210 protein-coding genes, 1 tRNA gene, 3 pseudogenes and 1 riboswitch (1 of these 215 cut by a window edge) are annotated in these 218,506 nt (G+C 73.2%); of the genes and pseudogenes, 75 read left to right on the plus strand and 139 right to left on the minus strand.

Annotated features, from left to right (window positions below; all coding sequences use genetic code 11):
- Positions 1-666 carry the final stretch of a Xaa-Pro dipeptidyl-peptidase gene (locus ACQ1X7_RS12635; RefSeq protein WP_432478554.1) on the plus strand. Its footprint begins 1,200 nt before the window's first position, so the window shows 666 of its 1,866 coding nt (coding positions 1,201-1,866); its start codon lies off the left edge, out of view; its stop codon occupies positions 664-666.
- Here the strand turns inward: ACQ1X7_RS12635 and ACQ1X7_RS12640 are convergent, their stop codons facing one another.
- From ACQ1X7_RS12640 to ACQ1X7_RS12695, 12 genes are all read right to left on the minus strand, one after another.
- Entirely contained in the window at positions 667-1,662 is a 996-nt protein-coding gene (locus ACQ1X7_RS12640) for an NAD-dependent epimerase/dehydratase family protein (protein ID WP_432478555.1), read from the minus strand. It abuts the gene before it with no gap.
- 2 nt (positions 1,663-1,664) lie between these two features.
- Positions 1,665-2,972, minus strand: a complete 1,308-nt coding sequence (locus tag ACQ1X7_RS12645) for a peptidoglycan DD-metalloendopeptidase family protein (RefSeq protein WP_432478556.1) — start codon at positions 2,970-2,972, stop codon at positions 1,665-1,667.
- Positions 2,973-3,074: 102 nt separating this feature from the next.
- Entirely contained in the window at positions 3,075-3,938 is an 864-nt protein-coding gene (locus ACQ1X7_RS12650; RefSeq protein WP_432478557.1) for an acyl-CoA thioesterase, read from the minus strand.
- 1 nt (position 3,939) lies between these two features.
- Complete coding sequence (locus tag ACQ1X7_RS12655) at positions 3,940-4,875, minus strand: proteasome assembly chaperone family protein (RefSeq protein WP_432478558.1); 936 nt, start codon at positions 4,873-4,875, stop codon at positions 3,940-3,942.
- Positions 4,876-4,915: 40 nt separating this feature from the next.
- On the minus strand, positions 4,916-6,142 hold the full coding sequence (locus ACQ1X7_RS12660; protein WP_432478559.1) for a hypothetical protein: 1,227 nt from the start codon (positions 6,140-6,142) through the stop codon (positions 4,916-4,918).
- A 17-nt stretch (positions 6,143-6,159) separates the two neighbouring features.
- Positions 6,160-8,064, minus strand: coding sequence for a 1-deoxy-D-xylulose-5-phosphate synthase (dxs, locus tag ACQ1X7_RS12665; protein ID WP_432478560.1), 1,905 nt, complete (start codon positions 8,062-8,064; stop codon positions 6,160-6,162).
- 58 nt (positions 8,065-8,122) lie between these two features.
- On the minus strand, positions 8,123-8,776 hold the full coding sequence (locus ACQ1X7_RS12670; RefSeq protein ID WP_432478561.1) for a 4a-hydroxytetrahydrobiopterin dehydratase: 654 nt from the start codon (positions 8,774-8,776) through the stop codon (positions 8,123-8,125).
- On the minus strand, positions 8,773-9,639 hold the full coding sequence (locus ACQ1X7_RS12675; protein WP_432478562.1) for an NUDIX domain-containing protein: 867 nt from the start codon (positions 9,637-9,639) through the stop codon (positions 8,773-8,775). Before ACQ1X7_RS12675 ends, ACQ1X7_RS12670 begins: the two co-directional genes overlap by 4 nt.
- Before the next feature lie 5 nt (positions 9,640-9,644).
- On the minus strand, positions 9,645-10,301 hold the full coding sequence (locus ACQ1X7_RS12680; RefSeq protein ID WP_432478563.1) for an SDR family oxidoreductase: 657 nt from the start codon (positions 10,299-10,301) through the stop codon (positions 9,645-9,647).
- A gap of 21 nt (positions 10,302-10,322) precedes the next feature.
- Positions 10,323-10,694 (minus strand): hypothetical protein, encoded by a 372-nt coding sequence (locus ACQ1X7_RS12685; RefSeq protein WP_432478564.1) that lies wholly within the window; start codon positions 10,692-10,694, stop codon positions 10,323-10,325.
- 32 nt (positions 10,695-10,726) lie between these two features.
- Entirely contained in the window at positions 10,727-11,287 is a 561-nt protein-coding gene (locus tag ACQ1X7_RS12690) for a GNAT family N-acetyltransferase (protein WP_432478565.1), read from the minus strand.
- Positions 11,284-11,700: a secondary thiamine-phosphate synthase enzyme YjbQ gene (locus ACQ1X7_RS12695; protein ID WP_432478566.1), complete on the minus strand. Its 417-nt coding sequence runs from the start codon at positions 11,698-11,700 to the stop codon at positions 11,284-11,286. Before ACQ1X7_RS12695 ends, ACQ1X7_RS12690 begins: the two co-directional genes overlap by 4 nt.
- A gap of 34 nt (positions 11,701-11,734) precedes the next feature.
- Between ACQ1X7_RS12695 and ACQ1X7_RS12700 the strand changes: the two genes are divergently transcribed.
- The gene (locus ACQ1X7_RS12700) at positions 11,735-12,529 is read left to right on the plus strand and encodes a GNAT family N-acetyltransferase (protein ID WP_432478567.1); all 795 of its coding nucleotides are present in this window, start codon (positions 11,735-11,737) and stop codon (positions 12,527-12,529) included.
- A gap of 655 nt (positions 12,530-13,184) precedes the next feature.
- Complete coding sequence (locus ACQ1X7_RS12705) at positions 13,185-13,433, plus strand: hypothetical protein (protein ID WP_432478568.1); 249 nt, start codon at positions 13,185-13,187, stop codon at positions 13,431-13,433.
- 8 nt (positions 13,434-13,441) lie between these two features.
- Here the strand turns inward: ACQ1X7_RS12705 and ACQ1X7_RS12710 are convergent, their stop codons facing one another.
- The gene (locus ACQ1X7_RS12710) at positions 13,442-14,500 is read right to left on the minus strand and encodes a hypothetical protein (RefSeq protein WP_432478569.1); all 1,059 of its coding nucleotides are present in this window, start codon (positions 14,498-14,500) and stop codon (positions 13,442-13,444) included.
- Positions 14,501-14,552: 52 nt separating this feature from the next.
- On the opposite strand from ACQ1X7_RS12710, the gene ACQ1X7_RS12715 reads away from it, so the two are divergent.
- Both ACQ1X7_RS12715 and ACQ1X7_RS12720 read left to right on the plus strand, forming a co-directional pair.
- Positions 14,553-15,623, plus strand: a complete 1,071-nt coding sequence (locus ACQ1X7_RS12715; RefSeq protein WP_432478570.1) for a P1 family peptidase — start codon at positions 14,553-14,555, stop codon at positions 15,621-15,623.
- On the plus strand, positions 15,620-17,527 hold the full coding sequence (locus ACQ1X7_RS12720) for a CocE/NonD family hydrolase (RefSeq protein WP_432478571.1): 1,908 nt from the start codon (positions 15,620-15,622) through the stop codon (positions 17,525-17,527). Before ACQ1X7_RS12715 ends, ACQ1X7_RS12720 begins: the two co-directional genes overlap by 4 nt.
- Here the strand turns inward: ACQ1X7_RS12720 and ACQ1X7_RS12725 are convergent, their stop codons facing one another.
- The 4 genes from ACQ1X7_RS12725 to ACQ1X7_RS12740 all read right to left on the minus strand — a co-directional run bounded on the left by ACQ1X7_RS12725 (position 17,528) and on the right by ACQ1X7_RS12740 (position 20,031).
- On the minus strand, positions 17,528-18,112 hold the full coding sequence (locus tag ACQ1X7_RS12725; protein ID WP_432478572.1) for a dihydrofolate reductase family protein: 585 nt from the start codon (positions 18,110-18,112) through the stop codon (positions 17,528-17,530).
- Between the two features lie 81 nt (positions 18,113-18,193).
- Entirely contained in the window at positions 18,194-19,501 is a 1,308-nt protein-coding gene (locus ACQ1X7_RS12730; RefSeq protein ID WP_432478573.1) for an HNH endonuclease, read from the minus strand.
- A 70-nt stretch (positions 19,502-19,571) separates the two neighbouring features.
- Positions 19,572-19,763, minus strand: a complete 192-nt coding sequence (locus ACQ1X7_RS12735; RefSeq protein ID WP_432478574.1) for a hypothetical protein — start codon at positions 19,761-19,763, stop codon at positions 19,572-19,574.
- Between the two features lie 19 nt (positions 19,764-19,782).
- Positions 19,783-20,031 carry a pyridoxamine 5'-phosphate oxidase family protein gene (locus tag ACQ1X7_RS12740; protein ID WP_432478575.1) on the minus strand — a complete coding sequence of 83 codons (249 nt, stop codon included), beginning with the start codon at positions 20,029-20,031 and terminating at the stop codon, positions 19,783-19,785.
- Positions 20,032-20,147: 116 nt separating this feature from the next.
- Between ACQ1X7_RS12740 and ACQ1X7_RS12745 the strand changes: the two genes are divergently transcribed.
- Positions 20,148-21,215, plus strand: coding sequence for a class I SAM-dependent methyltransferase (locus tag ACQ1X7_RS12745; protein WP_432478576.1), 1,068 nt, complete (start codon positions 20,148-20,150; stop codon positions 21,213-21,215).
- A gap of 336 nt (positions 21,216-21,551) precedes the next feature.
- On the opposite strand, the gene solA is transcribed toward ACQ1X7_RS12745, so the two are convergent.
- From solA to ACQ1X7_RS12780, 7 genes are read right to left on the minus strand one after another with little or no spacing between them, the layout of a single operon-like run.
- Positions 21,552-22,715 (minus strand): N-methyl-L-tryptophan oxidase, encoded by a 1,164-nt coding sequence (gene solA / locus ACQ1X7_RS12750; protein WP_432478577.1) that lies wholly within the window; start codon positions 22,713-22,715, stop codon positions 21,552-21,554.
- Positions 22,712-23,818, minus strand: coding sequence for an aromatic ring-hydroxylating oxygenase subunit alpha (locus ACQ1X7_RS12755; RefSeq protein ID WP_432478578.1), 1,107 nt, complete (start codon positions 23,816-23,818; stop codon positions 22,712-22,714). Before ACQ1X7_RS12755 ends, solA begins: the two co-directional genes overlap by 4 nt.
- Entirely contained in the window at positions 23,815-24,825 is a 1,011-nt protein-coding gene (locus ACQ1X7_RS12760) for an ABC transporter ATP-binding protein (RefSeq protein WP_432478579.1), read from the minus strand. The genes ACQ1X7_RS12755 and ACQ1X7_RS12760 overlap by 4 nt, the downstream gene beginning before the upstream one ends.
- Positions 24,822-25,793: an ABC transporter ATP-binding protein gene (locus ACQ1X7_RS12765; protein WP_432478580.1), complete on the minus strand. Its 972-nt coding sequence runs from the start codon at positions 25,791-25,793 to the stop codon at positions 24,822-24,824. Before ACQ1X7_RS12765 ends, ACQ1X7_RS12760 begins: the two co-directional genes overlap by 4 nt.
- Entirely contained in the window at positions 25,790-26,713 is a 924-nt protein-coding gene (locus ACQ1X7_RS12770) for an ABC transporter permease (protein ID WP_432478581.1), read from the minus strand. The genes ACQ1X7_RS12765 and ACQ1X7_RS12770 overlap by 4 nt, the downstream gene beginning before the upstream one ends.
- On the minus strand, positions 26,710-27,741 hold the full coding sequence (locus ACQ1X7_RS12775; protein ID WP_432478582.1) for an ABC transporter permease: 1,032 nt from the start codon (positions 27,739-27,741) through the stop codon (positions 26,710-26,712). Before ACQ1X7_RS12775 ends, ACQ1X7_RS12770 begins: the two co-directional genes overlap by 4 nt.
- A complete protein-coding gene (locus ACQ1X7_RS12780; RefSeq protein ID WP_432478583.1) occupies positions 27,738-29,567 on the minus strand; it encodes an ABC transporter substrate-binding protein in 1,830 nt (609 codons plus the stop codon). The genes ACQ1X7_RS12775 and ACQ1X7_RS12780 overlap by 4 nt, the downstream gene beginning before the upstream one ends.
- 78 nt (positions 29,568-29,645) lie before the next feature.
- On the opposite strand from ACQ1X7_RS12780, the gene ACQ1X7_RS12785 reads away from it, so the two are divergent.
- From ACQ1X7_RS12785 to ACQ1X7_RS12795, 3 genes are read left to right on the plus strand one after another with little or no spacing between them, the layout of a single operon-like run.
- Complete coding sequence (locus ACQ1X7_RS12785; protein ID WP_432478584.1) at positions 29,646-31,769, plus strand: prolyl oligopeptidase family serine peptidase; 2,124 nt, start codon at positions 29,646-29,648, stop codon at positions 31,767-31,769.
- Positions 31,766-33,082 carry a M20/M25/M40 family metallo-hydrolase gene (locus ACQ1X7_RS12790; RefSeq protein ID WP_432478585.1) on the plus strand — a complete coding sequence of 439 codons (1,317 nt, stop codon included), beginning with the start codon at positions 31,766-31,768 and terminating at the stop codon, positions 33,080-33,082. Before ACQ1X7_RS12785 ends, ACQ1X7_RS12790 begins: the two co-directional genes overlap by 4 nt.
- Positions 33,083-33,097: 15 nt before the next feature.
- Positions 33,098-33,400 carry a hypothetical protein gene (locus ACQ1X7_RS12795; protein ID WP_432478586.1) on the plus strand — a complete coding sequence of 101 codons (303 nt, stop codon included), beginning with the start codon at positions 33,098-33,100 and terminating at the stop codon, positions 33,398-33,400.
- Between the two features lie 6 nt (positions 33,401-33,406).
- Here the strand turns inward: ACQ1X7_RS12795 and ACQ1X7_RS12800 are convergent, their stop codons facing one another.
- Genes ACQ1X7_RS12800 through ACQ1X7_RS12810 form a run of 3 tightly spaced genes read right to left on the minus strand, consistent with a single transcriptional unit; the run spans position 33,407 to position 37,287 of the window.
- Entirely contained in the window at positions 33,407-33,709 is a 303-nt protein-coding gene (locus ACQ1X7_RS12800) for an MTH1187 family thiamine-binding protein (protein WP_432478587.1), read from the minus strand.
- Between the two features lie 25 nt (positions 33,710-33,734).
- Positions 33,735-34,463, minus strand: coding sequence for a TSUP family transporter (locus tag ACQ1X7_RS12805; RefSeq protein ID WP_432478588.1), 729 nt, complete (start codon positions 34,461-34,463; stop codon positions 33,735-33,737).
- A gap of 4 nt (positions 34,464-34,467) precedes the next feature.
- Positions 34,468-37,287, minus strand: coding sequence for an aconitate hydratase (locus ACQ1X7_RS12810; RefSeq protein WP_432478589.1), 2,820 nt, complete (start codon positions 37,285-37,287; stop codon positions 34,468-34,470).
- 226 nt (positions 37,288-37,513) lie between these two features.
- Here ACQ1X7_RS12810 and ACQ1X7_RS12815 point away from each other — a divergent pair, with 226 nt between their 5' ends.
- Positions 37,514-38,149 carry a transcriptional regulator gene (locus ACQ1X7_RS12815; protein ID WP_432478590.1) on the plus strand — a complete coding sequence of 212 codons (636 nt, stop codon included), beginning with the start codon at positions 37,514-37,516 and terminating at the stop codon, positions 38,147-38,149.
- Between the two features lie 44 nt (positions 38,150-38,193).
- On the plus strand, positions 38,194-38,874 hold the full coding sequence (locus ACQ1X7_RS12820; RefSeq protein ID WP_432478591.1) for a hemerythrin domain-containing protein: 681 nt from the start codon (positions 38,194-38,196) through the stop codon (positions 38,872-38,874).
- A gap of 19 nt (positions 38,875-38,893) precedes the next feature.
- Here the strand turns inward: ACQ1X7_RS12820 and ACQ1X7_RS12825 are convergent, their stop codons facing one another.
- From ACQ1X7_RS12825 to ACQ1X7_RS12845, 5 genes are all read right to left on the minus strand, one after another.
- The gene (locus ACQ1X7_RS12825; protein ID WP_432478592.1) at positions 38,894-39,208 is read right to left on the minus strand and encodes a DMT family transporter; all 315 of its coding nucleotides are present in this window, start codon (positions 39,206-39,208) and stop codon (positions 38,894-38,896) included.
- Between the two features lie 15 nt (positions 39,209-39,223).
- A riboswitch (guanidine-III (ykkC-III) riboswitch) is annotated at positions 39,224-39,287 on the minus strand.
- A gap of 40 nt (positions 39,288-39,327) precedes the next feature.
- Positions 39,328-39,678 (minus strand): hypothetical protein, encoded by a 351-nt coding sequence (locus ACQ1X7_RS12830; protein ID WP_432478593.1) that lies wholly within the window; start codon positions 39,676-39,678, stop codon positions 39,328-39,330.
- Between the two features lie 112 nt (positions 39,679-39,790).
- Positions 39,791-40,441 (minus strand): cyclase family protein, encoded by a 651-nt coding sequence (locus ACQ1X7_RS12835; RefSeq protein WP_432478594.1) that lies wholly within the window; start codon positions 40,439-40,441, stop codon positions 39,791-39,793.
- Between the two features lie 99 nt (positions 40,442-40,540).
- Positions 40,541-41,647, minus strand: a complete 1,107-nt coding sequence (locus tag ACQ1X7_RS12840; protein WP_432478595.1) for a class I SAM-dependent RNA methyltransferase — start codon at positions 41,645-41,647, stop codon at positions 40,541-40,543.
- A complete protein-coding gene (locus tag ACQ1X7_RS12845; protein ID WP_432478596.1) occupies positions 41,644-43,695 on the minus strand; it encodes an APC family permease in 2,052 nt (683 codons plus the stop codon). The genes ACQ1X7_RS12840 and ACQ1X7_RS12845 overlap by 4 nt, the downstream gene beginning before the upstream one ends.
- Positions 43,696-43,771: 76 nt before the next feature.
- On the opposite strand from ACQ1X7_RS12845, the gene ACQ1X7_RS12850 reads away from it, so the two are divergent.
- Positions 43,772-44,419, plus strand: coding sequence for a potassium channel family protein (locus tag ACQ1X7_RS12850; protein WP_432478766.1), 648 nt, complete (start codon positions 43,772-43,774; stop codon positions 44,417-44,419).
- 1 nt (position 44,420) lies between these two features.
- Positions 44,421-45,092, plus strand: coding sequence for a potassium channel family protein (locus ACQ1X7_RS12855; protein WP_432478597.1), 672 nt, complete (start codon positions 44,421-44,423; stop codon positions 45,090-45,092).
- A gap of 87 nt (positions 45,093-45,179) precedes the next feature.
- Here ACQ1X7_RS12855 and ACQ1X7_RS12860 read toward each other — a convergent pair whose 3' ends face one another.
- Genes ACQ1X7_RS12860 through dut form a run of 4 tightly spaced genes read right to left on the minus strand, consistent with a single transcriptional unit; the run spans position 45,180 to position 47,502 of the window.
- A complete protein-coding gene (locus ACQ1X7_RS12860; RefSeq protein ID WP_432478598.1) occupies positions 45,180-45,938 on the minus strand; it encodes a DUF3159 domain-containing protein in 759 nt (252 codons plus the stop codon).
- Positions 45,935-46,300: an OB-fold nucleic acid binding domain-containing protein gene (locus tag ACQ1X7_RS12865; RefSeq protein ID WP_432478599.1), complete on the minus strand. Its 366-nt coding sequence runs from the start codon at positions 46,298-46,300 to the stop codon at positions 45,935-45,937. The genes ACQ1X7_RS12860 and ACQ1X7_RS12865 overlap by 4 nt, the downstream gene beginning before the upstream one ends.
- A 15-nt stretch (positions 46,301-46,315) precedes the next feature.
- Positions 46,316-46,996 carry a DUF3710 domain-containing protein gene (locus ACQ1X7_RS12870; RefSeq protein WP_432478600.1) on the minus strand — a complete coding sequence of 227 codons (681 nt, stop codon included), beginning with the start codon at positions 46,994-46,996 and terminating at the stop codon, positions 46,316-46,318.
- On the minus strand, positions 46,993-47,502 hold the full coding sequence (dut, locus tag ACQ1X7_RS12875; RefSeq protein ID WP_432478601.1) for a dUTP diphosphatase: 510 nt from the start codon (positions 47,500-47,502) through the stop codon (positions 46,993-46,995). The genes ACQ1X7_RS12870 and dut overlap by 4 nt, the downstream gene beginning before the upstream one ends.
- A 53-nt stretch (positions 47,503-47,555) precedes the next feature.
- Between dut and ACQ1X7_RS12880 the strand changes: the two genes are divergently transcribed.
- Complete coding sequence (locus tag ACQ1X7_RS12880; RefSeq protein WP_432478602.1) at positions 47,556-48,032, plus strand: DUF3093 domain-containing protein; 477 nt, start codon at positions 47,556-47,558, stop codon at positions 48,030-48,032.
- 24 nt (positions 48,033-48,056) lie between these two features.
- Positions 48,057-48,380 (plus strand): DUF4235 domain-containing protein, encoded by a 324-nt coding sequence (locus tag ACQ1X7_RS12885; RefSeq protein ID WP_432478603.1) that lies wholly within the window; start codon positions 48,057-48,059, stop codon positions 48,378-48,380.
- Between the two features lie 64 nt (positions 48,381-48,444).
- On the opposite strand, the gene ACQ1X7_RS12890 is transcribed toward ACQ1X7_RS12885, so the two are convergent.
- The 3 genes from ACQ1X7_RS12890 to ACQ1X7_RS12900 form a co-directional block, all read right to left on the minus strand.
- A complete protein-coding gene (locus tag ACQ1X7_RS12890) occupies positions 48,445-48,735 on the minus strand; it encodes a DUF4193 domain-containing protein (RefSeq protein ID WP_432478604.1) in 291 nt (96 codons plus the stop codon).
- A 135-nt stretch (positions 48,736-48,870) separates the two neighbouring features.
- The gene (locus ACQ1X7_RS12895) at positions 48,871-49,695 is read right to left on the minus strand and encodes an inositol monophosphatase family protein (RefSeq protein ID WP_432478605.1); all 825 of its coding nucleotides are present in this window, start codon (positions 49,693-49,695) and stop codon (positions 48,871-48,873) included.
- Positions 49,692-50,780 carry a ferrochelatase gene (locus ACQ1X7_RS12900; protein ID WP_432478606.1) on the minus strand — a complete coding sequence of 363 codons (1,089 nt, stop codon included), beginning with the start codon at positions 50,778-50,780 and terminating at the stop codon, positions 49,692-49,694. Before ACQ1X7_RS12900 ends, ACQ1X7_RS12895 begins: the two co-directional genes overlap by 4 nt.
- A gap of 48 nt (positions 50,781-50,828) precedes the next feature.
- Here ACQ1X7_RS12900 and ACQ1X7_RS12905 point away from each other — a divergent pair, with 48 nt between their 5' ends.
- The 4 genes from ACQ1X7_RS12905 to ACQ1X7_RS12920 all read left to right on the plus strand — a co-directional run bounded on the left by ACQ1X7_RS12905 (position 50,829) and on the right by ACQ1X7_RS12920 (position 55,013).
- The gene (locus tag ACQ1X7_RS12905) at positions 50,829-52,013 is read left to right on the plus strand and encodes an MFS transporter (RefSeq protein ID WP_432478607.1); all 1,185 of its coding nucleotides are present in this window, start codon (positions 50,829-50,831) and stop codon (positions 52,011-52,013) included.
- Between the two features lie 9 nt (positions 52,014-52,022).
- Positions 52,023-53,324 carry a D-arabinono-1,4-lactone oxidase gene (locus tag ACQ1X7_RS12910; protein ID WP_432478608.1) on the plus strand — a complete coding sequence of 434 codons (1,302 nt, stop codon included), beginning with the start codon at positions 52,023-52,025 and terminating at the stop codon, positions 53,322-53,324.
- 76 nt (positions 53,325-53,400) lie between these two features.
- Positions 53,401-53,934, plus strand: a complete 534-nt coding sequence (locus ACQ1X7_RS12915) for a SigE family RNA polymerase sigma factor (protein WP_432478609.1) — start codon at positions 53,401-53,403, stop codon at positions 53,932-53,934.
- A complete protein-coding gene (locus ACQ1X7_RS12920) occupies positions 53,931-55,013 on the plus strand; it encodes a hypothetical protein (protein ID WP_432478610.1) in 1,083 nt (360 codons plus the stop codon). Before ACQ1X7_RS12915 ends, ACQ1X7_RS12920 begins: the two co-directional genes overlap by 4 nt.
- 1 nt (position 55,014) lies before the next feature.
- Here ACQ1X7_RS12920 and ACQ1X7_RS12925 read toward each other — a convergent pair whose 3' ends face one another.
- Positions 55,015-55,638: a trimeric intracellular cation channel family protein gene (locus ACQ1X7_RS12925; RefSeq protein WP_432478611.1), complete on the minus strand. Its 624-nt coding sequence runs from the start codon at positions 55,636-55,638 to the stop codon at positions 55,015-55,017.
- Between the two features lie 123 nt (positions 55,639-55,761).
- Here ACQ1X7_RS12925 and sepH point away from each other — a divergent pair, with 123 nt between their 5' ends.
- The gene (sepH, locus tag ACQ1X7_RS12930) at positions 55,762-56,712 is read left to right on the plus strand and encodes a septation protein SepH (protein WP_432478612.1); all 951 of its coding nucleotides are present in this window, start codon (positions 55,762-55,764) and stop codon (positions 56,710-56,712) included.
- Between the two features lie 54 nt (positions 56,713-56,766).
- Here sepH and ACQ1X7_RS12935 read toward each other — a convergent pair.
- A pseudogene (locus tag ACQ1X7_RS12935) lies at positions 56,767-57,477 on the minus strand (GAP family protein); the annotation flags it as partial.
- Positions 57,478-57,490: 13 nt separating this feature from the next.
- On the opposite strand from ACQ1X7_RS12935, the pseudogene ACQ1X7_RS12940 reads away from it, so the two are divergent.
- The 3 genes and pseudogenes from ACQ1X7_RS12940 to ACQ1X7_RS12950 form a co-directional block, all read left to right on the plus strand.
- Positions 57,491-59,449 (plus strand): annotated as a pseudogene (locus ACQ1X7_RS12940) (GcvT family protein); the annotation flags it as partial.
- A gap of 173 nt (positions 59,450-59,622) precedes the next feature.
- On the plus strand, positions 59,623-59,913 hold the full coding sequence (locus ACQ1X7_RS12945) for a glycine cleavage T C-terminal barrel domain-containing protein (RefSeq protein WP_432478613.1): 291 nt from the start codon (positions 59,623-59,625) through the stop codon (positions 59,911-59,913).
- 34 nt (positions 59,914-59,947) lie between these two features.
- Entirely contained in the window at positions 59,948-61,966 is a 2,019-nt protein-coding gene (locus ACQ1X7_RS12950) for an SDR family oxidoreductase (protein ID WP_432478614.1), read from the plus strand.
- On the opposite strand, the gene ACQ1X7_RS12955 is transcribed toward ACQ1X7_RS12950, so the two are convergent.
- Positions 61,929-62,516, minus strand: a complete 588-nt coding sequence (locus ACQ1X7_RS12955; protein WP_432478615.1) for a dihydrofolate reductase family protein — start codon at positions 62,514-62,516, stop codon at positions 61,929-61,931. The genes ACQ1X7_RS12950 and ACQ1X7_RS12955 overlap by 38 nt on opposite strands.
- 176 nt (positions 62,517-62,692) lie before the next feature.
- Between ACQ1X7_RS12955 and ACQ1X7_RS12960 the strand changes: the two genes are divergently transcribed.
- Positions 62,693-62,908: a LysE family transporter gene (locus ACQ1X7_RS12960; RefSeq protein WP_432478616.1), complete on the plus strand. Its 216-nt coding sequence runs from the start codon at positions 62,693-62,695 to the stop codon at positions 62,906-62,908.
- Positions 62,909-62,920: 12 nt separating this feature from the next.
- A pseudogene (locus tag ACQ1X7_RS12965) lies at positions 62,921-63,313 on the plus strand (LysE family translocator); the annotation flags it as partial.
- A gap of 11 nt (positions 63,314-63,324) precedes the next feature.
- On the opposite strand, the gene ACQ1X7_RS12970 reads toward ACQ1X7_RS12965, so the two are convergent.
- Positions 63,325-64,623, minus strand: coding sequence for a GNAT family N-acetyltransferase (locus ACQ1X7_RS12970; protein ID WP_432478617.1), 1,299 nt, complete (start codon positions 64,621-64,623; stop codon positions 63,325-63,327).
- Between the two features lie 16 nt (positions 64,624-64,639).
- On the opposite strand from ACQ1X7_RS12970, the gene ACQ1X7_RS12975 reads away from it, so the two are divergent.
- The 3 genes from ACQ1X7_RS12975 (at position 64,640) to ACQ1X7_RS12985 (ending at position 67,336) form a co-directional block, all read left to right on the plus strand.
- Positions 64,640-65,293, plus strand: coding sequence for a thymidine kinase (locus tag ACQ1X7_RS12975; RefSeq protein ID WP_432478618.1), 654 nt, complete (start codon positions 64,640-64,642; stop codon positions 65,291-65,293).
- 126 nt (positions 65,294-65,419) lie between these two features.
- Complete coding sequence (locus ACQ1X7_RS12980) at positions 65,420-65,905, plus strand: hypothetical protein (protein WP_432478619.1); 486 nt, start codon at positions 65,420-65,422, stop codon at positions 65,903-65,905.
- 3 nt (positions 65,906-65,908) lie between these two features.
- Positions 65,909-67,336 carry a multicopper oxidase family protein gene (locus ACQ1X7_RS12985; protein WP_432478620.1) on the plus strand — a complete coding sequence of 476 codons (1,428 nt, stop codon included), beginning with the start codon at positions 65,909-65,911 and terminating at the stop codon, positions 67,334-67,336.
- 10 nt (positions 67,337-67,346) lie between these two features.
- On the opposite strand, the gene ACQ1X7_RS12990 is transcribed toward ACQ1X7_RS12985, so the two are convergent.
- Genes ACQ1X7_RS12990 through ACQ1X7_RS13000 form a run of 3 tightly spaced genes read right to left on the minus strand, consistent with a single transcriptional unit; the run spans position 67,347 to position 71,856 of the window.
- Positions 67,347-68,483, minus strand: a complete 1,137-nt coding sequence (locus ACQ1X7_RS12990; RefSeq protein ID WP_432478621.1) for an alkaline phosphatase family protein — start codon at positions 68,481-68,483, stop codon at positions 67,347-67,349.
- Positions 68,480-69,082: a DUF5998 family protein gene (locus tag ACQ1X7_RS12995; protein WP_432478622.1), complete on the minus strand. Its 603-nt coding sequence runs from the start codon at positions 69,080-69,082 to the stop codon at positions 68,480-68,482. The genes ACQ1X7_RS12990 and ACQ1X7_RS12995 overlap by 4 nt, the downstream gene beginning before the upstream one ends.
- Before the next feature lie 59 nt (positions 69,083-69,141).
- Complete coding sequence (locus tag ACQ1X7_RS13000) at positions 69,142-71,856, minus strand: GNAT family N-acetyltransferase (protein WP_432478623.1); 2,715 nt, start codon at positions 71,854-71,856, stop codon at positions 69,142-69,144.
- 112 nt (positions 71,857-71,968) lie between these two features.
- On the opposite strand from ACQ1X7_RS13000, the gene ACQ1X7_RS13005 reads away from it, so the two are divergent.
- The 3 genes from ACQ1X7_RS13005 to ACQ1X7_RS13015 are packed head-to-tail and all read left to right on the plus strand — an operon-like array spanning position 71,969 to position 76,894.
- Complete coding sequence (locus ACQ1X7_RS13005) at positions 71,969-74,446, plus strand: DNA gyrase/topoisomerase IV subunit A (RefSeq protein ID WP_432478624.1); 2,478 nt, start codon at positions 71,969-71,971, stop codon at positions 74,444-74,446.
- Positions 74,447-74,450: 4 nt separating this feature from the next.
- Positions 74,451-75,140 (plus strand): LppX_LprAFG lipoprotein, encoded by a 690-nt coding sequence (locus ACQ1X7_RS13010; RefSeq protein WP_432478625.1) that lies wholly within the window; start codon positions 74,451-74,453, stop codon positions 75,138-75,140.
- Positions 75,137-76,894, plus strand: coding sequence for an MFS transporter (locus tag ACQ1X7_RS13015; protein WP_432478626.1), 1,758 nt, complete (start codon positions 75,137-75,139; stop codon positions 76,892-76,894). Before ACQ1X7_RS13010 ends, ACQ1X7_RS13015 begins: the two co-directional genes overlap by 4 nt.
- 233 nt (positions 76,895-77,127) lie before the next feature.
- Here ACQ1X7_RS13015 and ACQ1X7_RS13020 read toward each other — a convergent pair whose 3' ends face one another.
- On the minus strand, positions 77,128-77,415 hold the full coding sequence (locus ACQ1X7_RS13020; protein WP_432478627.1) for a hypothetical protein: 288 nt from the start codon (positions 77,413-77,415) through the stop codon (positions 77,128-77,130).
- A gap of 150 nt (positions 77,416-77,565) precedes the next feature.
- Here ACQ1X7_RS13020 and ACQ1X7_RS13025 point away from each other — a divergent pair, with 150 nt between their 5' ends.
- Genes ACQ1X7_RS13025 through ACQ1X7_RS13035 form a run of 3 tightly spaced genes read left to right on the plus strand, consistent with a single transcriptional unit; the run spans position 77,566 to position 81,274 of the window.
- The gene (locus ACQ1X7_RS13025; RefSeq protein ID WP_432478628.1) at positions 77,566-78,522 is read left to right on the plus strand and encodes a universal stress protein; all 957 of its coding nucleotides are present in this window, start codon (positions 77,566-77,568) and stop codon (positions 78,520-78,522) included.
- Positions 78,522-80,012 (plus strand): arginine-ornithine antiporter, encoded by a 1,491-nt coding sequence (gene arcD, locus ACQ1X7_RS13030; protein WP_432478629.1) that lies wholly within the window; start codon positions 78,522-78,524, stop codon positions 80,010-80,012. Before ACQ1X7_RS13025 ends, arcD begins: the two co-directional genes overlap by 1 nt.
- Complete coding sequence (locus tag ACQ1X7_RS13035; RefSeq protein ID WP_432478630.1) at positions 80,009-81,274, plus strand: arginine deiminase; 1,266 nt, start codon at positions 80,009-80,011, stop codon at positions 81,272-81,274. Before arcD ends, ACQ1X7_RS13035 begins: the two co-directional genes overlap by 4 nt.
- Positions 81,275-81,322: 48 nt before the next feature.
- On the opposite strand, the gene ACQ1X7_RS13040 is transcribed toward ACQ1X7_RS13035, so the two are convergent.
- Positions 81,323-83,401 (minus strand): DNA gyrase/topoisomerase IV subunit B, encoded by a 2,079-nt coding sequence (locus ACQ1X7_RS13040; protein WP_432478767.1) that lies wholly within the window; start codon positions 83,399-83,401, stop codon positions 81,323-81,325.
- A gap of 430 nt (positions 83,402-83,831) precedes the next feature.
- Here ACQ1X7_RS13040 and ACQ1X7_RS13045 point away from each other — a divergent pair, with 430 nt between their 5' ends.
- The 5 genes from ACQ1X7_RS13045 to ACQ1X7_RS13065 all read left to right on the plus strand — a co-directional run bounded on the left by ACQ1X7_RS13045 (position 83,832) and on the right by ACQ1X7_RS13065 (position 86,188).
- Positions 83,832-84,065, plus strand: coding sequence for a DUF7455 domain-containing protein (locus ACQ1X7_RS13045; RefSeq protein WP_432478631.1), 234 nt, complete (start codon positions 83,832-83,834; stop codon positions 84,063-84,065).
- 99 nt (positions 84,066-84,164) lie between these two features.
- Positions 84,165-84,641 (plus strand): DUF456 domain-containing protein, encoded by a 477-nt coding sequence (locus ACQ1X7_RS13050; protein ID WP_432478632.1) that lies wholly within the window; start codon positions 84,165-84,167, stop codon positions 84,639-84,641.
- A complete protein-coding gene (locus ACQ1X7_RS13055) occupies positions 84,638-85,483 on the plus strand; it encodes an EamA family transporter (protein ID WP_432478633.1) in 846 nt (281 codons plus the stop codon). The genes ACQ1X7_RS13050 and ACQ1X7_RS13055 overlap by 4 nt, the downstream gene beginning before the upstream one ends.
- Positions 85,484-85,503: 20 nt before the next feature.
- Positions 85,504-85,896, plus strand: coding sequence for a LapA family protein (locus ACQ1X7_RS13060; RefSeq protein ID WP_432478634.1), 393 nt, complete (start codon positions 85,504-85,506; stop codon positions 85,894-85,896).
- 34 nt (positions 85,897-85,930) lie between these two features.
- A complete protein-coding gene (locus ACQ1X7_RS13065) occupies positions 85,931-86,188 on the plus strand; it encodes a hypothetical protein (protein ID WP_432478635.1) in 258 nt (85 codons plus the stop codon).
- A 21-nt stretch (positions 86,189-86,209) separates the two neighbouring features.
- On the opposite strand, the gene ACQ1X7_RS13070 is transcribed toward ACQ1X7_RS13065, so the two are convergent.
- The 4 genes from ACQ1X7_RS13070 to ACQ1X7_RS13085 all read right to left on the minus strand — a co-directional run bounded on the left by ACQ1X7_RS13070 (position 86,210) and on the right by ACQ1X7_RS13085 (position 89,693).
- The gene (locus ACQ1X7_RS13070) at positions 86,210-86,761 is read right to left on the minus strand and encodes a hypothetical protein (protein ID WP_432478636.1); all 552 of its coding nucleotides are present in this window, start codon (positions 86,759-86,761) and stop codon (positions 86,210-86,212) included.
- An 86-nt stretch (positions 86,762-86,847) separates the two neighbouring features.
- On the minus strand, positions 86,848-87,825 hold the full coding sequence (locus ACQ1X7_RS13075; RefSeq protein WP_432478637.1) for a CapA family protein: 978 nt from the start codon (positions 87,823-87,825) through the stop codon (positions 86,848-86,850).
- A 170-nt stretch (positions 87,826-87,995) separates the two neighbouring features.
- Positions 87,996-88,979: a M28 family metallopeptidase gene (locus ACQ1X7_RS13080; RefSeq protein WP_432478638.1), complete on the minus strand. Its 984-nt coding sequence runs from the start codon at positions 88,977-88,979 to the stop codon at positions 87,996-87,998.
- A 24-nt stretch (positions 88,980-89,003) separates the two neighbouring features.
- Positions 89,004-89,693 carry a hypothetical protein gene (locus ACQ1X7_RS13085; RefSeq protein WP_432478639.1) on the minus strand — a complete coding sequence of 230 codons (690 nt, stop codon included), beginning with the start codon at positions 89,691-89,693 and terminating at the stop codon, positions 89,004-89,006.
- Positions 89,694-89,977: 284 nt separating this feature from the next.
- Here ACQ1X7_RS13085 and ACQ1X7_RS13090 point away from each other — a divergent pair, with 284 nt between their 5' ends.
- Positions 89,978-90,790 carry a hypothetical protein gene (locus tag ACQ1X7_RS13090; RefSeq protein WP_432478640.1) on the plus strand — a complete coding sequence of 271 codons (813 nt, stop codon included), beginning with the start codon at positions 89,978-89,980 and terminating at the stop codon, positions 90,788-90,790.
- 107 nt (positions 90,791-90,897) lie between these two features.
- On the opposite strand, the gene ACQ1X7_RS13095 is transcribed toward ACQ1X7_RS13090, so the two are convergent.
- The 3 genes from ACQ1X7_RS13095 to ACQ1X7_RS13105 form a co-directional block, all read right to left on the minus strand.
- Positions 90,898-92,373 carry an RNA polymerase sigma factor gene (locus ACQ1X7_RS13095; RefSeq protein ID WP_432478641.1) on the minus strand — a complete coding sequence of 492 codons (1,476 nt, stop codon included), beginning with the start codon at positions 92,371-92,373 and terminating at the stop codon, positions 90,898-90,900.
- A 103-nt stretch (positions 92,374-92,476) separates the two neighbouring features.
- A complete protein-coding gene (locus ACQ1X7_RS13100) occupies positions 92,477-93,043 on the minus strand; it encodes an HhH-GPD-type base excision DNA repair protein (protein WP_432478642.1) in 567 nt (188 codons plus the stop codon).
- A 2-nt stretch (positions 93,044-93,045) separates the two neighbouring features.
- Positions 93,046-93,450: a universal stress protein gene (locus ACQ1X7_RS13105; RefSeq protein ID WP_432478768.1), complete on the minus strand. Its 405-nt coding sequence runs from the start codon at positions 93,448-93,450 to the stop codon at positions 93,046-93,048.
- Between the two features lie 118 nt (positions 93,451-93,568).
- On the opposite strand from ACQ1X7_RS13105, the gene ACQ1X7_RS13110 reads away from it, so the two are divergent.
- Positions 93,569-93,976: a hypothetical protein gene (locus ACQ1X7_RS13110; RefSeq protein WP_432478643.1), complete on the plus strand. Its 408-nt coding sequence runs from the start codon at positions 93,569-93,571 to the stop codon at positions 93,974-93,976.
- 3 nt (positions 93,977-93,979) lie between these two features.
- Here ACQ1X7_RS13110 and ACQ1X7_RS13115 read toward each other — a convergent pair whose 3' ends face one another.
- Both ACQ1X7_RS13115 and ACQ1X7_RS13120 read right to left on the minus strand, forming a co-directional pair.
- Positions 93,980-95,443 (minus strand): glutamate--cysteine ligase, encoded by a 1,464-nt coding sequence (locus ACQ1X7_RS13115; protein ID WP_432478644.1) that lies wholly within the window; start codon positions 95,441-95,443, stop codon positions 93,980-93,982.
- Positions 95,444-95,482: 39 nt separating this feature from the next.
- Positions 95,483-96,412: a DUF4192 domain-containing protein gene (locus ACQ1X7_RS13120; protein ID WP_432478645.1), complete on the minus strand. Its 930-nt coding sequence runs from the start codon at positions 96,410-96,412 to the stop codon at positions 95,483-95,485.
- A gap of 140 nt (positions 96,413-96,552) precedes the next feature.
- Here ACQ1X7_RS13120 and ACQ1X7_RS13125 point away from each other — a divergent pair, with 140 nt between their 5' ends.
- The 3 genes from ACQ1X7_RS13125 (at position 96,553) to ACQ1X7_RS13135 (ending at position 101,593) form a co-directional block, all read left to right on the plus strand.
- On the plus strand, positions 96,553-97,875 hold the full coding sequence (locus ACQ1X7_RS13125; protein WP_432478769.1) for a DNA polymerase IV: 1,323 nt from the start codon (positions 96,553-96,555) through the stop codon (positions 97,873-97,875).
- Between the two features lie 397 nt (positions 97,876-98,272).
- Positions 98,273-100,438: a S9 family peptidase gene (locus ACQ1X7_RS13130; RefSeq protein ID WP_432478646.1), complete on the plus strand. Its 2,166-nt coding sequence runs from the start codon at positions 98,273-98,275 to the stop codon at positions 100,436-100,438.
- Between the two features lie 198 nt (positions 100,439-100,636).
- A complete protein-coding gene (locus tag ACQ1X7_RS13135) occupies positions 100,637-101,593 on the plus strand; it encodes a sigma-70 family RNA polymerase sigma factor (RefSeq protein ID WP_432478647.1) in 957 nt (318 codons plus the stop codon).
- A 49-nt stretch (positions 101,594-101,642) separates the two neighbouring features.
- Here the strand turns inward: ACQ1X7_RS13135 and ACQ1X7_RS13140 are convergent, their stop codons facing one another.
- From ACQ1X7_RS13140 to ACQ1X7_RS13165, 6 genes are read right to left on the minus strand one after another with little or no spacing between them, the layout of a single operon-like run.
- Positions 101,643-102,326: a GTP cyclohydrolase II gene (locus ACQ1X7_RS13140; protein ID WP_432478648.1), complete on the minus strand. Its 684-nt coding sequence runs from the start codon at positions 102,324-102,326 to the stop codon at positions 101,643-101,645.
- Complete coding sequence (locus tag ACQ1X7_RS13145) at positions 102,323-103,036, minus strand: RibD family protein (protein WP_432478649.1); 714 nt, start codon at positions 103,034-103,036, stop codon at positions 102,323-102,325. The genes ACQ1X7_RS13140 and ACQ1X7_RS13145 overlap by 4 nt, the downstream gene beginning before the upstream one ends.
- Positions 103,029-103,937 (minus strand): lysylphosphatidylglycerol synthase domain-containing protein, encoded by a 909-nt coding sequence (locus ACQ1X7_RS13150; RefSeq protein ID WP_432478650.1) that lies wholly within the window; start codon positions 103,935-103,937, stop codon positions 103,029-103,031. Before ACQ1X7_RS13150 ends, ACQ1X7_RS13145 begins: the two co-directional genes overlap by 8 nt.
- Complete coding sequence (locus tag ACQ1X7_RS13155) at positions 103,934-104,974, minus strand: glycosyltransferase family 4 protein (RefSeq protein ID WP_432478651.1); 1,041 nt, start codon at positions 104,972-104,974, stop codon at positions 103,934-103,936. The genes ACQ1X7_RS13150 and ACQ1X7_RS13155 overlap by 4 nt, the downstream gene beginning before the upstream one ends.
- On the minus strand, positions 104,971-105,354 hold the full coding sequence (locus ACQ1X7_RS13160; protein WP_432478652.1) for a 6-pyruvoyl trahydropterin synthase family protein: 384 nt from the start codon (positions 105,352-105,354) through the stop codon (positions 104,971-104,973). The genes ACQ1X7_RS13155 and ACQ1X7_RS13160 overlap by 4 nt, the downstream gene beginning before the upstream one ends.
- Positions 105,351-106,358: a zinc-dependent alcohol dehydrogenase gene (locus tag ACQ1X7_RS13165; protein ID WP_432478653.1), complete on the minus strand. Its 1,008-nt coding sequence runs from the start codon at positions 106,356-106,358 to the stop codon at positions 105,351-105,353. Before ACQ1X7_RS13165 ends, ACQ1X7_RS13160 begins: the two co-directional genes overlap by 4 nt.
- A gap of 93 nt (positions 106,359-106,451) precedes the next feature.
- Between ACQ1X7_RS13165 and ACQ1X7_RS13170 the strand changes: the two genes are divergently transcribed.
- From ACQ1X7_RS13170 to ACQ1X7_RS13180, 3 genes are read left to right on the plus strand one after another with little or no spacing between them, the layout of a single operon-like run.
- Positions 106,452-108,134: a CDP-alcohol phosphatidyltransferase family protein gene (locus tag ACQ1X7_RS13170; protein ID WP_432478654.1), complete on the plus strand. Its 1,683-nt coding sequence runs from the start codon at positions 106,452-106,454 to the stop codon at positions 108,132-108,134.
- 42 nt (positions 108,135-108,176) lie between these two features.
- Positions 108,177-108,686: a sigma-70 family RNA polymerase sigma factor gene (locus tag ACQ1X7_RS13175; protein WP_432478655.1), complete on the plus strand. Its 510-nt coding sequence runs from the start codon at positions 108,177-108,179 to the stop codon at positions 108,684-108,686.
- Positions 108,683-109,381, plus strand: a complete 699-nt coding sequence (locus tag ACQ1X7_RS13180) for an anti-sigma factor family protein (protein ID WP_432478656.1) — start codon at positions 108,683-108,685, stop codon at positions 109,379-109,381. The genes ACQ1X7_RS13175 and ACQ1X7_RS13180 overlap by 4 nt, the downstream gene beginning before the upstream one ends.
- Here the strand turns inward: ACQ1X7_RS13180 and ACQ1X7_RS13185 are convergent.
- The 3 genes from ACQ1X7_RS13185 to ACQ1X7_RS13195 are packed head-to-tail and all read right to left on the minus strand — an operon-like array spanning position 109,364 to position 111,285.
- On the minus strand, positions 109,364-109,729 hold the full coding sequence (locus ACQ1X7_RS13185; RefSeq protein WP_432478657.1) for a hypothetical protein: 366 nt from the start codon (positions 109,727-109,729) through the stop codon (positions 109,364-109,366). The two genes, ACQ1X7_RS13180 and ACQ1X7_RS13185, sit on opposite strands and share 18 nt — an antisense overlap.
- A gap of 42 nt (positions 109,730-109,771) precedes the next feature.
- Entirely contained in the window at positions 109,772-110,566 is a 795-nt protein-coding gene (locus ACQ1X7_RS13190; protein ID WP_432478658.1) for a class I SAM-dependent methyltransferase, read from the minus strand.
- Complete coding sequence (locus ACQ1X7_RS13195; protein ID WP_432478659.1) at positions 110,563-111,285, minus strand: CDP-alcohol phosphatidyltransferase family protein; 723 nt, start codon at positions 111,283-111,285, stop codon at positions 110,563-110,565. Before ACQ1X7_RS13195 ends, ACQ1X7_RS13190 begins: the two co-directional genes overlap by 4 nt.
- 83 nt (positions 111,286-111,368) lie before the next feature.
- On the opposite strand from ACQ1X7_RS13195, the gene ACQ1X7_RS13200 reads away from it, so the two are divergent.
- Positions 111,369-112,193, plus strand: a complete 825-nt coding sequence (locus ACQ1X7_RS13200) for a hypothetical protein (RefSeq protein WP_432478660.1) — start codon at positions 111,369-111,371, stop codon at positions 112,191-112,193.
- On the opposite strand, the gene ACQ1X7_RS13205 is transcribed toward ACQ1X7_RS13200, so the two are convergent.
- Positions 112,190-113,473, minus strand: coding sequence for a glycoside hydrolase family 3 N-terminal domain-containing protein (locus ACQ1X7_RS13205; RefSeq protein WP_432478661.1), 1,284 nt, complete (start codon positions 113,471-113,473; stop codon positions 112,190-112,192). The two genes, ACQ1X7_RS13200 and ACQ1X7_RS13205, sit on opposite strands and share 4 nt — an antisense overlap.
- A 452-nt stretch (positions 113,474-113,925) precedes the next feature.
- Here ACQ1X7_RS13205 and ACQ1X7_RS13210 point away from each other — a divergent pair, with 452 nt between their 5' ends.
- From ACQ1X7_RS13210 to ACQ1X7_RS13225, 4 genes are read left to right on the plus strand one after another with little or no spacing between them, the layout of a single operon-like run.
- Positions 113,926-114,696 (plus strand): ANTAR domain-containing protein, encoded by a 771-nt coding sequence (locus tag ACQ1X7_RS13210; RefSeq protein WP_432478662.1) that lies wholly within the window; start codon positions 113,926-113,928, stop codon positions 114,694-114,696.
- 9 nt (positions 114,697-114,705) lie between these two features.
- Entirely contained in the window at positions 114,706-115,308 is a 603-nt protein-coding gene (locus ACQ1X7_RS13215; protein ID WP_432478663.1) for a chemotaxis protein CheB, read from the plus strand.
- Positions 115,308-117,200 carry a CheR family methyltransferase gene (locus ACQ1X7_RS13220; protein WP_432478664.1) on the plus strand — a complete coding sequence of 631 codons (1,893 nt, stop codon included), beginning with the start codon at positions 115,308-115,310 and terminating at the stop codon, positions 117,198-117,200. Before ACQ1X7_RS13215 ends, ACQ1X7_RS13220 begins: the two co-directional genes overlap by 1 nt.
- A 9-nt stretch (positions 117,201-117,209) precedes the next feature.
- Positions 117,210-118,070, plus strand: a complete 861-nt coding sequence (locus tag ACQ1X7_RS13225; RefSeq protein WP_432478665.1) for a GAF domain-containing protein — start codon at positions 117,210-117,212, stop codon at positions 118,068-118,070.
- A 17-nt stretch (positions 118,071-118,087) separates the two neighbouring features.
- Here the strand turns inward: ACQ1X7_RS13225 and coaE are convergent, their stop codons facing one another.
- On the minus strand, positions 118,088-118,681 hold the full coding sequence (coaE, locus tag ACQ1X7_RS13230; protein ID WP_432478666.1) for a dephospho-CoA kinase: 594 nt from the start codon (positions 118,679-118,681) through the stop codon (positions 118,088-118,090).
- A 106-nt stretch (positions 118,682-118,787) separates the two neighbouring features.
- Positions 118,788-119,744, minus strand: a complete 957-nt coding sequence (locus tag ACQ1X7_RS13235; protein ID WP_432478667.1) for a GlxA family transcriptional regulator — start codon at positions 119,742-119,744, stop codon at positions 118,788-118,790.
- 94 nt (positions 119,745-119,838) lie between these two features.
- On the opposite strand from ACQ1X7_RS13235, the gene ACQ1X7_RS13240 reads away from it, so the two are divergent.
- From ACQ1X7_RS13240 to ACQ1X7_RS13255, 4 genes are all read left to right on the plus strand, one after another.
- Entirely contained in the window at positions 119,839-120,003 is a 165-nt protein-coding gene (locus tag ACQ1X7_RS13240; RefSeq protein WP_432478668.1) for a hypothetical protein, read from the plus strand.
- A 164-nt stretch (positions 120,004-120,167) separates the two neighbouring features.
- Positions 120,168-120,665 carry an RNA polymerase sigma factor gene (locus ACQ1X7_RS13245; protein ID WP_432478669.1) on the plus strand — a complete coding sequence of 166 codons (498 nt, stop codon included), beginning with the start codon at positions 120,168-120,170 and terminating at the stop codon, positions 120,663-120,665.
- Positions 120,655-121,476: a hypothetical protein gene (locus ACQ1X7_RS13250; RefSeq protein ID WP_432478670.1), complete on the plus strand. Its 822-nt coding sequence runs from the start codon at positions 120,655-120,657 to the stop codon at positions 121,474-121,476. Before ACQ1X7_RS13245 ends, ACQ1X7_RS13250 begins: the two co-directional genes overlap by 11 nt.
- A 48-nt stretch (positions 121,477-121,524) precedes the next feature.
- On the plus strand, positions 121,525-122,277 hold the full coding sequence (locus ACQ1X7_RS13255) for a hypothetical protein (RefSeq protein WP_432478671.1): 753 nt from the start codon (positions 121,525-121,527) through the stop codon (positions 122,275-122,277).
- Positions 122,278-122,384: 107 nt separating this feature from the next.
- Here ACQ1X7_RS13255 and rpsA read toward each other — a convergent pair whose 3' ends face one another.
- From rpsA to ACQ1X7_RS13270, 3 genes are all read right to left on the minus strand, one after another.
- Positions 122,385-123,872 (minus strand): 30S ribosomal protein S1, encoded by a 1,488-nt coding sequence (gene rpsA, locus ACQ1X7_RS13260; protein WP_432478672.1) that lies wholly within the window; start codon positions 123,870-123,872, stop codon positions 122,385-122,387.
- Positions 123,873-124,096: 224 nt separating this feature from the next.
- Positions 124,097-126,034: a hypothetical protein gene (locus ACQ1X7_RS13265; protein WP_432478673.1), complete on the minus strand. Its 1,938-nt coding sequence runs from the start codon at positions 126,032-126,034 to the stop codon at positions 124,097-124,099.
- A 109-nt stretch (positions 126,035-126,143) separates the two neighbouring features.
- The gene (locus ACQ1X7_RS13270) at positions 126,144-126,593 is read right to left on the minus strand and encodes a hypothetical protein (RefSeq protein WP_432478674.1); all 450 of its coding nucleotides are present in this window, start codon (positions 126,591-126,593) and stop codon (positions 126,144-126,146) included.
- A 170-nt stretch (positions 126,594-126,763) separates the two neighbouring features.
- Between ACQ1X7_RS13270 and ACQ1X7_RS13275 the strand changes: the two genes are divergently transcribed.
- Positions 126,764-127,582: a class I SAM-dependent methyltransferase gene (locus tag ACQ1X7_RS13275; protein WP_432478675.1), complete on the plus strand. Its 819-nt coding sequence runs from the start codon at positions 126,764-126,766 to the stop codon at positions 127,580-127,582.
- A 37-nt stretch (positions 127,583-127,619) separates the two neighbouring features.
- On the opposite strand, the gene ACQ1X7_RS13280 is transcribed toward ACQ1X7_RS13275, so the two are convergent.
- From ACQ1X7_RS13280 to ACQ1X7_RS13290, 3 genes are all read right to left on the minus strand, one after another.
- Positions 127,620-128,930, minus strand: coding sequence for a DUF222 domain-containing protein (locus ACQ1X7_RS13280; RefSeq protein ID WP_432478676.1), 1,311 nt, complete (start codon positions 128,928-128,930; stop codon positions 127,620-127,622).
- 122 nt (positions 128,931-129,052) lie between these two features.
- Positions 129,053-131,566, minus strand: coding sequence for a hypothetical protein (locus ACQ1X7_RS13285; RefSeq protein WP_432478677.1), 2,514 nt, complete (start codon positions 131,564-131,566; stop codon positions 129,053-129,055).
- A gap of 8 nt (positions 131,567-131,574) precedes the next feature.
- Positions 131,575-132,132, minus strand: a complete 558-nt coding sequence (locus tag ACQ1X7_RS13290) for a hypothetical protein (protein WP_432478678.1) — start codon at positions 132,130-132,132, stop codon at positions 131,575-131,577.
- A 199-nt stretch (positions 132,133-132,331) separates the two neighbouring features.
- On the opposite strand from ACQ1X7_RS13290, the gene ACQ1X7_RS13295 reads away from it, so the two are divergent.
- Entirely contained in the window at positions 132,332-133,612 is a 1,281-nt protein-coding gene (locus tag ACQ1X7_RS13295; protein ID WP_432478679.1) for a lipopolysaccharide biosynthesis protein, read from the plus strand.
- Between the two features lie 25 nt (positions 133,613-133,637).
- Here the strand turns inward: ACQ1X7_RS13295 and polA are convergent, their stop codons facing one another.
- Positions 133,638-136,343, minus strand: a complete 2,706-nt coding sequence (gene polA, locus ACQ1X7_RS13300; protein WP_432478680.1) for a DNA polymerase I — start codon at positions 136,341-136,343, stop codon at positions 133,638-133,640.
- A gap of 68 nt (positions 136,344-136,411) precedes the next feature.
- On the opposite strand from polA, the gene ACQ1X7_RS13305 reads away from it, so the two are divergent.
- Positions 136,412-136,855: a hotdog fold thioesterase gene (locus ACQ1X7_RS13305; protein WP_432478681.1), complete on the plus strand. Its 444-nt coding sequence runs from the start codon at positions 136,412-136,414 to the stop codon at positions 136,853-136,855.
- Positions 136,856-136,882: 27 nt separating this feature from the next.
- Here the strand turns inward: ACQ1X7_RS13305 and ACQ1X7_RS13310 are convergent, their stop codons facing one another.
- Positions 136,883-137,437 (minus strand): GNAT family N-acetyltransferase, encoded by a 555-nt coding sequence (locus tag ACQ1X7_RS13310; RefSeq protein ID WP_432478682.1) that lies wholly within the window; start codon positions 137,435-137,437, stop codon positions 136,883-136,885.
- 122 nt (positions 137,438-137,559) lie between these two features.
- On the opposite strand from ACQ1X7_RS13310, the gene ACQ1X7_RS13315 reads away from it, so the two are divergent.
- From ACQ1X7_RS13315 to ACQ1X7_RS13335, 5 genes are all read left to right on the plus strand, one after another.
- On the plus strand, positions 137,560-138,306 hold the full coding sequence (locus ACQ1X7_RS13315) for a DUF554 domain-containing protein (RefSeq protein WP_432478683.1): 747 nt from the start codon (positions 137,560-137,562) through the stop codon (positions 138,304-138,306).
- Positions 138,307-138,408: 102 nt separating this feature from the next.
- Entirely contained in the window at positions 138,409-139,800 is a 1,392-nt protein-coding gene (locus ACQ1X7_RS13320) for an ABC transporter permease subunit (RefSeq protein WP_432478684.1), read from the plus strand.
- Positions 139,801-139,816: 16 nt separating this feature from the next.
- Positions 139,817-140,800: a branched-chain amino acid ABC transporter permease gene (locus ACQ1X7_RS13325; RefSeq protein WP_432478685.1), complete on the plus strand. Its 984-nt coding sequence runs from the start codon at positions 139,817-139,819 to the stop codon at positions 140,798-140,800.
- Positions 140,790-141,755 carry an ABC transporter ATP-binding protein gene (locus ACQ1X7_RS13330; protein WP_432478686.1) on the plus strand — a complete coding sequence of 322 codons (966 nt, stop codon included), beginning with the start codon at positions 140,790-140,792 and terminating at the stop codon, positions 141,753-141,755. The genes ACQ1X7_RS13325 and ACQ1X7_RS13330 overlap by 11 nt, the downstream gene beginning before the upstream one ends.
- Entirely contained in the window at positions 141,752-142,531 is a 780-nt protein-coding gene (locus ACQ1X7_RS13335; RefSeq protein WP_432478687.1) for an ABC transporter ATP-binding protein, read from the plus strand. The genes ACQ1X7_RS13330 and ACQ1X7_RS13335 overlap by 4 nt, the downstream gene beginning before the upstream one ends.
- A 138-nt stretch (positions 142,532-142,669) precedes the next feature.
- On the opposite strand, the gene ACQ1X7_RS13340 is transcribed toward ACQ1X7_RS13335, so the two are convergent.
- The 3 genes from ACQ1X7_RS13340 to ACQ1X7_RS13350 form a co-directional block, all read right to left on the minus strand.
- Positions 142,670-143,944 carry an ABC transporter substrate-binding protein gene (locus ACQ1X7_RS13340; protein WP_432478688.1) on the minus strand — a complete coding sequence of 425 codons (1,275 nt, stop codon included), beginning with the start codon at positions 143,942-143,944 and terminating at the stop codon, positions 142,670-142,672.
- A 148-nt stretch (positions 143,945-144,092) separates the two neighbouring features.
- Positions 144,093-144,695, minus strand: a complete 603-nt coding sequence (locus ACQ1X7_RS13345; RefSeq protein WP_432478689.1) for an ANTAR domain-containing response regulator — start codon at positions 144,693-144,695, stop codon at positions 144,093-144,095.
- A 9-nt stretch (positions 144,696-144,704) separates the two neighbouring features.
- Positions 144,705-144,902 carry a hypothetical protein gene (locus ACQ1X7_RS13350; RefSeq protein WP_432478690.1) on the minus strand — a complete coding sequence of 66 codons (198 nt, stop codon included), beginning with the start codon at positions 144,900-144,902 and terminating at the stop codon, positions 144,705-144,707.
- Between the two features lie 91 nt (positions 144,903-144,993).
- On the opposite strand from ACQ1X7_RS13350, the gene ACQ1X7_RS13355 reads away from it, so the two are divergent.
- Both ACQ1X7_RS13355 and ACQ1X7_RS13360 read left to right on the plus strand, forming a co-directional pair.
- Positions 144,994-145,076: transfer RNA gene (locus tag ACQ1X7_RS13355), tRNA-Leu, on the plus strand.
- Between the two features lie 94 nt (positions 145,077-145,170).
- Positions 145,171-145,725 carry a transcriptional regulator gene (locus ACQ1X7_RS13360; RefSeq protein ID WP_432478691.1) on the plus strand — a complete coding sequence of 185 codons (555 nt, stop codon included), beginning with the start codon at positions 145,171-145,173 and terminating at the stop codon, positions 145,723-145,725.
- Positions 145,726-145,727: 2 nt separating this feature from the next.
- On the opposite strand, the gene pyk is transcribed toward ACQ1X7_RS13360, so the two are convergent.
- From pyk to ACQ1X7_RS13450, 18 genes are all read right to left on the minus strand, one after another.
- A complete protein-coding gene (gene pyk / locus ACQ1X7_RS13365) occupies positions 145,728-147,179 on the minus strand; it encodes a pyruvate kinase (protein WP_432478692.1) in 1,452 nt (483 codons plus the stop codon).
- Positions 147,180-147,220: 41 nt separating this feature from the next.
- Positions 147,221-148,681 (minus strand): glutamate synthase subunit beta, encoded by a 1,461-nt coding sequence (locus tag ACQ1X7_RS13370; protein WP_432478693.1) that lies wholly within the window; start codon positions 148,679-148,681, stop codon positions 147,221-147,223.
- Positions 148,674-153,245 (minus strand): glutamate synthase large subunit, encoded by a 4,572-nt coding sequence (gene gltB / locus ACQ1X7_RS13375; protein ID WP_432478694.1) that lies wholly within the window; start codon positions 153,243-153,245, stop codon positions 148,674-148,676. The genes ACQ1X7_RS13370 and gltB overlap by 8 nt, the downstream gene beginning before the upstream one ends.
- A gap of 127 nt (positions 153,246-153,372) precedes the next feature.
- Complete coding sequence (locus tag ACQ1X7_RS13380) at positions 153,373-153,729, minus strand: antibiotic biosynthesis monooxygenase family protein (protein ID WP_432478695.1); 357 nt, start codon at positions 153,727-153,729, stop codon at positions 153,373-153,375.
- A gap of 28 nt (positions 153,730-153,757) precedes the next feature.
- Positions 153,758-154,210, minus strand: a complete 453-nt coding sequence (locus ACQ1X7_RS13385; RefSeq protein WP_432478696.1) for a DedA family protein — start codon at positions 154,208-154,210, stop codon at positions 153,758-153,760.
- A gap of 34 nt (positions 154,211-154,244) precedes the next feature.
- Positions 154,245-155,147, minus strand: coding sequence for a prolipoprotein diacylglyceryl transferase (gene lgt, locus ACQ1X7_RS13390; protein ID WP_432478697.1), 903 nt, complete (start codon positions 155,145-155,147; stop codon positions 154,245-154,247).
- Entirely contained in the window at positions 155,144-155,764 is a 621-nt protein-coding gene (locus ACQ1X7_RS13395) for an SCO family protein (protein ID WP_432478698.1), read from the minus strand. Before ACQ1X7_RS13395 ends, lgt begins: the two co-directional genes overlap by 4 nt.
- On the minus strand, positions 155,757-156,605 hold the full coding sequence (trpA, locus tag ACQ1X7_RS13400; protein ID WP_432478699.1) for a tryptophan synthase subunit alpha: 849 nt from the start codon (positions 156,603-156,605) through the stop codon (positions 155,757-155,759). Before trpA ends, ACQ1X7_RS13395 begins: the two co-directional genes overlap by 8 nt.
- Entirely contained in the window at positions 156,602-157,858 is a 1,257-nt protein-coding gene (trpB, locus tag ACQ1X7_RS13405; protein WP_432478700.1) for a tryptophan synthase subunit beta, read from the minus strand. Before trpB ends, trpA begins: the two co-directional genes overlap by 4 nt.
- Positions 157,855-158,637, minus strand: a complete 783-nt coding sequence (trpC, locus tag ACQ1X7_RS13410) for an indole-3-glycerol phosphate synthase TrpC (RefSeq protein ID WP_432478701.1) — start codon at positions 158,635-158,637, stop codon at positions 157,855-157,857. The genes trpB and trpC overlap by 4 nt, the downstream gene beginning before the upstream one ends.
- A gap of 11 nt (positions 158,638-158,648) precedes the next feature.
- On the minus strand, positions 158,649-158,849 hold the full coding sequence (locus ACQ1X7_RS13415; protein WP_432478702.1) for an HGxxPAAW family protein: 201 nt from the start codon (positions 158,847-158,849) through the stop codon (positions 158,649-158,651).
- 67 nt (positions 158,850-158,916) lie between these two features.
- Positions 158,917-159,504 (minus strand): Trp biosynthesis-associated membrane protein, encoded by a 588-nt coding sequence (locus tag ACQ1X7_RS13420; RefSeq protein WP_432478703.1) that lies wholly within the window; start codon positions 159,502-159,504, stop codon positions 158,917-158,919.
- On the minus strand, positions 159,497-159,841 hold the full coding sequence (hisI, locus tag ACQ1X7_RS13425; RefSeq protein ID WP_432478704.1) for a phosphoribosyl-AMP cyclohydrolase: 345 nt from the start codon (positions 159,839-159,841) through the stop codon (positions 159,497-159,499). Before hisI ends, ACQ1X7_RS13420 begins: the two co-directional genes overlap by 8 nt.
- Positions 159,842-159,855: 14 nt before the next feature.
- Positions 159,856-161,679 (minus strand): ABC transporter ATP-binding protein, encoded by a 1,824-nt coding sequence (locus ACQ1X7_RS13430; RefSeq protein WP_432478705.1) that lies wholly within the window; start codon positions 161,677-161,679, stop codon positions 159,856-159,858.
- A complete protein-coding gene (locus ACQ1X7_RS13435; RefSeq protein ID WP_432478706.1) occupies positions 161,676-163,433 on the minus strand; it encodes an ABC transporter ATP-binding protein in 1,758 nt (585 codons plus the stop codon). Before ACQ1X7_RS13435 ends, ACQ1X7_RS13430 begins: the two co-directional genes overlap by 4 nt.
- 168 nt (positions 163,434-163,601) lie before the next feature.
- Complete coding sequence (locus tag ACQ1X7_RS13440) at positions 163,602-164,318, minus strand: amino acid ABC transporter ATP-binding protein (RefSeq protein ID WP_432478770.1); 717 nt, start codon at positions 164,316-164,318, stop codon at positions 163,602-163,604.
- Between the two features lie 41 nt (positions 164,319-164,359).
- Complete coding sequence (locus ACQ1X7_RS13445) at positions 164,360-165,220, minus strand: amino acid ABC transporter permease (protein ID WP_432478707.1); 861 nt, start codon at positions 165,218-165,220, stop codon at positions 164,360-164,362.
- An 11-nt stretch (positions 165,221-165,231) separates the two neighbouring features.
- Positions 165,232-166,110: an ABC transporter substrate-binding protein gene (locus ACQ1X7_RS13450; RefSeq protein ID WP_432478708.1), complete on the minus strand. Its 879-nt coding sequence runs from the start codon at positions 166,108-166,110 to the stop codon at positions 165,232-165,234.
- A gap of 98 nt (positions 166,111-166,208) precedes the next feature.
- Between ACQ1X7_RS13450 and ACQ1X7_RS13455 the strand changes: the two genes are divergently transcribed.
- Positions 166,209-166,862 (plus strand): LysE family translocator, encoded by a 654-nt coding sequence (locus tag ACQ1X7_RS13455; protein ID WP_432478709.1) that lies wholly within the window; start codon positions 166,209-166,211, stop codon positions 166,860-166,862.
- 6 nt (positions 166,863-166,868) lie between these two features.
- On the opposite strand, the gene hisF is transcribed toward ACQ1X7_RS13455, so the two are convergent.
- The 6 genes from hisF to hisD all read right to left on the minus strand — a co-directional run bounded on the left by hisF (position 166,869) and on the right by hisD (position 172,231).
- Complete coding sequence (gene hisF / locus ACQ1X7_RS13460) at positions 166,869-167,630, minus strand: imidazole glycerol phosphate synthase subunit HisF (protein ID WP_432478710.1); 762 nt, start codon at positions 167,628-167,630, stop codon at positions 166,869-166,871.
- On the minus strand, positions 167,627-168,355 hold the full coding sequence (gene priA / locus ACQ1X7_RS13465; protein WP_432478711.1) for a bifunctional 1-(5-phosphoribosyl)-5-((5-phosphoribosylamino)methylideneamino)imidazole-4-carboxamide isomerase/phosphoribosylanthranilate isomerase PriA: 729 nt from the start codon (positions 168,353-168,355) through the stop codon (positions 167,627-167,629). The genes hisF and priA overlap by 4 nt, the downstream gene beginning before the upstream one ends.
- Positions 168,356-168,559: 204 nt before the next feature.
- Positions 168,560-169,216: an imidazole glycerol phosphate synthase subunit HisH gene (hisH, locus tag ACQ1X7_RS13470; protein ID WP_432478771.1), complete on the minus strand. Its 657-nt coding sequence runs from the start codon at positions 169,214-169,216 to the stop codon at positions 168,560-168,562.
- Positions 169,213-169,818 carry an imidazoleglycerol-phosphate dehydratase HisB gene (gene hisB / locus ACQ1X7_RS13475; RefSeq protein ID WP_432478712.1) on the minus strand — a complete coding sequence of 202 codons (606 nt, stop codon included), beginning with the start codon at positions 169,816-169,818 and terminating at the stop codon, positions 169,213-169,215. The genes hisH and hisB overlap by 4 nt, the downstream gene beginning before the upstream one ends.
- Positions 169,815-170,930 (minus strand): histidinol-phosphate transaminase, encoded by a 1,116-nt coding sequence (locus tag ACQ1X7_RS13480; RefSeq protein WP_432478713.1) that lies wholly within the window; start codon positions 170,928-170,930, stop codon positions 169,815-169,817. Before ACQ1X7_RS13480 ends, hisB begins: the two co-directional genes overlap by 4 nt.
- The gene (gene hisD, locus ACQ1X7_RS13485) at positions 170,927-172,231 is read right to left on the minus strand and encodes a histidinol dehydrogenase (protein ID WP_432478714.1); all 1,305 of its coding nucleotides are present in this window, start codon (positions 172,229-172,231) and stop codon (positions 170,927-170,929) included. The genes ACQ1X7_RS13480 and hisD overlap by 4 nt, the downstream gene beginning before the upstream one ends.
- Before the next feature lie 101 nt (positions 172,232-172,332).
- On the opposite strand from hisD, the gene ACQ1X7_RS13490 reads away from it, so the two are divergent.
- On the plus strand, positions 172,333-172,998 hold the full coding sequence (locus ACQ1X7_RS13490; RefSeq protein WP_432478715.1) for an LON peptidase substrate-binding domain-containing protein: 666 nt from the start codon (positions 172,333-172,335) through the stop codon (positions 172,996-172,998).
- 3 nt (positions 172,999-173,001) lie between these two features.
- Complete coding sequence (locus ACQ1X7_RS13495) at positions 173,002-173,586, plus strand: aminoacyl-tRNA deacylase (RefSeq protein ID WP_432478716.1); 585 nt, start codon at positions 173,002-173,004, stop codon at positions 173,584-173,586.
- Between the two features lie 57 nt (positions 173,587-173,643).
- Here the strand turns inward: ACQ1X7_RS13495 and ACQ1X7_RS13500 are convergent, their stop codons facing one another.
- The 27 genes from ACQ1X7_RS13500 to mraZ all read right to left on the minus strand — a co-directional run bounded on the left by ACQ1X7_RS13500 (position 173,644) and on the right by mraZ (position 202,255).
- A complete protein-coding gene (locus ACQ1X7_RS13500) occupies positions 173,644-175,245 on the minus strand; it encodes a DUF3352 domain-containing protein (RefSeq protein ID WP_432478717.1) in 1,602 nt (533 codons plus the stop codon).
- Positions 175,246-175,327: 82 nt separating this feature from the next.
- Complete coding sequence (locus tag ACQ1X7_RS13505; protein ID WP_432478718.1) at positions 175,328-175,855, minus strand: hypothetical protein; 528 nt, start codon at positions 175,853-175,855, stop codon at positions 175,328-175,330.
- Positions 175,852-179,391, minus strand: coding sequence for a DNA polymerase III subunit alpha (gene dnaE, locus ACQ1X7_RS13510; protein ID WP_432478719.1), 3,540 nt, complete (start codon positions 179,389-179,391; stop codon positions 175,852-175,854). The genes ACQ1X7_RS13505 and dnaE overlap by 4 nt, the downstream gene beginning before the upstream one ends.
- A gap of 255 nt (positions 179,392-179,646) precedes the next feature.
- On the minus strand, positions 179,647-180,030 hold the full coding sequence (locus tag ACQ1X7_RS13515) for a nuclear transport factor 2 family protein (RefSeq protein WP_432478720.1): 384 nt from the start codon (positions 180,028-180,030) through the stop codon (positions 179,647-179,649).
- A complete protein-coding gene (locus tag ACQ1X7_RS13520) occupies positions 180,027-180,779 on the minus strand; it encodes a GNAT family N-acetyltransferase (RefSeq protein WP_432478721.1) in 753 nt (250 codons plus the stop codon). Before ACQ1X7_RS13520 ends, ACQ1X7_RS13515 begins: the two co-directional genes overlap by 4 nt.
- Positions 180,780-180,807: 28 nt before the next feature.
- On the minus strand, positions 180,808-181,743 hold the full coding sequence (locus tag ACQ1X7_RS13525; protein WP_432478722.1) for an RluA family pseudouridine synthase: 936 nt from the start codon (positions 181,741-181,743) through the stop codon (positions 180,808-180,810).
- Positions 181,740-182,303: a signal peptidase II gene (lspA, locus tag ACQ1X7_RS13530; protein WP_432478723.1), complete on the minus strand. Its 564-nt coding sequence runs from the start codon at positions 182,301-182,303 to the stop codon at positions 181,740-181,742. Before lspA ends, ACQ1X7_RS13525 begins: the two co-directional genes overlap by 4 nt.
- Positions 182,276-183,280 (minus strand): TraR/DksA family transcriptional regulator, encoded by a 1,005-nt coding sequence (locus ACQ1X7_RS13535; protein ID WP_432478724.1) that lies wholly within the window; start codon positions 183,278-183,280, stop codon positions 182,276-182,278. Before ACQ1X7_RS13535 ends, lspA begins: the two co-directional genes overlap by 28 nt.
- A 177-nt stretch (positions 183,281-183,457) precedes the next feature.
- A complete protein-coding gene (locus tag ACQ1X7_RS13540; RefSeq protein ID WP_432478725.1) occupies positions 183,458-184,225 on the minus strand; it encodes a DivIVA domain-containing protein in 768 nt (255 codons plus the stop codon).
- 112 nt (positions 184,226-184,337) lie between these two features.
- Positions 184,338-184,631 (minus strand): YggT family protein, encoded by a 294-nt coding sequence (locus tag ACQ1X7_RS13545; RefSeq protein WP_432478726.1) that lies wholly within the window; start codon positions 184,629-184,631, stop codon positions 184,338-184,340.
- 6 nt (positions 184,632-184,637) lie between these two features.
- Complete coding sequence (locus ACQ1X7_RS13550) at positions 184,638-185,132, minus strand: cell division protein SepF (protein WP_432478727.1); 495 nt, start codon at positions 185,130-185,132, stop codon at positions 184,638-184,640.
- A gap of 58 nt (positions 185,133-185,190) precedes the next feature.
- Positions 185,191-185,889 (minus strand): YggS family pyridoxal phosphate-dependent enzyme, encoded by a 699-nt coding sequence (locus ACQ1X7_RS13555; RefSeq protein ID WP_432478728.1) that lies wholly within the window; start codon positions 185,887-185,889, stop codon positions 185,191-185,193.
- A complete protein-coding gene (locus ACQ1X7_RS13560) occupies positions 185,886-186,599 on the minus strand; it encodes a polyphenol oxidase family protein (RefSeq protein ID WP_432478729.1) in 714 nt (237 codons plus the stop codon). Before ACQ1X7_RS13560 ends, ACQ1X7_RS13555 begins: the two co-directional genes overlap by 4 nt.
- A 1-nt stretch (position 186,600) precedes the next feature.
- Positions 186,601-187,815, minus strand: a complete 1,215-nt coding sequence (ftsZ, locus tag ACQ1X7_RS13565) for a cell division protein FtsZ (protein WP_432478730.1) — start codon at positions 187,813-187,815, stop codon at positions 186,601-186,603.
- 187 nt (positions 187,816-188,002) lie between these two features.
- On the minus strand, positions 188,003-188,758 hold the full coding sequence (locus ACQ1X7_RS13570) for a cell division protein FtsQ/DivIB (RefSeq protein WP_432478731.1): 756 nt from the start codon (positions 188,756-188,758) through the stop codon (positions 188,003-188,005).
- Positions 188,751-190,169 carry a UDP-N-acetylmuramate--L-alanine ligase gene (gene murC / locus ACQ1X7_RS13575; protein ID WP_432478732.1) on the minus strand — a complete coding sequence of 473 codons (1,419 nt, stop codon included), beginning with the start codon at positions 190,167-190,169 and terminating at the stop codon, positions 188,751-188,753. The genes ACQ1X7_RS13570 and murC overlap by 8 nt, the downstream gene beginning before the upstream one ends.
- Complete coding sequence (murG, locus tag ACQ1X7_RS13580; protein WP_432478733.1) at positions 190,166-191,245, minus strand: undecaprenyldiphospho-muramoylpentapeptide beta-N-acetylglucosaminyltransferase; 1,080 nt, start codon at positions 191,243-191,245, stop codon at positions 190,166-190,168. Before murG ends, murC begins: the two co-directional genes overlap by 4 nt.
- A 12-nt stretch (positions 191,246-191,257) precedes the next feature.
- Positions 191,258-192,529 carry a putative lipid II flippase FtsW gene (ftsW, locus tag ACQ1X7_RS13585; protein WP_432478734.1) on the minus strand — a complete coding sequence of 424 codons (1,272 nt, stop codon included), beginning with the start codon at positions 192,527-192,529 and terminating at the stop codon, positions 191,258-191,260.
- Positions 192,530-192,550: 21 nt separating this feature from the next.
- Positions 192,551-194,023, minus strand: a complete 1,473-nt coding sequence (murD, locus tag ACQ1X7_RS13590) for a UDP-N-acetylmuramoyl-L-alanine--D-glutamate ligase (RefSeq protein ID WP_432478735.1) — start codon at positions 194,021-194,023, stop codon at positions 192,551-192,553.
- 2 nt (positions 194,024-194,025) lie between these two features.
- A complete protein-coding gene (gene mraY / locus ACQ1X7_RS13595; RefSeq protein WP_432478736.1) occupies positions 194,026-195,111 on the minus strand; it encodes a phospho-N-acetylmuramoyl-pentapeptide-transferase in 1,086 nt (361 codons plus the stop codon).
- Complete coding sequence (locus tag ACQ1X7_RS13600) at positions 195,108-196,586, minus strand: UDP-N-acetylmuramoyl-tripeptide--D-alanyl-D-alanine ligase (protein ID WP_432478737.1); 1,479 nt, start codon at positions 196,584-196,586, stop codon at positions 195,108-195,110. The genes mraY and ACQ1X7_RS13600 overlap by 4 nt, the downstream gene beginning before the upstream one ends.
- A 5-nt stretch (positions 196,587-196,591) precedes the next feature.
- On the minus strand, positions 196,592-198,058 hold the full coding sequence (locus tag ACQ1X7_RS13605; RefSeq protein WP_432478772.1) for a UDP-N-acetylmuramoyl-L-alanyl-D-glutamate--2,6-diaminopimelate ligase: 1,467 nt from the start codon (positions 198,056-198,058) through the stop codon (positions 196,592-196,594).
- Positions 198,059-198,159: 101 nt separating this feature from the next.
- Positions 198,160-199,932, minus strand: a complete 1,773-nt coding sequence (locus ACQ1X7_RS13610; protein ID WP_432478738.1) for a peptidoglycan D,D-transpeptidase FtsI family protein — start codon at positions 199,930-199,932, stop codon at positions 198,160-198,162.
- Between the two features lie 12 nt (positions 199,933-199,944).
- A complete protein-coding gene (locus ACQ1X7_RS13615; protein ID WP_432478739.1) occupies positions 199,945-200,502 on the minus strand; it encodes a hypothetical protein in 558 nt (185 codons plus the stop codon).
- A complete protein-coding gene (gene rsmH / locus ACQ1X7_RS13620) occupies positions 200,499-201,455 on the minus strand; it encodes a 16S rRNA (cytosine(1402)-N(4))-methyltransferase RsmH (RefSeq protein WP_432478740.1) in 957 nt (318 codons plus the stop codon). Before rsmH ends, ACQ1X7_RS13615 begins: the two co-directional genes overlap by 4 nt.
- 2 nt (positions 201,456-201,457) lie before the next feature.
- The gene (locus ACQ1X7_RS13625; protein WP_432478741.1) at positions 201,458-201,625 is read right to left on the minus strand and encodes a hypothetical protein; all 168 of its coding nucleotides are present in this window, start codon (positions 201,623-201,625) and stop codon (positions 201,458-201,460) included.
- Between the two features lie 201 nt (positions 201,626-201,826).
- Positions 201,827-202,255, minus strand: coding sequence for a division/cell wall cluster transcriptional repressor MraZ (gene mraZ, locus ACQ1X7_RS13630; protein ID WP_432478742.1), 429 nt, complete (start codon positions 202,253-202,255; stop codon positions 201,827-201,829).
- Between the two features lie 372 nt (positions 202,256-202,627).
- On the opposite strand from mraZ, the gene ACQ1X7_RS13635 reads away from it, so the two are divergent.
- From ACQ1X7_RS13635 to ACQ1X7_RS13645, 3 genes are read left to right on the plus strand one after another with little or no spacing between them, the layout of a single operon-like run.
- Positions 202,628-203,632 (plus strand): AAA family ATPase, encoded by a 1,005-nt coding sequence (locus tag ACQ1X7_RS13635; protein ID WP_432478743.1) that lies wholly within the window; start codon positions 202,628-202,630, stop codon positions 203,630-203,632.
- Between the two features lie 25 nt (positions 203,633-203,657).
- A complete protein-coding gene (locus ACQ1X7_RS13640) occupies positions 203,658-204,929 on the plus strand; it encodes a DUF58 domain-containing protein (RefSeq protein ID WP_432478744.1) in 1,272 nt (423 codons plus the stop codon).
- Positions 204,926-207,298 carry a transglutaminaseTgpA domain-containing protein gene (locus ACQ1X7_RS13645; RefSeq protein ID WP_432478745.1) on the plus strand — a complete coding sequence of 791 codons (2,373 nt, stop codon included), beginning with the start codon at positions 204,926-204,928 and terminating at the stop codon, positions 207,296-207,298. The genes ACQ1X7_RS13640 and ACQ1X7_RS13645 overlap by 4 nt, the downstream gene beginning before the upstream one ends.
- 31 nt (positions 207,299-207,329) lie before the next feature.
- Here the strand turns inward: ACQ1X7_RS13645 and ACQ1X7_RS13650 are convergent, their stop codons facing one another.
- From ACQ1X7_RS13650 to ACQ1X7_RS13680, 7 genes are all read right to left on the minus strand, one after another.
- A complete protein-coding gene (locus ACQ1X7_RS13650; RefSeq protein WP_432478746.1) occupies positions 207,330-207,779 on the minus strand; it encodes a DUF3040 domain-containing protein in 450 nt (149 codons plus the stop codon).
- A gap of 142 nt (positions 207,780-207,921) precedes the next feature.
- A complete protein-coding gene (dinB, locus tag ACQ1X7_RS13655; protein ID WP_432478747.1) occupies positions 207,922-209,142 on the minus strand; it encodes a DNA polymerase IV in 1,221 nt (406 codons plus the stop codon).
- 14 nt (positions 209,143-209,156) lie between these two features.
- Positions 209,157-209,906 carry a methyltransferase domain-containing protein gene (locus ACQ1X7_RS13660; protein WP_432478748.1) on the minus strand — a complete coding sequence of 250 codons (750 nt, stop codon included), beginning with the start codon at positions 209,904-209,906 and terminating at the stop codon, positions 209,157-209,159.
- A gap of 19 nt (positions 209,907-209,925) precedes the next feature.
- Positions 209,926-213,750 carry a DNA polymerase III subunit alpha gene (locus ACQ1X7_RS13665; protein ID WP_432478749.1) on the minus strand — a complete coding sequence of 1,275 codons (3,825 nt, stop codon included), beginning with the start codon at positions 213,748-213,750 and terminating at the stop codon, positions 209,926-209,928.
- Positions 213,740-214,231 (minus strand): SAV_6107 family HEPN domain-containing protein, encoded by a 492-nt coding sequence (locus tag ACQ1X7_RS13670; protein ID WP_432478750.1) that lies wholly within the window; start codon positions 214,229-214,231, stop codon positions 213,740-213,742. Before ACQ1X7_RS13670 ends, ACQ1X7_RS13665 begins: the two co-directional genes overlap by 11 nt.
- 13 nt (positions 214,232-214,244) lie before the next feature.
- Positions 214,245-214,634, minus strand: a complete 390-nt coding sequence (locus ACQ1X7_RS13675) for a DUF6504 family protein (protein WP_432478751.1) — start codon at positions 214,632-214,634, stop codon at positions 214,245-214,247.
- 234 nt (positions 214,635-214,868) lie between these two features.
- The gene (locus ACQ1X7_RS13680) at positions 214,869-215,354 is read right to left on the minus strand and encodes a hypothetical protein (RefSeq protein WP_432478752.1); all 486 of its coding nucleotides are present in this window, start codon (positions 215,352-215,354) and stop codon (positions 214,869-214,871) included.
- Between the two features lie 64 nt (positions 215,355-215,418).
- Between ACQ1X7_RS13680 and ACQ1X7_RS13685 the strand changes: the two genes are divergently transcribed.
- Genes ACQ1X7_RS13685 through ACQ1X7_RS13695 form a run of 3 tightly spaced genes read left to right on the plus strand, consistent with a single transcriptional unit; the run spans position 215,419 to position 217,812 of the window.
- The gene (locus tag ACQ1X7_RS13685) at positions 215,419-215,901 is read left to right on the plus strand and encodes a YbaK/EbsC family protein (RefSeq protein ID WP_432478753.1); all 483 of its coding nucleotides are present in this window, start codon (positions 215,419-215,421) and stop codon (positions 215,899-215,901) included.
- A gap of 2 nt (positions 215,902-215,903) precedes the next feature.
- Complete coding sequence (locus tag ACQ1X7_RS13690; protein ID WP_432478754.1) at positions 215,904-216,509, plus strand: DUF4126 domain-containing protein; 606 nt, start codon at positions 215,904-215,906, stop codon at positions 216,507-216,509.
- A 10-nt stretch (positions 216,510-216,519) separates the two neighbouring features.
- Complete coding sequence (locus ACQ1X7_RS13695) at positions 216,520-217,812, plus strand: phytoene desaturase family protein (protein ID WP_432478755.1); 1,293 nt, start codon at positions 216,520-216,522, stop codon at positions 217,810-217,812.
- Positions 217,813-218,040: 228 nt separating this feature from the next.
- Here the strand turns inward: ACQ1X7_RS13695 and ACQ1X7_RS13700 are convergent, their stop codons facing one another.
- The gene (locus ACQ1X7_RS13700) at positions 218,041-218,217 is read right to left on the minus strand and encodes a hypothetical protein (RefSeq protein WP_432478756.1); all 177 of its coding nucleotides are present in this window, start codon (positions 218,215-218,217) and stop codon (positions 218,041-218,043) included.
- Positions 218,218-218,506 lie beyond the last annotated feature (289 nt).

Raw genomic sequence — 218,506 nt, forward strand, 5'->3', positions numbered from 1 at the left:
CAGGAGCCACGCGCCGACGTCCAGCGCCCCGACGGCACCTACGAGCAGTACGCCGACTGGCCGGTGCCCGGCTCGCGTCGTGCGACGCTCCACCTCGGCGCCACCCGGGCCGCGGAGCCCGGCACCCTCACGACGCGGCCGCAGACGGGCGGCCCGCGGCCCCGCCAGTCCTTCGTCGACGACGGCCGGGCGCTCAACACCGATGCCGACCTGCTCCCGTCGCCGGACACCGCCCACCCGAACCGGCTCGCCTACCTCTCCGCGCCCCTCGGACGCCCAGCCCACCTCTCCGGCACGCCCGAGGTGTCGCTGCGCGCCTCGGTCGACAACCGGTACGCCGCGAACCTGACCGCCGTCGTCGTCGACTACGGCCCGGTCGGCAGCACCGAGCCGCCGGTCATGGTGACGCGCGGCTGGACCGACGTCCAGAACCGGCGCCGGGTCGACCGGAGCACCCCGATCCAGCAGGGTCGGGAGTACACGTTCGCGTGGGAGCTGGAGCCCGACGACCACGTCTTCCCGGCCGGGCACCGGATCGGCCTGGTGGTGGTCTCGACCGACCAGCAGTACACCGTGCGGCCCGACCCCGGTACCGAGATCACCGTCCACCCCGCCCGCAGCTCGGTGACGCTGCCTGTGGTGGGTGGGTCCCGGGCGCTCCGCTGATCAGTCGGACAGGCCCGCCGCCCGCCAGAGGCGCTGCTCGGCAGCGACGTCCATGCCCGTGGGCGGGCGGTCCTCGCGGGTGACCCGGACGCCCTCGCGCTGCAGCCACCCCCAGGTGGCGGTGACGGTGTCGGCCACGGGACGGCAGGTCAGCCCGGCCGCGAGGGCCCGGGAGGTGTCGCAGTCGTGCAGCGGAGCCAGGTCGCCGGTCGGCGGCGTCCAGATCGGCAGCTCGGTCCACGGCTCGACGCCCGACGCCTCCACGACCTCGGGAGACAGCCACACCAGCTCGGCGTCGGAGCCGGTGACGCGCACGCACTCCGACAGCAGCTCACCGATCGTGGTCTGCCCGGGGCGGCTCACGGTGTTGTAGGTGCCCACCGGCCGCTGGTCGACCACCCAGTCGGCCACGTCGCGGGCGTCGACCAGCTGCAGCGGCCGGTCCGACGGCCCCGGCGCGGGCACCCGCCCGCCGCGGGCGATCCGCTCGAGCCAGAACGGCAGCCGGCCCACGATCTCGTACGGCCCCAGGATCAGGCCGGCGCGCAGCAGTGCCACCGGCCCGTCGAACTCCGCCACGGCCGCGAGCTCTCCCCCGCGCTTGGCGGCCGCGTAGTCGACCGCGTCGGTGGAGTCGGCATCGCCGTCGACCACCGGTGCCGACTCGTCGGAGCCGGCGACGGGCGGCCAGGTGTAGACCGAGCGGGACGACACGTAGGTGTAGTGGCCGGCCCGCCCCGACAGCAGCGCGGCGCTGTCGCGCACCGCCGCCGGCGCCCACGACCAGGTGTCGACGACGGCGTCGAAGGTGTCGTCGCCCAGCGCGGTCGCGACCTCGTCGCGCGCCAGCCGGTCGGCGACCCTCGCGTCGACGCCCGGCGTGGCCACCCCGCTGGTGCCGCGGTTGAGCGTCACGACGTCGTGACCGCGGTCGAGCGCGGCCTCGACGACCGCGCGGCCGACGTGGTGGGTGCCGCCGAGCACGAGGGTCCTCATGGTCAGCGCGGGCGGCCGAAGTCGACCGACGACGTGGTCGCGCGGGTGCTGGTCGGGGCGGCGGCCCGGCGCTGCGCGAACACGCCCGTCACCGGGTTCCAGACGCCGACGTCGGTGCGACCGTTGGCGTCCCAGTCCCCGGCCACCGGGAGGTCGCCGGCCCTGCCCCACGGCACCGTCGCGGTCCAGGTCAGGCCGTCCTCGTCGACCAGGCGCAGCGTGAACGTCGCCGAGCCCTGGTCGTAGACGCCGAGGTCGGTCACGCCGTCGCCGTCCCAGTCGCCGGTGACCGGCAGGTCGCCGACGTCGCCGAGCAGGACGGTGCGGGTGCCGCCGTCGGCGGCGCGCAGCACGAACCGGTTCGACGTGGCCCGGCGTACGCCGACCTCGGCGGTGCCGTCGCCGTCCCAGTCGCCGGCGATCGGGAGGTCGCGCCGCTTGCCGAGGACGACCGACGAGACCCCGGCCGCGGTCCGCAGCCGGAAGGTCCGGGTGGCGGGGGTGCGGACGCCGAGGTCGGTCCGGCCGTCGCCGTCCCAGTCACCCACGACGGGCTGGTCGGTGGCCGCCCCGAACGCCACCACCCGGGGTGCGCGGTCGGGTCGGCGGATCCGGAACTTCGCAGGCGTGCCGCGCCGGAAGACCGCCACCTCCGCGCGCCCGTCCAGCAGGAAGTTGCCGGCGAGCGGGACGTCGACGCAGTTGCGCGAGGTGGGGGTGGTGCCGAAGGTGAAGGAGCTGCCGTCGAACCACGGCCACCGGACGCTGCCGGCGGCCGTCCGCTCCTCGAAGTGCAGGTGCGCGCCGAAGGAGTTGCCGGTGTTGCCGACGGTGCCGATCTGGGTGCCCTGGTCGACGCTCTGCCCGAGGGCGACGTTCACGGCGTTCATGTGGGCATAGATGCTGGTCTCGCCGCTGGGGTGCTCGATCCGCACCCAGTGGCCGTACGACGTGGTCCACCGCTCGGCCCGGACGACCACCCCGGGTGCACTGGCGACGACCGGGTCGTCCTCGTCGTCGGCCCGGTTCCAGTCGACCGAGTAGCGGCTCGGGCTGTGGCTGGCGCGGGTGCTGCCGGTCCAGCGCTGCCCGCACGGGAAGGGCATCTGGAAGCGGGTGGTCGGCTCGTCGGCGGCCCGGGCGGCCGCGGCCCTGCCGGTCAGGGGCTCGGACGAGACCTCGGGAGCCAGCCGGGGGCTGCTGCCGAGCGGGGTCGGGTCGGCGGCGGTCGCCGTGACGGCCGGCAGCGCGACCAGGCCGGCCGCCAGCAGGCCGGCCACGCCGGCTCGCGCCCGTTCAACAGTGGTCACAGCAACCTCACCAGAGCTCAGGAGTCACAGGGCGCGACCACCGTAGAGCGCCGCGACGCGGGCTGTCCCGGAACTACACTCGTGTAGTTGTGAACGACCCGTTCAGGACGGGTCGACCTGCCGGATCAGGCCCTCCTGGGCGACGCTCGAGACCAGCCGGCCGTCCTCGGTGAACACCCGGGCCAGCGCCAGCCCGCGCGCACCCTGGGCCGACGGCGCGTGCTGGTCGTAGAGCCACCACTCGTCGGCGCGGAACGGGCGGTGGAACCACATCGCGTGGTCGAGCGAGGCGGGCTGCAGCCCGGGGCTCCCGATGGTCACGCCGTGCGGGACCAGGGTCGCGCCCAGCAGGGTGAGGTCGCTGGCGTAGGTGAACGCGGCCAGCTGCTGGACCGGGTCGTCGGAGAGCTCGCCGTTGACGCGCACCCAGACCCGCGCCCGGGCCGGCTCGGCAGGATCCGCGGGGAGCCCGCGACCGCTGATGCCGACGTAGCGGACGTCGAGCGCCGCCCACTCGCGGGCGAACCGGTCGCCCTCGGCGCGTCCCTGGGCCCGGACCAGGTCGGCGAGCGCGACGCCGTCGTCGGGACCGGGGGTCTCCGGCATCGCGTCCTGGTGGTCGAAGCCCCCCTCGTCGATCTGGAAGCTCCCGGTGAGGAAGAAGATGGCCCGGCCGTGCTGGCGGGCGACCACGCGCCGGGTGGCGAAGGAGCGGCCGTCGCGCAGCTGCTCCACGTCGTACACGATCGGCACCGCGGTGTCGCCGGGTCGCAGGAAGTAGGAGTGCAGGGAGTGGGCGTGGTACTTCGGGTCGACGGTCCGGCAGGCGGCGATCAGCGCCTGCGCGGCGACCTGGCCCCCGAACACCCGCTGCATCGTGGTGTCCGGCTGCCGGCCGCGGAACAGGTTGCGGTCGATCTCCTCCAGCGACAGGAGCTCGACGAGCTCCTCGGCCGATGCGGGCACGTCACTCCCTCTCGTCGTCGTCGTCGGCGTCGGGGCCGTCGAGGCCCGCCAGGAACTGCTCGACCTGGGCGCCGATCTCGTCACCCGTCGGCAGCGGCTGGTCGGTGGCGAGCAGCCCCCGGCCAGTGTCCTCGGCCCGCTCGAAGGTGTCGTACTGCTGCTCCAGGGCCGCCACCACCTCGGCGACGTCCTCGTTGGCGGCGAGGTAGCGGCTGACCTCCGCCTCCCGGTCGTCGGCCTCGGCGCGCAGCCCCGACAGGTCGACGGTCAGCCACGCGGCCCGCTCCACGTGCTCGAGCAGCGAGATCGAGGCGGCCGGGTAGTCGAGCTGGGCGAGGTAGTGGGGGATGTGGGCGACGAAGCCCATCGCGGGGTGGCCCCACTCCCCCAGCCGCACCTCGAGCAGCGCCTGGGCGCTGGCAGGGATCCGCAGCTCACCGCGCCACCGGCTCTCACCCGTCAGCAGGTCGGGGTCGTTGGCGTGCTGGGTGATCGCGATCGGCCGGGTGTGCGGAACGGCCATCGGCACCGAGCCCATCGACACCACCCGCTGCACCCCGAGCCTCTCGACGACGGTCCGCACCCCGCGGCAGAACGCCTCCCAGCGGATGTCCGGCTCCGGTCCGTGCAGCAACAGGTACGGCGTGCCTCCGGTGTCGTGGCACAGCCGGACCACCAGCCGGGGCGGGTCGTAGGCCGCGTAGTGGTCGCGCACGAACGACATCGGCGGCCGTCGTGCGCGGTAGTCGTGGAACTGGTCGACGTCGAAGGTCGCCACCACCCGGCTGTCGGCGAGGTCGACCAGGTGCTGGGCCGCCCGGGCGGCCGCGTTGCCGGCATCGAGGAAGCCGTCGAGCACCAGCACCATCGGGAGCCGGTCGAGACCCGCCAGCTCGGGCACGTCGTCGACGATGTGGACCAGGGTCGGCTCGGTCACGACTGCTCCTCACGCACGCCCGAGAGCCTACGGTGCCGTCTCACGAGGCCTCGAAGGTGTCGGCGATGAGCTCGCCGGACTCCCGCGCGAGCTCGTCGGTGGTCACGCCGTACTCGCTCTCCAGGAGCCGGGACACCTCCCGGTCCCGGAACGCCTTCTCCGCGGCGACCCGGTCGAGCAGCGTGTAGGGAGCGCGCGGGTCGTGGAACGTCTCCAGCCACCGCATCGCGAACCAGGCGACGCCGTAGGCCCTGCCCGCCCCCTCGTCGCGGAAGTCGACGTCCGACGGCATGCGGGTGATCCCCTCGGCGCTCTCGGCCGCGCGCACGGCGGACGTGGCGATGCTGAACGACGGGTCACCGCGCCACGACGCCCACTCGGCCAGGCCCTCGACGATCCACAGGGGCATCCGTCGGTCGCGCTGGCCGATCGCGACGTGGGCGAACTCGTGCCGGATCAGCGTGAGCAGCACGTCGTCGGGCTGCCGCAGCATGGCCGGCACCAGGACCACGCGGTCGGCGACCACGTCGCCGCGCCGGTCCTCGACCTCGCGCGCGACGCCTCCGAGCCGATCGATGGTGTCGGAGCCGAAGCCGTCGTCGCGCAACGTCTCGGTCGTGGAGGGCGCGAGCAGCACCACGCCCTGGCGGCGCGGGTAGGGCACGTAGCTCTCGGTGGCCTCCCGGGCCGCTGCCGCCAACCGGAGCAGCCGGTCGCCCTGATCGGCAGAACGCCGGTCCAGCACGACGATGACGCCCTCACCGGTCCGGACCCGCGCGCCGTCCAGCGTCCACGGCGCGGCGACGACCTGGGACGGCGCCGTGCGGTCGTGCAGCACGCGCCACCCGCCCTCGTGGTGCTGGAGCTCGAGGACGTGGCTGGCCGGGACCGGTCGCGGGTCGAAGCCCTCGAGCCGGACCAGCAGCTGCGCGGACACCCGGGTCACTCCGCGGCCGGACACCTCGTCGACCGAGGTGATGTCGTAGGACGCCCGGGCGACCGGGAGCTCACCGAGAGCCTCGAACGCCACCAGCTGGCGGCGCCGGTCGGGTCCGGGGACGGTCGTGGCCACGAAGTCCGCGCGTCGGTCGGCCAGGATCGCCCGCGCCCGGCGGTCCAGCAGCCGCTCGACCTGCTGCTCGGACGCGACGGTCGGTGCCGACTCCGGGGGCGGCTGCTCGGGCGAGGACGGCTCGCCGCTGCACCCCGCGAGCAGCGCGGCCGCGACCAGGCAGGCGGACAGCGCCCCGGGACCTCCTCGGCGCACGACGTCGGGCCCGGTCGTCAGTGGGGCTGGTCGACGTCGAGCGGGGGGTGTGACCCCGCGAGGGCGGTGACGTCCTCGACGATGCCGCGGGCGAGGCTCTGGGCGTCGAGCCCGATCCGCTCGAGGATCGCCGCGCGCTTGGCGTGGTCGAGGAACTGCTGGGGGATCCCGTGGAGCCGGAACGGCGTGGTCACGCCGGCGTCGTTGAGCTCCTGGAGCAGCCGGGCGCCGGTCCCGCCGACGCGGCCGTTGTCCTCGAGGTGGACGACCAGGTCGTGGTCACGGGCCAGGTCGACCAGCGCGGGGTCGACCGGCTTGACCCAGCGCGGGTCGACGACGGTCACGCCGATGCCCTGCGCGACCAGCCGCTCCCCCACGTCAACCGCGGTCTCGGCCATGGCACCCACGCCGACCACCAGCACGTCACGGGTGCCGTTGCGGAGCAGGACGTCGACCCCGCCGACCCGGTCGACGGCCGGGATGTCGTCGGGCGGAGGCCCCTTGGGGAACCGTACGACGGTCGGCGCGTCGTCGACCTCGACCGCCTCGCCGAGCAGCTCGCGCAGCCGGGTGGCGTCCCGCGGAGCCGCCAGCCGGAGCCCGGGGACGACCTGCAGCACCGACATGTCCCACATGCCGTTGTGGCTGGCGCCGTCGTCGCCGGTGACCCCCGCCCGGTCGAGGACGAAGGTGACCCCGCACCTGTGCAGCGCGCAGTCCATGAGCACCTGGTCGAAGGCCCGGTTGAGGAAGGTCGCGTAGACCGCCACGACCGGGTGCAGCCCGCCCATCGCGAGCCCGGCCGCGCTGGTGGCGGCGTGCTGCTCGGCGATGCCGACGTCGAAGGTGCGCTCCGGGAAGTGCGCCTGGAAGCGGTCGAGGCCGACCGGGTGCATCATCGCGGCGGTGATCGCGACGACGTCCTGGCGCCGCCGGCCGATGCGGACCACCTCGTCGGCGAAGACGTCGGTCCAGATCGCGCCCTTCGGGTCCTCCTCGCCGGTCTCGACGTCGAACGGACCCGGCGAGTGGAACTGGTCGGCCTCGTGCTTCTCGGCGGCGTCGTAGCCGAAGCCCTTGCGGGTGAGCGCGTGGACGATCACCGGGCCGTCGAACCGCTTGGCCTTGGCCAGCACCTGCTCCATCGCCACGAGGTCGTGGCCGTCGACCGGGCCGACGTACTTCAGGCCGAGGTCCTCGAAGAGCCCCTGCGGGGCCAGCGCGTCCTTCATGCCCTTCTTGACCGCGTGGAGGACGTCGTAGGTCGCCGGGCCGATGCCGCGGACGGCGTTGAGCCGCTTCTTGATCACGTCGAGCACGTGCTCGTAGCGCGGGCTGGTGCGGAGGCCGGTCAGCGCGGTGGTCAGGCCGCCGACGGTCGGGGTGTAGGAGCGGCCGTTGTCGTTGACCACGATGACCAGCCGGCTGTTGCGCGCGATCGCGATGTTGTTGAGCGCCTCCCACGCCATGCCTCCGGTGAGCGCACCGTCGCCGATCACCGCCACGACGTGCCGGCCCTCGCCGCGCACGGAGTAGGCCTTGGCGAGGCCGTCGGCGTAGGACAGCGCGGTCGAGGCGTGGGAGTTCTCGACGATGTCGTGCACCGACTCCGCCTGGCTCGGGTAGCCGCTGACGCCGCCCTCCTGACGCAGCCGGTCGAAGCCGGCCATCCGGCCGGTGAGCAGCTTGTGGACGTAGGCCTGGTGCCCGGTGTCGAAGACCACCCGGTCGGTCGGTGAGTCGAAGACCCGGTGGATGGCCATGGTCAGCTCGACCACGCCGAGGTTGGGCCCGAGGTGGCCGCCCCGCGGCGCGCAGGTCGCGACGAGGAAGTCGCGGATCTCGCTCGCGAGCTCCTCCAGCTGTTCGGCCGAGAGGTCGCGCAGGTCGCGCGGCGACGTGATCGACTCCAGGCGGCCCATGACCGGCGAGTCTATCGACCGGGCGGCCCGATGGCCCGTCGGCGGAGGCGGCTGCGGGTCAGCCCCGGTCCTGCCAGGTGCAGAGGCAGGCCTTGTTGCCGTCCGCGTCGGCCAGCACCCAGAACGACGGCGCCTCGGCGTCGCTGACCAGCGAGCCGCCGGCGGCGAGCGCCGCGTCGATCCGCGGCTGGACCTGCTCCGGCGGGACCCACACGTCGAGGTGGAACCGCTGCCGGGGCTCCTCGTGCTCGTCGGTGTCCTGGAACCACAGGGCGGGCACGTCGCCGGCCTGGTCGGTGACATCGTCGCCGGCGAACTCGCCGCCGAGGACGGCCGCCCAGAACGGTCCGATCCGACCGGCGTGGGCGGTGTCGATGGCGAGCTCGACGGCCTGCAGGCTGGCGGTGTCGGCGCGAGCGCCCTCCTCGGCCGCCAGCGCACTCACCTGTCGGGCGAGGTCGACGTCCCGTGACGTGATGCCGCCCACGTCGTGGCTGGAGACGGCGACGTCGAGCCGGCCCCAGCGGAGGTCGAGGTCGGGGTGGTGGTTGGCGGCCTCGGCGGCCTCCCCCACCCGCTGGTTGAGCCGGGCGGCGGACGCGAAGTCGTCGGTGGTGAAGCGGGCCCGCAGGGTGCCGAGGACGAGTCGCCAGTCGTCGAGGCCGGCGTCGGCCACCTGCTGCCCGGTCAGCTTCTGCTTGGGATCGCTCATGTGGCGAGTCTGGCGTAGAGGTCGGAGTGGAGGAAGTCCGGGACGACCGCGCTGGCCGACCGGGTGAGCGGCAGCTCGGCGACGGTGGCGGCGTCGACGAAGACCATCTGGCGGCCCTCACGGCACTCGATGTCGGCGTCGTCGAGCCCGGTGGGCGCGACGAAGAACCGCATCCGGTCGTGGCTGCCGTAGACGTCGGTGTGGTCGACCCGCGCCTCCGCGACCAGGGTGAGCGCCTCGTGCGGCACGGAGACACCGGTCTCCTCGGCCAGCTCGCGCACGGCCCCGTCGAGGAACGGCTCCCCGTCGTCGAGGTGGCCGCCGGGGAGGCCCCACCTGCCGGGGTCGAGGATCGGGTTGTCGTCGCGTTCCTGCATCAGCAGGGCACCGCCCGACCCGACCAGCCCGACGCTCGCGAACCGGCGTGACGTGAGGCCGCCGAAGCGGGCGCGGTAGTCGTCGGAGTCGAGGAGGTCGGGGAGCTGCATCCGCGCCGCCGTCAGCAGCGGACGGTCGAACAGCGACTCCCGGTCGACGAAGACCATCTGCCGCCCCTCGCCGCAGGTGACGTCGGCGTCGGCGACCTCGGCGTACGTCGCGAACAGCTCGTAGGTGTCGGTGCCACCGCAGGGGTCGGAGTGGAACCGGACCCGGCCCAGGCTGGTGAGCTCGTCGACCCCCACCACGAGCGACGTCTCCTCCTCCAGCTCGCGGACGGCTCCCTCGGCGAACGACTCTCCGTCCTCGAGCCGACCGCCCGGCAGCCCCCACATGTCGGGGTAGACGGGGGCGTGCTCGTCGCGCTCCTGCATCAGCACCCGGCCGTGCTCGTCGACGACCGCCACGCTCGCGAAGTGGTGCACCGGCCTCAGCCCTCGTAGGGGATCTCGACCGACCAGAACTCCGCGTCCTGCTGGGCGGCGGCGTGGATCGCGTCGGCGACCCGGTCGGGCGTGAAGGGGCCGTGGTCGGAGAGCGTGCCGCGGACCGTGACCGAGGCCGCCCGGATGCCGTCGGGCTCGAGGGTCGCATCGATGCTGCGGACCAGGTTACGCAGCCCGGCCTTCTGCACGCCGAGGCTCGCGGCGCGGTGCCAGGGCTGGTCGGCGGCCATGCTCCCGGTGGCGGTGACCCGCGCCCCGGACTCCATGTGGGGGCGGGCCGCCTGGAGCACCGTCAGCAGAGCGCCGACCCCGAGCGTGACGTCGGCCAGCAGGTCGGGGACGCTCAGCTCCAGCGGGTCCTGCTCGCGGAAGGCGCTGGGGTTGAAGTGGAGCACGTCGACCCGGCCCAGCTCCCCGGCCAGCTCGGCCACGGCCCGGGTCGCCGCGTCGTGGTCGGTCAGGTCGGCGACCCGCCAGGCAGCGGTGGCGTCGAGCGCCGCGAGGTCGTCCGCGAGGTCGCGCAGCACGTCCGGGTGGACCCCGACGAGCCCGACGTCGTGACCGTCACGGGCGAACCGGCGCGCGACCGAGCCACTCACCCCCGGACCGGCACCGATGACGAGGATCACGGGTCTGGTCATGTCGTGACGCTAGCGCCGGACTCACAGCCGCGCCACGTAGCGACGACCCCGCAGGGCCTCCTCGACCAGGCCGACGGCGCGGCGTACGGCGATCAGCCGGGCCTCCTCGAGCTGGAAGGTCTGGAGCGCCGCGTCGACCACCGCGGGGCCGGCGACCTGGGCGAGGTCGGCGCGGGCCTCGCTCAGCCCCCGACGACAGGCCGCCTGGTTGGCCTCGACGTGGAGCACCGCGAACCGGGCCAGCACCACCACGTGCCGGCGCAGCCCGCCGTAGCGGCGGTAGTCGGGCGGGCAGAGGTCGAGCAGCCAGCTCGCCGCGGTCGCCTCCCAGTCGGGCGCGTCCGGTGGCCTTACCTCGGCGGGCCAGCCGGGCGGAGCGACGTGGGTGGGCACCCGGTCAGTCTATCGAACAGGTGTTCGACTCGTCACTCCCCCAGGGCGGCCCGCACCTGGGTCAGGGTCTCCCCGCGCAGGCCCACGCCGCCGTGCAGCCAGAACGCGTCGGCGTAGACCAGCCGCCCGCGGGCACCGAGGTCGTCGAGCACCGCGACCTGGAACGCCGGCGCCGGGATGCGCTCGCTGGGTCGCTCGAACCCGAGCCGGTCGGCCCGCTCGAAGCCGCGCGCCCCGTAGTAGCCCGGCGCGCCCTCGAGGAACACGTAGCCCTCGCCGCGCTCGCGCATGGTGTCCAGCGCCGCGGCGAGCAGCCGGGTGCCGATCCCCGCCCCCTGCCGGGCCGGCAGCACGGCGAGCGGGCCCAGCACCACGACCGGGACGACCTGCTGGTCGTCGTCCACCCACCCGCGCGAGAGCGTCACCTGGCCGACGACGGCGTCCCCCTCGACCGCGACCAGCTCCTCGACCATCCGGCGGGTGGCCCGCAGCTCCTCGACGATCGCCGGCACGCCCGGCTCACCCGCGAAGGCGGCCTCGACGACACCCCGCACGGCCGCGTGCTCGGCGGGGTGCGCCGGGCGGATCGTCACCGCTCCGCCAGGAACGAGAAGCGCACCTCGCGATCGGGGTTGTCGACGTTGAGGTCGACCAGGCAGATGCTCTGCCAGGTGCCAAGGGCGAGCCGGCCGTCGAGCACGGGCACGGTGGCGTACGGCGGGACCAGCGCGGGCATGACGTGGCTGCGACCGTGGCCCGGGGTGCCGTGCCGGTGCCGCCACCGGTCGTCGGCCGGCAGCAGCTCGGCCAGTGCCGCGAGCAGGTCGTCGTCGCTCCCCGCACCGGTCTCGAGGATCGCCAGTCCGGCGGTCGCATGGGGGACGAAGAGATGCAGGAGGCCGTCCCTGCCCCCCTGATGGCGTGCGACGAAGTCGGCGCAGTCGCCGGTCAGGTCGAGGACGCAGTCGGCGCCCCCGGTGTGGTAGCCGCGGGTCTCGGAGTGCATCGCCCGATCCTCCCACCTCTGGTTTCCTGACCCCATGGACCTCCACTCGCTGGCGTTCGTCACCGAGCTCTCGCTGCTGCAGCGCATGGGCAGCATCGTCGAGGACCGCGGCACCCACCTGGTCGTGCGGACGCCGGACAACCCGACGTACCACTGGGGCAACTGCCTGCTGCTGGCCGTGCCCCCGGCCGACGTCACCGCCGTGGAGCACTGGAAGCGGGTGCACCGCACGGAGTTCCCCGACGCGCGTCACGTGACCCTGGGCATCGACCGGCCCGGCTCCCTGGACGGTGACACCGCCGTGCTGCGCGAGGCCGGGATGACCGTCGACCCGGTGGTGGCGATGACCACCGACGAGGTGCACCCACCACCGAGGCCTCCGCGGGACGCCGAGGTCCGCCCCTTGACCGGCGACGACGACTGGACGCACGAGGTCGACCTGACCATGGCCGGCGAGGACGACCCGCACTTCACCCGGGACTTCGCGAGCCGCAAGATCGCCACCTACCGCGCGCTCGCCGAGTCCGGCGACGGGGCGTGGTGGGGTGCCTTCGTCGACGGCCGACTGGTGTCCTCGCTCGGCATCTACGCGGCCGGCGACCGGCTGGCCCGGTTCCAGGCGGTGAAGACCCATCCCGACTTCCGGCAGCAGGGGCTGGCGGGGGCCCTGGTGGTCGCCGCGAGCCGCTACGCGCAGTCGACGCTCGGCGCCCGGACCCTGGTGATGGCCGCCGACCCGACGTACTCCGCGATCCGGGTCTACCGCACGGTGGGCTTCACCGAGGGTGGGACCCACCTCGAGGCCTCGCTCGCCCCGGGGACGTCGTGAGCCGCCGCGCCGGGGCCGCCCTCGCGGCGGTGCTGGTGGTCGGGGCGTGCGGAGCTCCGGAGACCAGTCCGCCCCAGAGCAACCCGTCGTCGCCCTCGCCCTCCGTCGCCGAGGCGCCGTCCGTGGAGGTCGCCGGCCCGGTCGGCGTCACGGCCGACCCGGACGGCGCGGTGTGGGTCGTCAGCCCCGGCACGGGCACCCTGTCGCGCATCCCCGCGGGTGCTTCCGCGGTCGACCTCGAGGTCGACGTCGGGGAGCTGCCGCTGCGCACGGTGGCGGCGTACGGCGCGGTCTGGACGACGGCGTTCGGGGAGGGCCGGCTGGTCCGGGTCGACCCGGGGCGCGGTCGCGTGACGCAACGGATCCCGACCGGCGCGGAGCCCGAGGGGGTGACCGCCGGGTTCGGGTCGGTGTGGGTGGTCACCCAGGCGGCCGCCGACCTGCTGCGGGTCGACCCGCGCAGCGGCGAGGTCGAGTCGCGCACCCGGATCGGGCAGGGCGCCCGGCTGGTGGCCGCCGGCGAGGACGCGGTGTACGTCGCCCAGTTCGAGCAGGACCGGGTGCTGCGCGTCGACCCCGACAGCGCCGGGGTCGCCACCCGCAGCCCCGTGGTGTGCGACGGGCCGCAGGGCATGGCGGAGACCGGCGGCCTGCTGTGGGTCACCTGCACCCCGGACGACCGGGTGGTGGCGCTCGACCCCGGCTCCCTGCGGGTGCGCCGACGCTGGTCCACGTCGACCCCGGGTCGGCGGCGGTCGTCGGCCGGCTCCCGCTCTCCGACGAGCTGCCGCTCTACGACGAGGCGAACCTCGACCTGGCCCTCGTCGACGGCGAGGCCTGGGTCACGTCGTACGCCGCCGACCGGGTCCACCACGTGCCCGCCGACGACGTGCCGGCCGGCTAGCCCCCGGCTCAGGCCGACTCGTGGCCGTCGAGGTAGGCGGCGACCAGGCCGCCCAGGCTCGGCAGGTGGTACCCACCCTCCTGGACGACGACGGACGGCAGGCCGAGGCCGCCGAGCAGCCGCCCGGCGCCGTGGTAGCCGTCGGCGGTGACCTCGAGCGGGCTCTCCGGGTCCTCGGCGGCGGCGTCGACGCCGAGCGAGACGACCAGGGCGTCGCACCCCGCCTCGGCCACCCAGCCGGCCAGGTCTCCGACGGCGTCCAGCCACGGCCGGTCGCCGGTGCCCTCGGGCAGCGGCAGGTTGCGCGTGGCGCCGGCACCGTCTCCGTCGCCCGTCTCGTCGGCGTACCCCAGGACGTGCGGGAACCAGCCCGCGGCCGGGTCGACGTGGAGCGACCCGTAGCGGACGTCGCCGCGCTCCCAGAAGATCGCCTGGGTGCCATTGCCGTGGTGGGCGTCGAGGTCCACGACCGCGACCCGTTCCCGGCCGCGGTCGCGCAGCGCCTGGGCCGCGAGGGCGGCGTTGTTGAGGTAGCAGGAGCCGCCGTACCCGGCCGGGGTGGCGTGGTGGCCCGGCGGACGCGACAGGGCGTACGCCGCCGGCGTGCCGTCGGCCACCAGCTCGGCGGCCGTGAGGGCACAGTCGGCGGCCGCAGCCACGGCCGCCCACGTGCCCGGACCGACCGTGGTCATGGTGTCGTAGGCGAACCGGCCGGCCAGCGCGTGCACCGCCGGGGCGTCCCGGAGCGGTATGCCGGCCGACATCGCGGGGGTCGGGAAGAAGTACGGCACCACGCGGTCCTGACCGACCAGCTCGACGTACTCCCCGGCCAGCCAGCGGTCGTGGACCGTCGCGAGGAAGCCGACGAGCTCGGGGTCGTGCACGGTGTGCAGTGCGTCGTCGCCGTGGGCGGTCGCCTCCACGAGCGGGTGGTCGGGCAGGGCCTCGAGGATCGCGTCGACCCGGGCGGCCACCTCGGTGCCGGTGGTCGCCACGCCGACCCAGACCTCGTGGCGCGGGTCGTGCAGGCGGGTGTCGGGCGACCAGACGACGGGCAGGGCACTCACCGGAGCAGCATCCCACCCCCCACGCCGGCGTGGGTTCCGGCAGGATGCGGGCATGCCTCGTGCGCGCGACCTGGAAGTGGTGATCGGCGGCCTGCCGCCCGGGCCGACGAACTCGGTCCTCGACGTCGCGGGGGTCGGGCTCGGCCACGCCACCGTGCACCGCGACGAGCCGGCTCCGCCCGAGGGCCGGGGCACCGCCCGGACCGGGGTGACCACCCTGCTGCTCGCCGACGACGCCTACCTCCGCCCCCTGCCCGCGGGCGGTGCCGTGCTCAACGGCGCCGGGGAGTGCACCGGGTTCCTCGGTGCGGCCGAGTGGGGCGCCGTCCTGACGCCGGTCTACCTGACCTCCACGATGCAGGTCGGGCGGGTCTACGACGCGGCGTGCCAGATCGCGCTGGAGCGGCACCCGGAGGTCGCCGACGACGTCGTGATCCCGGTCGTCGCCGAGTGCGACGACTCCTACCTCAACGACTGCCGCCGGATGCAGGTCGAGGCCGACGACGTCCGCGCGTCGTACGAGGCCGCGCTGGCCTCGCGGGGGGCGGGCGAGCCGCCTGCGGAGGGTGCGGTCGGCGCGGGCACGGGCATGTCGTGCTTCGACTTCAAGGGCGGCATCGGCACCGCCTCGCGGGTGACCCCCGAGGGCCACACCGTGGCCGTGCTGCTGCTCACCAACTTCGGGGCCCGCGAGGAGTGCGTGGTCGCCGGTGTCCCGGTCGGGCGGCTGCTCGGCCCGGCGGCCTCCGGACCGCGGGCGCCGGCCGGCTCGTGCATCGGGGTGGTCGTCACCGACGCCGCGGTCGACGGGGCGGCGTGCGCCCGGCTGGCCCGGCGGATCGGGCTCGGGCTCGGCCGCAGCGGGTCGGTGGCCCACCACGGCAGCGGCGAGATCTTCCTCGGCGTCGGCACCGGCCTCCGGCTGGCCCAGGACGGGAGCCCGGAGCGGGCCGACCTGGTCGCCGGCCGCGCCCTCGACCCGCTCTTCGCCGCGACCGTCGAGGCCGCCGAGGAGGCGGTGCTGAACTCGATGTTCGGCGCGCCGACCACCACCGGCCGCGACGGCAACACCAGCCACTCGCTCCACTCCCCCGACGTCCTGGCCCTGCTGGAGGACCGATGACCGGCACCACCCGCGAGGTCCGGATCCCGGGTGACGGGGTCGACCTCGCCGCGACGCTCTACCTCCCCGACACCGCGGCCGGTCCGCAGCCCTGCCTGCTCGAGGCCCTGCCCTACCGCAAGGACGACCTCACCTCCTCGTACGCCGAGGGCTACCTCGCGCTCCGCGACCGCCACGGGTACGCCGTGTGCCGGCTCGACCTGCGCGGCACCGGGTCCTCCTCCGGGGATCCCACCGACGAGTACCCGCCCGAGGAGCAGCGCGATCTGCACGCCGTGATCGCGTGGCTGGCCGAGCAGGAGTGGTGCGACGGCAGCGTCGGGATGTTCGGGACGTCGTACTCCGGCTTCAACTCGCTGCAGATGGCGTGCGAGCGGCCGCCGGCGCTCGGGGCGGTGTGCGCGATCTACGCCACCGACGACCGCTGGACCGACGACGTGCACTGGCGGGGCGGGGCGCTGCGGCTGGTCGACCTCGTCGACTACTGCCACTACATGACCCCGATGACCGTGCTGCCGCCCGTGCCCGCGGTGTGGGGCGAGGGCTGGGAGGAGGAGTGGCGGAGGCGGCTCGACGACCCGACGCCCTGGCTGTTCCGGTGGTTCGCGGAGTCGCGGCACGGCGCCTACTGGAACCACGGATCGGTGCGGCTCGACGGCACGACCCGCGGCTACGACCGCATCCGCTGCCCGGTGATGCTGGTGGCCGGCTGGGCCGACGGCTACCGGAACAACTCCTTCCGCACCGTCGCGGCGCTCGCGGACGCCGGGGTGCCGCACCGGCTGCTGGCGGGGCCGTGGGCGCACGCCGATCCCACCACGGCGATGCCCGGACCGCGGATCGACTTCGACGCCGAGCTCGCCGCGTGGTTCGACACCCACCTGCGCGGTCGGGGCCAGCACGCCGACCGGTGCGACGTCTTCGTCCGTGCGTCGACCCGGCCCGAGCCGGCGCTCGACCTGCACGAAGGCCGGTGGTTGACGCTGCCCAGCGTCCCGCCGACCACGCCGACCGAGGTGCCGCTCGCCGGACCACGCTCGCTGGAGGTCGACCCCGCCGTGGGGACGACTGCCTGGATCGACTGCGCCGGCCACCTGCCGTGGGGGCTCTCCACCGACCAGCGGACCGACGACGCCCGGTCGCTCACCTGGGACACGATGCCCCCGTCCGGCCCGGTCGTCGGGTATCCGGTGGCGCGGCTGCGGGTGTCGGCGTCCGCGCCCGCCGCGTCGCTGTCGGTGAAGGTGTGCGACGTCTTCCCGGACGGCACCTCGGCGCTGGTGTCGCGTGGCACGCTCGACCTGGCGTTCCGGGAGTCCGTGCACGGCGACCCGTCCCCGCTGGTCCCCGGCGAGGTCTACGACGTCGAGGTCGTGCTCGACGCGTGTGCCTACGAGTGGACCCCCGGTCAGAGGCTGCGGGTGAGCGTCGCCGGCGCCGACTGGCCGAACACGGTCGCTCCCCCGGCACCCGTCACGCTCACCGTGCACGAGGGCTCCGTGACGCTGCCGGTGCTCGCCGGCTCCCACCCCACCCCGTCCCTCGGCGCCGGCGCCGAGCACTCCTCGGAGTCGGCCGAGGGCGTCACCTGGACGATCACCGACGAGGTGCTGGCGGGCGTGACCCGGGCGACGACGAGGTCGGTGTCGACGTACGGGACGCCGTACGACGGGACCGCGACCGAGGAGTACGACGGCACGGTGTGGGTGCACCGGCACACCTTCGAGCAGGGCGCCGACGCGACGACGCGCTTCGCGCTGTCCTGGCCGGGCGTCGACATCGAGGTGGTGTCGACGCTGGAGGTGCGCATCGTCGGTGGTGAGGTCCGCGCGACGACGCGCACGGTCGCGCGGCGCGACGGCGCGGTCGTGAGCGACCGAACACAGGAACAGGCCAGCTCGTAGTCAGCCGTGCAGGGTGGGGCGGTAGACGAGCTCCTGCGTGCGGCCGTCGAGCGTCCGGGTCTCCAGCAGCTCGAGGTCGAAGTCGGCGGCACCGCCGAAGACCGGGTCGGTCCCGCTCCGCCCGGTGATGACCGGGAACACGGTCACCTGCACCCGGTCGACCAGGCCGGCGGCCAGCAGCGCCCAGTTGAGGGACAGGCTCCCGTGGGAGCGCAGCGGGACGTCGGACTCCTCCTTGAGCCGGGTGACGACCTCGACGGCGTCGCCGTACGCGACGGTGGCGTCCGGCCAGTCCAGCGGCCCCTCCAACGTCGAGGACACCACGGTGGTCGGCAGGTTGCGCATCCGGGTCACCCACGGGTCGCGCACCTCGGACTCCTCCGTGCTCTCGGCCAGCATCGACACGAAGGCCCGGAACGTCGTGGCGCCGAAGACCATCCGCTGCTCCCCGCCGTACAGCGCGTTCCGGTGGTCGAGCAGCTCGGGGCCCTGCTTGCCCCAGTAGCCGCCCCAGTCGCCGGGCGGCTGGTAGGAGCCGTAGCCGTCGAGGCTGCTGAAGACGTCGAAGGTGTAGGTGGCGGTCACGGTCGTCCTCCTCGGGCGTGGTGGGTCGCTGGGTGGACCGACCCGGAACCACCGCGGGACTCATCGCCGGCGGGCCGCTCGCTAACCCGTCAGGACGTAGTCGACCCTGATCGGGACCTCCCGGACCGTGGCGACGGTGGGCGCCCGCGACCGGTACCGGTGACCGGTGGGGGTGGTCGTCTCGACCGTGTGAGAACCGGTGTTCGGCGAGGGTCCGGCACGCCAGCGGGGTGCCTGCTTGGCGTGGTTGCAGGCCTCGCAGAGGCCCTGCCCGTTGACGGCGGAGGTCTCGCCGTCGGCGTCGTGGTCGGTCGCGTGGTCGGTGTGGCGGATCGGGGCGTCGCACCAGGGCGTGCGGCAGACACGGTCGCGGAGCCGGATGAAGCGGGCCAGGCGGGCCGGAAACAGTCGCGCCCGGGCGTCCATCGCCGCCAGCTCGCCGGTGGTGGGTGCGGCGAAGAGCCGCCTGAGCCAGATCGTCTCGTCGCGGTCGCAGGCCCCTACGACGAGCTCGCGAGCCAGCTCAGCGGGGATCGGCCCGAAGCCGTCGAGGTGTGCCGGCTCGTCGCTGCCACCGAACAGGCTCTGGTCGGTCATCACCACGTCCAGCGCCACCCGGGCCGGGCTTGCCGTGCCGTCGTCTCCCAGCACGGCACCGACGAGCGTGTCGGCCATCACCTGGCCCCTGCCCCGGGGATCGCCGGACGCCCGGGCGGTGTCGCCCGCCCGGGTCAGCGCCGCCAGCACCGCGACGCCGTCCTTGACGGGGAGCAGCGCGGTCAGCCAGGTCATGGTGTCGGGAGCGGGCCGGAGGGTGACGTGGCGGTCGGCCTCGGCGCGGCGACGCCGGGCGACGACCGACGCGACGTCGAGCCGCGTGGCCTCGGCCTGGCACGCCGCGACGACCTCGCGGACGCCCATCCTCTCCAGTCGGTCGTGATCGGACGCGATGGTCTCGTCGACCGCCCACCGGTCTTCGAGGTCCAGGCAGGCCGTCTCACGCGCGATCACCGTGGCCGTCCACTCGGTGATCCGCCCGGCCCGCCACGCCCTCCAGGTGTGCGGGAGCTCGCGACGTACGACCGTCGCGAGGGAGAGGTGGAGCCGGCCACGGTGGTGGGACTCACGCCTGGCCAGGGCCACCTGGGCAGCCACCCCTCGTCCCCGACGCGCTGCGGGGACGCCGAGCCGAGACTGCTCCGCCCGCTGGGACGCGTCGAGCTCGGCCGCCAACGCCGCCTGGGCCGCGGTCGCCGTGCACACCAGCTCCTCGAGCGCCCTGATCGTGTCTACCCTGGCCGCGTCGTCGAGACCGCTGTCGGTCTCGAGCGCCTGCGTCAGGCCGGCCCGCCACTCGGTGACGGTAGCGGGATCGAGCGTCTCGAACATGTGTTCGATTCTACCCGGAACGGCTGACAGCCGACAGGCCGTGGCGAGCCTGTGGAGGAGTACCCCGGCCTCAGCCGGGCGAGGTCTCAGCGCGCGCCTTGAGGCCGGCCGCCTCCAGGCCGAGGTACTGCTCGGTCAGCTTGCGGTAGAACCGTCCCACGACGGCCCCCAGCGCTCCGCTCATGACGACCTTCAGCTCGACCCCCACCTCCCACACCCGTTCCGGCGGGGCAGCCACGTCGATCCTCGTGCTCAGCTCCACGGGTCCATCGTCCCAGTGATCAGACCTCGCCCGACAGATCGGCACGCGTCGCGCACGGCGTGCTCAGGGTCCGACCCATCGTGCCTGCCAGGTGCCGGGCCTTCGCCGTCCTGCGCTCACTGAACATGTAGAGGTCGCTTCTCAGCACGGCGCCCCACACCGGCACCGCATGCGGCCGGCCTCCCGGGTCGCAGGTACCGAGCCAGTAGCTGCGCGTCGCCGCCAGGCGATCTGCGACCTCGACCCAGGACGCGGTGCGGGCTGCCATCCGCCCAGTATGCGAGAGACCGCCGGGCAGGACCATGGCGAGCCGAAGGGGTCGGCGCTGGACCCTGGACGGACGGAGGGCAGACAGCGACCCGCGGGCAAGAGCACACTCGGCCCATGAACGACACCGCCGAAGCCGTGGCCGACCGACTCCTGACCAGCACGCTCGGGCTCATGGACACCCTCGCCGTCTACCTGGGCGACCGGCTGGGCTGGTACCGCAGCCTCGCGGCGGACGGCCCCGCGACCGCGGCCGAGCTGGCGGAACGGACGGGGACGAACGAGCGGTACGCGCGGGAGTGGCTGGAGCAACAGGCGGTGGCGGGCTGGCTCGAGGTCACCGACGGCACCGACGCCGCGGCCCGGCGGTTCACGCTTCCGGCGGCCGCCGAGGAGGTGCTCACCGACCCCGACAGCCTCAACTACCTGGCGCCGCTGCCCCGGCTCTTCGCCGCGTCGGCGGGGGCGCTGCCCGAGCTGCTCGCGGCGTACCGGGAAGGCGGCGGCGTGAGCTGGGAGCGGCTGGGCGCGGACGCCCGGGAGGGCCAGGCCGACATGAACCGGCCGTGGTACGAGCAGGAGCTCGCCCCCGCGCTCGCGCGCGCGCCGGAGGTGCACGACCGGCTGTCGCGGGACGGCGCCGCGATCGCCGACGTGGGCTGCGGGGCGGGCTGGTCGACGATCGCGCTGGCGCGGGCCTACCCGGGAGCGACGCTGCACGGGCTGGACGTCGACGAGCCCTCGGTGGCGATGGCCCGCGCGAACGCCGCCGAGGCCGGCCTCGACGAGCGCGTCACGTTCACGACGGTCGACGGCAACACGCTGCCGGAGCAGTCCTACGACGCCGTCTTCGCCTTCGAGTGCATCCACGACATGCCCCGTCCGGTCGAGGTTCTGCGAGCCGCCCGCGGCTCCCTCGTCGACGACGGGTTCATGGTCGTCATGGACGAGGCGGTCGCCGACGAGTTTGCACCGGGCGGCGACGAGCTGGAGCGGCTGATGTACGGCTTCAGCCTGTTCATCTGCCTGCCCGACGGGCTGTCGGGCGCAGACAGCGTCGGCACCGGCACGGTGATGCGCCGCGACACGTTGGCGGCGTACGCGACGGAGGCGGGCTTCGGCAGCACCGACGTGCTGCCCACCGGCGAGTTCGGGCTGTGGCGGTTCTACCTGCTGCGACCCTGACCGGCGGGCGGCGCGCCCGAAGACCCGGTGACCCGCACGCCGAGCGGTCTAGCGTCGACGGATGCAGGTGACGTTCACCAAGGTCGGTGGCAGGCGCTACCGGGTCGCGATCGTGCGCGAGCACGGACCGGCCCTCGTGCCGCGACCTCCGCAACCGGCGGCGAGGCGAGCGGATCGCGGCCGTCGGCCACGCGGACATGGTGCGTGCCGAGCAGCTCGTCGTGGTGACGGTCGCTGCCTGGGAGCGCACGGTCGGCCGGTCGCGGCACCAGGACCTGCCCGTCGCGGTCGAGGTGGATCCCGCGGCGGACCCGGAGGACCGGCCGGCGCTGAGGCTCACACCATCCAGTTGCCGACGTACGCCGGGTCGGTGAGCGCGTGCCGGTCCATCCGGTACGGCGTGAGGTCGGTGGCGGACTCGCCGGTGACGGCCAGCTCGGCGAGCAGCCGGCCGAGGGTCGGCGCGAACTTGAAGCCGTGGGCCGCCCCGAGCCCGACCACCACGCGCGGATGGTCCGGCACCGGCCCGAGGACGAAGTCGCGGTCGGGGGTGAGCGTGTACTGGCACCGCAGCGACCGGACGGCCGGCCCCGACCCCGGCAGCAGCGAGCCGACGAACGACGAGAGCCGACCCAGCATGTCCACGTCAGGCTCGGAGGTCCGGTCGTCGGGGTCGGCCACCGGGCCGCCGCAGTCCTCGGCAGCCTTGACCGTGGCCTCGCCGTAGCAGGGGAACCCGTAGTAGGACGGGTCGTCCATCCAGATCCACAGAGGCAGCTCGCCGGGGGCGAAGCGGTCCGGCGCGGGCGGCGCGAAGTAGGTGACCTGCTCCAGCGTCATGGTCAGCGGCAGCTCCACGTCGAGCCCGGCGAGGACCTGGTTGGTCCAGGCGTCCGAGCACACCACCACCGACGAGGCCAGGTACGTCGTGCCGCCCGCCTCGACCAGCACCCCGTCGGCGGTGTCGGTGAGCCGCGCGACCGGGGTCTCGTCGAGCAGCCGGGCTCCGGCTGCGGCCGCGAGCCGTTGCATCGTGGCGGTGCCGCGACCGGCCGGCACGATCGCCCCACGCTCCTGGTGCAGCGCGGTCGTGCCCGCGGGCAGCGAGAACTGCGGCCAGCGACGGGAGACCTCGGCGACGTCGAGGAGCTCGAAGGCGACCCCGGCGGCCGTCAACGAGTCGACGTAGTCCCCGGGCGGGATCGCCGCCCCGGTCGGGAACAGGTCGAGCCCGCCCACCACGGTCACCAGGGACTCCCCCGACGCCGCCTCGAGCCGGGCCCAGTCGTCGTAGGCCTGCTTGGTCAGCTCGACGTACGCCGGGGTGTGGTAGCTGTGCCGGAGGATCCGCGAGGTGTCGTGGGAGGCCCCGCGGTCGTGCCCGAGCCGGAACCGCTCCAGGCCGACGACCTGGTGACCGCCGGCCGCCAGCCACCACGCCGTCGCACTGCCCAGCGCACCGAGACCGACGACGACGTGGTCCACCCGCTCCGGAGTCACGGCCGGCGGCCCTCGAGCCGCGGCAGCAGCCAGCGGCGGATGTCGGCGCTGTCGTCCTCCATGGGCGCGTACCAGCCGTGCGTGTAGGCCCGCGAGGACATGCCGCGCTGCACCGACTCGCAGATCGCCCAGTCCTGCCGGTTGACCAGGTCCCACAGGTCGCCGGCGTCGCTCGGGTCGAACGCCGGGTCGGCGACCGCGTCGGCCGCGAACAGCAGCAGGCACTCGATGGACGTGCGGTCGACCGACCGGGGCCGGACGACGTACGCGGCGACGTGGTCGGCCGAGCACGACAGCAGCAGGTTCGGGTAGACGAGCTCGCCCTTGTGCCGGGTCCGCTCGGCCTCGTCGAGCCCCGGCAGCGGCGCCCGGTCGGTGGTGCCGCTCAGGGTGAAGGTCCACGCCCCCTCGCGGTGCGGCACGCCGTCGTCCCAGTCGAGACCGCTCCCGCCGGACCCGAACGCCGGCACCAGCCGCGACAGCTCGGGGTGCACCGGACCGCAGTGGTAGCACTCGTTGTAGTTCTCGGCGACGACCTTCCAGTTCGCGGCGACCTCGTAGTCGAACCGGAGGCCGGTGACCAGGTCGCCGAGCCCGTAGTTGGCCAGGGTGCGGGTGGCCCGGGCCACGGAGTCCGCCAGCGGCTCGGCGTCCGCGGGCGTCAGGTGCACGAAGACGAAGCCCGCCCACTCCCCCACGCCGACCGGGTGCAGCCCGAACGCGTCGGGGTCGACGTCGCCGTCCTCGGTGTGGGGCGCGCGGAGCAGCCGGCCGTCGAGCCCGTAGGTCCAGGAGTGGTAGGGGCAGCGCAACGCCCCCACCTCGGCGCACGCCGGCGGACTGTCCGGCGGCGCGGGCACGATCTGGGAGCCGCGGTGCCGGCACACGTTGTACGCCGCGTGCAGGGTGCGCTCCTCGTCGGAGGTCAGCAGCACCGACTCCCCGAGGACGTCGACGACCGCGAGCCGCCGCGCCTCGCCGAGCCCGAGGTCGGCGCGCCGGCCGACGCACGTCCACTCGCGCAGCAGCACCCGCTCGCGCTCGTGCTCCCACGCCGCGGGGTCGACGTACGACGCGCGCGGGAGGGCGGGCTCCAGGCTCATGGCGCCACCGCCTGCTGCGCGTTCGCCAGGTGGCAGGCGACGTGGTGGCCCACCGGGTTGGCGGGCAGCACCGGCAGCGCGGTGCCGCGGCACGCCTCCGCCACCCCCGCGGTCTCCGCCGAGCCGTCGGCCAGCGCCGGGCACCTGGGGTGGAAGCGGCACCCGTCGGGGATCCGGGTCGGGTCGGGGATCTCGCCCCGGAGGACGACCGGCTCCAGCCGCTCCACCTCCGGCACCACCGACAGCAGCGCCTGCGTGTAGGGGTGCTGGGGCCGGGCGAGCACGTCCTCGGTCGGCCCGGACTCCACGACCCGGCCGAGGTACATGACGGCCACCCGGTCGGCGATGTTCCACGCCAGGCCCAGGTCGTGGGTGACGACCAGCACCCCGAGGCCGAGCTCGTCGCGCAGCCGCAGCAGCAGCGCCAGGATCTCGCCCCGGATCGAGGCGTCCAGCGACGACACCGGCTCGTCGGCGACCAGCAGCTCAGGGCCCATCGCGAGCGCCCCGGCGATCAGCACCCGCTGCCGCTGCCCGCCGGAGAGCTCGTGGGGATAGCGCAGGAACAGCGTCTCCGGAGGCCGCAGGCCGGCCGAGGCGAGGGCCGCCGCGACCAGCTCGGTCTCGGTGCGACCCTGGGGGTCGGCCTCCACGAGGTCGTGGATCCGCAGCCCCTCCGCCACCGAGTCGTAGACGGTGTGCCGCGGGTTGAGCGCCCCGGCCGGGTCCTGGAGCACCAGCTGCACCCGACGGCGCAGGGCGCGCAGGCCCTTCATCGAGTAGTCGAGCGGCCGGTCCCCGAAGCGGATCTCGCCCCGCGCCGGCCGCTCCAGGCCGAGCAGGGTGCGCGCCAGCGTGGTCTTCCCCGAGCCCGACTCACCGACCAGCGCCAGCACCTCGCCCGGCGCGAGCTGGACGTCGGCCCCGTCGAGCGCGTGGGCCACGTCGCCCCTGCGAGTGGCGAACTCCACGCACACGCCCGCCGCGGAGAGCACCTCGCCGCTCACGGTTCACCCACCCGGATGCAGGCCGCGGACCGGCCGGCTCCGTGCGGGAGCAGGGCCGGTTCCTCGCTGCGGCACGCCTCGACCACCCGTGGGCAGCGCGGCCCGAAGGAGCAGCCGGGCGGCAGCGAGCGCAGGTCGGGCGGGTCGCCACCGAGGCCGGCGGGCGCGTAGCGGGCGGCCGGGTCGCCGATCCTCGGGAACGCCGCCGAGAGCGCGCCGGCGTACGGGTGCAGCGGACGGGTGAACACCTCGTCGGCCGCGCCCAGCTCCACCACGCGGCCCGCGTACATCACCGCGATCCGGTCGCAGAGGTCGGCCAGCACCGACAGGTCGTGGCTGATGAACAGCATGCCGAGCTCGTGCTCCTCCACCAGTCCCGCCAGCACCCCGAGGATCTGGCTCTGCACCATCACGTCCAGGGCCGTCGTCGGCTCGTCGGCGATGAGCAGGTCGGGACGGCAGGCCAGGGCCATCGCGATCATCACCCGCTGACGCTGGCCGCCCGAGAGCTGGTGGGGGTACGCCGCGGCGCGGGCGGGCGGCAGCCCCACCTGCTCCAGCAGCTCGCCGACCCGGCGGTCGACCTCGCTCTCACCCAGCTCGGGCTCGTGCAGCCGGATCGGCTCGGCCACCTGGCGACCGACGCGGTGCACCGGGTTGAGCGAGTGCAGGGCGCCCTGGAAGACGATCGACGCACCGGCCCAGCGGAGCGCCCGCAGGTCGCCCCACCGCATGGTGAGCACGTCCTCCCCCTGCACCAGCACCCGGCCCTCGACCCGCGCCGACGGGGGCTGCAGCCGCAGCACCGTGGAGGCCAGCGTGGACTTGCCGCAGCCCGACTCCCCCGCGACCCCGACGATCTCGCCCGGGGCGACGGCGAGGTCGACCCCACGGACCGCGGGCACCTCGCCGCCACCGGTGCGGTAGGTCACCGACACTCCCTCGAACGCCAGCAACGGATCGGTCATCGGCGCTCCTTGAGACGGGGGTCGAAGACCGCCTCGAGCGCCCGGCCGATGAGCGTGAAGCTGAGCACCACCAGCACCACGCACACGCCGGGCGGCACGAAGAACCACCACGACTGGGTGGTGATGGCACCGATGCTGTAGGCGTCCTCGAGCATCGTCCCCCACGAGACCCGGGTCGGGTCGCCGAGCCCGAGGAAGCTCAGGGTGGTCTCCGCGAGGATCGCGATCGCGACCGTCAGCGTGGTGTTGGCGAACACCATCGGCATCACGTTGGGGAGGATGTGCCGGCTGATCTGGTGCCACCGTCCGGCGCCCAGCGCGCGCGCCCGGTCGAGGTAGGGCCGCTCCTTGAGCGAGAGCGTCTGGCTGCGGATCAGCAGCGCCGTCCCCGGCCACGAGGTCACGCCGATGATCAGCGCGATGATCCAGAACGACGTGCCCAGGATCGTCGCCAGCACGATCGCGAGCGGCAGGTAGGGGATCACCAGGAACCACTCGGTGACCCGGAACAGGGCAGCGCCGAACCAGCCCCCGAAGTAGCCGGACATCAGCCCCATCAGGGTGCCGATCACCATCGAGATCACGGTGGCCACCAGACCCACGAGCAGCGAGACCCGCGCACCCCAGATGAGCAGGGTCAGGACCGAGCGCCCCTTGTCGTCGGTGCCGAGCCAGAACTCCGACGAGGGCGGCTCCAGGATGCCGCCCGTCGCCGAGGTGACCTCGAGCCCCTGGGGATCGGCGAGCAGCGGCGCGGTCAGGGCGAGTACCGTGAAGGCCAGCAGGACCACCAGCCCGAACACGCCCGACCGGTGGCGACGGAACTCCGCCCACGTGCGCCGCCACGACTCCCGCCGGCGACGTCGGCTGAGCTGCCGGGCGGTCAGTCGGACCGGGGCGGTCCCCTCCCCGGCGCTCATGTCCGTACCCGGGGGTCGAGGAGTCCGTAGACCAGGTTGGTGACCAGGTTGGCGCCGATCACCGCCGCCGAGGCGATGAGGAACGTCCCTTGCAGCACCCAGAAGTCGGGCACCGCGAGCGCCTCGGTGCCGAGCAGGCCGAGGCCGGGGATCGAGAACACGGTCTCGACCGTGATCGCGCCGGTCACCACGAAGCCGATGTTGAGCGCCACCACCGTCGTGGTCGGCAGCAGCGCGTTGCGCACCGCGTGCCGGTTGCGGACCCGGACGTCGCGCAGGCCCTTGGCCCGGGCCGTGGTCAGGTAGTCCTCGCCGATCTCGTCGAGCAGCGAGCTGCGCATGATCAGCACGTAGTCGGCCAGGAAGGCGAGGGTGAGGGTGGTGACCGGCAGCACCAGGTGCCAGGCGACGTCGAGGACGCCCGCCGGCGAGGTGGGGTCGACCCCCGGCGACACCAGGCCTCCGGTCGGGAACAGCCCGGGGATCGGGCCGGCGCCGACCGCGAACACCGCGATCAGCATCAGGCCCAGCCACCACTCCGGCATGGAGTAGAGGGTCAGCGCGGTGCCGGTCGAGGTCTCGTCGAACGTCCGACCCCGCTTCCAGGCGCCGTTGATCCCGATCCAGATCCCGATCACCGCCGCGAGCAGGGTCGAGGTCCCGACCAGCAGCAGGGTGGGCCAGAGCCGGTCGACGATCAGGTCGGAGACGGGCACCCGGTAGCGCAGCGAGACCCCGAGGTCACCGGAGAGCGTGTTCTGGACGTAGGTGAGGAACTGCTGCGGCAGCGGCTGGTCGAGACCGTAGTTCCGGTTGAACTCCTCCAGCTGCTCGGGCGAGCTGAACCGCCCACGCCCGAGCGTCCTGGCCGGGTCGCCCGGCAGGACGCGGAACAGGAAGAAGTTCAGGACCAGCACGAACGCCAGGCTGCCCAGCGCGCCGAGGACCCGGCCCGCGGCGTACCGTCCGTAGCTGCGACGACGGACCCGGGGCGGCGACGGCGCCTCGGTCACCGCCCCGATCGTCATTCGCGCTCCCCTGCTGTCCCTCGCCGCCGCATCAGGACCAGGCCACCGACGGCCAGCACCACGACCACGGCGACGCCGATGCCGACCATCACGCCCGTGCTCGTGCCGCCGCCGTCACCGCCCTCGGTCGACGCGGCGAGCTGGGTCACTCCCTCCTCCCCGGCACATTCGTCGGCCTCGGCCGCCGGGCGCACGTTGAGGTAGTTGTAGACGCCGTACTGCTGCACGAAGACACCGCCCGGGTCGGGCTGGGCGCGCAGACAGGCGAACCGGTCGGATCGCCAGGCCTCGCCGACCGCGGAGTACGCCGTCACCAGGTAGGGCGCGTCGTAGTAGAGCATCTCCTGCATCTGCTTGACCTGGTCGGCGCGTGCCTCGTCGTCCTGCTCGGTGAGCTGCTGGTCGTAGAGCGCGTCGTAGTCCTCGTTGCAGTACCACGAGTCCGACCAGCTGCCGAGCTCGTCGCAGGTCATGTAGCGGAGCATCGACGAGGGGTCGGGCTCGACGAACCACCCCCACTCGAAGGCGTCGAACTCGCCGGCGAGGATGATGTCGGACAGCTTGCTGCTCTCGTAGGTCTTGACCTCGGAGTCGATGTCGACGTCGGCGAGCCACTCCTGGAAGTACTCCATCACGTCGATGGAGGACTGGCTGTCGCTGCGCGCGTAGAGCCGCAGCTTGCCGATCGGGTCGCCGTTGGGCAGGGTGCGGAACCCGTCACCGCCGACCGTGTAGCCCGCCTCGTCCAGCAGCTGGGCGGCCCGCTCGGGGTCGTAGGTGGCGGCGTCCTCCTCCGGCGGCTCCCACCGGAAGTTCCCGTACGCCGGCGGGATGATCGTGTCGCCCGGGGTGCCGGCACCCTGATAGGCCTTCTCGACGATCTCCTCGCGGTCGATGGCGAAGTTCAGGGCCCACCGGAAGTCCGGGTCGAGGACCGCCGGGTTGGGGTCGCCCATCGGCTCGCCGGTGTCGACGTCGATGGACCCGGTGTTGAACGCGATCTCGTCGAAGCCGGGCGAGTCGCCGTTGTGGGCGTCGATGCCCTCACGGCCCTGCAGCGAGGCCACCTGGAGCGCGTTGATCTCGGTCACCAGGTCGATCTCGCCCTTGATCAGGGCCTGGGCGGCGGCGTCCTCGGACTTGTAGACCCGGAAGACCACCTCGTCGATGTGGGGGGCGCCGCCCCAGTAGTCGGGATTCGCCTCGAACCGGTAGGTCGGGCCACCCGCCGTCCCCTCGACCAGCCGGAAGGCCCCGGACCCGACGATCGGCTCGCCGTCCTTCGGCTCGTTGGCGAAGCTCTTGACCTCGTCCTCCGACACGTCCTTCCACACGTGCTCGGGGACGATCGGGATCGGCAGGAGGGGCAGCAGGGCGCTGGGCCGGTCGAGCTCGAGCACCAGGGTCGTGTCGTCGGTCGCCGTCGCCGAGGTGGCATCGGTCAGGTAGGCGCCCCAGACCGCCTTCTCCGGCCCACCGTCGATGATCCGGCCGTAGGTGTAGGCGACGTCCTGGGCCGTCAACGGCTCACCGTCGGACCAGGTCACGTCGTCCCGGAGGGTGAACGTCCAGGTGAGGCCGTCCTTGGAGGACTCCCACTCCGTCGCGAGCCCCGGCGTCGGCGACATGTCCTCCATCGAGTAGTTGGTGAGCGAGTCGTACATCAACGACCACATCTCGTACGACTCCGCCTCGATCCCGAGGAACGGGTTGAACGAGTCGACCTCGTTGGTGTAGCCGACGGTGAAGGTCACCGGGTCGCCCTGCGCCTGCGCCGGCGAGGTGAGCAGACCGGGGGTGAGCGCGGCGAGCAGCAATCCGGTCACCACGGCGACCCGGGCGGCGATACCTTGGCGCCCGTGACGCGTACTCCACCGACTCCGGGACCGCCCACCGCGCCGCCCGTGGCGCGACAGGAAGCCTTCGAGCACACCGATCACGGCGTCTCGCGCCCGGACCCCTACCGGTGGATGCACGCGGCGGACGCGCCGGAGGTCAGGTCGCACCTCCTCGCCGAACGGGCCTGGTACGACGCTGCGGTTGCTCATCTGCACTCCCTGACTGCCGTCCTGAGGTCCGAGATGGTCAGCCGCCTGCCCGCCGCCGACGTCTCCCCCACGTGGAACCGTCGGCGCTTTTCCTACTACACGGAGACGCCGGCGGAAAGAGAGTACCCGCGGATATGCCGAAAAAAACGTCACGATTCGGCGTCAGTGGCTTCGGATCCTTCTGCCCGATCCGCTCCGCGCAACGATTTCGGTGACGCCGACCCGGAGGCCGCGGAGGTGCTGCTGGACCTGTCGGACCTCGCCGCGGGGAGTGACTACCTCGAGGCCGGGGTGATGCTGGTCAGTCCCGACGAGGACCTGTTGGCGTGGTCGACCGACACCGAGGGCGACGAGGTGTACCGGCTGAGGTTCCGCGACCTGCGTACCGGCGAGGACGTGGCCGACGAGGTGCCCCGCACCTACTACGGCGCCGCCTGGTCCGCGGACTCGCGGTGGTTCTTCTACACAGTCCACGACGCGGCGTACCGGCCGTTCCAGGTGTGGCGGCACCGGGTCGGCGGTCCGGTGTCCGACGACGTGCTGGTGGTCGAGGAGCCCGACGAGCGGTTCGAGCTGCGGGTGCGGGGCACCCGCACCGGCGACTGGGTGGTGATCGGGTCGGAGAGCAACACGACGGCCGAGACCTGGCTGGTCGACGCCCACGCCCCGGAGTCCCCGCCCCGGCGGGCCGGTGGTCGACGTGACGGCATCCGCTACCGGGTCGACCACCGGCGCCGGCCCGGCGGCGACGACCTCCTGGTGGTCGTCGACGACCGGGTCGAGCAGCGGCTGATGGTCGCCCCGGTGCCGGGGCCGGAGGGCGCCGACCACACCTCGTGGCGCGAGGCTCGGCCGGAGGACCCCGCGGTCCACCTCGAGCGGGCCGACGCCTTCGCGGGAGGCGTGGTGCTGTCGGTCCGCACCGGAGGCGCCCACCAGCTCGTGCTGCTCCCCCACGACGACCTCGCCGCCCCGGGGGTCGCGGTGACCAGCGGGGCCGCCGGTGGCGGCGTGCTGCTCGCGCGCACGACGGAGTACGACGTCGACCGGGTGCTCGTCGAGGACGAGTCGTGGCTCGTCCCGCCGGTCTGGAGCGAGGTCGCACTGGCGACCGGCGAGCGCCGCGTCGTGCACCGCCGGGAGGCGCCCGGCTTCGACCCGGCGGCGTACGTCGTGGAGCGGCACACCTTCCCGTCGGCCGACGGCACCCCGGTCCCGGCAACGGTGATGCGCCACCGCGACACCCAGCTCGACGGAACCGCGCCGGCGGTGCTGTACGGCTACGGCGCCTACGGAGCCGTCTTCGAGCCCGAGTGGGACCCCGCGTTGCCGTCGCTGCTCGACCGCGGCGTGGTGTGGGTGCACACCCACGTGCGCGGCGGCGGGGAGGGCGGCCGGGCGTGGTACCTCGACGGCAAGCTGGCCGCCAAGCAGCACACCTTCGACGACCACGTCGCGGTCGCCGACGGCCTGGCCGCCGCGGGCCTGGTCGACCCGGACCGGATCGCCACCCGCGGCCTGAGCGCCGGCGGGCTGCTGCAGGGCGCGGTGTTCAGCCAGCGTCCGGACCGGTGGCGGGCGGTCGTCGCCGAGGTCCCGGCCGTGGACATGGTGACCACGATGTTCGACCCCAGCACGCCGCTGACGATCACCGAGTGGGAGGAGTGGGGTGACCCGCGGGTCCGGGAGGAGTTCGACTGGATGGTGGGCTGGTCGCCGTACGACAACGTGCCGCCGGCCGGCGGGAGGCCGGACCTGCTCGTGACCGGCGCGGTCCACGACCCCCGGGTGATGGTGCGCGAGCCGGCGAAGTGGGTCGCGGCGCTGCGTGCCTCGGACCCCGGGTGGTCGCCGCGGTGCCTGTTCCGGTGCGAGCTCGGCGCCGGGGCGCACGTCGGCCCGTCGGGCAGGTTCGGCCACCTGTCCTACGAGGCGGAGGTGGCGGCCTGGCTGCTGGACCGGCTGGGGGTGGCGCGATGACCGGGCTCGAGGACGAGGTGGTCGAGATGGCGCGCGCCCTGGTCCGGCTCGACACCACCAACCGCGGCGCCACGGGCACCGAGACCCTGGCGGCCGAGCACCTCCGCGACTACCTCACCGGGCACGGCGTCGAGGCGGAGCTGGTGGCCCGCGAGCCCGCGCGGGCCAACCTCGTCGCGCGGATCCCGGGCACCGACCCGGAGGCCCCCTCGCTGGCTTTCGTCGGCCACACCGACGTGGTGCCCGTGGACGGCCAGGAGTGGACCCACCCTCCGTTCGAGGGCGTCGTCGACGACGAGGGCTGGCTCTGGGGCCGCGGCGCGATCGACATGAAGAACGAGGTCGCCGCCCGCGCGGTGGCGATGGCCGCGCTCGCCCGCGAGGGCTTCCGCCCGCGCGGCGACCTCTGGTTCCTCGCGGTGGCCGACGAGGAGGACGGGAGCGCGGACGTCGGGATGAGGTGGCTGCTGGCGCACCGGCCCGACATCCGGCCCGCGATGGCGGTCAACGAGGGCGGCGGCGAGCGGCTCCCGCTGACCGACGGTCGCACCGCCCTCGCCTTCGCGGTCGGGGAGAAGGGCACCTGCCCGGTGCGGGTGGTCGCACTGGGTGAGGCGGGCCACGCCTCGACGCCGGGGGTCGGCGACAACGCCGTGCCCCACCTCGCGGAGCTGTTGTCGCGGATCGGCTCCGGGATGCCGGAGCTGGTGCGTGACCCCGTGGTCGACCGGACGCTGGAAGTGCTGCTGGGTCGGCCGGTCGGTGACCTCGCCGCCGACGTCGCCGAGGCCGCCGCCCTGCATCCCACGCTCGGCGACGAGCTCGCCTCGGCTCCCGGCACCACGATGGCACCGACGATCCTGGCGGCCTCCACCGCCCGCAACGTGCTGCCGGCGCGGGCGTCGGTCGAGCTGGACTGCCGGACCCTGCCGGGCACCACGGCCGACGAGGTGCTGACCGCCGTACGGTCCCGGCTGGGTGACGACGTCCGCTACGCCCTCGAGCGGCCCGAGGAGATGGTCCACGGCAGCGCCTCGCCACCGACGGGCACCGTGCCCGATGCGGTCGCGGCCTGCCTCGCCGAGCTGGACCCCGACGCGGTGCTGCTGCCGGTGCTCTGCACGGGCTTCACCGACTCGGTGCACCTGCGGGCCGCTGCCGGCACCGCGGCGTACGGGTTCAGCCCGTTCCGGGCCACGCCCGCCGAGGTGCTGGCCGAGGGCTACCACAACGCCGACGAGCGGGTGCACGTCGACGACCTGGGGCTGTCGGTGCGGTTCCACGTCGCGCTCGCGCGACGGCTGCTCGGGTGAGGCACACTCGTCGGCATGGACCTCGACCAGGTGTGTGACCACCTCTCCGGCCTCGACGGCGTGCGGGAGCAGCAGCGCGATGGCCGGACGGGGTGGTACGTCGGCGGCCGCCTGGTCGCCCGCGTCGAGGACGAGGACACGCTCGTCCTGCGCTGCGACTTCGACGAGCGGGAACGGCTGGTCGACGCGTACGCCGGCACGTTCTCGGTCACGCCACACCTGGAGGCGCACATGAAGGTGCTGGCCGACCTGCGCCGCGGCGACGCGACGGCGATCCGGTCGGCACTGACGGCGGCCTGGGAGCTCCAGCGACCCTGACCGCGCTCAGTCCGAGTCGAGCGCCTGCTCGACCCGCTCGACCTTGGCGGTGAGCTGGCCGTCGTACCCGGGTCGGATGTCGGCCTTGAGCACCAGGCCGACCCGGGGCGACGCCTCGGCCACCACGTCGACGGCTCGCTTCACGACGGCCATCACCTCGTCCCAGTCCCCCTCGACGTTGGTGAACATGGCGTTGGTCTCGCACGGCAGGCCGGACTCCCGGACCACTCCGATGGCGCGCGCCACGGCCTGGCTGACCGACCCGGTCTCGTCGGCGGCGGTGGGGCTGATGCTGAAGGCGACGATCATGGGGCCAACCTACGAGAGCCCGCGCTCAGACCAGCGACCGCACCAGCAACGCCAGCGACGAGGCGGCGCAGACGGTGAGGACACCGGTGCGGATCAACCGGGCCGGGACCCGACGGCGGATGGGGAGGGAGACCACGATGCCGAGGGCGAGGACGGGCGAGAGGAGGAGCGCCAGCAGAGTGGTGTCGACGTCGAGCTGCCCGGCGATGCCCAGGCCGACCAGGCTGAGCGCCGCGCCGATCGCGAAGTACGCCGCCAGCGTCGGCCGGAGGACGTAGGGCCGGTGGTGCTGGTAGAGGACCGCCAGGGGCGGCCCACCGATCGACGTGGCGGTGCCGGCCACGCCCGAGACCAGGCCCGCGATCGGCAACGACACCCGGTTGACCGGGATGGTGACCGTGCGCACCGTCAGCAGCACGCTGAGCAGCACCATCAGGCCGACTGCGACGCCGATCACCTCGATCGGCGCGGTCGCCACCACCCACACCCCGATGGCCGTGCCGACCACGCGGGGCGGCAGCGCGAGCGCCAGCCCGCGCCAGTCGGTCCCACGGTGCTCGGTGACCATCGTCTGCAGCGCCATCAGCATGGCCAGCCAGAGGATCACCTCCGGCAGGAGCTCCGGCGCGACCAGCCCGGTGACCGGCGCACCCACCAGGCCGAGGCCCAGTCCGACCGTGCCCTGGACGACGGCGCCCACGAACAGCGCCACCCCCAGGACCGCGACGACCCAGGTCTCGACCCCGAGAACCACTCCCTCAGCCGCGCAGCAGGGTGCGCAGCACGTACGGCATGATGCCGCCGTTGCGGTAGTAGTTCGCCTCGCCAGGGGTGTCGATGCGGACCTTGGCGTCGAACTCGACGCTCTGCCCGTCGGAGCCGGCGGCCGTCACCTTGACCGTCTTCGGCGTGCGGCCCTCGTTGAGCTCGGTGACGCCGGTGAAGGAGAACTCCTCCTCGCCCGTGAGGCCCAGGCTCTCGGCGGACTCGCCGTCGGGGAACTGCAGCGGGAGCACGCCCATGCCGATCAGGTTGGACCGGTGGATCCGCTCGTAGGACTCCGCGATCACGGCCTTCACCCCGAGCAGGGCGGTGCCCTTGGCGGCCCAGTCGCGCGAGGACCCGGAGCCGTACTCCTTGCCGGCCAGCACCACGAGCGGCGTACCGGCGGCGAGGTAGTTCTCGCTCGCCTCGAAGACCGTGGTCTGCTCACCGCCGTTGGTGAAGTCGCGGGTCACGCCGCCCTCGGTGCCGGGGGCGAGCTGGTTGCGCAGCCGGATGTTGGCGAAGGTGCCGCGGATCATCACCTCGTGGTTGCCGCGGCGCGAGCCGTAGGAGTTGAAGTCGCGCTGCTCGACGCCGTGCTCCTGGAGGTACCGCCCGGCCGGGCTGTCCTTCTTGATCGCGCCCGCCGGACTGATGTGGTCGGTCGTGACCGAGTCGCCCAGCTTGAGCAGCACCCTCGCGCCCTCGATGTCGGAGACCGGCTCCGGCTCGTCGGGCATCCCGTCGAAGTAGGGAGGCTTGCGCACGTACGTCGAGTCCTCGTCCCAGGCGAAGGTGTCGCCCTCCGGGGTCTCCAGCGAGCGCCAGCGGTCGTCGCCGGCGAACACGTCGTCGTAGGACGACCCGAACATGTCGGAGGTGATCGCCGAGGCGATCGTCTCCTCGACCTCCTGCGGGGAGGGCCAGATGTCCTTGAGGAAGACGTCGTTGCCGTCGGTGTCCTGGCCCAGCGGGTCGTCGAAGAGGTCGACGTCCATCGAGCCCGCCAGCGCGTAGGCGACCACCAGCGGCGGCGAGGCCAGGTAGTTCATCTTCACGTCCGGGTTGATCCGGCCCTCGAAGTTGCGGTTGCCGGACAGCACCGACACGACCGCGAGGTCGTGCTCCTGGACGGCCTGGCTGACCTCGGGGATCAGCGGCCCGGAGTTGCCGATGCAGGTGGTGCAGCCGTAGCCGACGAGGTTGAACCCGAGCTTGTCGAGGTACGGCGTGAGGCCGGCGCGCTCGTAGTAGTCGCTGACCACCTTCGAGCCGGGCGCGAGCGAGGTCTTCACCCACGGCTTGCGGGCCAGGCCCTTGTCGACGGCGTTCTTGGCGAGCAGCGCCGCGCCGATCATCACGCTCGGGTTGGAGGTGTTGGTGCACGAGGTGATCGCCGCGATCGTGACGGCGCCGTGGTCGACCTCGACCTCCTGCCCGTCGATCGAGATCGTCACGGGCGAGCTCGGCCGGCCGCCGTCCTGCGGCGCCGCGGACGGCTTCTTCGGCGCGCCGTTGCCGTTGGCGTGCGACGGCGCGTCGGAGGCCGGGAAGGACTCCGCCACCGCCTCGTCGTAGCCCTCCTCGTCCTGCGAGTCGTGGTCGGAGACGAAGTCGGCGAGCGCCCCGCGGAAGCCCTCCTTGGCATCGGAGACCGACACCCGGTCCTGCGGCCGCTTCGGGCCGGCCAGCGACGGGACCACGGTCCCCAGGTCGAGCTCGAGCTGCTCGGAGTAGCGCGGTTCGGCGTCCGGGTCGTGCCAGAGTCCTTGGAGCTTCGCGTAGGCCTCGACCAGGTCGAGCTGCTCCTGCGGGCGGCCCGTGAGCTCGAGGTACTTGATCGTCTCCTCGTCGATCGGGAAGACCGCGATGGTCGACCCGAACTCCGGGCTCATGTTGCCGATCGTCGCGCGGTTGGCCAGCGGCAGCGCGGAGACGCCGGGTCCGTAGAACTCGACGAACTTCCCGACCACGCCGTGCTCGCGCAGCATCTCGGTGATCGTCAGCACCAGGTCGGTGGCGGTCGACCCCTCGGGCAGGTCGCCGGAGAGCTTGAAGCCGACCACCCGCGGGATCAGCATCGACACCGGCTGGCCGAGCATCGCGGCCTCGGCCTCGATGCCGCCGACGCCCCAGCCGACGACCCCGATCCCGTTGACCATCGTGGTGTGGGAGTCGGTGCCGACGCAGGTGTCCGGGTAGGCCTGGACGACCCCGTCGTCACCGTCGCGCGTGAAGACGGTGCGGGCGAGGTGCTCGATGTTGACCTGGTGGACGATGCCGGTGCCGGGCGGCACCACCTTGAAGTCGTCGAAGGCGCCCTGGCCCCAGCGGAGGAACTGGTAGCGCTCCTTGTTGCGCTCGTACTCGATCTCGACGTTGCGCTCGAAGGCGTCGGCGCTGCCGAAGACGTCGGCGATCACGGAGTGGTCGATCACCATCTCGGCGGGCGCCAGGGGGTTGATCCGGGAGGCGTCACCGCCGAGCTCCTGCATCGCCTCGCGCATGGTGGCGAGGTCGACGACGCACGGCACACCGGTGAAGTCCTGCATGATCACCCGCGCCGGGGTGAACTGGATCTCCTTGTCGGGCTCGGCGTCGGCGTCCCAGCCGGCGAGCGCCTTGATGTCGTCGGCGGTGATGTCGGCACCGTCCTCGGTGCGGAGCAGGTTCTCCAGCAGCACCTTGAGGCTGAACGGGAGGCTCGCGACGTCGAGGCCCTCGCCCTCGACGGCGTCGAGCCGGAAGACCTCGTACTCCCGGTCTCCGACGTCGAGCGTGCTCCTGGCTCCGAAGCTGTCCTGGCTCGCCATCTCTCGTCTCCTCGCTCGGGGGCACTCGCGTCGTCACCCATCTTGCCGCCGGGGCGGCCGGGCGAGGTAGTGAGGCCTGCCTTACCCGCCTGGCGATTTCTCTTGACATCAAGATACCTCACCGGAGGCGTCGGCGCGAGCTCGCGTGCCCTAGCCTCCGTGCCGTGGCGATCCCCGGGCTCGAGGTCACCTCCCCCACCGCGACGCTCGCCGAGGAGTGGCGCGGATGACCTCGTCCGACCCGGCGTTGCTGGTGCTGCACGCAGTGCGGCTGCTGGGGTTCGCCCCGACGGCCGTCGTCGCCGAGCGGTTCGATCTCGACCCGGCGTACGCCGGGGAGCTGCTGGAGGACCACCGGGCCCTCGGCTGGGTGACGTGGTCCTCGTTCGCCGACGCCACCGGGTGGTCGCTCACCGAGCGCGGGCGGGTCGAGGGCGAGGCGCGGCTGGCCCGGGAGCTCGAGGCGACCGGACGCCGCGACCTCGTCCACCGCAGCTACCTGGAGTTCCTCGACCTCAACGCGCGGGTGCTGCAGGCGGTCACCGACTGGCAGACCCGGCCGGTCGCGGGGGACCCGCTCGCGGCGAACGACCACCAGGACCTGCGCTGGGACACCCGCGTCCTGCAACGGCTGGCGGACGCCGGTGGCGGGCTGGCACCGATCGGCGGCGTGCTCAGCGGCGTGCTCGACCGGATGGCCGGCTACCCCGAGCGTTACGAGTCGGCCCTGGCCCGGGCCCGCGCGGGTGAGCGGGAGTGGGTCGACGGGCTCGGACGCGACTCCTGCCACACGGTGTGGTTCCAGCTGCACGAGGACCTGCTCGCGACCCTGGGCATCCCCCGCGGCCACGAACCGCGGTGACACGGTGCTTGCACGCCGGGCCTTGCACGGTGGAAGGTCACCCCATGGCGATCGACACCCGGATGAACGGCGTCATCCACGCGGCGCTGCGCCGCGACCTCGAGCGGATCGCGATGCTCGTCGAGCGGCCCGACGACCTGTCCGGCGAGCGGCTGCGCGCGATCGGCGGCCACGCGGTGTGGCTGATGGGACTGCTGCACGAGCACCACACCACCGAGGACGAGCGGTTGTTCCCGGTGATGCGGGCCAACAACCCCGACATCGGCCTGCTGCTCGACACGATGCTCGCCGAGCACGGGGCGATCGCCGCGGCGGTCACCGCGCTCGAGGAGGCGGGCCGTCGGGCGGAGTCCGGTGACCCGGGTGCTGCGGAGGCCCTCCAGGACGCGGTGGTCGGGCTGCGCCGGGTGCTCGACCCGCACCTCGAGCACGAGGAGCGGTCGCTCAGCCCGCTGGTCCCCGACAGCATGACCGACGAGCAGTGGTCGGTGTTCGAGAAGAGCAACGTGGAGGGCAAGAAGCCCCCCGAGCTCGCGTTCCAGGGTCACTGGATGCTCGACAACCTCGACCCGTCGGGCGCCGCAGTGGTCAAGAAGCAGGTGCCCGCGGTGCCGCGGTTCGTCATGCTGACCTTCCTCGGCGGCCCCTACCGGAAGCGGCGGGAGGCCTGCTGGGGCGGCACGCCGGCCGCCGACGTCCGGGCGGTCCCGCTGATCCCCGGCTGAGCCGCCGCCGGTCAGCTCCTCAGCCGACCAGCTTCAGGCCGACCACGCAGCCGACGATGCCGGCGAGCAGCAGCAGCTTCACGACCGACGCCGGCTCGGTACCCGTGAGCATGCCGAACGCCACGGTGAGGGCGGCCCCGATGCCGACCCACACGGCGTACGACGTGCCGGTCGGGAGGGTGCGCATCGCCCACGCCAGCCCGGCCATGCTGAGCACGAGCGCGCCGGCGAAGGTGAGCGACGGGACGAGCCGGGTGAAGCCCTCCGAGCGGCCGAGGGCGACCGCCCACACCGCTTCGAGGACCCCGGACAGGACGAGCACGAGCCATGCCATCGGACGATTCACTCCCCGGCGCCGTCTTGTCGCTGACCGGGTACGGCACCCCTCGTCCGGGAGCCCGGATGGGCTCTGGGCTCAGGGTCGCAAGCCCGGGCTCCGGGGGCAAGTCGGCGTCAGCCGCTGACCCGGTCGAGCTGTTGGAGCAGGTCGTGGGCGGCAAGCTCGACGTCCTTGTGTCGCCACTCCGAGGCCCGGTAGACGCACGCGATCAGGCCGGAGCGGTGCAGCCGCCGGAAGTCGCCGTAGACGAAGGCGTACCGCGCCTTGGTCTCGTCGTTCGCGCCCTCGGTCAGCCCCAGGTGCCAGGCGGCGTACTCCTCCCACGTGTGCCGCTCGAGGAAGGCGTTCTGCGCGGCGGCATCCGGCTGCACCTCGCCCCAGTCGCTGTCGAGGACGTACTGCCGCTTGTCGCTCAGATCCCGCGCGTGCGCGACGGCCGCCGGGTTGACGTCGTAGCTGGCCATGCGACCACCCTCGCACCCCGGCGCCGATGTGTCAGGGCGGGCGGCCCGTCACTCGTGCAGGTTCAGAACATCGCGAGCCGTCACTCGTGCAGGTTCAGAACGGCGCGAGCCGTCACTGATGCAGGCGGGCGAAGGCCCGGACCGGGAGCGTCCCGAGGCCGGCCACCCGGATCGGCACGGCGGTGAACCTGGCCCCGGACGCCGGCAGCGCGTCGAGGCCGGTGAGGTGCTCGACGACCACGACGTCGGCGCCGAGCAGGGTGGTGTGAGCCGGCCTCTCCCTGCCACGAGTGTCGTCGATGTTCACCGAGTCGATCCCGACCAGGACGGCGCCGGCCTCGACGAGGTGGCGCGCACCGTCCTCGTCGAGGAACGGGTGCTCGGGGTCGCCGTACCTTTCGCTGCGCCAGTGCTGGTCCCACCCGGTGCGGAGAAGCACCGCGGCGCCCGCGACGTCGAGCCCCGCGAAGGCGTCGGCCCCGATCGCACCGTCGCCGTCGACGACGACCGCCGGCAGGTCCACGCACTGCTCGAGCCGCAGCGCGGAGACGTCCCACCCGTCGCGGAAGCGGTGGTACGGCGTGTCCAGGTAGGTGCCGGTGTTGCCCACCATCGACAGCCGGCCGATCGTGAACTCGGTGCCCGCGGTGTAGACGTCGTGCGAGGCGTCGAAGGACAGGTGGTCACCGACCTCCGGCCCCGGCAGCCCCGGGTAGGTGGTCATGCCGTGCTCGATCACGTGGTTCAGGTCGACCAGCTGCATGGTCGTGACGCTACGCCGCCTCCCGGAACCCGGCTCGACGTGCCGAGAGGCCCAACTCAACGGTCAGGGAGGCCCAACTCAACGCTCGGGAGGCCCAACTCAACGCTCGAGGAGGGCGATGCACTCGACGTGGTGGGTCATCGGGAACAGGTCGAGCGCGCGCAGCGCCGAGAGCCGGTACCCGTGCTCTGCGAAGACCGCCACGTCGCGGGCCAGGGCCGCCGGGTCGCAGGCGACGTAGGCCACCGCGCGCGGGTGGCGGCCGGCGACCTGCTCGACGACGGCTCGCTTCGCGCCCTCGCGGGGCGGGTCGAGCACGACCAGGTCGAACGGCTCGTCGTACGCCGCCGCGAGGACCCTCGCCACCGGGCCCCGGCCGACCTCGACCGCGTCACCGAGGTTGCGGCGGGCGTGCTCGCACGCGTCGCGGTCGGCCTCGACCGCCACCACCCGGGCGCCCGGCCCCACGACGTCGGCCAGCGCCCCGGCGAACAGTCCGACACCGGCGTACAGGTCCAGCACCGACTCGCCGGGACGCGGCCCGAGCTGGTCCAGCACCGTGGCGACCAGCACCTCGGGCGCGCCCGGGTGGACCTGCCAGAAGCCACCCTCCGCGACGGAGTGCGCCCGACCCCGCACGTGCAGGGTCGGGTCGGTCCCGGCCTCGAGGAGACACTCGTCGATCGGCACCACCTCGTGGGACCGGTGCTTGTGCATGCCGCGCCGCCCGTCGGGGAGCTCGACGTAGCGCTGCCGGGTGCGCCAGTGCAGCCCCTCGTCGTCACCGGGGACCGGTTCGACCTCGACCGCGACGTCGAGCCCGGCGAGGCGGGACAGCTGCTCGCGGACCACGGCCGCCTTGAGCGACCGCTGGGCCGGGAGCGCGACGTGCTGGAAGTCGCAGCCCCCGCAGCCGTCCGCGCCCGCGTAGGGGCAGGGCGGCTCCACCCGGTCGGGGGACGCGACCGCCACCTCGACGGCATCGGCGCGCCAGAACCGGTCGCCCTCGGTCCCCTCCGTGACCTCGACCTCGACGGTCTCGCCGGGCAGCGCGTGCCGCACGAAGACGACGCGGCCCGCGTCGGTCTCCCCGGAGAGCCGGGCCACGCAGTGGCCGCCGTGCGCGACGGGGCCGACCTCGACGGTGAACCGCTCCCCGACCCGCGAGCGGCCGCGGGGCCGGCGGGCCCGCGGCCGGCGGGTCACCGGCCGACCTGGTGCTCGGAGCCGCCCCGCTGCCTGACGTTCCCGCGCCGGAGGTCACCGGAGCGCACCCTGGCGTCCTCGCGGCCGGCCCGCTCACGCGCGATCACCGAGGAGCGCAGCTGGTAGGGAACCGAGATCACCATCACGCCGGGCGTGAACAGCAGCCGGCCCTTCAGCCGCAGCGCGGTCTGGTTGTGGAGCAGCTGCTCCCACCACCGGCCGACGACGTACTCGGGGATGTAGACGGCCACCACGCCGCGCGGGTTGGCCGACCGGATCTCCTGGGCGTAGTCGACGATCGGCCGGACGATCTCGCGGTACGGCGAGTGCAGCACCTTCAGCGGTACGCCGAGGTTGCGCTCGTCCCACTCCGAGAGGATCCGGGTCGTCGCCGCGGCATCGGTGGACACGTAGACGCCCTCCAGCACGTTGGGCCGCGACGCCTTGGCGAAGGCGATCGCGCGCAGCGTCGGCTTGTGCAGCTTGCCGATCAGGACGATGGCGTGCACCCGGGTCGGGAGCACCTTGTCCTCCTCGTCCGCCGACAGCTCGAGCGCCACGTTCTGGTAGTGCCGGTTGATCCCCTGCATGATCATGAAGAAGACCCCCATCGCGAGGATCGTGATCCAGGCGCCGGCCAGGAACTTCGTGATCAGCACGATCGCCAGCACGACCGCGGTCATGCCGAGCCCGAAGGTGTTGATCGCGCGCGAGCGCATCATCCGGCGCCGGACCGCCGGGTCTCGCTCGGTCCTGAGGTGCCGCGTCCAGTGCCGGATCATGCCGAGCTGGCTGAGGTTGAACGAGACGAACACACCCACGATGTAGAGCTGGATCAACCGTGTCGTCTCGGCGTCGAAGACCTGGATGAGCAGGATCGCCATCGCCGCCAGGAACACGATGCCGTTGCTGTAGGCCAGGCGGTCGCCGCGCGACCCCAGCGCCCGCGGCGCGAGCCCGTCGTGGGCGAGGATCGACCCGAGCACGGGGAAGCCGTTGAACGCCGTGTTCGCCGCGAGCACCAGGATCACACCGGTGACGCTGACCACGAAGTAGAAGCCCGGCGAGAAGTCCTGGAAGACGCCTGCCGCGATCTGCGAGATCAGCGGGTGCTGCTCGTAGTCCGGGGGCAGCGCGCCGCCGGAGGCCGAGCGCAGCCGCTCCAGCTCGTGGGGGTCGACGTAGCGGATGTCCATCTGGTTGGCCAGCACGATGACGCTCATCATCATCGACACGGCGATCAGCGCGAGCAGGAGCAGCGTGGTGGCGGCGTTCTGGCTCTTCGGCTTGCGGAACGCGGGCACGCCGTTGGAGATCGCCTCGACTCCCGTCAGCGCCGCACAGCCGGACGAGAACGCCCGCGCGAGGAGGAACATCAGCGCGACCTGGGTCAGCGGCTGCTCCCAGCCCGGGGACGGCTCGATCTGCAGCCCGGCGCTCTCGGCCTCGGGCAGCCGGCCCGCGAGCAGCATGAGCAGGCCGTAGCCGCACATGCCGAGGATGGCCACCATGAACAGGTAGGTCGGCACCGCGAAGAAGGTGCCCGACTCGCGGACCCCGCGCAGGTTCATGGCGGTCAGCGCCACCACCGCGATCGTCGCGACCAGGGCCTCGTGGCCGATCAGGGACGGGATCGCTCCCGCGGCGTACTGCGCGGCCGACGAGATCGACACGGCCACGGTGAGCACGTAGTCGACGAGCAGGGCGCTGGCCACGGTGATCCCGGCGTTGCGGCCCAGGTTGACCGTGGCCACCTCGTAGTCGCCGCCACCGGACGGGTAGGCGTGCACGGTCTGGCGGTACGACGCCACGACCGTCAGCATCACCAGCGCGACGGCGATGCCGATCTTCCACGACCAGACGTAGGTGGTCGCGCCGGCCGCGGCCAGCATGATGAAGATCTCGTCGGGCGCGTAGGCCACCGACGACAGCGCGTCGCTCGCGAACACCGGGAGCGCGATCTTCTTGGGCAGCAGCGTCTCGCCGAGCTGCGAGCTGCGGAGCTTGCGCCCGAGCAGGATCCGCTTGGAGACGTCGCCGACACCCACGAGCCGAAAGGCTAGACCCTGCTGGCCCGAACGGCGGTATCGACTGGGATACGGTGTGCGCGTGCACGTCGTGATCATGGGTTGTGGCCGTGTCGGCTCGACCTTGGCCCGCAGCCTCGAGGATCGCAACCACACCGTCTCGATCATCGACAACGAGCCCGACTCGTTCCGTCGTCTCGGCCCCGCCTTCAACGGCGACAAGGTCACCGGCTACGGCTTCGACCAGGAGGTCCTGCAGAAGGCCGGCATCAAGCGTGCCGACGGGTTCGCCGCCGTCTCCAGCGGCGACAACTCCAACATCATCGCCGCGCGGGTCGCGCGCGAGACGTTCGGGATCGAGAACGTCGTCGCCCGGATCTACGACCCCGGTCGCGCCGAGGTCTACCAGCGGCTCGGCATCACCACCGTCGCGACCGTGAAGTGGACCGCCGACCAGGTGCTGCGCCGGCTGCTGCCGGCCGGGGCCGAGCCCGACTTCCGCGACCCCTCCGGCACCATCCGGGTCGACCAGGTGCCGGTGCCCGAGTCCTGGGTCGGCCAACGCACCATCCACTTCCAGGAGCAGTCGAAGTCGCGGATCGCGTGGATCGACCGGCTGGGCGAGGGCATGCTGCCGGGCCCGGAGACGGTGATCCAGGAGGGCGACCTGCTCCACCTGGTGATGCGCGAGGAGAACGCCTCCCACGCCTACTCCACCTTCGACGACGGCCCTCAGGAGGAGTGAGATGCGCGTCGCCATCGCCGGTGCGGGTGCGGTCGGCCGCTCGATCGCCCGCGAGCTGATCACCAACGGTCACCAGGTCCTGCTGATCGACAAGAGCCCGGCCTCCATCAAGCCCGAGCGGGTGCCCGACGCCGAGTGGCTGCTCGCCGACTCGTGCGAGATGTCCTCGCTCGAGGAGGCCCGGCTCGACCGCTGCGACGTGGTCATCGCGGCGACGGGCGACGACAAGGCCAACCTGGTGACCGCGCTGCTGGCCAAGACCGAGTTCGGCGTGCCCCGCACGGTCGGTCGGGTCAACCACCCCAACAACGAGTGGCTGTTCAGCGAGGCCTGGGGCGTCGACGTCAACGTCTCGACGCCGCGGATCATGTCGGCGCTGGTCGAGGAGGCCGTGACCATCGGCGACCTGGTCCGGCTGTTCACCTTCCGGCAGGGCAACGCCAACTTGGTCGAGCTCACCCTCCCCGACGACTCGCCGTACGTCGGCAAGCCGTCGGGGCTGATCCCGTTCCCCGAGAACTGCGCGCTGGTCACCATCCTGCGCGACGGGCAGGTCTACACCCCCGACTCCGAGCAGCCCGTGGAGTCCGGCGACGAGCTGCTGTTCGTGGTCAGCGCCGACAAGGAGGAGGAGCTGGAGCGGCTCCTCGCCCCGTCGTTGCACGGGGGCTAGGCACGACGACCGGGTCACCGGCCCGACGGCACCCTCCGCGGATTTCGACGCGCTTCGCGACCTCGCACGCTCGGTCGCTGCGCTTGCTCAATCTCGCTCGCCACGCACCTCGGTCGCTTCGCTGACCGAGCTGCTGCTCGCGACCGGTGTGTGGTTCCTGGCCAGCAGCCACACCATCGCCGCGAGGGCGGCGACCTGGAGCGGCCAGCCGAGGGCGATCTTGAGCACGCCCAGCACGGCGACGGCGGTGTCGGCCTCCATCGCTCCGCTCCGGCCGGCGAGCCAGACCGGCGCCTGGGCGGCGACCCGGACGACGCAGGGCAGCACCAGCAGCCAGGTCAGTCGCGAGCAGAGCCGGACGACCTGCTTGTCGTGGTGCCAGGCCGTGGGGTCCCCGGTGACGCTGCCGACCATGAAACCGACCAGCGGCCACCCGATGAGGCACGTGAACGCCAGCAGCACGGCGTAGCCGGAGTTGTAGAGGATGCCGGGGAGGAAGTAGGCGAGCGCCTGCTCGTCCTCGCTGGCTCCGCCGCGCGCGGAGAGCGTGACGAAGAGCCACCCCAGTCCGATGCCGAACAGCGCGTTGAGGACGAACTGGACCGTCGACCGCTGCACCAGGCGGACCACCAGCAGCACGAGCGCGGCGGAGACGCTCACCACCAGGGCGGTCTCGATCTGCCGGGTGGAGATCCAGAGCACCGTGAACACCACGGTCGGCACGGCCGCCTCGATCATCCCCCGCCGGCCGCCGAGCGCCTTCGCCAGCTGCCCGCGCACCACCTGCTCGACGGTCTCGGCGTCGGCGTGGGGTGCCGGGTCCCGCTGCTCCTGCTGCTCGCTCACGGCAGCAGCTCGTAGCGCGGGTTGTAGAGGAGCCGGGTCCCCTCGTGGCGGCCGATCCGGCCGGTGACGCGCACCGACCGGCCGGGAGCGACGCCGGAGATCCGACGCCGGCCGAGGAAGATCAGGGTCAGCACGCCGGTGCCGTCGTACAGCTCGGCCTCCAGGGCGGGGACCCCGCCGCGGGGACGGAGGGTGACGGTGCGGAGCACGCCCCGCACGGTGACCAGCTCGCGGTCGGGGGCGTCCTCGATGGTCACGTCGCTGTGGGTGAGCTGGTCGCGGCGCAGCTCCTCGGCGTGCATCTCCTCGCTGCTGGCCGCGAACCGGCGCAGCCCGCGCCGCAGCCGTCCGCCGCCGCTCATGTCCGGGCCCTCATCTCAGGACGGTCCCGGACCGTCCTCGCCCGGCGGCGAGACGCGGCGGGCCTGCTCGGGCAGCTCGACCGGCAACGGGTCGCCGACCGGCATCGCGTGGTCGCCGCGGCGTACGGCGATCGCGCCCAGGGCGTCCTCCCAGGGGGCGGCGCTCGCCTCGTCGAGCGCGGGCTTCCCGAGGAAGGTGGCGCGCAGCATCCAGCGGGACCCGTTGATGCCGACGATGCGCGAGGGCTGCTCCCCCGTCCGCCCGTCGGGCGCCTGGACCGTGAGCCGACAGGCCAGCTCGGTGCCGAACCGGCCCTCCTGCTCGGTCGCGGTGCCCCCGCGCCGGGCCATGTCGGCGGCCAGCTGGGGACGCACCTCGGTCCAGAGGTCGCCGTTGCGGGGCGCCGCGAACGCCCGCAGCTCCAGGGCGCCGTCGGACCCGGCCAGCAGCACCGCCTGCACCTGCTGGGTCCGCTCGTCGACCTGGAGCCGCAGCTCGGCACCGTCGACGGGCGGGATCAGCAGCGAGCCGAGGTCGACCCGCTCGACGCCGTCGCCCTCGACGTCCTCTGCGTCGAACGGGCCGCCCGTCGGGACCTCCTGCTCCTCGACGGCCGGCGCGTCGTCGACGGCCTGCGCCTCGGCGGGCGTCTCCTCGGGAGCCGCCTCGGGGCGAGACCTGCGGCCGAACCTCACTGAACCTCCGGGGTGGTCTGGTGGGAGGCGAATCCTCCGGTAGAACCGTAACCCCCCTCCCCCCGCGCCGATGAGGGGAGGACGTCGACCTCGACGAAGCGGGCCCGCTCGAACCGCTGGACGACGAGCTGGGCCACCCGGTCGCCCCGGCGCAGCTCGACCGGCTCGACGGGGTCGTGGTTGACGAGCAGCACCTTGACCTCGCCGCGGTAGCCGGCGTCGATGGTGCCGGGGGTGTTCACGATCGACAGCCCGTGCCGGGCGGCGAGGCCGGACCGAGGGTGCACCAGGGCGACGTACCCGTCGGGCAGGGCGAGCGCGACCCCCGTGGGCACCATGGCCCGCTCCCCCGGCGCGAGGGTGACGTCGACCGCGGTCACCAGGTCGGCGCCGGCGTCGCCGGGATGGGCGTACGCCGGTGGCGGCAGGTCGGGGTCGAGCCGCTGCAGCAGCACCTCGAGGTCGGCCGCGGGGGCAGGCGTCGGCGGGGGCGTCTCGGGAACCACGGGCCGTGACCCTACCGCCCGGGACCGCGCGGCCCACTCCTACGATGCACCCCGTGGAGAACGGCGTGGGCCTCCCGTACGCCGAGCGGCTGACCGTGCCGCTGCGGTGGTGGGTGCAGGGGACGATGCTCGTGGCGAGCCTCTGGCTCGCGCTGGTCGTCGCGCTGCCCGGGCCGGTCGCCTGGGCGATCTCGGCCGTGGCGATGGCGCTGATGGTGGGCCTGCTGGCGGCCTACGGGTCCGCCCGGGTGGTGGTCGCCGACGGCCACCTGCGCGCCGGCCGTGCGCGGATCGGTGCCGAGCACCTCGGCGCCGCGACCGCCCTCGACGCCGACGCCACCCGGCGGACGGCCGGCGTCGACGCGGACGCCCGCGCCCACCTGCTGCTCCGGCCCTACCTCAAGCGCGCGGTCCGGGTCGAGATCACCGATCCGGCCGACCCGACGCCGTACTGGCTCCTCTCCACGCGACACCCCGACCGGCTGGCGGGCGCCGTGGCCACCCTCACCCGCTCGGGGGCAGCCGGCTGAGCACCCGTGCCCTAGGCTCGACGCATGGCCAAGAAGGACAAGCAGTCGAGCTCGAAGGTGTGGTCCGTGATGTCACTGGTGGCGGTGCTCGGCGCCGCCACGATCGCCAAGAAGGGCCTGAACACGGGCTGGAAGGCGGCCACGGGCAAGACACCGCCCGCCAACCCCGCCGACCCCGACGTCGACCTGAAGGAGGCCGTCGCGTGGGCGGCCGTGAGCGGGGCGCTCATCGGGCTCGCCCGCATGTACGCCGCCCGCCGGGCCGCCGGCTACTACGCCCGGTCGACCGGCCACCTGCCACCGGGCCTGCAGAAGGGCGACGACGAGGACAGCGGCTTCCAGCCCTGACCCCGCGGCACGACGCGACGACGGGCGCCCCCATCCGGGGGCGCCCGTCGTCATGTCGGGAGGATCAGGCGCAGTCGACGCAGAGCATCCGCTTCTCGTCGGCGAGCTGGCTGCGGTGGCGGACCAGGAAGCAGCTCATGCAGGTGAACTCGTCCTCCTGCTTGGGCTTCACCTCGACCGCCAGCTCCTCGTGGGAGAGGTCGGCGCCGGGGAGCTCGAAGGACTCGGCGGCCTCGGCCTCGTCCTCGTCGACCTTGCCGGAGTTCTTGTCGTGGCGACGGGCCTTGAGCTCTTCGATGCTCTCCTCTGACTGGTCTTCCTCGTTCTTGCGAGGTGCGTCGTAGTCGGTGGCCATCGCTCATTCCCTCCGCTGACCGCCGTCGCGGCCCTGGTGATCTCTGTGTCGTCGGCGCGGCAGATTGTGCACCATCTGCCCAAACAGGCGCACACCGGATTCCGACGTGTGACCTGAACCGAGTGGGGGTGGGTGCTATTCCCGTCCCGGGAGCAGGAATCCGCACTCGGTGAGCAGGGTCACGAAGGCGTCCCAGCCCTCCTCCGGCGCGGCCACGACGACCGTCGGCTGCCGCCCGGCGTCGAGCCGCTCGCCCAGGGTCCCCGGGAGCAGCGCGAACCGGGCGCCCGCCTCGGTCGCGACCAGCGAGCCGGCGGCGTGGTCCCACAGGTTGGGCCCCTCCTCGACGTAGCCGTCGGCGCTGCCCTCGGCCACGTGGCACAGGTCGAGCGCGCACGACCCCATGCGTCGTACGTCGCGCACGCGCGGCAGCATCCGCGCCACCCGCTCGGCCTGGCCGGCGCGCACGTCGGACCGGTAGCCGAAGCCGGTGAGGACCAGCCGCTCGGCCACCGGCGGGGCCGGCCGGACCCGCAACGGACGGCCGTCCCGCGTGGACCCGCTGCCCCTCGCCGCGGCGTACTCGACCCCGGTGGCGGCGTTGACGACCGCGCCCGCCACCACCTCGCCGTCGAGCTCGGCCGCGACCGAGACGGCGTACTCGGGCAACCCGTAGAGGAAGTTGACCGTGCCGTCGATCGGGTCGAGGATCCAGCGCACCCCGCTGCTCCCGACGTGGTCCGCGCCCTCCTCGCCGAGGATCGAGTCGTCGGGCCGGGCCTCCAGCAGCAGCCGCCGCAGCAGCTGCTCGCTCTCGCGGTCGGTGTCGGTGACCACGTCGACGCTGCTCGACTTGGTGTCGGCGACCCGCACCTCGCCGGCGCCCCGCTCGCGGACCAGCGAGGCCGCCTGCCGCGCGACGGCCAGGGCCAGGTCGCGCAGCCCGGGAGCGCCCGTCACGAGGCCAGCCCCCCGACCGTCGGCCGGGAGGCGCGGGGGTTGGGGCAGCAGCGGCCCGGGCACCGGTCGTGGGAGGCAGGCAGCCGGCCGACCGTGGTGCGCGCGGGCTCGTCGCCGCGCTCGGCCGCAGCACGCTCCACCAGCAGGTCGCGGACCATCGCCACGAACCGCGGGTCGACGCCCGGGGTGGCGGCCCGCACCGCGGGCAGCCCGAGGTCGGCGGCCGTGGCGAGCGCCTCGGTGTCGAGGTCGTAGACGACCTCCATGTGGTCGGAGACGAACCCGATCGGCACCATCACCGCACCGGCCGCGCCGTCCTTCGCCAGCCGGCGGAGGTGGTCGTTGACGTCGGGCTCCAGCCACGGCACCGTCGGCGGCCCGGAGCGCGAGCAGTAGACGAGCGCGTGGGCCGGCCGGTGGCCGGTCTCGAGCCGCACCCGCTCCACCACCTCGGCCATCGCGGCGCGGTGCTGGGCGACGTACGCGCCGCCCTGGGGGCCGCTGTTCTCGCTCATCGCCTCCGGGATCGAGTGGGTGACGAACACCAGGTGGGCGTCGTCACGGACCTGGGCGGGGAGCTCGGCGAGCGCGGCGAGGGTCGCGTCGACGACGGGCTCCACGAACCCGGGGTGGTTGAAGTAGTGGCGCAGCCGGTCGAGCTGCGGGGCACCCTCGACCTTGCTCGCGGCGGCCGCGAGGTCCTCGCGATACTGGCGGCACCCCGAGTACGACGAGTAGGCGCTGGTGACGAAGCAGGCGGCCCGGGTCACCCCGTCGACCGCCATCTGCCGCAGTGCGTCGCTCAGGTAGGGGTCCCAGTTGCGGTTGCCCCAGTAGACCGGCAGGTCGATCCCGGCACCGGCGAGGTCCTCCCGGATCGCCGCGAGGAGCGCCCGGTTCTGGTCGTTGATCGGGGAGCGACCGCCGAACCGGAAGTAGTGCTCGCCGACCTCGGCGAGCCGCTCGCGGGGGATGTTCTTGCCGCGGGTCACGTTCTCGAGGAACGGGAGGACGTCGTCGGGGGCCTCGGGCCCGCCGAAGCTGACCAGCAGCAGGGCGTCGTAGGGGCTCACCTCCGGTGGCATGGCGCCATCGTAGGGAGCAGGCCCGAGGCTCGTAGGCTCACCCTCGCCATGCTCGACAGCTACCGCCGGATCCTCACCGTCCCGGGCGCGTTGTCGTTCTCGGGCGCCGCGATGGTGGCCCGGATGCCGATCTCGATGGTGGGCCTCGGGATCGTGCTGCTGGTCCAGCAGACCACCGGCTCCTACGGCCGGGCCGGAGCGGTGTCCGCCGTCTACGTCGCGGCCTCGGCGGGTTTCGCGATCGTGCAGGGCCGGCTGCTCGACCGCTACGGGCAGGCCAGGATCCTGGTCCCGGTCTCGCTGCTGTTCGCGGCGGCGCTCGGCCTGCTCGTCGTCCTGGTCCGCCTGGGCTGGGCGCCGCCGGCCTGGTACCTGCTGGCGGCCGTCGCCGGGGCGGCGCTGCCCTCCGCCGGCTCCTGCGTCCGGGCCCGCTGGTCCCACGTGCTGCAGGGCCGGCCCGCGCAGCTGCAGACGGCGTTCGCGCTCGAGGCGGTCGTCGACGAGGCCGTCTTCATCCTCGGCCCCATCCTGGTCACCGCCCTCGCGACCTCCGTCAGTCCGATCGCCGGCCTCGGCACCGCCCTGGTCACCGGCACCGTGGGCAGCCTGCTGCTGGCCGCCCAGCGCGCCACGGAGCCGCCGCCGCGTCCGGAGAGGCAGACCGGCGACACCGGCGCGCGGCTGCCGTGGGCGACCCTGGTGCCACTGCTCGCCGTCGTCGTCGGCCTCGGGACCGCCCTGGGGGCGGCCGAGGTGGTCACCGTCGCCTTCGCGGAGGAGCGCGGCAGCCAGGGGTACGCCGGCCCGCTGCTCGCGCTGTGGGCGTTCGGCAGCCTGCTGGCGGGCCTGGCCACGGGTGCCATCCACTGGCGCCGGGGCCCGGCCGCCCGGCTCCGGTTCGGCGCGCTCGGGCTGTTCGCCTCGATGTGCCCGCTGCCGTGGATCGAGGCGCTCCCGGCGATGGGGCTGGTGCTGTTCCTCGGCGGCTTCGCGATCGCCCCGTCGCTCATCGCGGCGACCTCCCTGGTCGAGCGGTCGATGCCACCCGGCCGGCTGACCGAGGGGATGGCCCTGCTGCACACCGGGGTGGTCGCCGGCGTCGCGCCGGGGGCGGCCCTCGCCGGCCGCGTGGTCGACGCCGCCGGGTCGTCGTCGGCGTACGTCGTGGCGGTGGCGGCCGGCCTGGTCGCGGTGCTGGCCGCCCTGGGGCTGCCCCGGGAACGGGCTCAGTAGGGTCTGCGCATGGCGTGGCGGAGCTGGTCCGGGCTGGCCTCGGCCCTCCCCCGGGAGGTCTACGCCCCCCGGTCGACCGCCGACGTCGTGGCCGCGGTGACCGCCGCCCGCGCGTCGGGCGGCACCGTGAAGATGGTCGGCACCGGCCACAGCTTCACACCGATCGCGGTGGCCGAGCACACCATGCTCGTCCCCGACCGGCTCACCGGGGTCGTCGGGCTCGACCTCGACCGGATGACCGTCACCGTCCGGGCCGGCACCCCTCTGCACGTGCTCAACAGCGAGCTGGAGGCGCGTGGGCTCACGCTGCACAACATGGGCGACATCGCCGAGCAGACGGTCGCCGGCGCGATCTCGACGGGCACCCACGGCTCCGGAGGCCGGGTGGCCTCGCTCTCCGCGCAGGTGCGCGGGCTGGAGCTGGTCACGGGTACCGGCGAGGTGCTGCGGGCCTCGGCGACCGAGCATCCCGACGTGCTCGACGTCGCCCGCCTCGGCCTCGGTGCGCTCGGCGTGCTGACCGAGGTGACCCTGGCGGTCGAGCCGCTGCTCCTGCTGCGCGCGCACGAGCGCCCGGTGTCGTGGGACGAGGGCCTGGCCACCCTCGACGACCTGGTGGCCGCCCACGACCACGTGGACGCGTACTGGTTCCCCCACACCGGGCGGATGCAGATCAAGACCGACGACCGGCTCGCCGTCCCCGTCGAGCAGGCCGAGCCGCTCCCCCGATGGCGGGCGCTCCTCGACGACGACCTGCTGGCGAACCGGCTGTTCGACCGGGTCGTCCGGCTGGGCAACGCCGTGCCGGCCGTCGTCGCGCCCGTCAACAGGATCTCGGCGCGCGCGCTCGGCGAGCGCACCTACACCGACATCCCCCACCGGGTCTTCACGACGCCGCGCCACGTCCGGTTCAAGGAGATGGAGTACGCCGTCCCGCGCGAGGTCGGGCTCGAGGCGCTGCGCGAGCTCCGGCGGGCGGTGGAGGCGTCGGACTGGCGGATCGGCTTCCCGGTCGAGGTCCGGTTCGTCCCCGCCGACGACGTCCCGCTCTCGCCGGCGTACGGGCGGGACGTCACCTACCTGGCGGTGCACACCCCCGTCGGCGCCGACCACCAGCCGTACTTCGCCGGTGTCGAGCCGATCCTCCGCAGCCTCGGCGGCCGCCCCCACTGGGGCAAGGTCCACACCCTCGGCGCCGCCGAGCTCGCCGACCTCCACCCGCGGTTCGGCGACGTCCTGGCGGTGCGCGACCGGCTGGACCCCGACCGGGTCCTCGGCAACCCCCACCTGCGGGAGGTCCTGGGCGACTGACCGAACCTTTCGGGGGTGTCGCCGCGTCTGGCAGGTCGAGCGGGGCGAGGATGCCTCCCGGACGGACGGAGGACGGATGAGAGGGCGGGATCGGGCCGACTTCGCGGAGTTCGTCGCCGCACGGTCACCGGCGCTGCAGCGAGCGGCGTACCTCATGGTCGGCGACGTCGACCTGGCGCAGGACCTGGTGCAGGAGGCGCTGACCAAGACCTACGTGGCGTGGCCGCGGCTGCGCGACAAGAGCAAGGCCGAGGCCTACACCCGGAAGGCGATCACGACGACGGCGATCAGCTGGTTCCGGCGCCGCTCCTGGAAGGGAGAGCTGGCCACCGGCGCGGTCCCGGAGACCCCGGTCGCCGGGCACGACCACCGGGTCGCCGAGAGCGACAGCATGTGGCAGGCCCTCCAGGCCCTGCCCGCCCGCCAGCGTGCCGCGATCGTGCTGCGCTACTACGAGGACCTCACCGAGGCCCAGACCGCCGAGGCGATGGGATGCGCCGTCGGCACCGTCAAGAGCCAGGTCGCGGCCGGGCTCGGCAAGCTCCGGGAGCGGTTCGGACGCGACGACGCCGACCTGCTCCCCGTCCACGACCTGGTGGTGACCCGATGACCGACAAGCTCACGACCCTGCTCCACGACCGCGCCGACACGGTCGCCTTCGACTCGCCCGATCTCGACACCGTGACGCGCGCTGGCGACCGCCGCGTCCGACGGCGCCGCACGCTGGTGACCGCGGGTGGTGCGGCTGCCGCGGTCGTGCTCGCGGTCGGCGTCGCCCTGTATCCCGGCGCGGACAGCGTCGTGGACCGGGACGCGGCGACCGGACCCTCGAGCGAACCGGCCCCCCTCAGCTGGGTGACCGGGTCGACGCTGCACGTGGGGCCCGACCGGACGGTCGACCTGGGCCGCGAGGTGGCGACGTACGTCCGGACCGGCGAGGGCTACGTGTTCGCGGACCGCGCCGGAAGGCTGTGGTCGTGGGAGGACGGGGAGTCCTTCGGCATCGGTCTGACGACGAAGGGAGAGGACGCCACCCGCCTCGTCGCCGACCCGGACACCTCGACCATGGCCTTCGTCGACGGCGGGGTCGGACCCGCGCAGGTCGTCGTGTTCGACCAGGTGCGCGGAGGGTTCGACGTCCTGCCCACGGAGGGGCCGGCCACGCTCTACGGCCTGGACGCCGGCACGGTCTACTGGCGGGACGCGCGCGGCATCGTCGCCGCCGACGTCTCCGCGGCAACGGTGGAGGTGCTGGCCGACGGTCCCAGGGCAGCGGACCTCTCCGACGTCGAGACCCGCACCTTCGCCACCCCCACCGCAGGTGGCACGGTCGTCGGGGACGCCCCCGGAGAGGGGGTGCGCCTCGAGGAGGCCTACGGCTCGACCGGGGTCCTCTCTCCGGACGGGCGCTACTACAGCAGCGAGGGCGACGAGCAGTCCGTGTTCGACGCCCGCACGGGTCAGCGGGTGCAGCTCGACCTGACCCAGGAGTTCGCGACCGGGTACGAGTGGCTGGACGGGTCGACCCTCGCCGTGCTGGCCGCCGAGCGGCCGAGCACGCAGGCGACCGCACAGCTGCTGCGCTGCACCGTCCCGGCCGGGGACTGCGAGGTCGTGGCAGCGGACCTCGGGACCATCGGGGACCTCCAGGGGACCCTGGCCCTCCCCACCGGTGACCCCGTCGGCTGACTCACACGCTGGCCGGCCCCGCCGGGAGCGGTGCCTGCCACTGCCGCCACATGGCGAGCCACCGCCAGGCGAGACAGACGCCGCCGCCGGCGAAGGCGCTGACCACCACCGGCAGCCCCAGGTACTCCCCGGCGACGGCGAGGCCGGCGCCGGCCAGGGCCGGGATGGCGTACAGCTCACCGCGGAACACGACGGGCACCCGGTCGGACAGTACGTCGCGCAGCATGCCGCCGCCGATCGCGGTCACCATGCCCATCAGCGCCGCCGGCACCGGTCCGAGGCCGAACTCCAGGGCCTTGAGCGCCCCGGTGACGCAGAACAGGGCCAGTCCGAGGGCATCGAAGACCCCGACCTGCCGCTCGACGCGGCCCACGGCCGGGTGGAACCTGAAGGTGAGCAGTCCGGCCACCACCGGCACCAGGAGGTACCGCCAGTCGAGGAGCGCCGCGGGAGGGGTGGCGCCGATCAGGACGTCGCGGAGCAGCCCGCCCCCCAGCCCGGTCGTCCCGGCCAGGACCAGCACCCCGAAGACGTCGAGCTGCTTGCGCACGGCCACCAGGCCACCGGAGATCGCGAACACGAAGATGCCGGCGAGGTCGAACACGACCAGGGTGGGGGACTCCACGCCCGGGAGGTTAGCCCCGATGCCCGGGTGGCACGCCGGTGCGGTGACCGTCGTGCACGGTGTCGCTGGCGTAGTCTCGGTCCATCCGGACCGGACCAGGAACCAGGAAAGGGCGCACCGCCGATGCCCCACCTCACGCTCGCCCAGCTGAGCGATGACGGCAAGCGCCTGCTCCTCGTCAGCGACCAGGGCGTCGAGTTCACCCTCGACGTCGACGAGCGCCTCCGGGCCGCCCTACGCGGCGACCACGCACGACTCGGCCAGTTGGAGATCAAGATGGACTCAACCCTGCGCCCGCGCGACATCCAGGCCCGGATCCGGGCGGGCGAGACGCCCGAGGCGGTGGCCCAGGCTGCGCAGACCACGATCGACAAGATCATGCCGTTCGCCGCGCCCGTGATCGCCGAGCGTCAGCACGTCGCCCAGCGGGCCCAGCGCTCCTCGGTCCGCCGTACCGGTCAGGCGGGTGGGGCCCGCACCCTGGGCGACGCCGTGTCCACCCACCTCCGCGGCGCGAACGTCGACCCCGACACCGTCGAGTGGGACGCCGCGCGGCGCGAGGACGGCCGCTGGGCGCTGACCGCCGACTTCTCGACCGGGCCCCGCTCCGGCACCGCGAAGTTCACCTACGACGCGCCCGGCAACTACGTCGTGGCCGACAACGACGACGCCGGGTGGCTGCTCGGCGACGGCCGCGAGCCCGCTCCCGCTGCGCGCGGGGGCGACGACCTGACCCGCGCCCGGGCCCGCCGGCTCTCCGCGGTGTCCGACTCCGAGCTGCCGCTGGGTGACGACGCGATCTCGATGGTCACCGACGAGGACCTCTCGGTGGGGGCCGAGCAGCCCGTCGAGGCCTACCTCGACGACCGCCCCACCGCCGAGACCCCGGCCGTGCGCCACGACGACCCCGAGCACCACGCGGTCGACGAGGTCGACGAGTCCGACCAGGCGGCCATCGACTCCGACGACGACCCGGCTCCCGAGCCGGCCCGCACGAAGCCCGCCAAGAAGCGCGGCCGCGCCTCCGTCCCGAGCTGGGACGAGATCATGTTCGGCGGCTCCGACCGCGGCTGACCGGCCCTCACCCTCCGAGCAGGCGCAGCGCGCCCCGCGCGACAAGAACGCACCCGCCGCCGCGACCAGCACCACGACGAGGGTCCGCCCGCGGCGGTCGATCAGCCGCTCCAGGCGACCCAGGAGCCGGCCGGCGGGACCCGGGGTCGCCGAGACGAGGACGACGGGACCCCACGCCGGCAGGCAGACCGTGACGACGAGCAGCGCCCCCGCCACGCCGGACCACCACGGCCCCAGGCCGCTGGCCGCGATCTCCTTGGCCGCCGGCAGCACGAGGGCCAGCGAGGTGACGTTCGTGGACATGGAGAACACGCCGAAGGCGAACGCCCTCGGCGGCGACATCAGGGGGCGCGAGGTCCGTGGCCGGGGAGGGTGCCGGGTGTACCAGAGCCGCAGGGCCAGCGACAGCGCCAGCAGGATCCCGCCCACGAGCAGGTCCAGCCTGGCGTCCAGCTGGGGAGCCCGCGGGAGGGACAGCGACTGCCCCAGCAGGATCACGGCGGCGACGTACGCGGCCAGCACGAGGCCGGTGCCGACGGCGTACAGCGACGCCGTGCGACGTCCGCCGGGTGCGGCGAGGAGCACCGCCTGCTCGGTGGTCATGACCGGGCTCACCGCCGCGGCGAGCCCCAGGGGGAGGATCACCAGGAGCAGGTGCAGTACGGCGTCACGGTACCGAGGGTCCGCGCTGGACGGCGACCAGTAGGTTGGGCCGGTGACCACGCCTGCCGGACGCCGGCTGCCGGACCGTGCCCGTGTCGTCATCGTCGGTGGCGGCGTGATCGGCTGCTCCGTCGCCTACCACCTCGCGCACGCGGGCTGGACCGACGTCGTGGTGCTCGAGCGGGACCGGCTCACGTCCGGCACCACCTGGCACGCCGCGGGCCTGATGACCTGCTTCGGGTCGACCTCGGAGACCTCGACCGCGATCCGTCTGTACTCCCGCGACCTCTACGCGCGCCTCGAGGAGGAGACCGGGCAGGCCACCGGGTTCAAGCCGGTCGGCCTGATCGAGGCGGCCGCGGACGAGGCGCGGCTCGAGGAGTACCGGCGGGTGGCGGCGTTCCAGCGCCTCCAGGGTCTCGAGGTCGAGGAGATCTCGCCGCGGGAGATGAAGGGCCTGTTCCCGTGGGCCGAGACCGACGACCTGCTCGCGGGCTTCCACGTGCCCGGCGACGGCCGGGTCAACCCCGTCGACCTGACCACCGCCCTGGCCCGGGGGGCCCGGCAGCTCGGCGTCCGGATCCTCGAGGGGGTGTCGATCGAGGACGTGCTGACCGACCGGGGCGCGGTCACCGGCGTCCGTACGTCGGCCGGCGAGACGGTCGAGGCGGAGTACGTCGTCAACTGCGCCGGCATGTGGGCCCGCGAGCTCGGGGCGCGGAACGGCCTGGTGATCCCCAACCAGTCGGCCGAGCACTACTACCTGATCACCGACACCATCGAGGGGATCGACCCCGACGCGCCGATCTTCGAGGACCCCGCGTCCTACGGCTACTACCGCGAGGAGGGCGGCGGGATGATGGTCGGCCTCTTCGAGCCGCAGGCGGCCCCGTGGAAGGTCGAGGGGGTCCCGCGTGACTTCTCCTTCGGCACGATCCCGCCCGACTGGGACCGGATGGCGCCGTTCCTCGAGCGGGCGATGGCCCGGGTGCCGGTCACCCTCGAGGTGGGGGTCCGCACCTTCTTCTGCGGCCCGGAGTCGTTCACCCCCGACCTCTCCCCCGCCGTCGGCGCGGCCCCCGGGATCCGCAACTACTTCGTGGCCGCGGGCATGAACTCGGTCGGCATCCTCTCCGCCGGCGGCCTCGGCCGGGTCCTCGCGCACTGGATCACGACCGGACGCCCGGACGTAGACGTCACCGGCTTCAACGTCGACCGGTTCCGCCCCTGGCAGGCCGACGACGGCTACCGCGCCGCCCGTACCGCCGAGATCCTCGGCACGGTGTACGCCGCGCACACCCCCGGCAAGCAGCTGCGCACCGCCCGGAACACCCTGCTCTCCCCGGTCCACGACCGGCTGGTCGGGCAGGGTGGCTACCTGCGCGAGGTGTCGGGCTGGGAGGGCGCCGACTGGTTCGCCGGCGCGGGCACCACGCCGACCGCGGAGCCGACGTGGGGCCGGGCACCGTGGTTCGAGCAGTGGGAGGCCGAGCACCGGGTCGTGCGCGAGGGCGTCGGCCTGATGGACATGAGCTTCATGGCCAAGTTCCGGGTGCAGGGACCCGGTGCGGGCGAGGTGCTCGACCGGGTCTCCGCCGGCGCGGTGGACGAGAGGGCCGAGACCATCACCTACACCCAGTGGCTCGACGACGACGGACGGATCGAGGGCGACCTGACGGTCACCAAGCTCGGCGACGACGACTTCCTCGTGGTCGCGTCCGACACCGCGCACGGGCACGCGCTGGCCTGGCTGGCCCGCCACCGCGGGGACGCCGAGCTGACCGTCACCGACGTCACGGCCGACTACGGGCAGCTGAACGTGCAGGGGCCGCGGTCGCGCGAGGTGCTCGCCGAGCTGACCGACGCCGACCTGTCGACCGAGGTGTTCGGCTTCCGCACCGCCCGCTGGATCGAGCTCGCCGGCGTCCGGCTGCTGTGCGTGCGGATCACCTACCTCGGCGAGCTGGGCTACGAGCTCTACGTGCCGGCGGCGGACACCCTCCGCGTGTACGACGAGCTGCAGGCGGCCGGGGCGGCGTACGGGCTGCGACCAGTCGGGCTCAGGGCCCTCTCCTCGCTGCGGATGGAGAAGGGAAGGGCTACCGCGACTTCGGCCACGACATCGACAACACCGACTGCCCGCTGGAGGCGGGGCTCGGCTTCGCGCTGGCCCTGGACAAGCCGGGCGGCTTCATCGGCCGGGACGCGGTGCTGGCGCGCAAGGCGGCCAACGCCCAGGCCGGCGGGATGGCGCAGCGGATCGTGCAGGTCCGGGTGCTGGACCCCGAGCCGCTGCTCTACCACGCCGAGGTCCTCCACCGCGACGGCGTGGCGGTCGGCTACGTCCGGGCGGCGTCGTACGGCTGGACACTCGGCGGGGCGGTCGGCCTGGCCATGGTCTCCGGCGGGGGCGAGCCGGTGACCCCCGACTGGCTGCGGGCCGGGACCTGGGAGGTGGACGTCGCCGGCGTGAGGCACCAGGTGGAGGTCTCACTGCGCCCGCTCTACGACCCCAGGTCGGAGCGGATCAAGGTCTGAGCCGGCCGCGGCTACCCGGCGGTAGGCTCCGGCCATGTCGTACTTCGTCACCGGCGCCACCGGCTTCATCGGCCGCTTCCTGGTCGAGGAGCTGCTCGACCACCGCGAGGGCGAGGTCCACGTGCTGGTGCGGGAGGCCTCGCTGCCCCGCCTGCAACGGATGATCGAGCGCTGGGACACCTCGCGCGTGGTCCCCGTCGTCGGCGACCTGGGCGCCGGGCTGCTCGGTGTCGACGACGCGTGGGTCGACCGGCACCGCGGCTCGATCGACCACTTCTTCCACGTCGCCGCCGTCTACGACATGACCGCCGACGACGAGACGAACGAGGCGATGAACGTCGAGGGGACGCGGCAGGCGCTGGCCCTGGCGGCGGCGCTCGACGCCGGCTGCTTCCACCAGGTCTCCTCGATCGCGGCCGCGGGTGACCACGTCGGCCACTTCGACGAGGGCATGTTCGCCGAGGGGCAGCACCTGCCGTCGCCGTACCACCGGACCAAGTACGAGTCCGAGCAGCTGGTCCGGGAGCAGACCGTCGTCCCGTGGCGGGTCTACCGGCCCGCGATCGTGGTCGGTGACAGCCAGACCGGGGTGATGGACAAGGTCGACGGCCCCTACTACTTCTTCCCGATGATGAAGGCGCTGCGGGACCGGCTGCCGGCGTGGCTGCCGCTGGTGGGGGCCGACCTCGGCGACACCAACGTGGTGCCGGTCGACTACGTCGCCAAGGCGATGGACCACCTCGCCCACCTCCCCGACCGCGACGGCGAGGCCTTCCACCTGGTCAACCCCGAGCCGCAGCCGGTGGCCGGGATGGTCAACGTGTTCTGCGCCGCGGCCGGTGCCCCGCAGTTCGCGACGCCGGTCGACCGCACCGTCACCACCGCGGGCCCGCTGGGGCTGCTCCCCCGGGCGGTCCGGCCGCTGTCGCTGCTCAACGCCTCGGTCCGCTCCGGCGCCGGCCAGCGGGTGCTCGACCAGACGCTGGGCCGGCTCGGCATGCCGGCCGAGGTGCTGGCGCACACCAGCTTCACGGCGACGTTCGACTCGCGACGCACCGAGCAGGCCCTGGCCGGCTCGGGCATCGGGGTCCCCGACCTGGAGTCCTATGCCCGCACGCTCTGGAGCTACTGGGAGGCGCACCTCGACACCTCCACCGGTCGCGACCGGGCCGCCCGGGCCGCGCTCCAGGGCAAGTACGTCGTGATCACCGGCGCCTCGTCCGGCATCGGCCAGGTGACGGCGCTCAAGGTGGCGCAGGCGGGGGGCACCCCGGTGCTCGTCGCCCGGGGCAAGGACAAGCTCGAGGAGACCCGGGCGGCGATCGAGGACCGGGGTGGGACGGCGTACGTCTTCCCGTGCGACCTGTCCGACCTCGAGGCGATCGACCGGCTGACCGAGCAGATCACCACCGAGCTGCCGTCGGTCGACTTCGTCGTCAACAACGCCGGCCGCTCCATCCGCCGTTCGCTCCGGCTCTCCCAGGACCGGTTCCACGACTTCGAGCGCACCATGCAGCTCAACTACTTCGGCGCCATCCGGCTGGTGATGGGCCTGCTGCCCGCGATGCGTCGCCAGAAGCGCGGCCACGTCGTCAACGTCTCCTCGATCGGGGTGCAGACCAACCCGCCGCGGTTCTCGGCGTACGTCGCCTCGAAGGCCGCGCTGGACTCGTGGAGCAACGTGGTCGCCTCCGAGCTGGTCGGCGACGGCATCACCTTCACCGGCATCCACATGCCGCTGGTGCGGACGCCGATGATCGCGCCGACCAAGCTCTACGACCGGTTCCCCACGATCAGCCCGGCGCAGGCGGCCGACCTGGTGATCAGGGCGATGGTCGACCGGCCCCACGAGATCAACACCCTGCTCGGCAACGCCGGCGCGGTCGCCCACACCGTGATGCCGAAGACCGCGTTCCGGATCCTCAACCTCGCCTACCAGGTGTTCCCGGACTCCGCCGCCGCCAAGGGCGACCGCTCTGAGGGCGCCTCGCCCGGCGCCCGCGAGTCCGAGCAGATCATGCTGGCGCGGGTTTTCCGGGGCGTGCACTGGTAGTGGGAGCCGGGCGCGCGACCCGGTAGCGCAGGTGGGTCGCCTCGCTGCCCTGGAGCTGGCGCACCGGGACCAGCTCGACCCGCGGGTCGTCCTCACCGAACAGCCGGCGGCCACCGCCCAGGAGCACCGGCACGAGGTGGATCTCCAGCTCGTCGAGCAACCCCGCGGCCAGCAGCGCCTGCGCCGCCCCCGCACCGTGCACGAGGATCGCGCGCCCGCCGGCGCCCGCCCGCGCCTCCGCCACGCACGTGGCGACGTCGGTGTGGAACCGCGCGGTACCCGGAGGGACGTCGCCATCCTCCACGTGGTGGGTGAGCACGTGGATCGGGACGCCGTCGTGGTGGTCGCCGTTCCAGCGTCCGGCGAGCTCGAACGTGCGCCGACCCGAGATCACCGCCCCGGTGTCCAGCGCCTCCGCGTACACCTGCCCGTCGATGCCGGGCCCGTGCCGCTCGTCCAGCCAGTTGAAGAGCCGGCCGCCGCCGCGGCCGAGCTCCTGGCCGGGTCGGTCGTCCGGCCCCGCGATGTAGCCGTCGAGCGACATCGACATGTACAACCGTGTGGGTGATCCGTGGTCCTGCGAGACATGTGCTCCTCCTCGAGCGGGTCTGGTCAGGAGTACCGACGTGTCCTGGCCCGCAGACCCACCGCCCGGCCGCCGATGAGTACCGGCGTCGGGATCGGTCGGGACGCACGAAGGATCTCGCGCCCCATGGGAGGACGACGATGAGCACCGCGTTCCTGATCACCTCACTGGTGATCGTGGCCACGCCCGGCACCGGTGCCCTCTACACGATCACCGCCGGCCTCGCCCACGGCCGGCGCGCGGCGCTGCTGGCGGCGTTCGCCGGAGTGGTCGGGACCCTGCCGCACCTCGTCGCCGCGGTCACCGGCCTCGCGGCCGTGCTCCACGCGAGCGGGGTCGCCTTCGCCGTCATCTAGTACGCCGGCGTCGCCTACCTGCTCTACATGGCGTGGACGACGTGGCGGGACAGCGGCGCGCTCTCGGTCGACACCGCGACGACGGACCAGCCGCCGGTGTCGGCGTGGAAGGTGGTCGGCAACGGGGTCACCCTCAACCTGCTGAACCCCAAGCTCACCCTGTTCTTCTTCGCGTTCCTGCCGCAGTTCGTGCCCACCGGCGAGGGCGCCGTCCCGGCGATGCTGGGTCTGAGTGCCGTCTTCGTGGCGATGACGTTCGTGGTGTTCGCCGCGTACGGGCTCGCCGCCTCCGCGGTCCGCGACCACGTGCTCGCCCGGCCACGCATCCTGGACCGCGTCCGCAAGGCGTTCGCGCTCACCTTCGCGGGACTCGGGGTCCGGCTGGCCGCCGAGTCGCGGACCTGACGACAGGCCGATCAGCCGGTCTCGACGGGGCGTGAGTCGTCGGCGACCCACTCCGACCAGCTGCCGGGGTAGAGCGCGCCCTGCAGACCGATGCTCTCCAGGGCCAGCAGGTCGTGGCAGGCCACCACCCCGCTCCCGCAGTACGCCGCGACCTCGTCGTCGTCGGTGACCCCGACCCCCGCGTAGACCTCGCGGAGCTCGGCGGCCGACCGGAACCGGCCGGAGCCGTCGAGGTTGTCGGTCGCGGGCACGTTGACCGCGCCGGGCACCCTGCCCGCGACGGGGTCGACCGGCTCGGTCTCACCGCGGAACCGCTCCGGGGCCCGCGCGTCGACCAGGACCGGCACCGTCGTCGCCGAAACCGCGTCGACGACGGGCATCGCCCCCGCCGACCCGTCGAGGTCGCCCGCTGCCCGCGGCCGTCCAGGCCCGGTCTCGACCTCGCCCACGACGTCCTGCCACGCTGTCCAGCCGCCGTCGAGCACCCGGACGGCGTCGTGCCCGTGGTGGCGCAGCAGCCACCAGCACCGCGCCGCGGCGCGGCCGCCCCAGTCGTCGTAGACCACGACCGGTCGCCCGCGGCGGACGCCGGCCCGGCGCATCGCGGCCAGGAAGGTGTCGGTCCCGGGCAGCGGGTGCCGACCGCGCGCTCCGGGCGGGTCGGCCAGCTCGGTGTCGAGGTCGACGTACGCCGCCCCCGGGACGTGGCCCGCCTCGAACTCCGGGCGACCCGGCGGACCGCCGAGCCGCCAGCGCACGTCGAGCACGACCACCTCTGGCCGCCGGTCGGCCAGCTCCTCGGGTCCGATGAGGGGGGAGACGTCCTTGACGTAGCGGTGGCAGGGCACCTGCACGTACCCGTCGCCGACGGGCGCCCGGTGGTGGAAGGACCCCTCGTCGCGCCATCCCTGCCGTGCGTAGAAGGCCCGGGCCCGCTCGTTCCCGGGGACGACCGCCAGCCACGCGCGTGGGTGGCCTTGCGCCAGGACCCGCCGCTCGGCGGCCCCCAGCAGGGTCGCGGCCAGCCCGGAGCCGCGGCGGGCCGCGTCGACGTAGACCTGGTCGACCTCGTCGGCGTCGGTCATCACGAAGCCCGCCACGTCGCCGTCGACCTCGGCCACGACCGTGTCGGGCACCCGCGCCGCCGCCCGGGCGTCGAAGGTGTCCCGGGTCCGCACGGCCACCAGCTCGCCGGGCACCCGGCCGAGGTGACCGTCCTGCCACCCGGCGTACCAGATCCGGGCCACGTCGGCGGCGTCAGCAGGGGTGGCGGGGCGGAGGCGGGCAGGCACGTCCCCAGTCTCGCGCATGACAGGATGCTGCCCCGTGGCAGAACTGCACTTCTTCACCGGAACCATGGACTCGGGCAAGAGCACGCTGGCCCTGCAGACCAACCACAACCACGCTGCACGCGGCCGGATCGGGCGGATCTTCACCACCCACGACCGCGCGGGCGAGGCGACGCTGTCGAGCCGCCTCGGGCTGACCCACGCGGCGATCGAGGTGGCGCGGGACTTCGACTTCTGGCGGTACGTCGTCCACTCGCTGACCCAGGGCGGCCGGATCGACTACCTGATCTGCGACGAGGCGCAGTTCTACACCCGCGACCAGATCGACCAGCTCGCCAAGGTCGTCGACGAGCTCCAGATCGACGTGTTCGCGTTCGGGATCCTCACCGACTTCCGCAGCCAGCTCTTCGAGGGCAGCTCGCGGCTCGTCGAGCTCGCCGACCGGATGAACGTGCTCCAGGTCGAGGCGCTGTGCTGGTGCGGGAAGCGGGCCACCCACAACGCCCGGACCGAGAACGGCGTCATGGTCACCGAGGGCGAGGTCATCGTCGTCGGCGACGTGGACACCGTCGACGAGCAGCCGGCCGAGGTAGCCTACGAGGTCCTCTGCCGCCAGCACCACCGGCGCCGGCTCACGGCCGCCCGCGCCCAGGCGGTGAGCCTGGTCCCGGAGCCCCTCCCCTTCGGGTGACGTAACGATTCCGTAGCGCTGTTACCCAAAACTGGACGAAATCAGCGTGACAGCCGGGTCCCGGACCGGGATCATGCCCACCGAGGGCTCGGGACCTGACACGTCGCGGGAACTGGGGGGAATCACATGCGCAAGACCTATCAGGTGCTGGCCAACGCCATCGCCGTGCTCGTCGTCGTCCAGGCGGGCGCCATCGCCTGGGCCTTCTTCGGCCTGACCAACGAGATCGACCAGAACGGGCTCGTGATCAACAAGGCCTGCCTCGAGAGCGAGGCCGGCTGCGGTGGCGGGTTCACGGCCGAGTGGGGCTTCGCCATCCACATGTTCTTCAACGGCACCGTCCTGATGCCGCTGGTCGCGCTCGTGCTGCTGGTGGTGTCGTTCTTCGCCAAGGTCCGGGGTGGGGTCGCACTCGCCCTGACCATCGTGGCCCTGCTCGTGCTGCAGATCGTCCTGCTGCCGATGCTGTCCCGCGAGGTCGACGCCACGTTCGGCGCGCTGCACGGCATCAACGCCCTCGTGCTGATGGGGGTCGCGGCGATGGCCGGTCGGCGGGCGGCGACGCCGAAGCAGTCGGCGACGACCGCACCGCCCGAGACCGCCACCGTCTGAGGCGTGGCGCTGCGCGGTCACCCGAGGCTGTGGCTCGCCTCGGCGGCCACCGCTGCCCTCGTGGTGCCGCTGGCCTGGTTCTGGCAGGACAGCCTGCTGCCCGACTCCTACGACATGGCCGCGATGGGCGAGGTCGACTGGGGCGGTGGTCCGCGCTCCCAGCACTCCCACCACCACGGCACGCCGGTCGCCGAGCTGACGGCGGACCTCGACCGCCCGGCCGACGTCACCGAGACGCTGACGGTGCGGCAGGAGGGCGAGGGCTACACCGTCAACGGCACCTCGCCGGGTCCGGTGCTCGAGGCCGACGTGGGTGACCTCGTCGAGGTCACGCTGGTCAACGAGAACGTCGAGGACGGGACCACCCTGCACTGGCACGGGATCGACGTGCCCAACGCCGCCGACGGCGTCGCCGGGGTCACCCAGGACGCCGTGGGCGCGGGCGAGGAGCTCACCTACCGCTTCGTGGCCGACCAGGCGGGCAGCTTCTGGTACCACTCCCACCAGGTGTCCCACGAGCAGGTCCGGCGGGGTCTGCTCGGCGCGTTCGTCGTGCACCCGAAGAACCCCGAACCCGACGTCGCCGAGCACCTGGCCGTGCTCCACGAGTACGACTCAGGGCCGACCCTGAACGGCGAGGCCGGGCCCGAGACCGTGGCCGCGTCGCCCGGCGACGAGGTCCGGGTGCGCGTGGTCAACACCGACAACGGGATCACCCCGGTGTGGGTGACCGGTGCGCCGTACCGGGTGCTCGCGGTCGACGGGACCGAGGTCAACGAGCCCGGCGAGGTCACCGACCGGTCCTACGCCCTCCCGGCGGGAGGACGGGTCGACCTGGGCGTCACGGTCCCCGAGGGCGGCGCCCGGGTCGACTTCGGCGGCACCACCGCGATGGTCCTGGGCGAGGACCCGGGTGGTGCGACGGTCGCGCCCACCGACGAGCTCGACCTCCTGTCGTACGGCGAGCCGGCCGACCCGGGCTTCGACCCGGGGGCGGCCGATCGTGAGTTCGACTACCGGATCGGCAGGCGGCCCGGCTTCCTCGACGGCGTGCCGGGGCTCTGGTGGACGGTCAACGGGAAGATGTACCCGGACGTCCCGATGTACATGGTGTCCGAGGGCGACGTGGTGGTGTTCGACGTCGAGAACGCCAGCGACGACGCCCACCCGATGCACCTCCACGGGCACCACGCCGTCGTGGTGTCGCGGGACGGCGATCCAGCGACCGGCAGCCCGTGGTGGGTGGACTCCCTGGAGGTGCGCCCCGGCGAGACGTTCCGGATCGCCTTCGTCGCCGACAACCCCGGCATCTGGATGGACCACTGCCACAACCTGCCGCACGCGGTCGAGGGGTTGGTCGCGCACCTGATGTACGACGGCGTCACCTCGTCCTACCGGGTCGGCGGCGACCTCGGCAACGAGCCGGAGTGAGCCGCGCGGCTCAGCAGACCAGCAGCGGGACCAGCATCTCGACCGGCGTGAGCGAGCCGTGGAGACCGATCAGGGTCGCCTCGTAGGGGAAGGCGTCGGAGTCGAGGACGGCGGTGTCGCCGGCGCAGGCCACGACGACGTCGCCCAGCCTCGGGCGCACCGGGGCGGAGACCTCGCCGAACCAGCCGCGGGCGATCGCCTCGTCGCGGGGCAGCACGACGGCGCGGTCGCCGAGCCGCTCCTCCCAGGTCGCCACCACGTCGGCCACCGCCCCGCCGCGCGCGTAGAGGTGGCGGAAGCGGGCCTCCCCGCCGATGAGGGCGAGCCCGTCGCGCAGCTCCGGGTGGTCGGCCACGTCGACCCTGCTCTCGGGCGGTGAGTCGACCATGCCGTGGTCGGCCACGACCACCAGCCGGACGTCGGGGGGCAGCGTCTCGCGCAGCTGCTCGGCCTCGGCGTCGACCATCGCCAGCTGCTGGAGCCAGGCGCTGGAGGCGACACCGAAGCGGTGGCCGGTCCAGTCGAGGTCGCCGTCGTACATGTAGGTGAGCGAGGGGCGCACCGCGGTGGCGGCGGCCACGGCGGCGATCCGCTCGCCCACCCGGTCGGCACCGACGAACTCCGCCCCCCGGTGGGCCGCGACGGTCAGCCCGCTCCCCCGGAACTCGCGCTTGTTGACGGCCGTGACCGCCACGCCGGCCCCGGCGAGCCGGGTGAAGGCGGTCGGGTGGGGCTGCCACTCGACCGGGTCGACGGACTTGCTCCACGCGAGCGCGTTGAGCAGGTCGTCGGTGCCGGGGATCCGTGAGGTGAAGCCGACCAGGCCGTGGGCACCGGGCGGCAGGGCGGTGCCGAGCGAGGTGAGGCTGGTCGCGGTCGTCGACGGGACCCCCACGGTGAGCGGCGGCTCGGCGTGGTCGAGGAGCGCCGCGAGCCACGGGGCCGCGTGGCGGTGTTGTCGCAACAGCTCGGAGCCCAGCCCGTCGACCAGGAAGACGACGTACGCCGTGGCGGCCGGCAGCCGCAGCCCGTCGACCGGAGGCCCGAGCGGGTGGCCCAGAGCGGTCGCGACGGCCGGGACGAGGTCGGTGAGCGAGCGGTCGTCGTAGGCAGGGGCGACGAAACCAGCCGGCCCGGCCGGACTCACGCCGGCCGCGTCCGGGCGGCGAGCGACTCGGCGAACGCGAGCAGCCGCTCGACCCCGTCGGCGCCCTCCGCGGCCGCGGAGACCCGCAGTGAGAAGTCGTCGGCCGTGATGGTCCCCGTGTAGCCGTGGTCGGCGTCGCACTCGGGGTCCTGGCACCCCGCGGGCTCCAGGTCGACCCGGCCGACGGCACCCCAGCCGATCGTCAGCATCGCCTCGGCCGGACGGCTCGGCCCGGACTCGGGGTTGGTGACCATCCGGGTCACCACGACCGACTTCACCACGGACAGCGCGATCGCCTCGGTCGAGGTCGAGGTGTAGGGCTCGGGCAGCAGGTCGTCGCCGGCGTGCTCGTCGGTGTGGGCGAGCAGCAGCCGGGTGGGGGTGAGCACGACCACCGTGAGGTGGCGGCGGACCTCGTCCCGCTCGAACGTCGGCTCGTGGTGGACGAAGAAGCCCGCCACCTCCTCGCCACCCAGCGCCGAGGCCACGCTGTCGGCGACCACCTCGGGGTAGTAGCCGGCCTTCTCGATGGCGGTGCGCAGCTCGCGACTGCGGTCGCCGTGCTGGACCAGACGGTCGCCGGTGGTGCGGGAGCGCATGAGCGCAGTCTGTCACGCCCTCCCAGAGGGGTGCCGGGAGCGTGCACAGGCGTCCCGGGTCAGCCGCCGGGCGTCGTGTCACCCGGGACGCTCGGCATCCGCCGGGCGAACCAGTCGCTGCGCGAGTCGGCGACCGGCTCGACCCGGACGCTGGCGCGGAGCACCGACGACTCGTCGGGCCCGACCAGCACCAGCGGCAGCTCCAGGGCGCTGACCTGCGGCAGGTCGTGCTGCAGCTCGGCGACCCGCAGGATCAGTCGCTCCACCTGGGAGACGTCGACCACCTCGGAGCCGCGGTAGCCGAAGAGCATCGGCGAGGCCTTGATCTCGCGGACCATGGCGGCGGCGTCCCGCTCCCCGATCGGCGGGATCCGGTAGGACCGGTCGCCGAGCAGCTCGGTCATCGGACCCGCGATCCCGAAGGACACGACCGGGCCGAACAACGGGTCCTCCATGCTGCTGATCCCGACCGGCACGCCGGGTGGTGCGTTCTTCTGCACGACGAAGCCGGCGTTGTCGGTGCTCGTGATCAGCGAGTTGAGCGAGGCCCACGCGTCCGCCATCTCCTCCGGCGTGTCGATGTTGCGCCACACGTGGGCCAGGTCGGGGCGCTCGCGCAGGTGGCCGGCGGTGGCCTTGAGGACGACGTCCCAGCCGAGCTCCTCGGCCGCCGCCTGCGCCTCCTCGAGAGTGGCCGCCTGCCGCTCGCTCCACACCCGGATGCCGTAGGCGCCGAGCAGCCGGTCGACCTCCTCCTCGGTGAGGTCCGCTCCCTCGGGGTGCCGCTTCAGCACCGCGCTCACCACGCCCCGGGCGGCCGCGGCGTCGATGTCGGCGAGGTCGAGCGGGGCACCGTCGGGGGTGCGCAACCACACGGCGTACCCGACGACGTGGGCGAGCGCCCGGACGGCCGCCTCGACGCCCGGGTACGACGGCACCGAGCCGCGGCCCGCGGACCGGCCGGCGACGTCCGGCACCCGCAACAGCTCCGGGACCCCCTCGGCGCCGAGGAACGACGACACGAGTGGTTTGTCGGACTGCTCCCCCACCGCGGCCAGCACGTTGGCGACGTCGTCGCCGGACACGTTGAGCGGCGGGATGTAGACCGCCACGACCGCGTCGACGTCGGGGTCGTCGATCGCCTCGTCGAGGGCGTCCTCGAAGTCCTCGGCGGTCGCCTCGGCCCCCAGCGCCACCGACCGGTTCACCACCAGCCCGACCTCGGCCGCGGCGTCGGTGGCCAGCAGGCCGAGCGCGTCGGAGTTGCCGACGACGGCCACCCGGCGGCCGCGCGGCAGCGGCTGGTGGGCCAGCAGCTGGGCCACGTCGAACATCTCGTCGAGGGTGTCGACCTGGATCACCCCGGCCTGCCGGAACATCGCGTCGACCGCCTGGGTCGGAGCGGCGAACCGGCGCACCATCTGGCCCATGGGCACGCCCTGGGTGGTCCGGCCCGACCGCACGGCGATGATCGGCTTGCGGAGCGAGACCCGGCGCGCGATCCGGGAGAACTTGCGCGGGTTGCCGATCGACTCCAGGTAGAGCAGCACCACCTCGGTGGCGTCGTCCTCCTCCCAGTACTGGAGCAGGTCGTTGCCGGAGACGTCGGCGCGGTTGCCGGCGCTGATGAACGTCGAGAGGCCCAGCCCCCGGTTGTTGACCTTCTCGAGGATCGCCGAGCCCAGGGCGCCGGACTGGCAGAAGAACCCGGCCCGGCCGCCGGGCGGCATCACCGTCGACAGCGACGCGTTGAGCGAGATCGCGGGTGCGGTGTTGATGATGCCGAGGCAGTTCGGCCCGATCAGCCGCAGCCCGTAGGAGCGGGACAGCCCCAGCAGCCGGCGCTGCCGCTGGCGGCCCTCGTCGCCGGTCTCGGCGAAGCCGGCGGAGATCACCACGAGCCCGTGGACTCCCTTGGCCGCGCAGTCGAGGACGACGTCCTCGACGGCCTCGGCGGGGACGGCGACCACCGCCACGTCGACGTCGTCGGGGATCTCGTTGACCGTGGCGTAGGCCGGGAGCCCCGACACGGCCTCGGAGGTCGGGTTGACGGCGTAGATCCGGCCGGTGAAGTTGCCGGTGACCAGGTTGCGCACCAGGGCGGCCCCGATGGTGTCCCGTCGCCGGCTGGCGCCGATCACGGCCACCGACCGCGGGTGGAAGAACCGGACGATCGAGGCCGCCTCGGCGCGGTGCTCGCGGGCGGTCATCACGCCGACCGAGGTGTCGGTGGGGTCGATGGGGAACTCCAGCAGCATGACGCCGTCCTCGTAGCCGCTGGCGACGTGGTAGCCGGCGTCGCGGAAGGTCCGGATCATCTTCTGGTTGTCGGGCAGCACCTCGGCCACGAACTTGTCGATCCCGCGCTCCCGCCCTGCCTGGGCGAGGTGCTCGAGCAGGAGCTGGGCGACGCCGCGGCCCTGGTGCTGGTCCTCCACGAGGAACGCGACCTCCGCCTCGCCGGGCTCGACGGTGTCGTAGCGCCCCACACCGATGATCTGGCCACCGACCAGCATCACGAACGCCACCCGGTCCCGGTGGTCCACGTGGGTGAACCGGTGGACGTCCTTCTCGGAGAGCGTCGGCATGGGTGAGAAGAACCGGTAGTACTTCGACTCGTCGGACACCCGGGAGTAGAAGTCGATGAGCAGCTCGGCGTCGTCGGGCCGGATCGGGCGCAGCTGGGCGGTCCGGCCGTCGCGCAGCAGCACGTCGGCGTCCCAGTGCCGCGGCGGCGGGACGACCTCCACGCTCTCCTGCTCGGCCTGCGACATGGCCCTGAATCTATCGGTCCCACATGACGCCCGGGTGAACCCCGGTCGTGGTCGGGACGGCCCTCGGTGGGTCGCCGCAGGATCGGGGGGTGGGGGCGGCGAGAATGGGGGAATGGCACGACGGACGACGAAGCAACCGCCCCCGGAGGACTTCGAGGAGCACATCCTCGACACCGACATCAAGGACGAGATGCAGTCGTCGTTCCTGGAGTACGCCTACTCGGTGATCTACTCCCGGGCGCTGCCCGACGCGCGGGACGGCCTCAAGCCGGTGCAGCGCCGGATCCTCTACACGATGAGCGACATGAACCTGCGGCCCGACCGCGGGCACGTGAAGTCGGCCCGCGTGGTCGGCGAGGTGATGGGACGGCTGCACCCCCACGGCGACGGGGCGATCTACGACTCCCTCGTACGCCAGGCCCAGTCGTGGACGATGCGGCTCCCGATGGTCGACGGCCACGGCAACTTCGGCTCGCCCGACGACTCACCGGCGGCGATGCGCTACACCGAGTGCCGGATGGCGCCGCCCGCGGTGGCGATGACCGACTCCCTCGAGGAGGACACGGTCGACTTCAAGCCCAACTACGACAGCCGCGAGACCGAGCCCGTCGTGCTGCCGGCCGCGATCCCCCACCTGATCGTCAACGGCACCACCGGCATCGCCGTCGGGATGGCCACCAACATCGCGCCCCACAACCTCGTCGAGGTCGTCCAGGCGCTGCGCCACCTGATCGGCCACCCGGACGCCACCGTCGACGACCTGATGCGGTTCATCCCCGGGCCCGACCTCCCGACCGGCGGCAAGATCGTCGGCCTCGACGGCATCCGCGACGCCTACGAGACCGGCAGGGGCAGCTTCCGGATGCGGGCCACGGCGCGGGTCGAGAGCGTCGGCCGCCGCAAGGGCATCGTCGTGACCGAGCTCCCCTACGGCGTCGGCACCGAGAAGGTGATCGAGCGGATCAAGGTGCTGGTGCAGGGCAAGAAGCTGCAGGGCATCGCCGACATCAAGGACCTCACCGACCGCGAGAACGGCCTGCGGCTGGTCATCGAGGTCAAGAACGGGTTCGTCCCCGAGGCGCTGCTCGAGCAGCTCTACAAGCAGACGCCGATGGAAGACTCCTTCGGCATCAACACCGTCGCGCTCGTCGACGGCCAGCCCCGGACGCTCGGCCTCAAGCAGGTGCTCGAGGTGTTCCTCGACCACCGCTACGACGTCGTACGCCGGCGGTCGCAGTTCCGTCGCGACAAGAAGGCCGAGCGGCTGCACCTCGTCGACGGCCTGCTCGTCGCGCTGCTCGACATCGACGAGGTCATCCAGGTGATCCGCAGCTCCGACGACGCGGCGGCGGCGCGGGAGCGGCTGATGGGGGTCTTCGACCTCTCCCAGCCGCAGGCCGACTACATCCTGGAGATGCAGCTGCGGCGGCTGACCCGGTTCAGCCGGATCGAGCTCGAGAAGGAGCAGGAGACCCTGCGGCGGGAGATCGAGGAGCTCGAGGCGATCCTGGCCGACCGCGAGCTGCTGCGGTCGGTCGTCGCCGAGGAGCTCTCGGCGGTCGCCACGACCTACGGGACGCCGCGGCGCACGGTGCTGCTCGCGTCGGCGGGCTCGGCGGCCGTCACGGCCGCCGCGACCCCGCTCGAGGTCGCCGACGACCCCTGCTTCGCCTACCTCTCCTCCAGCGGCCTGCTCGCCCGCTCGGGCAGCCCGGACCTGCCCGGTCAGGGCGAGACGCGGGCCAACCACGACGTGATCGTCTCGGCGGTCCGCACCACCGCTCGGGGCGACGTCGGGGTCATCACCTCGCGCGGCCGTTGCCTGCGGCTGGCGGTCCTCGACCTGCCTGCCCTGCCAGCCTCGGCGAACGACCCCAACCTCCAGGGCGGGCTCCCGCTCACCGAGATGCTGCCGCTCGACAGCGGTGAGACCGCGATCGCGCTCACGTCGCTGGCCACCGAGGGACCCGGCCTGGCGCTCGGCACCCGACAGGGGGTCGTCAAGCGGGTCAACCCCGAGGTCCTCGGTCGTGACGAGTGGGACGTGATCTCGCTCAAGGACGGCGACGAGGTCGTCGGGGCGGTCGAGCTCGCCACCGGCGACGAGGCGCTCTGCTTCGTGACCGCGCACGCGCAGCTGCTCCACTTCTCTGCCTCGCTGGTGCGCCCCCAGGGCCGGGCCGGCGGAGGCATGGCGGGGGTCAAGCTCGGGGCGGGCGATCGCGTGGTCTCGTTCACCGCGCTCGACCCGGACGCCTCGGTGCTGGTCACCGCCTCGGGCTCCGGCACGGCCCTGCCCGGCACCGAGCCGGGCGCGGTCAAGGTGACGCCGTTCTCCGAGTACCCGCCGAAGGGCCGGGCGACCGGCGGCGTCCGCTGCCACCGGTTCCTCAAGGGCGAGGACACGCTCGTCTTCGCCTGGGCCGGCGCCGCGCCGGCGCGGGCCGCGGCGACCAGCGGCGCTCCGGTCGAGCTGCCGGCGGCCGAGGGCCGCCGCGACGGCTCCGGGGTCCCCGGCACCCAGCCGCTGGCCGCGTGCGCCGGGCCGGTCGCCGTACGGCTGGCGGCGACCGCCGCTGTGGAAGGCTGACCGCATGATGCGCCGCCCGGTGCCGCTGCTGGCGGCTGCGCTCCTGGCGCTGTCCGCCTGCAGCGGAGACGACCCGGCTGACGAAGGACCGACGCCGGAGGAGGTCATGGCCGACGCGAAGGCCACCCTCGACCACACCAGCGGCGTGTCGATCACGCTCGCCACCGAGGACCTCCCCGAGGGCGTCACGGCGATCCGCCGGGCCGAGGGCGTCGGCACCCACGCCCCGGCCTTCGAGGGCACGCTCACGGTCGTGCTCTCCGGCACCGACTTCGACGTCCCCGTGGTCGCCCTCGACGGCAAGGTCTGGGCCCAGATCCCGCTCACGCCGGGCTGGTCCGACGTCGACCCGGCGGAGTACGGCGCCCCCGACCCCGCCCAGCTGATGAGCACCGACGACGGTCTCTCGTCGCTGCTGACGGCCACCACCGGACTCGAGGCCGGCGACAGCGTCCGGGGCGGCGATGACAACCGGGAGGTGCTCACCGAGTACACCGGCAGCGTTCCCGGCGACGTCGTCGACGGGGTGATCCCGAGCGCGTCCGGCGACTTCGACGCCGCCTACACCGTGACCGAGGACGGTGAGCTGCGGACGGCGCGGCTCACCGGCGTCTTCTACCCCGACACCGACCCGATGACCTACACCATCGGGTTCGACGACTACGGCTCCTCCCCCGACATCACCGCGCCATGACCGACCCCGCGGCGGGTCCCGCCGTCGCAGCGGCGGGGCGGGCGCGGCTGCTGCTCGCCCTGGCTGCCGTCGCGGTCGCGTTCGCCGCGGCCGACACCTACGTGGTCGTGCTGGCGCTGCCCGACATGATGGGCTCGGTCGGCGTCCCGATCGACCAGTTGCAGCGCGCGGCCCCGATCGTGTCCGGCTTCCTGCTCGGCTACGTCGCGATGCTGCCGATGATCGGGCGGATCGCCGACCTGCGCGGCCGGGTCCCGGTCCTGGTCGCGGCGCTGGTGCTGTTCGCCGTCGGGTCGCTGGTCACGACCCTGGCCTACGACATGCCGAGCATGGTGGCCGGCCGGTTCCTCCAGGGGGTGGGCGCCGGCGGCCTGGTCCCGGCGACCCTGGCGCTGGTGGCCGACCTCTACCCGGTCGAGCGCCGCGGGGTGCCGCTGGGCGTGGTGTCGGCGGTCCAGGAGGTCGGCAGCGTGCTGGGCCCGCTGCTCGGCGCGGTCGTGCTGGCCCTGGCCGACTGGCGCGCGATCTTCGCCCTCAACCTGGCGGTCGGCCTGGGCCTCGCCGCCACGATCAGGGCCGTGGCAGCACCCGGTGCCGACGTACGCCGGGAGGGGCGGCCCGACCTGCTCGGCGCCTCCTTGCTCCTGGTCACGCTCGCGGCGGGGGCGCTCGCGTTCACCCAGCCGCCCCCGCTGATGCGCGACCTCACGTGGGGGCAGCTCTTCATCCCCGTGGTCGGAACCGGTCGGTGGCTCACGCCCGTCGGGCTGGCCGCGGTGACCGCGCTGGTGCTGCTGGTGGTCCGCTGCGCGACCGCGGCACGGCCGCTGGTCGACGTGCGCCGGTGGGGCCGCGCGGCCCGCGACGCCGACCTGGTCGGGTCGACGCTGCTGGCCGTGGCCCTCGGCGGCGTCATCCTCGCCTTCGCTACGGCCGACCCGAGGATCCAGGTGTTCTCCGCCCAGGGACCCTGGTACCTGCTCGGGTCCGCCGTGGCCGCGGTCGCCCTGGTCGTCCACCTCCGGCGCGCCGACGCGCCACTGGTCCCCCGCGGCGCGCTGCGGCGTACGCCGGCGTGGGGCGCGGTCCTGGTCAGCTTCTTCATCGGCGCCGCGCTGGTCGCGGCCCTGATCGACATCCCGCTGTTCGCCCGGACGACGATCTACGGCGACTCCCAGCTGCTGGCCGCCCTCGTGCTGGTGCGGTTCCTGGTGGCCCTGCCGGTCGGGGCCGTCGTGGGCGGCTACCTGGTCCGGACCCTGCCGGCGGGGCTGGTGACCGCAGCCGGCATGGCGTGCGCAGCCACGGGGTTCGTGCTCATGAGCCGCTGGGGGCTGACCTCGCTCGAGGACTGGACGTCCAACGTGGCGTTGCTCGTCGGCGGCTTCGGGTTCGGGGTCGCGCTGGCCCCGGTCAACGCGGCCGTGCTCGCCTCGACCGAGGACGACGTCCACGGCCTGGCGTCCGCGCTGGTCGTGGTGTCCCGGATGGTCGGCATGCTGGTCGGCGTCTCGGCGCTCACGACGCTGGGCCTGCGGCGCTACTACGCCGAGCAGGCAGACCTGCCGAACGTCCGGGACGTGTGCGACGGCAGGAGCCGCTGCGACGCGTTCACCCTCCTGCTGAAGCAGGCCGGCATCGCCCAGGAGCAGACGGTCTTCCTGGGGGCCGCGGGCTGCGCCGTGGTGGCCGGCGTCCTCGCGCTCGTGGTGTTCCGCGGTGCGGCGACCCGGGGGGTACGGGCCCTCCCGTGAGCCCCGCGTCGTCGCCGCCCCGTGGTTCCCTGTCGGGCGACGACTCGCGCGGCGGCGGTGGACCATCCACCGAACGACGCCGGGGGTGGGCCCAGCGCTGACCTCGACCGTGATGGGATAGGGGCATGGGCGAGAGCGACCTGCTGACACTGTTGGTGGTTCTTTTCGGCGTGCCTCTCGCCGCATGGGCTGGCATCCGGATGCTGCGGGACCGCCGCCACCGTTAGCTGCGCTCAGGTCGACCGTCGGCGCTCGGCGACCCACTCTCCGGTGAAGGTCAGCGCCAGCACCCCGAGGGTCACGCCCATCGCGCCCGCCAGGGCGCCGGCGCCCTGCGCGGCGGCCAGCGCGGTGACGAGCACGAGGATCGCCACGAGCGGCGCCATCGGCACGAAGCGCCGCCGGTAGACCCGGGCCGCCGGCCCCATCCCGGTGAGGTCCAGCTTCCGCGCCCGCCGGGCGAGCACGAAGCTCCAGCCGAGGAACACCACCGTCAGCAGGACGATCAGCAGCTTCGCCATCAGCCCAGACCCTAACGGCCGTGGGCCCAAGGACCACCGGGCCCGGCAGCAACGGACAGGGCGGGTCGGCCGTCGGCGGGAGGACGAAAGTCCCTGCCCGAAGGGCCCCGTGCCGGTAGACCATGGGGCCGTCGCGAGGAGGGAACCGTCATGAACGAGCAGGGACTGCCGCGGATCGTGGTCGCCGTCGACGGCACGGAAGGGAGCACGGGCGCGCTGCGCTACGCCGCCGGGCGGGCCGCCTCCCGCGGGTGGCCCCTCCACGTGGTCCACGCCCTGCCGGCGTACGTCGCCATGACGCCCTCGCCCCCGTACCTGCGCGAGGACCTGGTCCCGACCGGGGAGGCGATCCTGGCCCGCGCCGCGGAGCTCGCCTCGGACCTGGCGCCGGAGGTCACGGTGACGACGGAGCTGTCCACGAGCGATCGCGTCCCGGCCCTGGTGGCCGCAGGCGACGACGCCGAGATGCTGGTGCTGGGCCAGGAGGGGCGACACGGCCTCTCGCGCGTGCTGATCGGAGCCACCGCGGCCGTGGTGGCGGCCCGGACCCGGTGTCCGCTCGTCGCCGTGCCCGGCGACTGGCAGCCCGACGCCGCCCACGGCCTGGTCGTGGTCGGCGTGCGGTCCGAGCAGGACGCCGAGCGGCTGCTCGCCCGGGCCTTCGACGAGGCCGTCACCCGGGGAGCCGGGCTGCGGTTCGTCCACACCTGGGACCTGCCGAACCCGTACGCAGACCGGATCGAGGGGCGTACCCACGGGACGGACTGGCGCGCCTCCGGCGAGGCCCACCTCGAATCCCTGCTGGCACCGTGGCGCCGCGCGCACCCCGAGGTGCCCGTGGAGGTGAAGGTGCTGCACGCCCAGGCCCGTGCCGCCCTGGTCGAGGAGTCGCGGGACGCCGACCTGCTGCTCGTGCTGCGGCACCGGTCCCACCTGCTGCCCGGCTACCACCTGGGCGGTACGGCGCGCGCGGTGCTCGCGCTCGCCCCCGTGCCAGTTGAAGTCGTCCCGCCCGAGCTGTCGAGGGAGCACTCCGTCGAGCAGCCGCTCGAGCAATCAGCCGGTCGCGCGTGGAGGCAGGTGCCTCCGGACCCGAGGAGGTCGTGATGGCCCAGCACGTCGCCGGACGGGCTCAGCCCGTCGTGTCAGCTCAGCGTCCCGGGCAGGCGGGTCCTCCGCCGCAGACCACCGCCGGACTCGCGTTGCCGGACCTGGTGGCCCTGGTGGTCGGCTCGATGATCGGCAGCGGCATCTTCGCGCTGCCCTCCCAGATGGCCGGCAGCGCGGCGCCGGGTCCGCTGCTGATCGGCTGGACCATCACCGGCCTCGGCATGCTGATGCTGGCCTTCGTCTTCCAGACCCTGGCGCGTCGCAAGCCCGACATCGACGGCGGCGTCTACGGGTACGCCCGCGCCGGCTTCGGCGAGTACATCGGCTTCACCTCCGCGTGGGGCTACTGGATCAGCGCCTGGGTGGGCAACGTCGCCTACCTGGTGCTCTTGATGTCGACCCTCGGCTACTGGTTCGGCGGCTTCGAGGGAGGCACGACGGTGTCGGCGGTCGTCGGGGCCTCGGTGCTCCTGTGGTTCGTGCACGCACTCACCCTCAGCGGCGTCCGCAACGCGGCCCTCGCCAACGTCGTGGTCACCGTCGCGAAGGTGATCCCCATCCTGACCTTCATCGCCATCGCCGCCGTCGGCTTCGACGCCGGCCTGTTCACCGCCGACTTCTGGGGCGACAGCGCCGGAATGGGCGGGACGATGGACCAGGTCGAGAACATGATGCTGGTCACGGTGTGGGTCTTCATCGGCATCGAAGGTGCAGCCGTCTACTCCCAGCGCGCTCGCGACCGTCGGGACGTCGGCGTCGCCTCGGTTGTCGGCTTCCTCGGCGTCCTGGCCCTGCTGCTGGCCGTGAACCTGCTGTCCTACGGGCTGATGGCGCAGGCCGACGTCGCGGGACTCTCGGACCCGTCGATGGCGGCGCTGCTCGAGAACGAGGTCGGCAGCTGGGGCGCCGGGTTCATCTCCGCCGGGCTCGTCGTGTCGCTGCTCGGTGCGCTCATCGCCTGGGTCCTGCTCGCGGTGGAGATCCTGCGGCTGCCGGCCCTCGACCGCGTGGTTCCCCGTGCCCTCTCGCACGAGAACCGGCAGGGGGCGCCGGCCAGCGCCCTGTGGCTGACCAACCTCTGTGCACAGGCCCTGCTGCTCTGGACCCTGGTCAACGAGAACACCTACACCGACCTGGTCTACCTGGCCACGTCGCTGATCCTGCTCCCCTACCTGTGGTCCGCGGCGTACCAGGTGAAGCTCGCCGCGACCGGCGAGACCTACGAGTCGGGTCGCGGGCGCAGCCGTGACCTGGCCATCGGTGCGGTCGCGCTGGCGTACGCCGTGTGGCTGGTCTACGCGGGCGGGTGGCAGTACGTGCTGGTCGCAGGCCTGTTCTACCTCGTCGGCACCGGCCTGTTCGTGTGGGCCCGCCGGGAGAACGGGGAGCGGATCTTCACCCGCGCCGAGCTCGGCGTCGCCGCGGTCGTCGCCGGCCTCGCGGTGGCGGCGGTCGTCGGCCTGGCCCAGGGGTTCGTGACCGTATGAGCACCCAGGACCGCACCGCCCCGCGGGTCGGGGTGTGGTCCGAGGCCGGGCGGCTGCGACGGGTGCTCGTCTGCTCGCCCGGGCTGGCCCACCTGCGGCTCACCCCGGAGAACTGCGACGAGCTGCTCTTCGACGACGTCATCTGGGTGAGCCAGGCGCGGCGCGACCACTTCGACTTCGTCGACAAGATGCGCGACCGCGGCGTCGAGGTGCTGGAGCTCCAGGACCTGCTCACCGACGTCGTCGCCCATCCGCAGGGGCGCGCCTGGATCCTGGACAGGCGGATCACGGCGGCCCAGGTCGGCGACGGGATGGTCGACCCGGTGCGCGAGTGGCTGGACGAGCTCCCGGCGAAGCAGCTGGCGGAGCACCTGATCGGCGGCCTCACCTTCAGCGAGGTCCCCGCCGACGTGGGCGGTCCGTTCCTCGCCGCCTTCCGTGGCCAGGAGGCCCATCCGTTCCTGCTGCCCCCGCTGCCCAACACCCAGTTCACGCGGGACAACTCGTCGTGGATCTTCCGTGGGGTCACCCTCAACCCGATGCACTGGCCGGTGCGGCGTCAGGAGACGCTGCTGACGGCCGCTGTCTACCGCTTCCACCCGGCCTTCGCCTCCGAGGAGTTCGACGTCTGGTTCGGCGACCCCGACCAGCAGCCGGTCGACTCCGGGGCGGCGACCCTCGAGGGGGGCGACGTGATGCCCGTCGGCCACGGCACGGTGGTCATCGGCATGGGCGAGCGGTCCTCGCAGCAGGCCATCACCCAGGTCTCCCGCAACCTGTTCAAGGCGGACGCGGCCGAGCAGGTGCTGGTCGCCGGGCTGCCGCGCACGCGGTCGGCCATGCACCTCGACACCGTCTTCACCTTCTGCGACCGCGACGTGGTCACCGCCTTCAGCCCCGTCGTCGACCAGATCCGCACGCTGACCATCCGGCGCGACGACGCGAGCCACGTCGGCATGGACGTGACGGTCGAACGGCGCTCCTTCGTCGAGGTCGTCGGGGACGCCCTGGGCCACCCGCTGCGGGTCGTGCCCACCGGCGGCGACGGCTTCGGCGCCCGGCGCGAGCAGTGGGACGACGGCAACAACGTGGTCGCGCTCGAGCCCGGCGTCGTCATCGGCTACGACCGCAACACCCACACCAACACCCTGCTGCGCAAGGCGGGCGTCGAGGTGATCACCATCGACGCCAGCGAGCTGGGACGCGGCCGGGGCGGTGGTCGGTGCATGACCTGTCCCGTGCTGCGGGACCCGATCGACTGAGACCGGCCCTTCCGACAACGCACGGGCGCACCCGACCGTCCGGTGTGCTCAGGCGTCGAGCGCCTCGACGTCGACCTCGTAGGCACCCTGCACGATGAAGTCCTTGCGCGGGGCGACCTCGGAGCCCATCAGCAGGTCGAAGACCCGGGCGGCCTCGTCGGCGTCGTCGACGGTGATCCGGCGCAGCGTGCGGTGACGGGGGTCCATCGTGGTCTCCGCCAGCTGGTCGGCGTCCATCTCGCCCAGACCCTTGTAGCGCTGCACCGGGTCCTTCCAGCGGACGCCCTTCTTCGACAGCTCGGCGAGCTTTCGCTGCAGCTCGTCGTCGGAGTAGGTGTAGACGTACTTGTCCATCCCCTTCTTGGGGTTGGACAGCTCGACCCGGTGGAGGGGCGGCACGGCCGAGTAGACCCGGCCGTCGGCGACGAGCTCGCGCATGTACTTGAAGAACAGGGTGGCGAGCAGGGTCCGGATGTGGGCGCCGTCGGAGTCGGCGTCGGCCATGAAGATCACGCGGCCGTAGCGGCGCGCCTCGACGTCGAAGTCACGCCCGGAGCCTGCCCCGACCACCTGCAGGATCGAGGCGCACTCGGCGTTCTTCAGCATGTCGGCCACCGAGGCCTTCTGGACGTTGAGGATCTTGCCGCGGATCGGGAGCAGCGCCTGGAACTCGGAGTTGCGGGCCAGCTTGGCGGTGCCGAGTGCCGAGTCGCCCTCGACGATGAACAGCTCGGTGCGCTCGTTGTCGGTGGCCCGGCAGTCGGCCAGCTTGGAGGGCAGCGCCGAGGACTCCAGGGCGTTCTTGCGGCGCTGGGTCTCCTTGTGCTGGCGCAGGGTGATCCGGGTCTTCGCGGCCCCGGCCACCTTCTCCATCAGCCGCTTGGCCTCGGCCTTCTCGGCGCGCTTGGTGGAGGTCAGGAACTTCTTCAGCTCCGCCGCCACCACCTTGCGGACCACGGAGCGGGCGGCGGGCGTCCCGAGGATCTCCTTGGTCTGGCCCTCGAACTGGGGCTCGGCGAGCCGGACGGTGACCACGGCCGTCATGCCCTCGAGGACGTCGTCCTTGATCACGTCGTCGTCGTTGACCTTGAGCGCCTTGGTCGCCCGCATCGCGTCGTTGAACGTCTTGGTGAGCGCGGCCTCGAACCCGCTCACGTGGGTGCCGCCCTTGGGCGTGGCGATCACGTTGACGAACGACCGGACCTCGGTGTCGTAGCCGGTCCCCCAGCGCAGCGCCACGTCGACGGTCAGCTCGCGCTCGACCTCCTGGGGGGTCATGTGGCCCTGCTCGTCGAGCAGCGGCACGGTCTCGGTGAAGGTGTCGGAGCCCTGCAGCCGCAGCACCTGGGTGACCGGCTCGTCGTGGGCCAGGAACTCCACGAACTCGGCGATGCCGCCGTCGTGGCGGAACTTCTCCTCGGTGGGACCGCCGCCCTCGGGGCCGGTGTCGCGCTGGTCGCGGATCACCAGCTCGAGTCCGGGGACGATGAACGACGTCTGCCGGGCACGGCCGAGCAGCCCCTCGAACTCGAACCGGGCGTCCTTGGTGAAGATCTGCCGGTCCGGCCAGAACCGGATCCGGGTGCCGGACCTGCCCTTGGCGACCCGCTTGCCCTTGCGTGTGAGCCCCGACTTCGCCGTGAACGACCCGGCGGGGCCGTCGCCGTCGAACACGCCGGGGACCCCGCGGCGGAAGCTCAGCCCCTGCTGGGACGGCGACCGGTCGACGTCGATGTCCATCCGCGCGGAGAGGGCGTTGACGACCGAGAGGCCGACGCCGTGCAGGCCACCGGTCGCGACGTAGGAGCCGCCGCCGAACTTGCCGCCCGCGTGGAGCTTGGTGGCGACCACCTCGACGCCCGGGAGGCCGGTGCGCGGCTCCTTGTCGGTGGGGATGCCGCGACCGTCGTCGTACACCTCGACCGAGTCGTCCGGGTGGAGGGTCACCTCGACCTGGTGTGCGGAGCCGGCGAGCGCCTCGTCGACGCCGTTGTCGATGATCTCCCAGAGGCAGTGCATGAGACCGCGGGTGTCGGTGGAGCCGATGTACATGCCGGGCCGCTTGCGCACCGCCTCGAGGCCCTCGAGGACCAGGAGGTGTGCGGCGTTGTAGGTGTTGTCGGCGATGGCTGCTGCTCCGTCTTCCCGGGTGTGCCGCGGAAACCATCCGCGGCCAGGTGCTGCTCCGAATCTACCTGCGACACGCCGGACGCCGACGCAGGCACGCCTGCCGGTGCCGACCCGTGCCCGGGACTACCGTGGATCAACCGCGGACATCCACAGCAGGGAAACAATCGGCCACCGGTTCGGTCGTTTCGCAACCGTGGGGCCCGCACCCGCGTCACACTCGTCACCACGCAGCACCGCACCGCAGGACAAGGGTCGTCCTCACCGGCGACCGGGCCCTCCCAGGGCCCGGACCCTCCGCCGGAGGGATCGGCTCCCGTGATTGGATCAGGACGTGTCGGGGGACACGTAGCAGCGGGAATCTTTGGCTCCCGCCACTACGTTGGACCACGTAGACCGGGCAGAGACCGACCGAGGAAATGAGGCCGAAGTGACCACTGCCGTTGCCCCTGGTGCATCCCAGCTCAGCGCTGCTGACCGCTGCGACCGCTGCGGTGCCCAGGCCTACCTCCGCGTCGAGCTGCAGGCGGGCGGGGAGCTGCTCTTCTGCGCCCACCACGCGCGTGAGCACGGCGACCGTCTCCGTGAGGTGGCCGCGGCCGTCCATGACGAGACGCACAAGCTCGTCGACACCCCGCCCAGCGCTCCCGACGACGAGCGCTGACCAGACCTCACGACGGCCCCGGACCCGACGGTCCGGGGCCGTCGTCGTCCCCGGGCCACGCGGCGCCACCGCCCGCCGGGGGTGTGGCAGGGTGACCGCGTGAGCGCGCTCGAGGTCGTGGTCGCCCTGGCCATCGCCGTCGGCGTGGTCGGTGTCGTCGTCCCCCTGCTGCCGGGCACCCTGCTGGTCGGCGCCGCCCTCGTGGTGTGGGCGCTCGAGACCGGCGGGCGCACCGCCTGGACGGTGGTCGTGGTCGCGCTCGCCCTGCTGGTCACGGGCGCGCTCCTGAAGTACCTGGTGCCCGGACGTCGGCTCACCGCATCCGGGGTGCCCGCACGCACCCTGTGGGTCGGCGGGGCGCTGGGGGTGGTGGGCTTCTTCGTGGTCCCGGTGGTCGGGCTGGTGCTCGGCTTCGTGCTGGGGGTGTACGTCGCGGAGCGGGCCCGCGTGGGCGGGCGGGAGGCCGGCGCCTCCACCATGGCCGCCCTGCGGGCCGTCGGGCTGAGCATCCTGATCGAGGTGGTGGCGGGGCTGCTCGCGGCGTCCGTCTGGGTGGCGGGCGTCGTCCTCACGTGATCGCGGTCATCCTGTCGCTGCTGTCGGCGACCGCCTACGGTCTCTCGGACTTCGTCGGCGGCGTGCTGTCCAAGCGGGCCAGTCCGTGGAGCGTCGCCCTGGTGGGCCAGCTCGCCGGCGCCGTGCTGGTGCTGGGCCTCACCACGGTCACCTCGGGCACCCCGACGGCGGCGCACCTGGGCTGGGCCGTCGTGGCCGGCGTCGGCAACGGGCTCGGCACGGCGTTCCTCTACCGCGGCTTCGCGTCGGGACGGATGGGCGTGGTGGCGCCGGTCTCGGGCGTGGGAGCCGCGCTGGTCCCGGTCGCCGCCGGCCTGGCCGGCGGCGAGCGCCCCTCCGGCCTCGTGTGGGTCGGCATCGTGGCCGCCCTGCCCGGGATCTGGCTGGTGGCCCGCGAGCCCACCGCCCCCGGGTCCGCGGGGGCACCCGCGGCTGCCAGCGGGCTCGTGGACGGCGTGTGGGCAGGACTCGGGTTCGGATCGCTGTTCGCGGCCCTGGGGCAGATCCCCGACTCGGCAGGCTTCTTCCCCCTCGCCCTCAACCAGATGGTGGCCGCGGCGGTCGTCGTGCTCGCCGCGGTCCTGCTCCGCGCCCCGTGGGTGCCGCGGTCCCGGGCCGCGGCGGCGGGCGTCGTGACCGGCGTTCTCGGCACCCTCGCGACCGGGGCCTTCCTGCTGGCCAGCCAGCAGGGCCTGCTGACGGTCACCTCCGTCCTCGCCTCCCTGTACCCCGCGGTCACCGTCGTGCTCGCGGCCACCGTGCTGCGCGAGCACGTCCACCGGCCCCAGGCGGTGGGGCTGCTCCTGTGCGGCGTGGCCGTGGCGTGCGTGGCCGCGGGCTGACGCCGCGTACTGTTCCCGTCATGAGCGACAGCCAGCCGACTCCGGCCGATCCCGGGGCTCCTCGCCATCCGTCTGCCGAGGACGGCGCGCCCGACGGCGCCGCCGCGCCCGACCAGACGCCCGCGGCGCCCGAGGCCGGCACGTCGACCTCCCGGCGCGACCCGCTGCGCGGCTCCCGCACCAGCGGCGTCTGGCTGGCGGTCGTCGCCGGTGGGGTCATCCTGGTGCTGCTGATCATCTTCATCGCCCAGAACACCGACACCGTCCGGATCCGCTTCCTCGGCTGGGAGGGCGAGACGCCGCTCGCGGTGGCCCTCCTGATCGCGACCACCGCCGGGCTGTTCCTCGCCGCGGTCGCCGGCAGCCTGCGGATCCTCCAGCTGCGGCGCCGGGTACGCCGGGACAAGCGCTGATCCTCGTCGAACACGTGTTCGATACGATCCGTCCATGGCGGCGGGCGGCATGCGACGACGGACGTCGGGCACCCTGGCCGATCGCGTCGCGGGCGCACCCCGCCCGCCGGCGCCTCCCCCGGTCAAGCACTGCTGGGTGACCGGCCCCACGGGCCGGCTCCCGGGCCTGCTGCTGGCCTGGCGACAGGGCCCCGACGGCTGGCAGGGCCGGGTGGTCCACCTCGTCCTGGAGCCGTCCGGCTGGGTGCTGGTCGAGGAGTGGCTGCCGGCCGGCGTGCTCGCGGGGACCTGAGCGGGTCGGCGCGACCCGGCGTCAGGTCGGCCGGCCCGAGGCGACCCACTCGGTGAGGTCACGGCGGCCGAGCAGCCAGTCGGTGACGGGGTGGTCGGCGTCGGCGGCGTCGCGCATGCGCAGGCCGATCCGCACCTCTTCGGGCTTGCCGAAGCAGCCACGGCGTGCGGTCAGCACCACGACGTCGCGTCGCCACCGGTAGTCGGCGTCGTGGCGGCAGCGCACCGGGCGGTCGCCGACGTACCGCCAGTTGCGCATCCGCCACATCACGAAGTCGCTCCCGCTGAACAGCGGGGGGCCCACGGACCGTTCGGGACCACGGGCGTCCGGGTCGCTGTCGACGTACACGGTGAGGCCGGCGTGGGCGCGCCGCCGGAGGTCGGGGAAGGTCACCCGGACGTCCACCCGGCGGGCGGTGTGGGCGACCCGGACCTCGAGGATGTCGGTGCGGGAGGTGGCCCGGTCAGGGCCGTCGTCGACGACGACCGACGCGGCCTGGGCGGCCGGCGCCGCGACGAGGAGGGCCGCGACGGCCACCGCCGTCCTGGCGGTCCGGCTGGGCTGTCGGGTCATGGTGGCGTCTCCGGGGTCGGTGGGATTCCCTGGGCGTGACGGCGTCGCGTCTTCCCCGAGGCTGGCAGGCCCGACCCCCGGTCACCTCAGCGACTCGCCGTAGGACCGAGCCGCGCGCACCCGCGGAGCGTGCGGACGTCGGCGTCGAATTCCGTCGCCTCGGCACCCGTCACCGGTGCGGGCAGACCGTCGCTGCCGATCCTGCTCCCCTCCCAGCTGGAGTCGACGACGCGCGCACGTCCGTCGGGTGAGCGCGGGGGCTGCACGGTGAGCGTCAGCACCCCTGTCGCGGGGGTCGACTCCGTCGACGGCGTGTACCACGCGTAGTTCCCCAGCCCGTACGCCACGTAGCCCGCACCCAGTCTTCCGTCGCCCTGCAGCAGGTGGGCGTGGCTGCCGACGACGATGTCGCCGCCCGCCTCGACGAGGTCCGAGGCCAGGGAACGCTGGGCTGCGCTCGGGCACGGCTCCCCCTGGACGCCCCAGTGCATGTAGACGACCACGACGTCGGCGGACCTGCGGGCCCTGACGACGGCACGCAGCAGCCGACTCGGGTCGAGGGCGTCGGCGGTGCCCGGCGAGTCCTCCGTGGCGGCCCACTGCCCGGTGGGGTCCGCCGTGGGGTCGGTGTCGGCCACGGTGGCCCCGAGGGTGGCCACGACGGTGCCGTCGACCTCGTTCCGTGCCGGACGGAAGGCGCCGTCGGCGTCCCGGCCGATCCCGACGACCGTGAGTGCCGGATCGGACGCGCGGGCCCGCGCGATGGCGCGGAACGCTCCGGGCAACGGGGACCGGCCGAAGTCGAGGGCGTGGTTGTTGGCCATCGTCGCGACGTCGATGCCCGCAGCGGCGAGGGCGGTCAGCGCCGCCGGTGGCGCCTGGAACGTGAACCGCTTCCCCGGCTCGGGCCGGCCACCGGTCCCGAGCGAGGTCTCGAGGTTGACGATCGCCACGTCGGCCGCAGCGAGCGTGTCGGTGGCGGGGGCCAGGGCCGTGGCGGGCCTGGCGAGGCGGTCCCGCAGCACGCCCTCGAAGTGGACGTCCCCGGCCACCGCGATGGTCACCGGGCCGCGCGGTGCGCGAGTCGGCTCGAGGGTCGGGGGAGGCTCGACGGTCGTCGTCGGGGCGGGAGGCGACGCGTCGGCCGCCGGTCCTGCGTCCGGATCCTGCGTGGAGCAGGCGACACCGGCCACCAGTGCCGCGGTACCGACCACCGCGGCGGCTGCCCGTCGTGTCATGGGCGCGGTGCCAGCCAGGCGAGCAGCAGCCGTCCGGTCCGCTGCAGCTGCGCGCGGTTCACGACGGCCGGTCGGTCGGCCGGCGAGTGGTAGGCGGCGTACGACGTGGAGCCGAGGCGGGCGCCGGGCAGCCCGGCCCGGACGAACGACCAGTGGTCGCTGCTGCGCTGGAACGGGTCGCCGTACGCCGGGACGCCGGCACGCCGCGCCGCGTCCAGCAGCTCCCGCTGCACCGGGTCGGTGTCACCGGCGGAGCCGACCGGCACCGTCGCGCCCACGCCCACCCGGTCGAGCGACACCATCCCCCGGAGGGCCCGCCGCTCCGCCGGCCCCATGGCCGCGACGTAGGCGCGCGAGCCGTAGTGGTGGTCGTCGTCGGTCTCGCCGCGCGGCTCCTCGGAGCCGAACGCCACCCAGGCCACCGGGAGCCGGGTGCGTGACTCGGCGGCCGCCGTCGCGGCGGCCAGCACCACCCCGACCCCGGACGCGTTGTCCTCGGCCCCCGGGGCCTGCGGCACCGTGTCGAGGTGGGCGCCCACGACGAGGTGCGGCTCGGTCGGGTCGAAGCCGGGCGGCGTCGCCACCACGTTGACCGACTCCCCCGCCGGCACCGGCACGCCCCACGACACCCCGCCGGGTGTCGGGAACCGCTGGCGCGAGACCCGGTAGCCGAGCTGTCGCATCTCCCCCGCCACCCAGTCGGCCGCGCGGGTGTAGGCCGGACTGGTGCCGGGCCGGGGGCCGATGGTGCCGGCGAGGTGGCGCACCACGGCGTACGCCGCCTCCTCGTCGAAGGCGCGCGGCCGGACCTCCGGCGGCTCCGGGGTGACCGTCGTCCCGCCACGTGGCGTGGCCGACGCAGTCGTGTCGCCGGGAGACGACGCACTCGGCGACGGCCCCGGGTCTGCGCGTCGCTCCGCGTCGGGCCCGCTGCACGCGGCCAGCAGGACCAGCGCGAGGCTCGCCAGCATCCGCCACATGGTCCGAGGGTAGGACGGCGACCCTCACCCGGCGCAGGGAGCGTCAGCCCCGCCGCGGGGGTGTCGGTCCGCGTCCGCGACGCGCTGGGCCTCGCGTGCGGCGCTGCGATAGGCCACCACCTGGCTGCGTCTCTCACGCCAGCCCTCCAGCCACAGCTGCATGGCCTCCTCGGTGGTCATCTCGCCGTGCCGGAGCATCTCCAGGTGCCGGACCTGGGTGCGCCAGGTGTGCAGGGCGACCGCCGCACGCCGCAGCTCCTGGTGTCCGGCCTCCACCACGGCGGCACACGCGCGGAGCTCGTCGGACACGGGTCCGACGGGCCTCGGGCACCGCGCCGCCGTCTGCTCGAGGAGGCGCTGCGCGTCGGCGAACGCGGCGAGGCTCTCGGCGGCCCCGGTCCGCGTCCGGTCCCAGAACTCCTGGGCCTGCTCGACCGTGATCACGCCGAACGCCAGCTTGTTCATCAAGCCGATGTGGACCTCCCACTGGGACATGGCCGGTGGCGCCCACCAGAGCGACCAGGCCTCCGCGCTGTACATCTCCGCGCAGCGGCCGAGCGGGCCACGGTCGGACATCGTGTCGTCCCCACGCGCCACGTGCCGTGTGCGTTCCTGCCCTGCGGCCTGCTGTGCCCGATCGGCCCCGGAGTCGCCCGGGCTCCACCACCGGCCCATCCAGAGCACCAGCAGGAACCCCAGCAGGACCGCGCCCACCAGAGGAGCCAGCGAGCGCCCGGAGGCGCGCAGCCGAGCCCGCGCCGCCCGCCATCGCCCTCGCGTCGGTCCGATCTCGTTCCCCATGTCGTCCCCCAGGTCGTGACGACCTCCCGATCCCGGCGAGCCTAGGTGTCCGGACCGGCTCTCGCATCGGCCATCGGGTGTAGTCCCGGAGGACCGGCCAGGACGCGTCGGGCGGCCGCCGTAACGCCTGACCGTGGCCCTCGTTGCTCATGCAGGCTGCGGGGTGCGGCCGGTGGGATCGGCGAAGGGGGGTCGCCATGGCTCGAGCATCGTCCGGGATCCGGATCGCCGTGGCGTGCACGATGGTCTCGGCGTTCTGGATGGGGGCCGAACCGGCCCGGGCAGACGTCGGAGATCTCGTCGGGGGTGCTGCAGGCGCGGCCGGCGGAGGCGCGGTGCGCGACACCGCGGAGGACTCGGTGGAGCGCGCCGTCGGGCAGGTGAAGCGCACCGTCGACGAGGTGAGGCCCGCCGTCGACAAGGTGGAGGGCGCCGTCGACGAGGTGCAGCGCACCACCGACCCGGTGCTCCGGGACCCCGTCCGGACGGTGACCCGGCACGTCGAGCCCGCCCCGCCGCAGGGGAAGAACACGTTGCCCGCTGTCCGCGGAGACGACACGGACCGGAGCCGGCCGGCGCTCGGGCCCGGGCAGGGCACTCCTGGGGACGATCCGACCGGCCGGGTCCCCGATGCCTCGTCGGACGTCTCGCACGCGCGGCAGGAGACCCCGGCAGACCCGCCCGCCCGGGCACGGGCCTCGGCCGTGACCAGGCAGCGCACGTCGGCGCTGCACACCCTCCGGGTCGCTGATCGCGAGGCGGCACCGGTCGCTGCCGCGCCGCCACTCGGCGACCACCACCCGTGCGCATCCGGCAGCCTCGCTGCCGCGGAGCTCCGACGCTGTGCGCGGGCGACCGCGCCGTCCGTGCGGGACACCCCGCCGGCCATCCCGGATTTGGGCGGTGCACCCGTGGTCCTCCTGCCGGCCGGACTCGTCCTGCTCGGCGCCGGAGTCGTCCTGGTCGCGCTCGGGCGGCGACGCAGCACGCAGGTCGTCCCCGTCGGCTGAGCATCTCCGGCTGGTGCCACCGGTTCTTGGTGACCTTCGCCTCGGGGACGTGGACGAATCACCGAAGCCTGGGTCCGGCCCCGGTCGAGGCGCGCAGGACCCGCAGATCAGTCCAGGTAGTCGCGGAGGACCTGAGAGCGGCTGGGGTGGCGCAGCTTCGACATGGTCTTCGACTCGATCTGCCGGATCCGCTCGCGCGTGACGCCGTAGACCTTGCCGATCTCGTCGAGGGTCTTGGGCTGGCCGTCGGTGAGGCCGAACCGCATCGAGACCACGCCCGCCTCGCGCTCGCTGAGCGTGTCGAGGACCGCGTGCAGCTGCTCCTGGAGCAGCGTGAACGACACCGCGTCGGCCGGGACGATCGCCTCGGAGTCCTCGATCAGGTCGCCGAACTCGGAGTCGCCGTCCTCGCCGAGCGGGGTGTGCAGCGAGATCGGCTCACGGCCGTACTTTTGGACCTCGATGACCTTCTCGGGCGTCATGTCGAGCTCGAGCGCGAGCTCCTCGGGGGTGGGCTCGCGGCCCAGGTCCTGGAGCATCTGTCGCTGGACGCGGGCCAGCTTGTTGATGACCTCGACCATGTGGACCGGGATCCGGATGGTGCGGGCCTGGTCGGCCATGGCACGGGTGATCGCCTGCCGGATCCACCAGGTGGCGTACGTCGAGAACTTGTAGCCCTTGGTGTAGTCGAACTTCTCGACCGCACGGATCAGGCCGAGGTTGCCCTCCTGGATCAGGTCGAGGAACAGCATGCCGCGGCCGGTGTAGCGCTTGGCGAGCGAGACCACGAGCCGCAGGTTGGCCTCGAGCAGGTGGTTCTTCGCGCGGCGGCCGTCCTCGGCGATCCACTCGAGCTCCTCGAGCACCTTGGGCGTGATCTTGCCGCCCTTCCCGAGCTTCTCCTCGCTGAACAGGCCGGCCTCGATCCGCTTGGCGAGCTCGACCTCCATCTCGGCGTTGAGGAGCGGCACCTTGCCGATCTGCTTGAGGTAGTCCTTGACCGGGTCGGCGGTGGCGCCGGCGACGGTGACCTGCTGCTCGGGCTCGCCGGTCTCGTCGGCGTCGGAGACGACGAAGGAGGCTTCCTTCTCGTCCTCCTTGATCGTCGGGTCGCTGGCGACGTCCTTCTCGAACTGCTCGTCGGAGATGTCGGGGAGGACCTTCTTGCCGTCGGGGCCGACCGTGACGGTCTCCTCGGACGGCGCCGCGGTCTTGGCGGCCCCGCGCTTCGCCGCCGCCTTCTTCGCGGCGGGATCGGCCGCGGTCTTCGCGGGCGACTTCTTGGCGGTCGCCTTCTTGGCGGCGGTCTTCTTGGCCGAGCTGGTCGTGGTCGAACGCTTCGTCGACGTCGCCGCGACCGTGCGGCCGGACGCCGGGACGGCGACCGTGATCCCGTTGCCGCTCAGGTGGGCCAGCAGGGCCTTGAGGTGGCGAGGCTCGACGCCGGCGTCGTCACTCGCCTGGCGGACGTCCTCGGGCGTGATGGTCCCGGTCGGTCGACCCCGCTCGATGAGAGCCAGCACGGCGGGGTGGGCCAGCACCTCGGCGGGGATGGACTTGCGTGCGTTCGAGGACACGAACACCTCTCGTCAGGGGCAACGGGCGCGGCAGAGCCCGGAGTAGTCAAGGGCCGCTCGGGTCATTCTGCCACGCACCCGGGCATCTCCCGAACCGGAGGGGGACCCCTCAGCGACCGGCCCTGGCAGCCGCCTTCATCTCCTTCTTGTGGTCGCGCACCTTCTGCAGCGACTCGGGGTCGACCACGTCGGCCACCGACCGGTAGCCGTCCTCGGCGTAGGCGCCGACCTGCTGCTCCCAGCCGTCGGGTCGGCAGCCGAGCTGCTTGGCCAGCAGCGCCACGAAGATCTGCGCCTTCTGCTTCCCGAACCCCGGCAGCGCCTGGATCCGCTTCATCAGGTCCTTCGCGTCGTCGGCCTCGGTCCAGATCCGCGACGCGTCGCCGCCGTACTGGTCCTCCACGATCCGGGCGACCTCCTGCAGCCGCGCGGCCATCGACCCGGGGAACCGGTGGATGGCGGGCGGTGTCGAGCAGAGCGCCGCGAACTCCTCGGGATCGGCGGCCGCGACCGCGGCCGGCTCGAACGACCCGAACCGGTCCAGGACCTTCGCCGGACCACGGAACGCGTGCTCCATCGGGTACTGCTGGTCCAGCATCATCCCGACCAGCAGCGCGAACGGGCTGTCGGTGAGGACCTGGTCGGCGTGGTCGTCGCCGGTGATCCGGATGGCCATCGTCAGGCGTCGGCCTTGACGGCGAGGACCGGGCACTTGGCGTCGAGCAGGATCCGCTGTGCGTTGCTGCCGAGGATCAGCTTGCCGACCGGCGAACGGCGGCGCAGGCCGATCACGATCAGCTCGGCGTCGGCGTCGTCGGCGATGCCGATCAGGTCCTCGGCCGGCTCGAACCCGCGCACCAGCTTGCGCAGCTCGTGGTCGACGCCCGCGGCGTCGAGCTTGGCCTTCACGGCCTCCATGTCCTGGTCGGCGCGCGAGGAGCTCTCCTGGTCGAGGTCACCGCCGCCCCGGTGGGAGTTGACCACCACGACCCGGGCCCCGCGGAGCTTGGCCTCCTCGATCGCCCGGTCAAGCGCAGCTTCGCCCTCCGGCTTGGGCACGAAGCCCACCACCACGGTCCCCATCGACTCCTCCTCGCTCTCGGCGGCGTTCGCCTCCGAAGGCACGCTACCGAATCACCTGCACGGTCGGCACCTGTGGAGGCGCGCCCCGCCGCGACGCCGGATCGGGCACGCTGACCGGGTGCCCGAGCTCCTCGCGTCCGGCGGCGCCGACTCGCTGCGGCTCCCCCGCGCCGCCGTGCGCACCCACGCCGCCACCGAGCGGCGCCGCCGCTACGCCCCGCTGGTCCACGTCGGGATCCCCGGCGTGCGGGAGCTGGCGGTCGCGGCACACCCCTCGGCCACCGACCACGGGCTGCGCTGCGACGTCCTCGCCGCGATGCTCGCGGCCACCGGCGGCCCCCACCTGGCGTGGCTGACCCGACCCGGCGAGCTCACGCTCCACGACGTCGACGCCGTCTGGCTCTCCGCCGCACTGGCGGCGTACGCCGAGGCCGGCCGCGACCTGACCTGGGTCGTGGTCACCCGGCGCGGATGGTGGGACCCGCGCAGCGACGCCCGCCGGACCTGGCGGCGGGTGCGGGTCTGAGGGCTACTCCCAGGTGTGGACGGGGCGGTTGGCGTGCATCTGCTCGCGGTACTCGCCCAGGGTCGTGCGCAGCGCGTCGTAGCGGTCGAGGTCGGACCGGTCGTGCATCCGCCGGGTGAACCACTCCGAGCCGTTGACCCCGCTGAGGCAGCGGCCCTCGATGATCTCGAGCATCCGCGCACACTCCTCGTCGGGGACGCCCCACGCCTCGAGGCCGAGGCGCGCCATCGGGAGCAGCTTGCGCAGCACCAGCTCGGTGACCCGGACCTGGCCCACGCCCGGCCAGTAGACCTGGGTCTCGATGCCGTGCTCCGCGGCCACGTGGAAGTTCTCCTCCGCGGCCGAGAACGACATCTGCGACCAGAGCGGGCGCTCGCTCTCGGCGAGGTGCCGGACCAGCCCGAAGTAGAAGGCCGCGTTGGCCATCATGTCGGCGACCGTCGGGCCGGCGCCGAGGCAGCGGTTCTCGACGCGCAGGTGGGGCACCCCGGCGGCGATGTCGTAGACCGGCCGGTTCCAGCGGTAGATGGTCCCGTTGTGGAGACGCAGCTCGGACAGGTGGGGAACGCCGCCGTCCTCGAGCACCTCGAGCGGGTCCTCGTCGTCGGTGATCGGCAGCAGCGCCGGGAAGTAGCGGACGTTCTCCTCGAACAGGTCGAACACCGAGTTGATCCAGCGCTCGCCGAACCAGACCCGCGGCCGGACACCCTGCGCCTTCAGCTCCTCGCTGCGGGTGTCGGTGGCCTGCTCGAACAGCGGGATCCGGGTCTCCCGCCACAGCTCCTTGCCGAGCAGGTAGGGCGAGTTGGCCCCGAGCGCGACCTGGATCGCGCTGATCGCCTGCGAGGCGTTCCAGTACGCCGCGAACTGCTCGGGCGAGGTCTGGACGTGGATCTGAAAGCTCGTGCACGCCGCCTCCGGCAGGATCGAGTCGGCGGTCGTGCCCAGCCGCTCGGGACCGCCGATGGCGATCGTGATGTCCTCGCCCCGGGCCGCCATGATCTGCTCGCTCAGCAGCCGGTAGCGCGGGTTGGGCGTGATGCTGTCGATCCCGAGGTCGCCCTCGGCGAGGGTCGGCAGGATCCCGATCATCACCAGGTGGGCGCCCACCTCCGACGACTTCTGCTCGGCGTCGTTGAGGCTGCTCCGCAGCGTCTTCTCGAACGTCGAGAGGGCGCCGTCGCGCAGCTTGCCGGGCGGCACGTTGATCTCGAGGTTGAACTGCCCGAGCTCGGTGACGAAGTCGGGGTCGGCGATCCGCTCGAGGGCCTCGACGTTCTTCAGCGCCGGGTCGCCGGACTCGTCGACCAGGTTGAGCTCGACCTCGAGGCCGACCATCGGGTCGTCGGTGTCGAAGTGGGCATCACGCAGCATCCGGGCGAAGACGTCGAGGCAGCGACGGACCTTCTCACGGTGCCGTGTGCGGTCGGCCCGCGAGAACTCCTGTGCGTCGACCTCTTCGCCCATGCAGGAACCTTAGGGTCGATCCGACCCGGGGGCGACCCCTCAGCACGCCGAGGCGAGCCGGTGGCGCATCACCTCCCACTCCACCGGTGGGACGGCCGCCGTCAGCAGGTCGGCCACCAGCGCGGCCAGGGTGTGGGCGGCATCGGCCTCCCGGGCCCGGTCGACCGCACACCAGCCGAGCGCACCGTCGCCGGCGACCCACGCGCAGAGGGCCAGCACCGCTGCCGCGTGGGCGACCAGGTCGTCGGGTGCGCGTCGCACCATCGCCTCCCAGAACCGGACGTGGTCCCGCGCCCCGGATCGGGGGACGCCGGCCCACGCGCTGTCGCGCGCCGACGGGTCGACGAGCGACCGCAGCAGCCGCGCGGCCACGTCGGCGGGAGGCGGGTCGGCCCGGCCGACCCACTCCGCCAGGGTCGCGGCCACCCAGGCTCCCGGGGCCGGCTCGCCCGGCGCGGCCGCGACCTCGGCGACGGCGGCCGCGTCGGGACGGAGCGTGGCGGCGAGGTCGGCGCGCGACCCGTGGAGCACCCGCCCGGCGAGCACCGCCTCGGCGACGAACGGGTGGTGGGACACGTCGAAGGGCACCCCGCTCGTCCCGGGACCGGCCCGTCCACGGAGCAGCGGGAACCAGCGGCCGGCGTCGACCCGGAGCGCCTCCACCAGGTCGGGACCGCGCCCGCCGTCGCGACCGCGCCGGAACCGGCGCACCGCGACGCGCGCGAGGTCGTCGTCGGGGGTGTAGAGCACCAGCACCGCCGTGCGGGCCCGGTGGCGCACGGCGGGCTCGAGCAGCAGGTCGACCACCTCGGCGACGCCCTGCCGGTCCGACGGCAGGTCGACCCGCGCGTGGAAGGTCTGGGGCGCGTCGACGGTCAGCATCACGATCGAGTCGGCGGGCTCGAAGCCGAGCACGAACGGGACCACGGCGAGCAGGTCCTCGGGAGAGCGGGCGGTGAGGGTCGTCATGACGCCACCGTCGCGCTCCCCTCCGACGGGCGCAGTCGTCACCGGGGTCGCCTGTGGACAGCCGGCCGGGACCCGCCGTTGTGGACGCCAGGTGGCGCGGGACCGGGGGTGGTCGCCGGTAGGTTCGGCCCATGGGGAGCATGCGTGCCGAGGCCTCGGTGCTCCACCTCGACCTCGACGCGTTCTTCGCCGCGGTCGAGCAGCGTGACAAGCCGTCCCTGCGCGGCAAGCCGGTCGTCGTGGGCGGGGTCGGTGGGCGGGGCGTGGTCTCGACGGCGTCCTACGAGGCCCGGCGGTACGGCGTCCGGTCGGCGATGTCGACCCGCGAGGCGCGGTCCCGCTGTCCGCACGCCGCGTTCCTGTCCGGCCGCTTCCACGCCTACACCTCCACCAGCCGCGCGGTGATGGCGGCGCTGCGGGAGGTGTCGCCGCTGGTGGAGCCGCTCTCCCTGGACGAGGCGTTCGTCGACCTCGCGGCGGCGGAGCTGCCCGACCTGGAGGTGGCCACCGTGCGGGACGCCGGGGAGCGGCTCCGTGCCCGGGTCCGGGAGGTCACGGGTGGGCTCACCGCCTCGGTGGGGATCGGGACCTCGAAGTTCATCGCCAAGGTCGCCAGCGACCTCGACAAGCCCGACGGGCTGGTGGTCGTCACGCCCGGGACCGAGCGGGAGCTGCTGCGGCCGATGCACGTCACCGTGATCCCCGGCGTCGGTCCGGCGACCGCCGAGCGGCTGCGCCGCGCGGGGATCCACACGGTCTCCGAGCTGGAGTCGGTCACCCGGGACGAGCTGGTCCGGCTGCTCGGCAAGGCCCACGGCGCCGGGCTGCACGCCCTCGCGCGGGCCGAGGACGACCGGTCGGTGGTCGCCGAGCGGGAGACCAAGTCGGTCTCGGTCGAGGGCACCTACGACACCGACCTCACCGACCGACGGCTGCTGGAGGGGCTGCTCACCCGCCAGGCCGGACAGGTCGCGGAGCGGCTGCGCAAGCACGGGCTGTCCGGCCGGACCGTCACGATCAAGGTCCGGCTCCACGACTTCACCACGCTCAACCGGTCGACGACGCTCACGTCGCCGACCGACCACCCGGCCACCATCGGCCGGCTGGCCCGGTCGCTGCTCGCCGAGCTCGACACCTCCGACGGCGTCCGCCTGCTCGGGGTGGGGGTCTCGGGCCTCGCGGACTGGATCCAGGAGGACCTCTTCGGCGACGAGGACGACGACGAGCCGCCCGAGGAGACCGCGTCGGTGGTCGAGGCGACCGCCGGACGCCGCCCCACCTGGGCACCCGGCACGGACGTGGTGCACGACGAGCTCGGGCGTGGCTGGGTCTGGGGGTCGGGCCGGGGCGTGGTCACGGTCCGCTTCGAGACCGCGGAGACCGACCCGGGGCCGGTGCGCTCGATGCCGGTCGACGACCCGGCGCTGCGCGCCTGGCACCCCGACGAGGACGCCGACCGCTAGTCTGGAAATAGGTGAGGGGCTCTCGATGGTATGAGCATCAAGAGCCCCTCGGTGTGACCGGTGTGGTGACGTCCGGTCGACCCGACCGGCTCTCCGACCCCACCGGCCCCGTCACCGGGCCGGCGCGGCGAACGAGTCGCCGTGCAGGTCGTGCTTCCGATCAGATCCCCGGCCCTCCGCGAACGGCTGGCCGGTGAGAGAGTTCTACGTGGTCCCGACGCGGCTGCGCAAGGGGTTCGCGCAACATTCCTCCAGTCCCACAGGGCCCTCCACAGACGAGGGTCCCGAGTCCACAGGAAGACCGCTGTCCGTCCACAGGAATCGGGTCGGCCTGTGGATCGCGTGGAGGCAGCCGCTGCGCGGACCGGCTCCACCGGACGCACTCTAGATTGGCGGTATGCCCGACAGCACCACCTCCGTGAGCGCCGCCTCGGCCACGCCCCCCGCCGACCCGCCCGTGGCCGACCGGCGGCCCGTGACGGCCACCCACCACGGCCGCACCCGCGTCGACGACTACGAGTGGCTGCGCGACCGGGACGACCCCGCCGTGACGGCGTACCTCACTGCGGAGAACGACCACACCCGGGCCCGCACCGCCCACCTGGCCGACCTGCGGCAGACGATCTTCGAGGAGATCCGGTCGCGCACCCGCGAGACCGACCTCTCGGTCCCGACCCGCAGCCGCGGCTACTGGTACTACGGGCGCACCTTCGAGGGCCGGGAGTACGGCGCCACCTGCCGGGTCCCGGTCAGCGACGAGTCCGACTGGACGCCGCCCCGCCCCGACGAGGACTGCGCGCCGGACCAGCCGGCGCTGCCCGGCGAGCAGGTGCTGCTCGACCTCGACGCGCTTGCCGCGGGCCACGACTTCTTCTCGCTCGGCGGCTCCGCGGTCAGCCTCGACGGCCGGCTGCTCGCCTGGAGCACCGACACCACCGGCGACGAGCGGTTCACCATCCGGGTCAAGGACCTGGAGAGCGGCGAGGCCCTCGACGACGTGATCACCGGCGTGCTCGGCGGCGCGACCTGGGCGCCGGACGGCGGTTCCTTCTACTACTCGACCGTCGACGAGACCTGGCGGCCGGACAAGATCTGGCGGCACGTGCTCGGCACGGCCCAGGCATACGACGAGCTGGTCCACCACGAGACCGACGGCCGGTTCTGGGTCGGCATCGGCCGGACCCGCAGCGACCGCTTCCTGCAGGTGGTGTCCGGGTCCAAGACGACGACCGAGGTGCGGCTGCTCGACAGCCGCGACCCCGACCGCGGGCTGTGGCTCTTCGCGCCCCGCCGCGAGGGCGTCGAGTACGGCGTGGAGCACGCCGTGATCGGCGGCGAGGACGTGCTGCTGGTGCTGCACAACCACACCGGACCCGACTTCGAGCTGGCCACCGCGCCGGTCGCACCGACCGAGGCCGAGGAGTGGCGCCCGCTGCTCCCCCACGACCCGAGCGTCCGGCTCGAGGACGTCGACGCGTTCGCCGGGCACCTGGTGGTCCACCAGCGCAGCAGGGGGCTCACTCAGCTGCGGCTGCTGACGCTCGGCGAGCGGGGGGTCGACGACGACTTCCTGGTCGCCTTCGACCAGGAGATCTACACGGTCGGCTCGGCCGGCAACCCCGACTACCACTCCCCCGTCGTCCGGCTCGGCTTCACCTCGTTGAGCGTGCCGGCCTCGGTCTACGACTACGACGTGGCGGCCCGCGAGCTGACGCTGCTGAAGCGCACGCCGGTCCTCGGGGACTTCGACCCCGCCGACTACGAGGAGCACCGGCTGTGGGCGACCGCCCCCGACGGTGAGCAGGTGCCGATCTCGCTGGTCTGCCGCCGCGACGCCCACGCCGCGGGCCCGGTGCCGCTGCTGCTCTACGGCTACGGCTCCTACGAGGCCTCCTCCGACCCCGGCTTCTCGATCCCCCGGCTCTCGATGCTCGACCGCGGTGCGGCGATGGCGATCGCCCACGTCCGGGGCGGCGGCGAGCTGGGCCGCCGCTGGTACGACGACGGCAAGCTGATGCGCAAGACCAACACCTTCGACGACTTCGTGGCCTGCGCCCACCACCTCGTCGAGGCCGGCTGGACCACGCCCGACCGCCTCGTCGCCGAGGGGGCCAGCGCAGGCGGGCTGCTGGTCGGTGCGGTCGCCAACCGGGCCCCGGGGCAGTTCGCCGGGATCGTAGCCGGGGTGCCGTTCGTCGACAACCTGACCTCGATGCTCGACTCCTCGTTGCCGCTGACGGTGGCCGAGTACGAGGAGTGGGGCAACCCCGAGGCCGATCCCGAGGTCTACGACTACCTGGCGTCGTACGCCCCCTACGACAACGTCGGCCCGGTCGACTACCCGCCGATCCTGGCGGAGACCTCCTTCCACGACACCCGGGTCCTCTACGTCGAGCCGGCCAAGTGGGTGGCGCGGCTCCGCGCGACCGCCACCGGGCGTCGGGAGTTCCTGCTCCGCACCGAGATGTCGGCCGGGCACGGCGGGGTCTCGGGGCGCTACCAGGCCTGGCACGACAGGGCGTTCACCCTGGCCTGGATCCTCGACCGGATGGGCCTGGCCTGAGCCTGTCCACCCCTCCGGGTGGAGCACCCCCTGAGAAGACCCTGAGATTCCGCCCGAACGGCAACTTCAGGGCCCCCTCACCCGTCGTTTCTGGCAAGGACGACGAATCACGGCCAGGGAATCTGCAGGGCCGGAAGTTCGTTGACAGCAGTGACGGCGTCGGCGACGCCGTCGACGCGACAGGAAGGCGGCTCCACCATGGCGACTCGAACCCCCACCGCCGGCGCACGCGAGATCGAGGGCCGCGACAGCGTCGGGTTGTACCTCGACGAGATCGCGCGCAACCCGCTGCTCGACGCCGCCACCGAGGTCGAGCTCGCCAAGACCATCGAGGCGGGCCTGATGGCCCAGCACCTGCTCGACACCGGCCGGGTCGCCCGCGCCAAGGGCGGTGCCCCGATGCGGGCCACCCGCGAGGAGCTGGAGTGGCTGGCCGAGGAGGGCCAGAAGGCCGTCGACACCTTCATCACCGCCAACCTGCGGCTGGTCGTCTCGATCGCCCGCAAGTACGGCCGCGCGCAGATGCCGATGCTCGACCTGATCCAGGAGGGCAACACCGGCCTGATCCGCGCCGTCGAGAAGTTCGACTACGCCAAGGGCTACAAGTTCTCGACCTACGCCACCTGGTGGGTGCGCCAGGCGATCACCCGCGGCATCGCCCAGCAGGCCCGGGTGGTCCGGCTCCCCGTCCACGTCGTCGAGGAGCTCAACCAGATCGGCGGCGCCCGCCGTACCCTCGAGCGCCAGCTCGGCCGTGAGCCCGAGCCGGAGGAGATCGCCACCGAGCTCGGCATGGACCTCGACCGGGTGATCGACCTGCTGGCCTGGGGCCGCGAGCACGTCAGCCTCGACACGCCCGTCGACGAGGACGGCGACACCTCGCTGGGCGACCTGATGGCCCAGGAGTCCGCCCCGGGTCCCGACCTCGAGGTGCTCGACGTCGAGTCCCGCGACCGGCTCAACGCGCTGGTCGGCCGGCTCGACGACCGCTCCGCCGACATCATCCGCTCCCGCTACGGCCTGGTCGACGGTCGCCAGCACAAGCTGGCCGACATCGGCCTCAAGCACGGCATCTCCGCCGAGCGGGTCCGTCAGCTCGAGCGCGAGGCGCTCCAGCGGCTGCGTCGGCTCGGCGACCCCGACCTGGCTGCCTGACCGGACTACCCTTCCACGGCCCGCGATTCCCCCCGCGGGCCGTGGTCCGTCAGGCCGTGCCCTCGGAGCCCAGCCCGTCGACCGCCCCGGTCAGTCCGGGGATCCGGTGGCCCCGCCAGGCCTTCGCGGCCAGGTAGCGGCCGTTGACGGGTGTCAGGTGGAGACCGGTCGGCAGGCACCGCTCGACCCGGACGCCGCACGACTGCAGCTGGGCGGCCTTGTCGGGGTTGTTGGTGAGCAGGTCGACCCGGTCGACGCCGAGACCCAGCAGCATCTGCGCAGCGACGCCGTAGCTGCGCTCGTCGCCGCCGAAGCCCAGCGCCTCGTTGGCCTCGAACGTGTCCAGGCCACGGTCCTGGAGGGCGTAGGCGTCGATCTTGTTGTAGAGCCCGATCCCGCGGCCCTCCTGGCGCAGGTAGACCAGGTAGCCGCCCACCTCGTCGATGCGGGTGACCGCCTCGCGCAGCTGCGGCCCGCAGTCGCAGCGCAGGCTCCCGAGCGCGTCCCCGGTGAGGCACTCGCTGTGCACGCGCACCAGCGGTACGCCGTCCGTGCCCGGCCGCGGCCGGGCCGCGCGGTCGCCCAGGGCGACCACGAGGTGCTCGAGCCCGTCGGCGAGGCCGTCGAAGGTGTGCACCCGGCCCTCGACCACCTCCCCGCCGACCAGCCGGAGCGGCAGCCGCACCGCCCGGCGTACGGCAGCGGGCGCGACGCGGGTCCCGCGCGGCGTCACGGCGCGCGCTCCGGGACCACGACCCGGTCACGGGCGTGCGCGAAGAGGTAGCGCAGCAGGACGACGTCACCCATCTGCCGGGTCTCGGCCAGCCGCGCACGGTTCCCGGGGTGCCACGGGAAGGAGCCGGGGCCCACGAACCGGTGGGCACGGGGGTCGCCGACGAAGAACGGCGCCACCACCAGGTGCAGCTCGTCGGCGAGGTCGGCGACGAGGAACTGGGTGTGGATCTCGCCGCCCCCCTCGACCATCAGCCGCCGTACGCCGCGTCGCCGCAGGTCCTCGGCGACGCACCGCACCTCGACCGGGTCGCCGGCGTCGACCACGGTGGCCACCGGCCCGAGCCGCTCGCGGGCCCGGCCCACGGCGGGTCCGGCGCAGTAGACGAGCTTCTCGCTGTCGCCGTGCCGGAAGAACCGGCCGTAGGGGTCCAGCCGCCCACCGCGGGTGAGCGTGACCTTCATCGGCTGCTCGTCGCGCCCACGCGCGCGGCGGGCGACGCGCAGCCACGGGTCGCGGACCAGCAGCCGCGGGTTGTCGTGCCGCACCGTGGCGGCCCCGACCAGGATCGCGTCGACGTCGGCGCGGACGGTGTCGACCCGGCGCAGGTCGTCGTCGTTGGACAGGACCAGGCGCTCCGGGCTCGCCGCGTCGAGGTAGCCGTCGATCGACACCCCGCAGCTGAGGATGGTGTAGGGGCGGTCAGCCACGGCCGCCTCCCCCGAGCGCCGGCTCCGGCGCGTGGTCCAGGCGGCGTCGCAGCGTCCCGGCGGCCAGGACCACCGCACCCGGCAGGGCGGCGACCAGCACGAGGACGCCGAACGCGACCGACACCGCGACCCCCTGGGCCGCGCCCAGCCCGGCGGCACCGAAGGCCCACGCGGCCACGCCCTCCCGTGGCCCCCAGCCGGCCAGGTTGGCCGGCACCGCGGCCGCGACCAGCACCAACAGGGCCAGCGGCAGCAGGGTCGTCACGGGAGCGGTGACGCCGACGGCGCGGGCCGCCACGACGTACGTCGTCGCCAGTCCGGCCACGACCACGACCGACGCGAGCAGCACCCCCGGCCACACCCGTTGCCGCAGCATCCCGGCGAGGTCGTCGCGCAGCACCGGCAGTGCCCGGCGGAGCGCCACCACGGCCGCGAGGACCACGACGAGCCCGGCGACCACCGCCGGCAGCGTCGACCGGAAGGGCGAGGGCAGCGTGAGCAGCACCGCCACGACGATCGCCGCCTGCACGAGCTGGCCCGCGGTGCGCTCCCACGCGACCGAGCGGAGGCCGCGTGGGGCGTCGCCCGCGGTCCGGCCGGTGTCGACGCCCCGGAGGACGTCGCCCAGCACCCCGCCGGGGAGCACCACGTTGATCAGCTGCGAGCGGTAGCAGGCTGCGATCGCCTGGCCCGTGGCCACCTCGAGGCCGAGGCCCCGGGCGACGAGTCGCCAGCGCCACGCGCCGGCGGCCGTGACGACGCCGCCCAGGACCACGCCCAGGGCCAGCGTCGTGAGGTCGAGCGAACGGACTCCGGCGACGAACGGTTCGGTGCCGACCCACACCACGACCACGACCAGGACGGCCGCGCCGACGGCCCACGACCAGCGCCCGCGGGTCATGCCGCGACCCCGTCGAGCACCCGGGCCACCCGGTCGCCGGTGTCCGCCCAGCCCGCCAGGCCGGCCCGGCGTTGCGCGGCAGCGGTGCGCCACCGTCGGCGCAGCCCCGGGTCGGTGAGCCAGGCGCGCAGGGACGCGGCGAGGGCCCCGACGTCGTCGCCGGGGGTCAGCCGGCCCGGTCGCACCCCGTCGGACGTGGCGCCCAGCGCCTCGTCGACGCCCCCCACCTGCGTGCCCACGACCGGGACGCCGCGCGCGAGCGCCTCGGTCACCACCATGCCGTAGGTCTCGGCCCGGCTCGGGTGGACGAGGAGGTCGGCGCCGGCGTACGCCGCGGCCAGCCGGTCCCCGGCCAGCAGGCCGGGAAGCTCGACCCGCTCGTGGAGCCCGGCCGCCTCGAGGTCGCGCCGCAGCCGGGCCACGAAGGCCGGGTCGCGATCGAGGCTTCCGGCACACACCCAGCGCCAGGCGAGGTCGGAGGCCCGGGCGAGCGCGGCGACGAGCAGGTCCTGGCCCTTCGCGGGGACCACCGCGCCCACGCTGAGCAGCACGCCACCGTCACGGCTGCCGGTGGCCCGCGGCGCCGCGTCGACCCCGGGGGCGGCGACGTGCACACGGCCGGGGTCCAGGCCGTGCCGGGCGAGCAGCAGGCGACGGGTCCACCCGCTGGTGGCGAGGACGCCGGTCGCCGACCGCAGCACGGCACCGTCGCTCGGGTGCCCGAGTGGCATGTGGACCAGCACCACGGTGCGAAGCCGACGGCCTGCGGGGACCAGCACCTCGGGTGCGGCGAGGGCCACCAGCCCGTCGACCAGCACCACCGCTCCGTCCGGCACCTCCGCCAGCGCCTCCGCGACGTGGCGACGCGACGCCGCATCGGCCTGCGGCCACCCCCCGCCGACCTGGCGCAGGTCGACCGACCACCCGGAGGCCGCCAGGGCGCCGCACAGCCGGAGGTCGTAGGTGTTCCCGCCGCTGGGGCGCCGCGGGTCGGCGAGCCCCTCCGGCGCGACGACGACGACGCGTCCCACGCTCACACCGCCCTCTCGTAGGTCGCCGACGCCACCGGCGACTCCCGCAGCGTGACGGCGACACCCCTGACGCCGTCCGTGCCGAGCTCCCCGGCGGCCACCCGCTCCGCCAGCCGGTCGGCGACGTACCGGGCCAGCACCTCGGTGGTGGTGTTGCGGCCCGCGAACCGCTCGTCGTCGTCGAGGTTCCGGTAGCCCAGGTCGGCCACGACGGAGTGCAGCACCTCGGCAGCGCGGCCGATGTCGACGAGGATGCCGTCGTCGTCGAGCGCCTCACCCCGGAACGTCGCGTCGACCACGTACGTCGCCCCGTGGAGGGCCCGGGCCGGCCCGAACACCTCACCGCGCAGGCTGTGCGCGACCATCATGTGGTCGCGCACCGTCACGCCGAACACGGCACGCCCCGCTCGTCGTGGGCCGGGCCGTAGGTCAGCGCGTGGCACAGCGCCGGCAGCTCGCCGCTGACCAGCCGGGGCAGCACGGTCGGGAGTTCGGTGAACGGCGACTGGCCCGTCAGCAGGCAGTCGAACGCCGGGTCGCGGAGCAGGTCGAGCGCGAGCCGCAACCGGTCGGCCGTGGTGCGGCCGGCCCGTCGCGCCGGTGGCACCGCGCCCACCTGGCTGGCGCGCACCGTGAGCCGTCCGGAGTGGAAGCGGCCACCGAGCGACACGGTCGTGGCGGCGTCGCCGTACCAGCTCAGCTCGACGACCGTGCCCTCGGCCGCGAGCAGGTCCAGGGACCGCTGGAGCCCTGCCGACGTGGCGCTCGTGTGGACGACCAGGTCGCACCCGCCGGTGGCGTCGTCCGGCAGCCGGAAGTCCACCCCCCGCGCCTCGGCCACGGGGGCGCGGTCCGGGTCGACGTCGACGAGCGTGACGGCGACGCCGGGCATCCGCGCCAGCAGCCGGGCGACGCAGCAGCCCAGCGCCCCCGCGCCCACCACGGCCACCCGGTCACCGAGCAGCGGCGGGGCGTCCCAGAGTGCGTTGACGGCCGTCTCCACGAGACCCGCCAGCACCGCGCGGGACGCCGGGACCTCCGGCGGCACCGGCGTGACCGCCGCGGCCGGGACGACGTACGCCGTCTGGTGGGGGTGCAGGCAGAAGACGGTGCGCCCCAGCAGCTCCCCCGGTCCCTGCTCGACCACTCCCACGTTGAGGTAGCCGTACTTCACCGGCGCCGGGAAGTCCCCCTCCTGGAACGGTGCCCGCATCAGCGACCGCTGGTCCGGCGGCACCCGTCCGGCGAAGACCAGCGACTCGGTCCCGCGGCTGATCCCGCTCCGGAGGGTGCGCACCAGCACCTCGTCGGGCCCCGGATCCGCGAGCGCCGCCCGGCGCAGCTCGCCCGCGCCCGGCTCCCGCAGCCAGAACGCCCACGCCTCCCTCATCCGGACCACCTCGCCCCGCCCCGGTGAACCGGAGCCCGGACCCGCTCGTTCGTCCTCGTGTTCGTGCCTGTCGGTCGTCTGAACGGAGTGGTCGTGCGCTCGGTTCAAACCACCCCGCCCCGCCGGGCGCTCGCCGCCCGCGAGTGGGTGGTCACCGGCCTGGCGGCGGGGCTGGTGCTCGCCGCTCTCACGGTGCCGTCGAGCCTCGAGGAGCTGGGGGTCCCGGTCCTCCTGCGGCTGCCGGTCGAGCTGTTGGTGCTGCTCGCGGTGGTGCTGGCGCTGCCGCCACGGCTGGCCCGGGCGCGGACCGCGGTGGCGCTCACCGGTGGGGTCGTGCTGGGGCTGGTGGCGGTGTTCCGGCTCCTCGACATCGGCTTCGTCGCCGCGCTGAACCGGCCGTTCGACCCGCTCATCGACTGGCGCTACGCCGGCTCCCTGGTCGAGCTGGTCCGCGACGCGTTCGGAGGGCTGCTCGGCACGACGCTCCTCGTGGTGTCGGGGCTGGTCGTGGTCGCCGTCCTGGCGCTGGTGCCGATGGCGGTGGTGCGGCTGTGCCGCGTGGCGGCCGGGAACCGTCGCCCCGCCGCCGCCGTGGTGGGGGTGCTGTCGCTCGGGTGGCTGTCCCTCGCCGTGCTCGACGTCCGGGGACCGGCCGGGCCGGTCGCGTCCTCCGCGACCGCCGGCTACGTGGAGGCGCAGGTGGCCCGGGTCCCCGGCCAGCTGCGGGACCGCCGTGAGTTCCTGGTCGCCGCGCGGGACGACCCGTTGCGCGACGTGCCGGCCGGCGAGCTGTTCGCCGGCCTGCGCGGCAAGGACGTGCTGGTCGTCTTCGTCGAGAGCTACGGTCGCCTGGCGCTCGAGGACCCCGAGCTGGCCCCGGGGGTCACCTCGGTGCTCGCCGCCGGGGACCGCCGGCTGGAGCGCGCCGGGTTCGCGAGCCGCAGCGCCTACCTCACCTCGCCGACGTTCGGTGCCCTCAGCTGGCTCGCCCACGCCACGCTGCAGTCCGGGCTGTGGATCGACAGCCAGCCGAGGTACGACGTGCTGGTCACCAGCCCCCGGCTCACCCTCACCTCGCTGTTCGGCCGCGCGGGCTGGCGCACCGTGGCCGCCGTCCCCGCGAACAACCGGGACTGGCCGCAGGGCGAGTTCTACGGCTTCGACCAGGTCTACGACTCGCGCAACATCGGCTACGAGGGACCACGCTTCGGGTACCCGACCATGCCCGACCAGTACACGCTGGACGCCGTGCACCGCCTCGAGCTGGCACCGACGGCGCGCCGGCCGGTGATGGCGGAGGTCGACCTGATCACCAGCCACGCCCCGTGGTCACGGACACCCCGGCTCGTCGACCAGGCCGCCGTGGGCGACGGCTCGGTCTTCGAGGGGATGCCGGAGCAGCTGCCGTCCGAGGCCGACATCTGGCCCGACCGGGACCGGATCCGGCAGGCCTACGGCCACGCCGTGGAGTACTCGCTGCGCGCGTTCGTCCGGTTCCTGACGACGTACGGCGACGACGACCTCGTGGTCGTGCTCCTCGGCGACCACCAGCCCGCGACCGTCGTGTCCGGGCCCGACGCGGGGCACGAGGTTCCGGTCAGCGTGCTCGCCCGCGACCCGGCGGTCCTCGACCGGATCGCGGGCTGGGACTGGGACCGGGGCCTGCGCCCCGGCCCCGACGCACCGGTCTGGCCGATGGACGCCTTCCGCGACCGGTTCGTGGCGGCGTACTCGGCCGGGGGCGAGAATGGGGCCGCGTCCGGGGCCGGCCGGTGAACCCGCGCGGATGCCGGAACGTGTGAGGGGTGAGGAGGCGGCATGCCGGATCCCGACGTCGTCCTGATGCAGCGGCTGCACGACGACCACGCCGAGGCGCTGTGGCGGTTCTGCCGGCGGCTCCTCCCCACCGACCGCAACCTCGCCGAGGACGTCGCGCAGGAGACCCTGCTGCGGGCGTGGCGGGACCGGAGGATCCTCGAGAGCCCGTCGCCGGCGGTCCGCGCGTGGCTGTTCACCGTGGCGCGCAACATCGTGATCGACCAGTGGCGCAGCCGGAAGGTCCACCCCGAGACCCCCCTCGCCGACCCCCCCGACGAAGGCGTGGACGACGAGAGCGACCAGGTGCTGCTGTCGTGGGTCGTCGCCGACGCGCTCACCCGGCTCTCGCCCGAGCACCGGGCGGTGCTGCTGGAGTGCTACTACCGCGGCCGGTCGGTGGCCGAGGCGTCGCGCCGGCTCGGCGTCCCGGAGGGCACGGTCAAGTCACGCACCCACTACGCCCTACGGGCCCTGCGGCTGGCACTCGAGGAGATGGGGGTGGGCGCATGACGTGCGAGTTCGCCCACGACGACGGCGCCTACGTGCTGGGGACGCTCTCCCCCGCCGAGCGCCAGGCCTTCCAGCGCCACCTGCCCGGGTGCCCCGACTGCACCCGCGCCGTCGCCGACCTCGCCGGCCTGCCGGGGCTGCTGGGCCGGGTCGACGCCTCGGTCCTGGAGAGCCCGATCGACGAGCCGGTGCCGACGCTGCTGCCGGCGCTCGTCCAGGAGGTACGCCGCGAACGTCGGCGGCGGACCGGCGTCCTGGCCGGCCTCGCCGCCGCCGCTGCCGCGGTCGTGGTCGGCGTACCCCTGGGGCTGGCGCAGCTCGCCGACGATCCCGCGCCGCCCGGCCCGCCCGGGTCGAGCGCCACCCCGCCGACGGTGGAGGAGCACCGGATGGACCCGGTCGGCGACGTGCCGGTGGAGGCGACCGTCAGCCTGGAGGACGTGACCTGGGGGACCCGGCTCGGGCTGAGCTGCACCTACGACCGGCACTGGGTCGACGGCGAGCTGCCGCGGCGGGCCGACTACGTGCTGTTCGTCCGGACCCGCGCCGGTGAGCTCGAGCGGGTCGGCAGCTGGCGCTCGGTGAGCGGCCGCCGGATGGAGATCGAGGCCGCGACGGCCACCACGCGAGCCGACGTGGCGTCGGTCGAGGTGCGGACGACCGACGGCCGCGTGGTGCTACGGCTGTCGACCTGAGCCGGCACTCCGGGCCAGCAGCGCGAGGCCGAGCACGATCGCGGCGGCCTCCGAGATCGCCGCGGTCCACACCTCCCAGCCGCGCCACTGCTCCTGCACGCCGAACAGCCCGACGGTGGTGGACACCACGAACGCACCCAGGGTCGACGCCCCGAAACCGAGGGTCAGCAGGGCCGGGAGCCAGTGCCGCCAGACGAGCACCAGGACCGCGATCACCGCCCCACCGACCGCGTTGAGCAGGAACGCCGGACCGATCACCTCGAGGTCCCGGTAACCCTCGACCCACAGGTAGAGGTGCATCGCCGCCGAGACCAGTACCGCCACCGCCGCCAGCGCTCGCAGGACCATGAGACGCTCCCTTCGCTCCCCACGACGGTCGCGGGGCCGATGTCACCCGGGAGAACGGCTCGTCGGCCCGGGCGGTTCAGACGACCGTACGGCGACGACGCCCAGCTTGCGGATCCGGCCGACCCGCAGCCAGCGGGCCCACAGCCGGTGGCCGGTGACCAGGTCGTCGACCGCCTGCGGACCGATCCGGGCGGCGATCGCCCGTCGGTCCGCGACGAACGCGTCGGCCAGCGCCTCGGCTGTGGCGCGGTGGGCGGTGGTGTGCTCCTCGACGGAGGCGACCTCGAGCCCGACCCGCGCCAGACAGGTTCGCAGCTCCGCCAGCCGGACCGGCCACACCGTGTCGGAGGCGGGCATCGCGGCCTGCTCCGCCGATGACAGCGAGGGCCCCTCCTCGACCGTGACGACGAGCCGCCCTCCCGGGCGCAGCGCGGCCGCGACCGCCGCCAGCAACGGGCCCTTGTGCCGGAACGCCAGCAGGGTCTCGAGCAGCAGGACCACGTCGAACGGCCCCGGCGGGACGGGAGGGACCTCGGCCACCTCGAACCGGCACGGGAGGTCCCCCACCGCCCGGCGGGCCAGGGCGACGGCGGCCGCGCTGCGGTCGACGCCGAGGTAGTGGCAGCCCCGGGCGGCGGTGACCAGCCGGCCCGGGCCGGCCACCCCGCAGCACACGTCGAGGACCGTGTCGGCCGGGCCGATCCCGGCGCGCCGGGCCAGCGACAGGATCTCCCGGGCGCTCATGAAGCTCTCCTGGCCGACGTACTGTCCCGGGGCGTACGCCGTCCGCCGCGCCGGCTCCAGCGCCGCCGTCCAGGTCGCCCGGTCGTCCCTCACGGGACCGGGAGCCGTCGTCCGCCGAGAGCGCCCGCGTGCGCCCCTGCCCGGTGCCGCGCGAGCCACACCACGTCGCGGCCGAACGACTCCGCCAGCAGCCCGAGCGCCACCAGCAGCGCCGCGTCCGTCGGGACCGTCGGCAGCACGCCGGACGCGGCGACGACGAGGGCGATGCCCTGCACGGCCGTGACGACCTTGCGCCAGTCGCGTCGCGGGAGCGGGGCGCGAAGCCACGGTGCCACGACGCCCGCGCCCCAGAACGCGTAACGGGCCAGCCCGACCAGCAGCACCCATGCGCCGTGCTCCTGCGCCACGGGCACGGACAGCACGAGCAGCAGGAAGGCGTCGGCCTCGCCGTCGAACCGGGCACCGAAGCCGGTCTGGGTGCCCGTCGCGCGCGCCACCCGCCCGTCGACAGCGTCCAGCGCCAGGGCTGTGGCCGCCACGGTGACCAGCAGCGGCGTGACCTGGTCACCGAGCACTCCCTGCGCCACCAGGGCCGCGACCACGCAGGCGAGCAGGGCCCGGGTGAGGGTCACCAGGTCGGCGGGTCCCAGCACGCCCGGAGCCGCGTGCGCCACGGACGCGGTGACCAGGAGCCCGCCCGCGAGACCGGCCACCCAGGCGACGGTGTCCAGCGGCACCACGAGCGACAGGGCGGCGAGCAGGGCGACCAGCGCTCCGAGGGCCGCCGCGAGCGCCCGGGCCACCTGAACCACTGCCCCTCCTCCGTCGTTCGTCAGGAGGGAACGCCCGCGAGGGGGGTTCGGTTCACCGGGACGGAGGTGGCACGACGGCCGAGGTGGTCCGCGCCGACGCCGACTGGCTCGCGCTGCGCGAGCCGGCCGACGCCGCCGCCCGCTCGCTGGAGCTCGTGGACCAGCTGCTGCGCTCCCTCCCGGCCGGCCGGGTCCTGCGCCTCCACGACCTGGGCGGCGGGACCGGGTCGGTCGTCCGCTGGCTCGCGCCCCGGCTGCCCGGGCCCCAGCACTGGGTCCTGCACGACCGCGACCCCGAGCTGCTCGCCCGGGCGGCGTCGTACCCACCCCCCGCGGCCGCCGACGGCAGCACGGTGGTCGTCGAGACCCGGGAGGACGACGTCAGCCGCCTCGCACCGACGGCCGTCGCGGACGCCGACCTGCTCACGGCCTCGGCCCTGCTCGACATGATGGACGGCCCGGAGCTGGACCGGTTCGTCGCCGGCTGTGCCCTCCCGGGGTGCCCGGTCCTGATCACGCTCTCGGTCGTCGGCCGGGTCACCCTGGCACCGCCGCACCCGTGGGACGCGGTCGTCACCGACGCGTTCAACGCCCACCAGCGGCGGACCGTCGGCAGCCGGACCCTGCTCGGCCCGGACGCCTCGTCCGCCGCGGCCACCCGGTTCCGGGCAGCGGGCCGCGACGTCCGGGTGCGCTCCAGCCCGTGGCGGCTGGGCGGTGACCAGCGGGCCCTGACCGCGGACTGGCTGACCGGCTGGGTGGCCGCCGCGGTCGAGCAGCAGCCTGACCTGCAGGACGCCCTCGGTCCGTACCACCGGCGGCGGCTGGCGCAGGCCGCGTCCGGCGACCTGTCCGTCACGGTCCACCACGAGGACCTGCTCGTGCGGCCGCTCGAACGTCGGCGCTAGCCGACGGCCGCGAGGTCGGCGGCGGCCCGCTCGGCCCGTGCCTCGACGTCGGCCGGCACCGGGACCTCGCGCGCGACCCGCTGCTGCCACAGCTGAGCCGCGACCACCCTGGTCGCGGCCTCCTCGGCGCGCTCGCGGGTCACCTGGCCGCTCTCGATCGCGTCGACCACGAGCTCGTGCGTCTTCGCGGGGTCGACCGGCATCAGCAGCAGGTCGGCCCCTGCCCGGAGCGCGCGCACGGCCGGGAAGTCCCGGCTGAGCGCCGCACCCATCCCGAGGGAGTCGGTGATGGCCACGCCCTCGAAGCCCAGCTCGTCGCGCAGGTAGTCGTAGACCTTCGGCGCCTGGCTGGACGGCGTCCCGGGCTGCATCGCCTGCACGTCGAGGTGCGCCACCATGATCGCCGGCGCCCCGGCCGCCACGGCCGCCTCGAACGGCCGCAGGTCGCGGGCCCGCAGCTCCGGCATCGTGGAGCCGAGGACCGGGAGCGTCTCGTGGCTGTCGGCCGTCACGGCGCCGTGGCCGGGGAAGTGCTTGGTCGTCGAGACCAGGCCCGCGTCGTCGTACCCCTCCACCGCCGCCGCGACCGCGCGGGACGCGAGCGCCGGGTCACCCGAGGGCGACCGGGTACCGATCGTCGGGTCGGCAGCGCCGATGGTGACGTCGGCGACAGGCGCGAACACCCACGTGAAGCCGAGGTCGCGCAGCTCCAGGGACGTGGCGCGGGCCGCCTCGGTCACCACGTCGCGGCCGGCCCCGCCCTGCGCGACGGCGGCTCCGGCGAGGGCGAACGGCGGGAACTCGGTGGCGACGCCGCGCAGGTGGGAGACCACGCCACCCTCCTCGTCGACACCGATCACCGCCGGCCAGTCGCGGCCGTCGGCCGCGTGCGCCCGGCTCACCGCGGCAGCCGTGGCCCGGACCTGCCCCTCGTCGGCGACGTTCGTCGAGGTCACGCACACGCCCGCGAGGTGATGGTCCCGCACGAGCTGGGCCGGCACCTCCGGGTCGGTGCCCGCGTAGCGGCCCACGATCACCTGGCCGGCGAGCTCCTCGGTGGACATCGCGGACACCAGGTCGCGCGCGTGCTCGACCTCACCGACCGTCGGCCCCCACGAGGTGGGCCGGTCGGGGTCCGGGCTCGTGGCCGAGCCGGCCTCGCGGGGCGTCGGCTCCGGGGACGGGGCCGCGGAGCCGCCCGGGTCGGACGCGGAGCAGCCCGCCACCAGGACGCCCGCCAGCAGCGCAGGCACCATCAGGCGTCGGGCGGGGGTGGGCACCGGGTCACGCTAGCCGGTGGCCGGGGGGTCGAGGACGGCGGTCGGGTCAGGCGGCGAGCGAAGCAACCGCCTACCCGACCACCGTCCTCCGTGTGTCGTCGGCTGCGTGAGGACGACGACACACCCCTTCTCCTGCACCGTGTCCCCCGATCACGGCCGGTCCGCCCCCGTCGGATCGTCGCGGGAGAAGGCGACGTCCGTGGCGACCGGGACAGCCGGGACCGACGACGGGCCGGGAGGCGTACCTCGACCGGGTCGTCATCGGAGCCATCGGGATCCCTTCGCACGGACATCTGGTCTGCGGGTGCGCCGGGGTCCGGGGCGACGGGCGGGCTCACCGAGCGGGAGCCCTCGGCCGCTACCTTAGGCGGCCCTGTGGCGTATGTCCACGCCCACGGATGGGTACCGACCCCTCGGTGCAGGACTATCGTGAGACGTGGAGGTGGCTCGTCGTGCGCCAACCAGCACGCCCCACCACAACATCGGCGTGGGGCCTCGTCGCGGAGTTTGCGCGGACCCAGCGGCTCGGTGACGAGTCCACCCGGCTCGAGGCGCTGTGCGGAGCCGCCGCCGAGGTGCTCTCCGTGCCGGCAGCCGCGGTCACGAGCGCCGAGGGCGCCCACCTGGCCTCCGCGCCCGCGCAGCCCGCGCCCGTCGGCGTGCTCGACACCGTCCAGTACGCACAGCACTCCGGACCCGGCCTCACGGCGACCACGAGCGGCGTCGCCGTCCGGGTCGACGACACCCGTGCCGACGGACGCTGGCCGGCGTTTCTCGAGGCCGCGACGAGCGCCGGCTTCCGTGCCGTCCTCACCGTGCCGCTCACCCGCGGGGAGCGGGTCGACGCGTCCCTCAGCGCCTACTCGAGGTCACCCCGCTCCTGGTCCGACGACGACGAGGGGGCCGCGGTCGTGCTGGCGGCGATCGCGACGGCGTGGGCGACCGGCACCGAGGTGCTGCGTGAGCAGGCCAAGGTGGTGGCCCAGCTCCAGCACGCACTCGACTCACGGGTGCTCATCGAGCAGGCGAAGGGGGTGCTCGCGGCCGTCGAACGGGTCCGGCCCGACGCGGCCTTCGAGCTCATGCGAGGCCACGCACGTCGGCGCGGGATCCCGGTCCGCGAGGTCGCCGAGGCCGTCGTACGACTCGGCTTCCGGCCGCCGCCGACCACCTCCGCGAACCCATCAGGTGTCGACCCCGGCCGGGGAGTCCCGGAGGACTAGGCTCTGCTCGTGTCCGAGGGATCGCCCGCGTCGTCGCCCGCCTACGAGATCGTCGCGGTCGCCTCCTCAGCGGGTGGGATCAGCGCCCTCGGCAAGCTGCTCGGAGCTCTCCCCGCGGACCTCCCGGTGCCGGTCCTGATCGTCCAGCACCTCGATCCCCGGCACGAGACGGTGATCGCCGACGTCCTGCAACGGCGTGCCCGGATGCGGGTCAAGCTCGCCGAGGACGGGGAGACCGCGAGGCCGGGGATCGCCTACGTCGCGCCGCCGGACCGCCACCTCCTGGTGGGCGCAGACGGGGTGCTCAGCCTCTCGGGGAGCAACCTGGTCCACTTCGTGCGACCCTCCGCCGACCTCCTCTTCGAGTCGGTCGCGGGGGCCTACGCTGAGCGCGCGATCGCCTGCGTGCTGACCGGGACCGGGAGCGACGGCGCCATGGGTGTGACGGCCGTCCGGTCCCGCGGAGGCACGGTGATCGTCCAGGACCCCTCGACGGCAGAGTTCCGGGGAATGCCGGACGCTGCCAGCGCGACGGGTGAGGTGCACTTCCAGCTTCCGCTCGACGAGATCGCGCCGGTCGTCGAAGGTCTGATCCACCAGAGGAGGACGTGATGGGCGAGCAGGAGCACCAGTCCTCGGACGACGGCTCCGCGGACCACGACGGGGCGGGGCTGGAGGCGCTGCTGGAGTTCATCCGTGACGCTCGCGGCTTCGACTTCACCGGCTACAAGCGGTCGTCGCTGGCACGCCGCATCCGCAAGCGGATGGCGGAGGTCGGCCTCGAGTCCTGGGGCGACTACCGCGACCGGCTCGAGATCGACGCCGACGAGTTCCGGCTGCTGTTCAACACCATCCTGATCAACGTCACCAGCTTCTTCCGCGACGCCGAGGCCTGGCGACACCTGCAGGAGGAGGTCGTCCCGGAGCTGGTCGCCCGGACCGACCCCGGATCCGAGATCCGCGTGTGGAGCGCGGGCTGCTCCAGCGGTGAGGAGCCCTACTCGGTGGCGATCGTGCTGGCCGAGCACCTCGGCCTCGACGAGGCGCTGAGCCGGGTCAAGATCTACGGGACCGACGTCGACGAGGAGGCGCTCCACCAGGCCCGCACCGGGAGCTATCCGCTGAAGGCGCTCGAGAACATGCCCCAGGAGCTCCGCGACAAGTACTTCGACGGCACCGGGGCCGAGCGCAGCCTCCGCCCCGACCTCCGGCGCCGCGTGATCTTCGGGCGCCACGACATCACCCGCGACGCGCCCATCTCCCGCCTCGACCTGCTGGTGTGCCGCAACACGTTGATGTACTTCAACGTCGAGACCCAGAACCTCATCCTCGACCGGCTGCACTTCGCCCTCAACGAGGGCGGCTACCTCTTCCTGGGCAAGGCCGAGATGCTGCTGTCGGACAGCGACAAGTTCGAGGTCACCAACATGCGGCAGCGGCTCTTCCGCAGGCACCCCGGGGTCCCGGGACCGGACCAGCTGCCGCCCCAGGTGCGGATGGAACCCGTCACCGCTGTCGAGTCCCGGACGACCACCCGCAAGCGCCGGGTCCGGGACCACCTGGTCGACGTCACGCCGTACGCCGTCGTGGGCCTGGACGTCCAGGGCATGGTCGTCGCCGTCAGCGAGGCCGCCCGCACCGCCTTCGGGATCACCACCCACGACATCGGGCGCCCCTTCCGCGACCTCGAGCTCTCCTACCGGCCGGTGGAGCTGCGCTCGGTCATCGAGCAGGCCAACTCCGAACGCCGCACCATCCGGCTCTCCGGGATCGAGCGCCGCACCGCGGGGCCGGACTCGCAGTACTTCGACATCGTGGTACGGCCGATGAGCGGCGACGACGGGCTCCTGCTCGGGACCTCGCTGGCGTTCGTGGACGTCACGGTGCAGACCCGGCTGCAGCAGGAGGTCAAGCGGATCCGGGAGGACCTCGAGACCGCCTACGAGGAGCTCCAGTCCACCAACGAGGAGCTCGAGACCACCAACGAGGAGCTCCAGTCCAGCATCGAGGAGCTCGAGACCACCAACGAGGAGCTCCAGTCCACCAACGAGGAGCTCGAGACCACCAACGAGGAGCTCCAGTCCGGCAACGAGGAGCTCGAGACCATGAACGAGGAGATGCGGATCCGCACCTCCGAGCTCGACGAGGCGCGCGGCTTCCTCGAGGGCGTCCTCTCCAGCATCGGTGCCGGCGTGGTCGTGCTCGACACCCAGATGCTGGTCCGCAGCTGGAACGCCGCGGCCGAGGAGCTGTGGGGACTACGCGCCTCCGAGGTGATCTCCGAGCCGTTCTTCAGCCTCGAGTTCGGGCTGCCCGTCGCCGACCTGCTCGGCAGCGTCCAGGAGTGCCTGTCGAGCGGCGAGGCGTGCGACCCCGTGGAACTGCCTGCGGTGAACCGGCGCGGACAGTCGATCATCTGCGCCGTGACCTGCACCCCGCTGGACGGACAGGACGACGCCGGCGTGGTCCTGCTGATGGAGGCGGTGCCGCGCCCGCAGGCGTAGCCTTGGACGGTGACGTCGGACCTCGGGCGGCACCTGCACACCTGGGAGGCGCGAGCCGCCCTGGCGGAGGCGCGCGCCGAGGCCGAGGCGCGACGTGCGCGGCGGGCCGAACGGGTCGCCGTCGACGGGCCGGAGAGCCTGCGCGCACTGTCCGCCGAGCTGGCGGAGGTGCACCGACGCAACGAGGAGCGGCACCGCACGGCTGCGCGGATGCACAGGTCACTGGTGCAGCGGGCACAGCTCGCGGGCAGCCCGACCAGTGTCGGGCTGCTGCTGGCGCACGCCGTCGCGGACGCGTCCCGCTGCCCGAGCTCGGCGATTGTGCTGCTGGCGGACGACGGGTCGACGGCGGACTTCGTCGGCGCCGACGGGCTCGCGGAGGCCGCACAGGACCTGGAGTTCGTCCACGACGAGGGCCCGCTCCACTCGGTGTGCGCGCGGGGCGAGGCGCGGCTGCTCACCGGGCAGGACATCCAGCGGGAGTGGCCGCACTACGGGCAGGACCTGGCCGCACTGGGGATCAGCACCGTGGTCGCGGCGCCGCTGCGCGCCGGCGCTGCGGTCCTCGGGGCCGTCGGGCTGTTCGACCCACCCTCGGCCACGCTGGGCGGCGAGGAGCTGGCGGCCATCGCGGGCGGGGTCACCCCCGTCCTGCTCGACCACGCCGACGCCGAGGCCCGACCCGGGGGCGGAGCGGCGCTCGACGGGATGCGGATCATCCACCAGGCGGCGGGATTCGTGGCCAGCGACGTGGGGTGCGACGTACCAGCCGCCCTGGCCCTGCTGCGGGCGCGCGCGTTCGTGTGCGGGGAGCCGGCGGCCACGATCGCGCAGCGGATCCTCGACGGGGAGCTCCACCTGTCCCTCTGAGGTGCCGACCTCCGGGGTCAGCCGGAGCGCGCGCTGAGCTCGGCGTAGACCTCGGCCACCCGCTCCCGCAGGTGCTCGGGGGTCCCGGTGTTGTCGACGACGTACGTCGCGCTCGCCAGCCGCTCCTCCCGGGTCGCCTGGGCCGCGACCCTGGCCTCGGCCTCGTCGCGGGTCAGGCCGCGCAGCTCGACCATCCGGGCCACCTGGGTCTGGACCGGGACGTCGACCACGACGACGGCGTCGAACGCGTCGGCCTGCCCGGTCTCGGTGAGCAGCGGGATGTCGTGCACGACGACCGCGCCGGACGGAGCCTCGGCCTCGATCTCGGCCGCACGGGCCCGCACCCGCGGGTGGATGATGCCCTCCAGCACCCGTCGCCTGGCCTCGTCCCCGAAGACGATCGCCCCGAGCGCCGGACGGTCGAGGGCGCCGTCGGTGCCCAGCACCCCGGGACCGAACGCCTCGACCACGTCGGCGAGGCCGTCGGTGCCGGGCGCCACCACCTCGCGGGCCAGCACGTCGGCGTCGATCAGCACCGCTCCGAGGTCGGCGAGGATCGCCGAGACGGTGCTCTTGCCGGACGCCACGCCACCGGTCAGCCCCACCCGCATGTGGGGAACGCTAACGGCCCGACCCCGCTTTGCCGATTCCGGCCGCCGACACCCTGCGGACCGAGGAGCAGCGGGCACGCTGACCGTCACCGGCAGCGGCCGGGCGTCAGGCGGAACGGACCCCGGCGAAGGTACGGCGGTACTGCGCCGGGGACACCCCGCGCGAGCGGGTGAAGTGGTGCCGCAGGGCTGCGGCGTTGCCGAAGCCGACCTCGGCCGCGACCCAGTCGACGGAGTGGTCGGTCTGCTCCAGCAGCTCCTCGGCGGCCTGCAGCCGCTGCCGGGTCACCCACGCGTGGGGCGTGGTGCCCGTCTCGTCGCGGAACCGCCGCGCGAAGGTGCGCGCGGACATGTGGGACCGCCGCGCCAGCGTCTCGACGCCGAGGTCGTCGGCGAGGTGGTGGTTCATCCAGGTCAGCAGGGGGCCGAGCGTCTCGGCGTCGCAGTCCGGGACCGCCCGGGCGATGAACTGCGCCTGCCCGCCGTCGCGGTGGGGCGGCACGACCATCCGGCGCGCGGCCGCGGCCGCCGTCCGGGCCCCGAACTGCTGGCGCATCAGGTGGAGCGCCGCGTCGAGGCCGGCCGCGGAGCCGGCGCCGGTCACGATGGTGCCGTCCTGGACGTAGAGCACGTCGGGGTCGATCAGCGCCTCGGGGTGCCGGTCACGCAGCTCGTCGACGTGGCGCCAGTGGGTGGTGCAGCGGCGACCGTCGAGCAGGCCGGCCTCGCCGAGCACGAATGCCGCGGTGCAGTGGGCGAAGACGTGGGCGCCTCGCTCGTGGGCGGCGCGCACCAGCTCGACCACCTCGGGTGACGGGTCGAGGTAGCGCCGCTTCGGGGCGATGCAGACCAGGTCGGCGTCGGCCGCGTCGTCGAGGCCGTGGTCGACGTGGAGGTCGAACCCGCTGGCCCCGCGCACCCGGCCGGGCCGGGGCGTGGCGACCACGAAGTCGAACACCGGGTTGTCGTCCTCGGGGTGGTAGGGCTCGGCCCACACCTCGCACATCGACCCCAGCCCGAACGGCTCCGCGCCGTCCTGCACCACCACGGCCACTTTCCTCATGGGAGACAGCCTGACGCAGGAGTGGCAGAAAATCAATGCAGACTGTCATTTCTGCCACTGGTGGCGGAAACTGGACGAAGGAAGAATTCCTGCCATGAACACCGAAACCATCATTCTCCTGATCGTCGCCCTCGCCTCGCTGGCCGCGCTCGCCGAGACGCTCCGCGAGGTGTTCCACGACGGCCCTGCCGCGCAGGACCCGCCCCGTTCCCACCACGTCGACAGCCAGCTCGCGCCGCCCTCGTCCTGGGCCGCATGAGCCCGCCTGCCGCACGCCGACCCACCCACCCCGACGGCCCGCCCGGATGACCCGGGCGGGCCGTCGTCGTCCGCGCTGGCAGGAATCTGCCGTTCCGTGTCAACCACGACGGCTGCCGACGGCCCTATAACTGTCAGAAGGGGAGATCGGCCGGGGAGGATGCGGTGCGAGCGTCGGAGCGGGTGGAGTTCGAGTGGGTGTTCCGCTCGGCCTACCCGTCGGTGCTCCGCACGACGTTCCTGGTCCTGCACGACCGCGGACGGGCCGAGGAGGTCACCCAGGACGCGTTCCTGAGGCTGTGCGAGCGCTGGGGCGGCATCCGTCGGATCGACAACCCCGAGGCGTGGGTACGTCGGGTCGCGGTCCGCGCGGCCATCCGCACCGCGCAGCGGACCCGGTCGCGGTCTGCTCCCCCACCCGACGACGACCAGCCCTGGTGGGACGACCTCCCGGACGTCGACCTGGCCCGCGCCGTCGCCGCCCTCGCCCCGCAGCAGCGGGCGGCGGTGGCGCTGCACTATCTCGACGACCTGCCGGTCGACGAGGTCGCCCAGCACCTGGGCGTCACGACGTCGACGGTGAAGCAACACCTGTTCCGGGCCCGTGCCCGGCTCGCCAGCCTGCTGTCGGAGACCGTGGAGGTGGCGCACGATGTCGATTGACGAGCGGCTCCGGACCGGCCTGGCCCAGAACACCGACCACCTGCTGCCCGACCTCGAGGCGGAGCTCGAGTCGACGTACGACCGCGCGCGCGTCCGCGGGGTGCGGCGGGGAGCGGTCGCGCTCGCCGCGGTGGCCGCCGTCGCGACCGCGGTCGTCTGGTACGGCGACGTGCCCGCCCTTCGCGACGCCGAGCCGGTCGCGCCGGACCCGGCGCCCCGGTCGGCCACCGACCTGAAGGGCGTGCAGGGGTCGCTGGAGCCCGGGACCTACCGCCTGCGGACGTTCGGGGTCCAGAGCCGGCCGGTCTTCCAGGTCCCCGCGGGCTACTTCAGCAACGGCGGCTGGGTCATCGACGCCGGTGGCGGGTCCGAGCCGGAGCAGCTGGGCGCGGTCCAGGTCTGGCGCGTCGACCGAGTGCTCGACACACCCTGCCGACGACGCACCAGCGAGACCGTCGGACCGACCGCCGCCGACCTGGCCCGGGAGGTGGCCAGCCAGCGTGGCCCCAGCACCCGGCCGGTCCCCACCGAGCTCGACGGTCACCGAGGTTCCTACCTGGAGGTCACCGTCCCCGCGGACACAGACCTCGCCGCCTGTCCCGGCGGCGAGTACACGCTGTGGCTCACCGGTCGTGACTCCGGGCCCTGGCACTCCGACCGTCCCGGGATCGTCCACCACCTCTGGATCCTCGACGTCGACGGCACCCGCACCGTGGTCGTCGCCAGCAACTACCCCGACCAGCCCGCAGCCCAGCACCAGGAGCTGATCGACCTCGCCGAGTCCGTCCGCTTCGAGGCTCCGGGCTCCTAGGTCCCGCACACCAGCCACCACGACACACCACGACGCAAGGAGAATGCGATGAGCCCTGCCCGAGCACTGGTCGCGACCAGCACGGTCGCCCTGCTGGTCGCCCTGACCGGGTGCACCGGCGCCCAGCCCGACGCCCGGTCGGACAGCAGTACCGTGGCCGACGACCCGACGACGTCACCGGACGCCGAGACCCCCGCTGCGAGCCGGCCCACCGACCTGCGGGGCGTGACGGGAGCCCTGGAGCCCGGGACCTACCGGCTCAGGACGTTCGGGGTCCCGAGCCGGCCGGTCTTCGAGGTCCCCGACGGCTACTACAGCAACGGCGGCTGGATCATCGACGCGGGCGGCGGCTCCGAGCCGGAACAGCTCGGTGCGGTCCAGGTCTGGCGCGCCGACCGGGTCCTCCGCACACCGTGCCGTCGACGCACCGCCGAGACCGTCGGACCCACCGCTGCTGACCTGGCCCGTGCTCTGCACCGCCAGCTCGGCCCGGCCACCCGGCCGAGACCCACCGAGCTCGACGGACACCACGGGTTCTCCCTGGAGATCACCGTCCCCTTCGGCGTGGACATGGGCGACGAACCCTGTCCGGGTGGTGGTGAGTACACCCTCTGGCTCACAGGTGGCGACGAGGGCCCCTGGCACTCGGACCGGCCCGGGATCGTCCACCACCTCTGGATCCTCGACGTCGACGGCACCCGCGCCGTGGTCACCGCGAGCAACTACCCCGAGCAGCCCACGTCCCAGCACCGTGAGCTGATCGACATCGCCGAGTCCGTCCGCTTCCAGCCCGCGGCGTAGTCCGTCCTGCGGCTACGCGCGAGGGCCCGGCCCACCAGGTGGTGGACCGGGCCCTCGACGGCGTACGGGGTCAGCCGCCCTTCGAGACAGGCGCTAGCGCGCCTTCCTCAGGAACCGCCCCCGCCGGTGAGCTTCTCGCGGAGCGCCTGCAGCGCCTCGTCGGAGGCGAGCGAGCCGCCGCTCTCGTCGGTCTCGCTGCTGCCGGACTCCTCGGAGCCGGAGGAGTACGACGTCGCCTCGCCGGCCTCGACCTCGGCCTGGGCGGCCTCGGCCTGCTGCTTGACGTGGGCCTCCCAGCGGGCGTGCGCCTTGGCGTACTGGTCCTCCCAGGTCGCGCGCTGCTCGTCGTAGCCCTCGAGCCACTCGCCCGTCTCGGGGTCGAAGCCCTCGGGGTAGACGTAGTTGCCCTGCTCGTCGTAGGTCGCGGTCATGCCGTAGAGGGTCGGGTCGAAGTCCTCGACGTCGGCGGCGGTGCTGGTCTCGTTGGCCTGCTTGAGGGACAGCGAGATCCGGCGACGCTCGAGGTCGATGTCGATGATCTTGACCATGACGTCGTCGTTGACCTGGACGACCTGCTCGGGGATCTCGACGTGGCGCTCGGCCAGCTCGGAGATGTGGACCAGGCCCTCGATGCCCTCCTCGACCCGGACGAACGAGCCGAAGGGCACCAGCTTGGTGACCTTGCCCGGCACGATCTGGCCGATCTGGTGGGTGCGGGCGAAGTGCTGCCAGGGGTCCTCCTGCGTCGCCTTGAGCGACAGCGAGACCCGCTCGCGGTCCATGTCGACGTCGAGCACCTCGACGGTGACCTCGTCACCGACGGTGACCACCTCGGACGGGTGGTCGATGTGCTTCCAGGACAGCTCGGAGACGTGGACCAGGCCGTCGACGCCGCCGAGGTCGACGAACGCACCGAAGTTGACGATCGAGGAGACGACGCCCTTGCGGATCTGGCCCTTCTGGAGCTGGGTCAGGAAGCCGTGGCGGACCTCGGACTGGGTCTGCTCCAGCCAGGCGCGGCGCGACAGGACCACGTTGTTGCGGTTCTTGTCGAGCTCGATGATCTTCGCCTCGAGGGTCTGGCCGACGTACGGCTGCAGGTCGCGGACGCGACGCATCTCGACGAGGGAGGCGGGGAGGAAGCCGCGCAGGCCGATGTCGAGGATCAGGCCGCCCTTGACGACCTCGATGACGGTGCCCTCGACGACGCCGTCCTCCTCCTTGACCTGCTCGATGGTGCCCCAGGCGCGCTCGTACTGGGCGCGCTTCTTGGACAGGATCAGGCGGCCTTCCTTGTCCTCCTTCTGGAGGACCAGGGCCTCGACCTTGTCGCCGACCTCGACGACCTCGTTGGGGTCGACGTCGTGCTTGATCGAGAGCTCGCGGCTCGGGATCACGCCCTCGGTCTTGTAGCCGATGTCGAGCAGGACCTCGTCCCGGTCGACCTTGACGATGGTGCCGTCCACGATGTCACCGTCGTTGAAGTACTTGATGGTCTCGTCGATCGCGGCGAGGAAGTCCTCCGCCGAGCCGATGTCGTTGACCGCCACCTGGGGCGCGTCCGTGGTCTCGGTGAGGTAGGTGCTGCTCGTCATAAGGGAAGTGGATCCTCGGTGGTCAGATGTCGTCGGGCACGCGCAACTGGTCGGTTTCACTACCGGTGGTGATCGCCGCGTCCCTACGAGCGGGACGAGCAGTGATAGCGAGCCTGGTGGATCCACTCCGGTGGGACCCGGGCAGACCTGGAGGCGCAGTGGCCTAGATTACGCCGCCCGGCGTGTCGGAGTCCAACTCGCCGAGGCCCCCGGACGCCGCCCGGTCAGGGCAGCATCCGCGGGTCGTCCGGCTCCAGGGTGTCGATGATGGCCTCGTGCACCTCGGCGCTGTGCGGCACCGGAGCGGTCCGGGACGCGCGCAGCGCCCGCCGGACCGACAGCTCGACGTCGACACCGGCCTCCTCGGCGCCCTCGGCGGCCAGCGCGTAGGCCTGCCCGGCCCACGCCCACGCCAGCGGGTAGCGGTGCCGCGCGAACGCCTGCTCGGCCCGACCGACCAGCCGGTCGGCGCGCCGCAGCTCGTCCCGTGCGCGCTGCGGCTCGGGAGCTGCCAGCGCCTCACCGGCGAGCCGGTTGGCGGCCTCGACGTAGGCCGCCGCCTGGAACCGCGCCATGTTGTCCTGGTCGAACTGCGAGAAGTCCCAGTTGAGGTCGATGTAGCTCATCATCGAGTTGACCGAGGTCCCGAGCCACGCGAAGTAGAAGTCGCCCGTCGGCTCGTAGTCGACGCCGGTCTCGGGGTCGTAGCCGTCGTGCGGGTGGGACAGCCCGAGGTGGTGGCCCACCTCGTGGATCTGGGTGGTCGTCAGCCCGTAGCCGGCGTCGACGATGAACGGGTTGATGAAGCTGAACACGACGCTCTGCGTGCCGTCGCTCCAGTTGTCGTCGGCGAACCCGAGCGGCGTCGGGTCATCGGTCTCGACCGCGTAGTTGAACACCGGCAGCTCGTAGTCGACGCTGTCGCCGTCGTCCTTGGTCCGCGCGAGCTCGGCGAGGTTCTGCACGAACAGGTTGGCGTCGGCGGGCAGGTCGTCACCGGGCTCGCAGTCGGCCCCGGTCAACCAGCCCTCGTAGCACTCCAGCGCCCGGCCCTCGAACGGCAGGTCCTGGTTGTCGAAGCTCAGGTCCTTGTTGCCGAGCAGCAGCTCGGTCAGCTCGCTGGTGAGCAGGTCCGGCTCGATGTAGGCGTCGCTGGTGTCGACGCCCTCCCAGCCCTCGTAGGTGTTGCTGTCGACGTCGATCGACGTGGGCGGCTCGGTCGTCGGCAGCTCGACCGGGTACAGCGGCGAGCTGGTGAACAGCAGGTCGATCGCGACGTAGCGCACGATCTTCGCCAGGTCGCCGGTGAGCGCCCTCGGCGAGCGGTAGCCGTCGCGGGCGTACTCCCACGCCGGCGGGATCCGGTAGTCGGGCTCGCCGTCGCCGTCGAGGTCGGCGTTGGTGATGTCGTAACCGCTGGCGAACCCCTCGGGGCCGGCCGAGAGGTCGTGGAACCACACCCGGTGGGTCGACCCGAGCCCGGTCTCCTCGTCGTCCGCCGTGGTCCCGCCCCAGGCGGAGAGCTTGCGGCTGTCGCGCAGCTCGCCGAAGTCGTAGCCGGTGTCGGGGTCGGGCTCGTCGGTCTTGGTGTAGACGTGGAACCGGAAGTCGGACCGACCCCACCAGTTGATCAGGTAGACGGTGTTCCGGCGGGTGTCCACGCCGCGGGGCGCGTGGCGAGCGAGCCACCCCTCGGTGCTCGCCGCGTCGATCCAGCTGTTGCTGGTCACGTCGAGCGTGCCGGCCTGGTCGTTGTAGTCGGTCTGGAACACGGTGAGGGGCTTGTCGGTCGCGATCGAGGAGAGGTGGCCGAACAGCCGGTTCTCCCAGCGGCGACTCGCGAAGCGCAGGTCGTAGTCGTAGCGGTAGTCGATCCCGAGCGGCTCGACCTCGTCGTACCAGAGCCGCGACCGGACAACCGGCTCCGAGGTCCGCGGCAGCGCCCTCAGCAGCCGGTTCGGGTTGACGTCGTCGGGCTCGTGGCCGACGAGGACGACGTTGACCGGCACCCGCTCCGCGAGCGCGGGCTGGCCACCCGGATCGAGGTGCCGGAACGGCCGGCCACCCCCGCCGGGCGCGGCGGCGGCCGGTGCCTGGACGGCGAGCAGGCCGCCCGCCAGAGCAAGAGTGAGAAGTGCCAGCGTGCGCGGCGCTCGAGCCATCGTGTCCCCCCGAAGTGACGACACCGGCGGGCGTCGGCGCCGCTGCCGGGCAGGATAGGCGCGCCGGTCGGCGACCTGTCAAGGGTCGCGCGAACGACGATCCCGCCGGTCAGCGTCGGTGGCGCGGGGCGGTGTCCCGGGAGAGCAGGGCCGCGGTGCGCCGCGCCTGCCGTGGGGTGGCCGCCTGGTCCTTGCCCGGGGACTGGAAGACCACGGTGGTCCTGGCCGGCAGCACGTCGGCGGCGTACCGGAGCAGGTACGGGCGCCACCGCCGCGCGCTCGGCGGCAGCGCGAGCACCACGACGGGCGAGCGGTGCTGCGCCCGGTGGGTGGGGGCCACGTCGACCGTCCACCCCGGGAACGCCTCCGAGAGGTCGTCGGCAGCGTTGCGGCTGAGGCCGTCCCCGACGACCAGCCCGGTGACGGGGACGTCGGGGGCAGGCCGCGCGGCGCCGGACGTGGGCGCCGGCGAGGAGTCGGCGGTGGAGACAGTGACTCCGGTGGCGACGGAGAGCAGAACCGCGACGATGAGCGGGGTGACGAGTGAGCGGCGGGACACGGGCGGTCGAGCTTTCAAGCGGGCCGGGCGGGCGGCGGGGAGGACGTGACGGCACCCATTCTCCGCCCCCGTGGGCGCGCGGACACGCAGAAGCGCGCCGACGGACGCGTGATTTCCGCCACCCGGTGGGCGATCCCGCCGACAGGCACGGCGGTCGTACCATCAGCCGGGTGGAGGAAGCATGGCCGCACCCCGCGGTGCGGGTGGAGCGGCGACCGGTCGACGAGCAGGAGTCACGGGGGGCCAACGGCCCCGACTGGGACCGGTACGCCGACGAGTACCAGGCGACCCACGGCTCGTTCCTGGGTGACCGCGGGTTCGTGTGGGGTCCCGAGGGGCTGACCGAGGAGGCGGCGGGGGTGCTCGGCGACGTCGCCGGGCGCGACGTGCTCGAGGTCGGCTCCGGCGCCGGGCAGTGCTCTCGCTGGGTCCGTGACCACGGCGGCCGGCCGGTCGGCCTCGACCTCTCCCACCGACAGCTGCAGCACTCGCGGCGGATCGACGAGCAGACCGGCGTCGCGGTGCCGGTGGTCCTCGGGACGGCCACCCACCTACCGTTCACCGACGAGGCGTTCGACGTGGTCTTCTGCTCGTTCGGCGCCCTGCAGTTCGTGGCGGACATCGACGTGGCCATCGCCGAGACGGCGCGGGTGCTCCGGCCGGGCGGGCGCTTCGCGTTCTCGATCACCCACCCGACGCGGTGGATGTTCCCCGACGACCCAGGCGAGCCCGGGTTGACGGCGAACCAGCCGTACTGGGACCGGACGCCGTACGTCGAGGTCGACGACGCGACCGGGCGGGTGTCCTACGTCGAGCACCACCGCACCCTGGGGGACTGGGTCGACCTGCTGGCCGGAGCCGGCTTCCGGATCACCCGGCTGGTCGAGCCCGAGTGGCCCGAGGACCACGACCGGGTCTGGGGCGGCTGGTCGCGGACCCGCGGCCTGCTCACCCCGGGCACCGCCATCTTCGTCGCCGACCTCGGTTGACCTGGGTTCGCTCTCGTCGACCTGGGGAGCAGCAGGCTCAGCCGGCCAGCCGCCATACGCCCGGCCGGACCTCCTCTGCCCCCGGCGTCGCCAGGGCCGGCGCTCGTGACCGGTAACGGTGGCCGGTCGGGGTGACGGTCTCGACCTCGTGGGCGGGACCGGGTCGCGGACGGGCGCTCCAGCCGCGGGCCTGCTTGGCGTGGTTGCAGGCCTGACAGAGGCCCTGGCCGTTGGTCCCGCTCGTCGGCCCCGACCGCTGATGGTCACGCACGTGGTCGACCTCGCGGATCGGCGCGTCGCACCAGGGAGTTCGGCACACCTGGTCGCGCACCACGACCAGCCTGCGCAGGCTGCGGCGGAAGAGGCGCTGGCGGGAGTCGGTCGCGACCAGCTCGCCGGTGGTCGGGCGGGCGTAGAGCCGGTGCAGCCACACCCTCTCGTCCGCGTCGAGCGCACCGCGCAACAGCTCCCGCGCCAGCTCGGCCGGCAGGGGACCGAAGCCCTCGAGGTGGGCGGTGTCGTCGGCGCCCAGCAGCGCGGCGCGGTCGGTCATGACCAGGCCCACGGCGACGCGCGGGAGCGGTCGGCCGGCCGCGGGTCCGTCACCGGCCACCACCCGGGCACACAGGGTGTCGGCCATGACCGCACCGCGCGACCGCGGGTCGCCTCCGGCCCGGGCGGAGTCGGCCGCCCGTCGGAGCGTCGCGTGGAGGGCCACGCCGTCGGCCACCGGCAGCAGCGCGGTGACCCAGGTCATCGTGTCGGGTGCGGGGCGGATGGTCACGGTCCGATCGGCCTCGGCCCGGCGACGGCGTGCACACACCGATGCCGGGTCGAGGCGCGCGGCGGCCTGGGCCGCGCGGGCGCCTGCCTGCCGGTCGCCCATGGCCGCCAGGCGGTGGGGGTCCGATGCCAGCTCCGCGTCCACCCGCCCGCGGTCGAGGCGGGAGAGCATCGCGGTCTCGCGGGCCAGGAGAGTGGCGCGCCACTCGCTGATGGCTCCGCGCGACAGTGCCGCGGCGGTGTGGGGCATCTCGGTCTCGAGAACCACGGCGAGGCCGACATGGCGCCGCCCGCGGTGAGGGGACTCGCGGCGGGCGAGCGCCACCTGTTCGGCGATGCCACGCCCCTGCTGCGCCTCCGGCACGCCCCGCTCGGCAGCGCGCGCCCGCTGTGACCGCGCGAAGGCGGCCGTCGCTCTCGCCTGCGCGCCCTCGGCCGCGCACTTCAGCTCCTCCAGGGCCCGGATCAGGTCGATGCGATCGGCGTCGTCCAGGTCGAGCCCTGACGTCGACAGTCGGTGGGTCCACTCCCCCACCAGGGCCGCGTCGAGCTCGCGATCGAACATGTGTTCGATGATATCGGCCTCCGGCGACACTTGCCACCGGCAACTCCCGCCTGTGGACAAACGCACGACGTCCGCGGCGCCGCCCCATCCAGGACGGCGCCGCGGACGGCTTCAGCGTGAGCTCAGGCGGCGAACCGGCGGTACAGGAAGAACCCACCGGCACCGAGGCCGAGCACGCCCAGTGCAGCCAGCGCACGGACGGTGTTGCGGCTGGTCTCGCCGTCGTCACCCAGCAGCTCGTAGGTGTACGCCGTCATCCCGGTCGCGTTCTCCGGGGCGCCGTAGGCCATCTTCTCGGCGTCGGCGCGCTCGGCACCGGCCTCGATGGTGGCGTAGAGCTTGCCGTAGTCCTGCGCGGTGTCCTCACCGGCGTCGATCAGCTGCGACATGCCCTCCTCGGACAGGCGACCGGCGCCGTCGACCAGCGCCGGGGCGCCGTTCCGGGCCTCGGCCATGCCGTCCGCCAGCCGGACCGAGCCGTCGGCAGCCTCGCCGAGCCCGTCCGCCAGCTCACCTGCGCCGTCCGCCAGGCGCTGTGACCCGTCGGCCGCCTCGCCGGTCCCATCGGCGAGCTGGCCGGCACCCGCGGAGAGCTCACCCGCACCGGCGTTCAATTCACCCGTTCCAGCGGACAGATCGTTGGCACCCGCCCGCAGCTGCGCTCCCCCGTCCGCCAAGGCAGCAGCAGCGCATCGAAGAGTGTCCTCAGGGTTGCAGTTGGCAGTCGGCTGGCCGATGCCTCCGAGCAGCTCACTCCTGACGCTCGCGGTGATCCCGTCCACCAGCGACGGGATGCCCAAGTCACGGATGAAGATGCTGGCCTCCTTGATCCCGCAGTCGTCGGCAAGAGTCGTCGTCTGCTTCGCAGCGAGACAGTTGCCAGCCGCAGGATTCGACAGCCCAAAGCGCAGCCGATCGAGACCGGCCCCGGGCGCCAACAGCTCGGCCTGCACCTGCTGCTGGATGTCCTGCAGCGCTCCAGCCGCCACGGTGACCTTCGCCTGGGCGCCAGGAGCATCGGGCGCCGGGCTGAACAGGCCGTAGTAGATGGTCGAGACAAGCCGGCACTCTCCGGCCGGGGCGTTGGCGGGCGGCAGGAACCCGTCCGGCGCGGCCGGGGAGGTTGGGCAGGCGTTGGCGGCGTTCAGAGCGCTAAGTGCCTGCTTCAGCTGGTTCAGGTCTGTGGCGCCCTGCGCCAATTGCTCGGCGATGAACTGAACCCCGTCCATGGCCCCGCAGCGCTGTGGCGTTCCACCGCCAAGGGCCACGTCGCAGTCAGTCGGCCCCGGGAAGCGCATGCCGTACTGCACCGCATTGAGGCCACCGAGCAGAGTCTCGGCGTCGGGCGCGTCCATGCGCGTGCCAATCCCCTCCGCGATCTCCGTGAGCGCGCCAGTCAGTGCCTTGTACTGAGGGTCCTTCGCCAACTTCTTCTTCACGCTCTTCGGCAGCGAATCGACTCCCTCATGAAGGGTCTTCAGACCATCCTCGAGGGCAGCCTGTCCGGTAGCGAGGTCTCCCGCGCCGCCAGCCAGCCGTCCAGCTCCGTCGTCCAGCTGGCCAGTGCCGTCGGCGAGACGACCCGCTCCGTCGGCGAGCTGGCCGGCACCGTCGTCGATCTGGCCGAGGCCGTCGTTCAGCTCACCCGCACCGTCGGCGAGCTCGCGCGCACCGGGGGCGGCCTCGCCGGCGAGGCCGGCGCTGAGCTCGTCGGCGCCGTCGGAGAGCTTGATCAGGCCGGCGAGGAGCTTGGCGGCACCGTCGCGCAGCTTGAGCAGGTTGGTGTCGATCTCGGTCGCACCCTCGGCGAGCTCCACACCGGTCTCGGAACCGGACTGGTAGCTCTCGCCCGCCGTCTTGAACGAGGGGCTCTCCAGCGGGTTGACCGGCAGGGCCGAGACGGAGGAGGACGGGACGACGCCGTCGGAGATGTTCGCCGTGTAGCCGAACTCGGCGGTGTCGGAGCCGACCGGCGGGAACAGCGTCATGGTGAAGCTGAGCTTGGTGCCGCCCTTGCCGTCGCCGGCCATGTTGGCCTGGTCGGAGGAGACCTCCGTGAAGTTCGGCGGCACGATGGTGGTCAGCGAGCCGACCATCGGGATCGGGACGTCGACGGTCTCGGTGGTGGTGCCGCCCTTGCCGTCGGGGAAGGAGACCTCCTGCGGCTGGGCGGTGATGTTGCGAGCCGTGTAGAGCACCTCGAGCTCGCCGTCGGCGCCGACGACGTCGCCGGGCTCGACCAGCTCGCCGTCGAGGCGGTACTCGACGTCGATGTCGAGGGGCAGCTCGCCGGTGTAGTCGCTCACCGAGCGCAGCCGCTCGACGCCGTCGACGTCGACCTCGAAGCTCTGGACGCCGTCCTCGACGTCCGGGCTGCCGAACTCGTTGAGGTTGCGCAGGCCCTCCTCCTCGATCGGGTTGTCGACCTCGGCGGTGCCGGTGCCGGTCAGCGTGAGCTGCTCGTACACGCGCTCGCTCTCGATCGACCCGTCGGGCTTGACGTAGACCTGCACGGTCTCGGTGTTGACGACGTCGACGTCACCGTCGGAGGCGGCGTACGCGCCGGAGGCGGTTGCGGTCGAGGCCAGCGCCAGGGCGGCCAGGCCGGCGCCCACGGTCAGGGCGGAGTTCTTCACGGAGGTCCTCACTGCACGGGCTCCATCTGCTCGTCGGGGGTGGTGGAGGGGCGGTCGGCGTGCCGCTCGGTGTGGCGCTGCGGGCGGACCGCGCCGGCGACGCCGCCCGCGACGAAGCCGACGGCCACGCACAGCACGAGGGTGGTGAGCGCGCCGATGGACAGTTCGACCACGCGCGGCACGGCCGTGTTGTACGTCGCCTCGAAGCAGCCGGCGAAGGCAGCGGCGCCGAGCAGCGTCGACCACAGCGGGAGCCGCTCCAGGCTGGCGAGCGTCACCCCGACGCACAGCGCCACGACCAGGGCGGCGAAGACCGCGCGACCGGTGGCGGTGTCGGGCGTCAGGGACGCGCGGAAGTAGTAGGCGAGCACGGTGACGACGACCCCGAGCGCGAACCCGGCCAGGCGGCGGGCAGCGGTGGCGTCGGGCACCAGCGCGACGACGGCCCCGGTTCCGATCCCGAGGACGGCGACGGCGTCCAGCTCGAGGTCGAGCCAGTCTCCGATCAGGACAGTGAGAAAGGCTGCCGCGACGAGCAGCAGCCCTCCGAGCAGAGTTCTACGCATGACGATGTGGGGGTTCCCTCCCGAACCTCGTGGCCCCTCCCGGCCACGGACCACGCGTCTGCGCGGTCGCGGCACTCTACCAACGAGTAATCACGAGGTCACAACCGTCGTCGGGGTGTCCTTCGTCTCACTTACCGGACGGTCACGAACGGTCACCGGATGCGCTCCCGGGGCGTCTCCACGGCCTAGGCTCGACGACGTGCCCGGCCTCCCCTCCGCCCCGGACGCGCCCGACCGGGCGCTGCCGGTGCGCGGCGGTGTGCAGATCGCGGTCGCGATGGCCGTCATGAACGTCGCGACGTACGGCTTCACGATCCTCGCCGCGCGGCTGCTCGGACCCGAGGAGTACGGCGGCGTCGCCGCCGTCATGAACCTGCTGCTGGTCGTCAGCGTGGTCGCCCTGGCCCTCCAGGCCACCGCGGCGCGCAGGATCTCCGCCGAGCAGGCCCACGTCGCGCAGATCGAGCGGGGCGTCCTCCGCGTCGGCTGGCACGCCGCCCTGGTCACCGGCGGCGCGCTCCTGGTGCTCTCCCCCGTCGTCGCCCACCTGCTGCGGCTGGACAGCCTCGTCACCGCCGTGCTGGTCGGCCTCACCGCGGTCCCCGTCACCGCCATGGGGGCCCAGGCCGGCGTCCTCCAGGGCGAGCGGCGCTGGGGTGCCCTGGGGGCGGTGTACGTCGCCTCCGGCGTCCCGCGGCTCGTGATCGGTGCCGGCCTCCTGTGGTGGCGCCCCTCCGAGCTGGTGGCCGTCGCGGCGGTGGCCCTCGGCAGCGTCGCCCCCGTCGTCGTCGGCTGGTGGGTGCTGCGGAGCGACCGGAGGCCGGGTGCCGAGGCCGACCACCACGGGGGCCGCGCGATCCTGGTCGAGTCGCTGATCAACTCCCAGGCCCTGCTGGCGTTCTTCGCCCTCGCCAACCTCGACGTCGTGGTCGCCCGCAACGTGCTCACCCCCCACGGCAGCGGCCTGTACGCCGGCGGCCTGATCCTCACCAAGGCGCTGCTGTTCCTGCCCCAGTTCGTGGTGGTGGTCGCCTTCCCGTCGCTCGCGACGGTCCACGAACGGGTCCGCGCCCTGGTCGGGAGCCTGGCCGCCATCGCGGCCGTGGGCGGCCTCGGCACGATCGCCTGCTGGCTGCTTCCCGAGGTGGCGCTGCTGTTCGTCGGCGGGGAGGCGTACGCCGACATCGCGGACGAGCTCTGGCTGTTCGCCCTGCTCGGCACGGTGCTGGCCGCGCTGCAGCTGCTGGTCTACGCGACGCTGGCCCGGCAGGGGCGGCGTACCAGCCTGCTGCTGTGGGCCGGGCTGGTGGCGATGCTGGTCGCCGGCGCGACCGCCGACTCGGTCACCGGCCTGGTGCTGCGGGTGATCGCCGTCGACACCGTCCTGCTCGCCGTGCTGATCGGGTTGAGCGCGTGGCTGGTCGGCCACGACCGGAGGCTCCGCGCGGCCGCCGCCGAGGGGCTGACCCACCGGCGGTGACCGGTCGGCACCCGAGCGGGGAGCCTCAGTGGGCGGCCTCGTGCCAGCTGCGGCCGGTGCCGACGGAGACGTCGAGCGGGACGGTGAGGTCGGCGGCACCGGCCATCTGCTCGCGGACCAGCGCGTCGAGCCCCTCGCGCTCCCCCGCCGCCACCTCGAACACGAGCTCGTCGTGGACCTGGAGCAGCATCCGCGACCTCAGGTCGGACTCGCCCAGGGCGCGGCGGACGTTGAGCATCGCGACCTTGATCAGGTCGGCCGCCGAGCCCTGGATCGGCGCGTTGAGCGCCATCCGCTCGGCCATCTCGCGGCGCTGCCGGTTGTCGCTCGTCAGGTCGGGGAGGTAACGGCGCCGACCCCAGATGGTCTCGGTGAAGCCCGAGCGGCGCGCCTCGTCGACGACCCCGGTGAGGTAGTCGCGGACCCCTCCGAAGGTCTCGAAGTACTCGTCCATCAGCCCGCGCGCCTCGGAGGGCTCGATGCGGAGCTGCTGGCCGAGCCCGAACGCGGACAGCCCGTAGGCGAGGCCGTAGTTCATAGCCTTGATCTTGGCCCGCATCGCAGGTGTCACCGCGGTCGGCTCGACGTCGAAGACCCGCGCCGCGGTCACGGCGTGGAAGTCGCGGCCGGAGCGGAACGCCTCGATCAGCAGCGCGTCCTCGGAGAGGTGGGCCATGATCCGCATCTCGATCTGGCTGTAGTCGGCCGTCATCAGCGACTCCATGCCAGGACCGACCACGAACCCCTCACGGATCCGCCGTCCCTCCTCGGTGCGGATCGGGATGTTCTGGAGGTTGGGGTCGGTGCTGGAGAGCCGACCCGTCGCCGCGATGGTCTGGTTGAACGTGGTGTGGATGCGGCCGTCGGGCGCCACCGTCTTGAGCAGGCCCTCGATGGTCTGCCGCAGCCGGGACACGTCGCGGTGGCGCAGCAGCGCGGTGAGGAACGGGTGCTCGGTCTTCTCGTAGAGCGACTGGAGCGCGTCGGCGTCGGTGGTCCAGCCCGTCTTGGTGCGCTTGGTCTTGGGCATGTCGAGCTCGTCGAAGAGCACCACCTGGAGCTGCTTGGGCGAGCCGAGGTTGATCTCCTTGCCGATCACCGCGTAGGCGTCCTCGGCGGCCCGGGCGACCTCGTCGCCGAAGTGGCTCTCGAGCGTCTCGAGGTGGTCGATGTCGACGGCTACGCCGATCCGTTCCATCTCGGCCAGCAGGTCGACCAGCGGCAGCTCCATCTCGCCGAGCAGCCGGGCCCCGCCGTGCTCCTCGATGGCCGCGTCGAGCGCCTCCGCGAGGTCGAGCACGGCCCGGGCGTGCAGCATCGCGACGTCCTGCGCGCCTGTGGACTCGCCGTCGTCGAAGGCCAGCTCGCCCTGGCCGTCGTCGTCGCCGGCGGTGCGCAGCTCGCGCTTGAGGTAGCGCAGCGTCAGGTCGCCCAGGTCGTAGGACCGCTGGTCGGGCTGCACCAGGTAGGCGGCCAGCGCGGTGTCGCTGACCAGGCCGCGCAGCTCCCAGCCGCGCGCGCCCAGCGCGAGCATCGGGCCCTTCGCGTCGTGGAGCACCTTGGGCACGCCCGGGTCGGCGAACCAGCCCGCCAGGGCCGCGTCGTCGTCGGGGGTCACCTCGGCCGCGTCGAGCCACGCCGCCGACCCGTCGGCCGCCGCCAGCGCCAGCGACCACACCTCGCCGGTGCCGCCGCGCCAGCTGCCCTGGACGGCGACGCCGGTGCGGGAGTCGGGGCCGGCGTGCTTGTCGAGCCACGCGCGGGCCTCGCCCGGGCCGAGCCGCGCACCGGCCAGCTCGAAGCCGGACTCGTCGATCTCGTCGGCCGGGTCGGGGTCGATGGTCTCGAGGAGCCGGGTGCGGAGGTCTCCCCGGAACTCGAGCTCGTCGAGCAGCGCCAGCCCGGCCTGCCGGTCCCAGGTCTGCCTCACCAGGTCGGCCGGGGCGAGCGTCAGCTCGAGGTCGCGCACCAGCTCGTTGAGCCGCCGGTTGCGCATCACGTCGGACAGGTGGGCACGCAGCGCCTCGCCCTTCTTGCCGGTGATCTCGTCGGCGTGGGCGATGACGTTGTCGAGCCCGTCGTACTGGTTGAGCCACTTGGCCGCGAAGCCCTGGCCGACGCCGGGGACGCCGGGCAGGTTGTCGGAGGTCTCCCCCACCAGCGCGGCGAGCTCGGGGTAGCGGGACGGCGGCACGCCGTACTTGGCCTCGACGGCCGGGGGCGTCATCCGCGCCAGCTCGGAGACGCCGCGCATGGGGTAGAGCACGGTGCAGTCGTCGGTGACCAGCTGCAGCGAGTCGCGGTCGCCGGTGAGGATCAGCACCTCGAGCCCCTCGCGGCCGGCCGTGGTCGCCAGCGTGGCGATGATGTCGTCGGCCTCGTAGCCCTCCTTCTCGAGGTGGGGGACCCGCAGCGCGTCGAGCACCGCCCGGATCAGGGGCAGCTGGGAGGAGAACTCCGTCGGCGTCTTGTTGCGGCCCGCCTTGTAGTCGGAGTACTCCTCCAGCCGGAAGGTCTGCCGCGACTTGTCGAACGCGACGCCGACGTGGGTCGGCTGCTCGTCGCGGAGCACGTTGACGAGCATCGAGGTGAAGCCGTAGACGGCGTTGGTGTGCTGGCCCGTCACGGTCGAGAAGTTCTCGACCGGGAGTGCGAAGAACGCGCGGTAGGCCAGCGAGTGGCCGTCGAGGAGGAGCAGGCGCGGACGGTCGGAGGTCTCGGTCACGGGCACGCTCGCGACTCTATCCGCCGCCACGGACACGCGATGCCCCGCGACCCCGGTCGGTCACAATGGCGGGCATGAGCGAGCAGAAGGCCGACCCGATCGCGATCGACGACTTCGTCGCGGCCATGCCGCAGGGCATGGGCGCCCTCAACGACCGGATGGGCATCGAGCTGGTCGAGATCTCCGCCGAGCGGGTGGTCGCGACCATGCCCGTCGAGGGCAACACCCAGCCCTACGGCCTGCTCCACGGCGGCGCGTCGGTGGTGCTGGCCGAGACCCTGGGCTCGGTGGGCTCGGCGATCCACGGCCACCCCGACCGGCTGTCGGTCGGCGTGGACATCAACGCGACGCACCACCGGGCGGCGAGCCGCGGCACCGTCACCGGCGTCGCGACCGCGGTCCACCTCGGGCGGTCGATGGCGACGTACGAGGTGGTCGTCAGCGACGAGGAGGGCCGCCGCGTCTGCACGTCAAGGATCACCTGCACCCTGCTGCCCGCCGAGCGGTTCAGGGGCTGAGCCCCGGACCGTTCCACGCGCCGGGGGTCAGGCCTCCGTCGGCTGCTTCCGGCGCAGCGACCGGCGGGCGGCCAGCACCTGCGTCAGCTGGCGCGCGCCACCGCGCGCCAGCATCGGCCGGTGGCTGGCGAGCAGCCGGCTCTTGACCGTCGCGGCCGGCGCGACGCGCAGGGTCGCGGCGGGGCTCAGCGAGAGCCGCGCCATGAACCGCTGGGAGTCGCGGGCACCCGCAGAGACGGCCACGCCGACGTGGCCGATGCCGATCTCCTCGGCGAAGTCGACCGCGGCCTGCAGCAGGGCGCCGCCGATCCCGTGGCGTCGGTAGTCCGGGAGCACGTGGGGGGACACCACCTGGACGACCGGCTCGAGGTTGATCGGGCTGAACGTGGTCGCCTTCAGGTGGACGCCTCCGACGACTCTGTCGTCGACCTCGGCCACCACCACCCTCTCCTCGGGCATCGCGGACACCCGGTCGATCACGTGGCGGATCTCCGCCACCTGCTGGTCGCGGTCGCCCCGGCGGAGCACCTCGGACCAGACCTCCACCAGTGCCGCCGCGTCGGAGTCGCGTGCGGCGCGCATGTGTACAGGGGAACGCATCCGTCTTCTCTCCTACAGCTCCCACACCGGATCCCACGTGTCCCCCGAGCCCGGCGCCTTCGGGCGAGACTACGCTCAGGACAGCCCGAGTGACTAGGAGGCCCGTGTTTCCCGGAGTCGGCACGCTCGTCAACGTCGTCACGGTCCTCCTCGGGGCGAGTCTGGGCGTCGCCCTCGGCCACCGCCTCCCGCAGCGGACCCGCGACGTGGTCACCGACGGCCTCGGACTGGTCACCCTGGTGATCGCGCTGCTCTCGGCGTACGCCGTCACCGACGAGGTGCTGGTCGACCGGATCGGCAGCAGCGCGCCGATGCTGGTGGTGCTCGGGTCGGTCCTCGTCGGGGGCATCGCCGGGTCGCTGCTGCACCTCGAGGAGCGGGTCGAGGGCATCGGCGGCTGGCTCCAGCGCAGGCTCACCTCCGAGACCGACTCGGCCGAGCGGCACCGCTTCATCGAGGGGTTCGTGGCGTCGTCCCTGCTGTTCTGCACCGGCCCGCTCACCATCCTGGGGTCGCTCAACGACGGCCTGGGGCGCGGCGCCGAGGAGCTCTACCTCAAGGCGGTCCTCGACGGCTTCGCCGCGATGGCCTTCGCGGCGTCGTTCGGGTGGGGCGTGGCCGCGAGCGCGCTCACGATCATCGTGGTGCAGGGGGGCCTCACCGTGGCCGGCGTCCTGCTCGGCGACGTGCTGCCCACGGCGTACGTCGCCGCCCTCACCGCCACCGGCGGGGTGCTGCTGATCGGGGTGGCCCTGCGGCTGCTGCGGATCCGCGAGATCCCGGTCGCCGACCTGCTGCCGGCGCTGGTCGTGGCGCCGTTCCTGGTGGCGCTGGCAGCGGCCCTCCGGTAACGCCTCGGCAACACAGCGGCGCTGCCCCTGACCATCAGGCCCCGACAGTCGCTATGGTCCACTCGGCAACGATGCCCATCCGGGCAACCGGAACGGAGGGACATGCAGACTCCACGTTCACGACGTGCGCTCGGGATCGGGGCGCTGCTCGCGCTGCTGGTCACCGCGCTGGTCATGGCCGGCGGTCCGGCGGCCACGGCGGCCGCCGGCGTCACGGAAACCTCTGGAGGAGGGTCCGAGTGCGCTCTCCCCGAACCCACCGACGACGACACGATCTCGATCCTGGGCCGCATCTGCGACCGACGTGAGTCACCCGCGGTCGGCGTCGAGGGCGTGCAGGTGACGGTGGAGGACGAGTCCGGTTCGCCCGTGGGCGAGGCCACCAGCGGCGCCGACGGGACCTTCGTGGTCGACCTGCCGGGCGACGCGGTCTCGCTGCTCGGCCAGAGCTTCACGGTCAGCCTCGCCGAGGACACCCTTCCCGAGGACACCGAGCCCGAGGTGCTCACCCGGACGGTGCCGATCAACCTCGACAGCGACCAGTCGGTGACCTTCCCGGTCGGCGAGGTCGGTCCGGGCGGCGGCGGCATGGCGGTCGAGGCGGTCCAGCTCGCGATCGGCGGCCTGGTGTTCTCCGCCCTGCTCGCGATGGCCGCGCTCGGCCTGTCGATGATCTTCGGCACCACCGGGCTCACCAACTTCTCCCACGGCGAGCTGATCACCTTCGGCGCCATCGTGGCCTTCGCGGTCGACCGGCTCCCCGGCCAGATCAGCATCGGCGGCGCCAACATCACCGTGGCGGTGGGCGTCGTCGTGGCGTTCATCGTGTCCGGCGCCTTCGGCTGGCTGAACGACGCCGCGCTGTGGCGTCCGCTGCGCCGGCGCGGCACCGGCATCGTGGCGATGATGATCGTCAGCATCGGCCTGTCGCTGTTCCTGCGGAACCTCTTCCAGTACTTCGCAGGTGCGCAGAGCCAGAACTACTCGCAGTACTCCGCGGTCACGCCGTACGAGTTCGGGCCGTTCCTGATCACGCCCAAGGAGATCGTGGTCTTCGTGCTCGCGATGGGTGTGCTGTTCGGGACCACCGCGCTGCTTCAGTACACCCGGGTCGGGAAGGCCACCCGAGCGGTCGCGGACAACCCCGCGCTCTCCTCGGCCACCGGCATCAACGTCGAGCGGGTGATCAACATCGTCTGGATCGGGGGCGCGGCGCTGGCCGGGCTGGCCGGCGCCCTGCTCGGGCTGACCCAGGGCTTCGACTACCAGATCGGCTTCAAGCTGTTGCTGCTGGTCTTCGCCGCGGTCGTCCTCGGCGGCCTCGGCACCATCTGGGGCGCGATCGTCGGCGCCTTCATCATCGGCCTGTTCACCGAGCTCACCACGCTCTTCGTGCCGGCCGAGTTCAAGTTCGTGGGCGCACTGCTGATGCTGATCCTGGTGCTGCTCGTCCGACCCCAGGGCCTGCTCGGCAAGGCCCAGCGGGTCGGCTGAGGGAAGGACGGACGACATGGACTTCATGAGCATCGTGGAGAACTCGCTCCAGCAGGCATTCGGTCCGACCGCGGTCATCTACTGCCTCGCGGCGATCGGCCTCAACGTGCACTTCGGCTACACCGGCCTGCTCAACTTCGGGCAGGCGGGCTTCATGATGGTCGCCGGCTACGCCCTCGGCGGCGCGGTCACGATCTACAGCTCCTCGCTGTGGATCGGCGCGATCGTCGGCGTCCTGCTCTGCGTGCTGCTGGCGCTGCTGCTCGGTGTCCCGACGCTGCGGCTGCGGGCCGACTACCTCGCGATCGTCACGATCGCGGCCGCCGAGATCATCAGACAGACGATCGGCGCCGCGGCGTTCTCCGACACCTTCGGCGGCCAGGACGGCATCACCGACTTCATCTCCGGCTTCCGGGCCCTCAACCCCTACAGCGAGGGGTTCTGGGTCTGGAGCGCCTACGACTTCTGGGTGATGACCGTCGGGTGGGTGCTCGTGGCCATCTGCTGCGTCATCGTCTGGCTGCTGATGCGCAGCCCCTGGGGCCGGGTGCTCAAGGGGATCCGGGAGGACGAGTACGCCGTCCGCTCGCTCGGCAAGAACGTCTACTCCTACAAGATGCAGGCGCTGATCATCGGCGGTGTCATCGGTGGCTTCGCCGGCATGATGACCTCGCTGCGCTCGGCGGCGGTCGGACCGTCGTTCTTCGCCACCGACGTGACCTTCTTCGCCTACACCGCACTGCTGATCGGCGGCGCGGCCCGGGTGCTCGGCCCGGTCGTGGGCTCGATCATCTTCTGGTTCCTGATCAGCTTCTTCGGGTCGTTCTTCAGCCAGGCCACGTCCGGGCCCGACCCCTTGATCCCCTCGTGGATCATGGACCCCAACCAGGCCAGCGTGATGCGGTTCATCCTCGTGGGCCTGGGACTGATGCTGCTGATGATCTTCCGACCACAAGGGATCTTCGGCGACCGAAGGGAGCTGGCGATCGATGCCCGCTGAACAGACCGACACCGCACCCGCCACCGCCGCCCCGGCGGCCGGCGCCGAGCTCTCCGCAGCGCGGAAGGCACTCCGCGAGGTCCCCCACGAGCCGGGGGCGCCCAAGCCGGACTCGATCCTGGTCGCCGACGACATCGTGCGGCAGTTCGGCGGCCTGACGGCCGTCGACGTGCAGCACGTGGAGATCCAGCGCGGGGTGATCACCGCCCTGATCGGCCCCAACGGAGCCGGCAAGACCACGTTCTTCAACCTGCTGACCGGCTTCGACCGACCGGACACCGGGACGTGGTCCTTCAACGGCAGGGGGCTGAACAGGGTCCCGGCGTACAAGGTGGCCCGGATGGGCATGGTCCGCACCTTCCAGCTCACCAAGGTGCTGGCCAAGCTCACGGTGATCGAGAACATGCGCGTCGGCGCGACCGGCCAGCGGGGCGAGAGCCTGATGTCGGCGATGTTCGCGCCGCTGTGGCGCCACCAGGAGACCGCCAACACCGAGAAGGCCGACGCCCTCCTCGAGCGGTTCCTCCTCATCAAGAAGCGCGAGGACTTCGCCGGCTCGCTGTCCGGGGGCCAGCGCAAGCTCCTCGAGATGGCCCGCGCCCTGATGGCCGACCCCGAGCTGGTGATGCTCGACGAGCCGATGGCGGGGGTCAACCCGGCCCTCAAGCAGTCCCTGCTGGGACACGTGAAGTCGCTGCGCGACGAGGGCCGCACGGTCCTGTTCGTGGAGCACGACATGGACATGGTGCGCGACATCTCCGACTGGGTGATCGTGATGGCCCAGGGCCAGATCGTCGCCGAGGGGCCGCCCGACTCGGTGATGAGCGACCAGCGCGTGATCGACGCCTACCTGGGCTCGCACCACGGCCAGGACCTGAGTGAGGACATGGAGGCCGAGATCCTCGCCGAGGCCCAGGCGGAGATCGACTCGGGCCACGAGGAGGAGAAGAAGTGAGCGACACCGAGGCACCGACCGTCGACCGGAGCGCGCACCTGAAGGCCGCCGAGGGCGCGGTGCTGCGCGCCGACGACCTGATCGCCGGCTACCTGCCCGGCGTCAACATCCTCAACGGTGCCGACCTCTACTGCCAGGAGGGTGAGCTGGTCGGCATCATCGGCCCCAACGGTGCCGGCAAGTCGACCCTGCTCAAGGCGCTGTTCGGGCTGGTGAAGATCAAGACCGGCACGGTGACGCTCAAGGGCGAGGACATCACCAACCAGCGCGCCGACGCCCTGGTGAGCAAGGGCATCGGATTCGTCCCCCAGAACAACAACGTGTTCCCGTCGCTGACCATCCAGGAGAACCTCGAGATGGGCGTCTACCAGCGTCCCTCGTCGTTCAGGAAGCGGTTCGAGTTCGTCGGCGACCTCTTCCCGGCGCTGCTCGACCGCCGCAGCCAGCGTGCCGGCTCGTGCTCGGGCGGTGAGCGGCAGATGGTCGCGATGGGCCGGGCGCTGATGATGGAGCCGTCGGTGCTGCTGCTCGACGAGCCCTCCGCCGGACTCTCCCCCGTCATGCAGGACGAGGTCTTCGTGCAGACCCGGCGGATCAACCGCGCGGGCGTCTCGGTCGTGATGGTCGAGCAGAACGCCGGTCGCTGCCTGCAGATCAGCGACCGCGGCTACGTCCTCGACCAGGGCCGCAACGCCTACACCGGCACCGGCAAGGACCTCGCCAACGACCCCAAGGTCATCGAGCTCTACCTCGGCACCCTGGCCCAGAAGAACTGACGCTCACCACGACGCCCCCCGGCCGCTCGGTCGGGGGGCGTCGTGCTGTCCGGCCCCGTGCAGGCGCCGGGCCCACACGCAACGGACCCCCGGCCGGGAGGGCCGGGGGTCCGTCGATTCAGCGTACGGACAGGCTGGTCACTCGACGATGCCGGAGACCTGGTCGACCTGCTTGTACTTGTTGCCCTTGCTGTACTCGTTGATGCCGATGGTGCCGGACGCCGGGCTACCGGTGTCGTTCATGTCGGTCGGACCGCTGGCACCTTCGTAGTCGATGTCCTCGCCGTCCTCGAGCAGCTGGGCGCACTCCTCGAACGTCGAGCACTGGGTGCCGTCCTTGGTGACGTTGATGATCTCGGCACCGATGGCCTCACCGTTGTCGCTGCCGGCCGCGATGGCCGCCAGACCGATGATGATCGCCGCGTCGTAGGACTGCGGGCCGTAGCTGAAGTCCTTCAGCTTGGGGTCGATCTCCAGCAGCCGGTCGTTGAACCCCGGGTCGGGGTCGCCGGACACGGGCAGGGTGCCCTTGACGCCGGTGAGGTCGAAGTTCTCGCTCGAGTAGTCGGCGAGGTTGCCGTCCACGAAGTAGATCTGGATGTCCTGCGGGCCGATCCCCTTGGCGATCAGCTGCGGGATGATCTTCGTGGTCTCCTCGAACGCCACCAGCACGAGCGCGTCGGGCTTGGAGGCCGCGATCTGGTTGACCTCCGCGGTGTAGTTCTGCGCGTCGGCGGCGTAGAGGACGAAGTCGGCGACGGTGGCGCCCTTCTCCTCCAGCGTCGTCTGGACCTGCTCGGCGAGACCCTCGCCGTAGAAGTCCTGGCGCGCCATGACGGCGACGTTGCTGAAGCCGTCCTCGACCGCGAGGTTGGCGAGCACCTGGCCCTGCAGCCGGTCCGACGGAGCGGTCCGGAAGTAGAGGCCGTTGTCGTCGTAGGTGTCGAAGCCCGCCGCGGTGTTGGCCGGCGAGAAGTGGACGACACCTGCGCCGGTGATCTTGTCGATGACGCTCACCGACACACCGGAGGCCGCGGCGCCGATGATGGCGTCGGCGTCCTGGTTGAACAGCTTGTCGACCTCGGCACCCGCGATGTCAGGGGTGCCGTCGCCCGAGTCGGCCTTGACGTTCACGACGTCCTGTCCGAGGACGCCACCCGCGGCGTTCATGTCCTCGACCGCGAGGTCGACTCCCGCGAACTCGGGCGGGCCGAGGAACGCCAGGTCGCCGGTCTGCGGCAGCAGGGAGCCGAGCGTCAGCGTGCCGTCGCCCTCGGGCGCGGCGCTGGTCTCCTCCTCGCTGGTGTTGGTGTCCGAGGCTTCGTCGTCGCCGCCGCCGCCACAGGCGGTGAGGACGAGCGCGGACGCAGCAAGCGCCGCACCAAGGCGGCGCGCACGGGTCAGGCGGATCATGGGGCCTCCGGGCTCACTAGTCATCTCCGGACTGCGCCGTCCGGAACTTGCGCAGAAACTATCCTCACCGGCGCCCGGAATGAAACAACTTCCGGTCAACGAACGAGGTCGTGTCCCATTTGTGACCAAATCGTTGGGCGAGGGTGGATCACGACGTGCCCGCGCCGGTGCCGTGGGTGACGACCCCCTCGGCGACCTCCCGCATCGAGCGGCGCAGGTCCATGGCGGTCTTCTGGATCCAGCGGAACGCGTCGGGCTCGCTGAGCCCGAGCTCGGCCTGCAGCACCGCCTTGGCCCGGTCGACGGCCTTGCGCGTCTCGAGGCGGTCCTGGAGCCCGGCGACCTCCTGCTCGAGGGTCTGCAGCTCGGTGAACCGGCTGGCCGCCATCTCGATCGCCGGCACCAGGTCGGCCGGCGAGAACGGCTTGACCAGGTAGGCCATGGCGCCGGCCTCGCGGGCCCGCTCGACCAGCTCGCGCTGGGAGAAGGCGGTCAGGATGACCACGGGGGCGATCCGCTCGCCGGCGATGCGCTCCGCGGCGGCGATGCCGTCGAGCACCGGCATCTTGACGTCGAGGATCACCAGGTCGGGGCGCAGCTCCTCGGCGAGCTCCACCGCCCGGGCCCCGTCGGCCGCCTGGCCGACCACCTCGTAGCCCTGCTCCCCCAGCATCTCGGCGAGGTCCATCCGGATCAGCGCCTCGTCCTCGGCGATCAGCACGCGCCGCGGCTGCAGGGGGGTCTGGCTCACCCGGTCAGGCTAGCGAGGGCCCTCCGCGCCGGCCGCATCGAGGGCGACGGGTGCGACCCGGGCCCTGGGGGCGGCGTACCGGTGGCGGAGGTAGAGCTCCACCTCGTCACGCTCCACCCGCAGTCGGCTCAGCGTCGTGGCCGCGTCCCGCGCGTTGGCCAGTGCCCGCTCGTTGCTCCGGACGCCGAGTCCCCACCACCACCCCATCGGTCCCTCCCTGCCTAATGTCTATTGTGTCACTAGACTTTAGCCGGAAAGGGTCCGGGTGCCAACCGTCGGCTACCGTGTCCCCGCCCACGCCGGGTTGGTGGAACTGGCAGACACTGCGCACTCAAAATGCGTTGCCCTCTGGGCGTGCGGGTTCGAGTCCCGCACCCGGCACGAAGTGTCAGCGGTCGCCGGGACACTGAATGGTGTGCCTCACGTGCGACCACAGGAAACCGTCGACAGCGCCTTGCGCGCATCGGATGACGGCATGTCAGACGCGGACAACGCCGTCCTGCACGGCGTCGCGATCAAGACGATTCGCCGATGGCGACGCGACTACCAGAGGCGGAACAAGCCGCGCGGACATCGCGCACATCATCGACCTGATGCACTGCGTGAAGCCTGGCTCGCGCCCACACACCAGGCGCGTTCCGGGGGCGGTCGTCGTCACCGCTCCTGGAAGCATTGGCCCTGCCTGTTCCCCCAGCACGGCCCAGGCCGCAAGCACGAGCGGCCGATCGTCCTCGAGGACTGGCAGCGTTCCCTCGTCGAGGCCCACCCCGGGGCGCTTCTGAGGGGGCTGTTCCACTCCGACGGCTGCCGGGTGAAGAACTGGACTCAAAGACTCGTGGCCGGCGAGATGAAGCGCTACGAGTACCCCAGGCGGCAGTTCACCAATCACTCCACGGACATCCGGGAGCTGTGCTGCTCGGCCCTCGACCAAGCGGACGTTCCCTGGCGACAGTCCAAGCGCTTCACCATCAGCGTGTCCCGCCGTGCGGCCGTGGCACGCCTAGGCGAGCTGATCGGACCCAAAGCCTGAGCTCAGCGATGGCCGCGGCGGTACGCCGGCGCCGCCTCGTTGATGGCGTCGCCCATCCGGTGGATCCGCAGCGCGTTGGTCGAGCCGGGGATGCCCGGCGGGCTGCCGGCGATGATCACGACGAGGTCGCCCTCCTGCACCCGGCCGATCTTCAACAGCTGCTCGTCGACCTGGCGCACCATCTCGTCGGTGTGCTCGACGGGGTCGGTACGGAAGGTCTCGACGCCCCAGGTGAGGGCGAGCTGGCAGCGGACCTTGTCCTCGGGCGTGAACGCCAGGATCGGGACCGGACCGCGCAGCCGGGACAGCCGCTTGGCGGAGTCGCCGGACTGGGTGAACGCGACGAGGTACTTGGCCTCGACGCGCTCGGCCACCTCGGCCGCCGCCTTGGCGATCACGCCGCCGCGCGTGCGCGGGTTCCACTCGATCGTCGCGACGTCACGGTGGGCGTGCTTCTCGACCTCTCCCGCGATCCGGTGCATGGTGCGGACCGCCTCGAGCGGGTACTTCCCGACGCTGGTCTCGCCCGAGAGCATCACCGCGTCGGCGCCGTCGAGGACGGCGTTCGCCACGTCGGAGGCCTCCGCGCGGGTCGGCTTGGGGTTGTCGATCATCGACTCGAGCATCTGGGTGGCCACGATGACCGGCTTGGCGTTGCGGCGGGCCAGCTCGACGACCCGCTTCTGCAGCAGCGGCACCTGCTCCAGCGGCATCTCCACGCCGAGGTCACCGCGGGCGACCATGAAGCCGTCGAACGCCTTGACCACGGCCTCGAGGTTGTCGATGGCCTGCGGCTTCTCGATCTTGGCGATGACGGGCAGCGACATGCCCTCCTCGCGCATGATCTCGCGCACCCGGTCGACGTCGTGGGCGGTCCGCACGAACGACAGCGCGATGAAGTCGACGGAGATCCGCAGCGCCCAGCGCAGGTCGTCCTCGTCCTTCTCCGACAGCGCCGGGACGCTCACGGCGACACCGGGCAGGTTGATCCCCTTGTGGTCGCTGACCGGTCCCCCGACCTCGACCTCGGTGTGCACGTCCTGACCGTCGACGTCGGTCACCCGCAGGTGGATCTTTCCGTCGTCGATGAGGATCTGGTCGCCCTTCTCGACGTCGCCGGGGAGACCGTCGTACGTCGTCCCGCAGACGGCCGCGTCGCCGGTGACCTCGCGGGTGGTGATCGTGAACCGGTCGCCGACGCGCAGCTCCGCGCTGCCGTCGGCGAAGCTGTCGAGGCGGATCTTCGGTCCCTGGAGGTCGGCGAAGATCCCCACGCCCTTGCCGAGCGCGTCGGCCGCGTCACGGACCCCGCGGTAGAAGCGCTCGTGGTCGGCGTGGGTGCCGTGGCTCATGTTGAGCCGGGCGACGTCCATGCCGGCCTCGACGAGCTCCCGGATCGACCGAGGGTCGCTGGTCGCCGGTCCGAGCGTGCACACGATCTTCGCCTTGGCCACGCCTCGACCCTAGCAGTTGGATCGATCCAACAGGCGTGGCCTCAGACCGAGATCGGGCGCTCCGTCGGCGGGATCGGGGCCGGCAGGTTGGTGGACCCCGTCAGGTAGCGGTCGACAGCCGCAGCGGCCGCCCGTCCCTCGGCGATCGCCCACACGATCAGCGACTGCCCGCGCCCGGCGTCGCCGGCCACGAAGACCCCGTCGACGGTGGACGCGTAGTCGCCGTCGCGCCGGATGTTCCCGCGCTCGTCGAGCTCGACACCCAGCTCCTCGACCAGCCCCGGCTGCTCGGGCCCGGTGAAGCCCATGGCCAGCAGCACCAGCTCGGCCGGGATCTCGCGCTCGGTCCCCTCGACCGGCTGGAAGTCCTGGTCGACGTCGACCAGCCGCAGCGCGCGCACGCGCCCCTGGTCGTCGCCGAGGAACTCCTGGGTGGAGGCGGCGTAGATCCGGTCCCCGCCCTCCTCGTGGGCCGAGGACACCCGAAAGGTCATGGGGTACGTCGGCCACGGCTGGCCGGCGGGGCGGTCCTCGGGCGGGCGCGCCATGATCTCGAGCTGGGTGATCGAGGCGGCCTGCTGCCGGATGGCGGTGCCGAGGCAGTCGGCACCGGTGTCGCCCCCGCCGATGATGACGACGTGCTTGCCGTCGGCGCGCACCTGGTCCTCGACCTCCTGGCCGAGCGAGGCGCGGTTGGACTGCGGCAGGTAGTCCATCGCCTGGTGGATGCCGTCGAGGTCGCGCCCGTCGATCGGCAGCTCCCGGCCGACCGTCGACCCGACCGCGAGCACGATGGCGTCGTACCGGTCTCGGAGCGCCTGGGTGGTGAGCCGGTCCGAGCCGACGTCCACGCCGGCGCGGAACACCGTCCCCTCGCGGCGCATCTGGTCGAGGCGCCGGTCGAGGTGCTGCTTCTCCATCTTGAACTCGGGGATGCCGTAGCGCAGCAGCCCGCCGATCTTGTCGGCGCGCTCGTAGACCGCCACGGTGTGGCCGGCGCGGGTGAGCTGCTGGGCAGCGGCCAGCCCGGCGGGTCCGGAGCCGACCACGGCGACGGTGCGGCCCGAGAGCCACTCCGGCGGCTGGGGGCGCACTGCACCGGACTGCCAGGCGCGGTCGATGATCGAGACCTCGACGTTCTTGATGGTGACCGGGTCCTGGTTGATCCCGAGCACGCAGGCCGGCTCGCAGGGGGCCGGGCAGAGCCGCCCGGTGAACTCCGGGAAGTTGTTGGTCGCGTGCAGCCGCTCGATGGCACCGTCCCAGTCGTCGCGCCACACCAGGTCGTTCCACTCAGGGATCAGGTTGCCGAGCGGGCAGCCCTGGTGGCAGAACGGGATGCCGCAGTCCATGCAGCGGCCGGCCTGGGTGCTGATGATCGGCAGCAGCGCCCGGCCCACCCCGTCGGGGTAGACCTCCTCCCAGTCGTGGACGCGCTCGTCGACCGGCCGCCGGGCGGCGACCTCGCGGCCGTTCTTGAGGAAGCCCTTGGGGTCAGCCATGCAACACCTCCATGATCCGCGTGGCGGCCGCGTCGTCGTCGAGGCCTTCCTCCTCGGCCTCGGCCCGGACGTCGAGCACGCGCTGGAAGTCGCGCGGCATCACCCGGGTGAACCGGGTGAGGGAGGCCTCCCAGTCGTCCAGCAGCTCCTCGGCCACCGTCGACCCCGTCTCCTCACCGTGCCGGGTCACCAGGTCCTTCAGCTCGTCGTGGGAGCTGGTGTCCTCGAACTCCGCAAGGGGCTGCAGCTCGACCAGCTCGGGGTTGACCCGGTCGGCGTCGAGGTCGAGCACGAAGGCGTAGCCGCCGGACATGCCGGCCGCGAAGTTGCGGCCCGTCGGGCCGAGCACCACGGCCCGGCCACCGGTCATGTACTCGCAGCCGTGGTCGCCGACGCCCTCGACGACCGCGGTGGCGCCGGAGTTGCGGACGCAGAACCGCTCGCCGACGTGGCCGCGGAGGAACACCTCGCCGCTGGTGGCGCCGTACGCGATGACGTTGCCGGCGATGATCTGCGTCGCCGCCTCGAAGGTGGCCGCCCGGTCGGGCCGCACCACCACCCGGCCACCGGAGAGGCCCTTGGCGACGTAGTCGTTGGCGTCGCCCTCGAGCCGGAGCGTGATGCCCGCCGGCAGGAAGGCACCGAAGGACTGGCCCGCCGATCCGGTGAAGGTGAGGTCGATGGTCCCGTCGGGCAGCCCCTCGCCCCGGTAGCGCTTGGTGACCTCGTGGCCGAGGATCGTGCCGACGGTCCGGTTGACGTTGCGGATCTCGAGCTGGGCACGCACCGGCTCCCCGCGCTCGAGGGCGGGCTCGGAGATCCGGACCAGCTCGTTGTCGAGCGCCTTGTCGAGGCCGTGGTCCTGCTGCCTGGTGCAGTAGAGGTCCTGGTCCTCGAACTGGCCGAACTCGCCGGCCCGGGACGCCTGGTGGAGGATCGGCGACAGGTCGAGCCCGGCGGCCTTCCAGTGGTCGACCGCCTCGCGGACGTCGAGCGCGTCGACCCGGCCGATCGCCTCGTCCAGCGAGCGGAAGCCGAGCTCGGCCAGCAGCTCGCGCACCTCCTGGGCGACGTACTCGAAGAACCTCACGACGAACTCGGGCTTGCCGCTGTAGCGCTTGCGGAGCACGGGGTTCTGGGTGGCGACGCCGACGGGACAGGTGTCGAGGTGGCAGACCCGCATCATGATGCAGCCGGAGACCACCAGCGGTGCGGTCGCGAAGCCGTACTCCTCGGCGCCGAGCAGCGCCGCGACCACGACGTCGCGGCCGGTCTTGAGCTGGCCGTCGGTCTGGACGACGATCCGGTCGCGGAGCCCGTTGAGCAGCAACGTCTGCTGGGTCTCCGCCAGCCCGAGCTCCCAGGGCCCGCCGGCGTGCTTGAGCGAGGTGAGCGGCGCCGCGCCGGTGCCGCCGTCGTGACCCGAGATCAGCACCACGTCGGCGTGCGCCTTGGAGACACCCGCGGCCACGGTGCCGACCCCGACCTCGGAGACCAGCTTGACGTGGATCCGGGCGCTCGGGTTGGCGTTCTTGAGGTCGTGGATCAGCTGCGCGAGGTCCTCGATCGAGTAGATGTCGTGGTGGGGCGGCGGGCTGATCAGGCCCACGCCGGGCGTCGAGTAGCGGGTCTTCGCCACCCACGGGTAGACCTTCTGCCCCGGGAGCTGCCCGCCCTCGCCGGGCTTGGCGCCCTGGGCCATCTTGATCTGGATGTCGTCGGCGTTGGTGAGGTACTCCGAGGTGACGCCGAACCGGCCCGAGGCGACCTGCTTGATCGCGCTGCGGCGCTCGGGGTCGTGCAGCCGGTCGCTGTCCTCGCCGCCCTCGCCGGTGTTGGACTTGCCGCCCAGCCGGTTCATCGCGATCGCCAGGGTCTCGTGGGCCTCGCGGCTGATCGAGCCGTAGGACATGGCGCCGGTCGAGAACCGCTTGACGATGGCGGACACCGGCTCGACCTCGTCCACAGGAATGGACTCCCGCCCGGTGTTCTCAGGGTCCCGGAACCGGAACAGTCCGCGCAGCGTCATCAGCCGCTGCGACTGCTCGTCGACCCGCTGCGTGTACTGCTTGAAGACGTCGTACTGCCCGGAGCGGGTGGAGTGCTGGAGCCGGAAGACGGTCTCGGGGTCGAAGAGGTGCGGCTCCCCCTCGCGGCGCCACTGGTACTCGCCGCCGACCTCGAGCTGGCGGTGGGAGGGCGCGATCCCGGCGCGCGGGTACGCCGTCGCGTGGCGGCGGGCCACCTCCTCGGCGATGGTGTCGAGGTCGACCCCGCCCAGCTTGGAGGTGGTGCCGGTGAAGTAGCGGTCGACGAGCGCCTGGGAGAGGCCGACCGCCTCGAAGATCTGGGCGCCGGTGTAGGAGGCCACCGTGGAGACGCCCATCTTGGACATCACCTTGAGCACGCCCTTGCCGAGGGCCTTCACCAGGTTGGCGACGGCCTGCTCGGGCTCGGCGGTGACGTAGTAGGCGTCGCGGGCGAGGTCCTCGACCGACTCCATCGCGAGGTAGGGGTTGACCGCCGCGGCACCGTAGCCGATCAGCAGCGCGACGTGGTGCACCTCGCGGACGTCGCCCGCCTCGACCAGCAGGCCGACCTGGGTGCGGGTCTTCTCGCGCACCAGGTGGTGGTGGACGGCCCCGGTCAGCAGCAGCGACGGGATCGGCGCCTTCTCCTGGGTCGAGTGCCGGTCGGAGAGCACGATCACGCGGGCGCCGTCCGCGATCGCCTCCGACACCTCGGCGCAGATCTCGTCGATCCGCTCCGCCATCGCCGCGCCGCCGCGCTCGACGTCGTACAGGCCGCGGGACACGTGGGTGATGAAGCCCGGCATATCGCCGTCGCGGTTGACGTGGCGGATCTTGGCGAGGTCGTCGTTGGTGATGACGGGGAAGGGCAGCACCACCTGGCGGCACGACGCCGGCGCGGGCTCCAGCAGGTTGGCCTCCGGCCCGATGGTGCCGGCGAGCGAGGTCACCAGCTCCTCGCGGATCGCGTCGAGCGGGGGGTTGGTGACCTGGGCGAACAGCTGGCTGAAGTAGTCGAACAGCAGCCGCGGCTTGTCGCTGAGCGCCGCGACCGGGGTGTCGGTGCCCATCGACCCGATCGGCTCGGCCCCGGAGTTCGCCATCGGCGTCAGCAGCACCCGGAGCTGCTCCTCGGTGTAGCCGAAGATCTGCTGGCGGCGGGTGACCGAGGCGTGGGTGTGGATGATGTGCTCGCGCTCGGGCAGGTCGTGGAGGTGGATCAGCCCGGCGTGCAGCCACTCGTCGTAGGGGTGCTCGGCGGCGAGCTCTCCCTTGATCTCGTCGTCCTCGATGATCCGGTGCTCGTCGGTGTCGACCAGGAACATCCGGCCCGGCTTGAGCCGGCCCTTGCGGGTGATCCGGGCCGGGTCGAGGTCGAGCACGCCGACCTCGGAGGCGAGCACGACGAGCCCGTCGTCGGTGACCCAGTAGCGCGAGGGACGCAGGCCGTTGCGGTCGAGCACGGCGCCGATCTGGGTGCCGTCGGTGAACACCACGCAGGCAGGCCCGTCCCAGGGCTCCATGAGCGTCGAGTGGAACTCGTAGAAGGACCTGCGCTGCTCGTCCATCTCGCCGTGGTTCTCCCACGCCTCCGGGATCATCATCAGCACGGAGTGCGGCAGCGACCGGCCACCCAGGTGCAGCAGCTCGAGCACCTCGTCGAAGGACGCCGAGTCCGACGCCCCCGGCGTACAGATCGGGTAGAGCCGCTCCAGCTCCCCGGGGATCAGGTCGGAGGCCAGCAGCGCCTCCCGGGCCCGCATCCAGTTCCGGTTGCCCATCACCGTGTTGATCTCGCCGTTGTGGGCGACGTAGCGGAACGGGTGGGCCAGGGGCCAGCTGGGGAAGGTGTTGGTCGAGAACCGCGAGTGGACGACGGCCAGCGCGGAGGCGATCCGCTCGTCGACCAGGTCGGGGTAGAAGTGGTCGAGCTGCTCGGTCGTGAGCATGCCCTTGTAGGCGAGGGTGCGGGCGGAGAGCGACGGGAAGTAGGCGTCGGTGTCGTTCTCGACGCGCTTGCGCAGGCAGTACGCCTGCCGCTCCAGCGCGATCCCGCCGACCCGGGAGCCGGCGCCCGCCACGAACAGCTGCGAGAAGGTCGGCATCACGCTGCGGGCGGTCGCCCCCAGGGTGTCGGGCTCGGTCGGCACGTCGCGCCAGCCGAGCACGGCCAGGTGCTCCTCGGCGGCCAGCTCCTCGATGCGCCTCCGGGTCTTGGTGACGGCGTCGTCGTCGCCGGGCAGGAACGCCGTGCCGACGGCGTACGCCCCGGGGTCCGGGAGCTCGAAGTCGACGACCGCGCGCAGGAATTCGTCGGGGACCTGCAGCAGGATGCCGGCTCCGTCGCCGGAGTTGGGCTCGGCGCCCGCGGCGCCGCGGTGGTCGAGGTTGCGCAGCGCGGTGCGGGCCTTCACGACGATGTCGTGGCTGGCCTCGCCGGTCAGCGTGGCCACGAAGGCGACACCGCAGGCGTCGTGCTCGTGGCGCGGGTCGTAGAGCCCTTGGGCGGGCGGCGGGAACGCGTGCGTTGACACTCGGCATTCTCCCGTCGTCGTCGGTCGCCGCCGTTCCCGGAGACTGCGCGGGGGTCGGGCGGCCGGGCGGCGATTCAGCGGGTGCGACGCAGGGGACGACGTTGGCCCAAGGCGCGCCGACACGCTATCACCCGGCGGTGGAGGGGTTCCTGTTCGTCTCGCGAGCGCGGACAACCGTCGGCCGGTAGCTCCACACCTCGCTGTGCACCCCGACCGGCGCCGGCGCCTCACCGCCGGCGCGCTCCGCCTCGCTGCGGTGGCCGTCGCGGAGCTCCGGAGAGCTCAGCCACGCCTGGAAGGACTCCTCGTCGCGCCACCGGGTGACCACCAGCCACGTGGTGCGCTCGTCGGTCGGCTGCAGCAGCTCGAAGCCCTCGAACCCGTCGGCGTCGTCCACGGCACCCGCCCGGGCGGCGAAGCGCCGGGCGAGCTCGTCCCCCGAGCCCTCGCGCACGGTGATGGCGTTGATCTTGACCACGGACATGCCACCACTGTGGCACGGCCGGTCGCGGTCAGTCCTCCGGCTGCCCGGTGGCGGGACGCATCAGGTGCCGTACGCCGAGGACGACCGCGACCACGCCGAGGACCACGGCGAGGGGCAGCCACACCCGCCCTCCCCCCACGGCCTCCAGGAAGGCGAATCCCACGGTGGTGTAGATCGTGGCCCACAGCAGGGCGCCCACCAGCAGCGCCGGCAGGTACCGGCGCAGCGGCATGCGGAGGCTGCCGGCCGCCAGGTGCACCGCGGTCTGGACCCCGACGGTGAGGAAGCTCAGGACCACCGCCGGCGCGCCGTACCTGCGGATGAGATCCTCGCCACGCCGGGTCGAGGGCCGGGAGGCCAGCTCGGAACGCCGGTCGACCAGCCCGCGGACGCCGCGGGCCAGCGCGTAGGTGGCGCCGGCCCGGAGGAAACCCACCGCGGTCAGGAAGAGGAAGAGCGGTACGGCGGGGAGGTCGGACACGGGCCCATCCTCCCCGGTCGGACCGCGCGGACTGCTACTCGGTGCCGGGCGCCGGCGTCCCGGGCTCCTCGCTCGGCTCCGCGGCGGCCGGTTCCCTGCGGACCTCGGTCTCCCGGCCCGGGTGCCGGCGGGCCGACCAGACGAACCAGGCGAGGGCGGCGACGAACAGCACGATCGAGGTCCACACGTTGAGACGCAGCCCGAGGACGTCGTCCATCTGGACGTCGTCGATCCGCAGGTACTCGATCCAGCCGCGCCCGGCGGTGTAGGCCATGACGTAGAGCGCGACGACGCGACCGTGCCCGAGCTGGAAGCGGCGGTCGGCCCAGACCACGACCACGAACGCCGCCAGGCACCACACGAACTCGTAGAGGAACGTCGGGTGGAAGGTGGTCCCGGCCGGGAACCCGGCCTCGAGGGCGGTGCCGTCGCTGACCTCGAGCGCCCAGGGCAGGTCGGTCTGACGGCCGAAGAGCTCCTGGTTGAAGTAGTTGCCCCAGCGACCGAGCGCCTGGGCGACCAGCACGCCGGGGGCGATGGCGTCGAGCACCGGCAGCAGCTTGATCCCCTTGCGGCGGGCGCCGATCACGACGCCGACGGCTCCCAGCGCGATGGCCCCCCAGATCCCGAGCCCGCCGCGCCACACGTAGAGCGCGGCCCACGGGTTGTCGGGGAAGTAGAGCTGCCAGTCGGTGACCACGTGGTAGAGCCGACCGCCCACCATGCCGAACGGCACCGCCCAGATCGCGAGGTCGGTGACCTCGCCCTGGCGACCGCCGCGCGCGACCCAGCGCCGCTCCCCGATCCAGACCGCCGCGACGATGCCGAGGATGATCGAGAGCGCGTAGGCCCTCAGCGGGACCGGCCCGAGGTACCACACGCCCTCGGCCGGGCTCGGGATGCTCCACACGATGTTCACGGCCACCTCCGGGCTCATGCGCCTGCGACCTCGCCGGTCAGCAGGGTGTGGACGTCCGCAGCGAACTCGGCGGCCGAGGTGCCCTCGGTCCAGACGATCGGCACCCGGTCGTCGGCGTCGATCCCGACGACGGGCGTGCTGTGGATGACCTCGTACCCCCCGCTGGGGAGCTTCTCCCCCTTCTCGACCGCGATCCCGAGGTCCGCGCCGACCGCGGTGATCCTGTCGAGCGCGCCGGTGAGGCCGACGAACGTCGGGTCGAACCGGTCGAGGTAGGTGCGCAGCACCTTCTCGTCGTCTCGGGCCGGGTCGGTGGTGACGAAGACGACGTCGACCTCGTCGCGGTCGGCCTCCGGGAGCCGGGTCATCGCGCTGGCCAGGCTGGACATCACGACCTGGCAGATGTCGGGGCAGTGGGTGTAGCCGAAGAACACCAGCGTCAGGCGGGCGTCGGTGTCGGCCGTGAGCGAGTAGGGCTCGCTGTCGGTGTCGGTCAGCCGGGTGTCGGGGACGACGTACGGCTCGTCGAGCACCGCGCCGGCGAGGTCGCCCTCCTCGGGACCGCCCCCGCCGCACCCGGCCAGCAGGGTCACCACCAGCAGGCCCGCCAGGCCGCGCAGGAGCCGCTCACCCACGCCGGACTCCCCCGGCCAGGTCCTCGGCCAGGGCCGCCACCGCCCGCAGCCCCGCGGCCCGGTCGTCGGCGTGGTCGAGGAGCACGCGCACGAACGCCGAGCCCACGATCACGCCGTCGGCGTACGACGCCACCTCGGCGGCCTGGTCGCCGTTGCTCACCCCCAGCCCGACCGCCACCGGCAAGTCGGTCCCCGTTGGGGTGAGTGCCTTCGTGCGCGCGACGAGCGGGGCCGCGAGCTCGCTCGTGGTGGCCCGGGCACCGGTCACGCCCATCACGGCCGTCGCGTAGACGAACCCGCGGCAGGCGGCCGTGGTCATGGCGATCCGGGCGTCGGTCGAGCTCGGCGCGACGAGGAAGACCTTGTCGAGGTCGTGCGCGTCGGCGGCGGCGATCCACTCCTCCCCGCTGTCCGGGGTGAGGTCGGGCGTGATCAGCCCGGCTCCCCCGGCCGCCGCGAGGTCGGCGGCGAACCGCTCGACCCCGCTCCGCCCACGGCTCCGGCCGCTGTCGCGTCCGTAGCTCTCCACGGGGTTCCAGTAGGTCATCACGAGCGTGGGCACGCCGGTCGCGGCGACCGCCTCGACGGTGCGGAGCACGTCACGGGTGCGGACCCCGCCGTCGAGGGCCTGCTGGGCGGCGGCCTGGATGGTGGGGCCGTCCATCACCGGGTCGCTGTAGGGGAGGCCGACCTCGATCACGTCGCAGCCGGCGTCGACGATGGCGCGCAGCGACTCGATCCCCCCGGCGACGTCGGGGAAGCCCGCCGGGAGGTAGCCCACCAGCGCGGCGCGGCCCTCCGCCGCGGCCTGGTCGAACGCGGTGGTCACCGTGGGACTCATCCGATCGGCTCCTCGGTGGCCGACTCGGGGTCGAGCCCGAACCACTCGATCGCCGTCCCCATGTCCTTGTCGCCCCGTCCGCTCAGGTTGACCAGCAGGATGGCGTCCGGGCCCTTCTCGTCCGCGAGCCGCTTCGCGACGCCCAGGGCGCCCGCGAGCGCGTGCGCGGACTCGATGGCCGGGATGATCCCCTCGGTCCGGCTCAGCAGGGCCATGGCGTCCATCGCCTCGGCGTCGGTCACCGGGAGGTAGGTGGCGCGGCCCTGCGAGGCGAGGTGGGCGTGCTGCGGCCCGACGCCCGGGTAGTCGAGCCCGGCGGAGATGGAGTGCGACTCGACGGTCTGGCCGTCCTCGTCCTGCAGCACGTAGGTGCGGGCCCCGTGGAGCACGCCGGCCGCGCCGGCCGAGATGGTGGCGGCGTGCCGACCGGTCTCGATCCCGTCACCCGCGGGCTCGAGGCCGAGGATCGCCACGTCGGGGTCGTCGAGGAAGGCCGTGAACAGCCCGATCGCGTTCGAGCCGCCGCCGACGCACGCCGCCACGGTGTCGGGCAGCCTGCCGAACCGGTCGAGGCACTGCTGGCGGGCCTCGTCGCCGATCCCTCGGCACAGGTCGCGCACCATGCTCGGGAACGGGTGTGGACCGGCCGCCGTACCGAAGAGGTAGGCGGTGTGGTCGACGCTGGCCACCCAGTCGCGCAGCGCCTCGTTGATGGCGTCCTTGAGGGTGGCGCTGCCGGACGCCACCGGCACCACCTCGGAGCCGAGCAGTTTCATCCGCGCGACGTTGAGGGCCTGGCGGCGGGTGTCGACCTCGCCCATGTAGACGGTGCAGTCGAGCCCGAAGTACGCCGCCGCCGTGGCCGCCGCGACGCCGTGCTGTCCGGCGCCGGTCTCGGCGATCACCCGCGGCTTGCCCATCCGGCGGGTGAGCAGCGCCTGCCCGAGCACGTTGCGGATCTTGTGGGCACCGGTGTGGTTGAGGTCCTCGCGCTTGAGCAGCACGGTCACGCCGAGCTGCCGGCTGAGCCGCTCGGCGTGGTAGAGCGGGCTCGGGGTGTTGGCGAAGTCGCGGAGGATCGCCTCGAACTCCTGCTGGAAGGTCGGGTCGGCCTTCGCCTCCTGCCACGCCACGTCGAGCTCGTCGAGCGCTGCCACCAGGGCCTCGGGCATGAAGCGGCCGCCCCAGCCGTGCTGCGGGTCCCCGAAGTAGCCGCGCTCGTCGGCGTCCCACGTGCCGCGCTGCTGGCTCATGCCGTCACTCCCGTCATCGTCCGGACGGCGCCCTCGGGGTCGCCGTCGCGCACCAGGGCCTCACCGACCAGCACCACCCGGGCGCCGAGGCCGACGTAGGTCGCCACGTCGTCGGGGCCGGTGATGCCGGACTCGGCCACGAGCACCCGGTCGTCCGGGACCAACGGTGCCAGCCGCGCCAAGGCGTCGGGGTCGACGTCCAGCGTGCGGAGGTTGCGCGCGTTCACCCCGACCAGCTCGGCGCCCAGGGCGACGGCGCGTTCGGTCTCGGCCTCGTCGTGCACCTCGACCAGCACCGTCAGGCCGAGCCCGCGCGCCTCGTCGTGGAGGCGGCGCAGCGTGTCGTCGTCGAGCGCGGCCACGATCAGCAGGGCGAGGTCGGCGCCGGCGGCGCGTGCCTCGAGCAGCTGGTACGGCTCGACCATGAAGTCCTTGCGCAGCAGCGGTACGTCGACCGCGGCGCGGACCGCACGCAGGTCGTCGAGGCTGCCACCGAACCGGCGCTCCTCGGTGAGCACGCTGATCGCGGCCGCCCCGCCGGCGGCGTAGCGGCGGGCCAGCTCGGCCGGGTCGGGGATGTCGGCCAGGTCGCCCTTGCTGGGGCTGCGCCGCTTCACCTCGGCGATCACGCTGGCCCCGGGCGCGCGGAACGCCGGCATCGGGTCGCGCGGCGGGTCGACGTCGGCCAGAGCGGCACGCAGGTCGGCCACCGGGGTCGCCTGCTGTCGGCGGTCGAGGTCGACCCGGACGCCGGCGACGATGTCGTCCAGGACGGACATGCGGGGAGTCCTCAGTGGTCGGAGCTGTTGAGACCCATCTTCGCCATCACCGCGAACACCACGAGGGCGCCGACGCCGAGGGCGCAGCCCACCCAGAAGAGGGTCATGCTGACGGGGTCGAGCATCAGGCCGACCCCACCCACGACGAAGCCGACGATGGCGACCGTGACGCCGGTCCACGCGGCCGGGGTGTTGCCGTGGTTGTCAGCCATGCGGATGCTCCTCGGGGCCTGGTCAGGTGCACGGTCGGGCGATGCGCGCCAAGTGTAGTGAAAGCCGTCAGGCGGTCGGGTCACGACCCTCGTCGAGCTGCTTCCACAGATCGAGGTTGGTCCGCTCCTCCAGGGGCACGTCGTCGTCCTGCGCCGCACCCGGCGCGTCGTAGCGGCTGCCCATCTCCGGCCACGCCGGGCACCAGGCGACGGCCAGCGCCGTGGTCGCCACCGAGACCAGGGCCGCGACCGCTGCCGCCCAGAACCACCCGGTCATCTCCGTGCCGATCGAGCCGGCCCCGGGCGAGAGCTGCTCGCTCACCGAGTCCGGCAGCTGTGACCACCCTGTCCAGGTCACCGCGCAGAGCCCGAGCGAGCCGACGAGGCCCAGCCCCGCCACCACCCGCCGGACCCGCCCCCGGGTGACCAGCAGGACGCCCCACGCGGCCAGCACCACCAGGCTCAGCGTCGCGGCCAGCGCCATCTCGCCCACGCCGTCGAGGCCGACGGCGGCCAGCGCCGCCGAGCTGCTGTCGGGCTCGGCGACCCGGACCCAGGGGCGGGAACCGGCGACGGCCGCCAGGATCGCCGCGGCCACGCCCGCACCGAGGACCGGTACGAACGTGCGGCGGCGCTCCGGGGAGTGCTCAGGCACGGTGGACCAGGCCGGCGTCGAAGCAGGTGCGGTCACCGGTGTGGCAGGCCACGCCCTCCTGGTCGACCCGGACCAGCAGCGTGTCGCCGTCGCAGTCGAGCCGGACCTCACGGACGTGCTGCACGTTGCCCGAGGTCTCGCCCTTGACCCAGTACTCCTGCCGCGACCGCGACCAGTACGTCGCCCGGCCCGAATCGAGGGTGCGCGCCAGGGCCACGTCGTCGACCCAGCCGAGCATCAGCACCTCGCCGGTGTCGTGCTGCTGCACCACCGCCGGCACCAGCCCCTCGGCGTTCCAGTGCACGCGGTCGGCGATCGCGGGGTCGAGAGTGGTCACTGTTCGAGTATGTCTCACCGGGTTTCGAGACGGGGCGCTTGCGCGACCCAGGAGGCGTGGAGACCGGCGTAGACCGATCCCTCCTGGCGCACCAGCTCGTGGTGGGGGCCGCGCTGGACGATCCGGCCCCGGTCGACGACGACGACCTCGTCGGCGGCCTCGGCGGTGGAGAGGCGGTGGGCGATGGTGACGCTGGTGCGGCCGGTCATCAGCCGCTCGAGCGCCCGCTGGATGCGCATCTCGAGCTGGGGGTCGACCGCGCTGGTGGCCTCGTCGAGGACCAGCAGGTCGGGGTCGGCCAGGTGGGCGCGCAGGAGCGCGACCAGCTGCCGCTCACCCGCGGAGAGCGACTCACCGCGCTGGCCGACCCGGGTCGCCAGCCCGCGCGGCAACCCCTCGACCCAGTCACCCAGGCCCAGCTCGTCGGCGCTGCGCAGGATCTCCTCCTCCGTCGCCCCGAGCCGGCCGTAGCAGACGTTGGCGGTCACCGTGTCGTCGAACAGGAAGCCCTCCTGGGGCACCAGCACCACGCCGGAGCGCAGGCTGCTGGCGGCGACGTCTCGTACGTCGATGCCGTCGAGCAGCACCCGGCCCTCCGAGGGGTCCATCAGCCGCGTCAGCAGCTTGGCGAACGTCGACTTCCCGGAGCCGGTCTCGCCGACGATCGCGACGCGGGTGCCGGCGTCGATGGTCATCGACACGTCGTGGAGCACCGGGGGTCCGCTCGGGTAGGAGAAGGTCACCCCGTCGAAGGTCACGTCGATCGGGCCGCGCGGCAGCACCTGACCCTCGGGGCCCGGGTCGACGAGGTCGGCCGGGGTCTCGAGGATCCCGATCACCCGCCGCCAGCTGGCGATGGCGTTCTGGGCGTCGGTCAGGATCTGGGTGCCCATCTGGACCGGCCCCACGAACAGGGTCACCAGGAACGCGAAGGCCAGCACCCGACCCGCGGTCATGTCGCTGGTGAAGCCGAGGAGCACCCCCACGATCAGCACGCCGGCGTTGGCGAGGCCCGCGGAGAGACCACCGAGCGAGAACGACACCACGGTGTACTGCTGGGCCTTGGTGCTGGCCGCCTTGAACTCGTCGATGGCGGTGTCGATGCGGTCCTGGGTGCGCTCCTGCACGGCGTAGGAACGGACCACCTCGGCGCCCACGACCGGCTCGGAGATGGCCGAGAGCAGCACGCCGACCTGACGGCGTACGACGGCGTAGGCCGCCGTCAGCTTGCGCTGGAACCAGCGGATGGACAGGAACAGCGGCGCGAACGCCACCCACACCACGACCGTGAGCTCCCAGCTGTAGACCAGCATGATCACCGTCGCGACCAGCATCTGGCCGATGCTGACGATGAACAGCAGGCCACCGAAGACGAGGAACTGGCTCACCTGGTCGACGTCGGTGGTCACCCGGGAGACCAGGGCGCCGCGCCGCTCGGTGTTCTGGGTGAGCAGCGGCAGGTCGTGGACGTGGCGGAACGCCGAGATGCGCAGCGTGGCCAGGCCCTTCTCGGAGGTGCGGAACAGCCGGCTGGTCATCAGGTAGGAGGCCACGCCGGTGACCACGATCCCGGCGAAGCAGAGCAGGCCGACCATCACGACGAACGACACGTCGGGCCCGCCGGGGCCGTTCAGCCCGCGGTCGAGCGTCTGCTGGACCGCGATCGGGACGATCACCTGGCCGAACGACGCCACGATCGCGAGCAGCAGGGTGACCCGGAAGCCCTCCTTCAGCTCGGGGCTGACCGCGACGCCGCGACGGATGGTCTCGATCGGGGCGAGGTCCTCGCCGCTGTCGAGCCGGGTGCCGCTCGCGCGGGTGGTGGTGGTCGTGGTCATCGTCCGTCACCCCGCCCGGCCGGCTCGGCCGCCGGCTCGTCGTGGGCGGCCTGCTCGTAGGCGTTGACCAGCCGGGCGTACGTCGGGCTGCGGTCGAGCAGCTCGAGGTGGGTGCCGCGGTCGGCGACCCGGCCCCGGTCGAGGTGGATCACCTCGTCGGCGAGCCCGATGGTCGCCTTGCGGTAGGCGACCACGACGACCGTGCCGCCGCGGTCGTCGGAGCGCAGGGTGTGGAGGATCCGCGCCTCGACCTCGGGGTCGACCGCGGAGGTGGCGTCGTCGAGCACGAGCAGCCGGGGGCGCCGGACCAGGGCGCGGGCCAGGGAGATCCGCTGCCGCTGACCGCCGGAGAGCGACGTGCCCCGCTCGCCGAGCGTGGTGTCGAGGCCGTCGGGCAGGGCGGCGACGAAGCCGTCGGCCTCCGCGGCGCGCAGCGCGGCCCACACCTCGTCGTCGCCCACGTCGGCGCCGAGGGTGACGTTGTCGCGGACGGTGTCGTCGAAGAGGAACGCGGTCTGCCCGACGACCGCGACCGAGCCCGCGAGCTCGCCGTGGGCGAGGTCGCGCAGGTCGACCCCGTCGACCAGGACCCGGCCCCGGTCGGGGTCGAAGAGCCGGCCGAGCAGGTGGGTGAGCGTGCTCTTGCCCGAGGCGGTGGCGCCGACCAGCGCGACGGTGCGGCCGGGGGCCACGTCGAAGCTGACGTCGGCGAGGAGCGGCACCTGCGGGTCGTAGGAGAAGCCGAGCCCGTCGACCTCGAGCCGGACACCGCCCGCCTGCTCCGCCAGCGGCAGGGCGCCGTAGGGCATCGCCCCCGTCGCCTCGATCACCCGCTGCGCGCGGTGGAAGCCGACCACGCTGCGCGGGAACTCGCCGAGCAGCCAGCCGATCGAGCGGATCGGGAAGGAGACGATGGTGAGCAGGTAGGCGACGGTCACCACGTCACCGGCGTCGGAGGCGCCGCCGATCACGCGCTGCACGCCGACGGCGAGCACGACCAGCACCCCGATGTTGGGCAGCGCGGCGAGCGTGGGGTCGAACGCCGCCCGGATGCGGCCGGCCCGGATGTTGACGTCACGCAGCTCGTGGGCCTTGCCGGCGAACCGCTCGGTCTCCTCGCCCTCGCGGCCCAGGGTCTTGACGACCAGGGCCCCGTCGAAGGACTCGTGGGCGATCTCGCTGACCTCGGCGCGCAGCCCCTGGGCGCGGGTCATCAGCGGGGAGGAGAACCGCTGGTAGACGAGGTTGGCGACCACCACCAGCGGGAAGACCAGCAGCCCGACGAGTGCCAGCACCACGTCGGCGGCGAGCATCTGGAACACGGCGACGACCATCATCACCAGGGTCCCGACCGCCATCGGCAGCGGCGCGATCGGGCCCCAGGCGGCCTCGACGTCGGAGTAGGCGTTGGAGAGCAGCTGGCCGGTCGGGTGGCGCTGGTGCCACTCCATGGGGAGCGAGAGGTACTGCCGGGTGACGGCCCGGCGGGTGTGGGCCTGCATGCGGTACTGCATGATCCCGGCGCCGAGTCGTCGCGCGACGATGCCGACCGCGCGCAGGATCGCCACGCCGAGGAACAGCGCGAGCACCGCCCACAGCATCTCGGGCCCGACCTCGCCGGTCCGGAAGGCGGGGATCACCACGTGGTCGGTGGCCCAGCCGAGCACCCAGGCGTCGGCGACCGTCATCACGCCGAAGAGCAGGCTGCCGACGGTGGAGAGCGCGAAGATCGTCGGCTCCCGACGGATGGCCACGCCGAGTACGGCGAAACCCTCGCGCGTCGTCGACCCTTCCGACGCCGAGCGCTCACTCCACCCGTCGCTCACCTAGCTCCCTGCTCCCCTCGTCGTCGTCGTCGCGCCAACCTCGCGCCGGGACAGGCTATTCCGGCGTGCCGACAACCGCGCAACCGGATGGGCGGGTCAGGCGCGCAGCCGGGACAGGAAGGCGCGGGTCCGCTCCTGCTGCGGGTCGCCCAGCACCTGGTCGGGCGTGCCCGACTCGTGCACCACACCGTCGTGGAGGAAGCTGACCCGGTCGGCGACGTCGCGGGCGAACTCCATCTCGTGGGTGTTGAGCAGCATCGTCACGCCCTCGGCCTTGAGGTCGGAGAGCAGGTCGAGCACCTCCCCCACCAGCTCCGGGTCGAGCGCCGAGGTCACCTCGTCGAGCAGCATCAGCGCCGGACGGGTGACCAGCGCCCGGGCGATCGCGACCCGCTGCTGCTGGCCGCCCGACAGGTCGTCGGGCCGGGCGTGCGCCTTCTCGCTCAGGCCGACCCGGTCGAGCATCGCGGCCGCGCGCTCGTCCGCCTCGGACGCCTCGACGCGGTGCACCTTGCGCAGCGCCAGGGTCAGGTTGCCGAGCACGCTGAGGTGCGGGAACAGGTTGTAGGACTGGAACACCAGGCCCATCCGCGCCCGCACCTCGTCGACGTCGACCCGCGGGTCGGTGATGTCGTCGCCCTGGAAGGTGATGACACCGTCGTCGACGGTCTCGAGCAGGTTGGCGCAGCGCAGCAGCGTCGACTTGCCCGAGCCCGAGGCACCGATCAGCACCACGCACTGGCCCGCCCCGACCACCAGGTCGACCGCGCGCAGCACGACGTGGTCGCCGAACGACTTGCGGACACCGGTCATCTCCAGCACCGGGGCAGGAGATCCAGCCGAAGGACCGGTGGTCACATCATCCCTCCGGCTCCGTGGTAGCCCTTCTTGCGGGCGTACCAGTCGGTGAACCGGGCCATCGGGACGGTGAGGCAGACGAACAGCACACCGGCGACGACGTACGGCGTGTAGTTGAAGTCCTTGGCCGTCTCGATCTGGGCGGCCCGGATCGCGTCGATGACGCCGACGACCGCGATCAGGCCCGAGTCCTTCTGGAGCGACACCAGGTCGTTCATCAGCGGCGGCAGCACCCGTCGCCAGGCCTGCGGGAGCACGACGTGGCGGAGGTTCTGCCCGTAGCTGAGGCCCAGCGCCCGTCCCGCCAGCCGCTGGGAGGGGTGGACCGACTCGATGCCGGCGCGGAACACCTCGGCGACGTAGGCGGAGTAGGACAGCACGAGCGCCGCGCAGGCCCAGTAGATGGCCTCCCGGGGCAGCCCCGCGAGGTTGAGGGCCGGGCCGCCGAAACCGAGGAGCAGCAGGAGCAGCAGCAGCGGGAGCCCCCGGAACAGGTCGACGTACACCGTCCCGAGCAGCCGCAGCGGGAACGCCACCGGGCCCTGCACGGTCCGCATCACCGCGATCGTCAGGCCGAGCACCAGGATCAGCACGGCCGACACCAGCGTCACCCGGATGTTGAGCCACAGCCCCGCGAGCACCGCCGGGAAGGAGTCGACCGCCTTCCCTGCGTCGAAGTAGGTCTCCTGGACCCGCTCCCAGCCGGGCGAGGTGACCAGCGCCGTACCGGCGACGGCGAGCACGACGACGGTGCTGACGAAGGCGATGACGCCGCTGCGGACGGTGCGCCGGCGCCGGAACGCGTCCCGCTCGCGCTGGACCTCCGACGGCTGCCAGCCGTCGGAGGTCCCGGCCACGGCCGGCCCGCTCAGGACAGCTCCGGTGCGCCCTGCTGGGCCAGCCACTGGTCCTCGAGCTCGGCGAGGGTGCCGTCGTCGCGGAGCGTGTCGACGGCCTGGCTGACGCAGTCGGTGAGGGGACTACCGAGGTCGAGCACGGCGCCGAACTGCTCCACCTCGCCGTCGGGCAGCGGCAGCTGGCCGACGATGCTGCCCTTGGACAGCTGCACGGCCACCATGTAGTACGCCGTCGGCAGGTCGACGACGATGCCGTCGATCTGACCGTTCTCCAGCGCCTGCACCGCCTGGTCGTTGGTGTCGAACGGCGCACCCTCCTCCGAGGTCTGGATCTGGTCGCCGATCGCCGCGTAGCTGGTGGTGCCGACCTGCGCGCCGAGCCTGGCGTCCTGCAGCTCGGCCATGCTGGTGACGCCCTCGATGGAGCTGCCCTTGGTGGTCACCACGGCCTGGCGGACGTCGTAGTAGCCGCTGGAGAAGTCGACGGCCTTGGCGCGCTGCGGGGTGATCGAGACCTGGTTGACGTCGAAGTCGAACTCCTTCTCCCCAGGGCTGACCACGGCGTTGAACGGGACCTTGACCCACTCCACCTCGTCCTCGGCGAAGCCGAGCTGGTCGGCGATCGCGTAGGCCACGGCCGACTCGTAGCCCTTGCCGTTGCTGGGGTCGTTGTCGACGAACCACGGCGGGTAGGCCGGGTTGTCGGTCGCGACGGTCAGGACACCCTCCGAGTAGGTGTCGAGATCATCCTTCTCGCAGTCGCCGGCGGTGGGCGACGCGCCGCTGTCGGTGGCGGTGTCGTCGGCCTCGTCGCGCGGCGCGCAGCCGGTGGTGATCAGCAGTGCCACGCTCAGCGCGGCGAGGGCGGAGCCTCGGATGGTTGTGCGCATGTGAGAAGGGTAGGACCTCACGACGGGGCGGGGGCCGGCGTCCGCGCGCCGGCGTGGGAGGACCGTCGCCGGCGCTCCGGCCCGGCTACCGTGTCCCGGTGCCTGTCGACCCGCACCTCCTGCTCGGCTTCCTCGCGCTCTCGGCGGTCATCTCGGTGGTGCCCGGCCCCAGCGTGCTGTTCGCGACCAGCCGGGCCATCGCCCACGGGCGCGCGGTCGGGCTCTGGACGGTCGCCGGCAACTCGCTGGGCGGCTACGTCCTGGTGGTGGCGGTCGCCTGCGGCCTCGGCACCCTGGTCGCCGCCTCGACGACCGTGTTCACCGTGGTCAAGCTGCTCGGCGCGGCCTACCTGGTGTGGCTGGGGGCGCGCACGCTGCTGGCCGCGCGGGCGAGCCACGAGTCGACGCCGGAGGTCGCGCGGCACCGACTGCGCGGCGGGTCCGCGGCCCGGGTCCGCGAGGGCTTCGTCGTCGGGGTGAGCAACCCCAAGACGACGGTCTTCCTGGTGGCGGTGCTCCCCCAGTTCGTCGACCCGGACCGGGGACCCGTCGTGGCGCAGATGCTGCTGATCGGCCTCGCCGGCGCGGTCGTGCAGCTGGTCTCCGACGGCGCCTGGGCGCTCGGCGCGGGGCAGCTGCGGACCTGGTTCGCCCGCCGGCCGTCCCGGCGTACGGCGCTCGAGGCGACCGGCGGCCTCACGATGCTCGGTCTGGGTGTGACCGTGGCGCTCGGGCGACGGCCCGCGGTGTGACCGGGCTCAGCGGACCGGGTGACCGGCCGCGGCGAGCGCCTGCTTGACCTCGCCGATCCGGAGCGTGCCGAAGTGGAACACCGTGGCGGCCAGCACGGCGTCGGCCCCGGCCTCGACGGCGGGCGGGAAGTGATCGAGCCGACCGGCTCCCCCGCTCGCGATGACCGGGATCGTCACCTCCCGGCGGACCGCCTCGATGAGCGCGACGTCGAAGCCGTCGGTGGTGCCGTCGGCGTCCATGGCGTTGAGCAGGATCTCGCCGGCGCCGAGCTCGGCACCACGCGCGGCCCAGGCCACGGCGTCCAGCCCGGCAGACTCGCGACCGCCGTGGGTGGTGACCTCGAACCCGGACTCGGTGTCCGCGGCCCGGCGTGCGTCGACGGAGAGCACCAGGACCTGGTTGCCGAACCGGTCGGCGATGTCGGCCACCAGGCCGGGCCGCCGGATTGCCGCGGTGTTGACGGCGACCTTGTCGGCACCCGCGCGCAGCAGCCGGTCGACGTCGTCGGTCGAGCCGACGCCGCCGCCCACGGTGAGCGGGATGAACACCTCCTCCGCACACCGGGACACCACGTCCATGGTGGTCGCGCGGCCCTCGTGCGAGGCGGAGATGTCGAGGAACGTGAGCTCGTCGGCCCCCTCGGCGTCGTAGAGCCGCGCCAGCTCGACCGGGTCGCCCGCGTCCCGCAGCTCGCGGAAGTTCACGCCCTTGACCACCCGGCCCCCGTCGACGTCGAGGCACGGGATGACGCGGACTGCGAGGGTCACGGCCGGGTCAGCTCCAGTGCGTCCCGGAGGCTGAACCGGCCCTCGTAGAGAGCGGTGCCGATGATCGCGCCCTCGACGCCGTCGCCGACCAGCCCCTGGAGCGTGCGGAGGTCGTCGAGCTCGGTGATGCCGCCGCTGGCCACGACCGGCCGGTCGGTGGCGGCGCAGACGTCGCGCAGCAGGTCGACGTTGGGGCCTTGCAGCATGCCGTCCTTGTTCACGTCGGTGACGACGTAGCGGGCGCAGCCCTCGTCGTCGAGCCGGGCCAGCACCTCGTACAGGTCGCCGCCGTCACGGGTCCAGCCGCGCGCGGCCAGGGTGCGGCCACGGACGTCGAGCCCGACCGCCACCCGGTCGCCGTACGTCGCGATGGCGGCGGCGCACCACGCCGGCTGCTCGAGGGCGGCGGTGCCGATGTTGACCCGCCGGCAGCCGGTGTCCATCGCCGCCTTCAGCGACTCGTCGTCGCGGATCCCGCCGCTCATCTCGACGTCGATGTCGAGCTCGCCGACGATCCGCGCCTGGAGGTCGCGGTTGTGGCCCCGTCCGAACGCCGCGTCGAGGTCGACCAGGTGGATCCACTCCGCCCCGGCGTCCTGCCACCGCAGCGCCGCCTCGACCGGGTCCCCGAACCGCTTCTCCGACCCCGCCACGCCCTGCACCAGCTGGACCGCCTGCCCACCCGCGATGTCGACGGCCGGCAGCAGCTCGAGATACCCACTCACCCGGCTGAGCCTATGACCAGCCCGAGCAGCGAGGGGCACAGCCCTGCGGGCGCGAGACCTGATCGGGGGGCACGTTGAGTTGGGCCTCCCTCGCGTCGAGTTGGGTCTCCCTCCTCGGTGGATTCGAGGGAGGCCCAACTCAACCCCCAGCGACGCCCAGCTCAACCCCAGCGAAGCCCAACTCAACCCGCAGCGGAGCCCAACTCAACCTCGCAGCGTGTTCACCCAGTTGCGGAGGAGGGTGGCGCCGGCGTCGCCGGACTTCTCGGGGTGGAACTGGGTGGCCGAGAGCGGGCCGTTCTCGACGGCCGCGACGAACCGGTCACCGCCGTGCTCTGCAGGACCGGTCCGGGCCCAGATGACGAGCGGGGCCCGGGTGCGGTCATTGGTGACCAGGGTCCAGTCGCGGACGCCGTAGGAGTGGACGAAGTAGAACCGCTCCTGCTCGACGCCGGCGAACAGCGACGTGCCGACCGGGACCTCGACGGTGTTCCACCCCATGTGGGGGACGACGGGGGCCTGCAGCCGCTCCACGAGGCCCGGCCACTCGTCGCAGCCCTCCGTCTCGACGCCGTGCTCGACTCCCCGGCTGAACAGCACCTGCATGCCGACGCAGATGCCCAGCACTGGCCGGCCGCCCGCCAGTCGCCGTCCGATCAGCCGCTCGCCCTTCACCGCGTGCAGCCCGGCCATGCACGCGGCGTACGCCCCGACTCCCGGGACCACGAGCCCGTCGGCCGCCAGGCCTGCCTCGAAGTCGGAGGTCAGGGTGACCTCGGCGCCGGCGCGCTCGAGCGCGCGGACGGCCGAGCGGAGGTTGCCCGACCCGTAGTCGAGGACGACGACGGACGGCGCGCTCAGAGCGTGCCCTTCGTCGACGGGACGCCGCTCTCGCGCGGGTCGATCGCGACGGCGTCGCGGAAGGCCCGGGCGAACGCCTTGAACTGTGCCTCCACCAGGTGGTGGGGGTCGCGGCCGGACAGCACCCGGACGTGGAGCGCGAGGTGGGCGTGGAAGGCCAGCGTCTCGAAGACGTGGCGCGTCAGGGAGCCGGGAAAGCCGGGGTCGCTGCCGATGACGACGTACTCCTGCCCCTCCGGCTCGCCGGTGTGGACGCAGTACGGACGACCGGAGACGTCGACCACGGCCTGCACCAGGGCCTCGTCGAGCGGGACCGTGGCGTCGCCGAACCGGCGGATCCCGGCCTTGTCGCCGAGCGCCTCGCGGACCGCCTGGCCGAGCACGATCGCGGTGTCCTCGACGGTGTGGTGGGCGTCGATGTGGGTGTCGCCGGAGGTGCTGACGACCAGGTCGACCAGCGCGTGCCGCGCGAACGCGGTGAGCATGTGGTCGTAGAACCCGACGCCGGTGGAGACGTCGTGGCGACCGGACCCGTCGAGGTCGACCTCGACGTGGACCTTGGACTCGCTGGTCTGGCGGTCCAGGGTGGCGGTGCGGCTCATGACAGCTCCTTGTTCGGGTCGGACTCCAGCACCTCGGTGAGCGCCGTCCGGAATTGTCCCATCTCGTCCGGGGTCCCGACCGACACCCGCAGCCATCCGGACGGTCCGGTCTCCCGGATGAGCACCCCGCGGTCGAGCAGACCCTGCCAGACCGCGTGCCGGTCGGCGAAGGTCCCGAACAGCACGAAGTTGGCATCGGACTCCGCCACGTCGAGCCCCAGCCCCCGCAGCCAGGTGACCGTCCGGTCGCGCTCGGCCCGCAGCTCCTCCACCCTCGCCAGCAGCGCCGGTGCGTGCCGGAGCGCGGCGAGCGCCGTCGCCTGGGTGACCGACGAGAGGTGGTAGGGCAGCCGGACGACCCGGACCGCGTCGCAGATCGCGGGGTCGGCCGCGAGATAGCCGAGCCGGGCACCGGCCAGGGCGAACGCCTTGCTCATGGTGCGGGTGACCACCAGGTTGCGGTGGTCGGGCAGCAGCTCGAGCGCGCTCGGCGTCCCGGCACGGCGGAACTCGCCGTACGCCTCGTCGACGACCACGACCCCGTCGCCGGCCGCCTCGCACAGGGCGGTGATCGCCTCGGGAGCCAGCGCGGTGCCGGTCGGGTTGTTGGGGCTCGGGAGGAGCACCACCGACGGGCGCCGCTCCGCGACCAGGCGGCGCGCGTGGTCGAGGTCGAGGGTGAAGTCGGCCTCGCGACGGCCCACGACCCACTCCGTGACGGTGTCGCGGGCGTATTCCGGGTACATCGAGTACGTCGGCGCGAAGCTCAGCGCCACCCGGCCCGGTCCGCCGAACGCCTGGAGCAGCTGCAGCATCACCTCGTTGGAGCCGTTGGCGGCCCACACCTGGTCGGGGGTGATCCCCCGCCCGCCGTCGGCGTTCAGGTAGTCGGCGAGCGCGGCCCGCAGCGCCACGAACTCGCGGTCCGGGTAGCGGTTGAGGGTGGCCACCGCCTCCCCCACCGCGTGCGCGACGTCGGCCGCTGCCTCCGGGCCGGGACCGTAGGGGTTCTCGTTGACGTTGAGCTGGACGGGGGCCAGCTCCGGGGAGATCTGCGGCGCGCCGTAGGGCTCGAGACCACGCAGCTCCTCCCGCAGCGGCGGGAAGGTCACCGGCCCTCCTCCAGCCGGATCGCCACCGCGCGACCGTGGGCGGGGAGGTCCTCGGCCTCCGCGAGCGTGGTCACGTGACCGGCCACCTCGGCCAGCGCCTCGCGGGTGTAGTCGACCACGTGCACGGACTTCAGGAACGCACGGACCGACAGTCCGCTGGAGTGGCACGCGCAGCCCGCGGTCGGCAGCACGTGGTTGGAGCCGGCGCAGTAGTCGCCCAGGCTCACGGGGGCGTGCGGCCCGACGAAGATCGCACCCGCGTTGCGGACCCGCGCCGCCACCGCGGTGGCGTCCCGCGTGTGGATCTCCAGGTGCTCGGCGGCGTAGGCGTCGACGACCGCCAGGCCCTGGTCGAGGTCGTCGACCAGCACGATCCCGGACTGCTGCCCCGCGAGCGCCGTGGCGACCCGCTCCCGGTGACGGGCCTCCGCGACCTGCTTCTCCAGCTCGGCCACCACGTCGTCGGCCAACGGCTCGGCGTCGGTCACGAGCACGCTGGCGGCCGCCGGGTCGTGCTCGGCCTGGCTGATCAGGTCGGCCGCGACGTACGCCGGGTCCGCGCTGTCGTCGGCCAGGATCGCGATCTCGGTGGTGCCGGCCTCGGAGTCGATGCCGACCCGGCCGCGCAGCAGCCGCTTGGCGGCGGCGACGTAGACGTTGCCGGGACCGGTCACCAGGTCGACCGGTCGGCACGGACCGGCACCGTGACCGAACATGGCGATCGCCTGGGCACCGCCCACGGCGTACACCTCGTCGACGCCGAGCAGGGCGCACGCCGCCATGATCGTGGGCTCCGGCAGGCCGCCGTGGGCCTGCTGCGGCGGACTGGCGAGGGCGATCGAGCCGACGCCGGCGACCTGGGCGGGGACCACGTTCATCACGACGCTGGACACGAGCGGGGCGAGCCCGCCGGGCACGTAGAGCCCGACCCGGCCCATCGGCACCTTGCGGTGGGTGACGACGGCCCCCGGGGCGAGCTCGGTCGTGACGTCGCGCTCCAGCTCGGCCTCGCAGGTCGTCCGCAGCCGGCGGATCGCCTCCTCGAGGCCGGACCGGACGGTCGGGTCGAGCTCGTCGAGCGCCTGCTGCAGGGCCGCGGCCGGCACGGCGAGGTCGTCGAGCACGACCCCGTCGAACTGGCGGGTGTACTCCACGACGGCCTCGGCGCCACGGTCGCGCACCGCCTCCACCACCGGCCGGATCAGGTGGGTCGCCGCCTCCACGTCGAGCTCCGCGCGTGGCACCACGGCGCGGTAGTCGACGGCACCGTCGGTGCCCCTGAGGTCGATACGGCGGATCATGGGTCGATTCTAGGTTCGCCGGCCGGCCACGCCCGAGTCGGTGTCGCCCCGCAGGACGCGCCTGCGCCACTCACGTGCGCCCCCGGCCTACAGTCGGGAGCATGAGCGAGACGCTGCCGATGTTCCCGCTCGGGACCGTGCTCTTCCCGGGCGTGAGCGTGCCCCTCCACGTCTTCGAGGACCGCTACCGGGCACTGGTCCACCACCTGCTGCGGGTGCCCGACCCCGTCGACCGGGTCTTCGGCTCGGTCGCGATCCGGGAGGGCTACGAGGTCGGCGACCACGGGAACCAGTCCCTCTACCGCGTCGGCTGCCGGATCCGGATGACCGAGGTCGAGGCCCACTCCGACGGCACCTTCGACCTGGTGGGGGTCGGCCTCGAGCGGATCGCCCTGGACCGGCTCGACACCACCGGTCCCTACCCGCTCGGGCACGTCACCACCCGACCCGACGCAACCCCCCCGGCGCTGGAGGAGGTGGTCGAGCGGGCGCGGGTGATGTTCACCGCCTACCGCTCGGCGCTCGCCCAGGTCCGCGGTGACCTGCTGCCGGACGAGCTCCCCGAGGACCCGACGTACCTCTCCTGGACGCTCGCTGCACTGACCCCGCTCCCCATGCCCGATCGGCAGGCGCTGCTGGAGGCCGAGGACGCCAACGAGCGGCTCCTGCTGGCCACCGACCTGCTGCGGGCCGAGCTGCGGGCGATGAACGTGATCCCCTCGCTCCCGGCCACCGAGGTGGCCCGGACCCGCTGGTCGCCGAACTAGCGGATGGCCCGCAAGCGCTCCGGCGGTACGCCGGCCACGGTCGCGCTCGACCGGGCCGGGGTCGACTACACGCTCCGCCCCTACGACCACGACCCGCGGGCCGCCTCGCGGTCCCTGAGGAGGTCGCGCAGCGACCGTCTCGAAGGGTACGGGACCGAGGCCGCAGCGGCGCTCGGTGTCGACCCGGCCCGCGTCTTCAAGACCCTGCTGGCGAGCCTGGACGGTCGGCTGGTCGTCGGGATCGTGCCGGTGTCCGGCCGGCTCGACCTCAAGGCGCTCGCCCGCGCGCTGGGCGGCAGCAAGGCGGTGATGGCCGACGTCGCGGCGGCGGAGCGGGCCACCGGCTACGTCGCCGGCGGCATCTCCCCGATGGGGCAGAAGCGGCCGCACCCGACGGTGCTCGACCGGTCGGCCCTCGACCACGCCACGATCCTGGTCTCCGGCGGCCGCCGGGGCCTCGACGTGGAGCTCGCGCCGGCCGACCTGGTCGCGATCACCGGGGCGATCGTCGACCAGGTCCGAGCCCAGCCGGGGCGGCGTGCCGCCACGGCGTGGGGCGAGGAGGTTGAGGGGCCGGGGCTGCCCTGAGCGGAGCCAGGGCAGCCCACCGGCCGTCTCGAACCGGACGGCTCTGACGGTCAGGCGTCAGTCGGTGGCCAGGCGGACCTGGCCGTGGCTGGTGCCGTCCTCCAGCCAGCCGCTGATGCCGAGGGCGGTGAGCGGCTCCAGGTTGTCGCCGACGGCGGGGTCCATGGCGGCCACCTCGTCGAGCCAGTTCCCGGCGTCGAAGTTGACGAAGAGGACGCTGTTGGCGCGGTCGGCCTCCGGCACGGCGGCCTGGAAGGTGTCGGTGTCGCCGAGCGAACCGCCCTCGGCGAGCGTGGAGCGGTAGTCGGGGCCGAGGCTCCACACGACGTCGTCGCCGGAGGTCTCGGTCTCGAACATCTCGGGCATGCCCGAGGACTGGCCGAGCTTGCCCATGACGTCCTCCACGCCCGCGGCGTCACCCCGCACCTTGACCCCGAGCGGGATGCCCGTGGGGTCACCGGAGTTCATCAGCGCCTCCATGTCCACGCCACCACCGAAGGCGACCACGAACTGCTCGCCCAGCAGGGTCTCGAGGTCCTCGGGCAGGGTCAGCCCGGTCTGCGCCTCGGCCTGGGCCAGGCCCTGCTCGATCTGCTCGGGCGGGATGCCGTAGGTGCCCAGCGCGTCGACCAGGGAGTCCGCCCAACCCTCAGGCAGCGCGGCGCCGTAGGCCACCGCGGTGTCGTCGGGCAGCGAGTCGACGAGCTCGAGGGTGGTGTCCTCGTCGATCGGCAGGATCATCGCGTTCTGCTCCGGCAGGTCGGCGGCGTACTCGACCTCGAGCGCGCCGTCGGCGAAACGGACCGTCGCGGCGGCGCCGCCGAAGTCCTCGAACATCTTGGTCATCTCGTCGGCGGCGCCGGGCGGCAGCTCGCCCATGGCGGGGTCCTGGGCCAGGTCGGAGCTCATCAGCTCGGAGATCACCTGTCCGGCGCCCGGGGCGGCGTACATGTTCATGACCCCGGGGTCTCCGACCTCGTCCATCCACCGCTGGTGGTCCGCGGAGTCGGCCAGCGTGGAGTCGGCGGCTGCGTCTGCGGCGCTGCGGGCGATCTCCTCGGTCTCGGCGTAGTAGGCCCAGTCGCCCTCGACGACGAACCCGCCGCCGTTGCCCTCGCCCTCGCAGTCGGCGAGCTTGGTGAGCCCGTCCTCCGCACCCGAGGCGTCGGTGACCTCCATGAGCCCGACCGGCGAGGGCTTCTCCTCGCCGGCGTCGACCGCGGCCAGCGCGAACGTCGCACCGATCCACGGCGCCACGTCGTCGTCGTAGCTGAGGCCGTCGCACTCGGCCGCCTCGAAGATCTTGCGCCGGATGTCGTCCTCGGCGTCGAGGCCGAGCTCCTTCTTGATGGCGGGGAACTTGTTGAGCATCCGCACCGCCTCGATCTTCTGGGAGCCGCTCGGGTCGAGGTCGACCGAGGCGTAGGCCAGCGTGTCGGACGGGAGCGCCTCGGCGGCCTGGGTGCCGCTGCCGAGGAAGCTCATGGCCGCCCAGGTTCCGGCGCCGGCGGCGGCGAGGAGCACCACGGCACCCCCGGCGATGAGCGCCGTACGGCGACCACCGCCGCCCGAGGACGACGGCGGGACCGGCTCGCCGCCACCCTGCTCGAGGTACTCGGGTCCGGTGGGCCCTCCGGGCGGCGGACTGGTGGTGCTCACGATGCTCCCCCTGGGTGAAGTGAAAGTTCCGAGAATGGATGGACGCCGGCCGGCGGTGGCCGGTTCCGTGCGTGCGGACAGCCTATCCGGCGGTCCCCACGGAATCCGGCTGTTCGGCAGGTTTGCGGGAGAGTCCGACGAACACGACGAACAGGCCCAGCAGGGCCCCGGTCGGGAAGGCGACGAGCGGGCTCCAGCCGGTGACGGTGAGGGTCCCGGGCAGCCGGGTCCCGTCGTCGGCGGAGCGGGCGAGAGTGGTCGGGTCGGCCGGCATGCCGATCGCGCCGACCTGGAGCATCACCCACCCGGCGAGCAGCGAGCCGCCGGCCACCAGCACCAGCGTGACCAGCTCGCGTCGGTCGGTGACCAGGGCGCCGATCAGCCCGGCCAGGAGCCCGGTGACGAGGGCGACCAGGACGTAGAGGCCGGTCGCCGAGAACGGCGAGGAGTTGGTGGCGGGGTACCAGACGCCGTCGAGGACGGTCCCCCGCATCGGCGTCCAGATCCAGCGCCAGACCAGACCGCCGACCACTCCGGCCAGCGCGAAGAGCAGCACGACGAGCACGACGTCGCGGACCAGTCCGCCTCCTGCGTGCCGGGCGCGCGTCACCCGCCGAGGCACCCGGGCCCCAGCAGCTGCTTGAGGTCGGCGAACAGGGCCGGGCTCGGCGTCACCCGATGGGTGTCGCCGATCCGCATCACCAGCGTCTTGTCGCGCATCATCACCTGGACGTGCACCTCGGTCATGCCGGGATGGGTGCGCAGCACGTCCTTGAGGTGGTCGACCGTCCCGGCGTTGACGCGGGTCTGAGGCAGCCTGACCACGACCGGGCCCGACGGGCCGTCGCTCAGGTCGGGGACGCTGACCTCCTGGCCGTGGATCTCGGGCTGGTCCTTGCTGCGGGACAGTCGTCCCTTGACGGTGATGATCGCGTCCTCGGCCAGCAGCGGGCTGGCCAGCTGGTAGGCGCTCGGGAACAGCAGGACGTCGATCGCGCCGTCGAGGTCCTCGACGGTGACCATCGCCCAGTTGTCGCCGCGCTTGGTGATCTTGCGCTGCACGGAGGTCACCAGTCCGGTGATGGTGATCGGCGACCCGTCGGCACGCTCCTCGTCGAGCATCAGCTGACCGACGGTGCAGTCGCTCCCGTTGGCGAGCAGGTGCTCCAGCCCCATCAGCGGGTGGTCGGACACGTAGAGCCCGAGCATCTCCCGCTCGTGGCCGAGCAGGGTCATCTTGTCCCACTCGTCGAGCTCGGGGATCGCCACCGAGATGCCCCAGCCGTTGCCACCGTCGTCGGCGTCGTCGAGGCCGGCGAACAGCGAGTCCTGGCCGATCGCCTCGTTCCGCTTGATGTCGACGTACTGGTCGACGGCGCTCTCGTGGACCGCGACCAGGGCCCGGCGGTGGTGCTTCATGTCGTCGAAGGCGCCCGCCTTGACCAGGGACTCGATGACCCGCTTGTTGCAGACCAGGGCCGGCACCTTGCCCATGAAGTCGTTGAAGTCGAGGTAGCGGCCCTGCTCGTCGCGCGCCGCCACGATCGCCGACACGACGTTGGCGCCCACGTTGCGGATCGCGGTCAGCCCGAACCGGATGTCGCTGCCGACGGGGGTGAACGTGGCCTGCGACTCGTTGACGTCGGGCGGGAGCACCTGGATCTTCATCCGACGGCACTCGTTGAGGTAGATCGCCATCTTGTCCTTGTCGTCGCGCACGGACGTCAGGAGCGCCGCCATGTACTCGGCGGGGTAGTTGGCCTTGAGGTAGGCCGTCCAGTAGGACACCATCCCGTAGGCCGCCGAGTGCGCCTTGTTGAAGGCGTAGTCGGAGAACGGCAGCAGGATGTCCCAGAGCGTCTTGACGGCGTGAGCGGAGTAGCCGCGCTCGGCCATGCCGGCCGAGAAGCCCTCGAACTGCTTGTCCAGCTCCTCCTTCTTCTTCTTGCCCATCGCCCGGCGCAGGATGTCTGCTTCACCGAGGCTGTAGCCCGCCAGCTTCTGGGCGATCGCCATGACCTGCTCCTGGTAGACGATCAGGCCGAAGGTCTCCCCCAGGATCTCCTCGAGCGGCTCGGCCAGCTCGGGGTGGATCGCCTCGACCGGCTCGCGGCCGGTCTTGCGGCGGGCGTACTTGTTGTGGGAGTCGGCGCCCATCGGGCCGGGCCGGTAGAGGGCGCCGACCGCCGAGATGTCCTCGAAGTTGTCGGGCCGCATCGACCGGAGCAGGGCCCGCATCGGGCCGCCGTCGAGCTGGAAGACGCCGAGGGTGTCGCCGCGCTGCAGCAGGGCGTACGTCGCCGGGTCGGTGAGGTCGAGCTCCTCGAGGACCACGGACTCGCCGCGGTTGGCCTCGATGTTGCGGATCGCGTCGTCGAGGACGGTGAGGTTGCGCAACCCCAGGAAGTCCATCTTGATCAGACCGAGCCGCTCGCAGGTCGGGTAGTCGAACTGCGTGATGATGGCGCCGTCCTGGGGCCGCTTCATCAGCGGGATGACGTCGAGCAGCGGCGCCTTCGACATGATCACGCCGGCCGCGTGGACGCCCCACTGCCGCTTGAGGCCCTCGATGCCGATGGCGGTGTCGACGACCGACCGGACGTCGTTGTCGCCGTCGTAGAGGGCTCGGAACTCCCCACCCTCGCCGAAGCGCTTGTGGTCGGCGTTGAAGAGCTCCTTGAGCGGGACGTCCTTGCCCATCACCGCCGGCGGCATCGCCTTGGTGATCCGGTCACCCATCGCGAACGGGTAGCCGAGGATCCGGGAGGAGTCCTTGACGGCCTGCTTGGCCTTGATCGTGCCGTAGGTGACGATGTAGGAGACCCGGTCGTCGCCGTACTTGTCGGTGACGTACTTGATCACCTCGCCGCGCCGGCGCTCGTCGAAGTCGATGTCGAAGTCGGGCATCGAGACGCGGTCGGGGTTGAGGAACCGCTCGAAGATGAGTCCGTGCTTCAACGGGTCGAGGTCGGTGATCCGCATCGCGTAGGCCACCATCGAACCGGCTCCGGACCCGCGGCCGGGACCGACGCGGATGCCGTTGTCCTTGGCCCAGTTGATGAAGTCGGCCACCACCAGGAAGTAGCCGGGGAAGCCCATCTGGGTGATCACGCCGATCTCGAACTCCGCCTGGGTGCGGACCTCGTCGGGGACGCCGCCCGGGTAGCGGGCGTGCAGCCCCCGCTCGACCTCCTTGACCAGCCACGAGGTCTCGTCCTCACCCTCGGGCACCGGGAACTGCGGCATGTAGGTGCCGTTGCCCTCGGTGAAGGAGACGTCGCACCGCTCGGCGATCAGCAGGGTGTTGTCGCAGGCCTCCGGGAAGTCCTTCCAGAGCTCGCGCATCTCGGCGGCGGACTTGATGTAGTAGCCGTCGCCGTCGAACCGGAACCGCTTGGGGTCGCTCATCACGCTGCCGGAGGAGACGCACAGCAGGTGCTCCTGGGACGGCGCGTCCTCGCGCAGCACGTAGTGGGAGTCGTTGGTGACGATCGGCGGGATGCCGAGGTCCTTGCTCAGCCGGAGCAGGTCGTCGCGGACCCGGCGCTCGATGGAGAGGCCGTGGTCCATCAGCTCGAGGAAGTAGTTGTCCTTCCCGAGGATGTCCTGGAACTCGGCGGCCGCCTGGCGGGCCTTCGCGTAGTCGCCGATCCGCAGCCAGGTCTGCACCTCGCCCGAGGGGCACCCGGTGGTCGCGATCAGGCCGCGCGCGTAGTCGGAGAGCAGCTCGCGGTCGGCCCGCGGCTGGTAGAAGAAGCCCTCCATGCTGGCCCGGCTGCTGAGGCGGAACAGGTTGTGCATGCCCTCGGTGGTCTCCGAGAGCAGCGTCATGTGGGTGTAGGAGCCGGACCCGGAGACGTCGTCACCTCCCCCGTCGTTCCACCGCACACGCTTCTTCTCGTAGCGGGAGGTGTTGGGGGTGAAGTAGGCCTCCATCCCGATGATCGGCTTCACGCCGTGCGCCCGGGCCTTGGACCAGAACTCGTAGGCGCCGAACACGTTGCCGTGGTCGGTCATGGCGATGGCGTCCATGCCGAGCTCGGCGGTGCGGGTGAACAGGTCGTCGAGGCGGGCCGCCCCGTCCAGCATGGAGTACTCGGTGTGGACGTGGAGATGGGCGAAGGAGTCTCGGTGAGATCCGGCCATGGGTGCTCGGAGCACTCCCCTCATCATGGGCCTCGGGTGGGGCGGACGGGCACGCTGCAGTGACGCCGGCAGGGCGTCAGGGGTGGAGCTCGGGGAAGACCTGAAGCCTACGGCAGGCGTCCCGACGATGGTGGCAGGACGCACCGACAGCCGGTGCCGCGAGGAGGGTTGACGCACGGGCTCCGCCGGCTCCTTCACGACACCGAGGGCAACCTGATGGGGCTGTGGGAGAGTGCCGACGCCTGACCGGCGCGCTCACGAGTCAGTGGAGGCGAGTCGAGGTCCGGCGTGCCCGCCCAGGCAGCGCCAGCCGTCGGCGGTGCGTGTCCACACCTGGGTCATCGGCATCCGGAAGGTCGCCGGCCCGTCGGCACCGTCGACCACGTCGGTGACCGAGGTCCGCAGCACGGCTGTGTCGCCCACGACCGTCACGGTGGGTCCACCGAGCCGCTGGGCCCGCCAGCGCGTGGTCCCGTCGGTGTTGCGGGCGACGTACGCCGCTCGGTCGTGGCTCTCCCCGGTGTGGGCGACCCACACGAACTCCGGGTGCAGCAGCCCGCGCAGGCGGTCGGCGTCACCCACGGCCAGCGCGTCGGCCCGGGCCTGCGCTGCGGCGACCACCTCGTCGGCAGCAGTCACCCGACGTCGTCCGTGCGGTCGGTGGCCGTCGGTGCCCCCGGTCCCTCCGACACGACGGCGTCGAGGGACTCGGTGATGATCGCGTGCACGATCCGGGCCACCCGGTCCTCGCCGAGCTCCGGCGCACGCTGCGCCAGCCGGGCGGCGATCTCCCGCTCGCGCTCGGGATCCCTTCCCCGGCCGGTCTTGAGCGGCTGCACCTCCCGGGTGAGGGCCACCCGGCGGGCGAGCAGGTCACCGACCTGGTCGTCGACGTCGTCGATCAGGTGCCGCAGGTAGGTCAGCGGGTCGCGGCCCGGCCAGGCCATCCGGACGTCCGGTGAGTGCTCGGCGTTGGTGGAGCCGTCGGTGCGCTCGAGCTCGACGAGGCCGTGGCGGCGGTAGAATCGACGCGCGCCGGCGTTGCTCTCGAAGGCCCACAGGCAGAAGCCGTCGGGGAGCTCGGACTTGACCACGTCGAGCAGCACCCTCCCCACACCGAGGCCGGTCTCGCCGGGGGCCAGGAACAGGTCGTCGAGCCACTCGCCGGTCACCACCGCGTAGCCGACGACGCGCCCGTCCCGCTCCGCGACCCAGCCGGTGCTCCCGGCCTCCAGCCGGCCCGTCATCCAGCGGTGCGTGGTCGCCCGGTCGTGCACCATCGCCGGCATGCTGCCGACGTTCGCTGCTCGCGAGTCGACGTGGACGTCGGCCATGGCCGGTGCGTCGGCGAGCGTGGCCGGCCGCACCAGCACCGCGTCGCTGGGCATCCGTCGAGACCCTCCGTCCGATCGTTCCTCAGTCGCCGTCCCGGATGACGTCGAGCGCGTGCTGCAGGTCGGCAGGGTACGGCGACTCGTACTCGACCGGCTCCCCGGTGTCGGGGTGCTCGAACCCGAGCCGGACCGCGTGCAGCCACTGCCTGGTCAGCCCGACCCGGCCTGCGAGCACCGGGTCGGCGCCGTAGGTCAGGTCGCCCAGGCAGGGGTGCTTGAGCGCCTGCATGTGCACCCGGATCTGGTGGGTGCGTCCGGTCTCGAGGTGGATCTCCAGCAGGCTGGCGAACCGGTGGGCCTCGAGGGTCTCGTAGTGGGTCACGCTGTGCCGCCCGTCGCCCATGACCGCGAACCTGTAGTCGTGGCGCGGGTGCCGTCCGATCGGCGCGTCGATGGTGCCCTCGAGCGGGTCGGGGTGGCCCTGCACCAGGGCGTGGTAGACCTTGTCGACGGTCCGTCGGCGAAAGGCGTTCTTGAGCACCGAGTAGGCGTGCTCGGACTTGCAGATCACCATCACGCCCGAGGTACCGACGTCGAGCCGCTGGACGATGCCCTGGCGCTCCGAGGCGCCGCTGGTCGCGATCCGGAACCCGGCCGCGGCCAGGTGGCCGACGACTGTGGGTCCGCTCCACCCGGGCGAGGGGTGGACGGCGACGCCGACGGGCTTGTCGATGACCACGATCGAGGCGTCGTCGTGGATGATGCCGATGCCCTCGACGATCTCGGGCACCACCTCGAGCGGGTCGGTCCGCACCGGGATGCTGACCTCGAGCAGCGCGCCCGGCTCGACCCGGTGGCTCTTGGCCACCTCGTGGCCGTCGAGCAGGACGTGCCCGTCCGCGACCAGCTCTGCGGCACGGGTCCGCGACAGCCCGAACAGTCGGGCGAGCGCCGCGTCGACCCGCTCGCCGTCGAGGCCCTCGGGGACCGACAGGGTGCGGTGGTCGGCCTGGGTCACCGCGTCGGCGCCTTCTCCCGGCTCCCGTCGACCGAGACGCCACGGACGGCCTGCAGCACGATCAGGCCTGCGGCCAGGTTGATGCAGATGTCGGCCACGTTGAACACCGGCCAGTGGGGCACCATGAACAGGTCGACCACGTGGCCGCGCATCGGGCCCGGCTCCCGGAACAGCCGGTCGGTGAGGTTGCCGGCGACGCCGCCCAGCAGCAGTCCGAGCGCCACTCCCCACAGCGGACTCCCGACCCGGCGGGCCACCACCAGCACCACGCAGATCGCCGTGATGGCCAGGCAGCTGAGCGCGACCGTGAAGTCGGTCCCGAGGCTGAACGCCGCCCCGGGGTTGAAGGTGAGGTGGAGCACGAACCAGTCGCCGAGCACCGGGACGTCGCCGTCGGCGAGCCGGGACACGGCGAGCTGCTTGGAGATCAGGTCGACGCCGTACGCCAGCAGGGCCACACCGGCGAGCAGGACCTTGGGGCGCGACGAACCCGTGCGGGGTCGGCTCGGGCCGGGGCGGGTCTCGTCGTCGCTCAGCGACGCTCCTCGCGCTGCTTGCATGTCATGCACAGTGTCGCACGGGGGAACGCCATGACCCTCATCTTGCCGATGGGGTTCCCGCAGGACTCGCAGATGCCGTAGGTGCCGTCCTCGATCCGGGCCAGGGCGCGGTCGATCTGGGCCAGCTTCTCGCGCTCGTTGTTGACCACGGTGAGCTCGTGGTCGCGCTCGAAGCTGGTGGCGCCCATGTCGGCCTGGTCGTGTCCGGCGCCGTCTCCCGCGTCGCGCATCAGCCCGGCCAGCTCCTCCTCCTGGGCGACCAGGGTGGCGGCGACCTTCTCGCGGTGCTCGGTCAGCTCGGCGAGCACCTCCTTGATCTCCGCCTTGGTCCAGGCGCTCTCACCCTCCTTGACCGCCAGCGCCTTCCGCGGCCCCGCGGCGCTTGTGGCCGCCTTCTTCGGAGCCGCCTTCTTCGGAGCGGCCTTCGTGGCCGTATTCTTCGCCGCCGTCTTGGTGGCCTTCCCCGTGACCGTCTGCTGGACCGGAGCCGCCTTGGCCGAGGTCCGCTTCGCCGAGGCCTTGGCCGCGGACTTCTTGGCGGGCGCCTTCTTCGCGGGTGCCTTCTTCGCCGCGGTCTTCGTGGCCGGCGTCTTCTTGGCGGCGGTCTTCGTGGCCGGCGCCTTCTTGGCGGCGGTCTTCGTGGCCGGCGCCTTCTTGGCGGCGGTCTTCGTGGCCGGCGTCTTCTTCGCGGCGGTCTTCGTGGCCGGCGTCTTCTTCGCGGCGGCCTTCGTGGCCGGCGCCTTCTTCGCGGCAGCCTTCGTGGCCGGCGCCTTCTTCGCCGCGGTCTTCTTCGCCGGCGCCTTCTTCGCGACGGTCTTCTTCGTCGGGCTCTTCTTGGCCGCACTCTTCTTCGCGGCGGTCGTGGTGGCCCCGGCCTTCGTCGCGGCGGCCCGCGTGGGCGCCGGCTTGCGCCGGACCGCCTTGCGTGCCGCGGAGACGGCGGATCCGGCGAGCGACTTCCTGCTGCTACGAGCCATGGGTGGGGGCCTCCTCGTCCCGGATGACGCGTGGCGGCCTGCCACCGTGTCGGCGGAAGGCTAGCCCGCGAGTATCCGCCCTTCAAGCAGCCGCGCGCCACACCCGAGACGACCGACGGCCCGGCTCACCCCTGAGGGTGATGCCGGGCCGTCGGGTTCGTCCGTGGGAGGCCGGGGTCAGCCGTCCTCCTCGCCGAGGATCGAGCGGAGCCGCTTGGGAGCCGGATCACCCTGCGCGCCCGGCGACGGCGTGTCGTGGGGCGTCTCGAGGGACTCGAGCTGCTGGGTGAAGTAGGACTTGAGCCGGGCGCGGTACTCGCGCTCGAACGAGCGCAGGTTCTCGACCTCGCCGTTGAGCTTGTCGCGCTCCTTCTCGAGCTCACCGAACAGCTGCTGGCGCCGCTCGGCCGTCTCGGAGTCCAGGAGCTCTGCACGGCGACGGGCGTCGGCCTCCAGCCGGTCGGCCCGCCCCTTGGACTCGGCGTCGAGGCGCTCGGACTTGGTGCGGGCCTCGCCGACGATCCGGTCGGCCTCGTTCTTCGCCTCGTTCACCAGCTCGTCGGCGTTGCGCGTCGCGATCTCCAGCAGTCGGGCCGCCGCGTTTGAGGCCTCGGGCACCGTCTCGACGCGCAGCGTCTCGACCGACGACGACGCCGCCGCGGCCACCGGCTCCGGCGTGGGCACCGGCTGAGGCTCGGGTTCCGGCTCGGGCTCCGGCTCGGGCTCCGGCTGCTTCTGCTCGACCGGCGGCGGCTCGTAGGCCACAGGGGCGCCCGACTGGGCGGCCGACAGCTTCGACCTCAGGTCGTCGTTCTCCTGGGTCAGCCGCGCGAGCTCGGCCTCGACCTCGTCGAGGAACTGGTCGACCTCCCCCATGTCGTAGCCCTCACGGAGGCGGACGGGAGTAAAGCGCTTGTTGCTCACGTCCTCAGGCGTCAGCGGCATGACCTCACCCATTCATTCGTCGGCAACTGAAAAAGTCTGTCGAAGCGACACAATAGCGCCTGTTCCGTGGCACTGGACCGGGTTGGTCCCCCGGACACGCCCGGCACTCCAGTCACAGGATGAACACCCGCTCCACGACGGTCCGCAGCAGGTACGCCGAGATGATCACGATCAGGAAGCTGAGGTCGAGGGCGATCTGCCCCAGCCGCAGCGGCGGGATGACGCGACGCAGTGCCTTGATCGGCGGGTCGGTGATCGAGTACACGATCTCGAGCACCACGAGCAGGGGCCCGGACGGTGTCCAGGAGCGGGCGAACACCTGGACCCAGTCGACGATGAACCGGATCCAGAGCAGCCAGATGAACGCTGTGAGGAGTCCGTAGAGGACCTCCCCGAAGACCGCCACTGCGGGTCAGCTCTGGTTGAAGAAGCCGCCCTCGGCGAGGCGCTGCTTGTCCTCGGCAGCGACGGTCACGTTGGGCGGGGACAGCAGGAACACCTTGTTGGTCACGCGCTCGATGCTGCCACGCGAGGCAAACACCAGACCCGCCGCGAAGTCGACGAGCCGCTTGGCGTCGGTGTCGTCCATCTCGGACAGGTTCATGATGACCGGCGTGCCCTCGCGGAAGTTCTCCCCCACGGTGCGGGCCTCGTTGTAGGTACGCGGGTGGAGGGTGGTGATGCGTGACAACTCGGCGACGACTCCTTGCGGGCCCGAGGCCGGGCGACGGCGCTCGGAGAGATCGGACACGGGGGCGGGGTTGGACTCGCGGACCTGCGGGCTGCGCCCGCCGACGACGACCGGCGTGTCGGCGGTCTCGTAGTCGCTGTCGTAGTCGTCGTCGTACCGGCCGGTGTCCTCGAGCAGGCCGAGGTACTCGCCGATCCTGCGCATCGCGCCGCTCATGACGTTGTCTTCCTCCGGGTTCCCGGCACCCGCGAGGGCGCCGTTGGTGGTGTCGACACTACTTGTCCCCCGGCCTCGGGCCGAGGATTGCCGAGCCGACGCGGACGTGTGTCGCGCCGACTCGGACGGCCGCCTCCAGGTCGCCGGACATGCCGGCAGAGAGGGCGGTCGCGTCGGGGTGGGTCTCGACGAAGTCGCGCCGGATCGAGGCCAGCCGACCGAACGCGGCGTCGGGGTCCTCGCCGAGGGGCGCAACGGCCATCAGGCCGCGCAGTCGCAGCGCGCCGGACCCGACCACGGCGGCGGCCAGCTCGTCGAGGTCGCCGGGGTCGGCGCCGGAGCGGCCGGCGCCCCCGGGCGGGTCGAGGCTGACCTGCAGCAGCACGTCGAGGTCACGGCCGCGGTCGTGGGCGCCGCGCTGCAGACCGTGCACCAGCTTCGGACGGTCGACCGACTCGACGACGTCGGCGTACGAGGCGACTGCCGCGGCCTTGTTGCTCTGGAGGCCGCCCACGAAGTGCCACGTCAGGCCGAGGTCGGCGCACTCGGCCACTTTGTCGACCGCCTCCTGGTGACGGTTCTCGCCGACGTGGGTGACGCCGAGGTCGGCCAGCGCCCGGACGTCTGCGGGCGGGAAGAACTTGGTCACGACGACCAGGGTGACCTCACCGGGGTCGCGGTCGGCGGCGTCGCACGCGGCCTCGATGCGGGAGCGCACCCGCGAGAGCCCGCCGCGGATCTCGTCGACGCGGCTCACGACCCGGCCTCCGGGGCAGGTGGGTGCATCCAGACGATCCCGGCGAACCGGGACGCCGCGTCCCCGTCGCGCCGGTACGACGGCCACGCGGGGTCCTCACGGGTGCACACACCGACCTCGTGGACCTCGTCGACGCCGGCGCCCGCGAGCTGGGCGCGCACCCCCGCGCCGAGGTCGAGGGCGGGGGTGCCCCAGCTGGTCGTCGACCGCGCCTCGGGGACGAGGGCCGCGACCTCGTCGCGCATCGCGGCCGGCACCTCGTAGCAGGCACCGCACACGTGGGGGCCCAGCCAGGCGGTGATCCGCCGCGCGCCGAGGTCCTGCATCCGCGCGACTGCCGCCGGGACCACCCCTGCCGCGAGACCCGGTCGCCCCGAGTGGACGGCCGCCGCGACCCCCGCCCCCGCGTCACCGAGAAGGACGGGCACACAGTCGGCCGCCCGCGCGAGCAGCCCCACGCCGGCGTGGGCGGTCACGAGCGCGTCGCACGTGGGCGGGTCGCCCGAGGGGAGGTCGTCGACGACCTCGACGTCGGCGCCGTGGACCTGCCGCATGATCACGGGCGCGGCTCCGGTCTCGGCCCCGACGGTCGCCAGCGCGGCGTCGCGCACCGCGCGGTCGGCGCGGTCGCCGACATCGAGGGAGGAGCCGGTGAAGGCGACCTCGATCACGAGGTCGCCTTCGAGCCGGTCGCGCAGGAGCAGCGTCACGTCACTTCAGGAAGTCGGGCACGTCCAGGTCGTCGTCGTCGAACTGGACCTGCCGGGGCTGGGGCTTGGGCGCAGCCGGCTGTGCCTGCTGCGGTGCCCTCGCGGGCTGGTCGGGAGCAGGCGGCTCCGGCTGCGCCGGGGCGGCCTGCTGGGTCGGCCGCGGTCGGCTGGAGGCCAGCGCCTCGGCCGCGTTGCGGGTCTCGGCCTGGGTCTGCTGCGGCTTGCTCGACGCACCGCGCAGCACCGTGCCCTCGTTGCGCCGCTTGGGCATGCCGCCGTCGAAGCCGGCGGCGATCACGGTGACCCGTACCTCGTCGCCGAGCGCGTCGTCGATGGTCGCGCCGAAGATGATGTTGGCCTCGTTGTGGGCCGCCTCCGACACCAGCGCCGCCGCCTCGTTGATCTCGAACAGTCCGAGGTCGGAGCCGCCCGCGATCGAGAGCAGCACGCCGTGGGCGCCCTCGATGCTGGCCTCGAGGAGCGGCGAGGAGACCGCCATCTCGGCCGCGGCCACGGCGCGGTCCTCGCCCCGGGCCGACCCGATCCCCATCAGGGCGGAGCCGGCATTGGCCATCACCGACTTCACGTCGGCGAAGTCGAGGTTGATCAGGCCGGGAGTGGTGATCAGGTCGGTGATGCCGGAGACGCCCTGCAGCAGCACCTGGTCGGCCTGCTTGAACGCGTCGAGCACGGACACGTTCCGGTCGCTGATCGACAGCAGCCGGTCGTTGGGGATCACGATGAGGGTGTCGACCTCCTCGCGGAGCTGGGAGATCCCCTCCTCCGCGGAGTTGGCGCGACGCCGGCCCTCGAAGGCGAACGGGCGGGTCACCACACCGATCGTGAGGGCGCCGAGCGAGCGAGCGATCCGCGCGACGACCGGGGCGCCGCCGGTGCCGGTGCCGCCTCCCTCGCCGGCGGTGACGAAGACCATGTCGGCCCCCTTGATGACCTCCTCGATCTCGTCGGAGTGGTCCTCGGCGGCCTTGGTGCCGACCTCGGGGTTGGCGCCGGCGCCGAGGCCACGGGTGAGCTCCCGGCCGATGTCGAGCTTGACGTCGGCGTCACTCATGAGCAGCGCCTGCGCGTCGGTGTTGATCGCGATGAACTCGACGCCCTTGAGTCCGACCTCGATCATCCGGTTGACGGCGTTGACGCCGCCGCCGCCGATGCCGACGACCTTGATGATCGCCAGGTAGTTCTGTGCTGCTGCCATGGCTGCTGGGCCCTCTCCCTGATGGCTGGTGTGGAGCTGTCCTTGAGTCCGGTCCGGCCGGCGAACTGTAACCCTGAGCCTGAGGGTTATAGTTATGTCAACCTCGCGTTGCAGAAGAACCTAGGAACCGACACGAGCGCGATGGCGCAGACACGCCGGGCGCCGGGTCGAATTCGGCGGATTTCCGTCAGCGCCGGACGGTCGGTTGCCCGGGCACGCTGACGTCGTACGTCGACCCGGGCTGCTCGAGCAGCGCGGTCAGCACCTCGGCCTTGGCCTCGGACTCCTCGGCGCTCCCCCACAGCACGGTCCGGCCGTCGCGCAGCTCCAGCGTGATCTGGTCGACGGTCATGACCTCGACGTGGTCGACGCGTCGGGTCAGCTCGGCGGGCAGCGCCGAGACCACCCGGGCCGACTCGAGCAGCGCGTCGCGCCCGGTGTCGAGCGGGGTCTCGACCCTGGGCAGCCCCTCGGGCGCCGAGCGGTAGTCGCGGAACACCACGCCCTCGACGTCGAGGCCACGCAGCCGGCCACCGATCTCGACGACGGCGACCGGAATCCGCTCCTCGACCGAGATCGTCACCGTGTCGGGCCAGGTGCGGGTCACCTCGGCGCTCCGGATGTCGGCCAGGGCCTGGACCCGCGCCTGCACCGTTGCGAGGTCGACCCGGGCGAGCGGCTCCCCCTCCGCCACGTCGGCCGCCGCGAGGACCTCGGCGTCGCCGAGCCGCTCGGCCCCCGACACCTCGACGCTGCGGACCGAGAGGTAGGAGGAGAACCAGAACAGCCACACCGTCCCGACCAGCAGGCCGACGAGCAGCAGCCCGAGCAGCAGGTACTTCCAGGTGAGCCATCGCCGCGACCACTGCCGCCGCGCGAACGCCCGGCGGCTGCGGACGGACGTGGCGTCGACCGCCGGCCGGTCCTCGACCCGGCTAGGCATCGGCCCGCTCCAGCAGCTCGAGGACCCGGGGCCCGAGCTCGGTCACGTCGCCCGCCCCGAGGGTGAGGACCAGGTCGCCGGGCCGGGCCATCCCGGCCAGCAACGCCGGCACGGCGTCGCGGTCGGACGCGTGGTGGACCCGCCCCTCCGGCAGCGGGACGGAGTCGGCGACGAGCCGACCGGTGACCGCCGGGTCGAAGTCCTCACGCGCGAGGTAGACGTCGAGCACGACCACCTCGTCGGCCGCACCGAGTTCGCGGCCCATCTCGGGTCCGAAGATGCGCGTGCGGGAGACCAGGTGCGGCTGGAAGGCGACCAGCAACCGACCCTCCCCCGCGACCGCCCGCGCGGCCTGCAGGTCGCCGGCGATCTCCCGGGGATGGTGGGCATAGCTGTCGTAGACCCGGACGCCGCCGGCCTCACCCTTGCGCTCCATCCGGCGCTGGGTCCCGGTGAACGACTCGAGGCCGCGCCGCAGGGCGTCGAAGTCGTGCCCCAGCCGCAGCCCGACCGCCAGGGCAGCGGCGGCGTCGACGACGTAGTGGCGGCCGGGGATCTGCAAGGTCACCCGGCCCAGCTCGGTGCCGTCGTCGACGACCGTGAACGACGAGGAGGTGCCCTCGAAGGCCAGGTCGGTCACCCGCAGGTCGGCGGCGGGGGCCTCACCGACGGCGACCACCGTGAGGCCGCGCCCGCCTGCGGTGCGGGCGAGGTCGGCCGCGCCGGGGTCGTCGACGCAGCAGACCAGGAAGCCCGCCGGGTCGATCCGGTCGAGGAAGTCGACGAAGGCCGCGCGGTAGGCCTCCTCGCTCCCCCACTGGTCGAGGTGGTCGGCGGCGACGTTGGTGACCAGCGCGGCGTGGGGACGGTAGACGAGGAAGGCGCCGTCGCTCTCGTCGGCCTCCGCGACGAACAGGTCGCCGCTGCCGGCCTCGGCGTTGTGGCCGGTCGCGGACAGCACCCCGCCGACGGCGTACGTCGGGTCGCCTCCGGTCTCGAGCAGAGCGACGGTCAGCAGTGACGTGGTGGTGGTCTTGCCGTGGGTGCCGGCGACCGCCAGCACGCGCGCGCCGTGCATGACCGCGGCCAGGCCCGCCGACCGCGGCAGCAGGCGCAGCCCGCGCTCCCGGGCCGCGAGCACCTCCGGGTTGTCGTCGCGGGCGGCCGTGGTGACCACGACGGTCTCGGCCTCGCCGACGTGGGCGGCGTCGTAGCCGAGGTGGACCGTGACGCCCAGCTCGCGCAGCGACGGCAGGAAGGGCGTGTCGTGGTCGTCGCTCCCGGTCACCGGCACCCCTCGGGCGGCCATGATCCGGGCGATGCCCGACAGGGCCGCCCCGCCGATGCCGACGAAGTGGACCCGGCCGAGGCGGTCGGCGGGCAGCAGCTCGTCGGGGACGGGGATCCTCATCGGGCACCCCCGCCCGTCGCCAGCACGATGCGCGCCAGCTGCTCGTCGGCGTCACGCGGGATCAGCGCCGAGGCGGCGGCGCCCATGGCGGCCAGGCGCTCCGGGTCGGTCGCCAGGCCGGGCAGGCTGCCCGACGCCCACTCGGGGGTGAGCGCCTCGTCGGCCACGAGCAGCCCGCCGCCCGCGTCGACGACCGGCCGGGCGTTGTGCTCCTGCTCGCCGTTGCCGATCGGCAGCGGCACGAACACGGCCGGCAGGCCGACCGCGGCGGCCTCGGTGACGCTCGACGCACCGGCCCGGCAGACCACGAGGTCGGCGGCGGCGTAGGCAAGGTCCATCCGGTCGACGAACGGGACCGTGACGTAGGGGACGCCGGTGGGCTCGGGTGCGGCCTCGCCCTGCGGGCCGACCACGTGGAGCACCTGGACGCCCGCCTCCCCCAGCGCGACCGCCGCTCCCGACACCGACTGGTTGAGCCGGCGGGCGCCCTGCGAACCGCCCGTCACCAGCAGCGTGGGCCGGTCGGGGTCGAGGCCGAAGTGGGCCCGGGCCTCGTCACGCACGGCGGCCCGGTCGAGGGTGGAGATCATCCGGCGGACCGGCAGGCCGACGTACTCGGCCCGCGGCAGCGGCGTCGCCGGGAAGCTGACCGCCACGCGGCGGGCGACCCGGGCGCCGGCCTTGTTGGCGATGCCGGGGAGCGCGTTCTGCTCGTGGACCACGAGCGGCAGCTTGCGCCGACGCGCCGCCAGGTAGGCCGGCATCGAGACGTAGCCGCCGTAGCCGACCAGGACGTCGGGCCGGACCCGGTCGATCACCCCCTCGGTCGCGCGTACGGCGCCGCGCAGCCGGCCGGGGACCTTGAGCAGGTCGAGGCCGGGACGGCGCGGCAGCGGCACGGGCGGGATCAGCTCGAGCGGGTACCCGGCCTCCGGGACCACCCGGGTCTCCAGGCCCCGTGGGGTGCCGAGGCAGGTCACCTCGACGTCGGGGTCGAGCCGGCGGAGGGCGTCGGCGGTCGCGATCAGGGGCGAGGTGTGTCCGGCGGTGCCACCGCCGGCGAGCAGGACGCGCATGTCGGGCCCAGCCTAGGCGCGACCGCGACGGCGACCGAGGGCACCCGCCGACAGCCCGGCCGACCGCTGCCGCCGCCTCTGGGCGAGCGCCTGGGCTGCCTCCGGCTCGCGGCGCGCGAACCCGATGAGCAGGCCGAGGGCCACGAGGGTCGGGAGCAGCGCGGAGCCGCCGTAGGAGATGAGCGGGAGCGGGATGCCGATGACCGGCAGCAGGGCCAGCACCATGCCGACGTTCACGATCATCTGTCCGAGCAACCACGCGACGAGCCCGAAGGACATGTAGCGGACGAACGGGTCGCCGGTGTGCATGGCCACCCGGATGGCGGCGTAGGCGATCACCAGGAACAGGCCGACCACGAGCAGCGTGCCGACCAGCCCGAGCTCCTCGCCGAGCACCGCGAAGATGAAGTCGGTGTGGGCCTCGGGCAGGTCGCCCCACTTCTGCTGGCTGGCGCCGATCCCCTCCCCGAACCAGCCCCCGCTGGAGAGCGCGAAGAGTCCGTGGGCGGGCTGCCAGCCCGCGTCGTGGTAGTCCTTGAACGGGTCGACGAAGTTGGTGAGCCGCTCGCGCCGTTCGGAGCTGGTGGTGGCCAGCCAGATCGCCGCGACCCCGATGACCGACATCGCGATCGTGAACAGCCGGGCCGGTGCCCCCACCACCCACAGCATCGCCAGCAGGATCGCGCAGAGCACGAGGGCGGTGCCGAGGTCGCGGCCGACGATGACGAGCAGGATGATGCCGAGCAGGACCGGCACGACCGGCACCATCACCTGGTGCAGGTTGCCGAGCCGGCGCTCCTTCTGGGCGTAGACGTGGGCCGCCCAGAGCACGATGGCCAGCTTGGCGATCTCGGAGGGCTGGATCTGGACCGGGCCGAGGGCGAGCCAGTTCCGGTTGCCGTTGACCACCACGCCGAACTGGGCCGTCAGCGCCAGCAGCACCACCGACACCACGATCGCCAGCCACGAGATCTGCCGGATCGCGCGGTAGGGCAGCCGCGAGGCGACCCAGGCGCACGGGATGCCGATCGCCACCCACATCAGCTGGCGCTTGACGATGGCGTAGGAGTCGCCGTCGTGGACCTCGAAGGAGTGCACGCTCGACGCCGACAGCACCATGATCAGCCCGACGGTGAGCAGCAGCGCCGAGGCCCCGAGCAGCAGGTAGTAGGAGGTCAACGGCCGGTCGAGGGCGGCGCGGAGGGCTGACCACCACGACCGGGCACGACTCCGGCGACCCGGACGGGTGCTGCCCTCGGTGGAGGGATCGGCGGTCGTCGTCACTGCGGCGGTCGCCCTCCCTCGTCAGCCTCGTCCGGTCCGGTGTCGTACGGCGGCGGCGAAGGCGTCTCCTCGTGCCGCATAGTCGGCGAACATGTCCATGGACGCGCAGCCGGGCGCCAGCAGCACCGTGTCGCCGGGTCGGGCCAGGTCGGCCGCCGCCGCCACGACGTGCGCCATGGGGTCGTGCTCGGACTCAGTCTCGCCGCCGGTCGCGTCGATGACGGGCACATCGGGGGCGTGTCGCGAAAGGGCGTCCGCGACGAGGTGGCGGTCGCGTCCGAGCAGCACGACGCCGCGCAGCCGGCTCCCCACCGCCTGCACCAGGTCGTCGAACCGGGCACCCTTCGCGAGGCCGCCGGCGATCCAGACGACGTGGTCGTAGCCGGCCAGCGACGACTGCGCCGCGTGCGGGTTGGTCGCCTTGGAGTCGTCGACCCAGGTGACGCCGTCGGCCTCCGCGACGGTGGCGATCCGGTGGCCGTCGGGACGGAAGCCGACGAGCCCGGCCCGCACCGCCGCCTGTGGCACGCCGTGGGAGCGCGCGAGCGCGGCCGCCGCGAGGGCGTTGGCCACGAAGTGGGGTGCGGGTGAGGCGAGGTCGGAGATCGTGCAGAGCTCGGCGGCGCTGGTCCGGCGCTCCTCGACGAAGGCGCGGTCGGCGAGGATGTCGTCGACGACGCCGACCATCCCGACCGACGGCATCCCGAGCGTGAAGCCGATCGCGCGGGCCCCCTCGACGACCTCGGCGTCCCGCACCAGCTGCTCGGTCACCGGGTCGGCGACGTTGTAGACGCAGGCGCGCTCGACCCCGTGGTAGATCCGGCCCTTGTCGGCGGCGTACGCACGCATCCCGGAGGGGCCGTCGTACCAGTCGAGGTGGTCCTCGGCGACGTTGAGGACGGCGGCGGAGCGGCACGCCAGCGACCGGGTGTAGTGGAGCTGGAAGCTCGAGAGCTCGACGGCCAGCACGTCGTGGGGCTCGGGGTCCATCACCGCCTCGACCACGGGGCGGCCCACGTTGCCGACCGCGGCGCTGCGCAGCCCGGCGGCGGCGAGGATCCGGTGGAGCATCTGCACGGTCGTGGTCTTGCCGTTGGTGCCGGTCACGGCGAGCCACGGGGCGGGGTGCTCGGGGTCGCGCAGCCGCCAGGCGAGCTCGACCTCGCCCCACACCGGGATGCCGCGGGCCGTCGCCTGCTGCAGCAGCGGGTGGTCGGGCCGCCACCCGGGGCTGACGACGAGCAGGTCGGTGCCCTCGGGCAGCTCGGCGGTGCTGCCCTCGCCGAGGCGTACGTCGGCACCGAGCACCCCGAGCAGGGTGCCGCGCTCCTCCTTGGCGTCGTCGGTCCGGTCGTCCAGCGCGGTGACCGCGGCGCCGAGGTGGGTCAGGTTGTCGGCGGCCGCGAAGCCGGTGACGCCGAAGCCGGCGACGGTGGCGCGGACCCGCGACCAGTCACTGGTGCGGCCGTAGGCCGAGAGGTCGACGTCGGACATGCCTAGTAACCCGCGACCCACTCGGCGTAGAAGATGCCGAGCCCGGAGGCGACGCACAGCCCGGCGATGATCCAGAACCGGATCACCACCGTCACCTGCTCCCAGCCGAGCATCTCGAAGTGGTGGTGGACCGGCGCGATCCGGAACAACCGGCGGCCGGTGCCGGTGAGGCGTCTGGTCGTCTTGAACCAGCTCACCTGCAGCATCACCGACACGGTCTCGAAGACGAACAGGCCGCCGAGGACCACCAGCAGCAGCTCGGTCCGGCTGAGGATCGCGAAGCCGGCCAGGGCACCACCCAGGGCGAGCGAGCCGGTGTCACCCATGAAGATCGCGGCCGGCGGCGCGTTCCACCAGAGGAAGCCGAAGCAGGCGCCGGTGATCGCCGCGGCGACGACCGCGAGGTCGAGCGGGTCGCGCACCTCGTAGCAGGTGTTGCCGGGCGTGATGGCGCAGGACTGGTTGTTCTGCCAGATGCTCACCAGCGTGTAGGCACCGAAGACCATCACGCTGGCGCCGCTCGCCAGGCCGTCGAGGCCGTCGGCGAGGTTCACGCCGTTGCTGGTGCCCGCCACGATCAGCCAGATCAGCAGCACCACCACGACAGCCGGGAGCGTCAGCCACTCGAAGTCGCGGATGAAGGAGATGTGGAGGCTGGCCGGCCGCTCGCCGCGGCTGTCCTCGAGCGCCGGGAGCAGCGCCAGCACGCCGAAGGTCACCGCGACGAGGGTGAGGCCGATCATCTTGGCCTTGCTCCGCAGGCCCAGGCTGCGCTGCTTGACGATCTTGATGTAGTCGTCGAGGAAGCCCACCAGCCCGCAGCCCACGAAGAGGAACAGCAGCAGCAGGGCGGAGGCCGACGGCAGGTCGAGGGTGATCAGCTTGGCCGCGAAGTAGCCGAGGAGCGTCGCGAGGATGATGACGACGCCGCCCATGGTCGGCGTACCACGTTTGGTGTGGTGGGTGGTCGGTCCGTCGTCGCGGATCTCCTGCCCGTAGCCGAGCCGCGTGAACGCCCGGATGGCGACCCGGGTGCCGAGCAGCGACACGAGGAGGGCGAGCCCTCCTCCGAGCAGGATCGCTCTCATGCGTTGCTGTTCCTCTCGTGGCCCCGTGGATCCTGTGTGTCGTCGACACCCGGGAGGGGCGCGACCTTCCCATCTTCGCGCAGCGGGGATCCCGGGTGCGGCTCCGGGGCTGCTTCTGCGAGCCGGTCGCCGAGCCACCGCAGACCCGAGTCACGGCTGGACTTGAGAAGGACGACGTCGTCCGCACGCAGCAGCCGCACGAGCAGGTCGAAGGCCGCGTCGGTGTCGGCCACCCAGTGGGCCTCACCGGTGTCCGTGGCCTCGAATCCCGCGACCACGTCCCGGGCGAGGTCACCGACTCCCACCAGGAGGTCGACGCCCAGCTCCGCCGCCGCCGCGCCGATCGCGTGGTGCTCGGCCGGTGAGGCCTCACCCAGCTCGAGCATCCCGCCGAGCACCGCGACCCGGCGGCCGACGACGTCCATGTCGGCGAGCGCCCTCAACGCGGCGCGGACCGAGTCGGGGTTGGCGTTGTAGGCATCGTTGACGACCGTGACCCCGTCGTCGCGCTCGGTGACCTCCATCCGCCAGCGGCTCGCCGGCCCTGCCGTGGCCAGGGTCGCGACCACCTGGTCCAGCGGCACGCCGACCTCCAGCGCTGCCGCGATGACCGAGAGCGAGTTGCCGACCTGGTGGCGGCCGGGCTGCGCCAGGGTGACGCTCACCGGGGTCAGGTCACCGCCGACCAGCGTGTAGGACGCGCGGCCCCGACCGTCGAGCGCCACGTCGGCCGCCCGCAGGTCCGCCTGCTCGTGCTCGCCGACCATCACGACGCGGCAGTCCAGCCCCTCGGCCATGGCGGCCACCGCGGGGTCGTCCCTGTTGAGCACCGCCACCCCGCCGGCCGGGACCGCGCGAGGCAGCTCGGACTTGGCGAGAGCGATGTTGTCGACGGACCCGAACTCGCCGACGTGCGCCAGACCCACGTTGAGCACGACCGCGACCGTGGGGGGCGCGATGGTCGTGAGGTAGGCGATGTGTCCGATGCCACGGGCCCCCATCTCGGCCACCAGGAACCGGGTCGACTCCTCGATCCGGCACACGGTGAGCGGAACACCGATCTCGCCGTTCAGGGAGTTGAGCGGGGCCACCGTGGACCCGCTGGTGGCGAGCACCGCGGACAGCAGGTCCTTGACGGTGGTCTTGCCGGACGACCCGGTCACGCCGAGGATCGTGAGGTCGGCCGACCGGTCCACCACCGCCCGGGCCAGCCGACCGAAGGCCGTCTGCACGTCGTCGGTCACCAGCGTCGGCACGTCGGCCACCGGGCGCTCGCCCAGCACCGCGACAGCGCCCGCCGCGACAGCGCTGGGCGCGAAGTCGTGGCCGTCTGCGTGCTCCCCGCGCCGCGCGACGTAGAGGCTGCCGGGCACGCACTCGCGGGAGTCGGTGGTGACGCGAGCGTCCACGACGACGTCGCTCCCCCCACCGGTGAGACGGGCACCGGTGACGGAGGCGATCTCGCCCAGGGTCATCGGGATCACTGTGACGCCTCCTCGGCCTGCAGGGCGGCCAGCTCCTCGCGGGCGACCTGGCGGTCGTCGAACGGGTGGACCACGTCGCCGACCTCCTGACCGGTCTCGTGCCCCTTGCCGGCGACGAGCACGATGTCGCCGGGTCGGGCGTGGCCGACCGCCTCGCGGATCGCGAGCCGCCGGTCCCCGACCTCCAGCACCTCCGCCGCGGCGCCCCGCGCACCGTCCAGCAGTGCGGCCCGGATCGCGGCGGGATCCTCGGTGCGGGGGTTGTCGTCGGTGACCACGAGGACGTCGGCCAGCCGGCCGGCGATCTCACCCATCAGCGGCCGCTTGCCGGGGTCGCGGTCGCCTCCGGCGCCGATCACGACGATCAGCCGACCGTCGGTGAGCGGGCGCAGGGTCCGCAGCGCCGACTCGACCGCGTCGGGCTTGTGGGCGTAGTCGACGACCACCACGAAGTCCTGCCCCGCCTCGACCCGCTCGAGCCGCCCGGGCACTCCCGGGCCGGCCGCCATCCCGGCGACCACCGTGGCCGGGTCGTAGCCCGCCTCGGCCGCGCCCGCGACGGCCGCGAGGGCGTTGGCCACGTTGAAGTCGCCCGGGAGCGGGACGGCGGCGTCGAGGACCAGCCCGTCGGGTCCGTGCACCGTGAACCGGCTGCCGGTGGCCTCGGGGACCACGTCGGTGGCACGCCAGTCGGCGTCCGCCCCGGCAGCCGAGAACGTGCGCACGGGGATCCCGGCCTCGGCCACCAGCCGGCGGCCGTGGACGTCGTCGACGTTGACCAGCCCGGATCGCGCGCGGACCGGGGTGAACAGGGAGGCCTTGGCGGCGAAGTACTCGTCGAGGTCGGTGTGGAAGTCGAGGTGGTCGCGGCCGAGGTTGGTGAAGACGGCGACGTCGAACACCACGCCGTCGACCCGACCGAGCACCAGCGCGTGGCTCGACACCTCCATGAGGCAGCCCGAGAGACCGCGTTCGCGCATCATCGCGAACAGTCCGTGCAGGTCGGGTGCCTCCGGCGTGGTGAGTACCGTCCTGACGTCCTCGCCGTCCACGCGGGTGCCGACGGTGCCGATGACCGCGACGTGCTCGCCGGCCGCCTGCAGGCCGCCCTCGGCGAGCCGGGTCGTCGTGGTCTTGCCCTGGGTCCCGGTCACGCCGACGAGTCGCAGCGACTCGGCCGGGTCGCCGTACACCCGGGCCGCGAAGCGCCCGAGCACCTCACGCGGTCGGTCGACGACGAGCAGCGGCACGTCCGGGGCCGAGGCGGCCCCGGCCTCGTCGGTCAGCACGGCCACCGCGCCGGACGCGACCGCGTCGGCGGCGAACCGGATGCCGTGGACCCGGCTCCCCGGCAACGCGGCGTAGACGTCGCCGGCCCGGACCCTCTGGGAGCTGAGCGTCACCCCGGTCACCGGGACCGACAGGTCGCCCGTCGCCCGCGCTCCCGGCGCGTCCCGCTCCAGCCACTGCGCCAGGTCGGTGAGCGGTGTGGCCACCGGCCGGGCCGGGCGCGTCCGCGCGAGGTTGTCGCTCACCACCCCGCGAGGCTATCGCTGGGCATCCCTCACCATTCCAGGGGCAGCTGCGACGGCTTGGTGCCGGTGGGCGGAACGGCGTAGCGGCGCAGCGCGTAGCTCATGATCCTGGAGAACGCCGGCCCGCCGACCGAGCCGCCGCCGCCGTTGGCGGGGTCCTGCACCACGACGTACACGGTGAAGCGGGGGTCGTCGGCCGGGGCGAAGCCGGCGAACGAGACGGTGAAGGTGCCGTCGTAGCAGCCGCAGTCCTCCCCCACGCGCTGCGCCGTGCCGGTCTTGCCGGCGACCCGGTAGCCGGGCACCGCGGCGAGCGGTGCGGTGCCCTCGTCGGGGTCGACGACCCGCTCCATCATCGCGGTGGTCTGCTCGGCGGCGCGGGCGCTGACCACCCGGCGGGTGGCCGTGTGGTCGGTGCCGACCTCGACGCCGTCCTCGGTGGTCGCGGTGCCGCTGATCACGGCGGGGTCGACCCGCCTGCCGCCGTTGGCGATGGTGTTCACCGCCGCGGTCATCTGCACCGCGTTCACCGACAGCGACTGGCCGAAGGCGACCCGGTCGCCGGTCAGCCGGTTCCAGAGGCTGGGGGCCGGGAGGATGCCCGCGGTCTCGCCGCGGATCCCGATGTCGGTCGGGCTGCCGAGGCCGAACCGGGTGAGATAGCGGCGCAGCTCGCCCTGCCGGTACTCGTCGGCGGCTCGGACGGTCCCGATGTTGGACGACTTGGCCAGCACGCCGGCCAGGGTGAGCTTCAGGGTTGGGTGGGCGAACCAGTCGTTGATGACCCGGCCGTCGCGGGTGAGCTCCGGCGGGACCACGAGCCGGGTGCGCGGGGTGACCCGGCCGGCGTCGAGCAGCCCGGCGACGGTCAGCACCTTCTCGACCGACCCCGGCTCGTAGACGTCGCTGATGGCGCGTGAGCCGAGGTCGTCCTTGTCGGCCACCAGCGGGTCGCTGGCGTCGAACGTCGGGTGGTCGGCCAGCGCCAGCAGCTCGCCGGTCCGGGAGTCCATGACCACCGCCATGCCCGATTCGCCACCGGCGTCCTCGACGGCCTGGCGCAGCACCCGCTGGACGTACCACTGCAGGTCCAGGTCGATGGTCGTGTGGAGGTCCTCGCCGTCGACCGGTGGGGTGACGGTGTTCTCCCCGAGCGGGATCCGGTTGCCGTCACCGACCTGGTAGCGCGCCGACCCGTCGCTGCCGGCGAGCATGGCGTCGAAGGTCCGCTCGAAGCCCGCCAGCGCCTCGTCGGTGCCGACGAAGCCGACCATGTTGGCGGCGACGTCGTCGGCCGGGTAGTCGCGCACCGGGTCGCGGCTCGTCGTCAGCCCCTCGAAGCCGTGCTCCTCGGCCTCGGCGAGCACCTTGTCGGCCTGGGTCGACGGCACCCGTCGCGCGACGTACTCGAACCGGCTGCCCTCCTCCCGGAGGCGCGGCAGCACCGAGAAGTAGTCGACGTCGAGCCGGTTGGAGAGGAACTTCGCCAGCTCCGGGGCCTGGCCGGCGGTCAGCAGGGGGTCGGCGATGATCGTGACGCCCTCGACCGAGCGGGCCAGCGGATCGCCGTTGCGGTCGAGGATGTCACCGCGCGCCGCGGGGAGCACCACGTCGACCGTGCCGGCCGCCGCCGCCATCTCGGCGTACGCCTTGGGGTCGAGCCCCTGCAGCTGCACCAGGCGCGCCCCGAAGAGCGAGAGCACCATCGCGATCAGGACGAACCCGAGGCGCAGCCGGAACAGTGGCGACCCGCGGCGCGTGCCGCGGGGGCGATGGGTCCGCGCTGGGCGCGTCGTGGGCACCGGCCCTCCCCCTCAGTCGCTGTCCCGGTCGGATCCCCCGGAGCCGCGCCCGTCGCGCGGCGCCGACGCGTCGGCCGGGGTCCCGGTGGGGAACGCCTGCTGCACGATCGGCTCCGGCGTCAGCACGGCAGGCTTGGCAGGAGGACGTGGGAGCAGTCTGAGGCCGTCGGTGGGCGCAGCCGGCGCAGGCTCGCCGAGGACCTTGCCGGAGGGGAGCTCGAGGTAGGCCGGCCGGTGCGAGGGCACCATGCCCATCCGCTGGGCCTGCTCGGCGACCCGCTGCGGGTTGCGCAGCTCGTCGAGCTCCATCTCCAGGGTCTGCTGGCGGGCCGAGAGGGTGCGGGCCTGGTCCTCCAGGGCGGTGGTCGCGAACGCCGCCTGCTGCATCGAGGTGTTGAACAGCAGCAGGCCGACGACGCCGCCCACCATCAGCAGCGTCACCAGGACCACGAACGGCACCTTCGAGGCCCGCGTACGACGACGTGGCACCACCCGCAGCCGCGCGCGCTCGACGGCCGCCTCGGCGATGCGCGGGACACGCGTGCGGAGCTGGACGGCCGGGCTGTTCATGACGCGACTCCTGTGACTCGTTCGATCGCCCGGAGCCGCACCGACGCGGCCCGGGGGTTGTCCTCGATCTCCTGCGGGTCGGCCTTCTCGGCTCCGCGGGTGACCAGCCGCAGCGCCGGCTCGTGGCCCTCGGGGACGAACGGCAGGTCCGGAGGCACGTCGCTGCGGGTGGCGGCCGTGAACGCCCGCTTGACCAGGCGGTCCTCGAGAGAGTGGTAGGACTCGACCACCACCCGGCCGCCGACCCGGATCGCGGCCACCGCGGCCGGGAGCGCACGACGCAGCACGCCGAGCTCGTCGTTGACCTCCATCCGCAACGCCTGGAAGGTCCGCTTGGCCGGGTGCCCGCCGCTGCGGCGGGCAGGCGCCGGGATCTCGGCGTACAGCAGGGCGACCAGCCGCGCCGAGGTGGCGAACGGCTCCCGCTCCCGCTCGCGCACGATCGCCGCGGCGATCCGGCGGGCGAACCTCTCCTCGCCGTAGTCGCGGAGCACCCGTGCCAGCTCGGCCTCCGGGTAGGTGTTGAGCACGTCGGCCGCGGTGGGACCGCCGGTGCGGTCCATGCGCATGTCGAGGGGCGCGTCCTCGCGGTAGGCGAAGCCGCGCTCGGTGACGTCGAGCTGCATGGAGGAGACGCCGAGGTCGAAGAGCACGGCGTCGACGGCATCGAGGCCCAGGTCCGCCAGGACCCGGGGGATCTGGTCGTAGACCGCGTGGACGCCCGTGAACCGGTCCCCGAACGGCGCCAGCCGCTCGCCGGCCAGGTCGAGCGCGGCGCGGTCCCGGTCGATGCCGATCACCCGGGCCAGCCGGCAACTGCGCAGCACCGCCTCTGTGTGGCCACCGAGCCCGAGCGTGGCGTCGACCATCACCGCGCCGTCGTGGTCGAGGGTGGGCGCCAGGAGGGAGACGACCCGGTCCAGCAGGACCGGGACGTGGGAGGGGCTGGTCATGGTCAGCCCTGGTGCCCGAGCGTCGTCAGCAGCAGCAGGCAGCCGGCCAGCGTGGTGGAGGCCAGGGCCGAGAACGCCATCAGGCCGAGCGCCTCGCGGGCCAGGTGGCGCACCCGCGGCTCGTCCGGGGGCACCTCGAGGGTGCCGTCGGCGGCTCGCGTGTAGCTCATGGTCTCGACCCCTGCGTGTGGCGGTGTGTGCTGCCGGTGGTGGTGCTGGGTGGATCGCCCGGCCAGGTCCCAGCCCGCTCCCGGTGGTGGGTGGTGGGATGTCGACGTCTGGAGCCGGGGAAGGTGCCCCAGATGTCGACGGGGAGCGGGCTCGAGACCTCGCCGTGCGATCCGCTGTGCTGTTGTGGTGTGTCCGGTCGATCAGGTCGCCGGGAACACTTCGTCGCTGAGGTCCGAGAACGCCTGCTCGCGGCCGTCGGAGTAGTCCTGCCAGCGCTGGGCGTCCCAGATCTCCAGCCGGTTGCCGACCCCGATCACGATCACGTCCTTGGAGAGCGACGCGTACTCGCGGAGCATCGGGGGGATGGTCAGCCGGCCCTGCTTGTCGGGCTGGTCGTCGGAGGCCCCCGCGAACAGGAGGCGCGTGTAGTCGCGCACCGCCTTGTCGGTCACCGGAGCCTCCTGGGCCTGCCCGGCCAGCTGCTGGAAGGCACCCATGGGCCACACGGTGAGGCAGCGTTCCTGTCCCCGCGTGACCACGAGTCCCTCCGACAGCTGGTCCCTGAACTTCGCCGGGAGGAAGAGCCGACCCTTGTCGTCCAGCTTCGGGGTGTAGGTGCCCATCAACATCGGGCACCTCCGCTTCCCGGGAGCCCCGACTCCGGGACTCTTCCTCCACTGCGCCCCACTCTACGCCACAACGCTCCACCGTCAACCATTTCTCGCGTGTTCACCCGCCTTTTCCCGCGGGGGCGGCCCGCTGGGCCCGGGTGATCCCCACCCAGGTGGAGCGTGGGGTGGGGCGTGGTGGAGCGTGGGGTGGGGCGTGGTGGAGCGTGGGGTGGGCGGCGCGGGGCGCTGGGGTGGCGCCGGACGCCGGCAGGGCGGAGGATCGAAACCAAACCGTGACTACGGAACGCCCGAGGGAGCGGCCCGCCCGTCATAGGTTTTTCGCGCGCTGACTACCGTGGGGCGCACATCGACCGACCAGGAGGACGACGCGTGGCCAGGCACGATGCGGGGGACGACACCGGCTCGGCAACGATCGCGAAGGGAGCCGACCTCGAGACGCTCGACGCGGTCGTGCGCCGGGTGCGCTCCAACATCGAGCGGGTCATCGAGGGCAAGCCCGAGGTGGTCTCGGCCAGCCTGATCGTGCTGCTCGCCGAGGGCCACCTCCTCATCGAGGACGTGCCGGGCGTCGGCAAGACCCAGCTCAGCAAGGCGCTCGCCCGCAGCATCGACTGCACCGTGCGCCGGATCCAGTTCACGCCGGACCTGCTGCCCTCCGACGTCACCGGCGTCTCGGTCTACAACCAGGAGAGCCGGACCTTCGAGTTCCGCCCGGGCGGCGTGTTCGCCAACATCGTGGTCGGCGACGAGATCAACCGGGCCTCTCCCAAGACCCAGTCGGCGCTCCTGGAGTGCATGGAGGAGCGCCAGGTCACCGTCGACAACACGACCTACGAGCTCGAGACGCCGTTTATGGTCATCGCCACCCAGAACCCGGTGGAGATGGAGGGCACCTACGCCCTGCCGGAGGCGCAGCGCGACCGCTTCATGGCCCGGGTGTCGATCGGGTACCCGGTCGAGACCGCGGAGATCGCGATGCTCGGGTCGCACACCCGGTCCAACCCGCTCGACGACCTCGAGCCCGTGACCGACGCCGCGGAGGTCCGCAAGCTGTCCTCCATCGTGGGCCAGGTCTACGTCTCCGACGCCGTCCAGCGGTACGCCGTCTCGATCAGTGCGGCCACCCGCCGGTCCAACGAGCTCACCCTGGGGGCCTCGCCGCGGGCGACGCTGCACCTGGTCCGCGCCTCCAAGGCCCGCGCGGCCATCGCCGGTCGCGACTACGTGCTGCCCGACGACGTGCGCGCGCTGGCCGGCCCCGTGCTCTCCCACCGGCTGCTCCCGGGCGTCGAGGCGGCGATGAGCGGACGTACCACCACTGCGATCCTCACCGACGTCCTCGAGACGGTCCCGGTGCACGACAAGCAGGCGTGACCCGGCCGGGGCGGAGGGAGGTCACGTGCGCGAGGCGCTGTCAGGGCTGACCCTGCGGGGGCGGGCCTTCCTCGCCGCCGGGATCACGGCCGTCGCCTGCGCGGTGGTGATGGGCCAGGACCAGCTGGTCCGGGTCGGGGTGCTGGTCGCCGTGCTGCCGCTGCTCGCCGCCGCGCTGATCGGGCGCAGCCGCTACCGGCTGGCGCTGGTCCGCACCGTCAACCCACAGCTGGTGAGCGCCGGTTCTCCCGCGACGGTGACCCTCGCCCTCAGCAACGAGGGCCGCAAGCCGAGCGGGCTGCTGATGCTCGAGGACCACGTCCCGTACGTGCTCGGCACCCGGCACCGCTTCGTGCTCGAGGGCATCGGCAACGGGTGGCGTCGGCAGGTCACCTACCAGGTCCGCTCCGACGTCCGCGGGCGCTTCGAGATCGGGCCGATGACGGTCCGGGTCAGCGACCCCTTCGGCCTGATCGAGCTCGGCCGCTCGTTCCGGACCACGATCCCGCTCACCGTCACCCCCCGCACCACCCCGCTCCCCCACATCCCGCTCGGCGGCGCCTGGACCGGTTCGGGCGACAACCGGCCGCGTGCCTTCGCGACCGGGAGCGCGGAGGACGTCACGGTCCGCGAGTACCGGCGCGGCGACGACCTGCGCCGGGTGCACTGGCGCAGCTCGGCGCGGGTCGGCGAGCTGATGGTGCGCCGCGAGGAGCAGCCGTGGCAGTCGCGCGCCACGCTCTTCCTGGACAACCGGGCCGGGGCCCACCGCGGCCGCGGCGTGGCGTCGTCCCTGGAGACCGCCGTGTCGGCCGCGGCCTCGATCGCGGTGCACCTGAGCCACCGTGGCTTCACGGTACGACTGGTCACCGCCGCGGGCGAGGACCAGGCCAGCTCCTGGCACTACCGCGACGCCGAGCTCAACACCGGGCCCCTGCTCGAGGCGCTCGCCGTGGTGGAGCCGCTGCCGCACCGCCGGCTCGAGACCAACTGGCTGGCCGACCCGACCCACGGCGGCCTGCTGGTCGCCGTGACGGGCAGCCTGGACGACGTCGACCTGCTGGTGTGCAACCGGATGATGCACCACTCGACCACGGCCCTCGCGGTCTGCCTCGACGTCGACTCCTGGCTGGGCGAGGGCAGCCGGGGCTCCGCCGCGAGTGCGCTGGCCGGTCACGGCTGGCGCGCGGCCAGCCTCGGCCCCCGCGACCGGCTCGACCAGGTGTGGCAGGACCTCGGCGCCACCGTGGCCCGTGCCGGGCGGATGACCGCCGACACCCCGGAGCAGGTCCGATGAGCAGGTCCCGCCGCCCGGCCGTCGTCGACGTCCTCGCGATGAGCATCGCCGCCGCCGCGACGACCTGGCTGGCGACCCTGGCCTGGCTCGGCTTCACCCGCCAACCGGGTGGCTACCTGGGACCGCTCCTGGGGCTCGCACTCCTCGTCGCCGCCGTGGGCGGCGGGCTGCGTCGTCTCCACCTGCCGGGCGCGCTGGTGCTGGCTGCACAGCTGGTGGTGGGGATCGCGGCGATCAGCTTCCTGCTGACCGGGAGCCCGCTCCCGGTCGGGGACGCGTTCACCGAGCTGCTCCGGTCGTTCTCGACGGCGGTGACCAATGCGCAGCAGTACCGGGCGCCGGTGCCCGCCGAGGGCTCGATCGACCCGCTGCTGGTCGTCGGTGGCTGGGTCTGCATGGTGCTGGTCGACCTGCTCGCCTGCACCCTCCGGCGGGTGCCCCTCGCCGGGCTCCCGCTGCTGGCGATCTACAGCATCCCCGTGTCGATGCTCGGCGGTGGCGTCGCGTGGTGGGCCTTCGCCCTCACCTCCGCCGGTTTCCTGCTGATGCTCTACCTGCAGCACGGCGAGGCGGTGTCCCGCTGGGGGCGCAGCCTGGAGGTCCACCGCGGGCTCGACGGACAGTCCTCGACGGTCCGCGCCAGCGCGGGATCGATGGGAGCCGCGGCCGTTGCGGTCGCCGTGGTCGCGCCCCTCCTCGTCCCGACCCTGTCGCTGGGGCTGTTCGGGTTCGGCCCGGGCGATGGAACCGGGTCCGACATCTCGATCGACAACCCCATGACCGACCTGCGCCGCGACCTGCTGCGCGGCGAGGACGTTCCGTTGCTCCGGGTCACGACGGACGACCCCGACCCGACGTACCTGCGGATCGCGGCGCTCAACCGGTTCAGCGACAACGAGTGGAGCACCGACGATCGCGACATCCCGGTCGACCAGCGGGCCGACGGCAGCCAGCTCCCGCTGCCCGAGATCGACCGCAGCGTCGAGCGCACCCAGTACGACTACGACGTCACCGCGCTCTCGCAGTTCCAGTCGCGCTGGCTGCCGGCCCACGTGCCGACCACGCGGATCGCCGCTGCCGGCGACTGGCGCTACGACGTCGAGACGCTCGACTTCCTCTCGGCCGACGAGGACCTCGACGCAGCCGGGCTCAGCTACACCTTCACCCGGCTCGACCTCGACCTCGAGGCGGAGACGCTGGCCGCGTCGCCGTCGTCGGCCGGCGAGGTCGACAGCTCCTACCGCGACCTGCCGGGGGACCTCCCGCCCCTGGTCGGCAACCTCGCCACCGAGGTGACCCGCGACTACCCCACCCGCTACGAGAAGGCGGTGGCGCTGCAGGACTGGTTCCGCGAGGACGGCGGCTTCGAGTACTCCCTGGAGACGGCGACACCCGGCAACGGGCCGGACGCGCTGACCGCGTTCCTGACCGAGGGCCAGGGCGGCCGGGTCGGCTACTGCGAGCAGTTCGCCTCGGCGATGGGGGCGATGGCCCGTTCGCTGGGCATCCCCGCCCGGGTGGCCGTGGGCTTCCTGGAGCCGCAGCAGGTCGGGCTGGAGACCTACGAGTACTCCTCGGACGACATGCACGCGTGGCCCGAGCTCTACTTCAGCGGCGCCGGCTGGATCAGGTTCGAGCCGACCCCCGCCGACCGGGCGTCGGGCGTGCCGTCGTACACCGCCCAGAACCTGCCGCAGCTGCCGGAGAACGAACCGACCGACGCCGCGACCCAGCCGCAGGGCCAGCAGCCGACCGCCGGACAGGACCCGCGGCTCGACGAGGGCGTGCAGCCCGGGGACGAGTCGGGCGGCGGTGGCGGCGGCTTCCCGTGGTGGCCCGTGCTCGGGGGCGTCGCGGGCGGGCTGCTCGTGGTGGTGCTGCTGCTCCTCCCCCGCACGGTCCGGCGCCGGCAGTCGGTCGGCCGGCTCCAGGGTCCGGCCGAGCCGGCCTGGGCGGAGCTGGAGGCCACCGCACGCGACCTCGGCGTGCCCTGGCCGAGCGGCCGGTCGCCCCGGCAGACCCGCGACCGGCTGGTCGACCACCTCGGCTCCACCCACCCCGACGACCAGGTGGCGCGACCGCGCCGGGGCGCCGAGGTGTCACCCGACGGGGTCGAGGCGCTGGACCGGCTGGTGCTCGCCGTGGAACGACTGCGCTACTCCCGGGGCCGGGACGCCTCGGACCCGGAGGCGGTCGTCGGCGACACCCGCACGGTGGTGGCGGCGCTCCACGGAGGCGCGGACGAGTCCGCCCGGCGTCGGGCGCGGTGGTGGCCGGCGTCGGTGCTCCCGTGGCGGCGTCGCCGGGGAGCCCGGGCGTCGGAGGAGCCGGAGCTGGTGAGCGGCTCGCTCGTCGACCACGTCGGGTGAGCCGACGGGGTGGGCGGGCGGTTGTCGCGCCCTAGAAGCCGCCGGTCTCGCGACGACGGCGCCAGCGCTCCTCCATGCGCTCCATGAAGGAGCCGTTGCGCTGCCGCGGCGTACGGCGTGACTTGCGGCCGCGGCCGCCGCCCTGGATGACGGTGAACCGCCGCTCCTCGGCCTGCTCCTCGGCGGCGGGCTCCTCGTCGGGGCCGGCCGCGCGCTGCCCTCGGAGGGCGGTGATCCCCATCGTGGCGGAGGCCAGCATCACCAGGAAGCCGATGATCCCCACCGGGATCAGGTTGGCGACCACGCCGGTCATCATCACCGCGATGCCGGCGACGAAGCACACGCCGGCGAGGATCGCCCGACGCCGCGCCATGCTGCGCAGCGAGGTGCCGCGGAGGGTGGAGGCGAACTTGGGGTCCTCCTCGACGAGAGCGCGCTCCATCTGCTCGAGCAGACGAAGCTCCTCTTCGGAGAGAGGCACGGTTCCTCCCCTGCGGGCGGGCGGTGACGGGGTATGTGTTCCCAGCATAGGCAGCCGGTGGGCACGCGGGTACACCCGATGGGAATTTTCTTCGCATCGGCATCGGTCGGCCCGACGACGCGACCTTCCTCAGGAGATCGCCTCAGGAGCCACCGATCAGGGAGGCCGGCCGGACGGCGGTGCTGCCGAAGCGCCGTGCGGCCCGGTCGACCGCACGGTCGGCCTCGGCCCAGCCGTGCTCACGCTCGCCGAGGACCAGCTGCCGGTGGACCCGCGTGCGGGGAATCAGTCCCTCGGCCCGTACGCCGACCAGCCGGATCCGGGCCCGCTGCAGGCCCAGCCCGTCGAAGAGCCGGGTCGCCGCCCGGTGGACCTCGACGGTGACGTCGGTCGCCTCGGGGAGGGTGCGGGAGCGGGTGATCGTGGTGAAGTCGGCGAACCGGACGGTCAGGGTGATCGTCCGGCCGGCGACGTCGGCCACCCGCATCCGGCGGCTCACCTTGTCGGCCAGCCGCAGGATCTCGCGCACGACCACCTCGCGGTCGTCGGTGTCGCGGCCGAAGGTCTCCTGGGCGCCCATGGAGTGCTCGGGGTCGGCCGTCCCGAAGCCGCCGAAGGCAGAGCCGTTGCGGGCGGTGATCGGCCGGCGGTCGGCGCCGCGGGCCAGCTCGTGGAGGTGGCTGCCGAGGTGATGGCCGAGCGCGCGCTGCAGGGTCCGGGGCGGGGTCCGGACCAGGTCGCCCACGGTGAGCAGGCCGAGCCGGTGGAGCATCGCCGCGGTCTTCTCGCCCACGCCGTAGAGCTCGCCGACGCCGAGCGGGTCGAGGAACTCACCGGCCCGGTCGGGCGGGACGACCACCACCCCGTCGGGCTTGGCGCGCCGGCTGGCCAGCTTGGCGACCGACGGCGCCGCCGCGACGCCGACCGAGCAGGTGATGCCCTGCTCGTCGTGGATGGTCGCCCGCAGCTGTTCGGCGACCTGCAGCGGCGAACCGAGCCGGCGGGCAGCACCGCGGACGTCGAGGAACGCCTCGTCGAGGGAGAGCACCTCGACCAGCGGGGTGACCCGGCGGAAGGTCTCCATCACCGAGGTCGACACCTGCCCGAAGGTCTCGAAGTCGGGGGCGAGGACGACCGCGCCGGGGCACAGCCGGCGCGCGCGGGTCATCGGCATGCCGGAGTGGACGCCGTCGCGGCGGGCGAGGTAGTCGGCCGAGAGCACCACTCCCCGACTGCCGCCCCCGACGATCACCGGCACCCCGGCCAGGTCGGGTCGTTCCCGCACCGCGACCGAGGCGTAGAAGGCGTCCATGTCGACGTGGAGGACCGGGCAGTCCCAGGAGTCGTCACGACAGGGGGTCATCGGACCCCCGGGAGTCAGCGGGTGGCGAGGACGTGGAGCTGCGCGGCGAGGGGGAAGAACTCCTCCCGCTCGGCGACGGCCTGCTCGAGGTCGAGCAGGTGGTGGGCCGCTCCCGGCTCGAGGTCGAGCAGCGAGCCGGGCACCAGGTCGGAGAAGACCCGGACCGCGTGGACCGCGGTCGGGGTGAACCCGGCGGCGGGCAGCAGGTCGGCGAGCTCGGCGGCGGTGAACCGACGTCCGGTCGTCCGGGGAGTGCGACCACCGGGTGGGCTGCCGTCGAGCAGCGCGCGGGCCTGCTCGAAGTGGCCGGCCATCGCGCGGGCGACCACGGCTGCGTGGCGCTGGGCGACCAGCAGGCTGAGCACGCCGCCGGGCCGCAGCACCCCGCCGATGGTGGCGAGGGCGGCGGTCGGGTCGTCGACGACCTCGAGGACGCCGTGGCAGAGCACCACGTCGGCCTCGTCGACGTGGCCGCCGAGGTCGTCCAGGTCGCCCTGCAGCCCGGTGACCCGGTCGGCCACCCCGCTCTCGCGGGCGCGCCGGTCGAGGGAGGCCAGGGCGTCGGGACTGGGGTCGACGACCTGGACCCGGTGGCCGAGCTCGGCCAGCGGGACGGCGAAGCCACCGGTGCCGCCGCCGATGTCGACGACCCGGGCCTCCTGCTCGTGGAAGGTGCCGGGCTGGTCGAGCACCTCGCGGAGCGCGTCCCACACCACAGCGGTCCGCACGGAGTGGCGACGCTCGCTGGGTCGCTCGGTCGGCATGGGACCAACCCTAGAGGCATCATCCCGGGCTCCCCGGGCTGGTGTGCCACAGCTTGCGCGCGACATCCTTGACCGGGTCGCCGGCCGGCTGGATGTCGGCGTAGGGCGACATCCGGAAGCCGCTGGAGTGGACCAGCACCCGCTGCTGGGTGGGGGCGGTGAACCCCTGGGGCACCGTGGCGATCACCTCGTGGACCGCGTCGATCCCCTCCCGCTGCCACAGGTCGTGGAGGGCCGGCAGCTCCCACGCCCCGGTGGCCCGCAACGAGACGCCCCGGTGACCGGTGCGGCGCAGCACCCCGCGGACGACCAGCAGCCACGACCCGAAGACCGTGGCGGCGTACGGGCCCTGGGCGTCCTCGAAGAACGTCGCGTCGACCGGGCCGGTCGCGTCGTCGAGGGTCAGGAACACCACCCGCCGACCGGAGCGGACCGGCGGGGTCTGGGTGGCGACCTTGACCCCGGCGACCAACAGCTCGGAACGGCTGCGGCGGGTGAGCAGGTCACGGCTGCGGGTCACCTCGAGCTCGTCGAGGAACTCGGCGTAGCGGTCGACGACGTGGCTGCTGACGTCGAGGCCGAGGATCTCGAGCTCGGCCCGCATCCGCTCGTCGGCGGTCATCTCCGGCAGCCCGCTGGGGTCGGTCTCGTCGGGCCGGTCGCCGAGGTCGAGGACCAGCTGCACCGAGTCGACCGGCTCGGGCGGCGGGGTCGCCCGGGACTGGGCACTGGTGCGGGCCCAGACCCCGCCGTCGGCCAGGGGGTGCCGCTCGGTGGCGGGGGCCGCCTCCCGGCTCCGCGGGTCGGTGCTGTTGCGGGAGGCCACGTCGGCGACCGGCTCCTGCCGCGGCGGCGTACGGCGTCGCCCCAGGACCGCGGACGCCAGGCCGCGGCCACGGGCGGTGCGGTCGAGGTTGCGGGCGTAGCGGTCGAGCTCGCTCACCTGCAGCAGCAGGTCGCGGCGGGTCACGCTCCCCTCGTCCCGACCCCGCTCGCCGGGGGCCCCGATGGCGTAGAGCCGGTCGAAGGCGCCGGTGAGCACCAGCCGTTCGACCACCGGGCGGGACACCCGGGCGCGGTGCCAGAAGTCGGACAAAGACTGAAAAGGAGACGCGCACTCAGCCGAATCGCCGCCACGGGCGGCAAGGATGCGGGACACCTCGGTGTCGTTGATCCCCTTCACCTCCGCCAGCGCCAGCCGGATCGCGTGCCGTGGGCCGCCGTCGGCCTCGATGAGCTCGACGAGGTGCTCCCGCCCGCTGGCGTTGACGTCGAGGCCGAGCACGGGGATGCCGCACTGGCGGGCGTCCTCGAGGATCAGCCGCTTGGGGTACATCCCCGGGTCGTGGGTCAGCACCCCGGCGAGGAAGTGGGCGGGCCAGTGGGTCTTGAGCCAGGCGGACTGGAAGGTCGGCAGCGCGAACGCGGCGGCGTGGGCCTTGCAGAACCCGAAGCTGGCGAACGCCGCCAGCACCGCCCAGACCCGCTCGACCACCGGGAGGGGGTAGCCGCGGCCGAGCGCCCGGGGGAAGAACCAGGTCCGGGTCTCGGCCATCCCCTCCACGTCGCCCAGCGCCCGCCGCCACTCGTCGGCCTCGGCGAGGGTGACGCCGGCGAACTGCGCGATCATCTCGATCACCTGCTCGTGGAAGACCACCACGCCGTGGGTGCCGGCGAGGATCGGCCGCAGGTCGTCGTGGAGGTAGCCGACGTCCTTCCAGCCGTGCTTGACCTCGAGGTAGGGGGTGATCATGTCGCTCTTGACCGGGCCGGGCCGGAACAGCGAGATGTCGGTGATGATCTCGGCGAAGGACTCGATGCCGGACTTGCCGACCAGCTCGCGCTGGCCGGGTGACTCGATCTGGAAGATGCCCAGGGTCTTCGCCGAGCTGATCAGGTCGTAGGTGGCCGGGTCGTCGAAGGGCACCTGCGCCTCGTCGTCGAGGTCGAGCGTGGCCCCGTCGACCCGCGCGACCTCGGCGACGGCGTGGGCCATCGCCGACTGCATCCGGATGCCGAGCACGTCGAGCTTGAGCAGGCCGAGGTCCTCCACGTCGTCCTTGTCGAACTGGCTCATCGGGAAGCCGGCGTACGACGCCTCGACGGGGGTCCGGTCGAGCAGGGTGGCGTCGGAGAGCAGCACCCCGCAGGGGTGCATCGCGACGTGGCGGGGCAGCCCGTCGAGCCGCTCGACCATCCGGAAGAAGAGATCGAGCCGTTCATCGGTGAGACCACCGGCGGCGAGCTCGGGCAGGTCGCGCAGCGCGTTGCGGGCGTCGCGGGCGCGGATGTGGGGGAACGCCTTGGCGATGGCGTCGATCTCGCCCGGCGGCATCCCGAGCGCACCACCGACGTCGCGGACGGCGTGGCGGACCCGGTAGGTGTCCATCATCGAGACGCAGACGCACCTCTCGCCGCCGTATCGGTCGAGGATCGCCTCGTAGACCTCGAGCCGGCGGGCGGACTCGACGTCGAGGTCGATGTCGGGCAGCGAGTCGCGCAGCGGCGAGAGGAACCGCTCCATCAGCAGGTCGTGGCGGATCGGGTCGATGCCGGAGACGCCGATCAGGTAGTTGACCAGGCTGCCGGCCCCCGAGCCGCGGGCGGCGCACCGCACGCCCAGGTCGCGGATCAGGTCGGTGATGTCGCCGACGGTGAGGAAGTAGGGGGCGAAGCCGAGGCCACGGATCACCTCCAGCTCGTCGTCGAGCCGCTTCCAGATCCGCTGCCTCGGCGCCGAGCCGTAGCGGTCGCCGATCCCGGCCTCGCAGCGATCGCGGAGCAGCCGGTCGGCCCCGCCGTCGACACCGTCGCCGGACGTGGCCAGCTCGGGCAGGTGCACCTGTCCGATCCCGAGGTCGGCGGCCGGGTCGAGGGCGCACCGGTCGGCCACCGCGCGGGTCCGGGCCAGCAGCCTCATCGCTTCCCGCGCGGGGTCGCCGTGGCCGGCGAGCCGGCAGACCTCCTCGGCGACCTCGGCCATCTGCTTGCCGGACTTGAGGAACCCCTCGGCGTTGCCCCGGTCGACGTGGCGCCGGTCGAGAGCGACCAGCCGGCGGGCGGCGTCGAGGACGTCGACGGTGGGGGCGTCGAGCCGGTCGGCGTAGCGGACGGCGTTGGTGAGCACCGCCTCCAGCCCGGCCCGGCGGGCCAGCCCGGCGGTCCGGGCGGCGTGGGGGGCGGTGCCGGGCCCCCAGGCGCCGTCGCGCCCCGGGAGCCGGTGGGAGACCAGCTCGAGCAGCAGGTGGTCGGCCGGGACCACCTCGCGCCAGGGCGCGAGCGCGTCCAGCGCCTGGTCGTCGCGACGCCGGGTGAGGGCCGCCCCCACCTCGGAGGACGGCCCGAGCAGCACCACCACGTCACCGCTCGCGAGGTGGGGGGCGAGCAGGTCGAGGGTGGCCACCGGGTGGCCGCGCTCGCCGGCCAGGTGGACCGCGGAGACCATCCGGCAGATCGCGGCCCAGCCGCCGCGGCCGCCGCCCGGTCCGCCGGCGTGGGCGAGCAGGGTCACCCGGGGCAGCCCGCCCCGGTCGCTCGCCCGGTCGCGGAAGCTGCCGCCCCGGACGGGGGTCCGCGTCCGGGGACCGGGCCGGTCACCGGGCCGGTCCGGTGTCGCGGCCACCGGCTGGTGGGCGAGGTCGACGCCGAGCACCGGCCTGATCCCGGCGGACCGGCAGGCCCGGGCGAACTTCACCGCACCGTAGGTCCCGTCGCGGTCGGTCAGCGCCAGGGTGTCCATCTCCTGCTCCGCGGCCCGCTCGACGAGGGTGTGCGGGTGGGAGGCGCCGTACTGGAGGGAGTAGCCGGAGGCGACGTGGAGATGGACGAACGGGTCAGGCGACACCGGCCCGGGAGCCGGAGGCGCCGTCGCGGGGGACCCCCTGGACGACGGCACGGCCGGTGATCGGTGGGTGCGGGACCAGGCCGAGCGACTGCTCGACCACGGCGAGGAACCGGTCGGCGTCGCGGACCAGGTCGTCGGCCTCCCGCTCGGTGACGGCACGGGTCGAGCCCGCCTCGGCAGCGGCCCGCTTGGCGGCCCCGGCGGCGAAGAACCGGGCCCACTCCTCCAGCTCGGGCGCCACGTCGGCGAGCAGCACCCAGGCGTTGCGCTGCTGCCGGCCGCGGGCCGGGGTCGGCCGGGCTCGGGCCGCGAGCAGGGCGGCGGCCGCCCGGAGCGCCGCCACGTGGGCGGCGGCGTAACGGGCGGGGACGTCGGGCGCGGTGACCGCCTCGGCGAGGGAGGCGGCGGCCCGGCTGAGGTAGGAGTGGGTCGTCGCGGGCAGGGTGTGGGGCTGGACGCCCGGCTGGGTCTGCTGGCTCATCGGACCACCTCCTCTAGTCGACGCAGCCGACGAGCTGCCAGCTGCCCTCGGTCCAGTCGAAGGAGAGGTCGAAGACCCCCCAGTCGCCGGAGCTGCCGTCGCGGTCGGCCCCGCGGCCGGCCTCGATCCGCCACAGCTCGCGCTCGACGAGCAGCTCGGCGGTGGCCGGCCCGGCCGCACCGCCGGTGGGAGCCGGGTCGTCGGAGCCGATGACGGCCCGGACACCCGGGGACTGCCACCAGGGACCGGTCTCGACCCAGTGGGCCACCACCGCCCGTACCTTCCACAGCCGGCCCCGCCACAGGAACTGCTCGGGACCCTCCATCCGATCGGCGGGGCCCCGGTGGGCGGGACCCTCCACCCACCCGCTGCGCACCTCCACGGGGTCGTCGTACCGTCTCACCGCTGCTCCTCCCGGCACCCGTTCGACCCCTCGACCCGCGTTGTCGGCGACCCGGGTCCGCTCCGACGGCGGGGTGCCCGGTGGGTCCGGCGGCGCGGGGGTCGAGGTCGCCCCGCCGGACCCGTGGTGATCGAACATGTGTTCGAACACCTCCACGGTACACCGCCCTCCCCCGGAGCCGTCAAGGCCGGGAGCGCGGGGTGTGGAGACGCCGCGGGTACGACCGGACGTCGGTCAGCCGGGCCGGTCCGGGGAGTGCTCGCGCGCCTCGGCGAGCCGGGCGCCCCGGATGAACTCGCTGGTGTCGCGGCTGGCCAGCAGCCACAGGAGCACGCCGTTGAGGACCACCCCGAGCCCGGCCAGCACGGCCAGCGGGACCGGCGGGTCGGCACGGTAGATGACCAGCATCACGAAGACGAACGCCACCGCGGTCGCGCCCAGCGCGTAGCGCGCCCACCGGTGGCCCTTGCCGAACAGGGAGGCGATCACCCAGACCAGGAGGGCGTAGACGATGAACGACACCACCGCCACCGGGACGAACGCCGGCGGCGAGAGCTGGCTCTGGCGCACCGCGTCGAGGCCGCCCTGGGTCTCGGCCCAGGCCCGCACCAGGTCGTCGCGCAGCACCGCGACCATCGCCGTCCCGAGCGCGCTGACCCCGACCAGCACCGCCTGCACGCGGATCGCGTTGGTCACCGAGCCCGGTCGCTGCCGACCCATCTGCCTCATTCCTCCGTCCGCCCGGCGCCCCGTCGTCGCCGGGCGTGCCGGATAGGGTCGCAACATGTCCGAGCATGCGGCGATCACCCGGTTCCGCGAGGAGCACGCACGGCGTGGTGGCGCCGGTGAGGTCGTGGTCCTGCCGGAGTCCGTCCACACCGCTGCGCTGGCCGCCGAGGCCCTCGGCTGCGAGGTGGGCGCGATCGCCAACAGCCTGATCTTCGACGACCACGGTAGCCCCCTGCTGGTGCTGACGTCGGGAGCGCACCGGGTCGACACGGCGGCGACCGCCGCCCGGATCGGTGCCGGACGCCTCGGCCGCGCCGACGCCGAGTTCGTCCGGCGCCACACCGGGCAGGTGATCGGTGGCGTCTCCCCCATCGGCCACACCACGCCGGTGCCCACCTGGATCGACACCTGGCTGCAGCGACACCCCGTCGTGTGGGCCGCGGCCGGGCACCCGGCGGCCGTCTTCTCCACGACGTACGACGAGCTGGTCGAGCTGACCGGCGCCACGCCGGTCGACGTCGGGGCGGACCAGGAGTAGCCGTGGAGTCCCTCGCCCTGGCGTTCTCCACCGGGTGGGCCAGCGGGGTGAACGCCTACCTCGTCGTGCTGGTGCTCGGCACCGCGGACCGGCTCGGCGACCTCGACCAGGTCCCCGACGTGCTCGGTCGCTGGGACGTGCTGGCGGTGGCCGGGTTCCTGTTCGTCATGGAGTTCGTGGCCGACAAGATCCCCTACCTCGACTCGACCTGGGACGCGGTCTCCACGGCGATCCGGCCCACGGTCGGTGCGGTCGTCGGCGTGCTGCTGGCCGGCGACGCCAGCGGCCTCGAGCAGGCGGTCCTCGGTGTCGTCGGTGGCGGCACCGCACTGGCCTCCCACCTGGTCAAGGCCGGGAGCCGGCTGGCGATCAACACCAGCCCCGAGCCGGTGTCCAACGTCGCCGCCAGCCTGGCCGAGGACGTCACCGTGCTGGCGCTGGTCTGGTTCGCGATCGAGCACCCGCGGGCGGCGGCCGCCATCGCCGGGGTCCTCCTGGCCGGCGGCCTGGTCGTGCTCTACCTCGTCGCCCGGCTGGTGCGCCGGGGGTGGCGGCGCTGGCGGCACCGCGACCGGACGGGCGCGGACGCTCCGGGACCGGCTGGATAGGTTCCTCGCCATGCGCGTGGTGGTGGTGGGGGGCGGCCTCGGTGGCCTGGCCGCCGCCGCTCGGCTCGCCAAGCTGGATCACGACCTCACGCTGCTGGAGCAGGAGGACCGGCTCGGTGGGGCGCTGGCCCCCTGGTCGCAGGACGGCTTCGACTGGGACCGCGGCGCCCACTCCACGCTGCTGCCCGCCGTGCTCCGCGACCTGTTCCGCAAGTCCGGGCGGCCGGTGGAGCGGGAGCTGGACCTGGTCCCGGTCGAGGTTATCCGCACCCACCGGTTCGCCGACGGCAGCACGCTGGCGCTCCCCTCGGGGCGGGCCGCCCAGCTGCGCGCGTTCGACGCGCTCGGTGCGGGCCTGGGCCAGCGGTGGCTGGACCACGTGGCGGCGTACGCCGACACCTGGGAGCTGCTGCGCCGTCACCACCTGGAGGTGGCGACGCCCCACGACTGGCTCCCGCGGGAGGTGAGGGCCGTCCTCGACGGCCGCGAGTCGCTGCACCGGCGGCTCCGCCGCGACCTGCGCGACGAGCGGCTCCGGCTGGTCGCCGGCCACCGGTTCGTGGCCGAGGGGCACGACCTGCGCAACGTCCCTGCCTGGCTCGGGGTGCACTCCTACCTCGAGCAGCGGCTCGGCGCCTGGAGCGTCCCCGGCGGCTTCTCGGGTGTGGCCGACGCGCTCGCGCGCCGGATGCGTACCCGCGGGGTGGACGTCCGCACAGGTACGGCGGTCCGGGACCTCGTCATCCGCCACGGGAGGTGTGTCGCGGTCGCCACCGACGCCGGCGAGGTCGACGCCGACGCGGTCGTCTGCGCGATCGACCCACGACGCCTGCCGGCCCTCGCGCCGTACGTCGCGGCGACGATGCCGGCCCTTCCGCCCGTGCTGGTGCACCTCGGCCTGGTCGGCGAGGTTCCCGACGTCGGCCACGAGCTCGTGCTCCACGGCGACCCGCTGCTGGTGGTCCGCGCCGGCGGCTCCGGCCCCGCCGGTCATGTCGCGTGGACGGTGCACGCCCGGGGCCGGATCGCCGAGGACCTGCTCACCGCCCTGGCCCGCGCCGGCCTCGACGTCCGCGACCGGGTCGTGGTGCGCGTCGACCGCACGGCCCGCGCCCAGGTGGAGGCGGGCGGCTCGGCGATGGGGGTGCTCTGGCAGGGCCGGGCCACCGTCCGCCGCCGACTCGGCCCGACCACCCCGCTCGCCGGTGTCTATGCCGCGGGTGCTCACGCCACCCCCGGCGGCGGGGTTCACATGGTCGGGCTGTCGGCCGCGCTGGTGGCCGAGGTGATCGGTCCGGCCTGACCTCCTGCAGGTCAGGTAGTCGGTGTCCTTCTCACCACAGAGTGCCTCGGTCGGCCTGGCTCCGGTGCTCCCGTCCCGGCAGGCGCGCACAGAGCCGATGAGCGTGCTCGGCCACTCAGCGGTCCAGAGATCACTGCCCCCGGTCACCCGGCGACTCGGATCTGGGGCACTGTCGTGCCGCGATGCGTGCGCGCCGGTTCCGAACAGCACGGACAGGGACGCAGGAAGTCACCAGACGAACGAGAGCAGCAACGTCAGCCCCCACGGGCCCACGATGGCGGCGAAGGTCAGCAGCACCGCCCCGTTCGCGACCTGTGGATTCGAACCCTTGGCAATCAGTTGCCTGCCGGCTACCACCAGCACAACCAGAACGACCACAACGACCGAGGTGACCAGGATGCCCACGGACCAGACCCTAGGGCTGGTCGCCGCTGCCACGTCAGGACGCGCCGGTCCAGGCTCACGACAAGGTGCCCGCGCCATCCCGTCGTCACCGCCCCGACGACGCCGAGGGGTCACCGGGCCGCCGTCGTCTCCGGGGCCCTCGAGGCACTCGGGTCGGCCGTCGCGCCAGACGTAGTGGGGCGGTCGCTCAGTGTGTCGATGCCACTCCAAGTCGGCCCGGTTGCTCACCCTCCGGGCTCGAGCGCCTGCAACGAGCCGGCCTTGAAGCGGCGTACCTCCTGCGGCCAGC

It is taken from the genome of Nocardioides sp. GXQ0305 (assembly GCF_050880345.1).
GTDB lineage: Bacteria > Actinomycetota > Actinomycetes > Propionibacteriales > Nocardioidaceae > Nocardioides.

What these genes read in the sequence shown, in the direction of transcription:
- ACQ1X7_RS13330 (WP_432478686.1), top strand. Translation starts at nt 140,790, where the DNA reads ATGCCCGCTGAACAGACCGACACCGCACCCGCCACCGCCGCCCCGGCG.
- trpC (WP_432478701.1), bottom strand. Translation starts at nt 158,637, where the DNA reads ATGTCCGTCCTGGACGACATCGTCGCCGGCGTCCGGGTCGACCTCGAC.
- ACQ1X7_RS13015 (WP_432478626.1), top strand. Translation starts at nt 75,137, where the DNA reads ATGACCGACCCCGCGGCGGGTCCCGCCGTCGCAGCGGCGGGGCGGGCG.
- murC (WP_432478732.1), bottom strand. Translation starts at nt 190,169, where the DNA reads ATGAGGATCCCCGTCCCCGACGAGCTGCTGCCCGCCGACCGCCTCGGC.
- ACQ1X7_RS13430 (WP_432478705.1), bottom strand. Translation starts at nt 161,679, where the DNA reads ATGACCACGACCACCACCACCCGCGCGAGCGGCACCCGGCTCGACAGC.
- ACQ1X7_RS12915 (WP_432478609.1), top strand. Translation starts at nt 53,401, where the DNA reads ATGAGAGGGCGGGATCGGGCCGACTTCGCGGAGTTCGTCGCCGCACGG.
- ACQ1X7_RS12945 (WP_432478613.1), top strand. Translation starts at nt 59,623, where the DNA reads ATGGCGCAGCGGATCGTGCAGGTCCGGGTGCTGGACCCCGAGCCGCTG.
- ACQ1X7_RS13185 (WP_432478657.1), bottom strand. Translation starts at nt 109,729, where the DNA reads ATGGTCCTGCGAGCGCTGGCGGCGGTGGCGGTACTGGTCTCGGCGGCG.
- hisD (WP_432478714.1), bottom strand. Translation starts at nt 172,231, where the DNA reads ATGATCCGCCGTATCGACCTCAGGGGCACCGACGGTGCCGTCGACTAC.
- ACQ1X7_RS13235 (WP_432478667.1), bottom strand. Translation starts at nt 119,744, where the DNA reads ATGAGGAAAGTGGCCGTGGTGGTGCAGGACGGCGCGGAGCCGTTCGGG.
- ACQ1X7_RS13490 (WP_432478715.1), top strand. Translation starts at nt 172,333, where the DNA reads ATGAGCGAGACGCTGCCGATGTTCCCGCTCGGGACCGTGCTCTTCCCG.
- dxs (WP_432478560.1), bottom strand. Translation starts at nt 8,064, where the DNA reads ATGGGCCGCCTGGAGTCGATCACGTCGCCGCGCGACCTGCGCGACCTC.
- ACQ1X7_RS13220 (WP_432478664.1), top strand. Translation starts at nt 115,308, where the DNA reads ATGGGCGAGCAGGAGCACCAGTCCTCGGACGACGGCTCCGCGGACCAC.
- ACQ1X7_RS13080 (WP_432478638.1), bottom strand. Translation starts at nt 88,979, where the DNA reads ATGTGGCGGATGCTGGCGAGCCTCGCGCTGGTCCTGCTGGCCGCGTGC.
- ACQ1X7_RS12970 (WP_432478617.1), bottom strand. Translation starts at nt 64,623, where the DNA reads ATGCGCGAGACTGGGGACGTGCCTGCCCGCCTCCGCCCCGCCACCCCT.
- ACQ1X7_RS13495 (WP_432478716.1), top strand. Translation starts at nt 173,002, where the DNA reads ATGGCCCGCAAGCGCTCCGGCGGTACGCCGGCCACGGTCGCGCTCGAC.
- murD (WP_432478735.1), bottom strand. Translation starts at nt 194,023, where the DNA reads ATGTCCGACGTCGACCTCTCGGCCTACGGCCGCACCAGTGACTGGTCG.
- ACQ1X7_RS12910 (WP_432478608.1), top strand. Translation starts at nt 52,023, where the DNA reads ATGGCGTGGCGGAGCTGGTCCGGGCTGGCCTCGGCCCTCCCCCGGGAG.
- ACQ1X7_RS12720 (WP_432478571.1), top strand. Translation starts at nt 15,620, where the DNA reads ATGACCGGCACCACCCGCGAGGTCCGGATCCCGGGTGACGGGGTCGAC.
- ACQ1X7_RS12730 (WP_432478573.1), bottom strand. Translation starts at nt 19,501, where the DNA reads ATGTTCGAGACGCTCGATCCCGCTACCGTCACCGAGTGGCGGGCCGGC.
- ACQ1X7_RS12670 (WP_432478561.1), bottom strand. Translation starts at nt 8,776, where the DNA reads ATGAGCGATCCCAAGCAGAAGCTGACCGGGCAGCAGGTGGCCGACGCC.
- ACQ1X7_RS12765 (WP_432478580.1), bottom strand. Translation starts at nt 25,793, where the DNA reads ATGACCGATCCGTTGCTGGCGTTCGAGGGAGTGTCGGTGACCTACCGC.
- ACQ1X7_RS12745 (WP_432478576.1), top strand. Translation starts at nt 20,148, where the DNA reads ATGAACGACACCGCCGAAGCCGTGGCCGACCGACTCCTGACCAGCACG.
- ftsZ (WP_432478730.1), bottom strand. Translation starts at nt 187,815, where the DNA reads ATGGCAGCAGCACAGAACTACCTGGCGATCATCAAGGTCGTCGGCATC.
- ACQ1X7_RS13255 (WP_432478671.1), top strand. Translation starts at nt 121,525, where the DNA reads ATGAGCCCTGCCCGAGCACTGGTCGCGACCAGCACGGTCGCCCTGCTG.
- ACQ1X7_RS13175 (WP_432478655.1), top strand. Translation starts at nt 108,177, where the DNA reads ATGCCGGATCCCGACGTCGTCCTGATGCAGCGGCTGCACGACGACCAC.
- ACQ1X7_RS13570 (WP_432478731.1), bottom strand. Translation starts at nt 188,758, where the DNA reads ATGCCTAGCCGGGTCGAGGACCGGCCGGCGGTCGACGCCACGTCCGTC.
- ACQ1X7_RS13360 (WP_432478691.1), top strand. Translation starts at nt 145,171, where the DNA reads ATGTCAGACGCGGACAACGCCGTCCTGCACGGCGTCGCGATCAAGACG.
- ACQ1X7_RS13670 (WP_432478750.1), bottom strand. Translation starts at nt 214,231, where the DNA reads ATGAGCCAGCAGACCCAGCCGGGCGTCCAGCCCCACACCCTGCCCGCG.
- ACQ1X7_RS12855 (WP_432478597.1), top strand. Translation starts at nt 44,421, where the DNA reads ATGCGCGTCGCCATCGCCGGTGCGGGTGCGGTCGGCCGCTCGATCGCC.
- murG (WP_432478733.1), bottom strand. Translation starts at nt 191,245, where the DNA reads ATGCGCGTCCTGCTCGCCGGCGGTGGCACCGCCGGACACACCTCGCCC.
- ACQ1X7_RS13600 (WP_432478737.1), bottom strand. Translation starts at nt 196,586, where the DNA reads ATGACCCTGGGCGAGATCGCCTCCGTCACCGGTGCCCGTCTCACCGGT.
- ACQ1X7_RS13615 (WP_432478739.1), bottom strand. Translation starts at nt 200,502, where the DNA reads ATGAACAGCCCGGCCGTCCAGCTCCGCACGCGTGTCCCGCGCATCGCC.
- ACQ1X7_RS12825 (WP_432478592.1), bottom strand. Translation starts at nt 39,208, where the DNA reads ATGGCATGGCTCGTGCTCGTCCTGTCCGGGGTCCTCGAAGCGGTGTGG.
- ACQ1X7_RS12795 (WP_432478586.1), top strand. Translation starts at nt 33,098, where the DNA reads ATGGACCTCGACCAGGTGTGTGACCACCTCTCCGGCCTCGACGGCGTG.
- ACQ1X7_RS12980 (WP_432478619.1), top strand. Translation starts at nt 65,420, where the DNA reads ATGCGCAAGACCTATCAGGTGCTGGCCAACGCCATCGCCGTGCTCGTC.
- ACQ1X7_RS13645 (WP_432478745.1), top strand. Translation starts at nt 204,926, where the DNA reads ATGAGCAGGTCCCGCCGCCCGGCCGTCGTCGACGTCCTCGCGATGAGC.
- ACQ1X7_RS13150 (WP_432478650.1), bottom strand. Translation starts at nt 103,937, where the DNA reads ATGACCCGCGGGCGCTGGTCGTGGGCCGTCGGCGCGGCCGTCCTGGTC.
- ACQ1X7_RS13240 (WP_432478668.1), top strand. Translation starts at nt 119,839, where the DNA reads ATGAACACCGAAACCATCATTCTCCTGATCGTCGCCCTCGCCTCGCTG.
- ACQ1X7_RS12995 (WP_432478622.1), bottom strand. Translation starts at nt 69,082, where the DNA reads ATGCGCTCCCGCACCACCGGCGACCGTCTGGTCCAGCACGGCGACCGC.
- ACQ1X7_RS12755 (WP_432478578.1), bottom strand. Translation starts at nt 23,818, where the DNA reads ATGAGCCTGGAGCCCGCCCTCCCGCGCGCGTCGTACGTCGACCCCGCG.
- ACQ1X7_RS13165 (WP_432478653.1), bottom strand. Translation starts at nt 106,358, where the DNA reads ATGAGGGAGGCGTGGGCGTTCTGGCTGCGGGAGCCGGGCGCGGGCGAG.
- ACQ1X7_RS12960 (WP_432478616.1), top strand. Translation starts at nt 62,693, where the DNA reads ATGAGCACCGCGTTCCTGATCACCTCACTGGTGATCGTGGCCACGCCC.
- ACQ1X7_RS12700 (WP_432478567.1), top strand. Translation starts at nt 11,735, where the DNA reads ATGGACCTCCACTCGCTGGCGTTCGTCACCGAGCTCTCGCTGCTGCAG.
- ACQ1X7_RS13180 (WP_432478656.1), top strand. Translation starts at nt 108,683, where the DNA reads ATGACGTGCGAGTTCGCCCACGACGACGGCGCCTACGTGCTGGGGACG.
- ACQ1X7_RS13020 (WP_432478627.1), bottom strand. Translation starts at nt 77,415, where the DNA reads ATGGCGAAGCTGCTGATCGTCCTGCTGACGGTGGTGTTCCTCGGCTGG.
- ACQ1X7_RS13550 (WP_432478727.1), bottom strand. Translation starts at nt 185,132, where the DNA reads ATGAGCGGCGCGATGCGCAGGATCGGCGAGTACCTCGGCCTGCTCGAG.
- ACQ1X7_RS13125 (WP_432478769.1), top strand. Translation starts at nt 96,553, where the DNA reads ATGCGTGCCGAGGCCTCGGTGCTCCACCTCGACCTCGACGCGTTCTTC.
- ACQ1X7_RS12865 (WP_432478599.1), bottom strand. Translation starts at nt 46,300, where the DNA reads ATGAGCGGCGGCGGACGGCTGCGGCGCGGGCTGCGCCGGTTCGCGGCC.
- ACQ1X7_RS13310 (WP_432478682.1), bottom strand. Translation starts at nt 137,437, where the DNA reads ATGCGCGCCGCACGCGACTCCGACGCGGCGGCACTGGTGGAGGTCTGG.
- ACQ1X7_RS13135 (WP_432478647.1), top strand. Translation starts at nt 100,637, where the DNA reads ATGGCGACTCGAACCCCCACCGCCGGCGCACGCGAGATCGAGGGCCGC.
- ACQ1X7_RS13440 (WP_432478770.1), bottom strand. Translation starts at nt 164,318, where the DNA reads ATGACCGGTGTCCGCAAGTCGTTCGGCGACCACGTCGTGCTGCGCGCG.
- lspA (WP_432478723.1), bottom strand. Translation starts at nt 182,303, where the DNA reads ATGCAAGCAGCGCGAGGAGCGTCGCTGAGCGACGACGAGACCCGCCCC.
- ACQ1X7_RS13680 (WP_432478752.1), bottom strand. Translation starts at nt 215,354, where the DNA reads ATGGGTCGGCAGCGACCGGGCTCGGTGACCAACGCGATCCGCGTGCAG.
- ACQ1X7_RS13005 (WP_432478624.1), top strand. Translation starts at nt 71,969, where the DNA reads ATGGCACGACGGACGACGAAGCAACCGCCCCCGGAGGACTTCGAGGAG.
- ACQ1X7_RS13415 (WP_432478702.1), bottom strand. Translation starts at nt 158,849, where the DNA reads ATGGCTGACAACCACGGCAACACCCCGGCCGCGTGGACCGGCGTCACG.
- arcD (WP_432478629.1), top strand. Translation starts at nt 78,522, where the DNA reads ATGGCCCAGCACGTCGCCGGACGGGCTCAGCCCGTCGTGTCAGCTCAG.
- ACQ1X7_RS13535 (WP_432478724.1), bottom strand. Translation starts at nt 183,280, where the DNA reads ATGGCTCGTAGCAGCAGGAAGTCGCTCGCCGGATCCGCCGTCTCCGCG.
- ACQ1X7_RS13105 (WP_432478768.1), bottom strand. Translation starts at nt 93,450, where the DNA reads ATGGGGACCGTGGTGGTGGGCTTCGTGCCCAAGCCGGAGGGCGAAGCT.
- ACQ1X7_RS13065 (WP_432478635.1), top strand. Translation starts at nt 85,931, where the DNA reads ATGGCGGCGGGCGGCATGCGACGACGGACGTCGGGCACCCTGGCCGAT.
- mraZ (WP_432478742.1), bottom strand. Translation starts at nt 202,255, where the DNA reads ATGTTGATGGGCACCTACACCCCGAAGCTGGACGACAAGGGTCGGCTC.
- ACQ1X7_RS12905 (WP_432478607.1), top strand. Translation starts at nt 50,829, where the DNA reads ATGCTCGACAGCTACCGCCGGATCCTCACCGTCCCGGGCGCGTTGTCG.
- ACQ1X7_RS13070 (WP_432478636.1), bottom strand. Translation starts at nt 86,761, where the DNA reads ATGACCCGACAGCCCAGCCGGACCGCCAGGACGGCGGTGGCCGTCGCG.
- rpsA (WP_432478672.1), bottom strand. Translation starts at nt 123,872, where the DNA reads ATGACGAGCAGCACCTACCTCACCGAGACCACGGACGCGCCCCAGGTG.
- ACQ1X7_RS12640 (WP_432478555.1), bottom strand. Translation starts at nt 1,662, where the DNA reads ATGAGGACCCTCGTGCTCGGCGGCACCCACCACGTCGGCCGCGCGGTC.
- ACQ1X7_RS12790 (WP_432478585.1), top strand. Translation starts at nt 31,766, where the DNA reads ATGACCGGGCTCGAGGACGAGGTGGTCGAGATGGCGCGCGCCCTGGTC.
- sepH (WP_432478612.1), top strand. Translation starts at nt 55,762, where the DNA reads ATGCCCCACCTCACGCTCGCCCAGCTGAGCGATGACGGCAAGCGCCTG.
- ACQ1X7_RS13380 (WP_432478695.1), bottom strand. Translation starts at nt 153,729, where the DNA reads ATGTCCGTGGTCAAGATCAACGCCATCACCGTGCGCGAGGGCTCGGGG.
- ACQ1X7_RS13320 (WP_432478684.1), top strand. Translation starts at nt 138,409, where the DNA reads ATGCAGACTCCACGTTCACGACGTGCGCTCGGGATCGGGGCGCTGCTC.
- ACQ1X7_RS13350 (WP_432478690.1), bottom strand. Translation starts at nt 144,902, where the DNA reads ATGGGGTGGTGGTGGGGACTCGGCGTCCGGAGCAACGAGCGGGCACTG.
- ACQ1X7_RS12955 (WP_432478615.1), bottom strand. Translation starts at nt 62,516, where the DNA reads ATGTCGATGTCGCTCGACGGCTACATCGCGGGGCCGGACGACCGACCC.
- dnaE (WP_432478719.1), bottom strand. Translation starts at nt 179,391, where the DNA reads ATGGCCGGATCTCACCGAGACTCCTTCGCCCATCTCCACGTCCACACC.
- ACQ1X7_RS13695 (WP_432478755.1), top strand. Translation starts at nt 216,520, where the DNA reads ATGCGCGTGGTGGTGGTGGGGGGCGGCCTCGGTGGCCTGGCCGCCGCC.
- ACQ1X7_RS13130 (WP_432478646.1), top strand. Translation starts at nt 98,273, where the DNA reads ATGCCCGACAGCACCACCTCCGTGAGCGCCGCCTCGGCCACGCCCCCC.
- ACQ1X7_RS13250 (WP_432478670.1), top strand. Translation starts at nt 120,655, where the DNA reads ATGTCGATTGACGAGCGGCTCCGGACCGGCCTGGCCCAGAACACCGAC.
- ACQ1X7_RS13120 (WP_432478645.1), bottom strand. Translation starts at nt 96,412, where the DNA reads ATGACGACCCTCACCGCCCGCTCTCCCGAGGACCTGCTCGCCGTGGTC.
- ACQ1X7_RS13340 (WP_432478688.1), bottom strand. Translation starts at nt 143,944, where the DNA reads ATGATCCGCCTGACCCGTGCGCGCCGCCTTGGTGCGGCGCTTGCTGCG.
- ACQ1X7_RS12770 (WP_432478581.1), bottom strand. Translation starts at nt 26,713, where the DNA reads ATGAGCGCCGGGGAGGGGACCGCCCCGGTCCGACTGACCGCCCGGCAG.
- ACQ1X7_RS12890 (WP_432478604.1), bottom strand. Translation starts at nt 48,735, where the DNA reads ATGGCCACCGACTACGACGCACCTCGCAAGAACGAGGAAGACCAGTCA.
- ACQ1X7_RS13660 (WP_432478748.1), bottom strand. Translation starts at nt 209,906, where the DNA reads ATGCCGACCGAGCGACCCAGCGAGCGTCGCCACTCCGTGCGGACCGCT.
- ACQ1X7_RS13025 (WP_432478628.1), top strand. Translation starts at nt 77,566, where the DNA reads ATGAACGAGCAGGGACTGCCGCGGATCGTGGTCGCCGTCGACGGCACG.
- trpB (WP_432478700.1), bottom strand. Translation starts at nt 157,858, where the DNA reads ATGAGCCAGCAGCGCGGCACGTGGGACGCCGACGAGCGCGGCTACTTC.
- ACQ1X7_RS13290 (WP_432478678.1), bottom strand. Translation starts at nt 132,132, where the DNA reads ATGCGTAGAACTCTGCTCGGAGGGCTGCTGCTCGTCGCGGCAGCCTTT.
- mraY (WP_432478736.1), bottom strand. Translation starts at nt 195,111, where the DNA reads ATGAGAGCGATCCTGCTCGGAGGAGGGCTCGCCCTCCTCGTGTCGCTG.
- trpA (WP_432478699.1), bottom strand. Translation starts at nt 156,605, where the DNA reads ATGAGTCCCACGGTGACCACCGCGTTCGACCAGGCCGCGGCGGAGGGC.
- ACQ1X7_RS13305 (WP_432478681.1), top strand. Translation starts at nt 136,412, where the DNA reads ATGAGCGAGCAGAAGGCCGACCCGATCGCGATCGACGACTTCGTCGCG.
- ACQ1X7_RS12775 (WP_432478582.1), bottom strand. Translation starts at nt 27,741, where the DNA reads ATGACGATCGGGGCGGTGACCGAGGCGCCGTCGCCGCCCCGGGTCCGT.
- ACQ1X7_RS13000 (WP_432478623.1), bottom strand. Translation starts at nt 71,856, where the DNA reads ATGTCGCAGGCCGAGCAGGAGAGCGTGGAGGTCGTCCCGCCGCCGCGG.
- ACQ1X7_RS13115 (WP_432478644.1), bottom strand. Translation starts at nt 95,443, where the DNA reads ATGGGCGAAGAGGTCGACGCACAGGAGTTCTCGCGGGCCGACCGCACA.
- ACQ1X7_RS13325 (WP_432478685.1), top strand. Translation starts at nt 139,817, where the DNA reads ATGGACTTCATGAGCATCGTGGAGAACTCGCTCCAGCAGGCATTCGGT.
- lgt (WP_432478697.1), bottom strand. Translation starts at nt 155,147, where the DNA reads ATGAGCCCGGAGGTGGCCGTGAACATCGTGTGGAGCATCCCGAGCCCG.
- ACQ1X7_RS12835 (WP_432478594.1), bottom strand. Translation starts at nt 40,441, where the DNA reads ATGCAGCTGGTCGACCTGAACCACGTGATCGAGCACGGCATGACCACC.
- ACQ1X7_RS12885 (WP_432478603.1), top strand. Translation starts at nt 48,057, where the DNA reads ATGGCCAAGAAGGACAAGCAGTCGAGCTCGAAGGTGTGGTCCGTGATG.
- ACQ1X7_RS12800 (WP_432478587.1), bottom strand. Translation starts at nt 33,709, where the DNA reads ATGATCGTCGCCTTCAGCATCAGCCCCACCGCCGCCGACGAGACCGGG.
- rsmH (WP_432478740.1), bottom strand. Translation starts at nt 201,455, where the DNA reads ATGACCAGCCCCTCCCACGTCCCGGTCCTGCTGGACCGGGTCGTCTCC.
- ACQ1X7_RS12950 (WP_432478614.1), top strand. Translation starts at nt 59,948, where the DNA reads ATGTCGTACTTCGTCACCGGCGCCACCGGCTTCATCGGCCGCTTCCTG.
- ACQ1X7_RS12695 (WP_432478566.1), bottom strand. Translation starts at nt 11,700, where the DNA reads ATGCACTCCGAGACCCGCGGCTACCACACCGGGGGCGCCGACTGCGTC.
- ACQ1X7_RS13625 (WP_432478741.1), bottom strand. Translation starts at nt 201,625, where the DNA reads ATGAGCTACACGCGAGCCGCCGACGGCACCCTCGAGGTGCCCCCGGAC.
- ACQ1X7_RS13060 (WP_432478634.1), top strand. Translation starts at nt 85,504, where the DNA reads ATGAGCGACAGCCAGCCGACTCCGGCCGATCCCGGGGCTCCTCGCCAT.
- ACQ1X7_RS12900 (WP_432478606.1), bottom strand. Translation starts at nt 50,780, where the DNA reads ATGCCACCGGAGGTGAGCCCCTACGACGCCCTGCTGCTGGTCAGCTTC.
- ACQ1X7_RS13100 (WP_432478642.1), bottom strand. Translation starts at nt 93,043, where the DNA reads ATGGCCATCCGGATCACCGGCGACGACCACGCCGACCAGGTCCTCACC.
- ACQ1X7_RS13010 (WP_432478625.1), top strand. Translation starts at nt 74,451, where the DNA reads ATGATGCGCCGCCCGGTGCCGCTGCTGGCGGCTGCGCTCCTGGCGCTG.
- ACQ1X7_RS12715 (WP_432478570.1), top strand. Translation starts at nt 14,553, where the DNA reads ATGCCTCGTGCGCGCGACCTGGAAGTGGTGATCGGCGGCCTGCCGCCC.
- ACQ1X7_RS13685 (WP_432478753.1), top strand. Translation starts at nt 215,419, where the DNA reads ATGTCCGAGCATGCGGCGATCACCCGGTTCCGCGAGGAGCACGCACGG.
- ACQ1X7_RS12680 (WP_432478563.1), bottom strand. Translation starts at nt 10,301, where the DNA reads ATGACCAGACCCGTGATCCTCGTCATCGGTGCCGGTCCGGGGGTGAGT.
- ACQ1X7_RS13540 (WP_432478725.1), bottom strand. Translation starts at nt 184,225, where the DNA reads ATGCCGCTGACGCCTGAGGACGTGAGCAACAAGCGCTTTACTCCCGTC.
- ACQ1X7_RS13265 (WP_432478673.1), bottom strand. Translation starts at nt 126,034, where the DNA reads ATGGCTCGAGCGCCGCGCACGCTGGCACTTCTCACTCTTGCTCTGGCG.
- coaE (WP_432478666.1), bottom strand. Translation starts at nt 118,681, where the DNA reads ATGCGGGTGGGGCTGACCGGTGGCGTGGCGTCCGGCAAGAGCACCGTC.
- ACQ1X7_RS13370 (WP_432478693.1), bottom strand. Translation starts at nt 148,681, where the DNA reads ATGGCTGACCCCAAGGGCTTCCTCAAGAACGGCCGCGAGGTCGCCGCC.
- ACQ1X7_RS13090 (WP_432478640.1), top strand. Translation starts at nt 89,978, where the DNA reads ATGGCTCGAGCATCGTCCGGGATCCGGATCGCCGTGGCGTGCACGATG.
- dinB (WP_432478747.1), bottom strand. Translation starts at nt 209,142, where the DNA reads ATGACCCCCTGTCGTGACGACTCCTGGGACTGCCCGGTCCTCCACGTC.
- ACQ1X7_RS12850 (WP_432478766.1), top strand. Translation starts at nt 43,772, where the DNA reads ATGGGTTGTGGCCGTGTCGGCTCGACCTTGGCCCGCAGCCTCGAGGAT.
- ACQ1X7_RS12830 (WP_432478593.1), bottom strand. Translation starts at nt 39,678, where the DNA reads ATGGCCAGCTACGACGTCAACCCGGCGGCCGTCGCGCACGCGCGGGAT.
- ACQ1X7_RS12820 (WP_432478591.1), top strand. Translation starts at nt 38,194, where the DNA reads ATGGCGATCGACACCCGGATGAACGGCGTCATCCACGCGGCGCTGCGC.
- ACQ1X7_RS13280 (WP_432478676.1), bottom strand. Translation starts at nt 128,930, where the DNA reads ATGTTCGATCGCGAGCTCGACGCGGCCCTGGTGGGGGAGTGGACCCAC.
- ACQ1X7_RS12815 (WP_432478590.1), top strand. Translation starts at nt 37,514, where the DNA reads ATGACCTCGTCCGACCCGGCGTTGCTGGTGCTGCACGCAGTGCGGCTG.
- ACQ1X7_RS12740 (WP_432478575.1), bottom strand. Translation starts at nt 20,031, where the DNA reads ATGGCAGCCCGCACCGCGTCCTGGGTCGAGGTCGCAGATCGCCTGGCG.
- hisB (WP_432478712.1), bottom strand. Translation starts at nt 169,818, where the DNA reads ATGAGCCGCACCGCCACCCTGGACCGCCAGACCAGCGAGTCCAAGGTC.
- ACQ1X7_RS12810 (WP_432478589.1), bottom strand. Translation starts at nt 37,287, where the DNA reads ATGGCGAGCCAGGACAGCTTCGGAGCCAGGAGCACGCTCGACGTCGGA.
- ACQ1X7_RS13520 (WP_432478721.1), bottom strand. Translation starts at nt 180,779, where the DNA reads ATGCCCAGCGACGCGGTGCTGGTGCGGCCGGCCACGCTCGCCGACGCA.
- ACQ1X7_RS12920 (WP_432478610.1), top strand. Translation starts at nt 53,931, where the DNA reads ATGACCGACAAGCTCACGACCCTGCTCCACGACCGCGCCGACACGGTC.
- ACQ1X7_RS13035 (WP_432478630.1), top strand. Translation starts at nt 80,009, where the DNA reads ATGAGCACCCAGGACCGCACCGCCCCGCGGGTCGGGGTGTGGTCCGAG.
- ACQ1X7_RS13450 (WP_432478708.1), bottom strand. Translation starts at nt 166,110, where the DNA reads ATGCGCACAACCATCCGAGGCTCCGCCCTCGCCGCGCTGAGCGTGGCA.